General features: G+C 72.8%; 217 protein-coding genes, 3 pseudogenes and 1 riboswitch (2 of these 221 cut by a window edge). Of the genes and pseudogenes, 112 read left to right on the forward strand and 108 right to left on the reverse strand.

Annotation, left to right across the window (positions count from 1 at the left end):
• Together ACFQS1_RS12440 and ACFQS1_RS12445 are read left to right on the forward strand one after the other, a co-directional pair.
• A protein-coding gene (locus ACFQS1_RS12440) for a carbohydrate ABC transporter permease (RefSeq protein ID WP_378967166.1) crosses the window boundary here: on the forward strand, positions 1-447 show its 3' portion. The gene continues 399 nt to the left of window position 1, outside the view; the window shows 447 of its 846 coding nt (coding positions 400-846); the start codon falls outside the window, past its left edge; it ends in the stop codon at positions 445-447.
• A gap of 1 nt (position 448) precedes the next feature.
• Positions 449-1,345, forward strand: a complete 897-nt coding sequence (locus tag ACFQS1_RS12445; protein ID WP_378967169.1) for a carbohydrate ABC transporter permease — start codon at positions 449-451, stop codon at positions 1,343-1,345.
• Here the strand turns inward: ACFQS1_RS12445 and ACFQS1_RS12450 are convergent.
• Complete coding sequence (locus tag ACFQS1_RS12450; RefSeq protein ID WP_378967171.1) at positions 1,310-2,347, reverse strand: LacI family DNA-binding transcriptional regulator; 1,038 nt, start codon at positions 2,345-2,347, stop codon at positions 1,310-1,312. The two genes, ACFQS1_RS12445 and ACFQS1_RS12450, sit on opposite strands and share 36 nt — an antisense overlap.
• Before the next feature lie 159 nt (positions 2,348-2,506).
• On the opposite strand from ACFQS1_RS12450, the gene ACFQS1_RS12455 reads away from it, so the two are divergent.
• Entirely contained in the window at positions 2,507-2,830 is a 324-nt protein-coding gene (locus ACFQS1_RS12455; RefSeq protein ID WP_378967173.1) for a nuclear transport factor 2 family protein, read from the forward strand.
• A 15-nt stretch (positions 2,831-2,845) separates the two neighbouring features.
• On the opposite strand, the gene ACFQS1_RS12460 is transcribed toward ACFQS1_RS12455, so the two are convergent.
• The 3 genes from ACFQS1_RS12460 to ACFQS1_RS12470 form a co-directional block, all read right to left on the reverse strand.
• Positions 2,846-4,804, reverse strand: a complete 1,959-nt coding sequence (locus ACFQS1_RS12460; RefSeq protein WP_378967176.1) for a putative bifunctional diguanylate cyclase/phosphodiesterase — start codon at positions 4,802-4,804, stop codon at positions 2,846-2,848.
• A gap of 60 nt (positions 4,805-4,864) precedes the next feature.
• Positions 4,865-5,434, reverse strand: a complete 570-nt coding sequence (locus ACFQS1_RS12465; protein WP_378967178.1) for a Uma2 family endonuclease — start codon at positions 5,432-5,434, stop codon at positions 4,865-4,867.
• Between the two features lie 98 nt (positions 5,435-5,532).
• Positions 5,533-6,876, reverse strand: a complete 1,344-nt coding sequence (locus tag ACFQS1_RS12470; protein ID WP_378967180.1) for an aminotransferase class I/II-fold pyridoxal phosphate-dependent enzyme — start codon at positions 6,874-6,876, stop codon at positions 5,533-5,535.
• 58 nt (positions 6,877-6,934) lie between these two features.
• On the opposite strand from ACFQS1_RS12470, the gene ACFQS1_RS12475 reads away from it, so the two are divergent.
• The 11 genes from ACFQS1_RS12475 (at position 6,935) to srmL (ending at position 22,330) form a co-directional block, all read left to right on the forward strand.
• Positions 6,935-8,422, forward strand: coding sequence for a CoA-acylating methylmalonate-semialdehyde dehydrogenase (locus ACFQS1_RS12475; RefSeq protein WP_378967183.1), 1,488 nt, complete (start codon positions 6,935-6,937; stop codon positions 8,420-8,422).
• A gap of 157 nt (positions 8,423-8,579) precedes the next feature.
• Positions 8,580-10,004 (forward strand): aminobutyraldehyde dehydrogenase, encoded by a 1,425-nt coding sequence (locus ACFQS1_RS12480; RefSeq protein WP_378967185.1) that lies wholly within the window; start codon positions 8,580-8,582, stop codon positions 10,002-10,004.
• 32 nt (positions 10,005-10,036) lie between these two features.
• The gene (locus ACFQS1_RS12485) at positions 10,037-11,197 is read left to right on the forward strand and encodes an ABC transporter ATP-binding protein (protein ID WP_378967188.1); all 1,161 of its coding nucleotides are present in this window, start codon (positions 10,037-10,039) and stop codon (positions 11,195-11,197) included.
• A gap of 41 nt (positions 11,198-11,238) precedes the next feature.
• Entirely contained in the window at positions 11,239-12,447 is a 1,209-nt protein-coding gene (locus tag ACFQS1_RS12490; RefSeq protein WP_378967190.1) for a polyamine ABC transporter substrate-binding protein, read from the forward strand.
• A gap of 2 nt (positions 12,448-12,449) precedes the next feature.
• Positions 12,450-13,313 (forward strand): ABC transporter permease, encoded by an 864-nt coding sequence (locus tag ACFQS1_RS12495; RefSeq protein WP_378967193.1) that lies wholly within the window; start codon positions 12,450-12,452, stop codon positions 13,311-13,313.
• Entirely contained in the window at positions 13,310-14,161 is an 852-nt protein-coding gene (locus ACFQS1_RS12500) for an ABC transporter permease (RefSeq protein ID WP_378967195.1), read from the forward strand. Before ACFQS1_RS12495 ends, ACFQS1_RS12500 begins: the two co-directional genes overlap by 4 nt.
• A 6-nt stretch (positions 14,162-14,167) precedes the next feature.
• Positions 14,168-15,556 carry an NAD(P)/FAD-dependent oxidoreductase gene (locus ACFQS1_RS12505; protein WP_378967197.1) on the forward strand — a complete coding sequence of 463 codons (1,389 nt, stop codon included), beginning with the start codon at positions 14,168-14,170 and terminating at the stop codon, positions 15,554-15,556.
• Positions 15,557-16,001: 445 nt separating this feature from the next.
• Entirely contained in the window at positions 16,002-17,282 is a 1,281-nt protein-coding gene (gene gabT / locus ACFQS1_RS12510) for a 4-aminobutyrate--2-oxoglutarate transaminase (RefSeq protein WP_378967199.1), read from the forward strand.
• Between the two features lie 16 nt (positions 17,283-17,298).
• The gene (locus ACFQS1_RS12515) at positions 17,299-18,681 is read left to right on the forward strand and encodes an aspartate aminotransferase family protein (protein WP_378967202.1); all 1,383 of its coding nucleotides are present in this window, start codon (positions 17,299-17,301) and stop codon (positions 18,679-18,681) included.
• A 151-nt stretch (positions 18,682-18,832) separates the two neighbouring features.
• The gene (locus ACFQS1_RS12520; protein ID WP_378967204.1) at positions 18,833-20,890 is read left to right on the forward strand and encodes a glycoside hydrolase family 3 protein; all 2,058 of its coding nucleotides are present in this window, start codon (positions 18,833-18,835) and stop codon (positions 20,888-20,890) included.
• 339 nt (positions 20,891-21,229) lie between these two features.
• Positions 21,230-22,330: a PheS-related mystery ligase SrmL gene (gene srmL, locus ACFQS1_RS12525; protein ID WP_378967207.1), complete on the forward strand. Its 1,101-nt coding sequence runs from the start codon at positions 21,230-21,232 to the stop codon at positions 22,328-22,330.
• A 6-nt stretch (positions 22,331-22,336) separates the two neighbouring features.
• Here srmL and ACFQS1_RS12530 read toward each other — a convergent pair whose 3' ends face one another.
• Both ACFQS1_RS12530 and ACFQS1_RS12535 read right to left on the reverse strand, forming a co-directional pair.
• Entirely contained in the window at positions 22,337-23,608 is a 1,272-nt protein-coding gene (locus tag ACFQS1_RS12530) for an NAD(P)/FAD-dependent oxidoreductase (RefSeq protein WP_378967209.1), read from the reverse strand.
• A complete protein-coding gene (locus tag ACFQS1_RS12535) occupies positions 23,605-24,111 on the reverse strand; it encodes an Lrp/AsnC family transcriptional regulator (protein ID WP_378967211.1) in 507 nt (168 codons plus the stop codon). Before ACFQS1_RS12535 ends, ACFQS1_RS12530 begins: the two co-directional genes overlap by 4 nt.
• A gap of 141 nt (positions 24,112-24,252) precedes the next feature.
• Between ACFQS1_RS12535 and ACFQS1_RS12540 the strand changes: the two genes are divergently transcribed.
• A complete protein-coding gene (locus ACFQS1_RS12540) occupies positions 24,253-25,455 on the forward strand; it encodes a saccharopine dehydrogenase family protein (RefSeq protein ID WP_378967213.1) in 1,203 nt (400 codons plus the stop codon).
• Between the two features lie 176 nt (positions 25,456-25,631).
• Positions 25,632-27,104 (forward strand): gamma-aminobutyraldehyde dehydrogenase, encoded by a 1,473-nt coding sequence (locus ACFQS1_RS12545; RefSeq protein ID WP_378967215.1) that lies wholly within the window; start codon positions 25,632-25,634, stop codon positions 27,102-27,104.
• A gap of 149 nt (positions 27,105-27,253) precedes the next feature.
• On the opposite strand, the gene ACFQS1_RS12550 is transcribed toward ACFQS1_RS12545, so the two are convergent.
• Positions 27,254-27,670: a hypothetical protein gene (locus tag ACFQS1_RS12550; RefSeq protein WP_378967217.1), complete on the reverse strand. Its 417-nt coding sequence runs from the start codon at positions 27,668-27,670 to the stop codon at positions 27,254-27,256.
• A gap of 138 nt (positions 27,671-27,808) precedes the next feature.
• On the opposite strand from ACFQS1_RS12550, the gene ACFQS1_RS12555 reads away from it, so the two are divergent.
• The gene (locus ACFQS1_RS12555) at positions 27,809-29,311 is read left to right on the forward strand and encodes a diguanylate cyclase domain-containing protein (protein ID WP_378967219.1); all 1,503 of its coding nucleotides are present in this window, start codon (positions 27,809-27,811) and stop codon (positions 29,309-29,311) included.
• Positions 29,312-30,546: 1,235 nt separating this feature from the next.
• On the opposite strand, the gene ACFQS1_RS12560 is transcribed toward ACFQS1_RS12555, so the two are convergent.
• Together ACFQS1_RS12560 and ACFQS1_RS12565 are read right to left on the reverse strand one after the other, a co-directional pair.
• Complete coding sequence (locus tag ACFQS1_RS12560) at positions 30,547-31,455, reverse strand: RpnC/YadD family protein (protein ID WP_378967221.1); 909 nt, start codon at positions 31,453-31,455, stop codon at positions 30,547-30,549.
• 96 nt (positions 31,456-31,551) lie between these two features.
• Positions 31,552-32,424 carry a TIGR03560 family F420-dependent LLM class oxidoreductase gene (locus tag ACFQS1_RS12565; protein ID WP_378967223.1) on the reverse strand — a complete coding sequence of 291 codons (873 nt, stop codon included), beginning with the start codon at positions 32,422-32,424 and terminating at the stop codon, positions 31,552-31,554.
• A gap of 244 nt (positions 32,425-32,668) precedes the next feature.
• Between ACFQS1_RS12565 and ACFQS1_RS12570 the strand changes: the two genes are divergently transcribed.
• Both ACFQS1_RS12570 and ACFQS1_RS12575 read left to right on the forward strand, forming a co-directional pair.
• Positions 32,669-35,704: an FtsX-like permease family protein gene (locus ACFQS1_RS12570; RefSeq protein WP_378967225.1), complete on the forward strand. Its 3,036-nt coding sequence runs from the start codon at positions 32,669-32,671 to the stop codon at positions 35,702-35,704.
• Positions 35,701-38,778: an FtsX-like permease family protein gene (locus ACFQS1_RS12575; protein WP_378967227.1), complete on the forward strand. Its 3,078-nt coding sequence runs from the start codon at positions 35,701-35,703 to the stop codon at positions 38,776-38,778. Before ACFQS1_RS12570 ends, ACFQS1_RS12575 begins: the two co-directional genes overlap by 4 nt.
• A gap of 15 nt (positions 38,779-38,793) precedes the next feature.
• On the opposite strand, the gene ACFQS1_RS12580 is transcribed toward ACFQS1_RS12575, so the two are convergent.
• Entirely contained in the window at positions 38,794-39,540 is a 747-nt protein-coding gene (locus ACFQS1_RS12580; RefSeq protein WP_378967229.1) for a methyltransferase, read from the reverse strand.
• 114 nt (positions 39,541-39,654) lie between these two features.
• Between ACFQS1_RS12580 and ACFQS1_RS12585 the strand changes: the two genes are divergently transcribed.
• From ACFQS1_RS12585 to ACFQS1_RS12620, 8 genes are all read left to right on the forward strand, one after another.
• Entirely contained in the window at positions 39,655-39,966 is a 312-nt protein-coding gene (locus tag ACFQS1_RS12585) for an EthD family reductase (RefSeq protein ID WP_378967231.1), read from the forward strand.
• A gap of 237 nt (positions 39,967-40,203) precedes the next feature.
• On the forward strand, positions 40,204-40,770 hold the full coding sequence (locus tag ACFQS1_RS12590) for an NADPH-dependent FMN reductase (protein ID WP_378967234.1): 567 nt from the start codon (positions 40,204-40,206) through the stop codon (positions 40,768-40,770).
• 14 nt (positions 40,771-40,784) lie between these two features.
• The gene (locus ACFQS1_RS12595) at positions 40,785-41,711 is read left to right on the forward strand and encodes a P1 family peptidase (RefSeq protein WP_378967236.1); all 927 of its coding nucleotides are present in this window, start codon (positions 40,785-40,787) and stop codon (positions 41,709-41,711) included.
• Positions 41,712-41,744: 33 nt separating this feature from the next.
• Entirely contained in the window at positions 41,745-42,095 is a 351-nt protein-coding gene (locus ACFQS1_RS12600) for an ArsR/SmtB family transcription factor (protein ID WP_378967238.1), read from the forward strand.
• Positions 42,092-42,724 carry an SRPBCC family protein gene (locus tag ACFQS1_RS12605; RefSeq protein ID WP_378967240.1) on the forward strand — a complete coding sequence of 211 codons (633 nt, stop codon included), beginning with the start codon at positions 42,092-42,094 and terminating at the stop codon, positions 42,722-42,724. The genes ACFQS1_RS12600 and ACFQS1_RS12605 overlap by 4 nt, the downstream gene beginning before the upstream one ends.
• 301 nt (positions 42,725-43,025) lie before the next feature.
• Positions 43,026-43,568, forward strand: a complete 543-nt coding sequence (locus ACFQS1_RS12610; protein ID WP_378967242.1) for an RICIN domain-containing protein — start codon at positions 43,026-43,028, stop codon at positions 43,566-43,568.
• 140 nt (positions 43,569-43,708) lie between these two features.
• Complete coding sequence (locus tag ACFQS1_RS12615) at positions 43,709-44,533, forward strand: sugar nucleotide-binding protein (RefSeq protein WP_378967718.1); 825 nt, start codon at positions 43,709-43,711, stop codon at positions 44,531-44,533.
• A 126-nt stretch (positions 44,534-44,659) separates the two neighbouring features.
• Positions 44,660-46,225: a hypothetical protein gene (locus ACFQS1_RS12620; RefSeq protein ID WP_378967244.1), complete on the forward strand. Its 1,566-nt coding sequence runs from the start codon at positions 44,660-44,662 to the stop codon at positions 46,223-46,225.
• On the opposite strand, the gene ACFQS1_RS12625 is transcribed toward ACFQS1_RS12620, so the two are convergent.
• A complete protein-coding gene (locus tag ACFQS1_RS12625) occupies positions 46,206-47,381 on the reverse strand; it encodes an aminotransferase-like domain-containing protein (protein ID WP_378967247.1) in 1,176 nt (391 codons plus the stop codon). The two genes, ACFQS1_RS12620 and ACFQS1_RS12625, sit on opposite strands and share 20 nt — an antisense overlap.
• Before the next feature lie 163 nt (positions 47,382-47,544).
• Here ACFQS1_RS12625 and ACFQS1_RS12630 point away from each other — a divergent pair, with 163 nt between their 5' ends.
• Positions 47,545-47,790: a hypothetical protein gene (locus tag ACFQS1_RS12630; RefSeq protein WP_378967249.1), complete on the forward strand. Its 246-nt coding sequence runs from the start codon at positions 47,545-47,547 to the stop codon at positions 47,788-47,790.
• Positions 47,791-47,821: 31 nt separating this feature from the next.
• On the opposite strand, the gene tsaA is transcribed toward ACFQS1_RS12630, so the two are convergent.
• Positions 47,822-48,226 (reverse strand): tRNA (N6-threonylcarbamoyladenosine(37)-N6)-methyltransferase TrmO, encoded by a 405-nt coding sequence (tsaA, locus tag ACFQS1_RS12635; protein WP_378967251.1) that lies wholly within the window; start codon positions 48,224-48,226, stop codon positions 47,822-47,824.
• 21 nt (positions 48,227-48,247) lie between these two features.
• On the opposite strand from tsaA, the gene ACFQS1_RS12640 reads away from it, so the two are divergent.
• Positions 48,248-49,267, forward strand: a complete 1,020-nt coding sequence (locus ACFQS1_RS12640; RefSeq protein ID WP_378967253.1) for a TIGR03617 family F420-dependent LLM class oxidoreductase — start codon at positions 48,248-48,250, stop codon at positions 49,265-49,267.
• 36 nt (positions 49,268-49,303) lie between these two features.
• Positions 49,304-50,317, forward strand: coding sequence for a sulfotransferase family protein (locus ACFQS1_RS12645; RefSeq protein ID WP_378967255.1), 1,014 nt, complete (start codon positions 49,304-49,306; stop codon positions 50,315-50,317).
• Here the strand turns inward: ACFQS1_RS12645 and ACFQS1_RS12650 are convergent.
• Positions 50,307-50,684 carry a DUF427 domain-containing protein gene (locus ACFQS1_RS12650; protein WP_378967257.1) on the reverse strand — a complete coding sequence of 126 codons (378 nt, stop codon included), beginning with the start codon at positions 50,682-50,684 and terminating at the stop codon, positions 50,307-50,309. The two genes, ACFQS1_RS12645 and ACFQS1_RS12650, sit on opposite strands and share 11 nt — an antisense overlap.
• Positions 50,685-50,731: 47 nt before the next feature.
• On the opposite strand from ACFQS1_RS12650, the gene ACFQS1_RS12655 reads away from it, so the two are divergent.
• The 3 genes from ACFQS1_RS12655 (at position 50,732) to ACFQS1_RS12665 (ending at position 52,121) form a co-directional block, all read left to right on the forward strand.
• Positions 50,732-51,199, forward strand: coding sequence for an aminoacyl-tRNA deacylase (locus ACFQS1_RS12655; RefSeq protein WP_378967260.1), 468 nt, complete (start codon positions 50,732-50,734; stop codon positions 51,197-51,199).
• Between the two features lie 31 nt (positions 51,200-51,230).
• Entirely contained in the window at positions 51,231-51,578 is a 348-nt protein-coding gene (locus ACFQS1_RS12660; protein ID WP_378967262.1) for a UBP-type zinc finger domain-containing protein, read from the forward strand.
• Between the two features lie 72 nt (positions 51,579-51,650).
• The gene (locus ACFQS1_RS12665; protein ID WP_378967264.1) at positions 51,651-52,121 is read left to right on the forward strand and encodes a hypothetical protein; all 471 of its coding nucleotides are present in this window, start codon (positions 51,651-51,653) and stop codon (positions 52,119-52,121) included.
• Here ACFQS1_RS12665 and ACFQS1_RS12670 read toward each other — a convergent pair.
• Positions 52,025-52,516, reverse strand: coding sequence for a DUF6114 domain-containing protein (locus ACFQS1_RS12670; protein WP_378967266.1), 492 nt, complete (start codon positions 52,514-52,516; stop codon positions 52,025-52,027). The two genes, ACFQS1_RS12665 and ACFQS1_RS12670, sit on opposite strands and share 97 nt — an antisense overlap.
• Positions 52,516-53,148, reverse strand: coding sequence for a DUF6230 family protein (locus ACFQS1_RS12675; RefSeq protein WP_378967268.1), 633 nt, complete (start codon positions 53,146-53,148; stop codon positions 52,516-52,518). Before ACFQS1_RS12675 ends, ACFQS1_RS12670 begins: the two co-directional genes overlap by 1 nt.
• Positions 53,149-53,472: 324 nt before the next feature.
• On the opposite strand from ACFQS1_RS12675, the gene ACFQS1_RS12680 reads away from it, so the two are divergent.
• The 6 genes from ACFQS1_RS12680 (at position 53,473) to ACFQS1_RS12705 (ending at position 56,881) form a co-directional block, all read left to right on the forward strand.
• Positions 53,473-54,150 carry a Tat pathway signal sequence domain protein gene (locus tag ACFQS1_RS12680; RefSeq protein ID WP_378967271.1) on the forward strand — a complete coding sequence of 226 codons (678 nt, stop codon included), beginning with the start codon at positions 53,473-53,475 and terminating at the stop codon, positions 54,148-54,150.
• 122 nt (positions 54,151-54,272) lie between these two features.
• A complete protein-coding gene (locus ACFQS1_RS12685; protein ID WP_378967273.1) occupies positions 54,273-54,851 on the forward strand; it encodes a DUF2087 domain-containing protein in 579 nt (192 codons plus the stop codon).
• Between the two features lie 82 nt (positions 54,852-54,933).
• A complete protein-coding gene (locus tag ACFQS1_RS12690; RefSeq protein WP_378967275.1) occupies positions 54,934-55,734 on the forward strand; it encodes a M15 family metallopeptidase in 801 nt (266 codons plus the stop codon).
• A gap of 124 nt (positions 55,735-55,858) precedes the next feature.
• Positions 55,859-55,984 carry a hypothetical protein gene (locus tag ACFQS1_RS12695; RefSeq protein ID WP_378967277.1) on the forward strand — a complete coding sequence of 42 codons (126 nt, stop codon included), beginning with the start codon at positions 55,859-55,861 and terminating at the stop codon, positions 55,982-55,984.
• Positions 55,985-56,027: 43 nt separating this feature from the next.
• Positions 56,028-56,525 carry a GNAT family N-acetyltransferase gene (locus ACFQS1_RS12700; protein ID WP_378967279.1) on the forward strand — a complete coding sequence of 166 codons (498 nt, stop codon included), beginning with the start codon at positions 56,028-56,030 and terminating at the stop codon, positions 56,523-56,525.
• 191 nt (positions 56,526-56,716) lie between these two features.
• Positions 56,717-56,881, forward strand: a complete 165-nt coding sequence (locus tag ACFQS1_RS12705) for a hypothetical protein (RefSeq protein WP_378967282.1) — start codon at positions 56,717-56,719, stop codon at positions 56,879-56,881.
• Between the two features lie 360 nt (positions 56,882-57,241).
• Here the strand turns inward: ACFQS1_RS12705 and ACFQS1_RS12710 are convergent, their stop codons facing one another.
• A complete protein-coding gene (locus ACFQS1_RS12710; protein WP_378967284.1) occupies positions 57,242-57,418 on the reverse strand; it encodes a hypothetical protein in 177 nt (58 codons plus the stop codon).
• Between the two features lie 183 nt (positions 57,419-57,601).
• Between ACFQS1_RS12710 and ACFQS1_RS12715 the strand changes: the two genes are divergently transcribed.
• Positions 57,602-57,883: a hypothetical protein gene (locus ACFQS1_RS12715; protein WP_378967286.1), complete on the forward strand. Its 282-nt coding sequence runs from the start codon at positions 57,602-57,604 to the stop codon at positions 57,881-57,883.
• Positions 57,870-58,289 (forward strand): hypothetical protein, encoded by a 420-nt coding sequence (locus tag ACFQS1_RS12720; RefSeq protein WP_378967289.1) that lies wholly within the window; start codon positions 57,870-57,872, stop codon positions 58,287-58,289. The genes ACFQS1_RS12715 and ACFQS1_RS12720 overlap by 14 nt, the downstream gene beginning before the upstream one ends.
• A 445-nt stretch (positions 58,290-58,734) precedes the next feature.
• Here ACFQS1_RS12720 and ACFQS1_RS12725 read toward each other — a convergent pair whose 3' ends face one another.
• On the reverse strand, positions 58,735-59,205 hold the full coding sequence (locus ACFQS1_RS12725) for a hypothetical protein (RefSeq protein ID WP_378967291.1): 471 nt from the start codon (positions 59,203-59,205) through the stop codon (positions 58,735-58,737).
• Here ACFQS1_RS12725 and ACFQS1_RS12730 point away from each other — a divergent pair.
• The 8 genes from ACFQS1_RS12730 (at position 59,150) to ACFQS1_RS12765 (ending at position 65,563) form a co-directional block, all read left to right on the forward strand.
• The gene (locus ACFQS1_RS12730; protein ID WP_378967293.1) at positions 59,150-59,548 is read left to right on the forward strand and encodes a DUF4345 domain-containing protein; all 399 of its coding nucleotides are present in this window, start codon (positions 59,150-59,152) and stop codon (positions 59,546-59,548) included. The genes ACFQS1_RS12725 and ACFQS1_RS12730 overlap by 56 nt on opposite strands.
• Entirely contained in the window at positions 59,545-60,264 is a 720-nt protein-coding gene (locus ACFQS1_RS12735; protein WP_378967296.1) for a class I SAM-dependent methyltransferase, read from the forward strand. Before ACFQS1_RS12730 ends, ACFQS1_RS12735 begins: the two co-directional genes overlap by 4 nt.
• A gap of 9 nt (positions 60,265-60,273) precedes the next feature.
• Complete coding sequence (locus ACFQS1_RS12740) at positions 60,274-61,275, forward strand: LuxR C-terminal-related transcriptional regulator (RefSeq protein WP_378967298.1); 1,002 nt, start codon at positions 60,274-60,276, stop codon at positions 61,273-61,275.
• A gap of 19 nt (positions 61,276-61,294) precedes the next feature.
• Complete coding sequence (locus tag ACFQS1_RS12745; protein ID WP_378967300.1) at positions 61,295-62,155, forward strand: class II fructose-bisphosphate aldolase; 861 nt, start codon at positions 61,295-61,297, stop codon at positions 62,153-62,155.
• A complete protein-coding gene (locus tag ACFQS1_RS12750; protein WP_378967303.1) occupies positions 62,152-62,916 on the forward strand; it encodes an HAD-IA family hydrolase in 765 nt (254 codons plus the stop codon). The genes ACFQS1_RS12745 and ACFQS1_RS12750 overlap by 4 nt, the downstream gene beginning before the upstream one ends.
• On the forward strand, positions 62,913-63,527 hold the full coding sequence (gene dhaL, locus ACFQS1_RS12755) for a dihydroxyacetone kinase subunit DhaL (RefSeq protein ID WP_378967305.1): 615 nt from the start codon (positions 62,913-62,915) through the stop codon (positions 63,525-63,527). The genes ACFQS1_RS12750 and dhaL overlap by 4 nt, the downstream gene beginning before the upstream one ends.
• A 13-nt stretch (positions 63,528-63,540) precedes the next feature.
• Positions 63,541-64,536 carry a dihydroxyacetone kinase subunit DhaK gene (gene dhaK / locus ACFQS1_RS12760; protein ID WP_378967307.1) on the forward strand — a complete coding sequence of 332 codons (996 nt, stop codon included), beginning with the start codon at positions 63,541-63,543 and terminating at the stop codon, positions 64,534-64,536.
• A 100-nt stretch (positions 64,537-64,636) separates the two neighbouring features.
• Complete coding sequence (locus ACFQS1_RS12765) at positions 64,637-65,563, forward strand: hypothetical protein (protein ID WP_378967309.1); 927 nt, start codon at positions 64,637-64,639, stop codon at positions 65,561-65,563.
• A gap of 57 nt (positions 65,564-65,620) precedes the next feature.
• Here the strand turns inward: ACFQS1_RS12765 and ACFQS1_RS12770 are convergent, their stop codons facing one another.
• The 5 genes from ACFQS1_RS12770 to ACFQS1_RS12790 form a co-directional block, all read right to left on the reverse strand.
• A complete protein-coding gene (locus tag ACFQS1_RS12770; RefSeq protein ID WP_378967311.1) occupies positions 65,621-67,180 on the reverse strand; it encodes a methyl-accepting chemotaxis protein in 1,560 nt (519 codons plus the stop codon).
• A gap of 223 nt (positions 67,181-67,403) precedes the next feature.
• Positions 67,404-68,477: a CaiB/BaiF CoA transferase family protein gene (locus tag ACFQS1_RS12775; protein WP_378967313.1), complete on the reverse strand. Its 1,074-nt coding sequence runs from the start codon at positions 68,475-68,477 to the stop codon at positions 67,404-67,406.
• Positions 68,474-70,483: a 3-hydroxyacyl-CoA dehydrogenase NAD-binding domain-containing protein gene (locus tag ACFQS1_RS12780; RefSeq protein WP_378967315.1), complete on the reverse strand. Its 2,010-nt coding sequence runs from the start codon at positions 70,481-70,483 to the stop codon at positions 68,474-68,476. Before ACFQS1_RS12780 ends, ACFQS1_RS12775 begins: the two co-directional genes overlap by 4 nt.
• The gene (locus ACFQS1_RS12785) at positions 70,483-71,697 is read right to left on the reverse strand and encodes an acetyl-CoA C-acetyltransferase (protein WP_378967317.1); all 1,215 of its coding nucleotides are present in this window, start codon (positions 71,695-71,697) and stop codon (positions 70,483-70,485) included. The genes ACFQS1_RS12780 and ACFQS1_RS12785 overlap by 1 nt, the downstream gene beginning before the upstream one ends.
• The gene (locus tag ACFQS1_RS12790) at positions 71,687-72,850 is read right to left on the reverse strand and encodes an acyl-CoA dehydrogenase family protein (protein WP_378967320.1); all 1,164 of its coding nucleotides are present in this window, start codon (positions 72,848-72,850) and stop codon (positions 71,687-71,689) included. The genes ACFQS1_RS12785 and ACFQS1_RS12790 overlap by 11 nt, the downstream gene beginning before the upstream one ends.
• Positions 72,851-72,913: 63 nt before the next feature.
• On the opposite strand from ACFQS1_RS12790, the gene ACFQS1_RS12795 reads away from it, so the two are divergent.
• Entirely contained in the window at positions 72,914-73,522 is a 609-nt protein-coding gene (locus ACFQS1_RS12795; RefSeq protein ID WP_378967322.1) for a TetR/AcrR family transcriptional regulator, read from the forward strand.
• A 134-nt stretch (positions 73,523-73,656) separates the two neighbouring features.
• Here the strand turns inward: ACFQS1_RS12795 and ACFQS1_RS12800 are convergent, their stop codons facing one another.
• Together ACFQS1_RS12800 and ACFQS1_RS12805 are read right to left on the reverse strand one after the other, a co-directional pair.
• A complete protein-coding gene (locus tag ACFQS1_RS12800) occupies positions 73,657-73,866 on the reverse strand; it encodes a DUF1918 domain-containing protein (protein ID WP_378967324.1) in 210 nt (69 codons plus the stop codon).
• 88 nt (positions 73,867-73,954) lie between these two features.
• A complete protein-coding gene (locus tag ACFQS1_RS12805) occupies positions 73,955-74,479 on the reverse strand; it encodes a hypothetical protein (protein WP_378967326.1) in 525 nt (174 codons plus the stop codon).
• Positions 74,480-74,515: 36 nt separating this feature from the next.
• On the opposite strand from ACFQS1_RS12805, the gene ACFQS1_RS12810 reads away from it, so the two are divergent.
• The gene (locus ACFQS1_RS12810; RefSeq protein ID WP_378967329.1) at positions 74,516-75,100 is read left to right on the forward strand and encodes a TetR/AcrR family transcriptional regulator; all 585 of its coding nucleotides are present in this window, start codon (positions 74,516-74,518) and stop codon (positions 75,098-75,100) included.
• Between the two features lie 15 nt (positions 75,101-75,115).
• Complete coding sequence (locus ACFQS1_RS12815) at positions 75,116-76,564, forward strand: AMP-binding protein (RefSeq protein ID WP_378967331.1); 1,449 nt, start codon at positions 75,116-75,118, stop codon at positions 76,562-76,564.
• Here ACFQS1_RS12815 and ACFQS1_RS12820 read toward each other — a convergent pair.
• The 4 genes from ACFQS1_RS12820 to ACFQS1_RS12835 all read right to left on the reverse strand — a co-directional run bounded on the left by ACFQS1_RS12820 (position 76,507) and on the right by ACFQS1_RS12835 (position 80,610).
• A complete protein-coding gene (locus ACFQS1_RS12820; protein ID WP_378967333.1) occupies positions 76,507-77,658 on the reverse strand; it encodes an alpha/beta hydrolase in 1,152 nt (383 codons plus the stop codon). The two genes, ACFQS1_RS12815 and ACFQS1_RS12820, sit on opposite strands and share 58 nt — an antisense overlap.
• A 140-nt stretch (positions 77,659-77,798) precedes the next feature.
• On the reverse strand, positions 77,799-79,190 hold the full coding sequence (locus ACFQS1_RS12825; RefSeq protein ID WP_378967336.1) for an NAD(P)(+) transhydrogenase (Re/Si-specific) subunit beta: 1,392 nt from the start codon (positions 79,188-79,190) through the stop codon (positions 77,799-77,801).
• A complete protein-coding gene (locus ACFQS1_RS12830) occupies positions 79,187-79,471 on the reverse strand; it encodes an NAD(P) transhydrogenase subunit alpha part 2 (protein WP_378967338.1) in 285 nt (94 codons plus the stop codon). The genes ACFQS1_RS12825 and ACFQS1_RS12830 overlap by 4 nt, the downstream gene beginning before the upstream one ends.
• The gene (locus ACFQS1_RS12835) at positions 79,468-80,610 is read right to left on the reverse strand and encodes an NAD(P) transhydrogenase subunit alpha (RefSeq protein ID WP_378967340.1); all 1,143 of its coding nucleotides are present in this window, start codon (positions 80,608-80,610) and stop codon (positions 79,468-79,470) included. The genes ACFQS1_RS12830 and ACFQS1_RS12835 overlap by 4 nt, the downstream gene beginning before the upstream one ends.
• A gap of 219 nt (positions 80,611-80,829) precedes the next feature.
• On the opposite strand from ACFQS1_RS12835, the gene ACFQS1_RS12840 reads away from it, so the two are divergent.
• From ACFQS1_RS12840 to ACFQS1_RS12850, 3 genes are all read left to right on the forward strand, one after another.
• On the forward strand, positions 80,830-81,828 hold the full coding sequence (locus ACFQS1_RS12840; protein WP_378967342.1) for a zinc-dependent alcohol dehydrogenase family protein: 999 nt from the start codon (positions 80,830-80,832) through the stop codon (positions 81,826-81,828).
• A gap of 62 nt (positions 81,829-81,890) precedes the next feature.
• Positions 81,891-82,628 carry an acetoacetate decarboxylase family protein gene (locus ACFQS1_RS12845; protein WP_378967344.1) on the forward strand — a complete coding sequence of 246 codons (738 nt, stop codon included), beginning with the start codon at positions 81,891-81,893 and terminating at the stop codon, positions 82,626-82,628.
• A gap of 232 nt (positions 82,629-82,860) precedes the next feature.
• Positions 82,861-84,435: a methyl-accepting chemotaxis protein gene (locus tag ACFQS1_RS12850; RefSeq protein WP_378967346.1), complete on the forward strand. Its 1,575-nt coding sequence runs from the start codon at positions 82,861-82,863 to the stop codon at positions 84,433-84,435.
• A 39-nt stretch (positions 84,436-84,474) separates the two neighbouring features.
• On the opposite strand, the gene ACFQS1_RS12855 is transcribed toward ACFQS1_RS12850, so the two are convergent.
• On the reverse strand, positions 84,475-85,995 hold the full coding sequence (locus ACFQS1_RS12855) for a methyl-accepting chemotaxis protein (RefSeq protein ID WP_378967349.1): 1,521 nt from the start codon (positions 85,993-85,995) through the stop codon (positions 84,475-84,477).
• Between the two features lie 133 nt (positions 85,996-86,128).
• On the opposite strand from ACFQS1_RS12855, the gene ACFQS1_RS12860 reads away from it, so the two are divergent.
• Complete coding sequence (locus ACFQS1_RS12860; RefSeq protein WP_378967720.1) at positions 86,129-88,018, forward strand: propionyl-CoA synthetase; 1,890 nt, start codon at positions 86,129-86,131, stop codon at positions 88,016-88,018.
• Positions 88,019-89,950: 1,932 nt separating this feature from the next.
• Complete coding sequence (locus ACFQS1_RS12865; protein WP_378967351.1) at positions 89,951-90,241, forward strand: hypothetical protein; 291 nt, start codon at positions 89,951-89,953, stop codon at positions 90,239-90,241.
• A gap of 520 nt (positions 90,242-90,761) precedes the next feature.
• Here the strand turns inward: ACFQS1_RS12865 and ACFQS1_RS12870 are convergent.
• Genes ACFQS1_RS12870 through ACFQS1_RS12885 form a run of 4 tightly spaced genes read right to left on the reverse strand, consistent with a single transcriptional unit; the run spans position 90,762 to position 95,531 of the window.
• Positions 90,762-91,550 carry a class I SAM-dependent methyltransferase gene (locus ACFQS1_RS12870; protein ID WP_378967353.1) on the reverse strand — a complete coding sequence of 263 codons (789 nt, stop codon included), beginning with the start codon at positions 91,548-91,550 and terminating at the stop codon, positions 90,762-90,764.
• 24 nt (positions 91,551-91,574) lie between these two features.
• The gene (locus ACFQS1_RS12875) at positions 91,575-92,942 is read right to left on the reverse strand and encodes a transaminase (RefSeq protein ID WP_378967355.1); all 1,368 of its coding nucleotides are present in this window, start codon (positions 92,940-92,942) and stop codon (positions 91,575-91,577) included.
• Between the two features lie 58 nt (positions 92,943-93,000).
• A complete protein-coding gene (locus ACFQS1_RS12880) occupies positions 93,001-93,948 on the reverse strand; it encodes a nucleoside hydrolase (RefSeq protein WP_378967357.1) in 948 nt (315 codons plus the stop codon).
• The gene (locus tag ACFQS1_RS12885) at positions 93,882-95,531 is read right to left on the reverse strand and encodes an alkaline phosphatase family protein (RefSeq protein ID WP_378967359.1); all 1,650 of its coding nucleotides are present in this window, start codon (positions 95,529-95,531) and stop codon (positions 93,882-93,884) included. The genes ACFQS1_RS12880 and ACFQS1_RS12885 overlap by 67 nt, the downstream gene beginning before the upstream one ends.
• Positions 95,532-95,648: 117 nt before the next feature.
• On the opposite strand from ACFQS1_RS12885, the gene ACFQS1_RS12890 reads away from it, so the two are divergent.
• The 3 genes from ACFQS1_RS12890 (at position 95,649) to ACFQS1_RS12900 (ending at position 99,111) form a co-directional block, all read left to right on the forward strand.
• Positions 95,649-98,006 (forward strand): phosphoketolase family protein, encoded by a 2,358-nt coding sequence (locus ACFQS1_RS12890; protein WP_378967361.1) that lies wholly within the window; start codon positions 95,649-95,651, stop codon positions 98,004-98,006.
• Positions 98,007-98,118: 112 nt separating this feature from the next.
• Positions 98,119-98,643 (forward strand): pyridoxamine 5'-phosphate oxidase family protein, encoded by a 525-nt coding sequence (locus ACFQS1_RS12895; RefSeq protein WP_378967363.1) that lies wholly within the window; start codon positions 98,119-98,121, stop codon positions 98,641-98,643.
• Between the two features lie 78 nt (positions 98,644-98,721).
• Positions 98,722-99,111: a hypothetical protein gene (locus ACFQS1_RS12900; protein ID WP_378967366.1), complete on the forward strand. Its 390-nt coding sequence runs from the start codon at positions 98,722-98,724 to the stop codon at positions 99,109-99,111.
• Between the two features lie 90 nt (positions 99,112-99,201).
• On the opposite strand, the gene ACFQS1_RS12905 is transcribed toward ACFQS1_RS12900, so the two are convergent.
• Positions 99,202-100,185 carry an aldo/keto reductase gene (locus ACFQS1_RS12905; protein ID WP_378967368.1) on the reverse strand — a complete coding sequence of 328 codons (984 nt, stop codon included), beginning with the start codon at positions 100,183-100,185 and terminating at the stop codon, positions 99,202-99,204.
• A gap of 79 nt (positions 100,186-100,264) precedes the next feature.
• On the opposite strand from ACFQS1_RS12905, the gene ACFQS1_RS12910 reads away from it, so the two are divergent.
• Positions 100,265-101,140: a LysR family transcriptional regulator gene (locus ACFQS1_RS12910; RefSeq protein ID WP_378967370.1), complete on the forward strand. Its 876-nt coding sequence runs from the start codon at positions 100,265-100,267 to the stop codon at positions 101,138-101,140.
• Positions 101,141-101,158: 18 nt separating this feature from the next.
• Here the strand turns inward: ACFQS1_RS12910 and ACFQS1_RS12915 are convergent, their stop codons facing one another.
• From ACFQS1_RS12915 to ACFQS1_RS12925, 3 genes are all read right to left on the reverse strand, one after another.
• A complete protein-coding gene (locus tag ACFQS1_RS12915; protein ID WP_378967373.1) occupies positions 101,159-102,076 on the reverse strand; it encodes a phosphotransferase family protein in 918 nt (305 codons plus the stop codon).
• 81 nt (positions 102,077-102,157) lie between these two features.
• Positions 102,158-102,946 carry a universal stress protein gene (locus tag ACFQS1_RS12920; protein ID WP_378967375.1) on the reverse strand — a complete coding sequence of 263 codons (789 nt, stop codon included), beginning with the start codon at positions 102,944-102,946 and terminating at the stop codon, positions 102,158-102,160.
• A 73-nt stretch (positions 102,947-103,019) separates the two neighbouring features.
• The gene (locus tag ACFQS1_RS12925; RefSeq protein ID WP_378967377.1) at positions 103,020-103,670 is read right to left on the reverse strand and encodes an isochorismatase family protein; all 651 of its coding nucleotides are present in this window, start codon (positions 103,668-103,670) and stop codon (positions 103,020-103,022) included.
• Between the two features lie 57 nt (positions 103,671-103,727).
• On the opposite strand from ACFQS1_RS12925, the gene ACFQS1_RS12930 reads away from it, so the two are divergent.
• Entirely contained in the window at positions 103,728-104,600 is an 873-nt protein-coding gene (locus ACFQS1_RS12930; protein WP_378967379.1) for a class I SAM-dependent methyltransferase, read from the forward strand.
• Positions 104,600-105,154, forward strand: a complete 555-nt coding sequence (locus tag ACFQS1_RS12935) for a TetR/AcrR family transcriptional regulator (RefSeq protein ID WP_378967381.1) — start codon at positions 104,600-104,602, stop codon at positions 105,152-105,154. Before ACFQS1_RS12930 ends, ACFQS1_RS12935 begins: the two co-directional genes overlap by 1 nt.
• Here the strand turns inward: ACFQS1_RS12935 and ACFQS1_RS12940 are convergent.
• Positions 105,132-107,153 carry an ATP-binding response regulator gene (locus tag ACFQS1_RS12940; protein WP_378967384.1) on the reverse strand — a complete coding sequence of 674 codons (2,022 nt, stop codon included), beginning with the start codon at positions 107,151-107,153 and terminating at the stop codon, positions 105,132-105,134. The genes ACFQS1_RS12935 and ACFQS1_RS12940 overlap by 23 nt on opposite strands.
• A gap of 69 nt (positions 107,154-107,222) precedes the next feature.
• Between ACFQS1_RS12940 and ACFQS1_RS12945 the strand changes: the two genes are divergently transcribed.
• Positions 107,223-111,122 carry a PAS domain-containing hybrid sensor histidine kinase/response regulator gene (locus ACFQS1_RS12945; protein WP_378967386.1) on the forward strand — a complete coding sequence of 1,300 codons (3,900 nt, stop codon included), beginning with the start codon at positions 107,223-107,225 and terminating at the stop codon, positions 111,120-111,122.
• On the opposite strand, the gene ACFQS1_RS12950 is transcribed toward ACFQS1_RS12945, so the two are convergent.
• On the reverse strand, positions 111,077-111,460 hold the full coding sequence (locus tag ACFQS1_RS12950; protein WP_378967722.1) for a molybdopterin-binding protein: 384 nt from the start codon (positions 111,458-111,460) through the stop codon (positions 111,077-111,079). The two genes, ACFQS1_RS12945 and ACFQS1_RS12950, sit on opposite strands and share 46 nt — an antisense overlap.
• A gap of 30 nt (positions 111,461-111,490) precedes the next feature.
• Complete coding sequence (locus tag ACFQS1_RS12955; protein ID WP_378967388.1) at positions 111,491-111,658, reverse strand: hypothetical protein; 168 nt, start codon at positions 111,656-111,658, stop codon at positions 111,491-111,493.
• A gap of 443 nt (positions 111,659-112,101) precedes the next feature.
• On the opposite strand from ACFQS1_RS12955, the gene ACFQS1_RS12960 reads away from it, so the two are divergent.
• Positions 112,102-112,482, forward strand: coding sequence for a hypothetical protein (locus ACFQS1_RS12960; protein ID WP_378967391.1), 381 nt, complete (start codon positions 112,102-112,104; stop codon positions 112,480-112,482).
• Positions 112,483-113,108: 626 nt separating this feature from the next.
• Here the strand turns inward: ACFQS1_RS12960 and ACFQS1_RS12965 are convergent.
• Both ACFQS1_RS12965 and ACFQS1_RS12970 read right to left on the reverse strand, forming a co-directional pair.
• Positions 113,109-113,840, reverse strand: coding sequence for a G protein-coupled receptor family protein (locus ACFQS1_RS12965; RefSeq protein ID WP_378967393.1), 732 nt, complete (start codon positions 113,838-113,840; stop codon positions 113,109-113,111).
• Positions 113,841-113,905: 65 nt separating this feature from the next.
• Positions 113,906-114,115, reverse strand: coding sequence for a hypothetical protein (locus ACFQS1_RS12970; protein WP_378967396.1), 210 nt, complete (start codon positions 114,113-114,115; stop codon positions 113,906-113,908).
• Between the two features lie 226 nt (positions 114,116-114,341).
• Here ACFQS1_RS12970 and ACFQS1_RS12975 point away from each other — a divergent pair, with 226 nt between their 5' ends.
• Positions 114,342-115,196, forward strand: coding sequence for a tetratricopeptide repeat protein (locus ACFQS1_RS12975; protein WP_378967398.1), 855 nt, complete (start codon positions 114,342-114,344; stop codon positions 115,194-115,196).
• An 84-nt stretch (positions 115,197-115,280) separates the two neighbouring features.
• Positions 115,281-116,126, forward strand: a complete 846-nt coding sequence (locus ACFQS1_RS12980) for a TrmH family RNA methyltransferase (RefSeq protein WP_378967400.1) — start codon at positions 115,281-115,283, stop codon at positions 116,124-116,126.
• Positions 116,127-116,145: 19 nt separating this feature from the next.
• On the opposite strand, the gene ACFQS1_RS12985 is transcribed toward ACFQS1_RS12980, so the two are convergent.
• Both ACFQS1_RS12985 and ACFQS1_RS12990 read right to left on the reverse strand, forming a co-directional pair.
• A complete protein-coding gene (locus ACFQS1_RS12985; RefSeq protein WP_378967402.1) occupies positions 116,146-117,360 on the reverse strand; it encodes a serine hydrolase domain-containing protein in 1,215 nt (404 codons plus the stop codon).
• A gap of 58 nt (positions 117,361-117,418) precedes the next feature.
• Entirely contained in the window at positions 117,419-118,270 is an 852-nt protein-coding gene (locus tag ACFQS1_RS12990; protein WP_378967405.1) for an oxidoreductase, read from the reverse strand.
• 161 nt (positions 118,271-118,431) lie between these two features.
• Between ACFQS1_RS12990 and ACFQS1_RS12995 the strand changes: the two genes are divergently transcribed.
• Positions 118,432-118,659 (forward strand): hypothetical protein, encoded by a 228-nt coding sequence (locus ACFQS1_RS12995; protein ID WP_378967407.1) that lies wholly within the window; start codon positions 118,432-118,434, stop codon positions 118,657-118,659.
• A gap of 6 nt (positions 118,660-118,665) precedes the next feature.
• Here the strand turns inward: ACFQS1_RS12995 and ACFQS1_RS13000 are convergent, their stop codons facing one another.
• Both ACFQS1_RS13000 and ACFQS1_RS13005 read right to left on the reverse strand, forming a co-directional pair.
• Entirely contained in the window at positions 118,666-119,301 is a 636-nt protein-coding gene (locus ACFQS1_RS13000; RefSeq protein WP_378967409.1) for a hypothetical protein, read from the reverse strand.
• Between the two features lie 98 nt (positions 119,302-119,399).
• Entirely contained in the window at positions 119,400-121,163 is a 1,764-nt protein-coding gene (locus ACFQS1_RS13005) for an ABC transporter ATP-binding protein (protein ID WP_378967411.1), read from the reverse strand.
• Between the two features lie 81 nt (positions 121,164-121,244).
• Here ACFQS1_RS13005 and ACFQS1_RS13010 point away from each other — a divergent pair, with 81 nt between their 5' ends.
• A complete protein-coding gene (locus ACFQS1_RS13010) occupies positions 121,245-121,652 on the forward strand; it encodes a MarR family winged helix-turn-helix transcriptional regulator (protein WP_378967414.1) in 408 nt (135 codons plus the stop codon).
• 135 nt (positions 121,653-121,787) lie between these two features.
• Positions 121,788-122,159 (forward strand): hypothetical protein, encoded by a 372-nt coding sequence (locus ACFQS1_RS13015; protein ID WP_378967416.1) that lies wholly within the window; start codon positions 121,788-121,790, stop codon positions 122,157-122,159.
• Positions 122,160-123,097: 938 nt separating this feature from the next.
• On the opposite strand, the gene ACFQS1_RS13020 is transcribed toward ACFQS1_RS13015, so the two are convergent.
• Positions 123,098-123,436: a VOC family protein gene (locus tag ACFQS1_RS13020; protein ID WP_378967419.1), complete on the reverse strand. Its 339-nt coding sequence runs from the start codon at positions 123,434-123,436 to the stop codon at positions 123,098-123,100.
• A 111-nt stretch (positions 123,437-123,547) separates the two neighbouring features.
• Here ACFQS1_RS13020 and ACFQS1_RS13025 point away from each other — a divergent pair, with 111 nt between their 5' ends.
• The gene (locus ACFQS1_RS13025) at positions 123,548-123,781 is read left to right on the forward strand and encodes a hypothetical protein (protein WP_378967421.1); all 234 of its coding nucleotides are present in this window, start codon (positions 123,548-123,550) and stop codon (positions 123,779-123,781) included.
• A gap of 104 nt (positions 123,782-123,885) precedes the next feature.
• On the opposite strand, the gene ACFQS1_RS13030 is transcribed toward ACFQS1_RS13025, so the two are convergent.
• Positions 123,886-124,497 carry a nitroreductase family protein gene (locus ACFQS1_RS13030; RefSeq protein WP_378967424.1) on the reverse strand — a complete coding sequence of 204 codons (612 nt, stop codon included), beginning with the start codon at positions 124,495-124,497 and terminating at the stop codon, positions 123,886-123,888.
• Positions 124,498-124,567: 70 nt separating this feature from the next.
• Here ACFQS1_RS13030 and ACFQS1_RS13035 point away from each other — a divergent pair, with 70 nt between their 5' ends.
• From ACFQS1_RS13035 to fxsT, 4 genes are read left to right on the forward strand one after another with little or no spacing between them, the layout of a single operon-like run.
• Positions 124,568-124,765, forward strand: coding sequence for a hypothetical protein (locus ACFQS1_RS13035; RefSeq protein WP_378967426.1), 198 nt, complete (start codon positions 124,568-124,570; stop codon positions 124,763-124,765).
• A 6-nt stretch (positions 124,766-124,771) separates the two neighbouring features.
• Positions 124,772-126,814 carry an FxsB family cyclophane-forming radical SAM/SPASM peptide maturase gene (locus ACFQS1_RS13040; protein WP_378967428.1) on the forward strand — a complete coding sequence of 681 codons (2,043 nt, stop codon included), beginning with the start codon at positions 124,772-124,774 and terminating at the stop codon, positions 126,812-126,814.
• Positions 126,815-127,798 (forward strand): hypothetical protein, encoded by a 984-nt coding sequence (locus ACFQS1_RS13045; RefSeq protein ID WP_378967430.1) that lies wholly within the window; start codon positions 126,815-126,817, stop codon positions 127,796-127,798.
• Entirely contained in the window at positions 127,788-131,630 is a 3,843-nt protein-coding gene (gene fxsT / locus ACFQS1_RS13050; protein WP_378967432.1) for an FxSxx-COOH system tetratricopeptide repeat protein, read from the forward strand. Before ACFQS1_RS13045 ends, fxsT begins: the two co-directional genes overlap by 11 nt.
• Here the strand turns inward: fxsT and ACFQS1_RS13055 are convergent.
• Positions 131,627-132,205 carry a dihydrofolate reductase family protein gene (locus tag ACFQS1_RS13055; RefSeq protein WP_378967435.1) on the reverse strand — a complete coding sequence of 193 codons (579 nt, stop codon included), beginning with the start codon at positions 132,203-132,205 and terminating at the stop codon, positions 131,627-131,629. The genes fxsT and ACFQS1_RS13055 overlap by 4 nt on opposite strands.
• A 111-nt stretch (positions 132,206-132,316) precedes the next feature.
• On the opposite strand from ACFQS1_RS13055, the gene ACFQS1_RS13060 reads away from it, so the two are divergent.
• On the forward strand, positions 132,317-133,375 hold the full coding sequence (locus tag ACFQS1_RS13060) for an ArsR/SmtB family transcription factor (protein WP_378967437.1): 1,059 nt from the start codon (positions 132,317-132,319) through the stop codon (positions 133,373-133,375).
• A gap of 90 nt (positions 133,376-133,465) precedes the next feature.
• Positions 133,466-134,035 carry a hypothetical protein gene (locus ACFQS1_RS13065; RefSeq protein WP_378967439.1) on the forward strand — a complete coding sequence of 190 codons (570 nt, stop codon included), beginning with the start codon at positions 133,466-133,468 and terminating at the stop codon, positions 134,033-134,035.
• An 18-nt stretch (positions 134,036-134,053) separates the two neighbouring features.
• Here the strand turns inward: ACFQS1_RS13065 and ACFQS1_RS13070 are convergent, their stop codons facing one another.
• Complete coding sequence (locus ACFQS1_RS13070; protein ID WP_378967441.1) at positions 134,054-134,992, reverse strand: helix-turn-helix transcriptional regulator; 939 nt, start codon at positions 134,990-134,992, stop codon at positions 134,054-134,056.
• Positions 134,993-135,033: 41 nt separating this feature from the next.
• On the opposite strand from ACFQS1_RS13070, the gene ACFQS1_RS13075 reads away from it, so the two are divergent.
• The 4 genes from ACFQS1_RS13075 to ACFQS1_RS13090 all read left to right on the forward strand — a co-directional run bounded on the left by ACFQS1_RS13075 (position 135,034) and on the right by ACFQS1_RS13090 (position 137,800).
• Entirely contained in the window at positions 135,034-136,128 is a 1,095-nt protein-coding gene (locus ACFQS1_RS13075) for an epoxide hydrolase family protein (RefSeq protein ID WP_378967443.1), read from the forward strand.
• A gap of 62 nt (positions 136,129-136,190) precedes the next feature.
• A complete protein-coding gene (locus ACFQS1_RS13080) occupies positions 136,191-136,778 on the forward strand; it encodes a CGNR zinc finger domain-containing protein (RefSeq protein ID WP_378967445.1) in 588 nt (195 codons plus the stop codon).
• A 19-nt stretch (positions 136,779-136,797) separates the two neighbouring features.
• The gene (locus ACFQS1_RS13085) at positions 136,798-137,214 is read left to right on the forward strand and encodes a VOC family protein (RefSeq protein WP_378967447.1); all 417 of its coding nucleotides are present in this window, start codon (positions 136,798-136,800) and stop codon (positions 137,212-137,214) included.
• A 31-nt stretch (positions 137,215-137,245) separates the two neighbouring features.
• The gene (locus ACFQS1_RS13090; protein WP_378967450.1) at positions 137,246-137,800 is read left to right on the forward strand and encodes a DUF6817 domain-containing protein; all 555 of its coding nucleotides are present in this window, start codon (positions 137,246-137,248) and stop codon (positions 137,798-137,800) included.
• 100 nt (positions 137,801-137,900) lie between these two features.
• Here ACFQS1_RS13090 and ACFQS1_RS13095 read toward each other — a convergent pair whose 3' ends face one another.
• Complete coding sequence (locus ACFQS1_RS13095; RefSeq protein WP_378967452.1) at positions 137,901-138,083, reverse strand: hypothetical protein; 183 nt, start codon at positions 138,081-138,083, stop codon at positions 137,901-137,903.
• Between the two features lie 4 nt (positions 138,084-138,087).
• Here ACFQS1_RS13095 and ACFQS1_RS13100 point away from each other — a divergent pair, with 4 nt between their 5' ends.
• Positions 138,088-138,291, forward strand: coding sequence for a hypothetical protein (locus ACFQS1_RS13100; protein WP_378967454.1), 204 nt, complete (start codon positions 138,088-138,090; stop codon positions 138,289-138,291).
• Between the two features lies 1 nt (position 138,292).
• Here the strand turns inward: ACFQS1_RS13100 and ACFQS1_RS13105 are convergent, their stop codons facing one another.
• Positions 138,293-139,108: a class I SAM-dependent methyltransferase gene (locus ACFQS1_RS13105; RefSeq protein WP_378967456.1), complete on the reverse strand. Its 816-nt coding sequence runs from the start codon at positions 139,106-139,108 to the stop codon at positions 138,293-138,295.
• Between the two features lie 430 nt (positions 139,109-139,538).
• Here ACFQS1_RS13105 and ACFQS1_RS13110 point away from each other — a divergent pair, with 430 nt between their 5' ends.
• Positions 139,539-139,994, forward strand: a complete 456-nt coding sequence (locus ACFQS1_RS13110) for an endonuclease/exonuclease/phosphatase family protein (RefSeq protein WP_378967459.1) — start codon at positions 139,539-139,541, stop codon at positions 139,992-139,994.
• Here ACFQS1_RS13110 and ACFQS1_RS13115 read toward each other — a convergent pair.
• Positions 139,991-140,911: an alpha/beta fold hydrolase gene (locus tag ACFQS1_RS13115; protein ID WP_378967461.1), complete on the reverse strand. Its 921-nt coding sequence runs from the start codon at positions 140,909-140,911 to the stop codon at positions 139,991-139,993. The genes ACFQS1_RS13110 and ACFQS1_RS13115 overlap by 4 nt on opposite strands.
• Positions 140,912-141,023: 112 nt before the next feature.
• Positions 141,024-143,519 carry a DEAD/DEAH box helicase gene (locus tag ACFQS1_RS13120; protein WP_378967463.1) on the reverse strand — a complete coding sequence of 832 codons (2,496 nt, stop codon included), beginning with the start codon at positions 143,517-143,519 and terminating at the stop codon, positions 141,024-141,026.
• A gap of 90 nt (positions 143,520-143,609) precedes the next feature.
• On the opposite strand from ACFQS1_RS13120, the gene ACFQS1_RS13125 reads away from it, so the two are divergent.
• Complete coding sequence (locus ACFQS1_RS13125) at positions 143,610-144,329, forward strand: class I SAM-dependent methyltransferase (protein ID WP_378967466.1); 720 nt, start codon at positions 143,610-143,612, stop codon at positions 144,327-144,329.
• Between the two features lie 6 nt (positions 144,330-144,335).
• On the opposite strand, the gene ACFQS1_RS13130 is transcribed toward ACFQS1_RS13125, so the two are convergent.
• From ACFQS1_RS13130 to ACFQS1_RS13160, 7 genes and pseudogenes are all read right to left on the reverse strand, one after another.
• Positions 144,336-144,968: a nucleotidyl transferase AbiEii/AbiGii toxin family protein gene (locus ACFQS1_RS13130; RefSeq protein ID WP_378967468.1), complete on the reverse strand. Its 633-nt coding sequence runs from the start codon at positions 144,966-144,968 to the stop codon at positions 144,336-144,338.
• Positions 144,965-145,306: a hypothetical protein gene (locus ACFQS1_RS13135; protein WP_378967470.1), complete on the reverse strand. Its 342-nt coding sequence runs from the start codon at positions 145,304-145,306 to the stop codon at positions 144,965-144,967. Before ACFQS1_RS13135 ends, ACFQS1_RS13130 begins: the two co-directional genes overlap by 4 nt.
• A gap of 103 nt (positions 145,307-145,409) precedes the next feature.
• Positions 145,410-146,054 carry a response regulator gene (locus ACFQS1_RS13140; protein WP_378967473.1) on the reverse strand — a complete coding sequence of 215 codons (645 nt, stop codon included), beginning with the start codon at positions 146,052-146,054 and terminating at the stop codon, positions 145,410-145,412.
• The gene (locus ACFQS1_RS13145) at positions 146,047-147,270 is read right to left on the reverse strand and encodes a sensor histidine kinase (protein ID WP_378967475.1); all 1,224 of its coding nucleotides are present in this window, start codon (positions 147,268-147,270) and stop codon (positions 146,047-146,049) included. The genes ACFQS1_RS13140 and ACFQS1_RS13145 overlap by 8 nt, the downstream gene beginning before the upstream one ends.
• A 7-nt stretch (positions 147,271-147,277) precedes the next feature.
• Positions 147,278-148,009 (reverse strand): ABC transporter permease, encoded by a 732-nt coding sequence (locus ACFQS1_RS13150; RefSeq protein ID WP_378967477.1) that lies wholly within the window; start codon positions 148,007-148,009, stop codon positions 147,278-147,280.
• A 50-nt stretch (positions 148,010-148,059) separates the two neighbouring features.
• Positions 148,060-148,722, reverse strand: a pseudogene (locus ACFQS1_RS13155) (ABC transporter ATP-binding protein); the annotation flags it as partial.
• Positions 148,719-149,099 (reverse strand): hypothetical protein, encoded by a 381-nt coding sequence (locus ACFQS1_RS13160; protein WP_378967479.1) that lies wholly within the window; start codon positions 149,097-149,099, stop codon positions 148,719-148,721. The gene ACFQS1_RS13160 and the pseudogene ACFQS1_RS13155, both read right to left, overlap by 4 nt.
• A gap of 586 nt (positions 149,100-149,685) precedes the next feature.
• Here ACFQS1_RS13160 and ACFQS1_RS13165 point away from each other — a divergent pair.
• Positions 149,686-150,003 (forward strand): hypothetical protein, encoded by a 318-nt coding sequence (locus ACFQS1_RS13165; RefSeq protein WP_378967482.1) that lies wholly within the window; start codon positions 149,686-149,688, stop codon positions 150,001-150,003.
• Positions 150,004-150,095: 92 nt separating this feature from the next.
• On the opposite strand, the gene ACFQS1_RS13170 is transcribed toward ACFQS1_RS13165, so the two are convergent.
• The 3 genes from ACFQS1_RS13170 to mgrA are packed head-to-tail and all read right to left on the reverse strand — an operon-like array spanning position 150,096 to position 152,510.
• Positions 150,096-150,851 carry a nucleotidyltransferase domain-containing protein gene (locus tag ACFQS1_RS13170; protein ID WP_378967484.1) on the reverse strand — a complete coding sequence of 252 codons (756 nt, stop codon included), beginning with the start codon at positions 150,849-150,851 and terminating at the stop codon, positions 150,096-150,098.
• The gene (locus ACFQS1_RS13175; RefSeq protein ID WP_378967725.1) at positions 150,848-151,522 is read right to left on the reverse strand and encodes a nucleotidyltransferase domain-containing protein; all 675 of its coding nucleotides are present in this window, start codon (positions 151,520-151,522) and stop codon (positions 150,848-150,850) included. The genes ACFQS1_RS13170 and ACFQS1_RS13175 overlap by 4 nt, the downstream gene beginning before the upstream one ends.
• Positions 151,515-152,510: an L-glyceraldehyde 3-phosphate reductase gene (mgrA, locus tag ACFQS1_RS13180; RefSeq protein WP_378967486.1), complete on the reverse strand. Its 996-nt coding sequence runs from the start codon at positions 152,508-152,510 to the stop codon at positions 151,515-151,517. Before mgrA ends, ACFQS1_RS13175 begins: the two co-directional genes overlap by 8 nt.
• Positions 152,511-152,561: 51 nt before the next feature.
• Positions 152,562-152,664: riboswitch (glycine riboswitch) on the forward strand.
• 83 nt (positions 152,665-152,747) lie between these two features.
• Between mgrA and gcvP the strand changes: the two genes are divergently transcribed.
• Complete coding sequence (gene gcvP, locus ACFQS1_RS13185) at positions 152,748-155,552, forward strand: aminomethyl-transferring glycine dehydrogenase (RefSeq protein WP_378967488.1); 2,805 nt, start codon at positions 152,748-152,750, stop codon at positions 155,550-155,552.
• A 547-nt stretch (positions 155,553-156,099) separates the two neighbouring features.
• Positions 156,100-156,300 carry a DUF5999 family protein gene (locus ACFQS1_RS13190; RefSeq protein WP_378967491.1) on the forward strand — a complete coding sequence of 67 codons (201 nt, stop codon included), beginning with the start codon at positions 156,100-156,102 and terminating at the stop codon, positions 156,298-156,300.
• Positions 156,301-156,707: 407 nt separating this feature from the next.
• Here ACFQS1_RS13190 and ACFQS1_RS13195 read toward each other — a convergent pair whose 3' ends face one another.
• From ACFQS1_RS13195 to ACFQS1_RS13205, 3 genes are all read right to left on the reverse strand, one after another.
• Positions 156,708-157,244 carry a DUF1062 domain-containing protein gene (locus tag ACFQS1_RS13195; RefSeq protein WP_378967493.1) on the reverse strand — a complete coding sequence of 179 codons (537 nt, stop codon included), beginning with the start codon at positions 157,242-157,244 and terminating at the stop codon, positions 156,708-156,710.
• 248 nt (positions 157,245-157,492) lie between these two features.
• Positions 157,493-158,191: a class I SAM-dependent methyltransferase gene (locus ACFQS1_RS13200; RefSeq protein WP_378967495.1), complete on the reverse strand. Its 699-nt coding sequence runs from the start codon at positions 158,189-158,191 to the stop codon at positions 157,493-157,495.
• Between the two features lie 112 nt (positions 158,192-158,303).
• Complete coding sequence (locus ACFQS1_RS13205) at positions 158,304-158,900, reverse strand: YbhB/YbcL family Raf kinase inhibitor-like protein (protein WP_378967497.1); 597 nt, start codon at positions 158,898-158,900, stop codon at positions 158,304-158,306.
• Positions 158,901-159,007: 107 nt separating this feature from the next.
• Between ACFQS1_RS13205 and ACFQS1_RS13210 the strand changes: the two genes are divergently transcribed.
• Positions 159,008-159,754 carry an ArsR/SmtB family transcription factor gene (locus ACFQS1_RS13210; protein ID WP_378967499.1) on the forward strand — a complete coding sequence of 249 codons (747 nt, stop codon included), beginning with the start codon at positions 159,008-159,010 and terminating at the stop codon, positions 159,752-159,754.
• On the opposite strand, the gene ACFQS1_RS13215 is transcribed toward ACFQS1_RS13210, so the two are convergent.
• From ACFQS1_RS13215 to ACFQS1_RS13225, 3 genes are read right to left on the reverse strand one after another with little or no spacing between them, the layout of a single operon-like run.
• Complete coding sequence (locus tag ACFQS1_RS13215) at positions 159,687-160,184, reverse strand: peptide deformylase (RefSeq protein WP_378967502.1); 498 nt, start codon at positions 160,182-160,184, stop codon at positions 159,687-159,689. The two genes, ACFQS1_RS13210 and ACFQS1_RS13215, sit on opposite strands and share 68 nt — an antisense overlap.
• A 55-nt stretch (positions 160,185-160,239) precedes the next feature.
• A complete protein-coding gene (locus ACFQS1_RS13220) occupies positions 160,240-160,731 on the reverse strand; it encodes a SigE family RNA polymerase sigma factor (RefSeq protein ID WP_378967505.1) in 492 nt (163 codons plus the stop codon).
• Between the two features lies 1 nt (position 160,732).
• Positions 160,733-161,089, reverse strand: coding sequence for a hypothetical protein (locus ACFQS1_RS13225; protein ID WP_378967507.1), 357 nt, complete (start codon positions 161,087-161,089; stop codon positions 160,733-160,735).
• 550 nt (positions 161,090-161,639) lie between these two features.
• On the opposite strand from ACFQS1_RS13225, the gene ACFQS1_RS13230 reads away from it, so the two are divergent.
• On the forward strand, positions 161,640-162,224 hold the full coding sequence (locus ACFQS1_RS13230) for a dihydrofolate reductase family protein (RefSeq protein WP_378967510.1): 585 nt from the start codon (positions 161,640-161,642) through the stop codon (positions 162,222-162,224).
• Between the two features lie 251 nt (positions 162,225-162,475).
• Here the strand turns inward: ACFQS1_RS13230 and ACFQS1_RS13235 are convergent, their stop codons facing one another.
• From ACFQS1_RS13235 to ACFQS1_RS13245, 3 genes are read right to left on the reverse strand one after another with little or no spacing between them, the layout of a single operon-like run.
• Positions 162,476-163,591, reverse strand: coding sequence for an alanine racemase (locus tag ACFQS1_RS13235; RefSeq protein WP_378967512.1), 1,116 nt, complete (start codon positions 163,589-163,591; stop codon positions 162,476-162,478).
• Positions 163,581-165,059, reverse strand: coding sequence for an IucA/IucC family protein (locus ACFQS1_RS13240; protein ID WP_378967514.1), 1,479 nt, complete (start codon positions 165,057-165,059; stop codon positions 163,581-163,583). The genes ACFQS1_RS13235 and ACFQS1_RS13240 overlap by 11 nt, the downstream gene beginning before the upstream one ends.
• Positions 165,056-166,924, reverse strand: a complete 1,869-nt coding sequence (locus tag ACFQS1_RS13245) for an IucA/IucC family protein (protein ID WP_378967516.1) — start codon at positions 166,922-166,924, stop codon at positions 165,056-165,058. The genes ACFQS1_RS13240 and ACFQS1_RS13245 overlap by 4 nt, the downstream gene beginning before the upstream one ends.
• A gap of 337 nt (positions 166,925-167,261) precedes the next feature.
• On the opposite strand from ACFQS1_RS13245, the gene ACFQS1_RS13250 reads away from it, so the two are divergent.
• Genes ACFQS1_RS13250 through ACFQS1_RS13270 form a run of 5 tightly spaced genes read left to right on the forward strand, consistent with a single transcriptional unit; the run spans position 167,262 to position 172,094 of the window.
• Entirely contained in the window at positions 167,262-168,866 is a 1,605-nt protein-coding gene (locus ACFQS1_RS13250) for an ABC-F family ATP-binding cassette domain-containing protein (protein ID WP_378967519.1), read from the forward strand.
• Between the two features lie 4 nt (positions 168,867-168,870).
• Positions 168,871-169,812, forward strand: coding sequence for a tyrosine-type recombinase/integrase (locus ACFQS1_RS13255; RefSeq protein WP_378967521.1), 942 nt, complete (start codon positions 168,871-168,873; stop codon positions 169,810-169,812).
• A gap of 55 nt (positions 169,813-169,867) precedes the next feature.
• Positions 169,868-170,704, forward strand: a complete 837-nt coding sequence (locus tag ACFQS1_RS13260) for an undecaprenyl-diphosphate phosphatase (protein ID WP_378967523.1) — start codon at positions 169,868-169,870, stop codon at positions 170,702-170,704.
• Entirely contained in the window at positions 170,701-171,603 is a 903-nt protein-coding gene (locus ACFQS1_RS13265; protein WP_378967525.1) for a DUF3626 domain-containing protein, read from the forward strand. The genes ACFQS1_RS13260 and ACFQS1_RS13265 overlap by 4 nt, the downstream gene beginning before the upstream one ends.
• On the forward strand, positions 171,564-172,094 hold the full coding sequence (locus ACFQS1_RS13270) for a GNAT family N-acetyltransferase (RefSeq protein WP_378967527.1): 531 nt from the start codon (positions 171,564-171,566) through the stop codon (positions 172,092-172,094). The genes ACFQS1_RS13265 and ACFQS1_RS13270 overlap by 40 nt, the downstream gene beginning before the upstream one ends.
• Here ACFQS1_RS13270 and ACFQS1_RS13275 read toward each other — a convergent pair.
• From ACFQS1_RS13275 to ACFQS1_RS13305, 7 genes are all read right to left on the reverse strand, one after another.
• Positions 172,091-173,077, reverse strand: coding sequence for an NUDIX hydrolase (locus ACFQS1_RS13275; RefSeq protein WP_378967530.1), 987 nt, complete (start codon positions 173,075-173,077; stop codon positions 172,091-172,093). The genes ACFQS1_RS13270 and ACFQS1_RS13275 overlap by 4 nt on opposite strands.
• A gap of 48 nt (positions 173,078-173,125) precedes the next feature.
• Positions 173,126-173,824: a hypothetical protein gene (locus ACFQS1_RS13280; RefSeq protein ID WP_378967532.1), complete on the reverse strand. Its 699-nt coding sequence runs from the start codon at positions 173,822-173,824 to the stop codon at positions 173,126-173,128.
• 113 nt (positions 173,825-173,937) lie between these two features.
• Positions 173,938-174,294, reverse strand: coding sequence for a GntR family transcriptional regulator (locus ACFQS1_RS13285; protein WP_378967535.1), 357 nt, complete (start codon positions 174,292-174,294; stop codon positions 173,938-173,940).
• A complete protein-coding gene (locus ACFQS1_RS13290) occupies positions 174,294-175,682 on the reverse strand; it encodes an MFS transporter (RefSeq protein ID WP_378967537.1) in 1,389 nt (462 codons plus the stop codon). Before ACFQS1_RS13290 ends, ACFQS1_RS13285 begins: the two co-directional genes overlap by 1 nt.
• A 92-nt stretch (positions 175,683-175,774) precedes the next feature.
• Positions 175,775-176,347, reverse strand: coding sequence for a hypothetical protein (locus tag ACFQS1_RS13295; RefSeq protein ID WP_378967539.1), 573 nt, complete (start codon positions 176,345-176,347; stop codon positions 175,775-175,777).
• Positions 176,344-178,143: a dynamin family protein gene (locus ACFQS1_RS13300; protein ID WP_378967541.1), complete on the reverse strand. Its 1,800-nt coding sequence runs from the start codon at positions 178,141-178,143 to the stop codon at positions 176,344-176,346. Before ACFQS1_RS13300 ends, ACFQS1_RS13295 begins: the two co-directional genes overlap by 4 nt.
• Positions 178,144-178,225: 82 nt before the next feature.
• Positions 178,226-179,650 (reverse strand): dynamin family protein, encoded by a 1,425-nt coding sequence (locus ACFQS1_RS13305; RefSeq protein ID WP_378967544.1) that lies wholly within the window; start codon positions 179,648-179,650, stop codon positions 178,226-178,228.
• Positions 179,651-179,960: 310 nt separating this feature from the next.
• On the opposite strand from ACFQS1_RS13305, the gene ACFQS1_RS13310 reads away from it, so the two are divergent.
• From ACFQS1_RS13310 to ACFQS1_RS13335, 6 genes are all read left to right on the forward strand, one after another.
• Positions 179,961-182,786 (forward strand): LuxR C-terminal-related transcriptional regulator, encoded by a 2,826-nt coding sequence (locus tag ACFQS1_RS13310; protein ID WP_378967546.1) that lies wholly within the window; start codon positions 179,961-179,963, stop codon positions 182,784-182,786.
• Entirely contained in the window at positions 182,783-183,322 is a 540-nt protein-coding gene (locus ACFQS1_RS13315) for a LuxR family transcriptional regulator (protein WP_378967548.1), read from the forward strand. Before ACFQS1_RS13310 ends, ACFQS1_RS13315 begins: the two co-directional genes overlap by 4 nt.
• Positions 183,323-183,390: 68 nt before the next feature.
• Positions 183,391-184,236, forward strand: a complete 846-nt coding sequence (locus ACFQS1_RS13320) for a phosphotransferase (protein ID WP_378967551.1) — start codon at positions 183,391-183,393, stop codon at positions 184,234-184,236.
• Complete coding sequence (locus tag ACFQS1_RS13325) at positions 184,233-184,706, forward strand: hypothetical protein (protein ID WP_378967553.1); 474 nt, start codon at positions 184,233-184,235, stop codon at positions 184,704-184,706. The genes ACFQS1_RS13320 and ACFQS1_RS13325 overlap by 4 nt, the downstream gene beginning before the upstream one ends.
• A gap of 49 nt (positions 184,707-184,755) precedes the next feature.
• Entirely contained in the window at positions 184,756-185,103 is a 348-nt protein-coding gene (locus ACFQS1_RS13330; RefSeq protein ID WP_378967555.1) for a DUF4241 domain-containing protein, read from the forward strand.
• Complete coding sequence (locus ACFQS1_RS13335; protein WP_378967557.1) at positions 185,085-185,336, forward strand: DUF4241 domain-containing protein; 252 nt, start codon at positions 185,085-185,087, stop codon at positions 185,334-185,336. Before ACFQS1_RS13330 ends, ACFQS1_RS13335 begins: the two co-directional genes overlap by 19 nt.
• Positions 185,337-186,161: 825 nt before the next feature.
• Here the strand turns inward: ACFQS1_RS13335 and ACFQS1_RS40625 are convergent.
• The 5 genes and pseudogenes from ACFQS1_RS40625 to ACFQS1_RS13360 form a co-directional block, all read right to left on the reverse strand.
• Positions 186,162-186,630: pseudogene (locus tag ACFQS1_RS40625) on the reverse strand (transposase); the annotation flags it as partial.
• A gap of 78 nt (positions 186,631-186,708) precedes the next feature.
• On the reverse strand, positions 186,709-187,662 hold the full coding sequence (locus tag ACFQS1_RS13345; RefSeq protein WP_378967562.1) for a tyrosine-type recombinase/integrase: 954 nt from the start codon (positions 187,660-187,662) through the stop codon (positions 186,709-186,711).
• A gap of 308 nt (positions 187,663-187,970) precedes the next feature.
• Positions 187,971-189,719, reverse strand: coding sequence for an ABC transporter ATP-binding protein (locus ACFQS1_RS13350; RefSeq protein ID WP_378967564.1), 1,749 nt, complete (start codon positions 189,717-189,719; stop codon positions 187,971-187,973).
• Positions 189,716-191,461 (reverse strand): ABC transporter ATP-binding protein, encoded by a 1,746-nt coding sequence (locus ACFQS1_RS13355; RefSeq protein ID WP_378967566.1) that lies wholly within the window; start codon positions 191,459-191,461, stop codon positions 189,716-189,718. Before ACFQS1_RS13355 ends, ACFQS1_RS13350 begins: the two co-directional genes overlap by 4 nt.
• Before the next feature lie 13 nt (positions 191,462-191,474).
• Positions 191,475-193,049 carry a diguanylate cyclase domain-containing protein gene (locus tag ACFQS1_RS13360; protein WP_378967568.1) on the reverse strand — a complete coding sequence of 525 codons (1,575 nt, stop codon included), beginning with the start codon at positions 193,047-193,049 and terminating at the stop codon, positions 191,475-191,477.
• 69 nt (positions 193,050-193,118) lie between these two features.
• On the opposite strand from ACFQS1_RS13360, the gene ACFQS1_RS13365 reads away from it, so the two are divergent.
• From ACFQS1_RS13365 to ACFQS1_RS13390, 6 genes are all read left to right on the forward strand, one after another.
• Entirely contained in the window at positions 193,119-193,886 is a 768-nt protein-coding gene (locus ACFQS1_RS13365; protein ID WP_378967570.1) for a VOC family protein, read from the forward strand.
• An 89-nt stretch (positions 193,887-193,975) separates the two neighbouring features.
• A complete protein-coding gene (locus ACFQS1_RS13370; RefSeq protein ID WP_378967572.1) occupies positions 193,976-194,701 on the forward strand; it encodes a hypothetical protein in 726 nt (241 codons plus the stop codon).
• A 124-nt stretch (positions 194,702-194,825) separates the two neighbouring features.
• Positions 194,826-195,716 carry a lysophospholipid acyltransferase family protein gene (locus tag ACFQS1_RS13375; RefSeq protein WP_378967575.1) on the forward strand — a complete coding sequence of 297 codons (891 nt, stop codon included), beginning with the start codon at positions 194,826-194,828 and terminating at the stop codon, positions 195,714-195,716.
• 130 nt (positions 195,717-195,846) lie between these two features.
• A complete protein-coding gene (locus tag ACFQS1_RS13380; protein WP_378967577.1) occupies positions 195,847-196,746 on the forward strand; it encodes a sulfotransferase family protein in 900 nt (299 codons plus the stop codon).
• A gap of 70 nt (positions 196,747-196,816) precedes the next feature.
• Positions 196,817-197,701: an alpha/beta fold hydrolase gene (locus ACFQS1_RS13385; RefSeq protein WP_378967579.1), complete on the forward strand. Its 885-nt coding sequence runs from the start codon at positions 196,817-196,819 to the stop codon at positions 197,699-197,701.
• A 128-nt stretch (positions 197,702-197,829) separates the two neighbouring features.
• The gene (locus ACFQS1_RS13390) at positions 197,830-198,699 is read left to right on the forward strand and encodes a hypothetical protein (RefSeq protein ID WP_378967727.1); all 870 of its coding nucleotides are present in this window, start codon (positions 197,830-197,832) and stop codon (positions 198,697-198,699) included.
• Between the two features lie 299 nt (positions 198,700-198,998).
• Here ACFQS1_RS13390 and ACFQS1_RS13395 read toward each other — a convergent pair whose 3' ends face one another.
• Positions 198,999-199,418, reverse strand: a complete 420-nt coding sequence (locus ACFQS1_RS13395) for an organic hydroperoxide resistance protein (RefSeq protein WP_378967581.1) — start codon at positions 199,416-199,418, stop codon at positions 198,999-199,001.
• A gap of 11 nt (positions 199,419-199,429) precedes the next feature.
• On the reverse strand, positions 199,430-199,846 hold the full coding sequence (locus tag ACFQS1_RS13400; RefSeq protein ID WP_378967583.1) for a MarR family winged helix-turn-helix transcriptional regulator: 417 nt from the start codon (positions 199,844-199,846) through the stop codon (positions 199,430-199,432).
• A gap of 69 nt (positions 199,847-199,915) precedes the next feature.
• Between ACFQS1_RS13400 and ACFQS1_RS13405 the strand changes: the two genes are divergently transcribed.
• A complete protein-coding gene (locus tag ACFQS1_RS13405) occupies positions 199,916-200,422 on the forward strand; it encodes a GNAT family N-acetyltransferase (protein ID WP_378967730.1) in 507 nt (168 codons plus the stop codon).
• On the opposite strand, the gene ACFQS1_RS13410 is transcribed toward ACFQS1_RS13405, so the two are convergent.
• Positions 200,352-201,176, reverse strand: a complete 825-nt coding sequence (locus ACFQS1_RS13410; RefSeq protein WP_378967585.1) for an endonuclease/exonuclease/phosphatase family protein — start codon at positions 201,174-201,176, stop codon at positions 200,352-200,354. The two genes, ACFQS1_RS13405 and ACFQS1_RS13410, sit on opposite strands and share 71 nt — an antisense overlap.
• A gap of 118 nt (positions 201,177-201,294) precedes the next feature.
• Here ACFQS1_RS13410 and ACFQS1_RS13415 point away from each other — a divergent pair, with 118 nt between their 5' ends.
• Positions 201,295-201,756 carry a heme-degrading domain-containing protein gene (locus ACFQS1_RS13415; RefSeq protein WP_378967588.1) on the forward strand — a complete coding sequence of 154 codons (462 nt, stop codon included), beginning with the start codon at positions 201,295-201,297 and terminating at the stop codon, positions 201,754-201,756.
• Between the two features lie 41 nt (positions 201,757-201,797).
• Positions 201,798-202,778 (forward strand): NAD-dependent epimerase/dehydratase family protein, encoded by a 981-nt coding sequence (locus ACFQS1_RS13420; RefSeq protein WP_378967590.1) that lies wholly within the window; start codon positions 201,798-201,800, stop codon positions 202,776-202,778.
• A gap of 108 nt (positions 202,779-202,886) precedes the next feature.
• Here ACFQS1_RS13420 and ACFQS1_RS13425 read toward each other — a convergent pair whose 3' ends face one another.
• The 6 genes from ACFQS1_RS13425 to ACFQS1_RS13450 form a co-directional block, all read right to left on the reverse strand.
• Entirely contained in the window at positions 202,887-203,855 is a 969-nt protein-coding gene (locus ACFQS1_RS13425) for a threonine ammonia-lyase (protein WP_378967592.1), read from the reverse strand.
• Between the two features lie 9 nt (positions 203,856-203,864).
• Positions 203,865-204,710, reverse strand: a complete 846-nt coding sequence (locus ACFQS1_RS13430; protein ID WP_378967594.1) for a sigma-70 family RNA polymerase sigma factor — start codon at positions 204,708-204,710, stop codon at positions 203,865-203,867.
• A 103-nt stretch (positions 204,711-204,813) separates the two neighbouring features.
• On the reverse strand, positions 204,814-205,425 hold the full coding sequence (locus ACFQS1_RS13435; RefSeq protein ID WP_378967597.1) for a response regulator: 612 nt from the start codon (positions 205,423-205,425) through the stop codon (positions 204,814-204,816).
• A complete protein-coding gene (locus ACFQS1_RS13440; protein ID WP_378967599.1) occupies positions 205,422-206,534 on the reverse strand; it encodes a sensor histidine kinase in 1,113 nt (370 codons plus the stop codon). Before ACFQS1_RS13440 ends, ACFQS1_RS13435 begins: the two co-directional genes overlap by 4 nt.
• A 19-nt stretch (positions 206,535-206,553) precedes the next feature.
• Complete coding sequence (locus ACFQS1_RS13445) at positions 206,554-207,342, reverse strand: ABC transporter permease (RefSeq protein WP_378967601.1); 789 nt, start codon at positions 207,340-207,342, stop codon at positions 206,554-206,556.
• Positions 207,339-208,274 (reverse strand): ABC transporter ATP-binding protein, encoded by a 936-nt coding sequence (locus ACFQS1_RS13450; protein ID WP_378967604.1) that lies wholly within the window; start codon positions 208,272-208,274, stop codon positions 207,339-207,341. The genes ACFQS1_RS13445 and ACFQS1_RS13450 overlap by 4 nt, the downstream gene beginning before the upstream one ends.
• A gap of 90 nt (positions 208,275-208,364) precedes the next feature.
• On the opposite strand from ACFQS1_RS13450, the gene ACFQS1_RS13455 reads away from it, so the two are divergent.
• On the forward strand, positions 208,365-208,889 hold the full coding sequence (locus ACFQS1_RS13455; RefSeq protein WP_378967606.1) for a 2'-5' RNA ligase family protein: 525 nt from the start codon (positions 208,365-208,367) through the stop codon (positions 208,887-208,889).
• On the opposite strand, the gene ACFQS1_RS13460 is transcribed toward ACFQS1_RS13455, so the two are convergent.
• From ACFQS1_RS13460 to ACFQS1_RS13500, 9 genes and pseudogenes are all read right to left on the reverse strand, one after another.
• Positions 208,854-209,591, reverse strand: coding sequence for a Clp protease N-terminal domain-containing protein (locus ACFQS1_RS13460; protein WP_378967608.1), 738 nt, complete (start codon positions 209,589-209,591; stop codon positions 208,854-208,856). The two genes, ACFQS1_RS13455 and ACFQS1_RS13460, sit on opposite strands and share 36 nt — an antisense overlap.
• A gap of 61 nt (positions 209,592-209,652) precedes the next feature.
• Positions 209,653-209,748: pseudogene (locus ACFQS1_RS13465) on the reverse strand (GTP-binding protein); the annotation flags it as partial.
• A 30-nt stretch (positions 209,749-209,778) separates the two neighbouring features.
• Entirely contained in the window at positions 209,779-210,132 is a 354-nt protein-coding gene (locus ACFQS1_RS13470) for a DUF6204 family protein (protein WP_378967611.1), read from the reverse strand.
• 105 nt (positions 210,133-210,237) lie between these two features.
• Positions 210,238-210,822, reverse strand: coding sequence for a sigma-70 family RNA polymerase sigma factor (locus tag ACFQS1_RS13475; protein ID WP_378967613.1), 585 nt, complete (start codon positions 210,820-210,822; stop codon positions 210,238-210,240).
• Positions 210,819-211,433: a permease-like cell division protein FtsX gene (locus ACFQS1_RS13480; RefSeq protein ID WP_378967615.1), complete on the reverse strand. Its 615-nt coding sequence runs from the start codon at positions 211,431-211,433 to the stop codon at positions 210,819-210,821. The genes ACFQS1_RS13475 and ACFQS1_RS13480 overlap by 4 nt, the downstream gene beginning before the upstream one ends.
• A 92-nt stretch (positions 211,434-211,525) precedes the next feature.
• Positions 211,526-212,077 carry a hypothetical protein gene (locus ACFQS1_RS13485; RefSeq protein WP_378967617.1) on the reverse strand — a complete coding sequence of 184 codons (552 nt, stop codon included), beginning with the start codon at positions 212,075-212,077 and terminating at the stop codon, positions 211,526-211,528.
• Entirely contained in the window at positions 212,070-212,555 is a 486-nt protein-coding gene (locus ACFQS1_RS13490) for a cytidine/deoxycytidylate deaminase family protein (protein ID WP_378967619.1), read from the reverse strand. Before ACFQS1_RS13490 ends, ACFQS1_RS13485 begins: the two co-directional genes overlap by 8 nt.
• A 32-nt stretch (positions 212,556-212,587) precedes the next feature.
• Positions 212,588-213,400, reverse strand: a complete 813-nt coding sequence (locus tag ACFQS1_RS13495) for a DUF72 domain-containing protein (protein WP_378967732.1) — start codon at positions 213,398-213,400, stop codon at positions 212,588-212,590.
• 33 nt (positions 213,401-213,433) lie between these two features.
• Positions 213,434-214,132, reverse strand: a complete 699-nt coding sequence (locus tag ACFQS1_RS13500) for a hypothetical protein (RefSeq protein WP_378967621.1) — start codon at positions 214,130-214,132, stop codon at positions 213,434-213,436.
• 192 nt (positions 214,133-214,324) lie between these two features.
• On the opposite strand from ACFQS1_RS13500, the gene fdhA reads away from it, so the two are divergent.
• On the forward strand, positions 214,325-215,572 hold the full coding sequence (gene fdhA, locus ACFQS1_RS13505; protein ID WP_378967624.1) for a formaldehyde dehydrogenase, glutathione-independent: 1,248 nt from the start codon (positions 214,325-214,327) through the stop codon (positions 215,570-215,572).
• Between the two features lie 9 nt (positions 215,573-215,581).
• On the opposite strand, the gene ACFQS1_RS13510 is transcribed toward fdhA, so the two are convergent.
• Genes ACFQS1_RS13510 through ACFQS1_RS13520 form a run of 3 tightly spaced genes read right to left on the reverse strand, consistent with a single transcriptional unit; the run spans position 215,582 to position 217,673 of the window.
• The gene (locus ACFQS1_RS13510; RefSeq protein WP_378967626.1) at positions 215,582-216,757 is read right to left on the reverse strand and encodes an RNA polymerase sigma factor; all 1,176 of its coding nucleotides are present in this window, start codon (positions 216,755-216,757) and stop codon (positions 215,582-215,584) included.
• Between the two features lie 17 nt (positions 216,758-216,774).
• Positions 216,775-217,179, reverse strand: coding sequence for a YciI family protein (locus tag ACFQS1_RS13515; protein ID WP_378967628.1), 405 nt, complete (start codon positions 217,177-217,179; stop codon positions 216,775-216,777).
• Positions 217,176-217,673: a pyridoxamine 5'-phosphate oxidase family protein gene (locus tag ACFQS1_RS13520; protein ID WP_378967630.1), complete on the reverse strand. Its 498-nt coding sequence runs from the start codon at positions 217,671-217,673 to the stop codon at positions 217,176-217,178. The genes ACFQS1_RS13515 and ACFQS1_RS13520 overlap by 4 nt, the downstream gene beginning before the upstream one ends.
• A gap of 105 nt (positions 217,674-217,778) precedes the next feature.
• Between ACFQS1_RS13520 and ACFQS1_RS13525 the strand changes: the two genes are divergently transcribed.
• Positions 217,779-218,264 carry an endonuclease VII domain-containing protein gene (locus ACFQS1_RS13525; protein ID WP_378967632.1) on the forward strand — a complete coding sequence of 162 codons (486 nt, stop codon included), beginning with the start codon at positions 217,779-217,781 and terminating at the stop codon, positions 218,262-218,264.
• A gap of 123 nt (positions 218,265-218,387) precedes the next feature.
• Here the strand turns inward: ACFQS1_RS13525 and ACFQS1_RS13530 are convergent, their stop codons facing one another.
• Together ACFQS1_RS13530 and ACFQS1_RS13535 are read right to left on the reverse strand one after the other, a co-directional pair.
• Positions 218,388-221,168, reverse strand: a complete 2,781-nt coding sequence (locus ACFQS1_RS13530; RefSeq protein WP_378967635.1) for a helix-turn-helix transcriptional regulator — start codon at positions 221,166-221,168, stop codon at positions 218,388-218,390.
• A gap of 69 nt (positions 221,169-221,237) precedes the next feature.
• Positions 221,238-222,427, reverse strand: partial view of a helix-turn-helix transcriptional regulator gene (locus tag ACFQS1_RS13535; protein ID WP_378967637.1) — the 3' end only. It continues 1,546 nt past the right edge of the window; only the last 1,190 of its 2,736 coding nucleotides appear in the window; its start codon lies off the right edge, out of view; it ends in the stop codon at positions 221,238-221,240.

Consider the following 222,427-nt stretch of genomic DNA (forward strand, 5'->3'; position numbering starts at 1 on the left):
CTCGGCGACCCGACACTCGCCATGGGCGTGCTGATCTTCGTCGTGTCCTGGCAGTACATCCCCTTCCACTCCCTGATCTACCAGGGCGCGGTCCGGCAGATCCCCACCTCGCTGTACGAGGCGTCGCAGATCGACGGCGCGGGCAAGGTGCGGCAGTTCTTCTCGATCACGCTCCCGCAGATCAAGTTCACGATCATCACGTCGTCGACGCTGATGGTCGTGGGCTCGCTGACCTTCTTCGACCTGATCTACGTGCTCACCGGTGGTGGTCCCGGCGACTCCACCCGGGCCCTGGCGCTGGAGATGTACCAGAAGGGCTTCATGGCCAACCTCATGGGCCCCGCCAGCGCCATCGCCGTGATCCTGGTCCTGGTCGGTCTGTTGCTTGCTCAGTTGCTGCGCCGCCTCGGTGGCCGCGGCGACGAGAGCATGATGGAAGGGGTCTGACATGACGACCACTGTCAATGTCACCGGCACCACGCCGGCGCATCATCAGCAGCAGCGCCCCAAGCGGCGGGCGAACAAGCTGTTCCGGTACAACTGGCTCGGCGGCGGCCTCGGCTGGGTCTGGTTGTTCATCGTGATGGTGCCGATCTACTGGATCGTCATCACCAGCTTCAAGACCCAGGCGAACTACTTCATCACCAACACGTTCGCCCCGCCGAAGGACCCGACGCTCGAGAACTACAAGACGGTGTTCGAGAACGACATCGTCCGGTACTTCACGAACAGCGTCATCGTCACGGTCGGCGCGGTGGTCCCCGCCGTGCTGATCTCGTTCATGGCGGCGTACGCGGTAATCCGCGGAGTCCACAAGCGCTGGCTGCGCTGGACCAACACGATGTTCCTGGCCGGCCTGGCGATCCCGCTGCAAGCGGTGATCATCCCGGTCTACCTGATCATCATCCGGCTCCAGCTGTACGACACCCTGATCGCCATCGTCCTGCCCTCGATCGCGTTCGCCATCCCGCTGTCCGTCCTGGTGCTGAGCAACTTCATCCGGGACGTGCCGAAGGAGCTGTTCGAGTCGATGCGCATGGACGGCGCCAGCGAGTGGGGCACCCTGTGGCGGCTGGCGTTCCCGCTCACCCGCCCGGCGCTGGTCACCGTGACCATCTACAACGCGCTGGGCATCTGGAACGGGTTCCTGCTGCCGCTGGTGCTGACCCAGAGCCCCGACCAGCGCACCATTCCGTACGCGCTGGTCAGCTTCCAGGGCCAGTTCGGGGTGAACACGCCGGCCATCGCCGCGTCGGTCACGCTCACCACCATCCCGATCGTTCTGCTCTACGCGATCGGGCGGCGCCAGCTACTGAGCGGCCTTACCGCCGGCTTCGGCAAGTAGGGCCGTGCTCTCCCGGATCACGAGCTCTGTCGCCAGCTCCACCCGGGGGGTCTCAATGGGCTCGCCGCGCGACAGTCGCAAGACTGTCCGTGCGGCGAGCCCGCCCATGTCGGCCAGCGGCTGACGCACGGTGGTCAGCGGCGGCGACGACCAGCGGGCCTCGGGCAGGTCGTCGAAGCCCACCACGCTCAGGTCGTCCGGGATCCGGATGCCGCGCAGGCGGGCCGCCTCGTACAGGCCCAGCGCCATCTGGTCGCTGGAGGCGAAGATCGCGGTGGGCGGCTGGTCGCGGTCGAGCAGCCGCAGCCCGGCCTGGAAGCCGGACTCGTGGTTGAACGCGCCCGGCTCGATCAGCTGGCGGTCGACCCGCAGGCCGGCCTCCTCGAGGGCCGCGCGGTACCCGTCCAGGCGGGCGCGGGAGCAGAGCAGGTTCTTCGGGCCCTCGACCAGGCCGATGCGGGTGTGGCCCAGCGAGATCAGGTGCTCGGTGGCACTGCGGCCGCCCGACCAGTTGGTCGCGCCGATCGTCGGCACGTCCGCGGCCACGCCGCCGGCCGGGTCGATGATCACCATCGGCACGTTCAGCCGGTGCAGCTCGGTACTGATCGGGCCGGCGCCGTCGGAGATCACCAGGATCACGCCGTCGGACTGGCGGGCGCGAAGGTTCTGCAGCCACTGGCGGGTCGAGGTGGTGCGCCGGTGGATGGCCGACACCACGGTGCCGACGCCGGCCGCGTGGGTGACCTCCTCGACGCCACGGATCAGCTCGACCGCCCACGGGCTGTCGAGATCCTGGAAAACGAGGTCTATCAATCCCGCCCGCAGCGGCTGCCGAGAGTTACGGGGGCGGTAGTCGTGTTCCCGCAAAAGATGCTCGATGCGGTCACGGGTCTCCGGCGACACGTCGGTACGTCCGTTGAGCACTCGTGACACCGTGGGAACGGACACTCCCGCCGCTTCCGCGATGGTCGCGATCGTCACTCGTCGTCCGGCCGCGGCCATGGTGATCTCCTCGCCTCCCGCGGGTGCTGACTGAAACTTTCGACCGCGGTGCCGGAAGTATTGCACATCCGCGACGCACCCGGGCTTCGACAGTCCTGAGCATCACGAGAATGATGGTCTCCGATCCGGACGCCACCCCACATCCAGGAGGACTCTGCGATGACGATCGACCTGCCGGCCCCGGTCCGCACCGCGATCGACGCCGCCAACGCGAACGACACCGACGCTTTCCTGGACTGTTTCCCGCCGGACGGCGTCGTCGACGACTGGGGTCGCGAGTTCGCCGGCCGTGACGAGATCAGAGGATGGTCCGACCGCGAGTTCATCGGTGTCAAGGTCAATCTGACGGTCGTGCAGGTCGCGATCGAGGATCTGAACGTCGTCGTGACCGCCCAGGTGGGCGGCGACGGCTTCAACGGCCCCTCGCATTTCACGTTCCGGGTCGAGGGCGGCCAGGTCACCCGCATGACGATCCGGGCCTGAACCGTCCGGGCAGGCCTAGCGGTCGGCGGTGAGCACGTCGGTGCGGTGGGCCGCCACCCAGTCGGCCAGGTCGCCGGGCGGCATCGGGCGGGCCAGCAGGAAGCCCTGCGCGATGTCGCAGCCCGTCGCCGTCAGCAGCTCGACCGTCTCGCGGCTCTCCACACCCTCGGCCACCACCTGCAGGCCCAGGTTGTGCCCCAGATCGACCACCGACCGGACGATCGCCGCGTGGGCCGGGTTGTCGGCCAGGTCGGTCACGAACGACCGGTCGATCTTCAGCTCGTGCAGGGGGAGCCGGGAGAGGTAGCCCAGCGACGTCTGGCCCTGCCCGAAGTCGTCGATGCTCACGCGTACGCCGGTGGCCGACAGCCGGGCCAGGACGTCCGCCGCCACCTCGGGGTCGGCCAGCAGCGCGGTCTCGGTGATCTCGAGGGTGAGCCGGCCGGGGGCGATGCCCGCGTCGGAGAGGGCGGCCAGCACGGCGTCGGCGAAGTCGGGGCGGGCCAGGTTGCGGGCCGAGACGTTGACCGCCATGGTCAGGTCGTCGAAGGCGCCGGCCCAGACGGTGATCTGGGCGAGCGCGGCGGCGAGCACCCACCGGGTCAGCGGATCGATCAGGCCGGTCTGCTCGGCGGCGGGCAGGAACGCGTCGGGCGGTAGCACGCCGCGGCGTGGGTGGCGCCAGCGGACCAGGGCCTCCACGGCGCAGAGGCGGCCGGTGCGCAGCTCGGCCTTGGGCTGGTAGTGCAGCTCCAGCTCGCCCGACTCGATGGCCCGGCGGAGCTCGCCGACCAGCGCGAGCTTGCCGACGTCGAAGGTGTCGCGGCACGCGTCGTACCGGGCGATCCCGGACCGGCTGCCCTTGGCCTGGTACATGGCGACATCGGCGCGGCGCAGCAGGGTGTCGACGTCACGCCCGTCGGCCGGGGCGACCGCGTACCCGAAGCTTGTCTCGGCCGAGATCGGCAGCGCGCCCACCGTGACCTCGGCCTCCAGCGCGTCGCGCAGCCGGCCGAGCAGCGCGGGCACCTCGGCGTCGGCGGCGCCGGTGAGGATCAGGCCGAACTCGTCGCCGCCCAGGCGGGCCACCGTGTCGCCGTTGCGGGCCGCGCCGGCCAGCCGGGTGCCCAGCTCGCGCAGCAGCGCGTCGCCGACGTGGTGGCCGAGCGTGTCGTTGACCTCCTTGAAGCGGTCCACATCGGCCACCACCACCGTGGCGGGACGGCCGTGCTCGATGGCGGCGGCGACGCGGCGCTGGAAGAGCGTGCGGTTGGGCAGGCCGGTCAGCGGGTCGCGCTCGGCCAGCCAGGCCATCCGCCGCATGGTCGAGGCGGAGACCAGCACCAGGATCGCCCAGAGCGTGGCCAGGCCGACCCCGAGGAGCGTGTAGAGCGTGCTCAGCCCCGAGCTGACCTCCCGGGCGATCGGCGCATAGGGCAGATAGATCTCGAGTACGCCCACCGCCGGGCCCCCGGTGCTCAGCGGGAGGTAGATCTCCACCGCTTTCTCACCGGCCGGCCCGTCGTCGTTGGGGTCGGTGTTGAGCCGGGTCAGATGGGCGGTCGTCGCGCCCCGGGCGGCGTCGAGCACCGGGTCGTCGACCGCGCCCGCCGAGGCGCCGAAGCCTGAGCCGTCGTCGGAGAACACGACCCGCCCCGACAGGTCACGCAGGCGCAGCCGGACCACGTCGCCAGACCCGATCGTCCGGTCGGCGAGGCGGCCCAGCGCGGCCAGCTCGCCGGCGGACAGCCCCTGGTCGAGCGGCCGCCCGTCGAGTTGCGGCTCGACCGCGGTGCGGGCGATCAGCGACGCCTGGGCGCGCCCCTCGGCGAGCCCGCGGCTGTGCGCCTCGGCCGCCAGCGCGTAGGAGAGCACCAGCCCGAGGAGCAGCACCGGAAGCAGGCTGGCGGCGGCGTAGGCGAGGAACAACCGCCACGTTGGACGGTCGCGGCCATTGAGCCCGGGAAGCGGCACACGGGCACGGTACGCCCCTTGTCGCGCGCGCGGGGGACAAATGGACCGCCGATCCGCGGCTTACCCCAGCGGCCCGATCAACTGGCCGGTGTCGATGGCGATCGGGAACGGTTCGTCCGACCTGAGGACCGCGCCGGGCCGGGCGACGGCGTGCTCGACGTAGCGCGCGCCCTCGAGGCGATGCAGGCGCAGGGTCACCGACAGCAGCTCCGGCAGCTCCGGCTCGGCCAGGAGGTACCAGGGGATCCGCGCCGCCGCGTATCGCCGCATCTTCCCGCGCCGATCCCACGCCGCGTTGCTCGGCGAGGTGACCTCGGCGACGAGGATGACGTCGGCCGCGTCGTTGACGCCCTTGCCCCACCGGAGCTTCCCGGCCACGACATCCGGGCACACGATGGTGCCGGGCCCGATCCGGGTGTCCACGGCTTCGAAAATGGTGAGGCCGGCCGCGCGGGCGGCGGGCTCGAGGAAGTTGGCGAGATAGCGGGAGATGCCCTGGTGGGCGTTGCTGGGGGAGGGGCTCACCTGAATCTTCCAGTCCACGAGCTCGGTCCGGATATTGAGCGCGCCCAGAGCCAGGTACTCGGCCTCGGTCCAGGTCCTGGACAGGTCGAGCGGCTGCTCCCTCATGGGCAGAGTTTCCCACACGGTCATCCATGCCGCCCTTGACTAGTAGTCGTATGTCACCATCGGGCGACGGTGATTGTCGCCCGCCTAGTTGCTTCCTGTCAACGGGGGACGGCGGGGGCGGGCGCGCGCGCCGCGTCGGCGAGCTGGGCGGCGACGGCGGCGTGGTCGGTGGCGATCAGGCCGACCGTGACGCGCAGGTGCGGGGCGGCCGGTGAGGTGGTGAAGGCCCGGCCGGCGGCGGCGGTGATGCCGTTGCTGGCCAGCGAGATCAGGGCGGCCTGTTCGTCGGCCACCGGGAGCCAGACGTTCAGGCCGTCGCCGGGCGGCAGCGGGATGCCGCACGCCGCCAGCGCGGAGATGACCAGGTGGCGGCGGCGGGCGTACTCGGCGCGGGCGTGCCGGACGGCGGCGACCGACTCGGCCGAGGTGAGCAGGGTCAGCAGGAGCTGTTGCAGGAGGCGGCTGGTCCAGCCCTGCCCGAGCAGCCGGCGTTCCAGGATGGGGTCGAGGACCGTGGCGGGCCCGCCGACGGCGGCCAGGCGCAGGTCGGGGCCGTGCGACTTGGAGAAGCTGCGGACGTGCACGGTCTGCCGCGGCAGGTGGGCGCCGAGCGAGAGCGGGGGACCGGAGGCGACGTCCCCGGCGGAGTCGTCCTCCACGGCGTACACGTGGGGGTGCCGCGCGAGCACCGCGGCGAGGGCGGCGGACCGGTCGGGCGACCACGACGCGCCCGTGGGGTTCAGCGCGCGGGGCTGGAGGAAGACCACGGCGGGCCGGCACGCCATCGCGGCCTCGAGCGCGCCGGGGAGCATGCCCGCCGGGTCGGTGCCGACGCCGACGACCTGCACGCCGAGCGCCTCCAGGAGGTCGAGCAGCGGCGGGAAGCAGGGGTTCTCCACGATCGCGCGGTCGCCCAGGCGCAGCAGGGCCGTGGCGACCTGATCGATCGCGTCCATGGCGCCGTCGAAGACGGCCACGCGGCCGGGCCGGAACGGCCAGGCGGCGCGCAGGTAGGCGGCGAGGCCGGGGAGGACCGGCTCGTCGAGGTAGCTGCCCGGGGCGGGGGAGAGGCCGGCCGGCGACGGCAGCGCGGGCAGCAGCGCCGGGTCGGGGACGCCGGTGGAGAGGTCGAGCGCGAAACCGGACCGGCCGCCCAGGGCGGCCCGGTAGCGGCCGGGGCCGGTGGTCCGGGACGCGGCGACGACCGTCCCGCGGCGGCCGTCGGTCCGGATGGTGCCGGCGCGGCGCAGGAGCTGCCAGGCCGCGCTGACCGTGGTGGGCGACATCCGCAGGTCGCGGGCGACGGAGCGGACGGGCGGGAGCTTGGCGCCGGGCGGGAGCGAACCGTCGCCCACGGCGCGGCCCACGGCCTCGGCCAGACCGCGGGCGGTGGGCTGGGTGAGCAGGTCGCGCACCGCGTCGAGCCGCGAGTCCGGAGGCACTTTGTGACAGTACGATCCGAGCATTGTTCCGTCCAGGGGTGTTACGTAATGTCGGGCCATGACACGTATCGCGCACTGGATCGCGGGCGCCGAGCGCGCCGGCACCTCGGGCCGCAGCGGGCCCGTCTACAACCCGGCCACCGGGGAGCAGACCGGTGAGGTCGATCTCGCCTCCGCCGAGGAGGTGGCGGCCGCGGTCGCGGTCGCGAAGGAAGCGGCGCAGGCGTGGCGCGAGGCGTCGCTGTCGCGCCGGTCCGCGGTGCTGTTCAAGTTCCGCGAGCTGCTCGCCGAGCGGGCCGGCGATCTCGCCGCGGTGATCACCAGCGAGCACGGCAAGGTGCTCTCCGACGCGACCGGCGAGGTGGCGCGGGGGCTGGAGAACGCGGAGTTCGCGACGGGCATCCCGCACCTGATGAAGGGCTCCTACAGCGAGCAGGCGTCGACCGGCGTGGATGTGTACTCGATCCGCCAGCCGCTCGGGGTGGTCGCCGGCATCACGCCGTTCAACTTCCCGGCGATGGTGCCGCTGTGGATGTGCACGACGGCGATCGCGGCGGGCAACGCGTTCGTGCTCAAGCCCAGCGAGAAGGACCCGTCGGCGGCGCTGTTCCTGGCCCGGCTGTGGCAGGAGGCGGGGTTGCCGGACGGCGTGTTCACCGTGCTCAACGGCGACGCCGAGGCGGTCGGCGCGCTGCTGACCCACCCGGACATCGCGGCGATCAGCTTCGTCGGCTCCACGCCGGTGGCCAAGCACATCTACGAGACCGGCACGGCCAACGGCAAGCGGGTGCAGGCGCTCGGCGGGGCCAAGAACCACATGGTGGTGCTGCCGGACGCGGAGCTCGAGGCGGCGGCGGACGCGGCGGTCAGCGCGGCGTACGGCAGCGCCGGCGAGCGGTGCATGGCGGTGTCGGTGGTGGTGGCCGTGGGCGACGTGGCCGGCCCGCTCGTCGAGGCGATCGCGGCGCGGCTGCCCAAACTGCGGATCGGCCCCGGCACCGACACGGAGTCCCAGATGGGGCCGCTGATCAGCGCGGCGCACCGGGATCGGGTGACCGGCTACATCGAGGCCGGCGCGGCGAGTGGCGCGACGGTGGTGGCGGACGGCCGCGAGGCGGAGGTGCCGGGCGACGGCTACTTCCTCGGGGTGACGCTGCTCGACAACGTGACGCCGGAGATGACGGTCTACACCGACGAGATCTTCGGCCCGGTGCTCTGCGTGGTGCGCGCGAACTCGTACGCGCAAGCCGTTGCCCTGGTCAATGACAACGAATACGGGAACGGTACCGCGATCTTCACCCGCGACGGTGGCGCGGCGAGGCGGTTCCAGTTCGATGTGAACGCGGGCATGGTCGGGGTGAACGTGCCGATCCCGGTGCCGGTCGCCTACTACTCGTTCGGCGGCTGGAAGGCGTCGCTGTTCGGCGACACCCACATGTACGGGCCGGACGGCGTCCACTTCTTCACCCGCACCAAGGTCGTCACCTCGCGATGGCCGGACCCGGGCACGTCGAGTGTGGATCTCGGCTTCCCGCAGACCCGGTAACGCCGGATTGCGTAGCTCCGAGGGCCCATCGACGCCTGATTCCGTTTCAACTTTGGAAAATTCCTCGGATTCCCTTGTCTCGCGCACGTGCGTGTGACAAGGTCCGTGGCGTCGTCGTGTGGGACCTGTCACAGGCCTCAGCGGGAGGGTCTATTCAGTGGACGAGCTGCGGAACTTCGTGGGTGGCGCCTGGACCGGCACCGTGGACGGCGTCACCTCCGAGGTCGTGGATCCGAGCACCGGCGAGGCGTACGCGTCGGCCCCGGTCTCCGCCGCAGCCGACGTCGACCGCGCCATGTCCGCCGCCACCTCCGCGTTCGAGACCTGGCGCGACGCCACCCCGGCCGAGCGGCAGCGCGCCCTGCTGCGCATCGCCGACGCGGTCGAGTCCTGGGCCGACGAGCTGATCGCCGCCGAGTGCCGCAACACCGGCAAGCCGGTCGAGGCCACCCGCCGCGAGGAGATCGGCCCGATGGTCGACGAGCTGCGTTTCTTCGCGGGCGCGGCGCGCGTCCTGGAGGGCAAGTCGGCCGGGGAATACCTGCGCGACCACACCTCCTACGTCCGGCGCGAGCCGATCGGGGTGTGCGCGCAGGTGACGCCCTGGAACTACCCGATGGTCATGGCCGTCTGGAAGTTCGCGCCCGCCGTCGCGGCCGGCAACAGTGTGGTGCTCAAGCCCTCCGACACGACACCGGTGAGCACGCTGCTGCTCGCCGAGATCGCCGCCGAGTTCCTCCCGCCCGGCGTGCTCAACGTGGTCTGCGGCGACCGGGACACCGGCCGCGCCGTTGTCGCCCATCCGGCGCCGCAGCTCGTCTCGATCACCGGCTCCACCCGGGCCGGCATGGAGGTCGCCGTGGCGGCGGCGGCCGACCTGAAGCGGGCTCATCTGGAGCTCGGTGGCAAGGCGCCGGTGATCGTCTTCGACGATGTCGACCTCGAGTCGGCCGCCGAGGCGATCGCCGGCGCGGGCTACTTCAACGCCGGGCAGGACTGCACCGCCGCCACCCGGGTGCTGGCGCACGGCCGGATCGCGGCCGACTTCACGGCCGCGCTGGCCGCGGCGGCCAAGAGCACCCGGGTCGGCCCGCCGTCCGATCCGCAGGCGTACTTCGGCCCGGTCAACAACGCCGGCCAGCTCTCGCGGGTGCGGGGCTTCCTCGACCGGGCCCCGGAGCACGCCGAGATCGTCACCGGCGGCCACCGGATCGGCGACCGCGGGTACTTCCTCGAGCCGACCGTGGTGGCCGGCCTCACCCAGCGCGACGAGATGATCCAGGACGAGGTGTTCGGGCCGGTCATCACCGTGCAGGCGTTCGACGACGAGGACACCGCGGTCCGCTGGGCCAACGACGTCCGCTACGGCCTGAGCGCCAGCGTCTGGACGCAGAACCACGGCCGCGCGATGCGGGTCTCCCGCCGGCTCGACTTCGGCGCCGTCTGGATCAACACGCACCTGCCGTTCGTCTCGGAGATGCCGCACGGCGGCTATGGGCACTCGGGTTACGGCAAGGACCTTTCGATGTACGGGTTCGAGGAGTACACCCGGATCAAACACGTGATGAGCCACCTGGGCTGACCCGCCCGTCCCCCGCGCGAAGAGGAAGCACCATGACCAGCCCCCAGCACAGCGCCGTCGCCGCCCCGCCATCCGGCGCGGCCGCCGGCGGGCAGCCGGCGATCCGCTTCGCCGGCGTCCACAAGACCTACCTCGCGCACGGCGACGAGGTCCCGGCCGTCAAGCGGCTCGACCTGGCGATCGCCCAGGGGGAGTTCTTCTCGCTGCTCGGCCCGTCGGGCTGCGGCAAGACCACCACGATGCGGATGATCGCGGGCTTCGAGGAGCCGACCGCCGGCAAGGTGTTCCTCGACGGGGAGGACGTCACCGGCGTGGCGCCCAACAAGCGCGACGTGAACATGGTCTTCCAGTCGTACGCGTTGTTCCCGCACCTCAACACGTTCCAGAACGTGGCGTTCGGCCTCGAGCGCAAGAAGGTCGGCAAGGACGAGATCAGGCGCCGGGTCGCCGAGATCCTCGAGATCGTCTCGCTGACCGGCATGGAGAGACGCGCCCCCCGGGAGATGTCCGGCGGCCAGCAGCAGCGGGTCGCGCTGGCCCGCGCCCTGGTCAACCGGCCGCGGGCGTTGCTGCTCGACGAGCCGCTCGGCGCCCTCGACCTCAAGCTGCGCCAGCAGATGCAGGTCGAGCTCAAGCGCATCCAGCGCGAGGTCGGCATCACCTTCATCTACGTCACCCACGACCAGGGCGAGGCGCTGACCATGTCGGACCGGATCGCGGTGATGAACGCCGGCGCGATCGAGCAGCTCGGCACGCCGCGGGAGATCTACGAGCGGCCGGCGAGCCGGTTCGTGGCCGGCTTCATCGGCACCTCGAACATCGTCGACGGCCACGTCGAGCGGGCCGAGAACGGCCTGGCGCTGCTCAGCTACACCGAGCAGGACCGGGTGGTGGTCCCGTGCGGCAGCGCGGTGCGGGCCGGCGACAAGATCGAGGTGTCGGTGCGGCCCGAGAAGATCGACCTGCACCGGGCGCTGCCGCCGGCGACCTCGACCGGCGGGAGCGTGCTCTCCGGCGTCGTCAACGAGGTCGTCTACCACGGAACCTCGACGAACTACACGGTGGCGACCGCGGCCGGCGCCGACTTCACTGTCTTCGATCAGAACGCCTCGAACGCCGAAGACCTCGCCGATCGCGGCGATCGCGTCTACCTCACCTGGGCCCCCCAGCATTCGTACATGATCGGAGTCTGATGTCTGCCTCGAGCACCCCCGACCCCGCCTTTCTTCGTGGCATGACCCAGCGCCGGCTCGGCCGGCGCGACGCTCTGCGCATCTCCGGTCTCGGCGCCCTCGGCGCCGCCCTCGCCGCCTGCGGCGTGCAGGGCAAGGCGAAGCCCGGCGCCAGCGCCGCCCCGGACGCGGTCGCGAAGTACTGGACCGGCAAGGCCAAGACCGGCCACATCGACTTCGCCAACTGGCCGCTGTACATGGACCCCAAGAAGCCCGAGCTCAAGGCGTTCACCAAGGAAACCGGCATCACGGTGAACTACCAGGAGGTCATCCAGGAGATGGGCCCCTGGTTCGCCAAGGTGCAGCCGCAGCTGTCGGCCGGCCAGTCGATCGGCTTCGACCTCATGGTGATCACCAACAGCGTGCAGTTCGCGCAGTTCCGCGACTCCGGCTTCCTGGCCCCGCTCGACCACGCCAAGCTGCCGAACTTCAAGAAGAACGCGGCCGCCTCGTACACCAAGGAGGCCTTCGACCCGGGCAACGTGTACAGCGTGCCGTGGGCGTCCGGGATGACCGGCATCGCGTACGACGAGGCGAAGACCAAGCGGCCGATCACCAAGCTCGCCGACCTGTGGGACCCGGCCTTCAAGGGCAAGGTCGGCATGTTCTCCGACACCCAGGAGCTGGCCAACTTCGGCCTGCTCAAGGCCGGCATCAACCCGGACGGGTCGAAGGAGGCCGACTGGCAGACCGCGGCCGCCGAGCTGAAGAAGCAGAAGGACGCGGGCATCGTCCGCAAGTACTACGACCAGAGCTACATCGACGCGCTCGGCAACGGCGAGGTCTGGATCACCCAGGCCTGGTCCGGCGATGTCTTCCAGAAGAACGTCTCCGACGGGACGGATTTCAAGTTCGTCATTCCCGAGGAGGGCGGCACGATCTGGACCGACAACTTCACGATCCCGATCACCGCGAAGGCGCCGGTCGACGCGATCATGCTGATCGACTTCTTCTACCGCACCGACATGGCGGCCTCGCTGGCCGAGTACATCAACTACGTCTGCCCGGTGCCCGCCGCCCAGGACCAGATCAAGGCGGACGCCGCCAAGAAGAGCGGCGACGACAAGCAGGACCTGCTCGACATCGCCGACTCCGAGCTGGTCTTCCCGTCCGAGGCGGAGTATTCGAAGCTGCACTACTACGTCTCCTTCGACTCGGTCACCGACCAGCAGACGTTCCAGAAGACCTTCGAACCGATCACGCTGGGCTGAGGATGAACCGGGTCAAACGGCAGCTGGCGCCCTATTTCCTGGTCCTGCCGGGCGGTCTGTGGCTGCTGCTGTTCTTCGCGATCCCGATGATCGCCATGCTGTCGCTGTCGCTGCAGCAGGGCGACGTCGTGTACGGGTACCAGCAGACGTTCCACTGGCAGAACTACCGCGACGCGATCTCCGGCTACCACGATCAGCTGATCCGCTCGCTGATCTACGCGGCGATCGGGACGGTGCTGCTGATCGCGCTGGCCTTCCCGGTGGCGTACTGGATCGCCTTCTACGGCGGCCGGCGCAAGGCGACGTACCTGTTCCTGCTGCTCCTGCCGTTCTTCGTGTCGTTCGTGCTGCGCACCATCTCGTGGCGGCAGATCCTCACCGACAACGGGCCGGTGCTGCACCCGCTGAAGCAGATCGGGCTGCTGCCCGACTCGTACCATCTGCTCGGCACCCCGGTGGCGGTGATCGGCGGGCTGGTCTACAACTTCCTGCCGTTCATGGTGCTGCCGATCTACGTGGCCCTCGAGCGGATCGACCCGCGGGTCGTCGAGGCGGCCCGCGACCTGTACGCGAGCCCGCCCAGCACCTTCCGCAAGGTGATCCTGCCGCTGGCGCTGCCCGGCGTCTTCGCCGGCGTGCTGATGTCGTTCGTGCCGATGGCCTCGGACTACGTCAACTCCGAGGTGCTCGGCAGCCAGTCGACCACCATGATCGGCCAGGTCATCCAGCACAAGTACCTGCAGACCTCCGACTATCCGACGGCCGCGGCGCTCTCGTTCATCCTCATGGCGGTGCTGCTGGTCGGCATCTTCGCCTACGCCCGGGCGCTGGGCACCGAGGACGTGATGAAGGTGGCGGCCCGATGAGCCTGAGCACCCTGCACCGGCCCGCCACCGAGCCGGCGCCGGCGGCCCGGCCGCGCCGCCGCCTCAAAGGCGGCACGCTGCTGTTCCTCTACACCTGGCTGGTCATCATCTGGCTGATCATCCCGATCGCCGTGATGGTCGCGTTCAGCTTCAACAACACCCCGGGCCGCTACAACCAGCACTGGGACGGCTTCACGCTCAAGTGGTGGCACCCGGCCAAGCTGTTCGAGATCGAGGACCTCACCAAGGCGCTGTGGACGTCCCTGGCGATCGCGGTGATCTCCAGCGTCGTGTCGGCGGCGCTGGGCACCGGCATCGGGTACGCGCTCGGGCGCTACCGGTTCCGCGGTTCCGGCACGCTCAACGTGATCATGTTCAGCACCATCTCGTCGCCCGAGCTGATCATGGGCGCGTCGCTGCTCTCGCTCTTCGTTTCGCTCGCCGTCGGCCCGGGGTTCGTGACGATCACGATCGCGCACATCATGTTCTCGATCTCGTTCGTCGCGGCGATCGTGCGGGCCCGGGTGGTCACGCTCGACCGCTCGATCGAGGAGGCGGCGGCCGACCTGGGCGCCACCGCCTGGACGACGTTCTGGAAGGTCACCTTCCCGATCATCCTGCCGGCCGTCTTCTCCGGCCTGCTGCTGGCGTTCGCGCTGTCCATCGACGACTTCGTCGTCACCAACTTCACCGCCGGCAGCACGGTCACGTTCCCGCTGTGGATCTGGGGCTCCACCCGCGTCGGCCTGCCCCCGCAGGTCAACGTGATGGGCACGCTGATCTTCGCGTTCGGGGTGCTGATCGCGGTGGTCACCAACATCCGCTCCCGGAAAGCAAAGCGGGCTTGATAACTCGTGGGCTCGTCCCTCAACGATGCGCTTGCTGAGCCCTACTGGCTCACCCAGCCCGGGGCGCCGGCCCCGGCCGACCCGCTCGCCGGCCTCACCACCGCGGACCTCGCGGTGGTGGGCGCCGGGTACAGCGGCTTGTGGACCGCCCTGATCGCCAAGGAGCGGGATCCCTCGCTCGACGTGGTGATCGTCGAGGCCGGCACCGCGGGCTGGGCCGCTTCCGGCCGCAACGGCGGGTTCTGCGCGGCCAGCCTCACCCACGGCTTCGACAACGGCCTCGCCCGCTTCCCGGACGAGCTGCCCGAGCTGCTGCGGCTCGGCCGGGAGAACCTCGACGAGATCTCGGCGGCCGTCGCCCGCTACGGGATCGACTGCGACTTCCGGCACACCGGCGAGCTGCAGGTGGCCACCGAGGAGTGGCAATGGCGCGAGCTGGTCGCCGGTTGCGCCGCCGAGGCGGCCCACGGTCTCGACGTGGAGCTGCTGGACCGTGATTCCGTACGGGCGGAAGTCGACTCGCCCACGTACCTCGGCGGCGTCTGGGACCGCACCGGCTGCGCCATGGTCGACCCGGCCCGGCTCGCCTGGGGCCTGCGTGACGCCTGCCTCTCGCTCGGCGTGCGCATCTACGAGAACACCAAGGTCGAGCGCATCTCCGCCACCCGCGGCGGGCTCTTCCTGCAGACCTGGCGCGGCGGCGTCGACGCCCGTCGCGTCGCGCTGGCCACCGGGGCGCACGGCCGGCTGCTCAAGCGGCTGCAGCAGTTCGTGGTCCCGGTCTACGACTATGCGCTGATGACCGAGCCGCTCTCGGCGGCGCAGCTCGACGCGATCGGCTGGCGCAACCGGCAGGGCATCGGCGACGCCGGCAACCAGTTCCACTACTACCGGCTCACCGCCGACAACCGGATCCTCTGGGGCGGCTACGACGCGGTCTACTTCAACGGCGGCCGGATCACCCCCGCGCAGGATCAGCGCGAGGCCACCTTCGCGGTGCTGGCCGATCACTTCGCGGCCACCTTCCCGCAGCTCGACGGCCTGCGCTTCACCCACAAGTGGGGCGGGGTGATCGACTGCTGCAGCCGGTTCAGCGCGTTCTTCGGCACCGCGCACGGCGGGCGCCTGGCCTACGCGGCCGGCTACACCGGCCTCGGCGTGGGCGCCACCCGCTTCGGCGCCAAGGTCATGCTCGACCTGCTCGGCGGCACGCCGACCGAGTTGACCGCGCTCAAGATGGTGCGCACCAGGCCGGTGCCGTTCCCGCCCGAGCCGGCGCGCAGCGGCGTCATCCAGCTGACCCGCTGGTCGATCGCCCGCGCCGACCGCCACCAGGGCCGCCGCAACCTGTGGCTGCGCACCCTCGACGCCATGGGCCTCGGCTTCGACTCGTGAGCCGGCGCTTCTCCCTCGCCCGCCGCCCGTCGCCCGGTCGCTCGCCGCCCGTCGCTCGTCGCTCGCCGCCCGTCGCCCGTCGCTCGTCGCTCGCCGCCCGTCGCCCGTCGCCCGCCCTGACGCGCCGTCGCCGACTGGGTTGCTGCGCACTTTGCTCTGCTTCCTCCGAGTAAGCGGCCACGTCGATGCTTCCTCCGAGTGAGCAGAGCAGGGCTCTGCTTCCTCCGAGTAAGCGCAGCACGTCGATGCTTCCGCTGAGGAAGCAGAGCAGGGCTCTGCTTCCTCGGGGTAAGCGGGCACGTCGATGCTTCCTCCGAGTGAGCAGAGCAAAGCGTGGCGAACGGGCTGCAGCCGCCAGGGCGCGGCGCGGAAATAGTTGTTGGGCCTCTTGCGAACGACGGAATCAGTGGAATGATCGGGGTTCAAGGCCCGAAGGAGTAGAGATATGCCCACCTCCGACGACCTGCACCGGCGCCGGAGCTCGGCCGTGGCGCGCGGGGTCTCCAGCATGATCCCGTCGTATGTCAGCAGCGCCGCCGGCGGCACGATGACCGATGTGGACGGGCGCGAGTGGATCGACTTCGCGGCCGGCATCGCGGTGACCAACGTCGGCAACGCCGCGCCCAGGGTGGTGGCCGCCGTCCGCGAGCAGGTCGAGCGGTTCACCCACACGTGCTTCATGATCGCGCCGTACGAGCAGTACGTGGCGGTCTGCGAGGAGCTGGCCGCGCTCACCCCGGGCGCCTTCGAGAAGCGCTCGGCGCTGTTCAACTCCGGCGCCGAGGCGGTGGAGAACGCCGTCAAGATCGCCCGGCACGCGACCGGCCGGCCGGCCATCGTCGTGTTCGAACACGCCTACCACGGCCGGACCAACCTCACCATGGCGCTCACCGCCAAGGTGATGCCGTACAAGCAGGGCTTCGGGCCGTTCGCCGGCGAGATCTACCGGGTCGCCATGTCGTATCCGTTCCGGGACGGCCGCGGCGGGGCGGACGCGGCGGCGTACGCGATCGGCCAGATCGAGAAGCACGTCGGCGCGACCAATGTCGCCGCGGTCCTGATCGAGCCGATCCAGGGCGAGGGCGGCTTCGTGGTGCCCGCCCCGGGGTTCCTGCCGGCGCTGGCCGAGTGGAGCAGGCAGGCCGGTGCGGTGTTCGTCGCCGACGAGATCCAGACCGGCTTCTGCCGCACCGGGTCGTGGTTCGCCAGCGAGCACGAGGGCGTCGAGCCCGACCTGATCACCACGGCCAAGGGCATCGCCGGCGGCCTGCCGCTGGCCGCGGTCACCGGCCGCGCCGAGATCATGGACGCGGTGCACCCGGGCGGTCTCGGCGGCACCTACGGCGGCAACCCGATCGCCTGCGCCGCCGCGCTCGCCAGCATCGAGACCATGCGCCAGCTCGACCTGGCCGCCGCGGCCCGGCACATCGAGGCGGTGGCCCGCCCCCGGCTCGACGCCCTGGCCGCCAAGCACCCGCAGGTCGGCGAGGTCCGTGGCCGCGGCGCGATGCTGGCCCTGGAGCTCGTGGTGCCGGGCGCGAAGAACGAGCCCGCCGCGGCCGCCACCGCCGCGGTCGCCAGCGCCGCGCACGACTCCGGCCTGCTGCTGCTCACCTGCGGCACGTACGGCAACGTGATCCGGATCCTGCCGCCGCTGGTGATCACCGACGACGAGCTCGATCGCGGGCTGAGCCTGCTCGAGCAGGCCTTCTCGACCACCCTCTGAGAGACGGAGCCCCGCCTTGTCCGACCTTCAGTCACCCGACTTCGAGAAGCTCTCCGGCGCCGCCCGGGACCATCTCTGGCTGCACTTCACGCGCCTGTCGTCGTACCAGCACGCCGAGGTGCCGCTGATCGTGCGCGGCGACGGCTGCTACGTCTGGGACAGCGCCGGCCGCCGCTACCTCGACGGCCTGTCCGCGCTGTTCGTGGTGCAGACCGGGCACGGGCGCCAGGAGCTCGCCGAGGCCGCCGCCAAGCAGGCCGGCGAGCTGGCGTACTTCCCGATCTGGTCGTACGCGCACCCCAAGGCGGTCGAGCTCGCCGACCGGCTGGCCGGCCTCACCCCGGGCGACCTGAACCGGGTCTTCTTCACCACCGGCGGCTCCGAGGCCGTCGAGTCGGCGTGGAAGCTGGCCCGCTCCTACTTCAAGCGGGTCGGCAAGCCGCTCAAGACCAAGGTGCTGTCCCGGCAGATCGCCTACCACGGCACCTCGATGGGCGCCCTGTCGATCACCGGCATCCCGGCGCTGAAGCAGGACTTCGAGCCGCTGGTGCCGTCCACCTTCCGGGTGCCGAACACGAACTACTACCGCCGCCCCGACGAGTCGATGAGCCTGGAGGAGTTCGGCGTCTGGGCCGCCGACCGCATCGCCGAGGCGATCGAGTTCGAGGGCCCCGACACGGTCGCCGCGGTCTTCCTCGAGCCGGTGCAGAACGCCGGCGGCTGCTTCCCGCCGCCGCCCGGGTACTTCCAGCGCGTCCGCGAGATCTGCGACCGCTACGACGTGCTGATGGTCTCCGACGACGTGATCAGCGGCTTCGGCCGGCTCGGCGAGTGGTTCGGCGGCCACAAGTACGACTACACGCCCGACATCATCACCGTCGCCAAGGGCCTGACCTCCGGTTACGTCCCGCTCGGCGCGATGATCGCGGCGGACCGGCTGGCCGAGCCGTTCCTGCACGGCACCAACTGGTTCGCGCACGGCATCACGTACGGCGGCCACCCGGTCGGCGCGGCGGTGGCCCTGGCGAACATGGACATCATGGAGCGGGAGGACCTCAACGGGCACGTCCGGCAGAACAGCGACCTGTTCCGGTCGTACCTGGAGCGCCTCTACGACCTGCCGATCGTCGGCGACGTCCGCGGCGACGGGTACTTCTTCGGCATCGAGCTGGTCAAGGACAAGGCCACCAAGGAGACCTTCGACGAGGAGGAGTCGGAGCGGCTGCTGCGCGGCTTCCTCTCGCACGCGCTCTTCGACGCCGGCCTCTACTGCCGGGCCGACGACCGCGGCGACCCGGTGATCCAGCTGGCGCCGCCGCTGATCGCCGGCGAGGAGCAGTTCGCCGAGATCGAGCAGATCCTGCGGGCGGTTTTGACCGAGGCTTCGAACCGGTTGTAAAGCGCCTATTTACCGACGGCCCCGGCGTTTCGCCGGGGCCGTTTTGTTGCTTGGTGCCTACGCCGCGAAACCGGACGGTTACTTGGCGGCATTGATCGGGGTGATTATCGGGCGAGTGAGGTCAGGCCCTCCTAGTCCGAGGAGAAATGGCGTGCGACCAATCAGGTCTTTCGTGGCGGGGGCACTGGCCCTCGCCCTGGTGCCGCTCACCGCGGTGTCCACCGCTCACCACCTGCCGTACCTCGACCCGCGGCTGCCCACCGACCGCCGCGTGGCCGACCTGATGCGGCGGATGACGCTCGACGACAAGATCGGCCAGATGACGCAGGCGGAGCGGGGCGCGGTCACCGGCGACCCCAGCCAGATCACCGCCCTGCGCCTCGGCTCCGTGCTCTCCGGGGGCGGGTCGGTGCCGACCCCGAACACCCCGGCGGCGTGGGTCGACATGGTCAACACCTTCCAGGCGGCCGCGCTGAACACGCCGCTGAAGATCCCGATGATCTACGGGATCGACGCGGTGCACGGGCACGGCAACGTGTACGGCGCCACGGTCTTCCCGCACAACGTCGGGCTGGGCGCCACCCGCGACCCGGGCCTGGTCTACCGGGCGTACCGGGCGACCGCGTCCGAGGTGCGGGCGACCGGCATCCCGTGGGACTTCGCGCCGTGCGTCTGCGTGTCCCGCGACGAGCGCTGGGGCCGGGCGTACGAGAGCTTCGCGGAGGACCCGGGGCTGGTCGTCAAGATGGAGACCGCGATCGACGGCCTCCAGCGCGGCGGGGTGCTCGCGACCGCCAAGCACTACGCCGGCGACGGCGACACCAGGTACGGCACCGGCTCCGGCGACTTCGCCATCGACCAGGGCATCACCGTCACCAACCGCCGCGACTTCGCCCGGATCGACCTCGCGCCGTACGTGGCGGCGATCCACCGGCACGACGTCGGCAGCGTGATGCCGTCGTTCTCCAGCGTCGACTGGACCGAGGACGGGGTCGGCAACCCCACCAAGATGCACGCCAGCCGGGAGCTCATCACCGGCGAGCTGAAGGGCCGGATGGACTTCGACGGCTTCGTGATCAGCGACTGGGAGGGCATCCACCAGATCCCCGACCCGTCCGGCGACCCGGCCCCGACGGCGCTGCAGGTGCGCACCGGCGTGAACGCGGGCATCGACATGTTCATGGAGCCGAACACGGCGGCGCAGTTCGAGACCGTGCTCAAGGCCGAGGTGCAGGCCGGGCGGGTGCGCATGGCGCGGATCGACGACGCGGTGCGGCGGATCCTGCGGGCGAAGTTCGAGCTCGGGCTGTTCGAGCACCCGTACGCGTCCGCCGCGCACATCGGCGACGTGGGCAGCGCCGCCCATCGGGCCCTCGCCCGCGAGGCGGTGGCCGAGTCGCAGGTGCTGCTGAAGAACTCGCACCACGCGCTGCCGCTGAACAAGAACACGCCGATCTACGTGGCCGGCCGCAACGCCGACAACATCGGCAACCAGGCCGGCGGCTGGACCATCGACTGGCAGGGCCGCTCCGGCGACGCGATCCCCGGCACGACCATCCTCGAGGGCATCCGGCAGGTGGCGCCGAACGTCACCTTCAGCGAGGACGGCACCGCCCCGGTCGGCGACGCGCGGGTCGGCGTCGTGGTGGTGGGCGAGACCCCGTACGCGGAGGGCTTCGGCGATGTCGGCGGACCGTCCTGGCCGTGGGGCACGCCGGCGCAGACCGAGCCCAAGTCGATGACCCTGCAGCCCGGCGACAAGGCCGTGGTCGACCGGGTGTGCGCGGCGGTGGCGACCTGTGTGGTGCTGCTCGTCTCCGGCCGGCCGCAGGTGATCACCGACCAGCTGCCCGTCATGGACGCGCTGGTGGCTTCCTGGCTGCCGGGCAGCGAGGGCGCGGGCGTGGCGGACGTGCTGTTCGGCCGGCGGCCGTTCACCGGGCGCCTCCCGGTGACGTGGCCGGCCACCGTCGACCAGGTGCCGATCAACGTCGGTGACCGCGATTATCACCCGCTTTATCCGTACGGGTGGGGCCTGCGCACCGGTGGCGGCCACGCCAAGCTCGACGCCCTCCGCGACACGGCCCAGGCCCGCGTCGCGGCCGGGCACGGCGGCCCCGGCTGGGCGTCGAAGCTGGCCGAGGCCGAGCGGGCCCACGTGGCCGGCGACGACGCGCGAGCCGCCGCCCTGTGGCGGTCGGTGCGGTGACCGCCCCCGCCGCCCGGTGGCGGTCGGTGCGGTGACCGCCGGCTGAGAGCCGGGCCGTCGCGGTGACCGCCACACCGCGGCGGCCCCTCGGGCCGCATGAGCACCCAAACCTCAACCTCTAGTTGAGGGTTGGGTGTGGACTCTCACTCTCAACCTGACAGTTAATCCGGATGCCGCGCGGCCGGGTCGCGTGGCACGCTGGGGTCATGACACGTGGCGCGCTGTTCGGCCGGCCCCCTCTGGTGGCCGCCTAGCTCCGCGCGTTTCTTCCGGCCGCCCCTGGGGCGGCCTTTTTCCGGCCTTCTCCGTGGGTGGCGCCCGTCCCGAAGGAGAAGACCGATGCCCCACCTCACCCCCGGCGAGCTCGCCGCCGACCTGGCCGTCCGCGATCTGACCGATCCCGCGCAGGGGCCGCACGCGATCCAGCTGCTGGTCTCGTCGATCCTTTCCGCCGTCGCCGCGCGGTGGCCGGCGGCGCCGCTGATCGTCCATCGTGGCGAGCGGATCGTCGACGTGGCCGACAACTACGATCGCCTCGGCTACGCCCCGACGGCTGCGGCCCGCGACGCGCGCTACACCCGATATGTCGCGCCGGATCGGATGCTGCGGTCGCAGACGTCGGCGTTGATCCCCGGCGCGCTGCGGGAGGTCCGCTCGGCGCCGGTCCTGATCGCCTGCCCCGGCGTGGTCTATCGCCGGGACGCCATCGACCGGCTGCACACCGGCACCCCGCACCAGCTCGACCTCTGGGCGCTGGACACCGGCGCCGGCCTGCTCGACCTGGCCGGGGTGGCGCTGGATGCCGCCCTGCCGGGGGTGGCCTGGCGCACCCGGCCGGCCACCCACCCCTACACGACCGGCGGCCTGGAGATCGAGGCGCCGGCCCCGGCCGTCGGTCCGCCCAGCCGTCTCGGCGGCGACTGGGTCGAGGTGGGGGAGTGCGGCGTCGCGGCCGCCCACGTGCTGCGCCGGCCCGGCGTGACCGGTCTGGCGCTCGGGCTCGGCCTGGACCGGCTGCTGATGCTGCGGAAGGGCATCGACGACATCCGCCTGCTGCGCTCGCCGGACCCGCGGGTGGCCCGGCAGATGACCGGCCTGGCGCCCTACCGGCCCGTCTCGCCGCAGCCGCCGGCCTGCCGCGACCTCTCGGTGGCCCTGCCGGCCGGCGTGACCACCGAGGACCTGGGTGACCGGGTGCGAAGCCTGCTGGGCGAGGACGCCGGCCTGGTCGAGGAGGTGACCATCCGATCGGTCACGCCGGCCGGGTCCCTGCCGCCGTCGTCGCGCGCGCGGTTGGGCCTCGCCGAGGGGGAGGCCAACGTGCTCCTGCGGGTGGTGCTGCGTGACCTGACGGCGGCGCTGCCCAAGGAACGGGCCAACGCGTTACGGGACCGGCTGTGGACGGGGTTGATGGGCGACCGGGCGCCGTCCCCACGCTGAGACAGGTCAGGACGCTCGCGGGCGCTCCAGGGCGTCCCGCAGGGTGGTCGCGTGCCGGGCGGCGTTGATGCCGAGCCAGCGGATCGGCTCGGGCTCCCAGCGGCGGGAGCGGTGGCCGACCCAGGGCAGGGTGGTCAGGTCGCTCGGGGTGCCGATGATCAGGTCGGCCAGGGTACGGCCGGCCAGGTTGGCGGCTGCGACGCCGTCGCCCACGTAGCCGCCGGCCCAGGCCAGGCCGTCGGCGAGGCCCACGCTGGGCATCCAGTCGCGGGGGACGCCGAGCGGGCCGCCCCAGCGGTAGGCGATCGCGGGCCGGATGCCGAACATCTCGGTGAGGGTGGCCCGCAGGTTGTCGAAGACGGTGGGGACTCGGTCGTAGCCGGGCTCGATGCGCGAGCCGAAATGGTAGGGCGCGCCGCGGCCGCCGAAGGCGAGACGGTCGTCGGCGGTGCGCTGGCCGTAAATGATCATGTGGCGCTCGTCGCTGAACGTCTCGCGGCGGCGCAGGCCGATCCGCTCCCAGTCGGACTCCGGGAGCGGCTCGGTGGCGATCATCAGCGAGTAGACCGGCGCGAGGCTGCGGCGGTGCCCGGCCAGCCGGGCGGTGTAGCCCTCCAGGGCGCGCACGACCGTGCCGGCGCGGACGGTGCCGCGGTCGGTCTCGGCGAGGCCGCGTGCGATCCGCCGTACGCGTGTCCGCTCGTAGATTTTGATCTTGCGATTTTCCACGGCCCCGGCGAGGCCGCGCACCAGTTTGGCCGGATGCAGCGCGGCGCAATCGGGGCTGAAGACGCCGCCGAGAACGCCGGTCGCGCCGCAGATCGCGCCGGCTGCGGCGGCCCCGATGAATCCCTCGGCGCGCCGCGCCCGGCGCAACTGAGCGGGGGTACGGGCGAGCGTGATCGTGCCGCCCTTCGCATAGTCGCAGTCGATGCCCTCCGCCGCGGCGGCCCGCCCGACCTCGTCCACGGCGCCCGCCAAGGCATGATGCATCGCGGTGGCCCGCGCGGCGCCGTACCTCTTGGTCAGTTTCTCCTCGGAGACCGGGAAGAGTCCGCTGGCCCAGCCGCCGTTACGGCCGGACGCCCCGAAGCCGCAGAACTCGGCCTCGAGGACGACGATCTTCAGGTCCGGCGCGACCTGGGAGAGGTAGTACGCCGTCCACAGGCCGGTATAGCCGCCCCCGGCGATGGCCACGTCGGCGTTCCGGTCTCCGTCGAGCGGCGGGCGCGGCGTGATCGGGCCGAGCGTGTGCAGCCAGTAGGACGGTGCGGTCACCTGGTTCCCCACGCGTACGTCTGTTTCGCCAGCTTCAAATACATGAACGTCTCGCAGGAGGTGACGCCCTTGACCGTGCGGACCTTCTCGTTGAGCAGGTCGAGAAGGTGCTCGTCGTCGGTGCAGACCAGCTCGACCAGCAGGTCGTAGCCACCCGCGCAGATCACCACGTAGTCGACCTCGGGGATGGTGGCGATCTCGTCGGCGATCGCGCGCAGGTCGCCGTTCACCTTCAGGCCGACCATCGCCTGCCGGGCGAAGCCGAGCGTGAGCGGGTCGGTCACCGCCACGATCTGCATGAGCCCGCCGTCGAGCAGGCGCTGCACGCGCTGGCGCACGGCCGCCTCCGACAGGCCGATCTCCTTGGCGAGCGTCGCGTACGACATCCGCCCGTCGCGCTGAAGGTGCTCGATGATCTGCTTGTTGATCTGATCCAGAGCCAGGTCCGCCGTCACGCCGCGATTCTTCCCCGGGCCGGGGTGGACGGCAATCACGTCGGGCATCCGAGTCCCTCTCCGACCGGCGGTGGCAACTGCGTTTATCGCAGAGTTGATCGCTCTTGACAAGGGTTTCGGTGGTGTGGACGCTCTTGGGACGCGGTTTCGGTTCTCTGTCGCCCGTTTCGGGTGAAAGGTGTGTCTCTCATGCGCGTCCTGGTCGTCGGCGCGGGCGGCGTCGGGTCCGCCGCGGCCGGCATTGCCGCACGCCGCTCGTTCTTCTCCGCCTTCGTCATCGCCGACTACTCGCTCGACCGCGCGGCCCGCGCGGCATCGGCCGACCCCCGCTTCGTCGCCGAGCGGGTCGACGCCTCGTCCGCCGGCAACATTTCCGAGTTGTGCCGCAAGCACGCGATCACGCACGTTCTGAACGCGGTCGATCCCCGGTTCGTCATGCCGGTCTTCGAGGGCGCCCTGGCTGCGGGCGCCTCCTATCTCGACATGGCGATGTCGCTGTCCCACCCGCACCCCACCGAGCCGTACCGGCTGACCGGGGAGAAGCTGGGTGACGCGCAGTTCGCCCTGGCGTCGTCGTGGGCGGAGGCCGGGCTGCTCGCCCTGGTCGGGATCGGGGTCGAGCCCGGCCTGTCGGACATCTTCGCCCGGTATGCCGCCGACCACCTGTTCTCCCGCATCGACGAGGTCGGCATCCGCGACGGCGGCAACCTGGTCGTCGAGGGCTACGACTTCGCGCCCTCGTTCTCGGTGTGGACCACCATCGAGGAGTGCCTCAACCCGCCGGTGATCTGGGAGAACGGCGAGTGGCGCAGCACGGTGCCGCTGAGCGAGCCGGAGATCTTCGACTTCCCCGGCGGCATCGGCCCGGTCGAGTGCGTCCACGTCGAGCACGAGGAGGTGCTGCTGATCCCGCGCTGGGTGGACGCCGGCAAGGTCACCTTCAAGTACGGGCTGGGCTCGGAGTTCATCGAGGTGCTGCGGACGCTGCACAAGCTCGGCCTGGACAGCACGGCGCCGGTGCGGGTGGGCGGCGTCTCGGTCTCGCCGCGCGACGTGGTGGCGGCCGTGCTGCCCGACCCGGCGACGCTGGGCGACAAGATGACCGGGACGACGTGCGCCGGGACGCTGGTGCGCGGCCTGGGCGTGGACGGGTCGCCGCGCGAGGTCTACCTCTATCACCTGGTCGACAACGAGTGGTCGATGCGGGAGTACGGGGCGCAGGCGGTGGTCTGGCAGACCGCGGTCAATCCGATCGTGGCGCTGGAGTTGCTCGCCACGGGCGTCTGGCAGGGCGCCGGGGTGCTGGGGCCGGAGGCGCTCGACCCGGTGCCGTTCCTGGACAAGCTCGTCGAATACGGCGCCCCGTGGCAGATCAGGGAGGGCGCCGCCTGAGGCGCCCGCGCCAGGTCCACGGCCGCGGCCGCGACCGATCCGCTCGGCGCGGCTCCGCGCCCGTCCCGAGCGGCCGCCGCCGGGAACCCGCTCTGATCGGCCGACGCCGGAAATGCTGATCCGGTTGACGGAAGACGTCGCTCGGGGGTCTTGTCTGCAACGGAATCGGTGGAAAGATGGCCGGGAAAGTTTCCGATCCTGCGTCTGGAGATCGAGTGACCGCCAAGACTGTGCTGCACAACTTCATCGGCGGCGCCCCGTCCGCGCCCGCCGAGGGCCGTTACGAGGACCTCATCGACCCGGCGACCGGCGAGGTCTTCGCCTCCGCGCCGGTCTCCGGCAAGCCGGACGTCGACCGGGCCATGGAGGCGGCGTCGGAAGCTTTCGCGAAATGGCGCGACACGACGCCGAGCGAGCGGCAGCAGGCGCTGCTCAAGTTCGCCGACGCGATCGAGGCCCGCACGGACGAGCTGGTCGCGGCCGAGTCGCAGAACACCGGCAAGCCGCTCGGCCTGACCCGGTCCGAGGAGCTGCCGCCGGCGATCGACCAGATCCGCTTCTTCGCGGGCGCGGCGCGACTGCTCGAGGGCCGGTCCGCGGGTCAGTACCTGAACGGTTTCGAAAGCTACGTCCGGCGCGAGCCGGTCGGCGTGTGCGCGCAGGTCACGCCGTGGAACTACCCGCTGATGATGGCGGTCTGGAAACTTGCGCCCGCGATCGCCGCCGGCAACACGGTCGTGCTCAAGCCGAGCGACACCACGCCGGTCACCACCGTCATGCTCGCGGAGATCGCTGCGGAAATTTTCCCGCCCGGCGTGCTCAACGTCGTGGTCGGCGATCGCGACACCGGCCGCGAGCTGGTCAGCCACCGCACCCCGCAGATGGTCTCGATCACCGGCTCGGTGCGGGCCGGCATGGAGGTCGCCTCGGCCGCCTCCGCCGACCTCAAGCGCACCCACCTCGAGCTGGGCGGGAAGGCGCCGGTCGTGGTCTTCGACGACGCCGACATCGCGGCCGCGGCCGAGGCGATCGCAGTCGGCGGCTATTTCAACGCCGGCCAGGACTGCACCGCCGCCACCCGGGTGCTGGCCTCGCCCCGCGTCTACCGCGATTTCGTCGCGGCGCTCTCGGAGCAGGCCTCGTCGACGAAAACCGGCGCGGCCGACGACGAGGACGTGCTCTACGGCCCGCTCAACAATGCCCGCCAGATCGACCGCGTCGCCGGTTTCGTCGACCGCCTGCCCGACCACGCCGTGCTGAACGCCGGCGGCGCACGGGTCGGCGACCGCGGCTATTTCTACGCGCCGACGGTCGTTTCCGGCCTCAAGCAGACCGACGAGGCCATCCAGGACGAAATTTTCGGCCCGGTCATCACCGTCCAGCAGTTCACCGACGAGGACGAGGCCGTCGCCTGGGCGAACGGCGTCGAATACGGCCTCGCCTCCAGCGTCTGGACCAAGGATCACGCCCGCGCGATGCGGATGACCCAGCGCCTGGACTTCGGCTGCGTCTGGGTCAATTGCCACATCCCGCTGGTCGCCGAGATGCCGCACGGCGGGTTCAAGCACTCCGGGCACGGCAAGGACCTGTCCGTTTACGGCCTCGAGGACTACACCCGCATCAAGCACGTCATGCATGCGCTGGGCTGAGATCGGGGGTCACAGGGAAAGCCCGGGCCGAGGGGGTCCGGGCTTTCTCCTGCAAAGACAATTTTCCGTACGGGCCAGGAAAGGTTTCCGGGCGCACGGCGATCCGGCCGCCCGGTCACGCCCGGTGCCGCCGGACCGGCCGGTTCGGCTCACCGGCGGAACGTGGAGTTGTCGCCGGTGCTGATGATGCCGTAGTTGGTCTGCGTGGCGACCGACCGCTCGCCGGACGCCGTGATGGTGACGCCGCCCGCCGTCAGCATGGCCGCGACCTCCCGCGCCAGCTCGGGATCGGCCGCCAGCGCCTTGCGGATCTGCAGCTTCAGCGCCACGTCGCTACCGTCCTCGCCGGCCGCGACGTCCCCGATCGCGCCCTCGATCGCCGGCCGGGACGCGTCGCGGCGCAGGATCCGGTTGAGGATCCGGTGCCCGAGGCTCACCGTCCCGTCGGCGGCCTCGTCCACGACCGCCTGGCGCACCTTGTCGAGGGTGGCCGCGCCGTAGGCGGTGATCGCCCCGGTGACGTACGGGAGCACCGCGTTCGCCGTCTGAGCAACGTCGATATCCATGCCACCTGGATACACGCGCGGCACAACCGGCGTACAGCACCCGTTCCGGCGGTCACAGTGCCTCAAGCGGCGGGCGCCGGCGCCGATGTTTCCTGGCACCGGCCGACCGCGCCGGCGAACGAGGATGCGGGGTGGGGCATGACGTTGCCTCGGGCGGCCGGGATGCGCACCGATCCGCTCCTCGTCGGGCTGTGCCTGTTCGCCGTACTCGTGCCGCCGTTGTTCGGGATTTTCGGGGTGACGACCGGTCCGCTGGTCGCGCAGACGGCCTACTGGGTCGCGCTGACCGCATGCAGCGTCGGCTGGGCGGTGCTCGCCCGGCGGCTGGCCCGCCGGACGGCCGGGGACGATCCGTTCGCCCGGGGCGCGCGCCGGATCTGGTGGCTCACCGCCGCGGCCGGGGTGCTCTACGCGCTGGGCGACGCCTGGCAGGTCGTGCAGATGATCGCCGGGCCGTCCGTCCACCCCATCTACGTCCGCTCCGGTCTCGCCCTGTGTGCGCCGCTGGCCGGCATGGTCCTGGTGGTCGCCGGGCTGCTGCTCTATCCGGGTGGCAACCGCGCCGGCCTGCGCATGGACGTGGCCACCGTGATGGCCGGCGCGATCACCGCGGGTGTGCTGCTGATCGAGCCGCCGACCGGCCCGCCCGGTCCGGCGTGGGCGGCGCTGCTGGCCGTGGCGGTGCTGAGCCAGCCCGGGGTGTTCCTGGTCGCCATCCTCGCGGTGGCCAAGCTCGTCCTCGGCGGGCGCTCGCCGTTCCGTCCGTCGGCGGCGGTGGTCTACGGCGCCGCGGCGATCCTGCAGGCGGTGCTGCAGGCGGTGCCGACGGAGTCGTACGGCGCGTCCCGTCTCGGTGCGTGGCTGAACTGCGGCAACGTGCTCAGCAGCGCCCTCATGGTGATCGCCACCCGCCTGCAGGCGCGCGGCGGGCCGGCCCGTACGGCCGCGGGTGGGACGCGGCCGTACAGCTATCTGCCGTACGCGTCCCTCGCCGTGAGCTGGGCGACCGGCGTGGTCGTGCTGGCCGTCTCCGGGCTCACCTGGCGCTCCTGGCTGGTCATCGCCGGCATCATCGTCACCACCGCCCTGGTCGCGGCCCGGCAGGCGGCCGCGTTCCGGCGGATCGGTGAGCTGCTCCGCGAGCGCGACCAACTCGCCGCGCGCCTGACCGAGCAGGCGTTTCACGACGCGCTGACCGGCCTGGCGAACCGCGCGCTGTTCCTGCGCGACCTCGGCGCCGCCCTGACGCGGTCGGAGGCGACCGTGTTCCTCATCGACCTCGACGAGTTCAAGCCGGTCAACGACCGCTTCGGGCACGCCACCGGCGACCGGTTGCTGATCGAGGTCGGCCGCCGGCTGCACCGCTGCGTACGCCCCGGCGACACGGTGGCCCGGCTCGGCGGCGACGAGTTCGCCGTCCTGGTCGACGACCTCGACCCCGAGCGCCGGGAGACCATGGCGGCGGAGTTGCGCGCCGCGTTGTCCGGCACGGTGGAGATCGACGGCGTGCGCGTGCCGCTGCGGGCAAGCGTAGGCATGGCCACGGGCCGGCCCGGCCGGCACGGCCCGGACATGCTGCTGCACGAGGCCGACATGGCGATGTACGCGGTGAAGTACGCCGGCCGGGCAGTTCGCCGCTGACCGTCAGGCCGCGCAGAGGCTCCGGATGCGCATGGTTTCCCCCCGTCGGTAGACATGCGTATCGCTCGAGGATGCAGCGTAGCGGGACGGGGCGGCTGGGGTTGCCCCGCCGCAGGAAGCGCGAAAAGAGTCAGCGCAGTCCACAAGGGACGGCGCGTCGCGGCGCCGGCGCGGGCGTGGCCGGGTTCACCGAACACGCCGTTGGGCGGCGCGCATGATCGCTGGAGGACCCGCACCGACCGGCTACGGATTCGGCCAAATGGATGCCTCGCGCATGTCGCCCGTCGTCCCTTTCAGCTTGGCCAACGAGCCCGGCCGCGCTGTCCACCGTCTGTCCGCCACGCCAGAGCGGCAGCTCGCGGCCCGCACGACCAACGCCGCACCCTGTCGGCGGCATGACAGGGCGTGCTTCTGCCCGTTTGTTCACCAATTATTGGATGCCCCGGCGTCTTCGGATCCCGTGAAATTCCTTTCCCGCCGGGATGATCGAACAGTGGCAGGGCCGGATCGCTCTGCGGGAAAATAGTTCATGCGGCAACTGCAGTTGTTCACCACGGCGCAATTGGCGACGATGCGCGACACGACGAAGCGCCGCAACTATTCCGCCGAGGCCGAGAATTTCCGCCGGGAGCATCAGAGGCATCGCGTTTGGGGCATGACGCAACGCCACGCGCGGAAACTGCGCTCCATTTACGGCCACATCCCGAGCGACGAGGAATTGATCGCCGCGTGGCACGACCGCGGCACGGCGGCGTCCGCGCCCGCAACGTCCGAGCAGGCACACAGCCGGCCGGCAATCGCGCCGGAGCCGACGCCCAGCCTGCCGGAGCAGGCCTCGCCGCGGCAGGAGAAGGGTGTGTCGGAGACCGCCCTCTTGGAAGAGACCGCGGCGGTGGGCGCTGCACGAGACCGATCCGGGCACGGAATCGAGGCCGGTGGCCAGCTCACCGAATCCGAGCCGGCCCTCGAAGAGGCGGTTGTCGTAGCATCGATCCGGCGTGCCCCGGACGAGGAATTGCCGCAACTGGTTTCGCGAAAAGCTGGCGGTTTAAGGGGTGCATGGCGACGGAGACGCTGTGAGCCAGATGGACATTCGCTCGCCAGTTGGGAAAGCCCTTCGATTCCCGCGCGGGCTCAGGCAACGTGCCGAATTCGTCTTCCTGGCGTGTCGCTGTCGAGGTGCTTGAACGGCGCGCGGCGGCGAATGATGTGGTCCGAAAGCCCGAAGGGACAGGTCAGGAACGCAACTCCGCCAAGGTGGCGCCGGCGACGATGCGGGCGATGTTGCCGTCGTGGTCGCGTTCGGCCAGGCGGCGGGCAAGGTCGTCGAGATCGGCGAACTCACCGAATTTCGCCCGGAGAAGCGCCCGCATCCCATCGACGCGGCCTTGTTCCAGGCCTTGTTCCAGGCCTTGTTCCAGGCCCTGCTCCCGGCCCTGCTCGCGGTTTCGGCGGGCGATCTCGCGGCCCGACTCCGTCTGCTCGAGAACGTCGTTCATGCCTCTCCTTCGCAAAGCATCGAGAACCTGGGCCGCCAGCGAACCTCCCACGAGCATACCCAGCTCGATCTGAACCAGCTGTTCCTCCACCGCGCCCGTCGCGGCGATCCGATCGGCGACCCGTTCCACCAGATCGTGCGGCGGCTTCTGCGACCACAACGCCAGCGGCGCCAACGGGCCCGCCAGCAACACCCCGGGATCCAAATCATCCGGCACGTTCACCGACCGGTAGTCCAGCCGCGCCTGATCCCGGCGGAAGCGGCCCGGAAACCCGCCGCCCAGCGGCCACACCACCACCTGATGGATACGATGCTGCGCCCGGCGATACTTCAACGCCAGCGACGCCCAGTACGCCACCATCCGCTCCTGGAAGTCCTCGGTCCGCTGGACCTGAACCTCCACGTGATAAACGTCCGCCGGCAACCCGTCGTCATGCCGGACCACGAACACCTTGTCCCGCTGACGGCTGCGCTGCCGCTGCTGCTCGGTCGGCCCGTCGAGAACCACGGCCTGGCCGTCGAGCTGGGCACCGCACAACAACCGCAACGCGTCCCGCGGATGGGCCTCCAGCAACGCCTTGTACAAACCGTCGAAATCACGCGCCGGCCCCGGCGACACGACCTCGGACGGCACACTCCCGGTCATGAGTCCTCCCCCGCGCCCACCTCCGGGCACGGGGGACAGCCTCCCTACAAGCGACTACTAGTCAAGCGACAGGTCGACGGAGGGCGCCGGATCCCGTCAAGCGAACCGCGGGATGAGGTCGGCGGCGAGGCGGTGCAGCGGCTCGTGGTCGTAGGCCAGCCGCCGGATGTAGAAGATGACGTAGTCGCAGCCGGCCTCGACCACCTGCTCGACGCGGTCCGTGATCTGGGCGGTGGGCCACGACGGGTCGACCTCGATCGTGGTGGACTTCGCGATCGTGGCGTAATCGCGGCCCACGGTGTCGCAGTGCTCGCGCAGGACGGCCAGCTTCTGCCGGATCAGGGCGGCGTCCCCGTTCCCGACGTTGCTGCCGTCGGCGTACTTGGCGACCAGCTTCAGCGTCACTTTCTCGCCGCCGCCGCCGCCGAGCCAGAACTGCGGCTTGCGGCGCGGCTGGTTGATCGGGCCGTCGATCTGGTAGTGCTTGCCCTTGAAGACCGGGCGGTCCTCGGTCCACATCTTGTGCACGATCTCCACCGCCTCGCGGAAGGCGCCCATCCGCTGCGGCACCTCGGGCCACTCGTAGCCGTACGCCCGCCACTCGTGCTCGTACCAGCCGGCGCCGAGCCCGGCGTAGAGCCGGCCGTGACTCGCCACGTCGACCGTGGAGGCGATCTTCGCGTAGAGCGACGGCTGCCGGTAGCCGTTGCAGCCGACCATCTGGCCGATGTTGACGCGGGTGGTGTCGCGGGCCAGCGTCGCCGAGGCGGTCCAGCACTCGAAGGTGGTGTTGAGGGTCGGCTGGGGGACGGTGTGGAAATGGTCGTACAGCCAGATCGAGTCCCACGGGCCGGCGTCGGCGGCCTTGGCGACCGCGGTCATCGCCTCATACTGCTCGACCGGGTCGTCGATCTCGTTCAGGTCCATCTTCCAGCCCTGCGGCACGAACACTCCGAAGCGCACACTCATGTCGACGAACTTAATCCAAGCGATGATGTCGAGCGACGGAAGATCGGCCTCGTCCTACCCGCGGAGACCGGGCAGCGGGCGTCGAGATCGCCGCCCTCGTGTCGGCACCTGTTCAAGCAGGCGGGCGACGCGGCGGGCCGCGCAGTTGTACGCTGCCGCGGCGGGCCGCACGACCAGCCTGCCCGGGCGGCGCTACCTGACCACCCGGGCCGCGCGGCTGCGGTGACCCGGGGGAGCGGTGCGGATGTACTTCGTGAGCTGGGGCGCGGTACGACGTCGTACCGCGCAGACCGCGCTGCTCACCCTCCTGGCCGCGCTGGCGGCGGCCGCGGGCGCTTCCGCGCCCTGGTACGGCCTCACCGTCGCGTCCCGGGCCGCCGGCGCCGAGGTGCAGGCCCGGCCGGCCGCCGAGCGGGTGGTCACGGTCCACCAGCCGGGGGCCGAGACCGGGGGCGATCCCCGCAAGGCGCTCGACGCTCTCGTCGTACGCGTCAACGGTTTGCTCGATCTTCCCGGCGCGACGCCAGTCCTGGGTCTCGCCCAGGGCACCACCTACATCGACGTCCGTCACGGCAACGCCCCCTCGGGCCTGCCGATCGCCTACCGCGACGGCTTCTGCGCCCACGTCCGGCTCACCGGCGACTGCCCGCGGGAGCCGTCGTCCGTCGCGGTGAGCGCGGACGTCGCGCGCCGTCTTGCCGTCAAACCCGGAGACACCATTCCGGTACGGCCGGAGGGCGCCGTCACCGGGCTCGACCTCCGCGTCGTCGGCGTCTACGAGCTGGTCGGCGACTACTGGACCGACCCGCTGTTCAAGTCCCAGGGCGACCTCGACCCGGTCTTCACCACGCTCGCCACGTTCCGGCAGCCGCAGCTGCGCCGGCCCACCCTGGCCCTGTCGCTGCCGGTGCCGTTGCCGCTGCTGCGCGGCGACCACCTCTACGACCTCAACGGCGTGCTCAACGCGGCCGGCCCGCGCTTCGCCGCCGCCCAGCTCGACCTGGACAACCCGACCGGCGAGCTGTTCGACGCGGTCATCGCCGACCGCCGCACCGTCCTCACCGGGGTCCTCGTCGCCCTGGTCCAGCTGCTGGTGCTGGCCTGGTTCGCGCTGGGCCTGGCCGGGCGGCTCACCGGCGGCGACCGCCGGGCCGACGCCGGGCTGCTCAAGCTGCGCGGCGCCACCCGCGGCAACCTGCTGCGCCTGACCGCCGGCCAGCACGTGCCGCCGCTGCTGATCGGCGCCGCGATCGGGCTCCCGGCCGGCATCGCCGCCGCCCGGCTGGTCGCCGGCGCGCTGCCGGTCCGCTCCGAGTGGTGGATCGCGCTGCTGATGGCCGTCGGCGCGGTTCTCGCGGTGGCGGCGGGCGGGCTGCTCGTGCTGGCCGGCATCGACGCGATCGCCCAGCGCGCGCCCGTGGCCGCCCTGCTGCGCCGGATCCCCGGCGTGCGCCGCGACTGGCGGTCCCGCTTCGTCGACATCGCCCTGCTCGCGCTGGCCGCGGGCGCCGTCTATCAGGCCCGCACCGGCGGGCCCGCCAGCGGCCTCGGCGTGGCCGCGCCGGCCCTGGTCGCGCTCGCCGTCGGCCTGCTGCTGGCCCGCCTGCTGCGCTGGGTCACCGACCGGGCCGGCGGCGCCGCGATCCGGGCCGGGCGGGTGCGGGCCGGCCTCGCCGCCGTGCAGGTGTCCCGCCGGCCCGGCACCGACCGCGTCCTGGCCCTGCTGGTGGTGGCGGTCGCGCTGGTCGCGCTCACCGCCGGGGGCCTGATCGCCGACCGGGCCGAGCGGATCGCCCGCGCCGACGCCGAGCTGGGCGCGGCCCGGGTGCTGACGGTCCGGGCCGAGTCACGCACCCAGCTGCAGAACGCGGTCCGCCGGGCCGACCCCGGCGGACGCCAGGCGATGGCCGTCGTGGTCGACACCGCCGCCGACCCGCCGGTGCTCGCCGTCGACTCGGCCCGGCTCGCGGCCGTGACGAGCTGGCCCGAGTCGGGCCCGGCCGGCGCGCTCGCCGCCGCGGTGGCCGGCGCCCGCCTGCCCGCCGGCCCGCCGCTGATCACCGGCCGTACCCTCGCCGTCCGGATCACCCGCGACGCCCGCGGTCCGGCCCTGCTCGGCGCGATCCTGCAGCACGAGGGCACCGGCGCCGGCCTGCGCGTGGAGTTCCGCGGGCTGCGCGCCGGCGACCAGCGGGCCACCGCCGACGTGCCGGCCTGCGCGGTCGCGCCCGGGTGCCGGTTCGTCGGCTGGCAGCTGTTCCCGGCCGCGGGCGGGCTCACCGTCCGCTCGGTCGCCTCGGCCGCCTCCGCCGTGGCCGGCGCCTCCGCCGCCACCGTGCTCGACACGGCCGGGCTCGCCGACGTGAGCCGCTGGCACGCCGACTACACCGGGCCGGCGCCGCGGGTCGCCACGTCGAGCCGGGGGCTCACCATGGCCGCCGACTCCCGGTCCGGCACCGAGGTGCGCCTGGTGGACGCGCCGGTCCCGCTGCCCGTCGTGGTGGCGGGGGAGAAGCCCGGGCAGTGGCGCTTCGACGACGCCATGTCCGGCCGCTTCGGGGCCACCGCCACCCCCGTACGCGTCGTCGCGCAAGCGCAAGTGCTCCCCGTGCTGGGCCGGCACGGCCTGCTCACCGACCTGGACGCCGCGCGCCGGCTGGCCGGCGACGCGGACCTCGGCGGCACCTTCCAGGTCTGGCTCGCCGCCGGCGCCCCCGGGTCGGTCGCCGACCGGCTCACCGCCGCCGGACTGACCATCGTGGACGATCGCACCGCGGCCGCCCGCGCCGCCGCGCTCGGCGCCGAGGGCCGGTTCGTCACCGCGCCGTTCGCCATCCTCACCACCGCGATCGCGCTGCTCGTCGCGGCCGCGATGATCGACGTCGCGGCCGAGGCCGAGAGGGAGCCCCGGCAGGCCATGCTCGCCGCCCTGCGCGCCCAGGGCCTGTCCCGCGCCACCGCCGCCTTCACCGGCCGGGCCGGCACCGTCGCGCTCGTGCTCACCGGGGTGGCCGGCGGCGTGCTCGCCGCGCTGATCGCTCGCCCGGTCGCCGCGGTCACCGCCACGCCGTTCCCCGACAACTGGCGGGTGATCGAGCCGCCCGGCGTGCTCACTGCCGCCGTGCTGGCGCCGGCCGCCGCCATCGGCCTCGTCGTCCTCGGCGCCGCCGGACTCCTCGCGACCCGCCGCGCCGGCGGGTCGTCCGGGCGGGGCGACGGCTCCGGCCGTGCCGGCGGGCCGTCCGGGGCGGGCGGCGATCGCGGCCGGAGGAGCCGATGATCGCGCTCGTCCTGGCGATGGTCTGGACCCGCCGCGGCCAGGCCGTCACGCTCGCCCTGCTCACCCTGTTCGGCGTCGCCGCCGCCGTGGCCGCGCCCGCCTACCTGCGCGCCGCCGACCGGGCCGTCGCGGCCGGCGAGGTGCGCACCGCCGACGCCGCCTCGCGCAGCCTCACGCTGATCGCCCGCCAGCACGACCACCGTCCCGGCCGCTCCCGGCCCGAGGTCGTCGCCGCCGACGTCGACCTGGGCAAGACCGGCGCGTCGCTGCTCACCCTGCCCGGCTTCGATTACACGTACGCGTCGGAATTCCCGGCGATCCGGATGGAGCCGGACGACCACATCCGCACCCGCGTCGTCCACCGCCAGGACGTGTGCGCCCACCTCACGATGACGGCCGGCCGCTGCCTCATCGGCGAGTCCGACATGATCATCGGCGCCGAGACCGCCGCCCGGCTCGAGCTCGCCCCCGGCGACGAGGTGCACCCGGTCTTCGCCGTCTGGCTCCCCAAAGCGGGGATCTTCGCGGAGGACGGCCGGCCGAAGCGGTTCCTGATCGCCGGGGTCTACCGCCCCACCGACGCCGGCGACCCGTACTGGGGCACCCACGGCTACTTCGGCGCCGACACCGGCGGCCGGCGCGGCGAGCCGGCGTTCGTCACCAACGCCTCGATCGCTGCCATGGACCACGGCGCGATCGAGCTCAGCGTCGACGGCTCCGCCCCGCCCGGCGCGCTCGCGGTCGACCGCCTCCCCGCCGTACGGGACGGCCTCGCCACCCTGCGGCAGCGCGTCGCCGGCCTCGGTGCCGGCCTGGAGCTGCGCAGCGGCATCCCCACCCTGCTCGGCCGGATCGACGCCGGCCGCGACGCCGCCCACCGGATCGTGCCGGTCCTCGCCGTCTGCCTGGTGCTGCTCGCCTGCCTGACGATCTATCTGGCCGTCGGTTACGGCACCGAGGGCCGTCGCCCGGAGCTGGCGGTGGTGGCGCTGCGTGGCGCCCGGCGGGGCCAGCGCTGGTGGCTCGCCACCGGCGAGAACCTGGTGTCCATCCTGGCCGGCGCGATCCTCGGCTGCGTCGCCGGCCAGCTGCTGGTGGACGTCTTCGCCGCCGGGCGCTTCCCCGGCGTGGGCGCCGACCCCGGGCTCGAGGCGCTGCGCTGGGCGCCCGCCGCCGCGGCCGCCGCCCTCGTCACCGCGCTGCTGGCCGAGCGCCACCAGCTGGGTCGTCCGGTCACCGAGCTGCTGCGCCGGGTGCCGCCCGCGCCCCGGGTGGGCACCGCCGTGGCCGCCGAGGCCGTCGTGGTGCTGCTGGCGGCGGTCGCGGTCGCTCAGCTCGCCGTCACCGGCGGCGGGCTCACCGGGGTGGGCACCTTCGCCACCGGTCTGGTGCTGGTCGCGGCCGCGCTGGTCGCCGCCCGCCTGGTGCTGCCGTGGGCGACGGTCTTCGCCCGCCGCCGGCTGCGCGACGGCCGCCTGGCCGCCGCGCTCGCCGCGTTCCAGGTCTCGCGGCGCCCGGGTGGGGCGCGCTTGTTCGCCTTGCTCACGGCCGCGGTCGCCGTGATCGGGTACGCCGCCTGCGCCGTCGACGTGGGCGCCCGGGGCCGTTCGCTGGAGGCGGGCATCGGCATCGGCGCCGCCCGCGTGGTGGCGGTGGGCCCGGTCAGTCGCCAGGGCCTGCTGGCCGCCGTGCGCGCCGCCGACCCGACCGGCGCGTACGCGATGGCCGCCGTCCCGCTTCCGGCCGAGCGCGGCCGGCCGGCCGGGATCGCGGTGGACACCACCCGGGCGGCGGCGATCGCCGAGTGGGGTGGTTTCGACCCGGCCCGGGTCGCGGCGACGCTGCACCCGGCGGCCGGGGAGCCGCTGGCGGTGCGCGGGTCGCGGCTGACCGTCGACGTGACCGCGGCGAAGCTGACGATCGGCAAGTCCCTGCTGGCCACCGTGGTGCTCGCGCCGGTGGCCGGGCCGGCCGACGAGCAGGCCGAGCTGGGCGAGTTGCGGGCGGGCCGGCACGGGTACGCGGCGGAGGTCCCGGCCTGCGCGTCCGGCTGCCTGGTCAAGGCGGTGCAGCTCAACGGGCGCGAGGGGTCGCTGGACGTCACCGGCACGGTGACCTTCCACGCGGTGACGGCCTCCGGTGCGGATCCCGGTGCCGGTGGCGACCCTGACCCTGGTGCCGGGGGCGATCCCGGTGCGAGTGGCGAGCCGGTCGGCATCGGGCCCGGCGTGCTCGGGGCGGCCGGCCGGTGGCGGATCACCGACGGCGGGCGGCTGGCGGCCGGGCCGGCCGGGCTCGGCATCGAGATAACGTCGCTCAACGGCCTGCCGCACGGGGTCTTCGTCCAGCCGTCCGGGGTGCCGAGCCCGCTGCCGGTGGCCACCGCCGGCGATGTGGCCAGCGCGTCGGTGCCGGGTCTCGACGGCCGGGCGCTGCCGATCGCCGCGGCGCTGCGGCTGCCGGCGGTGCCCGGCGTCGGCACGCCGGCGGTGCTGGCCGACCTCGACTACGTCGACCGCCTCTCCACCGACGCGACGCCCAGCACCGCCGCGCAGGTGTGGCTCTCGCCCCGCGCGCCGGCCGACGTCCTCGATCGCCTGCGCTCGGCCGGCCTGGTGGTCACCGGCGACACCCGGGCCACCCAGGTCCGCGCCCGGCTCGACGAGCAGGGACCGGCCCTGGCGCTGTGGTTCTACGTCCTGGTGGGCGCCCTGGCGCTGGCCCTGGCGGCCGGCGCGCTGGTGCTGGCGGCGGCGGTCGACCGGGTGCGGCGCATCGAGGACCTGTCCGCGCTGCGCGCCCAGGGCCTGCCCCGGACCGCGGTGCGCCGGGCGACGCTGTGGACGTACCCGGTGCTGGTCGGTGGCGCCGTCCTGGCCGGCATGGCGATCGCGCTGCTCGGGTGGTGGCTGACCGGATGGGCGCTGCCGCTGGCCGGGCTCGACCCGCCCGCGCTGCCGTTCCCGGGCATGCCGCGCCCGCTCGGGCTGATCGCCACGGCCGCGCTGGCGTTCGCGGTGCTGTCCGGCGTGGCGGTCCTGGCCGGGCGCCGGACGCTGCGCGCCATCCGCTGATCGCCCGGTCCCCGGTCATATGACGTAGGGGATCAGCGCGCGCCGCTCCGCCGGGTACTCGGGGAACTGCCGGTGGTACCAGGCGTGGTGGTCGACGGCCCGGGGCGCGAGATTCGCCACCGTGTAGGCCGCGAACGCGAGCCCGGCGGGCGACCAGGTGGCGAGCGCCCAGCCGGTCCATTCCACCATCTCGCCGAGATAGTTCGGGCAGGACACCCAGCGGTACGCGCCGCCGTACGGAATTCGATAACCGCCGCCGGACGCCCGCAGCCGGCGGAGTTTGCGGTCGGCCCACACGTGCAACGCGAGGCCGCCCGCGAAGAGCGTCACGCCGATCAGAAACCGCGGATCGGCCAGCCAGCCCACCGGGTACTGCCCGAGCGTGCCGATCCAATAGGCGTTGATCGAGGCGTTGAGGACGTTGAACCCGACGGCGAGCAGCATCACCACGACCGGCATGCGTCCGCCACCGCGCAGCAGGAACGGGTAGACGAAGGCGCGGTACACATAGTGGCTCTGCCACATGGCGAACAGCACCAGCGCCACCAGATCGGCCCGCCTCGGCCCGGACCGGAAGACGACCGCGAACACCAGCGGCGAGACGCTCTCCATCACCAGCCAGCCGGCCCGCGCCGGCACGGTGGCGCCCCATCCCGCGCGCAGGTGGCGACCGTACGGCGCGGTGATGAAACGCAGCGCGACAAAGGTGACCGCCGCGAGCGCGAACTCCAGGAGCACGAGCATCCGGTACGAAGTCGGCACCAGCGGAGTCTAGTCACGCATCGATGGCCGCGAGGACCTGGTTCGACCTCCGGCCCGCCCCTCCGTGGCAAGATCTCCGGGGGTCATGCCGCTCCTCGCCGAACGGAGATTCTGATGCACAAGCTGCTGGTCCTGTATCCCGAGCCCGCCGATCCCGACCACTTCCGCGACTACTACGTGACCAACCATCTCCCGCTGGTCCGGCAGATGCCCGGCCTGCTCGCCTGGCGCTACAGCTTCGACGTGGCAGCGACGGAGGGGGAGGCGCCGTACTTCGCGGTCTTCGAAGCCGAGTTCGCCGACGCCGCGGCAATGAGCGCGTCGAGGGCGTCTCCGCAAGGCCGGCAGGTGGCCGCCGACGTCGTCAACTACGCCACCGGTGGTGCGGTCGTCATCCACTATCCGGTGCAGGACGGCATCGTCTAGAACCGTCGGTCGGCTGACCTTCGGCCCGTGATCCGCGGCGCCGACGATCCGCTGAGCACGGTGAGCGCCGGCGAGCCGCCGTCGGCCGTGCCGCGTGCGTCGCAGGAGGTCGTCCGGGGATGGGGCACGACCCGCCGGCGGCGCTGCGGCCGCGACTGGGCGACGCGACCGTGGGGAACATCGGACGTAGGGCTATTGTTTGATGAAGCAAATATCCCGCGTGAGATCGGATCCACCGTGAGTGACCTCAATCTGCTGGTAGTAGTCGCGAGCACCCGCCCGGGCCGGGCCGGACTGCCGGTGTCGCAGTGGTTCGTCGACGCCGCCAAGGCGCACGGCGGCTTCCAGGTGACGGTCGCCGACCTGGCCGAGGAGAACCTGCCGCTGCTCGACGAGCCGCATCACCCGCGGCTGAGTCGGTACGAGCACGACCACACCAAGCGGTGGAGCGAGAAGGTCGCCGCGGCCGACGCGATCGTGTTCGTGATCCCGGAGTACAACTTCTCGCTGGGCGCCGCGGTCAAGAACGCGCTCGACTATCTGCACCACGAGTGGCGCTACAAGCCGGCCAGCGTGGTCAGCTATGGCGGCGTGTCGGCGGGCACCCGGTCGGCGATGGCGCTGCACGCGGCCGCGTACGCGCTGAACCTCTTCACGATCGGGCAGCAGGTGAACATCCCGTTCGTGCACAGCCACCTCGTCGACGGCCGCTTCGACCCGTCGGAGACCACCGAGGCGGCCGCGACCGCGATGCTGGACGAGCTGGTCAAGGTGGCCGAGGCGCTCAAGCCGCTGCGCGGCTGAGATTAGATGGCAGGGTGACAACGCCGCAGCTGCTTTCCACGTACGCCGGGCACTGGACCGGAGACGGAACCGGGGTGACCGTGATCGTGCCGCCGCCCGGGACGGTCGGGTCGGGGGAGGTGCGCGGGGGCGCGCCGGCGACCCGGGAGTTCGAGCTGCTCGCGCCCACGCGGCTGGTCCCGGCCGTCAACGCGGTCGTGCTCTCGGGCGGGTCGGCGTTCGGGCTGGCCGCCGGGGACGGGGTGATGCGCGGGCTGCGCGATCGCGGGGTGGGGTTCGAGACCCCGCTCGGGCCGGTGCCCATCGTGGTGGGGATGTCCATCTTCGACGGGTCGGTGGGGGCGGTTCCGCCGTCCGCCGCGGACGGGGCGAAGGCGCTGTCGGCCGCGCTCGCCGGGGAGCCGTTCGAGACCGGGGCGGTGGGAGCGGGCGCGGGGGCGACCACCGGGAAGTGGCGGTCGCGGCTCGACCCCGGCGGGCTCGGGGTGGCGTACGGGTCGGTGGGATCCGCCTCGCTGGCCGCCGTGGTGGTGGTGAACGCCTGGGGCGATGTGCTCTCGCCGGCCGGATCACCGGTCTTCGGCGGCGATCCGGCGGTCTCCGGTCGCGATCCGGCGGCCTTCGGCGGGGGTCCGGCGGATTTCGGCGGCGGCTCGACGAGTGAGGTTGTGCCCGGCCCGTCCGTCCGGTCGCCGTTCGCGAACACGACGGTGGGCGTGCTGCTCACCGACGCCCGGCTGGACAAGTCCGACTGCTTCCTGCTCGCGCAGAGCGGCCACACCGGATATGCCCGCGCCATTCACCCGGCGCATTCGCGCTATGACGGCGACGCGGTGGTCGCCCTGGCCACGGGCGCCGTCGAGGCCGACCTCGACCTGCTGCGGGCCACCGCCACCGGCACCATGGCGGCGGCGATCCGGAACGCCGTATCTCACGTGTGACTTATATAAGCCCAATCTGATACCGTACGCGTCATGCATGCGTTCGACGTGCTCGGCGACCCCGTGCGCCGCCGCATCCTCGAGCTGCTCGCCGACGGCGAGCGCTCCTCGGGTGAGGTCACCGAGGTCATCCGGGCCGAGTTCGGCATCTCCCAGCCGGCCGTCTCGCAGCACCTGAAGGTGTTGCGCGACAACGGCTTCGCCACCGTGCGCCCCGACGGCGCCCGCCGCCTCTACGCGGTCGACGACACCGCGCTGCGCGAGGCGGACGAGTGGCTGGGCCGGTTCCGGCGATTCTGGGCGCCGCGGCTGGCCGCCATGGCCACCGAGGTCGCCCGTGGCAAAAGACAACGCCGTCTGAACGACGAGGGGACAACCCGATGATCGACGTCAAACAGCAGATCAGCTCGGTGCGCCGCACGCTCGGCCGCCGCACCCTGGAGGCGGGCGAGGCCCGCGTCTCGACGATCAGCCAGGTCTACGACACCGACATCGACGACCTGTGGGAGGTCGTCACCAGGCCCGAGCGCATAGCGCGCTGGTTCCTGCCGGTCACCGGCGAGCTCAAGGAGGGCGGCCACTACCAGCTCGAGGGCAACGCCGGCGGCACCGTCACCGCCTGCGACAAACCCCGCGGCTACGCCGCGACCTGGGAGTACGGCGGCGAGGTGAGCTGGATCGAGGTCCGGCTCACCGCCGAGGGCTCCGGTACCCGTTTCGAGCTGGAGCATTGGGCGCACGTCAAGGACGAGTGGTGGGAGCAGTTCGGCCCGACCGCGACCGGGCTGGGCTGGGACGGCGGCCTGTACGGGCTGGCCCGCCACCTGTCCGACCGCTCGGCGCCGCGCCCGACGATGGAGGAGTGGATGGCCTGGGTGACCTCCGACGAGGGCAAGCTCTTCCACCGCCTGGCCGCCGACGCCTGGGCCGAGGCCGCCATCGCCGACGGCGAGGACCCCACGGCGGCGGCCGGCATGGCCGATCGCGGTTACGCCGCCTACACGGGCAGCTGATCCTGCCACGCTGATCTGTCCTCACGCCGACCTGACCCGACGCTGTCGCGGCCCGGATCGGTCCGCACGGCCCGGCCCGGCTCGAGCAATCTGGCCGGGCCGGGCTCGCCGGCCTCACGATCGCGGGGTCGCCCAGCCTTTCCCGGCCGGTGCCGCCGCGCGACCCGCCGATGTCTCTTACCGCCGATAACCGGATAAACCGGGCGACAGCCGCTAGCTTCTGCGGAACCGATTCGGGTGTGCGGGGGTGTTTCTGGTGCGATCGTCCGGGCGTTGCCTGCTGGCGTCGGCGGTGGTGGGAGTGACACTGGCGGGGTCCGCGGCGGCGGGCTACGGCGAGGCGCTTCCGGAGCGCCCACCCGGGGATCTCGTTCAGCTCGGCTTCCAGCTGGTCAATCTCCACAGCCGCAAGTGCCTGACCGTCACCGCGGACGGGCTGGCCGACGACGCCATCCTCGTCCAGAAGGGGTGCCGGCGGGACGCCGCCTACCGCTGGCGCTTCGTGCGCGCCGCGGGCACCGGCCTCTACCAGGTCATCAACGTCAACAGCGGGAAGTGCCTGGCGATCGCGGCGGACAGCGGGGACGACAACGGGTTCGCGACGCAGTACGGCTGCGCCGACGATCCCGTTCGCCAATGGCGGCTGCGCGCGCCGACCGGGGCCGGCCTCCTGCTGAGCGTCGTGCCGGTCGGCGACACCCTGATCGAGAACGGCCGCAGCGGGAAATGCCTCACCATCGCCGGGGGAGCCGCCGCCGAGAACGCCGTGGCCGTCCAATACGGGTGCGACGACGAGCAATCCCGCCGCTGGTCCATGCGCCTGGTGGCCGGGCCCGCGCTGTAACGTGCCCAGGCGTGAGCAGAGCACACGCGGGCGAGGCAGGCGCGGGCGAGGCGGGCGCGGGTGCGGCCGGCGTGAGCGGGCCGGGTGCGGCGGGCGCGAGCACGGCCGGCGCGAGTGGGACCGGCAGCGGCGGAGCCGGCATGCGGATGCTGATCACCGGCGTGAGTGGGCACCTCGGCGGCGTCACCGCCCGGCGCGCGGCCGCCGCCGGCTGGGACGTCGTGGGGACGTACTTCAGCAACCCGGTGGCCGGCGGGGAGGCCCTCGACGTCCGCGATCGTGACGCCGTGGACGGGCTGGTCCGCAAGGTCAAGCCGGACGTCGTCGTGCACACCGCGGCCGGCCGGGAGGACTGGCCGACCATCGCCGACGGGTCCGCCCATGTCGCGCTGGCGGCGGCGCGGGCCGGTGCTCGTCTCGTACACGTCTCGACGGAGGCCGTGCTCTCCGGCCGCGACGTGCACTACGACGAAAGCGCCCTGCCGGACCCGATCTATCGCTACGGCGCCGCGAAAGCGGCGGCCGAGACCGCGGTCAAGGCCATCGATCCGGCGGCGGCCGTCGTGCGGACGTCGCTGATTCTCGGGTACGGCCGGGGCGTGCACGAGAAGCTCACCCACGACCTGATCGCCGGGCGGGCCGAGGGCATGCTCTTCACCGATCAGATCCGCAAGCCGATCCACGTCGACGACCTCGCCGACGCGCTGATCGAGCTGGCCACCAACGGCCACGCGGGCGTGCTCAACGTGGCCGGCGCCGACCCGATCAGCCGCTACGACCTCGGCGTGCTGGTGGCCGAGCGGGACGGCCTCGACCCGGCGCTGATCCCGCACGGTCCGGTGCCCGCCGGTTTCACCGCCCCGGTCGACCTCCGGCTGATCATCGACCTGGCCGGCCGGGTGCTGACGACTCGCCTGCGGGGCTGCCGCGAGTTCCTCCGGAGCCCCGCGCCCGGCGACAGGTAGGCGGACCGCGGATCCTCTTGTGGCGGCCGCGTCGCGGACATCGATCGACGCGGGTTCTCGGCACCTCGGCGAACCTGCTTAGATCAGACGCCCGCGCCGCCTGGGCCGCTTTCCGAGGAGTACGCCATGCACGAGGGGCCCGAACTCTCGACCCCGACCCCGATTCCGCCCCAGCGCGTGCCCGCCCACGACGGCCCGCCCGCCGCATCGGAGCCCGCACACCGCGAGCCCAGCGAGCCGGTGGGGGCCGGGCAAGCGCCGGTGGGGGCCGGGCAAGCGTCCGTGGAGGCCGGGCAAGCGCCCGTGGAGCTGGCGGTCGTGGGGTCCGCCCCGGTCGAGGACGCCCCGGTCGAGCCCGCGCCGGCCGAGCCCGCCGCGGCGGCCGTCGAGCCGCAGGTCTCGAGCCGGGGCCGCCGGCGGCGTGGGCGGGTGCTTGTCGCGGCGGGCGGTGCTCTCGCCGTACTCGTCGGGGGTTTTGTGGTCTGGAAGCCGGACTCCGGCCCGGAAGCCGCGGCAATCGCGGCACCCAGCGCCCCGGCCGCGTCGGATCCGGCCGCGCCGACGACGCCCTACGACCAGGCGGTGGCGGTGCTGGACGCGCAGGCCGACGCCCTGACGCGCGGGGACGAGAGCGCCTGGCTCGCCGCCGTGGATGGGAAGCTGCGCGGGAAGTATCGCTCGATTTTCCGGAATCTGCGCGGGCTCGGGGTGCTGCGCGTCGATTACGAGCCGGGCGTGGGGCAACCGGTGAAGGGCGACGCCACCGCCGTGGCTCTCCGCACCGATCTGGTCTATTGCTTCAGCGAGGAGATGTGCCCCCGGACTCCGGCGACGGAGTGGGAGAAGGCGCCGCGGATCTCGCAGAAGCTCACGCTCAAGCCGGTGGCGGGCAAGTACGTGATCAGCGGGCTGGCGGTCTCGCCGCAGCCGGACTTCCACCAGCCCACGCCGTGGGAGAGCGGCGACCTGGTCTTCGCGCAGGGCGCGCGGGTGACGGTGGCGGCGGACAAGGGGCACGCGAAGTACCTGCGAACTGTGCTGCCGGTGGCGGAGAAGGCGGCCGGCGTCGCCGACCGGTACGCGGCGCTCAACGGCACGCCGCAGCGGCGGTACCGGATCTTCCTGGCCGCGGAGAAGCAGTGGAAGAGCTGGTACGGCGGGGAGAACGACCGGTGGGCGATCGGGCTGGCGGTGCCGCTGAACAAGCGCGGCATCGACGTGATCGTCCGGATGTCCGAGATGGACGACGCGCTGACCCTGGCGACCACGGTGCAGCACGAGCTCGGGCACGTGGTGACGCTGACCGGCGCGTACCAGATGGACGCGGTCGAGGACACCTGGCTCAGCGAGGGCATCGCCGAGTACATCGGGTGGCGGCCGAAGGCGGCGGCGAAGAGCCTGCGCCGGTACAGCGTGCGGTGGCAGCTCGACCGGGCCGCGCCGAAGTCGATGGTGCCGGCCCGGCCGGGACCGAAAGCCCCGGCGCGGGCCGGCGACGCGTTCTACGGGCTGAGTCACCTGGCGGTGGACTGCATGGCCCACAAGTACGGCGAGACGAAGCTGTTCACGTTCGTGCGGCTGGTGCTGACCGAGGACAACTCCCTCGATCAGGCGTCGCAGGACGCGTACGGGGTGCCGTTCGCGACGCTCGACAAGGCCTGCCTGCCGTGGATCAGGCAGCAGGTGTCCTGAGCACCGGGGCGAGCCGCCGCATGCCCTCGGTGATCTCGCCGGGGGTGTGCGTGGTGAACGACAGCCGCATCGTGGCCGGGTCGGCGCGGCCGGCGTAGAAGGGCGCGCCGGGCACGAACGCGACGTCGACGGCGAGGGCGGCCGGCAGCAGCGCCGCGGTGTCGGCCGGGCCGGGCAGCCGCAGCCAGGTGAACATGCCGCCGTCCGGATCGGTCCAGGTGCTGCCGGCGGGGGCCGCGCCGGGCATGGCGGCCATCATGGCGTTGCGCCTTTCCGCGTACGCGTCAATGAGGTTCTTGATGTGCGCGTCGAGATCGGTGTGGGCGAGCCAATCGGCGGCGGCCGCCTGATCGATGGTCGAGGTGTGCAGGTCGGCGGCCTGTTTCGCCACCGTCAGCGCCGGGCGCAGGGCGGCCGGCGTGCGCACCCAGCCCAGCCGCAGGCCCGGCGCGGCGATCTTGGAGAAGCTGCCGAGGTGCAGGACGTGCTCCGCGCCGGGCTGGGCGGCCAGCGCGGGGACCGGTTCGCCGCGGTAGCGCAGCTCGCCGTACGGGTCGTCCTCCACCACCCAGACGCCGTGCGCGGCGGTCAGTTCGGCGATCTCCGCGCGCTGCTCCCGGCTGAGCGTGCGGCCGGTCGGGTTGGCGAAGTTCGGCACCAGGTACAGCAGCTTCGGCCGGTGCTCGCGCAGCACTCGCTCGAGGCCGCCGGCCGGCACCGGGACGACCCGGCAGCCGGCCAGCTGGAAGCACTGCAGGGCGGCCAGATAGGTGGGCTCCTCGACGGCGACCACCGCGCCCGGGTCGAGCAGGGCGGCCGCGATCAGCGTGAGCCCCTGCTGCGAGCCGGTGGTGACCAGCAGGTCGCCGGCGCCGGTGGGCAGGCCGCGGGCGGTCATCCGGGCGGCGACCAGCGCGCGCAGGTCGGGGTTGCCCTCGGTGGGCGCGTACTGCAGGTGGCGGCGGCCGTCGCCGGCGGCGAGCACGCGGTCGAAGGCGGCGCGCAGGCCGTCGAGGTCGAACAGCTCGGGCGCGGGCAGGCCGCCGGCGAACGAGATCACCTCGGGGCGGTCGATGAGCGCGAGGAGGTCGCGGACGGGCGAGCTGGCGACGCCGGCGAGGCGCTGAGCGGGCGGCGGGGTGTGGACGGCAAGCATGCGGGCTCCGGGGCAAGGGGTGTGAACAGGCAGAGGCGCGAGGCGCGGGGTCGGCGCGGCGCGAGAAGTGGCTGCCTGGTCGAGGAGCCGGGTCCTACCTTAGCGCACGTTAAGGACGGGGCTCACCCGCGACGCCCGGGCGAGAGCCGCATAGGGTGAGTCCATGAACGACCAGCGGTCGATCCTGTCCTACAAGTCCGAGGGCTCGATCCTGAGCCTGTGGTCCAAGGGCTCCATCCTGTCCGTCGGCTCCACCGGGTCCACGTTGTCGATCGGCTCCATCGGATCGTTCGGTTCGGTGGGTTCCGTGGGGTCGTTCCTGTGCGTGGGGTCGATCCTGTCGGCCATGTCGATCGGGTCGGTGCTCGCGTTCCGCGCGCGGCGGGCGATCCTCACCGGCCGCCGCTGAGCGCGGCCGCGCCGGGCCTGGCCTGGCCGGGTCAGCGCCGCGGGGTCAGCACCGGCTTGAGGTCGAGGACCGGGGTGCCGTCGACGGCCTCGAGCTCGCGGACGTGCACCCGGGCGCCGTCGACCGCCAGCACGCGCACCTGGTGCAGGCCGATCGGGTTGGGGCGGTCGGCGGAACGGGTGGCGAACACGCCGGTCAGCGGCCGGGCGAGGTCGTCGCGCGGGTGCACAGCCAGGGTCTGCCGGTCGGCGCGGTCGAGCCAGGTCAACACCAGCACGTCCGAGCCGGGGGCGAGCCCGTCCAGCGCGGGCGCCACGGCGTCGTCGAAGACCAGCCAGGCGTCCGGGGCGCCCTCGTCGGGCTGACGGGGCGCCTCGTCCAGGGCCACGAGCGTGGATTCGACGCGCCCCACCGGGCGCAACGCGAAATCGGTCATGCGCCATGGTAGGACTTGGCGATGCTGGTTGATTTCGCGGCGGGTGTCGAGGCCTCGCCGCTCGAGGTGGAAGCGGCGGCGGCCCGGGCCGAGCGGGACGGCTACGACGGGTTCGGGGCGGCCGAGAGCAGGCACGACGTGTTCACCGCGCTCACCCTCGCGGCCCGGGCCACCCGGACGATCACGCTGCAGTCCGGGATCGCGGTGGCGTTCGCGCGCAACCCGATGAGCCTGGCGGTGCTGGCCAACGACCTGCAGCTGATCTCCGCGGGGCGGTTCCAGCTGGGCCTCGGGTCGCAGGTGCAGGCGCACATCGAGCGGCGGTTCGCGATGCCGTGGGGCCGGCCGGCGGCGCGGATGGCCGAGTTCGTGGCGGCGGTCCGGGCGATCTGGGAGAGCTGGCGTACCGGGGAGCGGCTCGCGTTCCGGGGCGAGTTCTACCGGCACACGCTGATGACCGACTTCTTCAACCCCGGGCCCAACCCGCACGGCAACCCGCCGATCCTGCTCGCCGCGGTGGGGGAGCGGATGACCGCGGTGGCCGGCACGGCGGCGGACGGGCTGCTCGTGCACCCGCTGACCAGCCCGGCCTACCTGCGCGAGCGCACCCTGCCGATCCTGCGCTCGGCGCGGGGCGACCTGGCGGGATTCGGCGTCGGCCTGTCGGCGTTCGTGGTGGCCGGCGCGGACGAGAAGGCGCGGTCGAGGGCCGAGCAGGCGGTCCGGGCGCAGATCGCGTTCTACGGCTCGACGCCGGCGTACCGGCCGGTGCTGGAGCTGCACGGCTGGGGCGCGCTCGCCGATCGGCTCAACCAGCTGTCACGGCGGCAGGCCTGGGCCGAGATGGCCGCTCTGATCACCGACGAGGTGCTGGACACCTTCGCGGTCTCCGGCGCGGTCTCCGGCGACGTGGCGCGCGGGCTGCGGGAACGCTTCGACGGGCTGATCGACCGGCTCTCGTTCTACACGCCGTACGAGGCCGATCCGGAGCTGCTGAGCCGCCTGCGAGCGGAGGTCGCGGCGGGCGGGCCCGCGTCGTAATCCGGTCTGTCCGGATTTATCCGTTAAGGTGGCGCCATGCCTACGGATCGTCCGATTTTCGTGGTCGGGTGTCCCCGCTCGGGGACGACGATGTTGCAGCTCATGCTGCACGCGCATCCGCGGATCGCGCTGCCGCCCGAGAACCGCTTCGTCCTGCCGGCCTACCAGCGCCGCCACGAGTTCGGCGACCTGCGCGACCCGGCCCACCGCCGCGACCTGGCCCGATGGTTCGTCTCCACCCCGCAGTTCGCCGATCTCGGCCTGGCCGAGCAGCAGGTGATCGACGCGGTGATCGGCGCGCCGCCCACCCTCGGCTCGGCGATCGGCACCGTCTTCCGCCTCTACGCCGAGCGTTTCGGCAAGCCCCGCTGGGGCGACAAGCGCCCCGCTTACCTGCGCCATCTGCCCGAGCTGCTGCGCCTGTTCCCGGACGCGCAGATCGTCACCATCATGCGCGACGGCCGGGACTGCGTGGCCTCGCTCAAGGAGGCGCCGTGGGCCCCGGCCGACTTCGGCACCCTGGTCGACTCGTGGGCGCGGGCGGCCGACGCGTCGCTGCGGGCCGCCCGGCGGTACGGCCCCGACACGTATCACCTGGTGCGCTACGAGGACCTGGTCGAGGAGCCGGAGGAGCACCTGCGGGCGCTGTGCCGTTTCCTCGGCGAGGAGTACGACCCGGCCATGACGCGGCCCCAGGAGGTCGCGGCGGTCGCGGTCCCCGATTACAAGACCTGGCACACACGTACGCGTCAGAGCGTCACCACCACGCGCGTGCGCAGCTGGCAGCAGCGCCTCAGCGCGGCCGAGATCGAACGGTGCGAGGCGGTCTTCGGCAATCGGCTGGCCCTGTTCGGTTACTCGGCCCTGACCGGGGCCGCGCCCACACCGGCCGACCGGGTCGCGCGGGCACGGCTGGCCGTGCGGGACCGGCTGGGCCCGGTGCGGGGCGTGGCCCGGGACGCGAGCGCCCTGCTGCGGCACCGCCGGCGCGGGCCGGCGATCGCGGCCCGGCTCACCAGCGGGCAGCTCGCCCGCGGCGTCAGTCGGTGATCTCGATCGAGTCGACCCGGTCCGGGTAGAACGCGATGTGCTCCTTGATCTGCGCCACCGCCTCGCGCGGCTGCTTGTACTCCCAGATCGCGTCGACCGACTTCGAGCCGCCAGCCGGGATCGAGTAGTAGCTCGCGTCGCCCTTGTACGGGCAGTAGCTCGTCGTCGCGGTCGGCTCGAGCAGCGACGTGTCGACATCGGCGAGCGGGACGTACTGCACCGCCGGATAGGTCGACTCCTGCAGGGTCAGCGCCGCCCGGGTGTCGGCCACCACCTTGCCGGCCACGGTCACCACGACGTGCTTCCCGCTCGGAGTGACGGTGATCGGATGGTCCGGTCCCGGGTACAGCACGGGCCTGTCAGCCATGACGCCTCCTTGAAAAGGTCTCCGGACCCCACGTTACTGTCGCTCTCATGCCGGGACCCGCCGAGACGGCCGCCATCGCGCTGGGCGTCGATCACAAAATCGTGACCCACGGGCCGGTGCGCAGCGCCGCCGAGGCCGCGGCCGCGCAGGGCGTGCCGGTGCACGACCTGGTCAAGACGATCGTGGTGCGCCGCGCCGCCGGCGACTACGTCTTCGTGCTGGTCCCGGGCGACCGCCAGATCTCCTGGCCCAAGCTGCGCGCCCTGCTCGGGGTCAACCGCCTCTCGCTGCCCGACGCCGCCACCGCCAAGGAGGCGACCGGCTACGAGCGCGGCACCATCACCCCGTTCGGCTCGGCCCGCCCGTGGCCGGTGATCGCCGACGAGACGAGCCGCGGCCGCACGATCAGCCTCGGCGCCGGGGAGCGGGGCGTGGGCCTGCGGGTGTCCGCCGACGCGGCGGTCGCCGCGCTGGGCGGCCGGTTCGCGGACGTGACCGAGGCGACAGCCGCGTGACACGTACGCGTGGGTTGTTATCTTCATCGTCGTGACGAGCGATCCGATTCAGCCCTCCGTACCCCCGTCCGGCACCGGCTGCGTCGAGTGCCTCGACGACGGCGGCTGGTGGTTCCACCTGCGCCGCTGCGCGCAGTGCGGGCACATCGGCTGCTGCGACAGCTCCCCGGCGCAGCACGCCACCGCGCACTGGCGGGCCACCGGCCACCCGATCATCCAGTCCTTCGAGCCGGGCGAGGACTGGTTCTGGGACTACTCGACCGAGCAGGCGAGCGACGGCCCCCGGCTGGCGCCGGCCGAAAGCCACCCCGAGGACCAGCCGGCGCCCGGCCCGGCCGGCGCCGTTCCCGCTGACTGGCGCCACCACCTGCACCGATAAGCCCGTTTCCCCCTCCGGCGCCCGTGCTGCTGTCTAGAGTCGGCACGAGGAGCCTGACCACGGGGGTGCGCGGTGTCCGATCCGATGCTCGACTCGCTGGCCGGCCGGTCGGACTGGAGCGAGCCCGACAGCGTGCTGGGCATGTACGTGGCCCAGATGGACCGGCTGACCAAACCGGTGGATCCGGGCGTGCCGCTCAGCCTGACCGTGCAGGGCCTGCTCGTCAGCGGCGACCTGATCCCGCAATGGCAGTGGTTCGCCGAGGTGAGCGAGATGAACGACTACGCCGACGCCTTCTACACCGGCATGGCCGAGCACATGAAGGAGCAGTCCGACCTCGCCCACGACGCCATCCGGATGCGCGACATCGGCGGTGAGGTGACCCACCGCCAGATGAGCGCGTTGCTGGCCCCGACGAAGTACATCCACCTGCGCAACACGCGGATCTACTCGCCGGACAGCAAGCCCGACGAGGTCCGCCTGTGGCGCGGCCGGCTCTGCGACGTCTCCGGCTGGACCCCGGGTGGCCCCTCTGCCTCCTGACCCTCCGCCGGGGGTTCCCCGGGCGATGGCTCCTCGGCCGCCGGCCGATATTTGTCCGGCGACCACGCGAACGCGAGCGCCGCGCCGACCAGCGCCAGCAGCATGCCGAAGACGAAGCCGCCCAGGTTCGAGGTGATCCACGAGGCGAGCGCGAGCACGGCCGCCAGCAGCGAGTAGAACAGCCGCTGCGCCGGGTTGAACACCAGCAGGACCCCGAGCAGGCCGAGCACGATCGGCAGCAGGTAGCCGATGAACCCCTGCATGCCGACGTGCACGACGACCGGCAGCGGCGCCCGGACGGTCAGGAAGATCTCGAGTCCGCCGAGGAACACCAGCAGCCCGCCCCAGAAGGGACGGGCGTGCCGCCAGCGCCAGAAGGCCGACCGCGGCCTCATCAGCAGCCGTCGCCGGTGAAGGCCATCCGCAGGTGCGGCAGGGTGAAGCGGGCCGCGGTGGTGGCGTAGTTGTTCTGCCGCAGGTTGGCGATGTCGACGGTGTCGGCCTGCTGGCCGAAGACGCCCTCGCCGCCCTTGATCACCTTGCCGGTGGCCGGGTCGGTCACCTTGTCGAAGGTGCTGGCGTCCTGGCCGACGTTGATCCGCTGGAAGTCGGCGTCGCCGGAGATCAGGTCGGAGTCGACGACCAGGGCCCGGGCCGAGACGTCGGTGCCGGCGTCGCCCGCGGTGATCTTCAGGTTGATGCCCCCGAGCGACACGCTCTGGCACAGCCTGGTCAGCTCGGCCCGGTCGATCGCCGACACGATCAGCACCATCTGGCCGCCGGTGTCGCCCTGGTTGGGACTGTCCGGGATCATCTGGTCGAGCGTGGCGAACTGCTCGAAGCCCTCGCCGTGCAGCTTGGTCGCGGTGACCGTGAACGGCATGCCGGAGATCGAGAAGTTCGCCGCGAGCACGCCGCTCGCGGTGAGGGCGACCAGCCCGGCGGTCACCGCCCCGGTGAGGGCGAGCATGCCGCCGAAGCGCTTCCAGCGGACGCCGCCGGCGGGGACATTGTCCGGTGTGGTCATCCGTTCCACTCCTTCAATTGTGGGCCGGGAACAATGCGCGAGAATGGCGTTGTAGCTCGCAAACAATGTGCCGCAATATGTCGCGCGTCTATGTGGCGGACCGAAGTTACCGCTCGGTATCCATTCGGTCAAGGGATTGCTACCAGGGATTTCACGGCGTGAAAAGATGGGGTGGCGCCGGGTTGACGGGCGTGAGCGGCCGGGCATATACATCGACGGCATTGATTGCCTAATGGTCGACGTAAATTCCGGTGGACGTCCTCGCATCCCCCCGCAGGCGGCCCACCGGGGCGTCCCGTCCTCGAAAGGCAGGGAGGAACTCCCATGCGTGTGCCCAGAACCGTCCCGATCGCGGCCGTGGCGGCCCTGGCGCTGGCCCTGGTGGCCTCGCCGGCCCGGGCCGACGACCCGGCGGCGGTGCTCACCACCGGCGCGGCCGGCGCCGACGGCAGCAACGTGGTCGCCGGTGACGTGCTGAACGCCTCGGTGGCGGCCGGCACCACGGCCGACTTCACCACCGCGTCCGGCGGCACGACCGGCGTCAAGTGCGCCGAGTCGGCCTTCACCGCCACGGTCACCGACAACCCGGTCGCGCCCGGCGTGGCCACCGAGTCGACGACCGGCCACACGTTCGCCTCGTGCACCGCCAACATCTTCGGCGTGACCCGGGTGAACGGCGTGACCGTGAACAACCTGCCGTTCGGCACCACGGTGGACAGCGCCACCGGCGCGGTCACGGTCAGCGGCACCGACACCGCGCCGATCCGGACGACCCTGTCGCTCGGCACCATCCTCGGCTCGGTGACCTGCGTCTACCAGGCCACCAACGGCTCGATCACCGGCGCCGCGTCCAACGCCGACAACTCGATCACCTTCACCGACCAGGCGTTCACCAAGACGTCCGGCCCGATCACCTGTCCCGGCTCCGGGTTCTTCACCGCCACGTACGCGCCGGTGGCGGATACGTCTGCCGAGGGCAGCCCGGCGGTCTTCACGAACTGATCCCCTATGGAAAAGCGATCGGGGCGGCTCCCCCCGCCCCGGCCGCGAACGCGCGCCTGCCCTTCATCGACCGGCGGAAAATCGAGTCGCGACGTGCCGCCGCCCGTGCTTAGGGTGGCGGCATGTCCGTTTCGCCGTCGGCCGACGCGGCCCGTGCCGCCGAGATCCTGGCCCAGCTGTCCGCGCCCCAGCGCCTCGCGGCCTTCGCCGAGCTGGTCAAACGCGGCAAGGAGGGCGCGACGCTGGCCGAGCTGGCCTACGCCCTCGACGTGCCGGTGCAGCAGGCCGGCGAGGCGTGCGCCCGGCTGACCGGCGCGGGTCTGGCCACCGGCACCGGCAACGGCGTCTACCGGGCCGACCTCGACGCCGTGCGCCAGGCCGTGCGGGCGGTCGACCGCATGCAGCCGATCACCCCGCTGCTGGCGGAGTACCCGAACCTGAAGGGCTTCTTCGCCCATGGCCGGTTGACCGCGCTGCCGCCCACGCTGAGCGACCGGTACCAGCAGATCGGCGAGTTGTTCGCCCGCTTCCTGGCCCTCGACGGCCTGCACACCGAGGACGAGATCAACCGCCGCCTGACCGCGGTCACCGACGACGTGGCCGGCGTCCGCCGCATGCTGGTCGAGACCGGGTGGCTCGAGCGCGACCGGGCCGGCACCACGTACGGCCCGGGTCGTCCGCTGTCCCAGCCGGCGCGCTGACCTGCGGCGCGGCCGGGAAATATCCGGATCAGTTTCGCGTTTCCGCAGCGACGGGGGCAATCGGTTCGTACGGTCGGTAACCGTGCTGCGAAGAGTTCTCGCGTTCGTGCTGCCCGCCATCATCGTCGCGGTTTCCGTGCTGCCGGCACGGCCGGCGGTCGCCGCCGGGGCCGTCTGGCACGTGGTCGCGCCCGGCGAGACCATGGTGAGCATCGCCCGGGACTTCGGCCTGAGCGCCGCCGACATCGGCCGCTGGAACCAGATCGTCCCGCCGTACCCGGTGCACGTCGACGAGACCCTGCGCCTGACGCCTCCGCTCGCGCCGCTGCCGGCCTGGCGCTCCCGGATCGAGCTGGTCACGCCCGCGATGGTCGGCTGGAACCCGTTGCTGAAGTGCCCGGTCCCGCCGGCCATGCTGCGCAAGGTCTGGGTGTCCTACATCGACCTGCAGGGCGCCTACCACGACGGCAGCATCGTCGTGCACCGCGACGTCGCCGAGCGCGTGCAGCAGATCTTCTTCACGCTGTTCCGCCGGCGCTACCGCATCATGGCGATGGCCCCGATGGCGGTGAACATGCCCGGCGAGACCAACATGGCCATCGTCACCGCCGGGTACTACTGCCGCCCGGTCGGCGGCACGGACGTCTGGTCGGAACACGCCTTCGGCACCGCGATCGACATCAACCCGCTGCAGAACCCGATGATCCGCGGCGGCGCGGTCTCCCCGGCCGGCGGCAGCTACTGGCTCAACCGCAACCGCTACCTGATCGGCATGGTCCACGCGGAGGGCGCGGCGCGGGCTTTCACCGCGAACGGCTACTTCTGGGGCGGCCAGTGGCGAAGCCTGAAGGACTACATGCACTTCAGCGTGACGAACCGCTGATCACCGCAGAGCTTCGCGCCCTGATGACGGGTGCGGCTGTCCGTTGTCATTGAGGTGTGTCCGTCGTGCCAGCCGACGTTGTCTCGGCGATGGGTTCTGCCACTTATTTCTGTCCGTTCTCGCCGTGCGGACCAGTAGGAGCACGGACTGGCGCAGCGGTGGACGACTGCTGGTCGTGGAACAGCCGGCCAAGCTGGTCATGGAGGATCCGCAGCGCCGCGGCGCCGTCTCCTTGAGTCACTGGCCGTAGATTGACCCATGGATCTGATCGGCACCTACCGAGGGACGAGACCTTGACCAACCTGCCGCAGGACCGGACCGGCCGCGCCATATCCCTGTCTGAGGTCTCAGACGACAACTGGCGCGCAGTCGCAGACGTGGCACCCCACGACGAGCAACGCCGATTCGTCGCCGCGCTCGGCGCCCGGTACCTCCTGCTCTCCATGCGCGGCGGCTTATGGCACTCGCTCGCCATCCAAGCCGACGGCGCCGTCGTCGGTCACGTGATGTGGGCGCACGACAGCGACGACGGAACGCACTGGATCGGCGGCATGCTGATCGACGCGGTCGAGCAAGGCAAAGGCGTGGGTCGTGCAGCCCTGCAGGCGACAATCCGGCTGCTGAGCGGCCTGCCCGGCGCCCGAGAGATCCGGCTCTCCTACCACCCGAACAACACCGCGGCCGCCCGGCTGTACACCGAGGCCGGATTCCGCCCCACCGGTGACACCGAGGACGACGAAATCGTGGTTGCCCGGGCCGTCGACACGACGCCCGCCGCGGCTCGCGGCTGAGGCCGAGCGGCCGCCGCACTTTCCGCGGCTCGTCACCATGCGTAAGCGGATCTCTCTTCGGCGGTAGGCGCGGCAGGCGCAGCCGGACCCGTGGCGCCGAAACTCACCAACATCGACAGCAATGAGATCTCGCTGGCGAACACTCCCCAGAGCTGAACACCGCCGCGGACCTGGTGCGCTCGTTCGCCCAGATGCTGACCAGCCTGCACGGCGACCGGCTCGGCGACTGGATCGCCGCGGCCCAGCAAGCTGGATTGCCCGGCATTACCAGCTTCGCCAACGGCCTGACCAGCGATTTGGATGCTGTTATGCCGCCCGGTCGTGCCCGTTCAACTCAGCTGCGGACCGGTGGATGAGGTCCCAGAAGTCATCGAGTGTCACGTCGGTAACCTATCGCCGCCGTGCCGGACGTCGATGATCGGCAGCAGTACTGCTGCGGGTGGGCTGTTGAGCTGCCGTGGTGTGGGACCGGCTGGGGTGGCGACATCGGCGAGGCGTTGCAGGAGGCGGTCGACGGCGGCTTGGTCGTTGTTGACGCACCCGCAGCATCCGCCGTCCCGGATCGAGATCATCGGTGCGCAGCGAGCACAACTCCTCGCGGGGCAGCGCCGCGTCATCCGCCAACGCGAGCATCAGCCGGTTCCGGACCGGCTCGTCGCGGAACGCTGCCAGCAAGGCCAGCCATTGCGGCTCGGCCGGGATCCACGGCCGCTTCGTCAGCCTCGGCACCAGCCCGCGCTGCGAACCGCCGACTCGGCCAGGCCTCGGGCATACGCGTCGATCGTCCGAGCAGCACGACCCAGATCCGTCCACACCCGCAGCCACTCGGCCGCACGCTCGTGTCGGGCCAGGACCGGCCACTTCTCCTCGATGATCATCACCGGGATCAACATGGGTGCCAGCCCTCGGCAACGCCCACGACCAGTGGTTCAGCCCTCAGCGTGATTCCAAGTAACTTTAAAGATGTTCAAAAGGCAAATGTACGGGCGAGCCAGCTTCGACCTGCTTCGTCAGCGCGTACTCCTGGGCTCCTGATTGTCGTCATCCAACCGGAAGTACATATGCGATCATGTCGCGTGCAAGACAACCCATCAGCGGACGACCTGCTGATCGAGAAGCTGCGGACGCGCGCCTACGACCCCGCGTGGCGCTTCGACGAGGCTCCCGTCCCAGCCGACTGGGTGGTGCATCGGTACGGCAAGGAGCATGTCGATCTCGCCCGCGAGCGCAGCCTGGGCTTTGACAGCAACGGCATGATCTATTTTCCGGCCGGGTCAGCCGAGGCGGTCGACTACTACCAGAAAGCTGCACGCGACTCTCTTTCCACCGGTCACTGCAGCCGAGGTGGAGGATGCTGAACGGACGGTAGGGCTACATTTGCCGGAACTCCTTAGACGCCTCTACACCGAGGTCGCCAACGGTGGATTCGGTCCGGACGCTCGCGGATTCGCCTGCCTGACCGACGGCAACCGTGACCCTGAAGGCATCGTCTGGCCGTCCGCCGTCCGCATCTACCAGCGCAGCCATAAGAGCGGGGTCCTACCCGCCTCCTGGTTCGAACTCACACCCGGTGGCTGCACCATGTACTGGTACGTATCACTCACCGACCCAGACAATCCGGTCCTTCTCTACGACTCCGACGGCTGGGACGACGGGCAGCAACCCGAAGACGGCGTCACTCACGTGACCTCGTCGCTGCGCAGATGGCTCTGGACTTGGGCCGAAGGCGGAAACATTTGGGACGAAGTGCTTCGAAGGAGCTAGCGTGCGCGGGCGGCACCACACTTCGTGAGCCAGAACCCGGCACTCGCGAGCAAAACCAGCCCCAGGTCCGTCGAGTCCTGGTCGGTACACCGCAACCACGACCGGAAGACTCCGTCGAAACGGGGCGACTCAGGAGAAGGCTGACCCGTTTCGGCAAGCCGTTCCCCTGCCCGGAGGTGCCCCTGATGGGCCGCGTGCTCTCTCGTTGCGGTGCCGGCGATCGGCTGGGCGGCCGCGGCCCTGACGTTCTACTACGGGTTCAAGATGGCGTTCGGGTTCATCGACAGGGGCCGCCACACGACGACCAGCGCGGTCCTGGAGTATGCCGGCAGGCGAGCGCCAAGAGCTAGCGTTCCGTGATCCCGACAATGATGTTGATCTGGACGTGCCGGATTCGCCAGGATCTCGCCGGCGTTCGCGGCCCCATGCCGGAGAGCCCATCGGTTCACGGTGGGCCGATGTCGACGCCGACGCCGAGGTCGGCCCACAACGACAGTTCGAACAGGTGGGTGGACAGTGTCCAGTCGACCCGGACGACGCCCGCGGTGTCGGCGGCGTGGGCGGCGTCGAAGCGAGTGTTCCAGTCGCCGGCCAGGACATCGCCGGACAGCGCGACGGTGAGCGAGCCGGCGTCGGCGATCAGCGTGATCGTGACCGTCTTCGCCGGGTTGCGGATGCCGGGCAGCGTTCCCCCGAATCGGACGCGCTCGGCGGGGAGCTCGCTGATGCCCGGGGGTGCGACCATGACGACGCGGCCCTTCCAGGCCGCCGCGAGACCGTTGACGTCGCCCGACGGGGTCACCCGGTGGACTATCAGCGCGGCGCCCAGCTCGGCCCGCAGCAACGGGGACGGGCTTTCCGTGGCGCCGGGGTCGCACCAGACGACGAGGCGCTCCAGATCGCTTCGCGAAGGCACGCCTGTCACGCTAACCCAGGATGACCCCGGCGAATGTCCTCGATCTTCTCGAGCGGGCCGCCGAGGGCGCCCCGGGCCGCGCCGGCGCAGATCTCGTCGAGCTCCTCGCGGGTCACCGAGTCGTTGGCCAGCCACGCTCTGGGTCGCGCGGCAGACGCCGATCCCCGGTTCGGTCGTACGATGGCTTGCCGCCTTCATGTTTCTCGGCGGCATCGGCCGTCTGCTGTCGCTCGCGGTGCGCGGCGCGCCGCATTGGTTCCAGATCCCGCTGACCGTGATCGAGCTGGTGGTGCCGCCGCTGATCGGGGCGCTCACCGTGGACTTCCGGAAGGGACGACGGTGAACTATGACACCGAGCTGCGCCGGCACAACGAGCAGTTGCGCCGGGCGGCCGCCGTCCGTCCGGCCGATCACGTCCTCGACGTCGGCTGCGGCGCCGGCCTGACCACCCGCGAGGCCGCCCGGGCCGCGGCGCGGGGCAGCGCGCTCGGCGTCGACACCTCCGCCCCGGCGATCGAGCACGCCCGCGCACTTGCCGCGGGCCTCGGCAACATCGCCTTCGAGGTGGGTGACGCGCAGGCCCACCCGTTCCCGGCCGGCCGCTTCGACCTGGCGATCAGCCGGTTCGGCACGATGTTCTTCGCCGATCCCGTCGCGGCGTTCGCCAACATCGGGCGGGCGCTGCGCCCCGGTGGGCGCCTGGTGATGATGGTCTGGCAGGCCGGCGAGCGCAACGAGTGGAACGTCGCGCTCGACGAGGCGCTCGGCGCGACCGGCGGAGCGGGTGCCTTCTCCCTGGGCGACCCGGCGACGGTGGCGGAGATCCTCACGGCGGCCGGGTTCGGCGGCGTCGGCCTCGAAGAGGTCCGCGAGCCGCTCTGCTTCGGCCCCGATCTGCCGTCCGCCCTGGAGTGGGTCGGCGGCTTCACGTCCACGGCCGAGGCCCTGAGAAAGCCCGGCGCACGGGAACGCCTGCGCGAGACGCTCGCCGCCCATCTGACCGGCGACGGCGTCTGGTTCGACTCTCGTGCCTGGATAGTCACCGCGAACCGGGATTAGGTTCGGGTGGTGAGCGCCGGGGAGGGGTTCCGGCTCGCCGATGCGGTGGCCGACGTCTACGGCGACCTGCGGCTCGAGCCTGTCCTGCGCCGCCTGCTGCGGCACACCGCCCGCCTGACCGGCGCCGCCGCCGGCAGCGTCTCGCTGATCGACGCGGCCGCCGGGCGGTACACCAAGGCCGCCGAGTACGGCGCCTTCTGCCGGCTGGGCGACACCTTTCCGCTGGACGAGGGGGCGACCGGGCGGGCGTTCGGCCGCCGCCGGCCGGTGGTCATCCCCGAGTACGGCCAGCTGCGGGCGGGCCACCTGGACGGCGCCGACCCCAAGCGGCGCGGGCCGGCCGCGGCGGTGCCGATCTGGTGGCGGGGCGAGGTGATCGCGGTCTGCGTGACGTTCGCGCCGCGGACCGGCACGTTCGGCGCCCAGGCCGTCGACGACCTGGAGACGCTGACCCAGACCGCGGCGGCGGCGATCGTGCGCGGCGGGCGCTTCGGGCGGTCGCTGGCCTCGGTGCTGCGCCGCGCGGGCACCGTGGTCACCGAGGCGGGCGAGGTGCGCCCGGTCGCGCCGGAGGTGGCCCGGGTGGCGGCCGGCCTGGTGGCCGACGCGGGTGAGCGGCTGCGGGTCGGCATCGTCTATCGGCCCGACGGCGTGCGGGTGATGATGCGCGACGAGACCGGCGGCTCGGCCTGGGCGGCCGCGCCGCCCACGATCACCGGGGGCGAGGTCACCGTCGAACGCGTGCGCGGGTGGGGGGTCGTGCTGCGGGCGGACATCCCGTACGCGTCACCCGCGCCGTTCACCGCGCGCGAGGCCGAGGTGCTGGAGCTGATGCGGCAGGGCCTGACCTATCGGGAGATCGCCTCACGGCTGGGCCGGTCGCCGAAGACGGTGGAGAAGCACGTCGGGGCGATCATGCGCAAGACCGGCGCCTCCAACCGCACCGCCGCGGTGGTGACCGCGATGGACAACGGCTGGCTGGGGGATTCACCCCATACCGCTTTCGGGTGACCGGTGGCTGACTGGGCGCATGCCCGTGGTGGGAATGAAGGAGATCCTCGATCGCGCCCTGGCCGGGCGCTACGGGGTCGGCGCCTTCAACATCATCAATGACCTGAGCATCGAGGCGGTGCTGGCGGCGGCGGTCGAGGAACGCGCGCCGGTGATCCTGCAGACGTCGGTCAAGACGGTGAAGCAGTACGGCCGGAACCAGCTCTTCGACATCTTCCGGGCGCTGACGCGCGGCGTCGACGTGCCGGTCACGCTGCACCTCGACCACTGCCCGGACCGGGCGGTGATCTCGGACTGCCTGGCCGGCGGCTGGAACTCGGTGCTGTTCGACGCGCACGAGCTGGACGTGGCCGAGAACATGCGGCAGACGACCGAGGTGGTCGCGGAGGCCCGGCGGACCGGCGCCCACGTCGAGGGCGAGATCGAGGGCATCCAGGGGGTGGAGGACGACATCGGCTCCGACGAGGCGTCCAAGATCCATTCACTCGAGGTGGCGGTCGACTTCATCGAGCACACCGGCGTCGACTGCTTCGCCCCGGCCATCGGCAACGCGCACGGGCAGTACAAACAGGCCCCCCGGCTGGACGCGCAGCGGGTCAGCGACCTGGTCGCGGCGACCGGCGTGCCGATGGCGCTGCACGGCGGCACCGGGCTGTCCGACGAGCAGTTCACCGACCTCATCGCCCGCGGCTGCGCGAAGGTCAACATCTCGACCGCGCTCAAGGAGAGCTTCATGAGGTCCGGCCTCGAGCATCTGCGGACGGCCGAGGAGAACAACAAGTGGGATCCGCCCACGCTCTTCCGGCACCAGCGGGCCGCGGTGATGGAGATGGCCCGGCGGCACATCCGGCTCTTCGGCGGATCGGGGAAGGCGTGGTGACCGCGCTGATCTTCGACTGCGACGGGGTGCTCGCCGACACCGAGCGCTACGGCCACCTGCCCGCCTTCAACGCCACGTTCGAGCAGTTCGGCCTCCCCGCGCACTGGAGCGAGCGGGAGTACGGCGAGAAGCTCCGGATCGGCGGCGGCAAGGAGCGGATGGCCAGCCTGTTCGACGATCCCGCGTTCGCCGGCTCGGTGCGCGGCGACCGTACGGAATTGCTACTCACCTGGCATCAGGCCAAGACGGCGGCGTTCCGGAAGCTGGTGGCCGAAGGCCGCGTCCCGCCGCGACCGGGCATCGCCCGGATCATCGAGGCGGCGCTCGCGCGAGGGTGGACGGTCGCGGTCGCGTCGACGTCGGCCGAAGCTTCGGTACGGGCGGTGCTCGAGCGCGCGGTCGGTGCCGATACCGCCAGAAGAGTCCCGGTGTTCGCCGGTGACATCGTGCCGGCCAAGAAGCCCGACCCGGCCATCTACCGGCTGACCGTCGCCCGGCTCGGACTGGACCCGGCCGACACGCTCGTCGTCGAGGATTCGCGCAACGGGCTGCTGGCGGCCACCGGCGCCGGGCTGCGCTGCCTGGTGACGGTGAACGAATACACCCGCGACGAGGACTTCACCGGGGCCGTCCTCGTGGTCTCGGAGCTGGGCGACCCCGGCCGCCCGCCGATCGAGGTGCTGGCGAACCGGAGCGCGGCGGCGCCCGGCGACTACCTCACGCTCGACGACCTGCGCGCCTGTCTGGAGGAGCCGCGATGAGCACGACCGAGCAGGTGGTCCGGACGATCGCCGAGACCGCGATCGAGAACGAGAAGTTCTTCGGCGACCTGGACGCGGTCGTCGGCGACGGCGACTTCGGCTACTCCCTCGCCCGCGGCTTCGAGAAGCTCCTCGAAGGCTGGGACGACCTCGACCGCACCGACGCGGGGACCTTCCTCAAACGTACCGGAATGGTGATCGCCTCCCGGATCGGCGGCACCTCCGGGCCGCTGTGGGGCACCGCGTTCATCCGGGCCGGCACGGCCGCCGGCGACGGCGAGCTCACCGGCGAGCGGGTCGTCGCGATGCTGCGCGCGGCGATCGAGGGCATCAAGACCCGCGGTCAGTCCGACGTGGGCGACAAGACGCTGCTGGACGCGCTGGTCCCGATGACCGACCGCCTGGAGGGCGAGCTCGGCCGGGGCGCGAGCGCGCCGGAGGCGATCCGGGCGGCCGCGGCCAGCGCCCGGGAGGCGGCCGACGCCACCAGCGGCATGGTCGCCAAGCGCGGGCGCGCGGCCTACACCGGCGAGCGCAGCCGGGGCTCGGTCGACGCCGGCGCCACGGCGGTGGCCGTCATCGCCGAGCGGATCAGCGAGACCTGGAAGTGAAGGAGCGTTCGCGGTGAAGAAGTTCGTCAACGACCCGAAGAGCTACGTCCCCGAGATGCTGGAGGGCGTCGCCCTCGCCAATCCCGGCACGCTCAAGTACGTCCCCGCCTACAACCTGATCATGCGGGCCGACGCGCCCGCGGACGGGAAGGTCTCCATCGTGCAGGGCTCGGGCTCCGGCCACGAGCCGGCCCACGTGATGGCCGTCGGCAAGGGCATGCTCGACGCGGCCTGCCCCGGCGACGTGTTCGCCGCGCCGCCGATGGACTACGTCTACGAGACCGCGAAGCTGCTCGCCTCGCCCAAGGGTGTGCTGCTGCTGGTGAACAACTACACCGGCGACCGGATGGCCTTCGACATGGGCAAGGAGATGGCCGAGGCGGACGGCGTCCGCTGCGAGATCCTGACCATCAACGACGACGTCGCGGTGCAGGACTCGCTCTACACCGTGGGCCGCCGCGGCGTCGCCGGCAACTTCTTCGTGATCAAGGCGGTCGGCGCCGCGTCCGAGCGGGGCGCCGACCTCGATGAGCTGCTGCGCATCGGCAAGAAGGTCAACGACGTGACTCGTACGATGGGGGTCGCGCTCACCGCCTGCACGCCGCCCGCCAAGGGCTCGCCGCTGTTCGAGCTGGGCGGCGACGAGATGGAGTTCGGCGTCGGCATCCACGGCGAGCCGGGCCGCGAGCGCCGCAAGATGAGGTCCGCCGACGAGATCGTCGACGACATGCTCGAGGCCGTCGTCACCGACCTGCCCTACCAGCAGGGCGACCGCGTGGCCCTGATGATCAACGGCTTGGGCGGCACCCCGATCAGCGAGCTCTACATCTGCTACCGCCGGGCCCACCAGCGGCTCGCCGAGCGCGGCATCACCGTCGGCCGCAGCTATGTGAACGAGTACTGCACCTCGCTCGACATGGCCGGCGCGTCGCTGACCCTGGTCCGCCTGGACGACGAGATCGAGGAACTCCTCCGAGCGCCGGCGGAGGCCGCCATCCGGGTGTTCTGACCCGCCGGGCGGCATCGGCGAGCCCGTGGCCGGTGGACTGAAAGCGACATGAACGACCGTTCAATAGCGATCGATCAACGTCAGTGTCTACGGTCCGGGCATGACCCGTGCTCTGTATCGCTCACTTGTGGTCGCCGTCGCGGTCACGCTGGTGGCCGGGCCCGCCCCGGCCCGGGCCGCCGTGCCCACCCTCGCGGTCGGCGCGACCACGTCGGCGGCCGACACCGTCGGCAGCGGCAACACCTGTGCCGGCTTCCTCGACGAGCGGACCCACCTGGGCGACCTGGGCATCCGCCGGGTCTTCGCGTCGGCCGGGCAGTTGCCGCCGGCCGACGCGCTCAACTGTCATGACGACCACGGCGCGGTGCTCTGGTTCTCGTTCAAGACCTCGTGCGCACCAGCCGGAGTGGCGGCCGGCTGGTGCGACTCCGAGATCCAGAACATCGCGCTGGCCATGCCGGCCGACGGCTACCTCACCTATCAGCACGAGCCCGAGAACGACATGACCGGCGTGCAGTTCGTCGCCGCGTTCCAGCGGGTCTACACCGTCGCGAAGGCGGCCAATCCCGGCCTGACCGTGGTGCCGATCTACATGTCGTACCAATGGCGGCCGGGGTCGTCCAAGGTCACCGACAACGGCACCGGCGGGAACCACGAGATCCAGGACTGGATCGTCCCGCCGGCGTACGCCGACGCGTACGGGCTGGACCTGTACTGGCAGGCCGGCACCCGCGGCAGCGAGCCGGACGACCCGGTCAGCATCGGCCTCGACCCGCGGATGACCCGCTGGTACAACGCCGTCGCCGGCCTCGGCCGGCCGCTCACCCTGCCGGAGTGGGGCATCGACGACGACCAGGGCGTGCGGGCGTCGCGGGGCCCGGCGATCCGCGCTTCGCGCACCTGGCTGACGAGCCACAACTTCCACGTCGTCAGCTACTGGCAGCTGGACAACTGGTACCTGGACGCGGCCACCGACCCCGACGGCGTCGCGGCGTATCAGGAGCTGGTGGCCGCGGCCGTCCCGTAGGCAAGAACAACGGCGCCGCGCCCGCCCTCCGGGCAGGCGCGGGCGCCGCGGGCGAACTCAGTACGTGAAGGCTCCGACCAGGTTGCGCAGCTCCTCGGCCGTACGCGCGACCTCGTTCGACGCCTGGCGGGTCTGCTCGACGCCCGCGGCCGAGGTGGCGCCGGCCGCCGACACGTCGGCGATGTTGACCGCGATGCGGCGGGAGCCGCCGGCGACCTCGCCGATGCTGCGGCTCATCTCGCCGGTGGTGGCGGTCTGCTCCTCGATCGCCGAGGCGATCGTGGTCTGGAACTCGTTGATCTGGTTGATCACCTCGGAGATGCGGGAGATGACCTCGACCGCGCCGGTGGTGCCCTGCTGAATCGCCGCGACCCGGGCGCCGATGTCCTCGGTGGCCTTCGCGGTCTCCTGGGCCAGGTCCTTGACCTCGGAGGCGACCACGGCGAAGCCCTTGCCCATCTCGCCGGCCCGGGCCGCCTCGATGGTGGCGTTGAGCGCGAGCAGGTTGGTCTGCTCGGCGATCGCGGTGATCAGCTTGATCACGTTGCCGATCTCGGCGGACGACTCGCCGAGCCGGCGCATGGTCTCGGTGGCGCGGGCGGCCTCGGCCACGGCGACCATGGCCACCTGGGCCGACTCGCTGGTGTTGCGGGAGATCTCGCGGATCGCCAGGCCCATCTCGTCGGAGCCGGCCGCGACCGACTGCACGTTGCGGGAGATCTCCCCGGCCTCGGCGGCCGCGGAGGCGGTCTGCGCGTTGGTGTCCCCGGCGGCGTCGGCGATCGTGCCGGCCACCGCGGACAGCTCGGTCGAGGCGCTGGCCAGCATGTCGGCGTCGGCGGCGATGGTGCCCATCGACGCGCGCAGGGACTCGAGCGAGCCGTCCAGGTGGGCGGCCATCGTGCCGAGCTCGTCCTTGCTGGTGATGCCGCTGCGGACGGTGAGGTCGCCCCGGGCCAGCGCGTCGACGACCGCGCCGAGGCGGCGCACCGGCCGGAGGATCGAGCGGACCAGCGGGACCGCGAAGGCGATCATGATGAGCAGGCCGGCGGCCGCGACGAGCAGGGCGAGCAGCCGGGAGAAGGCGACCGTGGCGTCCATGTCCTTCTGCTCCTGGACCGCGGCGGCACTGGCCTCGTCGACGAGCGCGCCGAGCTCGTCGTCGGTCTTGTGGTTGCGCTCGGCGATCTCGCCGATCTTGCCGACCGCGGCGGCCCGGTCGGTGCGGGCGTTGCCGGTGAACTCGGTGACGAACGCGCTGAAGTCGACGAAGTCGGGGCGGATCGCGGTGAAGCGGGCCAGCATGCCGGGGGTGAGGCCGGACGCGGCGACCGCGTCGGCGGCCTCGGTGGAGGACTGCACGTCGTCGGCGACGTCCTGGGTGACGTCCTGGCCGAGCAGCGACCGGTACGCGTCGACCTTCAGCTCGCTCTGCCGGGTGTCGAGGTGGTTCAGCGCGCCCAGCCCTTGCTCGAGGCCGGTGATCGTGCGGCTCTGCTCGGCGACCCGGTGCTGGCCGTACAGGTTGATGCCGGCCAGCGCGGCCAGCAGCACGGACCCGGTGCCGACGATGAGCCCCAGTCGCTTCGCGACGCCGATGTCTTGCAGTCTCCGCATGTGCTCTGCCTCTGCTGGTCTGCCGCTGCTCGCGCGAGGCGACACGGATCGTCTGTCGTCCGGCAGATCGACGAGTGAGGCAGCTCACCTGAGCGCGGCAACCGCAATGCAACGCGGAAACCTGAAGTCCGGCGATTCGCGACGCTCCCGGTGGAGCCCCAGCCCGCGGAGCCGGAGCCCGCGGACCTGGAGCCCGCGGAGCCGGAGCCCGCGGAGCCGGGAGCTACCAGCCGGCGAGCACCTCGTCGACGGTGACCGCGGTGGGGGCGGACGGCGGGCCGGCCGGGGTGCGGCCGAACCGGGGCGCCGGCGCCGGCTGGGCCAGGCCGTCGACCTCGACGAAGGTCTTGCGGGCCCGGTTGTGCGGGTGGGCGGGCGCCTCGGTGGGGGAGAGCACCGGCGCGACACAGGCGTCGGTGCCGGCGAAGACCGCGGCCCACTCATCCCGGGTACGCGTCGCGAAAACTTCCGCGAATCTCGCCCGCAAGGCCGGCCACCCGTCCCGGTCGAGTTGCCCGGGCAGGTCGGCCTCCGCCAGGCCGAGCCCGTCGAGCAGCGCCGCGTAGAAGGGCGGCTCCAACGCGCCGACCGCCACGAAACCGCCGTCCGAAGTTTCGTATGTGTCGTAGAAAGGCGCCCCGCCGTCGAGCAGGTTGGCCCCGCGCGGGAACGGCCAGGAACCGTCGGCGATCATGCCGTGGAACAGCGCCATGAGCAGCGCCGAGCCGTCCACCATCGCGGCGTCGACGATCTGCCCGCACCCGGAGCGCTCCCGTTCCAGCAGGGCCGCCAGGATCCCGACGGCGAGCAGCATGCCGCCGCCGGCGAAGTCGCCGATCAGGTTGAGCGGCGCGTGCGGCCGTTCCCCGGCGCGCCCGAGCGGCTCGAGCGCCCCGGCGACGGCGATGTAGTCGATGTCGTGCCCGGCGCGCGCAGCGAGCGGCCCGTCCTGGCCCCAGCCGGTCATCCGCCCGTACACGAGCCGGGGGTTGATCTTCTCGCAGTGCGCCGGGCCGAAGCCGAGGCGCTCGGCCACCCCGGGCCGGTAGCCCTCGACCAGCACGTCGGCGCGCTCCACCAGGCGCAGCAGGGCGTCGAGGCCGTCCGGCGCCTTCAGGTCGAGCTCGACCACCCGGCGGCCGCGCTGCAACGGCCCGGGCGGCGGGACGTGCCCGCCGCCGGGCCGGTCGACCAGGATCACGTCGGCGCCGAGGTCGGCCAGGATCATGCAGCCGAACGGTCCCGGCGCCAGCCCGGCGAGCTCGACGACCCGGACCCCGGCGAGGGGTCCGCTCATGCCGGCGCGAATCTTTCGCCGTACCGGGCGGCAAGTTGCGCGGCGCGCCCGGCGAAGTCCGCGTGTTGTTTCGCGAACCGCAGCACCCCGCCGGTCCACGCCGGATAGCCGATGCCGAGGATCGAGCCGATGTTGCCGTCCTCCTCGGTGCGCAGCACGCCCTCGTCGAGACACTTGCGCGCGTCGAGCGCCTCGGCGAACAGGAAACGGTCCTGCAGGTCCGCGAACGGCACCGCGCGGCCCTCGGGGGTGGCGAGCGTCGTGAGGCCGTCCCACAGGCGAGTGCGGCGGCCGTTCTCGTACGTGTAAAAACCGCGCCCCGAAGCGCGGCCCGGCCGGTCGTGCTCGTCGACCATGGCGTCCACGAGATCGTGCGACGGGAGCCGCTCGAAGGCGTCCGTCGCCGCCTCGAACTGCCGCCGGATCCGCTGGATCAGCGCGATGCTCACCTCGTCGGCCAGCGCCAGCGGCCCGGTCGGATAGCCGGCCTGCAGCGCGGCCTGCTCGATCGACGGAGCCGGGACGCCCTCGGCCAGCATGCCGATCGCCTCGTCGAGAAACTTTCCGATCACCCGGCTGGTGAAGAACCCGCGCCCGTCGTTGACCACGATCGGGGTCTTGCCGATGCGCCGGCCCAGGTCGAACGCGCGGGCCACGGCCTCGTCGCGGGTCTGCCGGCCGACCACGATCTCCAGCAGCGGCATCTTGCCGACCGGCGAGAAGAAGTGCATGCCGATGAAGTCGGCCGGACGCCCGGACGACGAGGCCAGGCCGGTGATCGGCAGCGTCGACGTGTTGGAGGCGAGCAGCGCGCCGGGGGCGAGAACCGGCTCCACCTCGGCGAAAACTTTCGCTTTCAGCGCCGGATCCTCGAACACCGCCTCGATCACCACGTCGCAGCCGCGCAGGTCCTCGATGTCGGCGGTGGTGACGATGCCCGGGCCGGCCGCTCGCTCGGCCAACGACGGGGTCACGTCCTTGACGACCACCGGCAGGCCGGCGCGGGCGCAAGCTTGCGCGATCCCGGCGCCCATCATGCCCGCGCCGAGCACGGCAACTTTCGTGGCCGGCAGCACTTCGGCGCGCGGCCGGGCGAGGCCGCCGTTGACCGCGCGCATGTCGAAGAACAGCGCGCCCATCATGTTCTTGGCGATCTGCCCGGTGAGCAGGGTGATCAGGTGCCGGGTCTCGATCACCTCGGCGGTCGCGAAGTCGACCTGCGCGCCCTCGACCGCCGTCGCCAGGATCGCCTCGGGCGCCGGTAGGCGGTTGCCCTTGAGCTGCTTGCGCAGGGTGGCGGCGAAGGCGGGCAACTGCGCGGCCAGTTTCGGGGTGCTGGGCGAGCCCCCGGGGATCTTGAAGCCGGGCCGGTCCCACGGCTGGGCGGCGCCGGGGTTGGCCGCGATCCAGGCCCGGGCTTTCGCGAACATTTCCTCGGGGGTCGCCGCGACCTCGTCGACCAGGCCGTTCTCGGCCGCGTCCGCCGGGCGCATCCGCCGTCCGGTGAGCAGCCAGGTGGTCAGGGCCGGGGCCAGGCCGAGCATGCGTACGGTGCGGGTCACGCCGCCGGCTCCGGGCAGCAGGCCGAGCGTCACCTCGGGGAAGCCGAGCCGGGTGCCGCGGGCGTCCAGGGCGACCCGGTGGTGGCAGGCCAGGGCGATCTCCAGGCCGCCGCCGAGCGCCGCGCCGTTGATCGCGGCGACCACGGGCCGGCCGTAGGTCTCCAGGCGCCGCAGGTCCCGCTTGATCGTGCCGAGCAGCTCGGCGAGCCGCTCGGTGTCGCCGGGCGTGGCGGTGCTCATCAGGGTGATGTCGCCACCGGCGAAGAAGGTGGTCTTCGCGCTGGTCACGATCACGCCGGTGACCTCGTCGCGCTCGGCCTCCAGGCGGTCGAGGGCCGCGGACATCCCCTCGACGTACGCGGCGTTCATCGTGTTCGCGGACTGGCCGGGGTCGTCCATGGTGAGCGTGACGACGCCGTCCGCGGCGCGTTCGTACTGGAACATCAGAGCCTCTCGATCACGGTGGCGACGCCCATGCCGCCGCCGATGCACAGGGTGACGACGGCGCGGCGCTGATCGCGGCGCTCCAGTTCGTCCAGGGCGGTGCCGAGCAGCATCGCGCCGGTCGCGCCGAGCGGGTGGCCGAGCGCGATGGCGCCGCCGTTGACGTTGACCTTCTCGGGATCGAGGCCGAGGTCGCGCTCGTACTTGAGCACGACCGCGGCGAACGCCTCGTTGATCTCGAAGAGGTCGATGTCGCCGGTCTGCAGGCCGGCGATCGCGAGCGCCTTGCGCGTCGCCGGGATCGGGCCGGTCAGCATGATCGTCGGCTCGGCGCCGGTCACCGCCGCGGCCACGATGCGGGCCCGCGGGGTCAGCCCCGCTCGTTCGCCCGCCTCTTGCGAGCCGATCGCGACGATCGCCGCGCCGTCCACGATCCCCGACGAGTTGCCGGCGTGGTGGACGTGGTCGATCCGCTCGAGCCAGTGGTATTTCTGCAGCGCCACGGCGTCGAAGCCGGCCGCCTCGCCGATCGTGGCGAAGGACGGCGTGAGCTTGGCCAGACCCTCGCGGGTGGTGTCGGGGCGCGGGTGCTCGTCGGCGCGGAGGACGGTCAGGCCGCTGGGGTCGCGCACGGGCACGATCGAGCGGTCGAAGTGCCCGGCGGCGATCGCCTTGGCCGCCCGTTCCTGCGAGCGCAACGCGTACCCGTCGACGTCCTCCCGCGAGAAGCCCTCGACGGTGGCGATCAGGTCGGCGCTGATGCCCTGCGGGACGAAGCCGGTGTCCAGGGCGGTCTCGGGGTCGAGGAACCAGGCGCCGCCGTCGGAGCCCATCGGGTTGCGCGACATCGACTCGACGCCGCCGGCCAGGATCAGGTGCTCCCAGCCGCCGCGGATGCGGGCCGCGGCCTGGTTGACCGCCTCGAGGCCGGAGCCGCAGAAGCGGTTGAGCTGCACCCCGGCGGTGGTGTCGGGCAGGCCGGCCAGCAGCGCGGCGGCGCGGGGGAGGTCGCCGCCCTGCTCGCCGATCGGGGTGACGATGCCGAGCACGAGGTCCTCGACGGCGGCCGGGTCGAGCCCGGGGTTGCGTTGCCGGATCGCGTCGATCAGGCCGGTGACCAGCGAGATCGATTTGACGCCGTGCAGCGCGCCGGTCGGTTTGCCGCGGCCGCGCGGGGTGCGCACCGCGTCGAACACGAAAGCCTCAGAGGACACGGGCGATCAGCTCCTTCATGATCTCGTTGGTGCCGCCGTAGATCTTCTGCACCCGCGCGTCGGCGTACATCCGCGCGATCGGGTACTCCGTGGTGTAGCCGTAGCCGCCGAAGATCTGCAGGCACTTGTCGACGACCTCGCACTGCCCCTCGGTGAGCCACAGCTTGGCCATCGCGGCCGTCGGCACGTCGAGCTCACCACGGGCATGGCGGGCGATGCAGTCGTCCAGGAAAATCCGGGACGCACGCGTACGGGTGGCGCAGTCGGCCAGCACCATGCGGGTGTTCTGGTGGCCGAGCAAAGGTTTCCCGAAAGCGGTGCGCTCTTTCGCGTACGCGACGGTCAGTTCCAGTGCACGTTGCATGGCGGCCACCGCGCCGACCCCGATGACCAGCCTTTCCTGAGGAAGCTGGGCCATCATCTGGTAGAAGCCCGCGCCCTCTTCGCCGAGAAGATTCGCCGCGCTGACCCGGAAACTGTCGAAGAACAACTCGGCCGTGTCGTTGGCGTGCAGGCCGATCTTGCCGAGCAACCGGCCGCGCTGGAATCCCGCCGGTTCGCCGGAAACTTCGCACACGATCAGGCTGATGCCGGCGGCGCCCTGCGACGAGTCGGTCTTGACCGCCAGGATGACCAGGTCGGCCAGGCCGCCGTTGGTGATGAACGTCTTCGACCCGCTGATCACGTAGTCGTCGCCGTCCCGCACCGCCGTGGTGCGCATCGCCTGCAGGTCGGAGCCGCCGCCGGGCTCGGTCATCGCGATCGCGCCGATCAGCTCGCCGGTGCAGAGGCCGGGCAGCCAGCGCCGCTTCTGCTCCTCGGTGCCGTAGTGCCGCAGGTAACCGGTGACGATCCCGTTGTGCACGGCCAGGCCGAGGCTGCCCTCGCCGGCCATCGTCTGCTCGTGCAGCAGCACCGCCTCGTGGGTGAAATCGCCGCCGCCCCCGCCGTACTCCTCGGGCACGCTCAGGCCGAGCAGGCCCAGCTCGCCGGCGCGCCGGTAGTGCTCGCGGTCGGGGTGGCCCTGCCGCTCGAGGCGATCGGCGTGCGGCAGCACCTCTTCGGCGAAGAAGTCACGGGCCAGCTCGGCGAGGTCGTCGTGCTCCGGCTTCAGCCACGGCGGGGCGTACCCGTCCAGTCCGGGGGTGGGCATGACTCCACTCTCCCGGGATTGTTGGCAGTGTGTCAACAAGCTCCGGCCGGTAAGGTCGCCCTCGTGAGTGTGGAGCTGGGGCAGCGCCGCCGCCTCGAGCCGGACGCCCGCCGCGAGCAGATCCTGTCGGTCGCCGTGCGGCTGTTCGGCGAGCGCGGCTACGCCGACGTGTCGACCGGCGACGTGGCCCGCGGCGCCGGCGTGGCCCGCGGCCTGGTCAACCACTACTTCGGGACCAAGAAGGAGCTGTACCTCGAGGTCATCCGGGTGATGCTCACCGTCCCCGAGACCGCCCTGACCCGGCTCCCGCCCGCCGACGACCTGCCCGCCCGCGTGGACACGATCGTGTCCTGGTTCCTCGACGTGGTCTCCCGGCACAGCACGTCCTGGCTCGGCGCGATCACCGCCGGCGGCATGGCCGGCGACACCGACGTGGACCGGGCGATCGCCGAGGCCATCGACGTCGCCGCCGACCGCGTGCTCACCGCCGTCGGCCGGCCCGGCGGCAGCGGCGCGCTGCATGCGATGGCCCGGTCCTACGTGGGCCTGGCCAACTCCACCGCGCGCGAGTGGCTGCAGCGGGGCGAGCTCACCCGCGCCCAGGTCCACAACCTGCTGACGGCCACCCTGCTGACAATGGCGGACCAGGTGTTCCCCGACATCGGCGCCTGACCGGCCGGTCACCGTCTCTCCGGTGACCGACGCACGCCAAGCCTGGCGGCGGACCCATGCGCGCTGGCGCGCGTCGCGGCCGGGACCGGGTTCGTCTGCCTCGGCGCTTCCTGAGGCGCGCTACGAGGATCCGATCAGTTGCCGCCGTCCCGGTCGGGTCCGAGGCGCTCGACGTGCGCCTCGGGACCCGGGAAGATCAGCCCCTCGTGCCCGTCGTCGAGCCATTTCACCTCGTAGGGCGGAGTGCCGTCCGGATGCCGCAACGCCGTCACCACCCCGACCCGCGTGGTGTCCCCGACATGCACGCCCTTGACCACGATCCGGTCGCCCACCTGTGCCTTCATCCTCCACCTCCGGCGTGTGCGTGGCTCCCCACCGCAGCATGCCCCCGGCCCCCGGGCCCGGTCCAGGAAACGATCTCGCGCACCGGAATCAGCGGCGCGGGAACAGGGTGTAGCTGAACGAGATCACGAAGTCGATGACCAGGACGACGGTCCACACGCCCAGCACCGACCACAGCGGGCGCACCCGGTCGAGGTCGCCCACCAGCGCCGTGAAGACGCCGAGCACCGCGGCCCCGATCACGTACGCCAGCAGGTGCCTCGTCCACAGCCGGCGCTCCCGGGCGGCGTGCGCCGGGCCGGTGCGGGGCGGCTTGACCGGAGGCGGGCCGCCGGCGAAGCGGTGGGCGAAACGCTGGTCGGCCCAGCCGATCATCTGCGGGCCGAACGCCACCGACGTTCCGATGTAGACCGCCGCCAGGCCGTGCGCGGGGTCGGCCGTGCCGCCGTTGAGCAGGTCGATCAGCGCCACCGCCAGCAGCACCACGTCGACCGCCGGCACCGCCAGCAGGAGCACGGTGCTGAGCCGGCGGGCGCGCAGCACGTACCGCGCGGCCAGGCCCGCCACGAGCAGGACCCAGAATCCGATCTCACAAGCGACTATCACGGGTAGCATTTCTCGTTTATAACACGGTCGTGCTATAAAGATGGCATGCCCAAGGTCGTGGATCGCCGGCAGCGCCGCAAAGAGCTGGCCGCAGCCGTCTGGCGGGTCATCGTGCGCGACGGGGTCGCCGAGGTCTCGATCCGGTCGGTGGCGGCCGAGTCGGGCTGGTCGACCGGGGCCTTGCGGCACTACTTCGCCACCCGCGCCGAGTTGCTGGCGTTCGCATGCGAGGAGGTGATCGCCCAGGTCACCGACCGGCTGGCCACCATGCCGGTGCCCGCCGATCTGCGCGCGGCGGCCGGCGCCGTGCTCCTGGAGACCATGCCGGTCGACGAGCGCCGCCGCACCGAGGCCGAGATCGCCTTCGCGTTCCTGGCTCTCGGCCTGCGGGATCCCGCGCTCGCCCGGGTCCAGCGGCTGCACTTCGGCAGCATGTTCGAGCTGTGCCTGCGACTGGTCACGCAGCTGGCGCCCGGCCGGCCCGCGCCCCGCGAGGCGGCCCGGCACCTGCATGCCCTCGTCGACGGCCTGACCGTGCACGTGCTGGCCGGCCACCTCGGCCCGGCCGAGGCGATCGATCAGCTGAACGCGCATCTGGACACCCTGGCGGGGCCGCCCGGCGGCGGATGACGAGAGAATGCGGGGATGCCGCTGCTGTCCGCCCTCCTGCAACCCGACGATCTCGACGCCGCGCTGTCCACGCCGGACGGCGCCTTCTCCCGGCACGACCTGCTCGGCTGGGCCGCGTCGGTGGCCGCCGACCTGGACGGCGCGCCGATCGTCGCGGTGCGCGCGGCGCCGGGCGCGGCGACCGTCGCGGCGATCGCCGGGGCGCTGCTCGCCGGGGTGCCGATCGTGCCGGTCCCGCCGGACGCCGGCCGGCTCGAACGCGAGCACATGCTCAAGGACTCGGGCGCCGCGCTGCTGCTGTCCGACGACCCGGAGGCGGCCGGCGAGAGCGCGCTCCCGGTCGTACGCGTCTCTCGTCGCGCCAGAGCGACCACCCTCCCAGCGGAACCGGCCGACGGCGCCCCCGCGCTCGTGCTGTACACCAGCGGCACCACGGGCGCGCCGAAGGGGGTGGTGATCTCCCGCGCGGCGATCGCCGCCGATCTGGACGCGCTCGCCGAGGCCTGGCAATGGACGCCGGCCGACACGCTGGTGCACGGTTTGCCGCTGTACCACGTGCACGGCCTCGTTCTCGGAGCTCTGGGGCCCCTCCGGCTGGGCGGCCGGCTCACGCACACCGGGCGGCCGACCCCGGAGGCGTACGCGGAAAGCGCCGGCACCATGTATTTCGGCGTCCCCACCGTCTGGTCCCGGATCGCCGCCCGCCCGGACGCCGCCCGCCGCTTGTCGGCGGCGCGGCTGCTCGTCTCCGGCAGCGCGCCCCTGCCCGGCCCGGTCTTCCACACGTTGCGCGAGCTGACCGGCCAGGCGCCCGTCGAGCGGTACGGGATGACCGAGACCCTGATCACGGTGAGCGCCCGCGCCGACGGCGACCGGCGCGCCGGGCAGGTGGGCCGGCCGCTCGCCGGGATCACCACCCGGATCGTCGACGACCAGGGCGCCGCCGTGCCGAACGACGGGGTGACGATCGGGCACCTGCAGGTCCAGGGGCCGACGCTGTTCGACGGTTACCTGCGCGGCGGCAGCATCCAGTCGTGGGGCGAGGGCTGGTATCCGACCGGCGACGTGGCGACGATCGCGCCGGACGGCTGGCACCGCATCGTGGGGCGGGCCTCGACCGACCTGATCAAGACCGGCGGCTACCGGGTGGGCGCCGGGGAGGTGGAGGACGTGCTGCTGCTGCATCCGGCGGTGCGCGAGTGCGCGGTGGTCGGCCTGCCGGATCCCGACCTGGGGGAGCGCATCACGGCGTTCGTCGTGGGTGACGCGGTGGCCGAGGCCGAGCTGATCGGCTTCGTGGCGGAGCGGCTGGCCGCCCACAAGCGGCCCCGGCAGGTGGTGCGGGTGCCGGAGCTTCCGCGCAACGCGATGGGCAAGGTGCAGAAGGGGCGCCTGCGGGCCGAGGGTCAGGGCGCGGCGACGGCGAGCAGCCCGTCGGCGAAGGTGCGTCGCCAGTTCACGTAGTCGTGGCCGCCCACGTACTCGGTGTAGGTGACCTCGTACCCGCGCCGCACCAGCGCGTCCCGCATCCGCCGCACCACGGTGAGCTGGTCGGGCGCGCCGTCCGGGCCGGGCATCGTCTCGCGGTTCCCCACGTCGAGATAGAAGCGCACATCCACCCGCGGGTGCTTGGCCACCTGCCGGATCAGCCAGCCCGGCGAGCCCTCGCGCGGGCTGGGCCACCAGAAGCTGCCGGACTGGGCGATCACCCCGCCGAACGTCTCGTGGGCGCACATCCCGACGTACGCCGCCGCGAGCCCGCCGCGTGACACGCCGGCGATCACGTTGCCGCGGCGGTCGCGGCCCGCGCCCAGGGTGGCGCGCGCCCAAGGGATCAGCTCGTCGGCCACGAACGTGTGGATCGGGCGGGTGGGCCGCAGGTCGCGCTCCCGGCTGGCCTCGAAGCTGCTCACCAGCAGCGCCATCGTGGGCGGGATCGCGCCGGCGGCGATCAGGTTGTCCAGGACGGTGGGGACGCGCAGGACGCGGCGGGCGATGTAGCCGTCGAAGACCACCAGGACGGGCAGGCCCTCGGCCGGGGTGCCGGCCGGGCGGTAGACCGTCACGGGCCGGGGGCCGCCGAGCGCGGCGCTCGGAATGGTCACCTCGGTGAGGGTGCCGGCGGGCACGCCGGGGCGTGGCCGCGTCCAGGGCTCGGGCGGGGCGCCGGGCAGTTCGAGCACGGACAGCCAGCAGTCGTGGTCGCCGGGGTCGGCCGGGTCGGCCGGGAACAGCAGGCGCGCCGGGTTGCCCGCGTCGATGTGCGTGTGGCCGGCGCCGGAGTCGTCGGCGGGGGCCTGCTCGGCGCCGTCGTGGGCCAGGCAGTAGACGGTGCGCAGCGCGGACGGCATGCGCTGGGTGCCGTGCCACAGGTCGGTGCCGGGCGCCCGCGACATCGGCACGTCCACGCCCCACCAGGCCCGCGTGGTGGCCGCCTCGCCCCGCCACAGGAACGTCACGAGCGCCGACTCCTCGTCGCAGGGCTCGACGAGGGGGGTGCCGCGCTCGGTGGCCGCCGCCCAGAAGTCCGCCACATGGGCGGGGGACAAGTCGGACAACAGCCGGCTGATGCTCGAGCTTCGCAAGACGTCCCCCCGTGCCCCGGCGTGACGGTTCCGCAACCGAGCGTTCCAAGTCGATCTTCAGGTGTCAAGCGATCGAAGTCGATAAACATGCTCTCCACAGCAAAATCAAAACCTCAGCTCGCGTACGCGTGCAGCCCGCTCAGCAGGGCTGCCAGGCCGGCCTTGGCATCCGCGAAGAGCATCGCGGTCCGCGGGTCCGTATAGAGCTCGTTGTCGATGCCCGCGTAGCCGTGCCCCAGTGACCGTTTGAGCACGATGACCGAGCGTGCCTTGTCGACGTCGAGGATCGGCATCCCGGACACCGGGTTGCCGGGCCGCCGCGCCGCCGGGTTGGTCACGTCGTTCGCCCCGACCACGAGCACCACGTCGGTGCGGGCGAACTCGGGATTGCTCTCCTCCAGATCACGCAGCTGCGGGTAGGGCGCGTTCGCCTCGGCCAGCAGCACGTTCATGTGCCCCGGCATCCGCCCGGCCACCGGGTGGATCGCGTAGGTCACCTCGACCCCGCGCTCGGTGAGCGCCTCGGCCAGGGCGACCGCCTCGTGCTGGGCCTGGGCGGCCGCCAGCCCGTAGCCGGGGACGATGACGACCTTGCCGGCGTACGCGAGCTGGATCGCCGCGTCGTCGGGAGTGATCTCCCGTACCGATGCCGAACCCGGGCCCGCGGCGACCGCGACCGCGTCGCCGGTGCCGTAACCACCCGCGATGATCGCGCCGATCGGCCGGTTCATGGCGTCGGCCATGAGCTTGGTCAGGATCGCGCCGGCCGCGCCCACCAGGCCGCCGGCGATGATCAGCGGGGTGCTCTCCAGGACGAAGCCGGCCATCGCGACCGCGGTGCCCGTGCACGCGTTGAGCAGCGAGATCACCACCGGCATGTCGGCGCCGCCGATCGGCAGCGTGAGCAGCACGCCGGCCGCCAGCGCGGCGACCGCGACCCCGGCCAGCAGCCACGGCTCGGCGTCGCCGGCGACGAACCAGATGCCCATCGCCACCGCGGCCACGGCGAGCCCGGCGGAGATCCACCGCCCGGACGGCACGGTGATCGGCCGGCCCGGGATACGCCCGGCGAGCTTGCCCGAGGCGACCAGCGAGCCGGTGAAGGTGACCGCGCCGATCGCGACGTCGAGCACGCCGGTGACGGCGGCCTGCGCCGACGCGGCCCGGTCGCCCAGCGCGATCAGGGCCGCCGCGCCGCCGCCGACGGCGTTGAACAGGCTGACCAGCTGCGGCATCGCGGTCATCTTGACCCGCCGGGCGGCGATCAGTCCGGCGGCGCCGCCGGCCACCGACCCGATGACCAGGGCGAGCACCGCCGGCGACGTGAGGCCGCCCTGGTCGATGAGGACGACGGCGGTGGTGAGGATGGCGACGGTCATGCCGACGGCGGAGATGCGGTTGCCGCGGCGGGCGGTCGCGGGCGCGTTCATCAGGTGCAGGCCGGCCACGAAGCTGGTCGCGCAGGCGAGGTAGACCAGGTGGACGATCGTGTCGAAGGCGCTCATGACCGGCTCCGGAACATCGCGAGCATGCGGTCGGTGACCAGGTAGCCGCCGGCCACGTTCATGGCGGCGCAGAACGCGGCGACGGCCAGCAGCACGTAGCCGCCGACGCCGGTCACGGTGGCGGCCAGCAGCATCACGCCGACGATGACCACGCCGTGGATCGCGTTGGCGCCGGACATCAGCGGGGTGTGCAGGGTCGCCGGCACCTTGCTGATCACCTCGAAGCCGACCAGCAGCGCGAGCGTGAAGACGGTCAGATCGGCCAGCAACATCGGGCTCATGAGCGGATCTCCCGTTCGAAGAGGGCCTTGACCCGGGGATGCACGACGTGGCCGCCGTGGGTGACGATCACGGCCTGCTGGATCTCGTCGTCGAGGTCGAGAACGACCTCGCCGCCGGGCATCAGGGCGGCGATCAGGGCGAGCAGATTTCTTCCGTACGCCGTGGACGCGGCGCTCGGCACGGTCGCGGCGAGGTTGGCCGCCCCGATCACGGTGACGCCGCCGTCGGTGACCGTGCGGGTGTCCGGGACCGAGCCCTCGACGTTGCCGCCGGCCGCGGTGGACGCCAGGTCGATCACCACCGAGCCCGGCCGCATCGCGGCGAGCGCGTCCGCGGCGACCAGCAGCGGCGGCGACCCGCCCGGCACCTGGGCGGTGGTGATCACGACGTCGAAGCGGGGCACCGCCCGGGCCAGCCCGCGCAGCTGGGCCTGCGCCTCGTCGCCGGTGAGCTCGCGCGCGTAGCCGCCCTCGGCGTCGGCGCTGGGCGTGCCCAAGTCGAGCACGGCGGCGCCGGTCGAGGCCAGGTCGGCGCGGGCCGCCTCGCGCACGTCGTACCCGGTGACCAGCGCGCCGAGCCGGCGCGCGGTGGCGATCGCCTGCAGGCCGGCGACGCCGGCGCCGAGGACCAGGACCTGGGCCGGGCGGGTGGTGCCGGCGGCGGTCATCAGCATCGGGAAGAAGCCGGGGTACGCCTCGGCGGCCAGCAGCGCCGCCTTGTAGCCGGCCACGTTGGCCTGCGAGGTCAGCGCGTCCATCGCCTGCGCCCGGCTCAGCGTGCGGGGCAGCAGGTCGAGACTGATCGCGGTGACGCCGGTGGCGGCCAGCCGCTGGGCCAGGCCGGGATCGTGCAGCACCCCGAGCAGGCCGATCAGCACCTGGCCGGGGCGGCAGTCGCCGGCGTCCTCGGGCGGGTGCAGGCAGAGCACGATGTCGCTCTCCGCGTACACCTGCCGGCGGCTGCCGACCGCGCAGCCGGCGCCGGTGTAGCTCACGTCCTCGAACCAGGCCCGATGGCCGGCGCCGGTCTCCACCAGCACCTCGACGTCCTGTTTGCGCAGCCGCTCGGCCCCGTCCGGGGGGAGAGCGACCCGCCGCTCCCGCCCCGCCGTCTCCCGCAGCACCCCGACCGTTGTCATGTCCACCTCGTCGTAGATCGACCCCGTCGCCTTCGACTCTGGCCCATGACGGCGTTCGTGGCCACCTACCGCGGTGTGTCATACCCCGGTCCGCCGCGCTTCGGCGGCCTCGGCGCCTCCTGCCGCGGTGTGTCATACCCCGGTCCGCCGCGGTATTCATACCCCGGGCCGACGCGCGCCGGCGCCGCCGGGGCCAAGATGGAGGCCGGAGGTGACGGGATGCGGGGATGGCAGGTGGAGCACCCGGGCCCGGACATCGCGCGGGCGGTGCGGCCGGTGGAGATGCCGGTCCCGCGGCCCGGGCCGGGCGAGGTGCTGGTGGAGGTCGACGCGTGCGGGGTGTGCCGCACCGACCTGCACGTCACGATGGGCGAGCTGCCGCCGCACCGGCCGTCGGTGGTCCCCGGGCACGAGGTGGTCGGGCACGTCGCGGGCCTGGGCGACGGGGTGGCCGAGTTCCGCGAGGGCGACAAGGTCGGCGTCGCCTGGCTGCGCTCGACCTGCGGGGAGTGCCGGTTCTGCCGGTCGGGGCAAGAAAATCTCTGCCCGGGGTCGCTCTACACCGGATGGGACGCCGACGGCGGCTACGCACAGTACACAACCGTGCGGGCCGAATTCGCCTACCGGCTGCCGTCCGGCTATCCCAATGCGGAGCTCGCGCCGCTGCTGTGCGCCGGCATCATCGGATACCGGGCCCTCACCCGGGCCGCCCTGCCACCCGGCGGGCGGCTGGGCATCTTCGGCTTCGGCGGCTCGGCGCACCTCACGGCGCAGGTCGCCATCGCCTCGGGCGCCGAGGTGCACGTCTTCACCCGCAACCCGCGGGCGCAGAAGCTGGCGTCGGACCTCGGGGCCGCCTCGGCGGGCGGCTCCGGCGACGCGCCGCCGGGCTCGCTCGACTCGGCGATCATCTTCGCGCCGAGCGGCGATCTCGTGCCGGTGGCGCTGCGCGCGCTCGACCGGGGCGGGACCCTGGCGGTGGCCGGGATCTACCTGACCGACATCCCGTCGCTGAACTACGACCGCGAGCTGTTCCAGGAGCGGACCCTGTGCAGCGTCACCTCCAACACCCGCGAGGACGGGCGGCGGCTCCTCGACTTCGCGGCCCGGCATCGCCTGCGGGTGGCGGTCGACCCGTACCCGATGGAACGCGCCGCCCAGGCGCTCGCGGATCTCCAAGCCGGACGGGTCGGTGGCGCCGCCGTCCTGGTGCCTTAGCTCGTCGGGCGTTGGCGCTCGTCGATCGACCTGCGGGCGGGAGGGGCGATAAGGTTCCGCGCATGGCGGAGCGCGTCGGGGCCGGGATCTGGTCGATCCAGGGCGAGACGGTCAGGCTGCCGGTGACCATCACCGACGCGCGGATCACCGCGGCCGTCTTCACCGCGCCCGCCGCCGGCGCCCGGCAGGTCCTCGCCGGGGCGCCGCTGCGGCCGTTCGTGCTGTTCGGCCGGGCGATCACCCTGCTCCTGACCGTCCACTACGGACCGTGGGCGCTGAAGACCTACGACGAGGTGGGGATCGGGCTGCTCGTGCTCGGGCCCGGCGGCCGGCCCGGGCTGCACCTCGTCGACCTGCCGGTGACCGGGGCCTTCACCCGCGAGGCCGGGCAGGACTTCTGGGCGCTGCCGAAATGGCTGATGGACGCCGAGCTGACCTTCGGCGCGGCGGCCACCGAGGTCACCGTGCGCGACGGCGGGACGCAGGTGCTGCGCGCGGCCGTCCGCACCGGACGGGTGCCGCTGCCGTTCCCGGTCCGGCTGCCGGTGCCGTGCTGGGCCTGGCTCGATCACGGCGCGCAGGCGGGGCGCCTGCTGCGCGGCGGACTGCCGATGCGGCTGTCAGGCGCGCGGATCGGTGGCGGCGGTTTTGCCGTACGGCTGGGGGAGCACCCGATGGCGGACCGGATGCGCGCGCTCGGGATGCTCGGCCGGCCATGGCTCACCGTGACCGGCGCCCGGCTGACCGGCCGGCTCGGCGAGTTCCGCCCGGTCGACGCTGTCTCACCGGCTCCGCGGTGAACGCGTAGCCGCGCCGCTCCGACTCGTCCAGCAGGATGTCGACGAGCGCGGCGATCCTCGATCGCGCCCCTGCGATCCCGTCCCCGCCTCGGCCGGCGCCCGGCCCGGCCGGCGCGCGATGGTGCGCATACAGGGGCGAAACAGGCATTGCCGAAAATCCGCCACTATTACTCATCCCCGGGCACTTCGGTGCCGATCTTCTGTACGCGACGGTGTGACAGGAGGCACAGGTATGGGTCTGGCTAGATCGTTCGACAACCTTTCGTTGCGGACCAAGATCGGAACGGCGGTGCTGACCGCCACGGTGAGCGGCCTGATCGTCGGTGGCGTGTCCATCGGCACGCTGCGGGCGCAGAACGCGGAGGCGGCCACGGCGCAGCGCAAGACCATCGAGGTCGAGGCGGCCGCCGGCTCGTTCGCCAAGAACATCGAGGCGTTCGGCGGGGGGATCTCGGCGCTGCAGCTGTATCCCTCGCTGGCCGATCAGATCAACCAGGGGATCCAGGCCGACAAGGCCGCCGTCACGGACGCGCTGGCCAGCCTCGGGAGGAGCCTGGCGAACGACCCGACCGGCGCCGCGGCGGTGGCCAAGGCCGACCAGGACTGGCAGGCGTATCTGGACTTCAACAACACGGACCATTCGAAGTCCGGCGATCTGACCGCGCTCGCCGCGGAGTACAACAAGCTCTACGGCGCGCTGGTGGCCGACGAGGGCGTTCTGCAGAGCAGGGCGCAGGCGCTGTCCGACCAGAGCATCGCCAAGGCGGAGAAGGCCGGGCGCACCGCGACCTGGACGGTCACCGGCCTGCTCGGGGTGGGCGTGCTGCTCAGCCTCCTGATCGGGTTCCGGGTCGCGGGCCGGGTGCGTGGCGCGGTCCGGGGCGTCGCGCACGTCGCCGAAGGCCTCGCCGATGGCGACCTGACGCGTACGTCGGGGGTCGACACCCAGGACGAGGTGGGCCGGATGGCCGCGGCCCTGGACCGCGGCCTGAGCCGCCTGCGCGAGGACCTGGTGCAGCTGGCCGGCAACGCCGGCACCCTGAACTCGGCGGCCGGCCAGCTGACCGCGGTCTCCGGTGAGGTCGACGCGGCCGCGTCCGAGGCGTCGGCGCAGGCCGGCTCGGTGGCCGCCGCGGCCGACGTGGTCTCCAACAACCTGCAGGTGGTCTCGGCCGGCTCGGAGGAGATGGGCTCGGCGATCCGCGACATCAGCGTGTCGACGACCGAGGCCTCCGAGGTCGCCGTGCAGGCCGTCGAGGTGGCGGCGCAGACCAACGCGATCGTGGCCCGGCTGGGCGAGTCGTCCAGCGAGATCGCCACGGTGGTCAAGACCATCACCGCGATCGCCGAGCAGACCAACCTCCTCGCGCTGAACGCCACCATCGAGGCGGCCCGCGCGGGCGAGTCGGGCAAGGGCTTCGCCGTCGTCGCCGGCGAGGTCAAGGACCTCGCCCAGGAGACCGCGAAGGCGACCGAGGACATCTCCCGCCGGGTGCAGGCCATCCAGATGGACACCGACGGCGCGGTCACCGCGATCGGCGAGATCTCCGCGATCATCGAGCGGATCAACGGCATCCAGCTGGCCATCGCCTCGGCGGTGGAGGAGCAGACGGCGACCACCCAGGAGATGAACCGCACGCTGTCGGAGGCGGCGGCCGGCGCCGGCAACATCGCCCAGACGATCGGCACGGTCTCGGACGCGACCCGGCGGACGTCCGGCGCGGTCGGCGACACCCGGTCGGCGGCCGACGAGCTGGCGGTCACGGCCACCCAGCTGCAGCAGCTGGTGGCGCGCTTCCGGTACTGAGAAGCGAACGAGCGCTGAGCCCGCGGGAAACCGAAGGGCTCAGCGCTCGAACGCGTGCGCCATCGTGGCCTGCTCCTCGAGGACCTCGCCGATCCGGGCCTGCACCGCGTCCATCTGCCCGATGGTGTCGCTGGTGGTGCGGATGCCGGCGGCGACCGACCCGGCGCTGGCCTGCAGGGCGGCGATCTGCTCGGAGACCCGCTGGGTCGCCTCGGCGGTCTCCCGGGCGAGCTCCTTGACCTCGCCGGCCACGACCGCGAACCCCTTGCCGATCTCGCCGGCCCGGGCCGCCTCGATGGTGGCGTTCAGCGCGAGCAGGTTGGTCTGGTCGGCGATCGAGGTGATCACCTTGATGACGTCGCCGATCGAGTTGGAGGCCTCGCCGAGCGCGGTCACGTCGCCGGTCATGTCCGAGGCCCGGGCCACCGCCTCGTCGGCCACCCGCGCGGCGTCGCCGGTGGCGGCGCGCAGCCGGTCGACCGTGTCCAGCAGGGCGCGGGCGTTCTGCGCGGAGATCTCGGCGTTGCGCACGATGTCGAGGCGCTGCGAGACCAGTTGCTGGACGTTGCGCAGCGACGACGCCCGGGACTCGCTGAGCTCGATGAACTCGGTGGTGAAGAAGTCCATCGTGCCGACGATGCGGTCGAGGCTGACGATCGGGAAGCAGACCCCGGAGCGGACCCCGGCCCGGGCGGCGGCCGGCGCGCGGACGCAGTCGGTGAGGTCGCCGATGTTGCGGACGAAGACCAGGTCCCGCTGCCGCCAGGCGCGCCCGGAGAGCCCGACGCCCTCGGCGAACGTCGCGGCCAGGGTCACCTTGCGGAACTCCTCGCCGGCCGAACCCGACTCGACCTGGAACCTGAGCACGCCCTCGTCCTCGTCGATCTGCCAGTAGGACCCGTAGGCCCAGCCGAACGCGGTGCGGACCGCGTCGAGGGCGGACTTGAGGGCGCGGGCCGAGTCGCTGCTGTGGCCGAGGGCGCTGACCACGTTGGTCACCGCGAGCCGGTCGTCGGCGAGCTGCCGCGCGGTGAAGTGGGCCAGGGCGGCCTCCCGGGCCTGCTCGGCGACCCGCATGATCGCGCCCCACTTGCCGATCAGCGCGCTGTCCACGGCGAACTCGGTGCGGCCGTAGAACTCCATCACGGCGGTGACCTGCCCGCGCACGCAGATCGGCAGGGCCAGGGCGGCGCGGGCCCCGGTCCGGACGGCGGCGGCGAGCCGCGAGTCGCCGTCCCGGTAGGTGTCGTCGGCGTAGATCGGCTCGCGCCCGCGGACCGCCTGCTGCACCAGGCCGGGGTGGGCCGCGGTGCCGCTGAGCGCGGAGGCGATCCGGCCCAGCTCGTACTCGAGGCGAGGTGCGCCGTTCTCGACGATCCAGGCCGCGCCGTACTCCATCTCGTAGAACTCGACGTAGGTGGACGCGAAGATCCGCCACGTGCTCGCCTCGTCGGTGACGCTCTCGAGGTTCGCGATGAACTCCTCGAGCGCCTCGACGTCGCGAGGCATGCGGGGCGGCGCCGCGGGCCGGTCCGCGGTCCGGCTTCCGAACAGACCCATGAAATCAGGCTACGGAGCGACATCACGGATTTGTCGGTTATCGGGAGGTTGACCCGGCCGGTTCGGCGCACCCGGCGCGCCGTTCGGCGCACCGGCCTGGACGCGGCGACGGCCGCGGGTGCTGACTGACCCTATGGGCGAATACCGGCGGCAGTACGAGCGGAGCGTGACCGACCCCGAGGGCTTCTGGCGGGACGCGGCCGCCCTGATCGACTGGGTGACGCCGCCCGGCCGGATCCTCGACGACGACCGCCCGCCGTTCTACCGGTGGTTCCCCGGCGCCGAGCTGAACACATGCTTCAACGCGCTCGACCGGCACGTCGAGGCGGGATTCGGCGCCCGGGTGGCCCTGGTGCACGACAGCCCGGTGACCGGCGTGCTCTCCTCGTACACGTATGCGGGCCTTCGCGACGAAGTCGCCGTCTTCGCGGGCGCTCTGCGGAGGCTGGGGGTGGCGAAGGGCGACCGGGTCGTCATCTACATGGCGATGATCCCGGAAACTGTCGTGGCCATGCTCGCGTGCGCCCGGCTCGGGGCGGTGCACTCGGTGGTGTTCGGCGGCTTCGGCGCGAAGGAGCTCGCCGCGCGCATCGACGACGCGCGGCCGGAAATTGTCGTGGCGGCGTCGTGCGGCGTGGAGGCCGGCCGGGTCGTGCCCTATCTGCCGATGCTCGACGCCGCGCTCGAGCTGGCCACCCACCAGCCGTCCCGCTGCGTGATCTTCCAGCGGCCGCAGGACCCCGGCTCGCTGCGCGCCGGACGCGACCTGAGCTGGGCGGAGGCCGTGGACGGCGCGTCACCGGCGCCGTGCGTGCCGGTGGCCGCGACCGACCCGCTGTACATCCTCTACACCAGCGGCACCACCGGGAAACCCAAGGGCGTGGTGCGCGACAACGGCGGTCACGCGGTCGCGTTGCGCTGGTCGATGCGGGCGATCTTCGACACCGGGCCGGGCGACGTCTTCTGGGCCGCGTCCGACGTCGGCTGGGTGGTGGGTCACTCCTACATCGTGTACGCGCCGCTGCTCACCGGCGCGACCACGATTCTCTACGAGGGCAAGCCGGTCGGCACCCCCGACGCCGGCGCGTTCTGGCGGGTCGCCGCGCAACACCGGGTCACCACCATGTTCACCGCGCCCACCGCGATCCGCGCCATCAAGAAGGAGGACCCCGGGGGCGCCACGCTGCGCGGGCGCGATCTGAGCGCGCTGCGGACGCTCTTTCTGGCGGGGGAGAGGCTCGACCCGCAGACGTACGAGTGGGCCGGCGACCTCCTGAAGGTGCCGGTGATCGACAACTGGTGGCAGACCGAGACCGGCTGGCCGGTCGCGTCCGGCCCCCGCGGCATCGAGAAGCTTCCCACCAAGGCCGGCTCGCCGTCGTTCCCGGTGCCGGGCTACCGCGTGCGCGTCGTCGACCCGGCCGGCGCCGACGTGAAGCCGGGCGAGGACGGCGCGATCGTGCTGGAGCTGCCCCTGCCGCCCGGCTGCCTGCCCACCCTGTGGGGCGACGACGAGCGCTACGTGCGGTCGTATCTTTCCGCGTACCCCGGAAACTATCTGACCGGCGACGGCGGCCGTTTCGACGAGGATGGCTACCTGTACGTCATGGGCCGCACCGACGACGTGATCAACGTGGCCGGTCACCGCTTGTCCACCGGCGCGATGGAGGAGGTCCTCGCCGGCCACCCGGCGGTCGCCGAGTGCGCCGTGATCGGGGTGGCCGACCCGCTCAAGGGCCAGTTGCCGCGCGGCTTCGTGGTGCTCAAGAGCGGCGCCGAGGTCGACCCGATCGGCCTCGAGGAGGAGCTGGTCGCGATGGTCCGCGCGCAGATCGGCCCGGTGGCGTCGCTGCGCCGCGTCGACGTGGTGGCCGGCCTGCCGAAGACCCGCTCCGGCAAGATCCTGCGGCGCACCATGCGGGGCATCGCCGACGGGCGCGAGGAGCCGCCACCGTCCACGATCGACGACGTGACCGTGCTCGACCGCCTGCGCCCGATCCTGGTGGACCGCCGGCCCGGCTGAGCCGCACCTGCCGTGCCCGGCCCTTCCGGACCCGCCGGCTGAGCCGCACCTGCCGTGCCCGGCCCTTCCGGACCCGCCGGCTGAGCCGCACCTGCCGTGCGGCCCTTCCGGACCCGCCGGCCGGGCCGCACCTGCCGTGCCCGGCCCTTCCGGACCCGCCGGCTGGGCCGAGCCGGCGCTCGCCGGGCAGGAGTGCCGCTGGCAATGTCGGCCGCTGGGCCGGCGACAAGATCCAGCGCGGCGTGCTGACCCAGCGCTGACCAGGCCGCTCGCCATGGTCGCGGTGGCGGCGATACTCGGCGCCGCGAGCGATGCGGCGGTCGCCGGGACGACGCGGGCCGCGCCACGCACGGCGCTCCCGGATGTCCCGCCCGGCCACTGCCTCGCCCGCCGCGTTCTGCAGATGAGAAGGCGCGCGGCCTGACCTCGACGGCAATTGTCACCGCCGCCGAGGAATGGCCGATATGCTGGCACGTGACGCTACGACGGAGGTGACCTTTCCCCTTTTCCTTTGTCGTCAGATCGAGTCGGCTCTTCTGTTTCCTCGCAGTCCGATCCGCGTTTATCAGGGCTGTTCTCCGGCGCGCCGGCACACCTCCAACAGCGAGCGCGCGGCAGCGCCGGAACTCCTCGACCAGGGCCTTCCACCGGGCGGGCACAGTCCGGTGGGCGGACCGGTTCGGCCGGGTGTGCCGGCTGGTCCGGCTGTGCCGGCTGGTCCGGCTGGGCCGGGTGTGCCGGCTGGTCCGGCTGGGCCGGGTGTGCCGGCTGGTCCGGCTGGGCCGGGTGTGCCGGGTGTGCCGGGTGTGCCGGCTGGGTCGGGTGTGCGGGTTGGGCCCGGCGTGCCGACGCGAGCGGGGCAGGATCTGGTGCTCGACGGGCCGGCTCGGCGGGCGGTGCCGTTGCGGCCTGGGGCCCGGCAGCGATCGGTTGGCTGCCGGCCGGGGATCGGTCATCTGCGGCCGGGACCGCCCGCCCAGCCGTTGCCGACGGCCGCCGTGGCAACAGCCAGATCAGCGGCGGGACGGACTCGGCGCCATCATGCAAGCCCAACTGCGCGCACTCGGGGGAGCAGCCCCGAGCCCGGCACAACGCCCACGCATGACGCCGGGCAAGGCCGAACCGCCGGCGACGCGCATGGTCACGACGAAACTCCTCCTTCTCCGGCGAATAGTTACGCGCTCGGGTGCGATCCCGGAGAGCAGCAATCGCCGAAGGGGTGAACAACTGCAACTGCCGGTATCGCATGAAACAGATTCTTCCGTACGCCGCACAGCATTAGCCAAGGAAGGATCATGCCAATCCCAGAAATCGCCGGCGGCGCATCGAGACAATTAATTGCCGAAGCAAATGGGGCAACCGCTCGTGCCTCAGAAAATGCGCGCCATCTGGCTGCGGTGCGCGCCTCGGACGCGGCCGACGGGGCACACCGGCCGCCCGGGCGGGCTTATCGTCTTCGATGGAGGGTGGGCGGGCGCGGCGACGGGGAGGCAGATCATGGGCGACAGGGCGGGGCGGGTTCACTCGGCGCGCGGTGCTGGCCGGCTCGGCCGCCTCGGCGGGCGGTCTGGTGACCATGGCGGACGCCGGCGCCGCGGCCGGCGGACGGTCCGGCCTCCGTTTTCGCTCACCCGGCCGGCGGGCACGTACCGCAGCGCCGGCCGCGCCTTCGTGATCGTCGCCCCCCGTCGGATCTGAGCTCGGGCGCCGATGGGGTACGTCCCCCTCCGCCCGCAGCCCATGCAGGGGCGAAGGTGCGCGCATGGTGCGGCGTTCGGTTCGCTAGCAGGACGAACAGCCAACTGTCCCAGCTGTCCAGTAGCAAAGGTTAACCGCCTTACGCGTACGCGTTACGGGGAACCAAATCCGTCTGGGGCAGCTGGGACAGCTACCGATATACATGTACGGAACTACGCAACGTTAGGTGGTCACATGATCATCCCGCAGGGATATCCGCTGTGGGTCGTGCACGGCCGCGGCCACAACCTCCCCGAGGCGGCACCCGTTGTCGCGTGGTCGGTCGGCGACGGCAACAGCAAACCGCACCCGTGGCCGGTCACGGCGTGCTGCGGCACGCTTGACACCGACGACATCAGCAGCTATCTCGACACCGAGGCGGCGGTCGCCGACTTCCGGCGGAGCATGGCCAGGGCGCAGCGCGACGAGCAGTTGCGCCGTGAGGCGGATCGACCGGAGATCTATCCGCCCGGAGCGTACGAATGAGCGAGGCATGGGAGGGCGGGAGCGATACCCGTTGGCGGAGATTCCGCGTGACCATCCTCGAGCGTGACCGCTGGACGTGCACCCTTTGCGATACAAGGGTGCACCCGCGCGCAACGCAGGTGGATCACATCTCCGCCTCATCAGGGGCGGTTCGAAGTACGACGCAAGCAACTGCGGGCTGCATGCGCGCACTGCAACGCGCGCGGCGATCGTGAGCAGGCGCTGCAGCCGTTGGCGTTGCCGCCATCGATGTGGTGATGGCGCGGCGCGCGGTCGCCGCCGATAAGTTCAATGACCGTGACCGGCCCACCACCCGCGTGCGGCTACCCGGACACGGCGCCTGGGCCGGCTTCCCCGACTCCCTGGACTCCCGCGCCCATCAGGTGATCGACATCTACGCTGACGCCATCCGGCGCCGATCTGGGAGAGGCGCACCGGCGCCCTCGACCACACCGTGGCCGCCTACGGCCGTCGCGAGCCTGCCCGGTGCAGGCGTGCCCGGCCAGGCGGCGCCGGGCCGTCAGTTCCGGAGTGGTTTGACGGCGCGGGTCGCGAAGTAGCCGGGCAGCCAGCCCGCGGTGGCGTCCGAGTGATGCGGCGCCTCCTCGAACCCGGTGATGACGAAGCCCGCGGCGAGCTGGCCGCCGAGCTGCTCGGCCATGCTGTGGCTGTACTCCAGCGGCGCGTCCGCGCCGAACAGCCGCTCGCGTTCCGCGGCCGGCACGTGCGTGACATCGCTGTACGGCAGCCGGTGCCGGACCACCAGCTCGCCGCGCTGGTCCAGCGCCTCGTGGTCGAACAGGTAGACGTCCGGGTTGAGGAAGCCGCACAGCAGCGTCCCGCCCGGTCGCAGCACCCGGAAGGTCTCCCGCCACACCGGGGCGAGCTCGGGGACGAACAGGTTCGAGACCGGGTTGAAGACGAGGTCGAACGACGAGTCGGCGAACGCGGACAGGTCGCGCATGTCGCCGAGCACCGTTCGCAGCGGCACGTTGTCCCGCCGGGCTACCAGGTCGTCCTGCTCGAGCTGGCGCGGCGAGTTGTCCAGCACGGTGACCCGGGCGCCGGCCGCGGCGAGCGTCGGCCCCTGCTGGCCGCCGCCGGAGGCCAGGCACAGCACGTCGGCGCCGGTCAGCTCGGCGGGGAACCAGGAACGGTCCACGGGCCGGTGGCCGATGAGCACGACCGACCAGTCACCGGCCCGCGCCCGGGCGACGGTCTCGGCGGAGATCGGCCGCGACCACTCGTTGCCCTGGTCGACCTGCCGGTCCCAGGCGAGGCGGTTGTGGGCCACCGGATCAACGCTCATCCGCCCACGCTATCCGGTGCCCGGTCAGCCGAGCAGCGCGGTGAGGGCGGCGCCGAAGACCTCGTGGTGTCGGTCGACATCGTCCACTGTGGTGGCCGGGGACATCAGCGCCATGTTGTGGAAGGGCGTCAGCAGGATGCCGCGGTTCGCCAGGTAGAGATGCAGGAAGTCCTCGAGCGGAGGGTCGGCCGACGCGGCCGACGAAGTGCCGTCGACCGGGGCGGGATTCGCGAAGCGGTACTCGACCCGCGCCCCGAGCTGCGACACCGACCAGGGCAGGCCGTGCCCCTCGATGAGCTTGCCGACGCCGTCCGCGAAAGCGGCGGCGGTGTCGATCATGCGCGCGAAGGCGTCGTCGGTGAGGACCTCGGTGAGCGTGGCGCGGGTGGCGGCCATCGAGACCGGGTTGCCGGCCAGGGTGCCGCCGACGCCGCCCATGTCGACCAGATCGAGGTCGGCCCGGCCCAGCAGCGAGTCGGCGAGCTCGGCCGACAACCCGTACGCGCCGACCGGAATGCCGCCCCCGATGGCCTTGCCGATCGTCAGCACATCGGGTTGCAGCCCCCAGGCGGCGGTTGCGCCGCCGGGACCGGCCGAGAACGTGTGCGTCTCGTCGTTGATCAGGTAGGTGCCGTGCTTGCGGGTGAGCGAACGGACGCCGGCCAGGTATCCGGGCGCGGGCAGGACGATGCCGATGTTGGTGAGCGCCGGCTCCATCAGCACCGCCGCGACGTCGCCGTGCGCCAGCTCGCGCTCGAGCCCGGCCAGGTCGTTGAACTCGGCCACGCGCGAGGTCGTCGTGACGTCGGTGGGCGCGCCGACGTTGCCCGCGCGGCTCACGCCGTGCCCGTCCGGACCCACCACGATCAGCGACTCGTCGACCGAGCCGTGGTAGCAGTAGCTGTTCACGAGGATCTTGGGACGGCCGGACACCGCGCGCAGCAGGCGGATGGCCCAGCGGTTGGCGTCGGTCGCGGTCAGGGCGAAGCTCCAGTACGGCAGGCCGAAGCGCCGGGCCAGGTCGGCGCCCACTACGGCGGCGTCCTCGGTGGGCAGCATGGTGCTGGCGCCGCCCAGCTCGGCCAGCCGGCGGGTGACCGCCTCGACGACCGGCGCCGGGGAATGGCCGGCCATCGCGCCGGTGTCGCCCAGGCAGAAGTCGACGTACTCGTGGCCGTCGAGGTCGGTCACCCGGGCGCCGCGGGCCCGGTCCACGTACAGGGGGAAGCCGCCGGCGGTCTTGTTCATCCAGGTCATCGGGACGCGGCCGAAAAGATGACCGGCATTCGCGTACGCGGCCGCGGAGCGTGGATGCCGCTGCTCGTAGGTGGCCCGCTCCCGCGCGGCGAGGGCGGCCAGGCGGGCGCGATCGACTCCGGAATCCGTCGGCATGGCGCGACGCTACCAACGATCCCGGCATCCGGGGAGGGGGCGGGCGACTGATTCCGTGTCAGGCCAGGCCCAGGATGCGGCGCAGGATGACCGGGCCGGCGGGCCGGTCGAGCGCGAGCACCGCCCGTACCGAAGAAGGCGCCGACGCGTCCTCACTCAGCGCTCCCTCGAGATCGACCCGCAGCGCCAGCTGCGGCGCGTCGGACGGCGTCAGCTCGCCCACCGCGACCCCGGCCGCGACCGCGTCGTGCACCGGGACCTCGCGCACGCCCAGCTCGGGCTCGTAGAAGTCGAAGTAGGTGGAGAGCATGTCGGCCACCGCCTCGTGCAGCAGGGTGCCGCCGGCCCGCAGCGCCGCCTGGTCGGCGACGGACAGCCGGTGCTGCATGGTGACGTCGAGCGGGACCAGCGTGACCGGCCAGCCGGCGCCCAGCACGGCGGCCGCGGCGGCCGGATCGTCGTGGATGTTGGCCTCGGAGCGCGGCGTGACGTTGCCCGGGATGCGCACCGCCCCACCCATCACCGTCACGCTTGCCACCATGCCCGATATTTCCGGCATCTCGCTCAAAGCCTGCGCGACGTTGGTGCACGGGCCGGTGATCAGGATGTGCAGCTCGCCGGAGTGCGCCCGGGCGAGGTCTTTGAGCAGCTCCACCGCGGACCGGGGATCGGCCGCGCCGCCGGAAGGCAGCACCACCCCGCCGACCCCGTTGTCGCCGTGCACGGTCGCGGCGCCCCGGCCGAAGGCCCCTTCGCCGATCGCCACGGGAATATCCGATTTGTCGGCGAGCTGAAGGAGGCCGAGCGTGTTGCGCGCCGCCTGCACGGCGGAGGTGTTGCCGTTGCAGGTCCCGATGCCGACGAGATCGACCGGCGAGGCCAGCAGGTAGGCGAGGGCGACCGCGTCGTCCACGCCCGTGTCGCAGTCGAGATAGAGCTTCAGGACGCCGCCGCCTTCGTGCCGAACGCCTGGAAGAACCGATCGCGGAACGCGTTCATCGGCCACACCGGCGTATCACCCAGGGGCCGCAGCCCCTCCGCCCACTGCCAGTCGGTGATCCGCTCCAGGACGGCCGCGTCCTTCGTCACGATCGTGATCGGGACGTCGTGGCTCGCGCCCGCGCCCGAGGCGATCGGCGACGGCTGGTGGTCGCCCAGGAACACCATCACCAGGTTGTCGTCACCATACTTCGCGATCCAGTTCACCAGCGACGTCACCGAGTAGACGATCGACTTCCCATACTCCGGGCGCACCTGTTTCGGGTCGGCCCACAACGCTTTCGGCTTCTTGCCGCCGGCCACCATGGACTGGTAGACCGAGCCGTCCCCGATGGAGTCCCAGTCGTCGAGGTAGTCCGGGATCGGCGCCCACGGCGTGTGGCTGGACACCAGCGGCATCTCGACCATCAGGCGCTGGCGGTCCGGCTTCCGGTACTCGACGGTGTTGAGCTGCTTGAGCGTGTACTGGTCGGGCATCGGCGCCCAGCTGAACTTGGGGCCGTTGTACCCCAGGTTCCGCGAGTCCCATACCTGGTCGTACCCGTAGAAGTTGCCCTCCGGCCACGCCCGCGTGGCCCCCGGCATGACGCTGACCGTGCGCCAGTCGCCGGTGCGGAACGCCCTGGTCAGCGTCAGCCGGTCGCTGGAGACCAGGTTCCGGTAGCGCTGCTGGTTGTTGATCCACAGCCCGGACTCGAAGGTGGCGTGCGCGAGCCAGGAGCCGCCGCCGAACGTGGGCGAGGTCAGCCAGCCGCTGCGCGCCGCGAAACCTTTCCGGGTGAGCAACTGACCGCCCCGGTCGAGGGCGGGGTTGACGATCGGGGCGAGCGACGGGTGCTCGATGGCGCTGCGGCCGTAGCTCTCGACGAACGCGAAAACCACGTCTTTGTCTTTCAGGGCGGTCAGCATCTGGTCGGCGGGCACATTCGCGTACGCGTCCTGCTTGACCTCTTTCTTGAACTCCGCCTCGTCTCGCAGCCCCGCCTTTGCCTGGTGCGCGCGGTCCCAGGCATACGTGGCGGTGCTCCGGGCCGCGATCGGCACCGCCCCGGTGACCGACATGCCGAACGCGAAGGTGACCGCCCAGGCCACCGCCACCCCGCCGGCCGCGTAGAGCGAGCGCCGCTGATGATTGCCGACCAGGCGGCCGACCCGCAGCACCGCCCACGTGGTCAGCGACAGCACGCCGGCCACCAGCGCGAGGATGCCGATCACCGCGCCGATCGCGGCGCCCTTGCCGTAGGAGTCGACGACGAAGCTGTACGCGTCGTCGAACAGCACCCAGTCGAGGACCGGGTCGAACGGCCGGTTCAGCTCCTCGAAGAACCCCATGTCCAGGCATTTCTCGATCACCAACAGACCCAGGAGTACGCCGAGCGCGGTCCCCACGATGCGCCGGGCCCTCGGGGGCACCAGGAGCAGGGCGATCAGGAAGGCGCCCTCCACCGGGATGCGCAGGAAACCCAGCGGGGTCAGGCGCTGCACGACGTTCGGGAAGATCAACGCGGCGAAGACGACGACGCCGGCGACAACGGTAAGGGAGCGGCCTACCGCTTTCCTGTTCAGGTGGAGCTGCACGGTGTGGGACACGGATCCCGGTGGGCAACGGTTCAAGAGTTATCCACCAGGCCGAAAGACTCTTACCTCGCGGGTACCTGGGCATCGTAGGTTGGTCCTAGCCGAAGACGACCGCGAAAGGACATCGCCGTGAGTCTCGATCTCGCCCGCACCCTGGCGGAGCCCGACCAGGACGACCTGGACCGGCTCGACGCCTGGTGGCGAGCCGCGAACTACCTGACCATCGGCCAGATCTACCTGCAGGCCAACCCGCTGCTGCGCGAGCCGCTCGCCGCCGAGCACATCAAGCCGCGGCTGCTGGGGCATTGGGGCACCAGCCCCGGCCTCTCGTTCATCTACGCGCACGTCTCCCGGCTGATCCGGCACACCGGGCAGCAGGCGATCTACCTGGCCGGCCCCGGCCACGGCGGCCCCGCGCTGGTGGCGGCGGGCTATCTCGAGGGCACCTACACCGAGGTCTACCCCAAGGTCACCCAGGACCAGGCGGGGATGTACCGGTTGTTCCGCCAGTTCTCCAGCCCCGGCGGCATCCCCAGCCACGTCTCGGTGACCACGCCCGGCTCCATCCACGAGGGCGGCGAGCTGGGCTACGTGCTGGTCCACGCGTTCGGCTCAGTGATGGACAACCCCGACCTGCTCACCGTCGCGGTGGTCGGCGACGGCGAGGCCGAGACCGGCCCACTGGAGGGCTCGTGGAAGGGCATCTCGTTCCTCAACCCGGCCCGCGACGGCGCGGTCCTGCCGATCCTGCACCTCAACGACGCCAAGATCTCCGGGCCGACCGTGCTCGGCCGCAAGGACCCAGCGCTGGTCCGGGCGATCCTGCAGGGCCACGGCTACCACGTGATCGAGGTCGAGGGGCACGACCTGCCCGGCATGCACCACCGGTTCGCGGCCGCGCTGGCCGACGCCTATCAGCGGATCCAGAACAAGAAGGCCGGCGGCGACGAGGCCTGGCCGATGATCATCCTGCGGTCGCCGAAGGGCTGGACCGGCCCGCACGAGGTCGACGGGGTGCTGGTCGAGGGCACGTGGCGCTCGCATCAGGTGCCGCTGTCCGGGGTCCGCGACAACCCGGCCCACCTGCGCATGCTGGAGGAGTGGCTGAAGTCGTACCGGCCGGAGGAGCTGTTCGACGACGCCGGCGCGCCGATCGCGCTGATCCGCGAGCAGGCTCCGGCCGGCGACCTGCGGATGAGCGCGTCGCCGCACGCCAACGGCGGGCTGCTCACCCGCGACCTCGACATGCCCGACTTCCGCGACTACCAGATCGAGGTCAAGGCGCCGGGCACCGAGCGGGCCGAGTCGACCCGCAAGCTCGGCGAGCTGATGCGCGACATCTACCGCTCCAGCCCCGACCGGTTCCGGCTGTTCTGCCCCGACGAGACCAACAGCAACCGGCTCGGCGCGGTGTTCGAGGCCACCGACCGGGCGTTCATGGAGCCGCTGATCGAGGGCGACGTGTCCATCGGACCGGACGGCCGGGTGATGGAGGTGCTGTCCGAGCACAACTGCCATGGCTGGCTCGAGGGATACACGCTGACCGGCCGGCACGGCCTGTTCGCGACGTACGAGGCGTTCGCCATGGTCAGCGCGTCGCAGACGGTGCAGCACGGCAAGTGGCTGCAGGAGGCCGACCACCTGCCCTGGCGGGCCAAGGTGCCGAGCCTGAACATCCTGCTGACCTCGACCGCCTGGCGCAACGACCACAACGGCTTCTCGCACCAGGGCCCGGGCCTGATCCAGGTGGTGCTCAACCAGCGCGGCACGGTGGCCCGGGTGTATCTCCCGCCGGATGCGAACTGCCTGCTGTCGGTGGCCGACCACTGCCTGCGGTCCCGGTCGTACGTCAACCTGATCGTCCAGGACAAGCAGCCGCAACTTCAGTACCTGACGATGGACGAGGCGATCGAGCACTGCGCCCGCGGCGCGAGCGTCTGGGAGTGGGCCGGCACCGACGACGGCAGCACCGACCCCGACATCGTGCTGGCCTGCGCCGGCGACATCGTCACCATGGAGACCGTCGCGGCCGCGCAGATCCTGCGCGAGCGTCTGCCCGGGTTCCGGGTGCGGGTGGTCAACGTGGTCGACCTGATGACGCTGATCCGGCCCAAGGACCATCCGCACGGCATGAGCGAGACCCTGTTCACCGAGCTGTTCACCGACACGGTCGACGTGGTCTTCGCCTTCCACGGCTACCCCGGCGCGATCCACCAGCTGATGCACGGCCGCCCCGACGCCGACCGGTTCCGGGTGCGCGGCTTCATCGAGCAGGGCACCACTACGACCCCGTTCGACATGACGGTCCGCAACCGGGCGTCGCGGTACCACCTGGTCATGGACGCGATCAACAATGCCAGGCGCCTGCCGCGCGGCGCGGCGGAGCTCAAGTCCTGGTGCGAGTCGCAGTTGGCCAGGCACGAAACCTACGTCGTCGAACACCTGGAGGACATGCCCGAGGTGAGGGATTGGTCGCTCTCGTCATAAGACCTCTTTGATACGGGCCCGTGGATGCCGGTCGGCGATCGGGGGTGTTCGTTGGGCGCTCGGCCGTCCAGCGGGCGGTGACCACACGCGCAGGCCGGACTACGTTGTGGTCATGCTGGAGAACGCCGAAGAGATCGCCGCGCTGCAGCTTCTGCTCGATCGGTCGCACGCGGGGGCCACCAACCATCTGCGCAACATCGTGCACGCCGGCCGGACCCTCACCGCCGAGGACCTGGCCGCGCTGCTCACCGGCATGAAGGTGCTCAGCCTCGCCACCGTGACCGCCCGCGGCGAGCCGCGGATCAGCGCGCTGGACGGCCACTTCCTCCACGCCACCTGGACCTTCAGCACCTCGGGCACGGCCGCCAAGGCCCGCCACCTGGAACGCCGGCCGGCCGTCAGCGTGGCGCACATCGACGGCGAGGAGCTGGCGGTGTTCAGCCACGGCCGCGCCGAACAGATGCACCCCGGCGACGACGACTGGAAGGAGACCCTCGAACACTGGACCGACCACTACGACTCGTCGCCGCTGAGCTGGGGCGAGGACGTCCGCATGTACCGGCTGCGCCCGCACTGGATGGTCGGCTACGCCTGCGACCGCCTCGAGGTCCTCTCCCGGCGTGGCGTCACACCCTGACCGCGGCGCTTCCGCACGGATCAAACGCCGGTGATCGATGATATGGTCCGCTCGCCTTGTTGATCTGGGGGAGCGCGGATGGCGGAGCGGGTCGACCTGCTGGTGCCGGCCGAGGTGGCGCCTCGGCTGTCCATGTCGGACGGTGCGGTGGGCGTGGCCGCCCTGCGCGGTGGCGTGCTCTACGTCCGGGACGTCCCGGCGGCCGTCGCCGAGGAGTGGATCGCGCAGAATCCGGGCGTCCGGTCGGTGCGGCGGCGGCCCGCGGTGCGACTTTTCCGGCCGCGCGTTTACACGTACGCGTCAGTGGTTTGCCTGATCGCGGCCGTGCAGGTGGTGATCGTGCTGGCGGTGGACGGCGCGGAGAATCTGCTCTGGCTGTGGCTGACCGCGCCGGTGGTGCTCGCGGCGGCCGGGATCACGCTCGCCTGCAAGTCGATCCCGTTCGAGCACGTGCGGTTCCCCTCATGAGCCGCGTGTCTCGTTCCCTTTGTAGGCCGCGCGTCTCGTTCCCTTCGTGAGCCGCTCCGATTCCCTCGTGAGCCGCGTGTCCGGTTCTCCTCATGAGGTTTGCGGCGACCGGGTCGTTCCGTGCGCCGCGAAGGAACGCCGATCTCCGGTCCACGCCGCCCGGGGCGCGGCCCTCTCCAGGGCTGCCCGATCCGCCGCCGAGAGGACGATCTCCGCGGCCGCGGCGTTCTCGACGACCCGGGCCCGGTTGCGGGTGCCCGGGATCGGCACCACGTCCGGCCCGCGCGCCAGCAGCCACGCCAGCGCCAGCTGCCCGGCGGAAACTTTCCGCTCCGCGGCGAGCCGGGTCAGCTCCGCGACCAGCGCGAGGTTGCGGTCGAGCGCCGCACCCGTGAACCGGGGATCCGCCGCCCGGAAGTCGCCCGCCTCGAACGGGCCCGACGGCAACTTTCCGGTGAGCAGCCCCCGGCCGAGCGGGCTGTAGGGCACCAGCCCCGCGCCGGCCTCGCGCGCCGCCGGCACCACGTCGTCCTCCGGCTCCCGCCACGACAACGACCATTCGAACTCGACCGCCGCGATCGGATGCACCGCCGCCGCCGCGCGAAGTTGCGCCGGGCTCACTTCGGACAGCCCGAGGAACCGCACCTTCCCCTCCGCGACGAGCGCCGCCATCGCCCCCACCGTCTCCTCGATCGGCACGGCGGGATCGACCCGGTGCAGGTAGTACAGGTCGATCACGTCGACCCCGAGCCGCCGGAGCGATGCCTCGCAGTACCCCCGCACGCGATCCGGATGCGCGTCCAGCCGCACGCCACTTTCGCCGCGCACGATGCCGAATTTCGTCGCCAGAACCACGTCGTCGCGCCGGTCGGCGATCGCGCGCCCGACCAGCCGCTCGTTGTGCCCCGACCCGTAGCTCATCGCCGTGTCCAGCAGCGTCACGCCCGCGTCGAGCGCCGCGCGGATCGCCGCCACCGACGCGTCGTCGTCCGCCGGCCCATAGGCCTGGGACAGCCCCATGCACCCGAAGCCCACCGCCGAGCACGTCAACCCACCGAGATTTCGCAGTTCCATGCCCACCAGCCTCACCGCCGCGTCGCGCCCGGTCCAAATGCGTTTCGCGTACGCATTCAGCGCGGTGCACGATGAATCCGTGGAATTACGGCAGCTGGAAACTTTCGCGGCGGTCGCCCGCCAGGGCGGCTTCACCCGGGCCGCCGAGCACCTGCGGCTGGCCCAGTCGGCCGTCTCCGCGCAGGTGCGCGCCCTGGAGGCCGAGCTCGGGGTGCCACTGTTCACCCGCACCACCCGCCGGGTGACCCTCACCGAGGCCGGCGAGCTGCTGCTGTCCCGCCACGACCGCATCCAGGCCGAGCTGGCCGCGGCCCGCACCGATCTGACCGACCTGACCGCCGTCCTGCGCGGCCGGGTGACCCTCGGCGCCACCGCGGTCCTGGGCTCGTTCTCGCTGCCCCGGGCGCTGGCGTCGTTCCACGACCGGTACCCCGGCGTGGACCTCTCGCTGCGCTCCGGCCTGATCGCCGGCCTCCTGGCGGCCCTGGACGCCGGCGAGACCGACCTGGTGGTGGGCCCCCGCCACGCCGACCTGCCGGCGCGTTTCGCGGCCCGCCGCCTCGCCGCCGAGCACGTGGTGCTGGCCCTCCCGCCGGGCCACCCGCCGGTCACGTCGCTGGCCGGGCTGCGCGACGAGCCGTTCGTCTGCCTGCCGGTCGGCTCCGGCCTGCACCAGATCCTGCTGGAGGCGGCTCGCCGGGCGGGCTTCGTCCCGCGCGTGCCGTTCGAGACCCACAGCGCTGCCAGCATCCGCGACCTGGTCGCCGCCGGCCTGGGGGTGGCGATCCTGGCCCGCTCGGCCGCGGTGGCGCCCGGCCCGCCGATCGCGATCCACGCGCCGCAGCCCGCCATCCCGCACCCGCCGAACGCCGTCATCCACCGCCGGGACCGCCCCCTGTCGCCGGCCGCCGGGGCGTGCCGCCGCCACCTGATCGAGCGGGCGCGGACAACCTGAGCACGACCGGCCGGCGGCTCAGCCCTCGAGGTGGCCGCGGAGGTAGCCGAGCGCGTCCTCGGCGTCCCCGCCCGGCCCGTGCGGGCGGCTGAGGTCCCGGGCGTAGGCGGCGACATCGGCGAGCGTCCACCTGAGCTGGTAGAACGCGAGCGCGGCCGGCGAGACGCGATGCCCGGTGGCGTCGGCGTAGCGGGCCAGGGCGGCGTCGCCGGCATCGAGGCCGGGGGCGAAGGGATCGCCGGTGAGCAGCCAGAGGTCGCGCTCGGGCGGCGCGAGCCGCACGGTGTCCCAGTCGATCAGCCGGGGCCCGGACGCGGTCCGCAGGATGTTGCCGGGGTGCGGCTCGCCGTGCGTCACCACCCGGGCGGGCCCGAATCCGGCGGCGAGGTCCGCCAGCCGGGCCAGCCATCCTTCGATCTTGGCGGCGTGGGTGGCGAGCAGATCCTGCGCCGCGGCGGCGTACGGCCCGGCCGCCCACCGGTCGCCGGTGGGTGCGGCCCGCAGGAAGTCGCCGCCCGGCGGCCGCAGGTCGGACGGCGGCGCGGCGGCGGCGACAACCGGGGTGGCGCGGTGCAGGGCGACCAGCATGTCGACGACGCGGTCGCGGTCGGCCGGATGCGGCCCGAAGCTGCCGGCCTCGCCGTCGACCAGGGGAAAGACCGAGAGGTTGGGCCCGCTCGGCAGTGACCACAACGGCGATCCGCCGTGGCCCGGCTCCGCCGCCACGACGAAGCTCAGCCCGGCGTCCCGGCGCAGCGCCCGCGCGGTGCGCAGGGCGCGTTCCAACGGGCCGGACTCGTCGGCGGTGACCGTGAGGAACCACCTGCCGTCGACCGTCCAGTGATACCCGCCGGCCCCGACCGGCAGGTAGGCGATCTTCCGTGCCTCGATGTCCCAGCCCGCTTTCAGGGCCACGACGAGATCGGAGTCGCTCACGCCCGCCGGCTTGTCCCGCACAATGCCGGATTCTGTCGCCCCGGCCCGCGCCGTTCCACCGGATTTTCGCCCGGCCGCCGCTCAGCGGGCGATCAGTACCGGGCAGTCGGCGCGGCGCAGCAGCCCGGTGCCGATGGCGCCCAGCATGACCCCCTCGTAGCCGTGGCGCCGGGGGCCCACCACGACCAGCTGGGCCCGTTCGCAGCGCTGGACCAGCACCCGGTCGGGGCGGCCGGGAGCGTACTCGTGCTCGGCCGGGACCGACGGATATCTCGAGCGCCAGGGATCCAGGTGGGGGTCGAGGCCGGCGCCGAGAGCCTCCTCGCCGAGGGCGGCCCGGCCGTCGCCGTTCGGCTGGGCCGTGACCGCCAGCAGGGCAGCCCGGCGCAGCGCGGCCTCCTCGAAGGCGCGGCCGATGATCGTCGCCGCGGTGGGGCCGTCGTCGACGCCGACCACCACCGGGCCGTCGGCGGGGTGGCCGCGGACCACCACGACCGACGCCTTGGCGTGGGTGGCGACCTGGCTGCCGACCGAGCCGAGGGGCTGGCCGGGCAGCGTGCCCCGGCGGCGGTCGCCGACCACCAGCAACGCGGCCTCCTCGGCGGCGTGCAGCAGGAGCGGGGCGGCGTACCCGGGCAGGGCCACCCCTTTCACGTCCACGTCGGGGGCGACCGTGCGGGCCTGGACCACGGCGTCGTGGACGACGGCGGCCGCGCCGTCGTCGCCGTGCTGATGCGGATCCCGGCGCTGGTAGGCGGCGAGCACCCGTAGCTCCGCCCCGCGGAGCAGGGCCTCGGCCGCGGCCCAGCGGACCGCCGCGGTCGAGCCGGCGGAACCGTCGGCGCCTACCACTATGCGCAGCTTGACCATGGCCGCCTCCTCAGTAGCCGGCACTGCCAGCGTTGCTCGCCGCGGCGGCGGTTGGCAACACCGATTCGGCGCGTCACGTCAGAAGTTCGAGCACCTCGCCGGTGGTGCGGACGTCGCCGTACGTCCGGTAGATCGTGTAGAGGGTGGCGTTGTGGTCCTCGTCGCGGCGGGCGGCGTTCGCGTCGGCGACCATCACGACGCGGTAGCCGAGGGTGGCCGCGTCGCGGGCCGACGCCTCGCAGCAGACGTTGGTGACCGTGCCGGTGACGATGACGTTCTCGATGCCGCGGGCCTCGAGCAGCCCGGGCAGCGGGGACAGGCCGGGGAAGAAGGCGCTGGTGGCGAACTTCTCGACGATCAGGTCGGCGTCGTCCACCTCGAACTCGTGCCACAACCGGTCGCGCGGCGCGCCCTCGCCGCCGCTGAGCCGGAACACCTCGGCCTGCTCGGCGCCGTAGAACTCGGTGCGCACCGCGGACGGCTCGGGTACGCCGGGCAGGACCCAGGCGACGGTGCCGCCGAGCGCGCGCAGCGAGGCGGCGAGCCGGGCGATGTTGGGCACGATGGCCCGGACGTAGCCGTTCTCCTCGGCGAAGAACGGCACCATGTCGACCACCACCAGGGCGGTCGCCGCCGGAGCGAGCCGGGTGTAGGCGTGCCGCCGCCCGCGCCGCTGTTCCTGCCGCCGGTACTCGCGATCCTCGATCCGCCACGCATGCGTCATGCCGGCATCCAACCACGCCGCCTAGAAAATGGGCGCTCGTTCATTTAGGCTGACGGCATGCGGAACAGGGCGAGCCGGACCGCCGAGCAGGTGGCGCTGTTCCGCGCGCTGGAGACGGCGCGCGGTCGTGACCGGGTCTTCGACGATCCGCTGGCGGTCCGGTTCCTGCGCGGCGGCTACCGCGGCCTGGCCCGGGCCGCGCACATCCGGGTGGTGGGGCGAGGGCTGGAGAAATACATCGACCGCCGGTGGCCCGGCCCGCGCCCGAGCGCCGTGGCCCGCACCCGCCTCATCGACGACCTGGTGACCGGCGCGCTGGCGCACGGCGCGCGGCAGGTGCTGCTTCTCGGCGCCGGGTACGACAGCCGGGCCTATCGGTTGCCCGGCATCGAGCGGGTGGCGGTCTTCGAGGCCGACCACCCGGCCACCCAGGCGGTGAAGCGGCGGCTCGTGCGCGGCGCCGTCCGCCCCGAGCGGCGGCGCCACGTCCACTACGTGCCGGTCGACCTGCTCACCGAAGATCTCGGCGCGGTGCTTCTCGGGGCCGGCTTCGGGGCGCTCGAGCCGACCGTGGTGGTCTGGGAGGGCGTGACCAACTACCTGACCGAGGCCGCCGTCGACGGCACGCTCCGGCGTCTCGCTTCGCTCACCGCCACCGGGAGCAGGCTCATTTTCACGTACGTCGACCGCCGTGCCCTGCGCGGGGAGATCCCCGTCGCCGAGAGCTGGCATCGGGCCGTGCGCCGCCAGGGCGAGCCGTGGACGTTCGGCTTCGACCCGGCCGCGCTCCCCGGCTATCTGGCCGAGCGCGACATGCGCCTCGCCCTCGACCTGTCCACCCGCGACGCCGCCGACCGCTACCTGCAGCCGCTGGGCCGCGCCGAGAACGCCGCGTCCTTCTACCGCGTCGCCGAGGCGGAGATCCAGTAATGCCGAAGGTCAGCGAGGCCCATCTCGCCGCCCGCCGCCGCCAGATCCTCGACGCGGCCGCCGCCTGCTTCGCCCGGGACGGCTTCCACCGCACCAGCATGCAGGACATCGTCCGGGCGTCCGGGATCAGCGCCGGCCTGGTCTACCGCTACTTCGCCGGCAAGGACGACATGATCGCGGCCATCGTCACCGAGTGGCACGACCAGCGGCAGGTCTTCGCGACCGGCACGGTCGGCGAGCGGGCCGCGGCCTACCTCGACTACCTGCGCGAGGTCGGCCGCGCGGAAACCGCCGAGCGCAACCGGCTGGGCGTGCAGATCTGGGCCGAGGCGGTGCGCAACGAGCGCATCCGCGACCTGTCCCGGCGCAACGTCGACGATCCGCGGGCGGCGGTCGCGCAGGCGCTGGGCAGGGCGGACGCCGACGGGCTCGCCCGGGTGCTGATCGCGATCTACCAGGGCCTGGTCCTGCAGACCACGTGGGACGAGACGCTGGACAACGAGGCGTACGTGCGGGCCGTCGAGGGGTTGATCAGCGCACTAACGCGGCCTTGAGCGCGGCGGTCAGCTCGGCGCTGGAGAACGGCTTGGCCAGGATCGTGCGGCCCGGCTCCAGCGAGCGGCCGGCGTCGTCGATCAGCGCCTCGGCGTACCCGGAGATGAAGATGACCTTGGTGTCGGGGTACTCCTCCTGGAACCGGTGCGCCAGTTGCCGGCCGTCCATGCCGGGCATCATCACGTCGGTGACCAGGCAGTGGATCGGCCCGTGGTGCCGCTCGGCGACCTCCAGGGCCTCCTCGCCGTCGGCGGCGGTCAGCACCTGGTACCCGGCCTTGCCGATGAACCGCGCGGTCACGTCGCGCAGATCGTCCTCGTCGTCGACCAGCAGCACGGTCAGCCCGCCCTCGGGCTCCGGCGCGGGCGGCTCCGGCGGCGGGGCCGGGCCGGCCGTGACCGCCGCGGCGCCCGGCTTGGCCGGCAGGCTGATCAGCACGGTGGTGCCCTTGCCCGGCTCCGAGCTCAGCGTGATCTGCCCGCCGGCCTGGGTGACGACCCCGTGCGCCGTGGCCAGCCCCAGCCCGGCCGTGCGGCTGCCGGGCTTGGTGGAGAAGAACGGCTCGAAGGCGCGCGCCAGCACCTCGGGCGGCATGCCACGCCCGTCGTCGGCGACGCTGATCGTGGCCTGGCCCGCGGCCGACCGGCCGCTGGTCACGGTGATCGTCCCGCCGTCCGGCATGGCGTCGCGCGCATTCTGGACGAGCAGATGCAGCAGCCGCTCGAGCAGCCGGGGGTCGATCGTCACCGGCGGCACGTCGCCCGGCCGCAGGTCGACCTTGATCTGCGGGCCGGCCGCTTCGCCCAGCGCCCCGGCGGCATCGGCGAGGAACGCGTCCACGTCCACCGTCACCGGCCGGCTGATCTCGCGCCGGCCGAACGCGAGCAGCTGCTCGGTCAGCTTCTTGGCGCGCTCGCCGCCCTTGGTGACCTGCTCGAGGTCGCCCAGCAGCGCGGACCCGGTGGCCGGCGCCATCCGGCCCGCGTCGACCTCGTCGGTGATCTGCTCGATCGCCAGGGTCAGGAAGCCCAGCATCGCGCCGAGGAGGTTGTTGAAGTCGTGTGCCATCCCGCCGGCCATCCGGCGCAGGCTGTCCAGCCGCTCGGCGTCGCGGCGGCGGGCCTCCTCCTGCCGCTGCCGCATCTCGCGCCCGGCCCGCTCCTCGGCCGCCACCACGTCCGTCATGTCGTCGACCATGACCACCGCGCCGGACAGGTCGGCCTCGGCGTCGCGGATCGGGCGCAGGTGCACGCGCAGCCAGCGGTCGTCGCCGTCGGCGCGGGCGAACCGGTTGCGGTACCGGTGCTCGCCGGCGTCGGCCGCGCCGGTCCGGACGATCTCGAGCGCCCCGGTGTGGGTGGCCGGGTCGAGGCAGGCCAGCCAGCCGCGGTCGAGCAGCCGGTCGGCGGGCCGGCCGGTGATCTCGGTGAGGCGGGGGTTCACGTACGTGGCCCGGCCGCGCTCGTCGACCAGGACGATCCCGACGGGGGAGGAGGCGGCCATCGCCTCGAACCGGCGCTCGGTGTGCCGCAGCGCCCGCACCTTCTCGAGCAGCTTGGCGTTGATGGCCCGGGCGTGCACGGCGGCGAACTCGTCGGCCGGCCGCGGGGCGATGTCGACCGGGCCGTTGCGCAGCGCCACGTCCACCGCCTCGAGCAGCTCGCGCGGATCGGCGCTGCGCAGCACCACCTGCGAGACGCCGCACGCCTCGGCGATCGGCCGGGTCTCGGGCTCCAGGTAGTTGGCGGTGTAGAAGATCACCGGAGCGTGCGCGGCCTGCTCGTCGGGCGCGGAGCGCAGCCGGTGGACCAGCTCGAGGCCGTCGATGCCGGGCATGAGCACGTCGGAGACGACGACATCGGGATGGCGGCTCTGGGCGAGGGCGAGCGCGTCGGCGCCGTCGCAGGCCTCGATCACCTCGTGCCCGCGGTAGCCGAGCAGCATGGCCATCAGCTCCCGGTTGGCCGCCACGTCGTCCACCACGAGCACTGTCGCCACGACATGCCTCCTCCGCCTCTCCTCAAAATTACCGCCCAAAATCCGGCCCGAAAGTGATATTCCGGATATATGTCATCGTCGCCGGCGGCCGGCGAGCGAGGCCGCCGCCGCTTCGTGGCCGCGGCGCCGGCGCTGGCCGCGCTCGTGGCGCTGGTGCTCGCCGGCGGGCTGGCCGCCGCCGGGGCCGAGGCCGGCTGGTACGGCCCGCGAGGGGAGGCGGCCCTGATCGTCGTGGCCGGTGCGGTGTGCGCCACCCTGGCCGGACTGGCCACGGGGATCCGCCGGGCCCGGCGGGCGGCGGCCGGCCCCGCCGCCCGGGCCGAGCCCGACCGGCACACCCAGGCCGAGACCATCCTGCGGCACACTCCCACCGCGTTCTTCGTCAAGGGCGTCGACGGCCGGTACCAGATGGCCAGCGCCGCGTTCGAGCGGGCGCAGGGCATCCCCGTCGGCACGGCGGCCGGGCGTCTCGACCGCGAGGTGTACAGCCCGGAGCGGCTGGCCGGGATCGCCCACCGGGACCGCCTCGTCGTCGCGGCCGACGGCCCGCTCGTGTTCGAGGACGAGCTGCCCGGCGAGCACGGCGCCCGGACGTTCGTCAGCACGTTCTTCGCGCTGCGGGAGGACGGCGGCGAGGCGTACGCGATCTGCGGGGTGACCAATGAGATCACCCAGTTGCGAGTCGCGGAGAGCAAGTTCAAGGCCCTGCTGGACGCCTCGCCGGAGGCGATGCTCTGCGTCGGCGCGGACGGCTCGATCCTGCTGGCCAACGCCCGCGCGGTGGAGGTCTTCCGCTATCGCCGGGAGCAGCTGGTCGGCATGAACGTGGACGACCTCGTGCCGGCCCCGCTGCGCGAACGCCACGCCCGCCACCGGCGCGAGTACGTGGCCAACCCGACGCCCCGGCCGATGGGCGAGGACATGCGGCTCACCGCGAAGTGCGGCGACGGCACCGAGTGCCCGGTCGAGATCAGCCTCTCGGCGATCGAGGGCGAGGCCGGCACGATCGTCTTCGCCACCGTGCAGGACATCACCGACCGGCTCGCCCAGGCCCAGTCGGACGCGCAGCTCGCCGGCATCGTCGCCGCCTCCAGCGACGCGATCGTCAGCAAGACGCTCGACGGCACGATCCTCACCTGGAACCCGGGCGCGGCGCGGCTCTACGGCTACACCGCCGAGGAGATGATCGGCCGGGACGTCACCGTGATCCTGCCCTTCGACCGGCCGGACGAGGAGAAGCGGCTGCTGGCCCGGGTCCGGGCCGGCGAGCTGGTCAAGCACCACGAGACCCGGCGGGTGCGGCAGGACGGCAGCACCATCTACGTCTCGCTGAGCATGGCGCCGATCCGCGAGCCGGACGGCCGGATCGTCGGGGCCTCGACGATCTCGCACGACATCACCGCCGAGGTGCAGGCCGAGCGGCGGCTGCGGTTCGAGCGCGAGCAGTTCCAGATGATCATGACGGCGGCCAGCGACCCGTTCGTCAGCATGGATTACCGCGGGCTGATCACCGAGTGGAACCGGCAGGCCGAGCAGGTCTTCGGCTGGACCCGCGAGCAGGTGCTCGGCCGGCACGTGGTCGACACCATCATGCCGCGCCGCTACGCCGCCGCGCTCGACCGGGTGCTCGAGGGCCGCTGGGACTGGCTGCTCGACCGGCCGACCGAGATGGGCGCGGTCACCGCCGGCGGCCGGGAGCTGCCGATCGAGCTGACCATGTGGCGGATCCGGCGCGACGGCCCGTCCACGTTCCACGCGTTCGCCCGCGACATCAGCGCCCGGCGGCAGACCGAGCAGGCCCTCGCCCAGGCCCGCGACCAGGCGGTGGAGACCGCCCGGCTCAAGTCGCAGTTCCTCGCCTCGATGAGCCACGAGATCCGGACGCCGATGAACGGCGTGATCGGCCTGAGCGGGCTGCTGCTCGGCACCGACCTGCAGGAGACCCAGCGGCGGTACGCGCAGGGCATCAACACCGCCGGCGTCGCCCTGCTCTCGGTGATCAACGATGTGCTCGACTTCTCCAAGCTGGAGGCCGGCAAGGTCGTCCTGGAACGGGCGAACTTCGAGGTCTGGCGGCTGATCGACGAGGTGGTCGGCCTGGTCGCCGACGCGTCCGGCGCCAAGGAGCTGACCGTGTCGGCGCGCTGCGACCCCAGCCTGGCCGCGCCGGTCAGCGGCGACGCCGGCAAGCTGCGCCAGGTGCTGCTCAACCTGGTCGGCAACGCGGTCAAGTTCACCGCCGGCGGCACCGTGTCGGTCACCGCGCGCCCGGCCGGCGGCCCCGTCCCGGGCGGCGTCGGCCCGGGTCGCGGCGGCTCGGAGCGCGCCGGCTCGGAGGGCGGCGGCTCGGAGGGCGGCGGCTCGGAGGGCGGCGGCTCGGAGGGCGCCGGCTCGGAGGGCGGCGGCTCGGAGGGCGCCGGCTCGGAGGGCGGCGGCTCGGAGGGCGGCGGCTCGGAGGGCGCCGGCTCGGAAGGTGCTGGCCCGGGCGGCGCCGTCCTGGTGCGCTTCGAGGTCGCCGACACCGGCATCGGCATCGACGCCGATCAGCAGGCCGGGCTGTTCGAGCCGTTCATCCAGGCCGACGCGGGCACGACCCGCCGCTTCGGCGGGACCGGGCTGGGGCTGGCGATCAGCCGGGAGCTGGTGACCGTGCTCGGCGGCGAGATCGGGCTGGTCAGCGCGGCCGGCCGGGGCAGCACGTTCTGGTTCACCGTGCCGCTGTGGCCGGCCCTCGCCGGCGACTCGCCGCCCCGGCACGCGCTGGGCGGGCTTCGCGTGCTGGTGCTGGCCGGAGAGGACACCGCCGCGCTCCGCGACCAGCTCTCCGCGTGGGTGATGGAGACCACGGCGGTCCCCGACGAGGCGGCGGCGGTGGGCGCGCTCACCGCGGCGGCAGAGGGCGGCCGGCCGTACGATGTCGTGATCCTCGACCGGGTGGACCTGCCCGCCGTCGTCGTCGCCGACCCAGCGATACCCACCCCCAAGCTGATCCTCGTCGGCGGCGAGCCGGCGCCGCCGGGCCGGGCCCGGTCGGCCGGCTGCAACGCGGTGCTCACCCGGCCGGTCCGGCAGTCGCAGCTGTACGACGCGCTGGTCGGCATGTTCGCCGGGCCGGCCGAGGACCGGGCGCTGCGCACCACCGCCGAGGCGCCGTCCGGGCGCGGGCACGTGCTGCTGGTCGAGGACAACGACATCAACCAGACGGTGGCGCTGGGGATCCTGGCCAACCTCGGGTACAGCGCGGACGTGGCCACCGACGGGCGGCAGGCGGTGGCGATGGCCGCCGCCCAGCACTACCAGGCGATCTTCATGGACTGCCTGATGCCGGAGATGGACGGGTACGAGGCGACGGCCGCGATCCGGCAGGCCGAGGGGCCGGGCGAGCACGTGCCGATCATCGCGATGACCGCGGGCGCCCTGCCCGAGGACCGGTCGCGCTGCCTGGCGGCCGGGATGGACGACCACCTGGCGAAGCCGCTGATGCCCGCCGGCCTGGCGGCCGTGCTGGCGAAGTGGGCGCCCTTCCCGGCGCGTCCGCCCACCGTGCGGGACCAGATCGAGCAGCGGCTCGAGCTGCTGCGCGGCGCCGGGGCGGCGCTCGGCCCGGCCGAGCTCGGCGACCTGCTGCGGCGGCTCGGCGCGCACGCGCCCGGCCACGTCGAACAGATCCACCAGGCGATGGCGCTCGAGGACGCCGGGCGGCTGCGCCACGAGGCCCACCAGCTCAAGGGGGTGGCGGCCAACCTCGGCGCGTCCGAGCTGGCCGAGGTCTGCGAGCGGCTGGAGCGGGCGGCCGGCGGCGGCGACCTGGAGGCGGCGATCAAACCGCTCTCCCGGCTGCGGCCATGCGTCCAGGAGATGCTGGCGGCGGTCGACGCCATCCTGGCCGGCCAGGCGGACGCCGATCCGCGTGGCGGCGCCGGTCAGGCGGCGGTGACCGGCAGCCGGACAACGGCGTCGAACAGGTAGCCGAGGGTGTTGTAGCGGGCCACGTCCGGCTGGGTGTTGCCGCGTACGTCGGTGGCCCGGGCCATCAGCTCGTGGGCGCCGGCGGCGGGCGTCCAGCCGATCTCCCAGCGCTGCCAGGGCCCGCCGGACGGGCCGGTGGCGCGGGCGCGCCGCCAGCTCGTCCCGCCGTCGGTGCTGACCTCGACGTGCCGGATCGGGCCGGCGGCCGACCAGGAGCGGCCGGTGAGCGTGGTGCGCCGGCCGGCTCGCAGGACGGCCCAGGCGTCCAGCTCGAACGCGCTCTGGACGACCTGGCGGTCGAACGGCTGCCCCTCGGGCCGGGGAGCCGGGCCGAACAGCCGGTAGAACTGGGTGGACTAGAGCCAAGATCACAATGGCGGTGAGTCCAACCGTCCTGACGTGCCAAAACCTTCGGCGTTGATCCACAGCTTGAGCGATGTCGATCGGCTTGCGGTCACGAGGGTCACCGCATCGTCTGATCGGCGTGTCGCCGGGTCCAGATTAGCCGCCAACGCCGCGTCGGGCAGCAGCGTCACGGGTCCAGTGATGGCCGTCTGCGGGAGGCGCACCCGCTGCGGGGGAGTTCTTCGGCGTCCAGGCTCCGTTATACCATCGAGTCTATCGGATATAGGGGCTATATGCCACGGCGTGCAATCATCGATGCCTATGTCGAGCACGAGTCGCCCGCCAGCTGCACCGCTCGACCAGCCTGACGGTGGGGACCGCCCGGCACACCAGCCGTGGGCAGGCCGCAGTGTGGCTCGAGCAGGGCGGGACCGGACATGTGGGTGGGGGTACAGGCCGCGCATGTGACCTCGGTGACTGTGGAGATCAGCCTTCAGGATGTGGTGAACCTGCGGGCTGCATTGGACCTGCTGCTTGAGCGAGAAACCAGGGGTAGGCCGGCGTCAACTTCCTCGTTCAGTCACGAACGTGAATGCTCGATAATGGTTTACTGCGACAGCGGGCGGGAGAAGCTGTGACTCAGAAACAGGTATACGAGGTGCCTGAGCAGGTGCTTTCGGCGATGTTGATCGGCGTTGAGACCGACACCGTGCAAAGCCTGGTCGACAACTGGAAGCCGGGCAAAGCCGCGCATCCCGGTGATCCGTTCGGAAGGGTCTTCCTGTGGCTGTGGCGGACCGACTCGCACCGAGCGGTGACGCTGTTCAATGACGTTGTGCGTCGGGTCCGACGTACCAAGCAGAGCCCAGCAAGGGAGTTCACCTCGGATGATCTGCTCCACGGACTCTCGTTCGCCACGCAGGGGATGACCGACTCGGAGGCGCAGATGGTCTCAGACCAGGTACGGGCCGATGCGGCAGCAAGGCTCAGCGAAGGTCCGGAATGGCCGCGCTGAATCTGGTGCCGGAATCGGTTCAGAAAATGGCAAAGACCCCGCCTATCCCCGAGCGCTGACGGGCGCTCCGGGATAGGCGGGGTCTTTCTGTACGCCGGTAGGCGCGCGGCTGGGGAGGCGTCCTGCGGCGCGTTGTTCGCCACAACTCCCACTTGACCTCGGCCGCACCACATCGGACGGTCATGCCATTCGACTACTGTCCGCAGTGCGGCGCTGGCAAGGTTCGGCGCGCAACCAGCAGGCCAGTTGACTGATGCGGGGACGCAGCCGCCCAGTCACCGTGGAGGACTACCGTTTCGTCCGCGAACTACGCGCCCAGCGCCTGAGCCGCGAACGCCATCGGCCATCAAGCCGTCGTGGCGAGGGCGCAATGACCACGAAGGAATGCCCAGGCTGCACAACTCGGCCGAGGTGCGGGTCGGGCCACGCCCGCGTTTCCGCGGGCACGAGGAGGCGCATGCATGGTTCACCCACGCTAACGGCGGACCCGGGTGGTTGGAGTTCGGCGTCGCGTACAAGACATCCTTGACCGTGTATCTGACGCCCAGAATGCGATCGAGTTCCGGCACCAGCTGACCGAGATGTTCCAGGTCGCGGGCTGGGAAGGATGATTCGCCGCCCTACCCTCAATCGTCGGCAGAATGGCCTTCGAGAGAACCACCGCCGGCGTTCCCGACGGAGCCCACCGGCCACGGTCGGCCGCTTACATCCCTCCAACTTCCCGCAGAAAACAGGTCAGCCCAATAATAGAAGTACACGGCGAGGTGTCCCTCAGCGAGCGAGTTGCCATCGCCGCCTGTGCGCCGGGCCTCGCTGAGGCTATTGGTGATCATCTTAATTCTGCTCTGCCGGAGTTCCAGATCACCGCTGCCCGAATACAAGCTCGCGTACGGCAACACAACGTCCGCATGGAATTCCTCGACGAGCGAGAGCCACCCCGTGAACTGGAAGATGTGGACGTCCTTTGCTGCCATCAGTCTCTCAATGGCTTCCTGGACCGGCGTTGTGGCGGGCGTCGTTGCCGGCACCCAGTCAGTCACTTCGCCGACCCGCCCTACCTGATTGGCAACGAGTAGGCAGGCTTCGACTAGCGTCCTCGCCTCAAGCTTTTGGACCGCTCGTGACCTTGCTTTGGTGGCTCGTTGGGTAAGGAGCGCGAACCCCACGCCGACGACGAAAGTGACCGCGCAGAACCCGACCACACTGGAAACCAGGTTGGTGGTAAAGGGGTGCGCCGACAGCCAGGCCGCATCGCGGTTCTCTGCGTAGAGGCCGACGCTGAGTGCAGCGATGCCTAGGACGGCGATCGCCGCCAAGGTCGTCTTGGGCAGTAGGGGAATGTCGCCACGTTCTCCCATGTGATCCACGGTATCGGTGGCTGTCTACCGCTATGCGTCCGCCGCCGTGGCGACTCCCCACCGGCTCAGACCGTCAGGTCGACCAGGCCGGAGTTCCGGGTGGCGGCGATATCGCGGCGGCTCTCGACGATCGCTGCCCGGTCGGAGCGGATCTTGCGCTCGTCGGCGCCGGTCCGCACGTCGGTGCTGAGCCGCACGTAGTCGGTGCGCAGGTGAACGCTGGCGATGTGCGAGCCCCACCGGGTGCCGCCGGCGCCACCGATTCGCATCATCATCGGTCTCCCTTTCCTCGCTGCTGAGCCGCACCCGCTGATTCGGTTGTCGCGGGGGTGCGGTTGAGGATCCGTCGTGTGACCTGAGCCACGGCCGGTCGCTGCCCTTCGGCCAGGTCTACCCGACGCTGTCCCGGCCGGCCCGCGACCGCGAGGTGGCGCCGGCCCGCAACCGGGACGCACCCGGTGGCTTTCACAAGTCGCCGGGCGCGGCGCCGAATGTGCCGGGGTGCGTACCGAACTCGTTCTTGACCAAGCCGGCGACCTGCTGAGCGACGGCCGTCCCGGCCCGGCCGCCACGCTGCTCGCGCCGGTCGTCGGGGCGGAGCCGGGCAACGTCGACGCCTGGCTGCTGCTGGCCCGGGCCAACCTGGCGCTGCGCCGCCCCGCGGAGGCCCTGGACGCGGCCCGCGCCGCCCTGCGGCTGGAACCGCACGGGCTCGAGGCGCGGTACTGGGTGAGCGCCGCGTACACCGCCACCGGCCGTCACGACCTGGCGATCGCCGCCGCGGCCTCGGCGTGCCACGCGGATCCCGGCCACCCCCGCCTGCTGGAACGGCACGGCCGCGCGCTGCTGGCGGCCGGCCGGCTGACCGAGGCCGGGCGGGTGCTGGCCGCGGGCGCGGAGTTTGCCCACTACGACGCCGACCTGCACGTGGCGCACGGCGTCGCGTTGTTCGCCGCCGGTCGCCCGCTGAGCGCGCGGGAGGCGCACGGCCGCGCCCTCGCCATCGACCCCGCGCACCGGCAGGCTCAGGCGGAGCTGCGCCGGCTGGCGTCCGCCGAGCGGCGCATCGTGGACGCCGAGTCGCTGGTGCGAGTGACCGACGAGTTCGCCGAGTCGCTGCGCGTCCCGGCCGGCGGGCGGCGCCCGGGGCCGGCGGGCGGCGGGGTGCTCGCCCACCTGGCGGCGGTGGCGTTCGCGGTGTGCCTGGCCGCGCTGCTGGTCGTCGGGGTCCTCGACCGGGTTACGTCGATCGAGGTGGCGCCGGCGCTGACCGCGGCGTTGTTGTGCGCGGCCGGGTCGGCGGCGTGCGCGACCGCGCTGAGCCGTCGGCGGGGCTCGACTCGCGTGGTGCGGTGAGCGGCGCGCGGGGTTGGGCTGCGGGTGATCCCGGTACTCTCGGGCGACCGGGGGAACGGCGGTCGGCGGGCGACGGAGGCGGGTTTGGCACGGGGTCTGCGGGTCAGCACCCGGAATGCGCGGTTTCAGCAATGGGAGGCGCTGCTCGCCAACCGGGCGAAACGCCAGCGCCGCGGGGAGTTCCTGGTGCAGGGGGTCCGGCCGATCACCATGGCGGTGACGCACGGATGGCGGATCCGGGAGTTGCTCTACGACGCCGAGGCCGCGCTGTCCGGCTGGGCGCGCGAGACGCTGGCCGTAGTGCGGGCCGAGACGTTCGCGGTGTCCCGGGAGCTGATGCACGAGCTGGGCGGCAAGGCGGACGCGGTTCCGGAGCTGCTGGCGGTCGTGGCGATGCCGGCGGACGACCTCGGCCGCATCCCGTGTGGCCCGTCGATGCTGGTGGTGGTGTTCGACCGGCCGGCCAGCCCGGGCAACATCGGCACGCTGATCCGCTCGGCGGACGCGTTCGGCGCGGCCGGCGTCATCGTGACCGGGCACGCGGCCGACGTGTACGACCCCAGGGCGGTGCGGGCGAGCACGGGCTCGCTGTTCGGGCTTCCGGTGGTGCGGGTGCCCGCCCATCAGGCGGTGCTCTCCTGGGTGGGCGACGTGCAAGCCGCCGGTGTGGGGCTGCGGGTCGTGGGCACCGACGAGAACGGTGAGCGGGAGGCCGCGGCGTACGACTTCACCGGGCCTACGCTCGCGCTGATCGGCAATGAGACGGCGGGACTCAGCGCGGCCTGGCGGGCCGCGTGCGACGAGCTGGTGCGGATCCCGATGGTGGGCACAGCCAGCTCGCTGAACGCGGCGGCGGCCGGGACGGTGGTGCTGTACGAGGCCGCGCGCCAGCGGCAACGGTCGGCGGCCGGCGCGCGCACCGGAGAGTAGAAGCGGCGGCCTGCCCGGCCTACGCCACGTCGGGTCGCGTCATCAGCGGGGCTTGCAGGTGCAACGCCAGATCGGGCGTGGTCAGCGGGACAGTGCTCCAGGTCGCGGTGGCCGTGTCGCCCTCGACCACCAGCCGTACCCGGTGCGGGGTGGTGATGACGAAGAGCTCGGCGACGAACGTGCCGCCCTGCCACGCGCCGGAAGCGACGACCGGGCGGCCGAGCGGGGCGCTCTCCCGCCACTCGCCATGGCCGGCCTCGACCGCGCCGGGATCGGGGGAGGCGGTGCGGAACGAGTCGAAGCGCAGCCGCCATCCGCCGTCGGCCGGCTCGACGTGCACGGCGGAACCCGTGGGCAGCGCCGATTCGGCGGCGGCCACGATCGTCGCCTTCCCGGACCGTGGCGGCCCGGCCGAGCCCGGCACCGGCGGGAACGACAGCCGTCGCAGGCGGTCGGCCAGCACCTCGTCGTCCCGCGCGCTGTCCGGATGGCCGATGCCGGGCGCCAGGCAGGCCGCGATCGCGTCGGGGGTGGCCGCCGGCCGTGGATTGTGGCTGGTCAGGACCACGACGAGATCGAGCGACGGGAGGACGACGCACTGCTGGCCGAAGGCGCCGTCGGCGTAGAAGCCGTGCTCGGAGATCCAGAACTGGTAGCCGTAGCCGCGCGCCGAGTCGTCCCCGGCCGCCGGGACGCCGATGTGCGCCCGGGTGGCCAGCTCCACCCACTCCCGCGGGATCAGTTGCCGGTCGCCCCATCGCCCGCCGCGCAGCAGCAGCTCGCCGAACGCGGCGAGGGCCTCGGTCGTCAGGTGCAGGCCGTGGAAGCCCTTGACCAGGTCGGCCGGCTCCCGCTCCCAGGACTCGGCGAGGCTGTCGGCGCCGTGCCCGGTCGTCATCGACAGCAGGTGGTGCACGGTGAGGCGGCGGCCCTGCGCCGAGATGTCGCCGGGCACGTGCGCGGGCAGGAGGCCGGCCACCCGGTCGTCCAGGGCGAGCAGCCCGTCCGCGATCACCAGGCCGGCCGCGATCGAGGTGAACGACTTGGTCACCGAGTAGAGCAGGGTCGGGCGATCGGCGGAGTACGGCGTCCACCAGCCCTCGGCGACGACGTGGCCGTGGCGGACGACCATGATGGAGTGACCCTCGACCGCCCGTGTCCCGAGCCAGTCGAGCAGGGCGCCGATCGAGCGGGACGAGAGGTTCTGGGCGGCTGGGGTCGAACGCGGGAGCATCCGGGCACGCTAACAACGGCGTGCCCCGCCGTCGCTCGGTTTTGGCCGGCGCGCGGCGTCAGGGGTGTCCGGCGCCTCTCGTGGTGGCGTTGGCCAGGGCGGTGAAGACGCCGGTCAGCACGCGATCGTAGGCCCGGTCGGGCAGCAGCCAGCGCGCGGCCAGGGCCGCCTTCGCGCCGCGGCCGACCGGGTAGCGGGCGCGGGGGCGTCGTGCCGTCGCGGCGCGGGCGATGGCGCGGGCGACGACGGACGGGGACGAGATGCCCTTGGCCTGCGAGGTCAGGGTCGCGGCGTACCGGCGGGCGTAGTCGGCGTACGCGCCGTGGCCGGACGTCTCGAGCAGGCGCTCGCCGGCGACGCCGGGGAACTCGGTGGCGATGCCGCCGGGCTCGATCATGACGACGTGGATGCCGAGCGGCCGGAGCTCGAGCCGGAGGCAGTCGCTGAGGCCCTCCAGGGCGTACTTGGTGGCGTGGTACCAGCCGGCCAGCGGCTGGTACATCCGGGCGCCGACCGAGGTGACGTTGATGATGCGGCCGGAGCCCTGCGCCCGCAGGTGCGGCAGGACGAGCTGGCAGAGCCGGGCCGCGGCGAAGACGTTGACCTCGAACTGGCGCCGGGCCTCGTCCAGCGGCACGTCCTCGAGGGCGCCGAAGGAGCCGTATCCGGCGTTGTTGACCAGCACGTCGATCCGGCCCGACCGGGCGGCGACCCGGTCGACCAGCGCCGCCCGGGCGGCCTCGTCGGTGACGTCGGCCCGGACCGTGTCGATGCCGAGCGCGGCGAGCGGGCTCATCCGTTCCAGGCGGCGGGCGACGGCGTAGACGTGGAAACCGCGCTCGTGCAGCAGGCGGCTGGTGGCCGCGCCGATCCCGGCGGAGGCACCGGTGACTATCGCGACCCGGCCCATCGAGGCACCCTTCGTAGGCGGCGACGTGATCACGCCGGCGGCGAGGACAGGGTAGCGGCGAAGCCGGGCCGGCGGGGGACGCGGGGCGGCGGCGAAATCGGGGCCCGGGGTCGGCCGCGAAATCGGTGGCGCTGGGGGCCGGGGCCGGAAAGGATACGGCGATGTCCGGTGTGCCCGAGGGATTCGCGTATCGCGTCCGCAAGAACGGGGACGTGGAGGTGCTGCATCACGGCCGCGCGGCCGTGGTGCTCCGGGGCGCCGCCGCGGCCCGGTTCCTGATCGACGTGGAGAGCGACGATCCGCAGGAGCTGATGGCCCGGGTCAGCGGCAACTACAAGCACGGCAACGAACGGACGGCGAAGAACCACCCGCGCAACCGGCGGAGGTAGGGCGCGTTACTTCTTCTTGCCGCTCTTGCCGGCGGGCTCGAGCGCCGGCGGGTACTTCGCGTTGAAGTTGTGGATCACCGGCAACCCGACGCGGACCATGTCGCGGCTGCGGTGCGCGACGTCCTCGGGGGTCAGGTGGTGCCTCGGGTGGGGGAGCTGGGCGGCGATCGTCCCCGTGAAGATCAGCAGGTCGTCGACCGAGCCGGGGAACGCGCGGCACATGTCGGCGGCCGCGCGCAGCTGCGACTCGGGAAGGTACGCGACGTGCTCGGCCATGCCGGCCGCCCACGCGCCCGGGTGCACCAGGTAGCCCGCGGGCAGCCGGCCCGGGCCGCCCATCGGGGCGAGCATCTCGGCGCGCGGCATCGGAGCCGGCGTGGCCTTGCTGATCATGTAGAGGGCGCCGGCGGCGAACAGCGCGGCCGGGACCAGGATGGCGGCGGCGGCGGGCAGGCCGGCGAGGATCATCACGATGGCGAGCACGACGAGGATCATGCCGCCGGCCATGTACTCGCGCACGCCGTCGCGGGACGCGCCGTTCTCGGCGTCGGCGACGCAGCGCTTGATGATGGCTTCCAGGACCGGGTCGGTGGGGCGCCACCCGTCCGCCCGGACCGGCATCTCACGCGTGGACTGCGCCATCGGGGTCCTCTCTCGCGACGGGGGAGTCGGTGTCGCCGAGCGGTATCGGCAGACCGCCACCCCGATCTGAGGGATTGTGCCGCCCGCCGCCTGCGGGATTACGCGGCCAGGGCGGCGTAGCGGCCGCCCGCGCCGACCAGCGCGTCGTGCGTGCCGGCCTCGAGGACCCGGCCGTGGTCGACCACCACGATCTGGTCGGCGGCGCGGACGGTGGACAGCCGGTGCGCGATCGTGACCGTGGTGCGGCCGCGGGACAGCTCGTCGAAGGCGCGCTGCACGGCCCGCTCGGTCTCGTTGTCCAGCGCGCTCGTCGCCTCGTCGAGCACCAGGATGCGCGGGTCGCGCAGCAGGGTGCGGGCGATCGCGATGCGCTGCTTCTCGCCGCCGGAGAACCGGTGGCCGCGCGAGCCGACCGTGGTGTCGTAGCCGTCGGGCAGGGCGGCGATCACCTCGTGGATCTGGGCGGCCCGGGCGGCGGCCTCGATCTGCGCGTCGGTGGCGTCCGGGCGGGCGTAGCGCAAGTTTTCCCGGACGGTGGTGTGCAGCAGGTATGTCTCCTGGCTGACCACGCCGACGATCGACGACAGGTCGGCCAGGCTGAGGTCGCGCAGGTCGACGCCGTCGATGGTGACCCGGCCGGCGGTGGGGTCGTAGAGGCGGACGATCAGGGCCGCGATCGTGCTCTTGCCGGAGCCGGTCTCGCCGACCAGGGCCAGGGAGGTGCCGGCCGGGACGTCCAGCGACACGCCGGCGACCGCGGCGGCGTTACTTCCGGCGTACGCGAAAGTCACGTTCTCGAAGCGCAAGTTTCCCTGTGGGTTTTCCAGCACGACCGGCCGCGCCGGCTCTTGGACCTCGATGGGCAGGTCGAGGTATTCGAAGATCCGCGCGAACAGGGCGAGCGAGGTGGTCAGCTGGACGCCGACGTTGAGCAGGCCGATCAGCGGCCGGAACAGCCCGGCCTGCAGCGCGGTGAAGGCGACCAGGGTGCCGATGGAAAGTTGCGCGAAAGGCATGCCCGCGGCGAGGTAGATGACCGCCGGGATGGCCGCGAAGACGATGCTCATGGACGCCATCCGCCAGCGGCCGGCCAGCTCGGAGCGCAGCTCGAGGTCGATCAGCCGGGCCGACGAGGCGGTGAAGCGCGAGATCAGGGCGGGCGCGGTGCCCAGCGTCTTGGACAATTGAACGCCGCTGATCGACAGCCCCTCCTCGATGGTGACGTTGAGGTCGGCGAGCTCCCGCTGCCGCTGCGCGGTGATCTCGCGGCGCAGGCGGGCGACCCGCCGGGAGAACCAGATCGCCGGTGGCAACACCGCCAGGGAGACCAGCGAAAGTTGCCAGGAAAGCGCGGCCATCGCGACCAGGGTGGCGATCGCGGTGGTGAGGTTCGCGGCGATCGAGGTGGCGGTCGAGGTGACCACCGACTCCATGCCGCCGATGTCGTTGGTGATGCGGGACTGCACCTCGCCGGTGCGGGTGCGGGTGAAGAAGCCGATCGACTGGCGCTGCAGGTGGGTGAAGACGTCGGTGCGCAGGCGGTGCATGACCTCCTGGCCGACCCGGGTGGAGATCCAGGTCTGTACGACGCCGAGCGCGGCGGTCACGGCGGCGACGGCCACCATGCCGGCCACCAGCCAGACCAGCAACGAGAGGTCGGCGTGCGGCAGCGCGTCGTCGATGACCGCGCGGAGCAGGAACGGCGAGGCCATGCCGATGATCGACGAGGCCACGATGATCAGGACGACGACCGTGAGCGGCCGGGTGTGCGCGCGGAACAGCCCGCCGACGCGGCGCAGCGAGACCTCGCGGGCCTGCTGCTTCTCGGCCGGGGTGGGTTTGCGGTGCTCGAGGCGCGGCAAAGGCGTCCTCCTTTCGGCGAAAGTTTTGCTGAGGTTACCTCATCATGAGGTAAGAACCGCAATCCCTGCTACCGTATTCCGGTGGACGGGGACTCCCTTGCCGAAACTTTCTGGGCGGTCGCGCGCCGGTTGCGCCACCGCACCCGGGTGGCGCTCGAGCCGTGGGACCTCTCGCCGTCGCTGGCCCGCGCCCTGAACGTGCTGTCCCGCCACGGCGACATCCGGCTCAGCGTCCTGGCCGACCATCTGGGCATCGCGCCCCGGACGACCACGGAGGTCGCCGACGATCTGGCCCGGCTGGGGCTGGCCGAGCGTCATCCCGACCCCGGCGACCGGCGGGCCACGCTGCTCGCGCTGACCGCCCAGGGCGCCGCGACGGCCGAGGCGATCCGGGCCGCGCGGGCGGCCGAGGGCGAGCAGTTCTTCGCCGCGCTCAGTGACGGGGAGCGGGAGACGCTGGCTGATCTGTTGCGCAAGTTGCGGGACTGAACGGCGCGGCGGCTCGCGAAAGTTGTCTGCCGCGCGGCGTGGAAACTTTCCGGAAAGCGTGACCGGGCCGGCACGCTTTCCGGACGGCGTGCCCGTGCCCGTGCCGGCGCCGCGAGCCCATGCGATGATCCGGCCATGCTGCGTGGACGCTTGCTGACCGAGAGCCTGCGCGTTGGCGGCGAGGTGCGGGTTGCGTCGCTGCGCGTGGTGCGGCTCAGCCGCGAGGACGTATCCGCCTCGACGTCACCGGCCCAGCCCGGCATCTGGACCTTCGTCGACTTCGAGGCCCCCGACGAGGCGGCCGACGACCTGGCGGCGGCGCTGGCCGGCGCCCTGATCGGCGACCAGGGCTGGTACGCCGACTTCGAGGTCGGCGACGATCACGTGGTGGTTTTCGCCGGCCGGGTGTTCCGGTACGTGAAGGGAGATGAAGCGGGCCGCAAGGCCGCCGTGGAATACGGCCGAGCGACCGGCGTGCCCGAGCATCAATGGGACTGGGCGGATTGACGCTCAGGCGTCCGAGCCTACGGTCAATGCGCGGTGGAACTCGAGCCATTGCAGGTCGGATTGCGGATCGTGGTCGGCGAGGTGCTTGCCGATCGCCACGGCTAGAATCATCCGGCGGTGCAATGCCGTTCACGGACGACAAGCGCGCGAATATGGCCATGCCGATGTGAAGGCGTCTGCGTGCACGTTCCGGAACGGTCGGCGCGGGATCTCGGCCGTGTATGGATAGCCGCCAGGACAGGGCCTGACCACCGGTCTGCGATGTGGCGTCGGGCTCGATCTGCGTCGTCACGCTTCGCGCCGTCACGCTTCGCGTAGGTGCAGGCCGGGCCGGCGGCTGAGTGCGCGTCGGCTCGGGTGTTGTCGGCGGCTGGGTGCATGCGGGAGTGGGGGTGCTTGCCGGCTGGGTGGGCGTCGGCCCAGGCGTTGCCGGGGGCTGGCTGGGTGCGGGCTCGGGCGCTCCGCCCGCAATGTGGTCGGCCGGATCGCCGCCGACGGACGTGGTGGCCGCCGTGGTGCGCCGGTGCCACGCGGCTGCCAACTCCTCCCCGGTGGGGATATGGCCGTGAAGGGAGCGCAATTTCCGGGCGTGGCGTTGTGTCATTCCCCACGCGCGATGTCGCTGGTGTTCGCGGCGGAAATTCTCGGCCTCGGCGGAATAGTTGCGGCGCTTCGTCGTGTCGCGCATGGTGGCCAATTGTGCCGTGCTGAACAACTGCAGCTGCCGCATGACCTATTCTCCCGCAAAGCCACCGGCACGGGCCACTATTCGATCACCCTGGCAGCAATTGTTTTTCACGGCAGATCGGAGGGCTGCGGGGATCTGGCAAATTGTCGAACAATGCACCGGAGCGGTGGGCCGCCGCGGCCGGGATCGTCGCACGCCGTCCGAAGTTACCGGTCGCCTGCGGTCGTGGAGACCGGCCGGGGGCGGGCGGTCAGGACTCGACGCAGAACTCGTTGCCCTCGGGGTCCTGCATGACGACCAGGTCGCCGTGGGTCTCCTTGACGGTGGCGCCCAGCGACTCCAGGCGCTTGACCTCCTCGGGGACGCCGTCGGCGGCGCGCAGGTCGAAGTGCATGCGCAGCTTCGCGGTCCGCGGCTCGGGGACCCGCTGGAACCACAGGGTGGGCCCGCCCCAGCCGGGTGCCTCCACGAAGGCCTTGCCGGAGGTCGACTCCTCGTCGAGCTCGCCGCCCAGGGCCGCCGCCCAGAAGCGGGCCACCACCAGGGCGTCCCGGCAGTCGAAGGTCACTGACTTCACGTAGGTCGGCATGGTGGCATTCTCGGCGATCATGACCACGGGCGCGACCGGAAGAAGGGCGGACACCGATAGCCGTACGTAATGTGCCTGTCGCTCTCGGTAGATGTGGGGCACTATCGAGGCATGGTGTTGTCCGTGTTGGCGGGACTGATGACGCCGGTGATCATCGGATTGGGTGTCGTGCTGGCGGCCCGGGTGCTGCCCCGATGGTCACCGGCAGCGGGCCACGGCGTGGTCGACGGCCCGGGCGCCGAGGCGTATCGGCGGGCGGCGGAGAAGATGCGCGAGGAAGCGGACGGCGAGGCCAGTCGGGCGGACGGCGAGGCCAGCCGGCCGCCGGCTCCGGCGCACACCTGATCGCGCCGGCCAACCGAAGTGGATGGTCCCGGCCGGGAACGGGCACGGCCAAGATCGGGGACGGCCGATATCGCGTACGGGGCCGCGCCGCGACCCCGGCCGCATCAGGACGTGTACCTGTCCCAGAAGACGACCTCGTCGAGGGGGCGCCTCTTCGGCTCCGACCAGCGGCCCTTGCTGGGGTAGCCGAGCGGGATCAGGGCCATGGTGAGCGCGTCGTCGGGCAGGCCGAGCAGGGCCCGGGTCTCCGCCTCGTGGCCGGAGTAGAGGGTGGTCAGCGTGGAGCCGATGCCGTACGCGCGGGCGGCCAGCATGAGCTGCTGGACGGCGCCGTAGATGGAGGAGCCCAGGCGCGGATTGGTGGAGGCCGCGGCGCCCAGCAGGACCGGGAAGATCCAGACGGGGGCCTCCTCGATGTGCGCGGCGAGATGATCACCGGCCCGGAAGTTCGGGTCGCCGGTGGCCAGCATGCGCTCTCGGTGGACGCCGTAGAGCTTCTCCCAGCCCTCGCGGTAGAACGCGGCGATCTGCGCCTTGACCCCGGGGTCGCGCAGCACGATCCAGGCCCAGCGCTGGGTGTTGCCGCCGTTGGGGCCGCGGATGGCCGCGTCGAGCAGCTTGCGGACGACGTCGTCGCCGATCGGCTGGGGCGACAGGTAGCGGCGGGCCGGCGTGGAGTGCAGCGCCTCCAGGACCGTGATCTCCGGATCTTCCATGGCCACACACCCTAATCCGTCACGCGATGTGGCCGTGACATGACCTCGAGTGTTGTCTATGCTCGCAGGCGTGGAAAAGACGCTCGCAAACGGGGAAAACGCGCTCGCAAACGGGGAAAACGCGCTCGCCGAGGTGGCGCAGACGCCGCTCGACGAGGCGCGCACCACCCCGATCGACCGCATCGGCCGCGCGGCCGCCGCGCGCGTGGTGCGCCGCGTCGTGCGCCGTGACCGCGACCGGGTGACCCCCTTCTCGTCCGGGATCTGACCAGGGGTGACGTTCCCGTGGCGCCCGCTGCGCCACTACGTGCTCAAGGTCGCCTCCCGGTGTGATCTGGCGTGCGATCACTGCTATGTGTACGAGCACGCCGACCAGTCCTGGCGCGGGCGGCCACCGTTCATGTCGCTCGCCACCGCCCGGGCGGCCGCGGGCCGCATCGCCGAGCACGCCGCGGCGCACCGGCTGCCGCGGGTGAGCGTGATCCTGCACGGCGGCGAGCCGCTGCTGCTCGGGCCCGACCGGCTCCGCTCGCTGCTGGCCGAGCTGCGCACGACGGTGGGCGCGGCGTGCGAGCTCGACCTCGGGATGCAGACCAACGGCGTGCGCCTCGATGACACGTACGCGTCGATCTTGCGCGCGGCCCGGGTCCGGGTCGGCATCTCGCTCGACGGCGCTCGCCCGCACAACGACCTGCACCGGGTGTTCCGCCGGGGCGCGTCCAGCTACGACGCGACCGTGCTGGGGATCGCCGTCCTGCGACGCCACCGGGACATCTATGCCGGCCTGCTGTGCACCGTGGACCTCGCGAACGATCCGGTCGAGGTCTACGACGCGCTCGCCGGGCAACAACCGCCGCGGATCGACTTCCTCCTGCCCCACGCCACCTGGGAGCATCCGCCGCCGCCCGGCTCCTACGCCGCCTGGCTGCTGGCCGTCCACGAGCGCTGGGCCGCGGCCGGCCGCCCGATGCCGATCCGGCTGTTCGACTCGGTGCGCGCCCTCGGCCGGGGCGGCCCGGGCGGCACCGAGGCGGTCGGGATCGACGCCGGCGACGTCGTGGTGATCGAGACCGACGGGGCGTGGGAGGAGCCGGACTCGATGAAGACCACCTGGGACGGCGCCGCTGCCACCGGGCTGACCGTCTTCGATCACAGCGCCGACGAGGTGACCCGGCAGCCCGCGATGGCCCGGCGGCGCGGCGGGATCGAGGCGCTGGCGGCCACCTGCCGGGCGTGCGCGGTGGTGCGACAGTGCGGGGGAGGGCTGGTCGCGCACCGCTACCGGCCCGGCGCCGGCTTCGACAACCCCTCGGTGTACTGCGCCGACTTGAAGGAGCTCATCATGACCCTGAACGCGCAGCCGGCGCCGTCCTCGGAGATCGGCTCGCTGCCGGCCGAGGTGTTCGAGCGGATCGCGTCCGGGTTCGGCGACGCCGCCGCGGTCGAGGAGCTCGCGTCGGCGCAGCTCGCCATCAACCGCGCCCTGGTCGCGGAGATCGTCGCGCGGTTCGGGGCGCCGGAGCTGGTCGAGCGCGAGCGGGCGGATCCGGCGGCCTTCGACCGGACGCTCGCCCGGCCGTACGTGCGCGCCTGGGCCGTCCGATGCCTCACCGACGGGCCGGCCGGCCGGCCCGGACTATCCGGCAAGCGGGCCGTCCGATGGCTCACCGACGGATCGGCCGGCCGGCCCGAGCCGTCCGGCAAGTTCCTGGACGACACCGACCCGTTCCGCGATGTCTACGGCTTCCCGGTCGCCGGCGCGCTGTCCGACGAAGAAGCCGCCGCCTGGGCCGCGGTCCTCGACGACGCCTGGCAGGTCGTCGCGACCGACGCCCCGGAGCACCTGCAGGCGTTGCGCACCGGGGTCAAGGCGATCACCCCACTCCAGCCGGCGCCGGACGGAACGCAGCGCAGCGCCACCTCGCGGGACGCCTTCGGGGCGCTGGGCATCGCCTACACGCCCGATCCGCACGAGCTGGCCGTCCTGCTGGTGCACGAGTTCCAGCACACCAAGCTCGGCGCCGTGCTCGACCTGATCGACCTCGTCGAGGAGGGTGCCGGGGAGCGCCTGCGGGTCGGCTGGCGGTCCGATCCGCGGCCGATCGAGGCCGCCCTGCAAGGGACGTACGCGCATCTGGGAATCGCCGGCATCTGGCGCCGCCGCAGCGAGCGTGACCCCGCGCTGCGGCCGCGGTATGCGATGTACCGGGACTGGACCGCCGCGGCGCTGGACGCGCTGCGCGGCGGCACCTGGCTCACGCCGGCCGGGGAGCGCTTCGTCGCGCGGATGGCCGAGACCGTCGGCGGATGGTCCTAGATGTACTCCTACTACCTCAGCTACGGGCACGCGCCGCGCCTGCGCCCCGAGGACCGGCCCGATATCGATCACTGGGCGGGCCGGTTGCACGACGCGCTCACCGCCGAGCTGGCCCTCGCCGGCGTCCCGGGCGGCTACTACGACGACCTCTCCGCGCCGCTCGGCGACTGGCGCGGCACCCTGAAGCGGGCGCTGAGCGTCTCCGACGTGTTCGTGGCGCTCTACTCGCCGGGGTATTTCGCGAAGGCCTGGCCGCTGCGCGAACTGGCCAGCTTCGGCACGCGGTTCGCGGACCCGCAGGCGGCCGCCCGGTTCGTCCTGCCGGTGCTGTGGGTGCCCTGGCCGCGCTGGGAGCGGGCGGCCGAGCGGGAGGCCGCGTTGCGCCTGGGTGCCGGCATTTCCGCGTACGCGTCGGAGGGGTTGCAGGCGCTGGCGCGCCTGTCGATGTTCCGGGCGTCCTACCACGCCGTCGTGCGGCGGCTGGCCGGCCGGATCGTGGCCGCCTCCCGGACCGCTCCCCGGCCCGCCCCGGAGGCGGTCGTGGTGGACATGTTCCCCGACCCCGTGCTGACCGTCACCGATCTGTCCGGCAACGCGGCCGTCGCCGAGCTCGCGGTGAACGTCGCCGAGCGCCTCGGATACCCGGCCCGGCTCGCCGAGCGGCCGGGCCCGGGGGCCGGCCTCGTGCTGATCTCCGACCCGTCGGCGCTGCGCACGCCGCCGCCGGAGGCGACGACCGTCCTGATCGTCGGCGACGAGCGCGGCGCGCGCGGCGCCGCAGAGCTGACCGATAGTCTGGTCGCCGCGGGCGTGGCCCGCGGCCGGATCGCGGTGGTCACCGACCCGGCCCGGCTCGCCGACCGGCTGCCGTCGATCATCGACAGCGCCTGTCACGCCCACCGCCGGAGCGCCCCGGTGTTCCCGCCCAAGGGCGCCGACTCGTCGTTGCCCGTCATCGGGGGAGAGGGACACCATGACCGATGACCGCGGCAAGGTGGTCACGTTCTACTCGTACAAGGGCGGGACGGGCCGCACGATGGCGCTGGCCAACGTGGCGTGGATCCTCGCGGCCAACGGCAAGCGGGTGCTCGTGGCCGACTGGGACCTGGAGTCGCCCGGCCTGCACCGCTTCTACCGGCCGTTCATCGAGCCGGCCGCGTTCGAGTCGGCCGGCGGGATCATCGAGCTGGTCCGCCGCTACGAGCAGGCCACCATGCTCGACGTGCCCCGGCCCGACGACTGGCAGCGCGACTTCGCCCGGGTCAGCGCGCACGCCTTCACCCTCAACTGGGAGTTCCCCGACGGCGGCACGCTGGACTTCCTGGCCGCCGGCAACCAGAACCAGGACTACGCGCGCAGCGTCTACGAGCGCGACTGGGACGAGTTCTACACCCGCTACGGCGGCGGCCAGCTGTTCGACGCGCTCCGCGAGGACATGAAGGACCGGTACGACTACGCGTTGCTGGACAGCCGCACCGGCTGGTCCGACGTGGCCGGCATCTGCACGGTCCACATGCCCGACGTGCTGGTCGACTGCTTCACCTTCAGCGACCAGGGCATCGAGGGCGCCGCGCTGGTGGCCGGCAACGTGGCCCGCCAGCGCGGACGGCGCCCGATCCGGATCCTGCCGGTGCCGATGCGGGTCGACCTGGCCGAGAAGAAGCGGGCGGACGCGGGCCGGCTGGCCGCCCGGCAACGCTTCACCGGCCTGCCCAGCGGCATGACGCCGGCCGAGCGGGACGCGTACTGGGCCACCGTCGAGGTGCCCTATCAACCCTTTTACGCGTACGAGGAGACCCTCGCCACCTTCGGCGACCGGCCCGGGTCGCGCACCTCGATGCTCGCGGCCTACGAGACGCTGGCCGGCTACCTGACCGACGGCGAGATCCAGTCGCTGCCGCCGATGGAGGAGTCGCTGCGCGAGCGCACGGCCGCCCGGTTCGTCCGCCCGACCGTGCTGCCCGAGACCGCGGTCGCGCTGCGGTTCGCCGCCGAGGACCGGCTCTGGGCCGAGTGGATCGCCCGGGTGCTGCGGGCCGCCGGCGTCACCGTCAACCTCGCCCCCACCGGCCTGGACGCCGACAGCGCCCCGGCGCCCGAGGGCCGGCCGCTGACCATCGTCTCGCCGGCCAACGTGGACGCCGAGGAGGGCCGGGTGCCGCGCGACCGCCGCACCCCGCTGGTCGTGTACGTGGCCGACGTGCGGCCGCTGCGCGGGCAGACCGAGGCCGACTCGGCGTTCCTGGTCGGGCAGACCGAGGAGGTCGCGGTCACCCGGCTGCTCAAGCTGGTCGGGCACCCGGTCGACGCGTTCGACCGGGGCCGGATCGGGATGCGCTTCCCCGGCCGCGCCACGCTGATCTTCAACGCGCCGATCCGCAACGTCCAGTTCACCGGCCGCGAGGACGACCTGGTCGACATGCGCACCCGGCTGCAGACCAGCGGCAGCCCGGTGGTGCTCTCCGGCGCCTCGCCGGTGGCGCTGCAGGGCATGGGCGGCATCGGCAAGACCCAGGTGGCGATCGAGTACGCGCACCGGTTCCGCAACGCCTACGACTTCGTCTGGTGGGTCAACTCCGACCCGACCACGTTCATCGACACCCAGCTGTCCGAGCTGGGCCGCGAGCTCGGCCTGCCCGGCGGCGGCACGATCGCCGACCGGGCCCGCGCCACGCTGTCCGCGCTCAACCGCGGCGCCACCCTGCCCCGCTGGCTGATGATCTTCGACAACGCCGAGGACATCGAGTCGGTCACCCGCTTCCTGCCCTCCGGGCCCGGCGGCCACGTCGTGATCACCTCGCGCGACGCGCAGTGGTCGGACCGCGCCGAGACCATTCAGGTCGACGTCTTCGACCGCCGGGAGAGCGTCGCCCACCTGCGCCGCCGGGTGCCCACCATGCGGCCCGACGACGCGGCCCGGCTCGCCGACGCGCTCGGCGACCTGCCGATCGCGATCGCCGCGGCCGGCGCCTGGCTCGCCGACACCGGCACGTCGGTGTCGGAGTACCTGCGGCACATCGAGAAACTGGTGCCGGACAGCCTCGAGCCGGTCTGGGACCTGTCGCTGCGCCGCCTTCAGGACCGGTCGCCGGCCGCGCACCGGCTGCTGCAGCTGTGCTCGGTGCTCGCCCCCGAGGTGGCGCTCGACCTGGTGTACGGCGACCGGATGGCGGCGCTGCTGTCGCCGCTCGACCCGCTGGTCGGCGAGACCATGTACCGCGGACGGCTGGTGCAGGACATCAACCGGCTCGCCCTGCTCAAGCTCGACGTCGGCACCGGCACCATCCGGGTGCACCGGATCATCCAGAGCGTGGTCCGCCAGCGGATGACCGACGCGGAGCTCGCGCTCGCCCGCCGCGAGGCGCACCTGGTGCTGGCGGCGGCCCGGCCGGCCGGCGAGGTCGACGACCCGTCCACCTGGCCGCGGTTCCAGCAGATCTGGCCGCACCTGGAGGTCTCCCGGGCCTGGGAGTCGCGCGAGGAGGCCGTGCGCCGGCTGATCATCGACCGGCTGCGCTACCTGTGGACCTCCGGCGACCTGGCGAACGGGCGCCGCGCCGGCGAGGAGTTCGTCCGGCGCTGGGAGCGGCTGCGCGCCACCGGCGCCGACCCCGCCCTCGACCGGCAGCTGCTGCAGCTGCAGGTCAACCTGGCCAACATCGTGTGCGACCAGGCCGACTTCGACCAGGCCCTGCAGATCGACGAGCGGGTGCTGGCCGACCAGCGCCGGCTGCTCGGCGAGCACCACCCGCACACGCTGATCACCGCGGCCGGGCTCGGGCGTGACCTGCGGGCGCTGGGCCGGTACGCGGACGCCCGCAAGCTGGACGAGCAGACCACCGCGGCGTGGATCGAGTACTTCGGCGAGGACTATCCGCGCACGCTCAGCGCGCAGAACAACCTGGCCACGTCGTTGCGGATGGCCGGCGAGATCCGGGCCGCCCGCGACCGCTCCCGCCAGGTGTACGACCGGGCCATGCTGATCGTCGGCCGGACCCACACGCTGACCCTGACCGCCGGCACGAACTTCGGGCGCGACCTGCGCGAGGCCGGCGAGTACACCGAGTCGATCACGCTGCTGCGCGACATCCTGGCCCGGCATCGCGAGGTCCTGGGCGACTCGTCGCCGCGCACCTTCGGCGCGATGACCAACCTGGCAGTCTCCGAGCGCAGCGCCGGCCGCGCCGCCGAGGCCGCCGAGCGCCTCGAGACGGCGTACGAGAACTTGAATCAGCTCCTCGGCCCCGCCGCCCCCGAGACGTTGTTCTGCCGCCTCAGCCGCGCCGTGAATCTCCTCGCCATCGGCGAGGCCCACTCGGCCGGCAGCGAGCTCGCCGAGGTCGAGCGGCACTACCGCGACCGCCTCGGTGAGCACCACCCGCACACCGTCGCGTGCGTGAACAACCGGGCCGCGGTCACCCGCGCCACCGGCGACCCGGGCGGCGCGCGCGAGCTGGCCCGGCAGGCGGCCGACGGCTTCGAGAAGATGCTCGGCGCCGACCACCCCTACACCCTGGCGGCGCGGATGAACCAGGCCATCTTCGCCGCCGAGTACGGCGCGGTGCCGGAGGCCCACGAGATGCTGGAGCCGCTGGCCGAGCGCACCGACCGCGTGCTCGGCCCGGAGCACCCGGACGCGGCCCGCTGCGCCGCCAACCTGGCCCTGATGCGCCGCGACCTGTACGGCAGCACGCCGGAGGAGGAGCACGAGGCGCTGCGGCGGCTGACGGCGGCGCTGGGGGCGGCGCACCCGGCGGTGGAGGCCATGCGGGAGCGGCGCTACCTGCACCGCACCCTGGACCCGCACCCCTTCTAGCCGGCTCGCCCGACCCGGTAGCGGAGGTGGGTGGCATCCGGGGTGTCGATCACCCGCACCACCTCGAGCTCGATCTCGCGCGGCAGCACGTCGAACAGCCGGTGGCCGCCGCCGAGCAGCACCGGGACCAGGTGCACCTGGATCTCGTCGAGGACCCCGGCGGCCAGCGCCCGCTGCCCGGTGTATCCACCCTGGACGTACACGTTCTTGTCGCCGGCCGCGGCCTTCGCCTGGGCCATGGCCGACTCGATGCCGTCGGTCACGTAGGTCACCTTGGGGTATCCGTAGCGGGCGGCCGGGCCGGGCGGGCGGTGGCTGGGCACGAAGATCGGGGCGCCGTTCAGGTCGCCGCCCCAGTGGTCCATCAGCTCGGCGGTCCGCCGCCCGGTCACCACCGCGCCGACGTCGTGCAGCTCGGCGATCAGTTCCTTGACCGCGGCGGCCTGCTCGCCGGCGTCGCCGGTCCGCTCGAACCACTTGTGCAGTCGTTCACCGTCCGGGCCGCCCAGGTAGTCGTCGGGCGTCGAGACGTAGCCGTCCAGGGAGACCGACATGTAGAGGACGGAAGTGGACATGGTCCCTCCTTCGGCGCGAGGTGAGTGGGGCGTACCCAGGATCGGCCGGGATGCGGGGCGGCGCGATACATTCGATGTGCTTCGAATCGGCGGCCGAACGGAGTTCTCCTGGTGGCGATCCGGATTGAGACCGACGCGCTGACCCTGTCCCGGTCCCGGTTCGCGACCTCGCCGGCCGGCGAGATCGTCGCGACGCTGCAGGCGCGCCGGGGCCCGGCCCAGCCGCACGTGCGGCGGTGGTACGCCCAGGCGCTGGCCCGGCTGGACACCTGGACGCTGGACCTGCTGCACGCGCTGGTCCCGGCCGCGGTGGAGCACTCGTACGTCCCGGACTTCCTCACCCCCCACCCCCAGCGCTCCCGGGAGACCCGCGACGGCATGGTCGAGGCGATCGCGGCGAATCCGCACGCGGAGGTCGCCGCCCAGCTCGACTTCGCCTTCGACGGGCGGGCGGTGCGCGCCGAGTTCGCCGGCGGATTCCGCGACGAGCGCGCCTACCTGAGCTGGCGCCGCCGCCCGGCGCCGCTGCTGCAGGAGCTCTTCGACGCCGGCGAGGCCACCCTGCTCGAGGAAGCGGCGGCGGCGATGGGCCGGTTCTTCGACGCCGCGATCGCCGGCCAGTGGGCGCAGGTGAGCGCCGTGCTGGACGCCGACGTGGCGTACCGCGCGGAGGCCATCTCGACGCACGGCATCGCCGCCATGCTCGCCAACCTCGACGGCGACCTGGCCTGGGACGGCCGCACCTTGAGCCTGCCGCGGCCGTTCGAGGCCGTGGTCGACTGGGCCCACGACGGGGTGCTGTTCATCCCCTGCACGGCGCATGCCGGGCCGATCTCGTACGCCGCCGAACGGCCCCGCACGCCGGCCCTGACCTACGCCGCGCGGGGGACCGGCGCGCTGTGGCCGGAGCCGCAGCGCGGCGAGCACGCCGCCGGGCTGGGCGAGCTGATCGGCGCGACCCGGCTGAGCCTGCTGCGGCTGCTCGACGACCCGCGCACCACGCAGGACCTCAGCCTGCTGGACGGGCACGGGGCGCCCACCGTCTCGTACCATCTGCGCCTGCTCAGCCGCAGCGGCCTGGTCACCGGCCGGCGCAGCGGCCGGGGCGTCGTCTACCGGCGCACCGCGCTAGGCGACGCGCTGCTGCGGGGCGCCCTGCCTCCCTACTAGATTCGATCAGCTTCGAATGTGTCGTGCGACGAGGACGGCTCCGCCAGTGTTGCGGCAAGCCACCTTTCCACGCCACTTTGGAGGATCCCGATGACCGCAGGTATCCAGCGCCACCCGGCGACGCGCGGCCCGTGGTCGCCGGCCGCACGCATCGCACTGGCGGCCGCCGGCGTCGTGTCCGCCGCGCTCATCCTTCTCGACCAGGGCGCCACCGCCCGGCTGCCCGAGGTGCTGGCGGCGGCCGCGCTCATCTACGCCGGCACCGCGGCCGCCGGGTCGGCCCGCGCCGCGTGGCCGCTGTTCGCGGTGACCTGCGTGGTGATCGGCATCAGCCGGTTCGCCGGCGGCGACCCGGTCGCCACGCTGGTGCTGCTGGTCCCGGGCGCCGCCGCGCTGGTCTGGGCGGCCCTGCGGGGCGGTCGCACCGGCCTGGTCCTGCAGGGCGCCGGGCTGGCCTTCTTCGCGCTCATCGCGCTGGCCGGCCTGCCCGGGGCCGGGTGGGGCGCCGGAATCGTCGCCGCCGGGCTGCTGCTGCACGCCGCCTGGGACCTGGCGCATCTGCGGCTCGGCCGGGTGGTCCCGCCGTCCTACGCCCTGTTCTGCCTGGTGCTGGACCTGGCCCTGGGCGTCGCGGTCCTGGTCGCCCTGGCCCGGAGCTGATCGCCACGCCCGGCCGGCTCAGATCGCCCGGGAGTAGCGGGCGGCCAGCTTCCCGAGGGCCTCGACCAGCTCCGGACCGTCGACCACGGTGAAGTCGGCGTCGAGCAGGCCCAGATACAGCGCGAGGCTCAGCGGGTGGTCGGAGCCGGGCCGGAACTCGCAGCGGTCCGGCCCCAGCTCGGTCACCTCGACCCGCACCGGCATGTGGTCGCGCACGTACTGGGCGGGGGCGTGCACCACCACCCGGGCGCGATAGGGCCAGGGCCCGCGCGACACGAGCGCCGTGACCGCCTCGTCGGACGGCAGCGGGCGCGGCGTGAACCGGGGGCCGCCCGGCACGCGCGGGGTGATGCGGTCGGCCCGGAACGAGCGCCAGGCGGATCTGGTCGTGTCCCAGGCCAGCAGGTACCACCGGCGGCGGTCGTGGACCAGCCGGTACGGCTCGACGTCGCGGCTGGTGGTGGCGCCGGTGCCGGAACGGTAGTCGAACCGGATCCGCTCGTGGTCGCGGCAGGCGCCGGCGATCAGGGTCAGCACCGCGGCGTCGACGGTCGGATCCGGCGAGGGGGTCGGCAACGCGTACGCGGAAATGGCCTCGACCCGGCGGCGCAGCCGCGCCGGAAGCACCTGCTGAACCTTCGCCAGGGCCCGGACCGACACCTCCTCGATGCCTGTCACCGAGCCGGAGGCGGCGGTCCGCAGGCCGACGGCGACCGCGACCGCCTCCTCCTCGTCGAGCAGCAGCGGGGGCAGGCCGCCGCCGGGCCCGAGACGATAGCCGCCGGACACGCCCGGTCGCGCCCGCACCGGATAGCCGAGGCGCCGGAGCCGGTCGACGTCCTTGCGGACCGTGCGGCAGCTGACGCCGAGCCGCTCGGACAGCTCGGCGGCCGTCCAGTCGCGGCGGCCCTGCAGCAGCGAGAGCAGGCGCAGCAGGCGAGCGGAGGTTTCCAGCATCGGTTCATGATGGCGGCAATTGCGGAACGAAACTGTCCGCGATGCTGCCTAACGTGCCCGCCATGGAAACTTTCCGCATCGAGGTGTCGCCCGCGTCGCTCGACGATCTGCGGCGGCGCCTGGCGTCGGCGCGCTGGCCCTTTTCCCTGCCGGGCCGGGGGATCGAGGAGGCTCGGCTGCGCGGGCTCGCCGACCGCTGGCCCGAGGTCGCCCGGGAGTCCGCGCTCAATCGCCATCCCCAGTTCATCGCCACGGTGGACGGTCAGCGCATCCACTTCCTGCACGTCCGGTCGGCGCGGGCCGACGCTCCCGCGCTCGTGCTCACCCACGGCTATCCCAGCTCGCCGGCCGAGTTCCTGCGGCTGATCCCGCTGCTCGACGACTTCCACCTGGTCGTGCCGTCGCTGCCGGGCTACGGCTGGTCGACGCCGCTGTCCGGTCCGGGGTGGACGATGATGCGCGCGGCGCGGGCCTGGGTGTCGCTGATGGCTCAGCTCGGCTACGACCGGTACGGCGTGCACGGCGGCGATGTGGGCGCGGGCGTTTCCGGCGCGGTGGCGTCGCTCGATCCCGGGCATGTGACCGGCGTGCACGTGGTGACCGATCCGGCGACGGCCGCGGCCGCCGCCACGTTCCTGCCCAGGATGGCCGGCCGGCTCGACGAGAGCGACCCGGTCGACAAGGTGATCCTCGACCGGATGGAGGCGTTCCGCCGCGACGGGTCCGGTTACCTCGCGATGCAGAATTCCAGACCACAGACCATCGCGTACGGGTTGACCGACTCGCCGCTGTTCCAGCTCGCGTGGATCGCCGAGAAGTTCGACGAGTGGACCCGGCTGCCGTTCGACGACGACCAGTTGCTGACCACGGCCAGCCTCTACTGGTTCACCGGGTGCGGGGCCTCGGTCGCGCACACCCTGTACGACCAGGCCCATTCGTCGGAGTGGGGCGGCCCGGTGACGGTGCCGCGGGCGTTCGCCGTCTTCGGCGCGGACGAGACCGTACGCAAGCTGATGCCGGCGCCCGCCGGCGCGCGCTGGACCGAGTTCCCGGCCGGCGGTCATTTCCCGGCGATGGAGGCGCCCGCCGAGCTGGCCGCCGACCTGCGGGCGTTCTTCACCGCCCAGCCGGGGTGACCTACGCGGCAATCGTGCCGCTGATGTTACCGGTTGGACCGGTAACGTCGTAAGGTCTGGGCATGGCCGGCAAAGGTACCCGGGCGCCCGCCGCGGAGCTGGCGTTCCGATGGCGGGGCGGTCGCCCGGCGCTCGACTTCACCGCGACGGTGGGTGAGCGCTGGCGTGGCCGGTTCGAGCGGCTGCGGGAGCCGGCCGATCTGGCCCGCTGGTTCGGCGAGGCCGGCCTGACCGATGCCGCGGTGGCGGTCAGCCCGGCCCGGCTGAGGCAGGCCCGGCAGTTGCGGGAGGCGCTGTACCGGCTGTTCACCGCGGTGCGGACGGCTGCCGCTCCCAATCCCGCCGATGTGGACCTGGTGCACCGGTGGGCGACCCGGCCGGCGCCGGGGCCGGGGCTGATGCTGCTCGGCGACCGGCTGGCGCCCGCGCCGGCGCCGCCCGACGCCACCGCCCTGTTGACCGCGGTGGCCCGCGACGCGGTCGACCTGGTGACCGGCCCGCTGGCCGCCCGGATCCGGGAGTGCGACCGGCCCGACTGCGCGCTGCTGTTCGTCGACGAGAGCCGGGCCGGGGCGCGCCGGTGGTGCTCCATGGACACCTGCGGCGCCCGGTCGAAGATGTCGGTCTACCGCAGCCGGCACGGTCGGTGATCCCCATGGCGACGAGCCGGTGACCGGAGGAGCAGTGCACATCAGCCACATCGACCATCTCGTGCTGACCGTCGCCGACGTTCCTCGCACGGTGGACTGGTACCGGCGCGTGCTCGGCATGCGGCACGTCACGTTCGCCGGCGGACGGCACGCGCTGACCTTCGGGCGGCAGAAACTCAACCTGCATCAGGCCGGCCGGGAGCTGGAGCCGAAGGCCGCCCGCCCGGTGCCCGGCTCCGCCGACCTGTGCCTGATCACCACCGTCCCGCTCACCGAGGTGCAGGCCCACCTGCGCGACTGCGGCGTACGGGTCGAGCTCGGGCCGGTCGCCCGTACCGGCGCCGCCGGACCGATCACCAGCGTCTACATCCGCGACCCCGACGACAACCTCATCGAGATCGCCACCTACCCGCCGGTCGAGCCGCGCGACCCGTAGCCCGGCCGGCCCCGCACAAAGAGGAGCGAAGATGACCGAGAGCACGCCGATCCGCGAGCGGAACCTGCGCGCCTGGCTGCGACAGCACGGCGCCGAGACGATCGAGCATCCCGGCGGCACCCTCTACGCCCATCTGTCCCGGGTCCACGACCGCCTGGGCCGCCTCGGACTCGACGACGACACCCGCCTGGCCGGCCTGGCCCACGCGGCCTACGGCACCGACGGCTTCGACGTCGTCCTGCTCGACCCGCGGGACCGGAGCACCTTGCGCGAGATCATCGGCGAGGCGGCGGAGAACCAGGTCCACCGGTACGGCGGCTGCGACCGCAGCCGGACGTGGCAGCGGCTGGCCGGCACCGGCGAGATCTACAACCGCTTCGTCCAGCGACCGGAACGGCCGGGCGTGGCCGAGTTGCGCTCCTTCGCCGACCTGAGCATCGTCAACGAGTTGGACGTCATGGAACAGCTCCCGTCGATGCGCGACGAGCACGGCGAATACTTCCGCCGGCTGTTCGCCGCCTGGGCCGCGATCGCTTCCCCGCAGACCATCGCCGATGCCCGGAAGGTGCTGGGCGACGCGTCCTAGGGTGACTGCGGGAAAGCCCACCACCCCCGTCGCCGTTCGCGTACGCGAGCTCATGTGGTCCCGCGCCGGCACGCTGGCCGCGGGCACCACGAACGGGCCGTCAGCGCACGCGGAGGCTGTCGATGAAGAACCGCGTACGGCGGTCGTAATCCTTGCGTGCGGGTCTGCGCAGCGCTCGGAGGGCCAGCCCGTTGGCGACGTCGGCGTAGTAGAGGTCGCTCGCGGTGAAGTCCTCACGCAGCACGCCCGCGTCGTGGCCGCGCCGCAGCAGGCTCTCGGTCATCTCGGTGGCCGCCGGCAACGGCGTCTACGTGGGCGGGCTCTACATCGGCGCCGCCATCGAGAACACGCCCTTCCGCGCCCGGATGCAGGCCGCCAAGGCCGCCGGCGCCCCGGTCCCCGACATCCCGACGGTCGACCCCAAACACCTCGCCGGCCTGCTCTGGACCATGCACCACAAGGCCGCCCAGCCGGAAGCCACCTATCCGTAGGTCAACGGCCGACGTGCGCGACGGCCAGGAAGTGGGCGCTCGCGTTGATCAGGAGCGGGTCGCGCTCGGCGAGGCGGGCGCAGCGCAATGCGCCGCCGGACAGGGCGTCGAACGCGTCCAGGCCGGCCACGTCCAGCGCCGGCCAGGCCGGCCCCTCGACGCCGTAGACGGTGACGTCGCGCAGGCCGGCCGCCTCCACCTCGGCGCGCAACTCCCCGGCGGTGTGGAAGTGGGCGTCGACGAAACCGGCCTGGCCGTCGTAGTCGCCGGTCTCGATCACCTGGCGGATCGGGGGCTCGGCGGTCTCGGTCAGTCCGCCGTTGGTGCCGTTCTCGAGCAGCGACAGGTAGCGGCTGATCCCGGCGGCGGCCAGCAGCCCGCCGGGGCGCAGCACCCGGACGGCCTCGGCGAGCGCCCGGGCCCGGTCGGTCGCCGCGCCGAGGTGGTAGAGCGGACCGAACAGCAGAACCACGTCGGCGCTCGCGTCCGGGGCGGCCAGCGCGACGGCGTCGCCCACCGAGGCGGTGACGCCGGGCAGGCGCGCGGCGGCGGCGACGTGCGCGGGCACCAGGTCGACGACGTGGACGCGGTGGCCGTCGGCGGCGAGCCAGGCCGCGTGGATCCCGGTCGCTCCGCCCACGTCGAGGATCCGGCGGGGGCCGGGCTCCGCGCCGCGCTCACGAGTGTGGCCGGCCCCGAGGTGGCGGCGCAGCAGCTCCTGGGTCCGCAGGAACTCCAGGCGGCCGTGCGGAGATCGCCGCAGGCGCGTGTCCTCCACGCCGTCGACGCCGTAGTACTCGAAAAGGTCCGCACTCATCGGGTCATGCTGACCAATCGGGGTGAGCCGCGCCAGCGATTTCCGGCGGTGCGAGGATGGCGGAGGGCACCGGCGGAGCGGCGGGGGGCTGGGTGCGGATCGCGAGCGTGAACGCGTGGGGTGGCGCCCTCTGCGACGACCTGATCAAGTGGCTGCCCGGCAGCGGCGCGGACGTCGTCTGCCTGCAGGAGGTCACGCGTACGCCGGGGCTGTCCGGCTGGACGCGCTTCGCGGACGGCGAGCGAGCTCTGCCGCAGCGCGCCGACCTCTTCGCGGACGTCCGTGCCGCGCTGCCGCGGCATCAGGCGATCTTCGTGACCAGCGACTCCGGCCCCGTGCACGACGCCGGCGGCGGCCGCCATCGGCAGGACTTCGGCTGGCCACCCTGGTCGGCGACGAGCTGCCGGTCTGCGGCATCGACTCGGCCTTCGTGCACGGGGAGTTCACCGACCACGACGAGTGGCCGGCCGGGAACCGCCCCCGGATCGCGCTGGCCGTGCGCACCGTCGACCGTGCCACCGGCCGGTCGGTGTGGGTGGTCCAGGCGCACGGACTCCGCGATCCGGGGGGCAAGGGCGACACCCCGGCGCGCCGCCGGCAGGCGGACCGGCTGGCTGATCTCGTACGCCGGATCCGGGGTCCCCGCGACCTCGTGGTGCTCTGCGGGGACCTCAACCTGATGCCCGGCAGCGAAACGTTCGCCGTGCTGGCGGAGGCCGGCCTCACCGACCTGGTGGGCGCCGCCGACACCCGCTCCTCGCACTACCGCAAGCCGGTGCGGCACGCGAGCTACCTGCTGGTGTCCGATGTCGCCGCGGTGCGGCGCTTCGAGATCCTCGCCGAGCCGGAGGTCTCCGACCACCGCGCGCTGATCCTGGAGGTCTAGACTTCCGCCACGAGCGGCCGGCGGGCCGGGGCCCGTGCTCCCACCAGCTCCGGCTCGTCCTCGGCGGCCAGCCACGACAGGATGTCGGGCAGGATCTCCATCGCGCCGAAGTGCGCGGTCTCGGTCTGGATCTCGAACTCGGCCCGCGGGATCCGCTCGGCGAGCCAGCGCGTGTGGCCGGCCGGGACCACGTTGTCGTCGGCGCCGTGCCACAGCCGGACGCGCTGGGTGATCTCCGACAGCTTGAAGCCCCAGTCGCGCCGCAGCGCCAGGTTGTCGTCGATCCAGCCCCACGGGCCGGCGCGCATGGCCTCCGCGTACGTCTCCAGCAGCAGCCGTTCGAAGGTCACGTCGCGCACGACGCGCCGGTCGGGGCCGGTGACCTGGCCGCGCAGCGAGTCGAGGAGGCTGACCGGGCTGCGCCGGGTGCGGTCGGCCAGCAGCCGCAGGCTCTCGACCAGCTTGAGCTCGTCGTGCCGGGCGGCGCTGAACTCGCGGACGTTGGCGCTGTTCATCCCCGCGTACCAGTCGATGTCGTCGGCGTCGCTGGGCCGCAGGCTGACCAGGACCGCGGCCCGGGTGACCCGGTCCGGCAGCAGCGCCGCCGCGGCCATCGCGTGCGGCCCGCCGCCCGAGCGGCCGACCACCGCGAACATGTCGATGCCCAGGTCGTCGGCGATGGCGGCGACGTCGGCGGCGCAGGAGGCGACCGAGCGGCCGGGGTCGCGGTCGGACCCGCCGTACCCGGGCCGGTCGTAGCTGATCAGCCGCACGCCCAGGCGATACAGCACGCTGTCGCGCGGCCGGGGGCCGAGGCGGCTGCCCGGGGTGCCGTGCATCAGGAAGACGGGAGCGCCGTCGCCGGCGACCTCATATCGCAGGCATCGCCCGTCGGTCGCCTTCACGTCCGCATCCACGAGTTCTCCCGCCGGTCGGGCCACGGTCGCCAGGCTATCGATGCCCGGGCGGCACCACCAGTATTCCCGCCGCCCGCCAGCCGCGACTGTCGAATGATGAACACCCGGGCCGTCAGGCCGAGTGCGGGCCGACGGCCGTGACCACCACCACCGCGGCCCCCGCCTCGTCGGAGGCGGCCAGGTCGACCGTGGCGTCGATGCCCCAGTCGTGGTCGCAGTCCGGGTCCTCGAACACCTGCCGGACCGTCCACACCGCCGGCCCCGCGTCGATGTGCAGGAAGGCGGGCCCGCGGGCGGACGGGCCGGTGCCGATCTCGTCGTACTCGTCGAAGTAGTCCGTCAGGGCGTCCTGCCAGCGGTCGGCGGTCCAGCCGGAGTCCCCGTCGAGCTCGCCCAGCTCGTCCCAGCGGCGCAGGGCGGCCAGCTCGACCCGGCGGAACAGGGCGTTGCGGACCAGCACCCGGAAGGCCCTGGTGTTGCGGGTGACGGCCGGCGGCTTGTCGTCCAGGCGCACCTCTTCGTCGGCGACGGCGAGCGGGTTGCGCAGGCGCTCCCACTCGTCGAGAAGGCTGGAGTCGACCTGCCGGACCAGCTCGCCGAGCCACTCGATCAGGTCGGTGAGCTCCTCGGTGCGGGCGTCCTCGGGCACCGTCTGGCGCAGGGCCCGGTACGCGTCGGCCAGGTAGCGCAGCACCAGGCCCTCGGAGCGGGACAGCCCGTAGAACGAGACGTACTCGGTGAACGTCATCGCCCGCTCGTACATGTCCCGCACGACGCTCTTGGGCTTGATCTCGTAGTCGGCCACCCAGGGATGGCCGCGGCGATAGGTCTCGTAGGCGCCTTCCAGCAGGTCGAGCAGGGGGCGCGGGTGGGTGACGTCCTCGAGGAGCTCCATCCGCTGCTCGTACTCGATGCCCTCGGCCTTCATCGCGCCGACGGCCTCGCCGCGGGCCTTGGTGCGCTGGGCGGACAGCACCTGGCGCGGGTCCTCGAGGGTCGACTCGATGACCGAGACGACGTCGAGCGGGTAGGACGGGTCCTCGCGGCCGAGCAGTTCGAGGCAGGCCAGCGCGAAGGGGGAGAGGGCCTGGTTGAGGGCGAAGTCGAGCTGGAGGTCCTCGACGAGCCGGTAGACGCCCTCGGGGGTGCGCTCGATGACGCCGCCGGCGACGAGCGCGCGGGCGATCGCGACCGCGCGGCGGATGTGCCGGCGCTGGGCGCCCGGCTCCTCGTGGTTGTCGGTGAGCAGGTGCCGCATCGCGGCGAACGGGTCGCCGCCGCGGGCGATGACGTTGAGCAGCATCGCGTGCGAGACCTGGAACGAGCTCGTCAATGGCTCGGGATCGGCGGCGACGAGGCGGTCGAAGGTCGGCTGCCCCCAGCCGATCGTGCCCTCGGGCGGCTTCTTGCGGACCACCTTGCGGCGCTTCTTGGGGTCGTCGCCGGCCTTGGCCAGGGCGCGCTCGTTGTCGATGACGTGCTCGGGCGCCTGGACGATCACCGTGCCGAGCGTGTCGAAGCCGGCCCGGCCGGCCCGGCCCGCGATCTGGTGGAACTCGCGGGCCTTGAGCAGCCGGGTCTTCACGCCGTCGTACTTGGACAGGCCGGTGAACAGCACCGTGCGGATCGGCACGTTGATGCCGACGCCGAGGGTGTCGGTCCCGCAGATCACCTTGAGCAGGCCGGCCTGGGCGAGCGTTTCCACCAGGCGGCGGTACTTCGGCAGCATGCCGGCGTGGTGCACGCCGATGCCGTGCCGCACCAGCCGGGACAACTGCTTGCCGAAGCCGGCGGTGAAGCGGAAGTTGCCGATGGCGGCGGCGATCGCGTCCTTCTCGGCCCGGGTCGCCATGTTGACGCTCGTCAGGGCCTGCGCGCGCTCCAGGGCGGCGGCCTGGGTGAAGTGCACGATGTAGATCGGCGCCTGGTGGGTCTGCAGGAGCTCCTCGATCGTCTCGTGCAGCGGTGTCATCGCGTACGAGAAAATGAGCGGAACCGGACGCTCCGCGCTGGCCACGACGGCCGTCTCGCGGCCGGTCCGCCGGGCGAGGTCGTCGACGAAGCGCGTGGTGTCGCCGAGCGTGGCCGACATCAGCAGGAACTGCGCCTGGGGCAGCTCGATGATCGGCACCTGCCAGGCCCAGCCGCGGTCCGGCTCGGCGTAGAAGTGGAACTCGTCCATCACGACCTGCCCGACGTCGGCGTCGGCGCCCTCGCGCAGGGCGAGGTTGGCCAGCACCTCGGCGGTGCAGCAGATGATCGGGGCGTCCGGGTTGACGCTGGCGTCGCCGGTGAGCATGCCGACGTTGTGCGCCCCGAAGATCGCGCAGAGGGCGAAGAACTTCTCGCTGACCAGGGCCTTGATCGGTGCGGTGTAGAAGGTGGTGCGCTCGCTCGCCAGGGCGATGAAGTGCGCGCCGGTCGCGACCAGGCTCTTGCCCGAGCCGGTCGGGGTGTTCAGGATGACGTTCGCGCCGGTGGCCAGCTCGATGAGCGCCTCCTCCTGGTGGGTGTACAGGGCGAGGCCCTGCTCGGTGGCCCACTTCTGGAAGGCGTCGAAGACCGCGTCGGGGTCGGCGGTACCGGGCAGGCGGTCCGTGAGCGTCATGATCCGTTTACCTTATCGACGGCTGAGAAAGTGTGGAGATTCACAACTCGGGGCTTCCCGAACCCGCATGATCCCGTACTGTGCCCACCCATGAGCACAATGGTGGAATTCCGGCGAGTGGTGAACCGGCTGCTTGGCCGGAAGGGTGCGAGCACGGTGGTGGCCAAGACCACCGAGTCGCGCGAGAAGTGGGCGAGCGAGGCCCAGGAAGGCGAGTTTCTCTTCCACAAGAACGACACGTGGCGCAAGACCCCCGACTTCATGAACCAGACCGATCGGCTGTTGCGCCACTTCGGTTTCACCCCGGAACAGTACGCGGGGAAGGTGGTCGTGGACGTCGGGGCCGGGAGCATGCTGCGCACGAAGTTCTTCACCGGCGCGCACCTGGTCGTGGTCGAGCCCCTCGCCGACCGGTTCCTCGCCGAGATCCCGGCCTGCGACCTCAAGGACGCCGCCGAGGTCTACTCCGAGCCGGCCGAGCAGCTCGTCGAGGGCCTCGTCGGCCGCTGCGACCTGGTGATCAGCATCAACGTGCTGGACCACTGCTTCGACTTCCCGCAGATCGTCGACAACATCCGGCAGTACCTGAAGCCGGACGGGCTGGCCTTCCTGACGTTCGACATGCACGACAAGGCCGACCACATGCACCCGCTGTCGCTGACCGAGAAGACCTGCAAGCCGATCTTCGATCAGGCGAAGCTGCGCATCGAGAAGGTCACGACGGGCGTCGGCGACGCGCTGGGTGGGTCGCAGACGTACGGGCACGGCCCGTTCACGCTGAACTACTGGCTGCGCCGCGCCGACGTCTGATCGTTCTCAGTCGCGGGGCCACGCGCGCAGGCGGCCGCGAAGTTCGGCAATCTGCGGCGCGTCCATCCCATACAGGGCGAAGCGGGCATCGTCGATCCGGTCCAGGTAGCGACCGGCGTCGGCGATGTCCGCTTGTTCGATCGCCGGGTCGACCGCCCGGGCCAGCTCGAGGATCCGCTGCAGCGGGTAGCGCTCGAGCGCCGCGGCCACGTCGATGTAGTCGCGCACCTCGCGCCGGTTGACCAGCGCGGCCACCTTCGTGGCGACCAGGTCGTCGAGGTGCATGACCGGGCCGAGCTCCATCACCACCGGCGCCCGGTTGCGGTCGAGGCGGCACAGCGTCAGCCGCAGCGCCTGGCCGTCGCCGCTGACCACGAACTCCTGCAGGTTCTCGTCCATGCCGTCGAAGAGCTCGTCGCCCTCCTCGCGCACCACCCGATAGCCGGCTTCCCGCAGCGCCGCGACCACCTCGCCGGCCGCCGCGGCGACCCCGCCGTCGGTGTCGGTGAACAGGTCGACGTCCTCGGTCGGCCGGTCCACCAGGCCGTTGACCAGCCACGCGACGCCGCCGCCGAGGACGAACCCGTGCTTGCGCGCGACCGCGAGCGCCACCCGGGCGACGTCGCGATAGAAATTCACCGGGCGTGACGCAGGCGGGGGTGACGCGCCTCCCAGGCCGCGCGGACGGCCCTCGGGAGATTCAACTGCGGCCACACGCGTACGAGGGTGGGGCCGTGCAGATAGGCGCGCAGCTCGCCGGCGCGGATCGCCTCGCGCAGGACGTTCTCGTACATCCAGGCGAGCATGGTCGGCTCGGCCAGATCGAACGTGCCGCGCGGGCCCCACCACAGCCGCAGCGGCAGCTCGACCAGGCCCTCGGTGGGGCCGGTGAGCTCGGTGAGGGTGCCGGCGACGAGGACGGGACGGTGCGGCCGGGCGAGGAGGGCGACCGGAGTGTCACGCGTCGTGGCGGGCATGTGATCAGCGTAAACCGACAAGCCGCGCGAACCATAGCGCCTAGGTTCCTAGGATGCTTTACGCGGCGTGCGGTGGGCCACGAACGAGCGGGGCGAGCCCCGCTCAGCGGGTCGGGGTGAGCAGTCCCCGGTTGTAGCCCTCGGCGACCGCCGCGGCGCGGTCCTTGACGTCGAGCTTGGCGTAGATGTTGAGCAGGTGCGTCTTGACCGTGGCCTCGGTGATGAACAGCCGGGCGGCGGCCTCCCGGTTGGTGTGCCCGGCGGCGACCAGGCGCAGCACCTCCAGCTCGCGCTGGCTGAGCGGGCCGGTGGACGGGGCCGGGGTGCGCACCCGGCTCATCAGGCGGGCGGCGACCGAGGGGGAGAGGGCCACCTCGCCGCGGGCGGCGGAGCGCACGGCGCGCAGCAGCTCGTCGCGGGGCGCGTCCTTGAGCAGGTATCCGGTGGCGCCGGCCTCGATGGCGGGCAGCACGTGGCTGTCGGTGTCGTACGTGGTCAGCACCAGCACCCGGGCGGGGACGCCGCGCTTGGCCAGCTCGCCGATCGCGGTGACGCCGTCCATGCCGGCCATCCGCAGGTCCATCAGGATGACGTCGGGGACGAGGGTCTCGGCGAGCCGGACCGCCTCGGCGCCGTCGGACGCCTCGCCGACCACGGTGAACTCGGGGTCGCGGGCGAACATCGCGCTCAGGCCGTCGCGGACGACGGGGTGGTCGTCGGCGATGAGCAGCTTGATCGGGTCACTCATGGGGCACGCACGCGGAGATTCCGGTTCCCATTCCCGCCTCCGATTCGATCTGCAACGTGCCGTCGAGCGCCTCGATGCGCTGGCGCATCGCCTCGAGCCCGAAGCCACCGTGTCCGTTGGCCTTGATGCCGGGGCCGTCGTCGCGCACGTCGAGCGCGGTCTGGTGGTCCATGTAGGACAGGGTGAGTCCGACCCGGGTGGCGGTGGGCGCGTGCTTGGCCACGTTGGCCAGGGCCTCCTGGGCCGTGCGGAGCAGCGCCACCTCGGCCTCGGGCCGCATCGTCCGGGTCTCGCCGGTGACCGTGACCTGCGCCGGCACCCCGTGCCGGGCCGACCATCGGGCCGCCACCTCGGTGATCGCGTCGGCCAGCCGCCCGGTCTCCAGGGGTTCCGGGCGTAGCTCGTTCACCGAGCGGCGCGCCTCGGTGAGGCTCTCCCGGGCGAGGGCGGTGGCCGCCTCGTGGTGCCGCCGCCACGCGGCCGGATCGTCGGCGGCGTGCCCGGCCGCCTGCAGCTGGGTGACGATGCCGGTGAGGCCCTGGGCGAGGGTGTCGTGGATCTCCCGGGCCATCCGGGACCGCTCGTCGAGCACGCCGGCCGTGCGGGCCTGCTCGACCAGCTTCTCCTGCAGCGCCGCGTTCTCGGCCAGCGCGGCGGCCAGCCGGTCGTTGGCCTCGTGGGCCTCGCGCAGCGCGATCTCGCGGCTGTTCTGGTGGCGGAACACGATCTCGCCGAACCAGGCGAGCAGGCACAGCGGCACCACGTTCGCGGCCACCACGGTGGCCCACTGGACCCACCCGAACCAGGTGTCGTAGTCCAGGCCGGCGGCCTGGGCGGTGCCGGCCACCACGGCGGTGCCGGCGATGAAGTACAGCTCGCGCGGCCAGCCGATGATCCGGAAGGCGTAGAAGTACAGCGCCACCGAGTAGAAGCCGAACCACGGGTTGCGGATCACCATGACCAGCCCGAAGAGGATCAGGCCGGCCAGGAAGACGCCCATGATGCCGCGCCGCTCGCGCCACGGCGGGTGCACCGTGAAGAAGATCAGGTTCCACACCGCGGCGGCCGCGCACAGGGTCAGGTCGATGGCGAGGGAGCCGGGCTGGTCGTGCTTGTAGACCACGGTCAGGCCGGCCAGGAACGCCAGCAGGACGTACGGCACCACGGTGACCATCGGCCGTTGCCGTTGTTCCCAGGCCGTCTGCCAAGTCTCCATCGCGCACCTACTCCCAGCGGAACAATCTAGCCGCCGCCACGCCCGCCGCGCTGGCCCACGCGATCAGCGTGAGAAGGGCGAGCCAGTGCGGCCAGTGCCCGTCGGTGGTGTCCCGCAGGGCGGTGACGGCCGCGCCCAGCGGGCTGGCGTGCGCGATGTGCTGCAGGGCGGTGGGCATGGCCGGGATCGGCAGGAACAGCCCGCCGAGGAAGACCACGGGATAGAAGGTGGCGGCGCCCAGCGCGTTGGCGGACCGCCCGCCGGGCGCGGCGGCGGTGACCAGCAGGCCGATGGCGATCAGCGCGAGCGTGGCCAGCACCAGGGTGAGCAGGAAGCCGGCCGGCTGGCGGGGCAGCGCCACGCCGAAGGCGAGCCGGGCCACCAGCAGCAGCGCGGTCACCGCGACCATGGCGGTCAGCTGCATGATGATCAGCTGGGCGGCGAGGACCCGGACCGGCCCGACCGGCGTGCTTCGCAACCGGCGCAGCACGCCGCGCTCGCGGTATCCGGCCAGGATCGGCGGCAGCACGTTGAGGGCGAGCATGGCGAGCACGAAGGCCACCAGGATCGGCACGTACGTGTCGAGCAGGGTGAGCCCGCCCAGGTCGGCCCGGTGCTCCCGGTAGAACGGCAGGTTGCCGAAGATGATCAGCAGGATCAGCGGCAGCCCGACGCCGAACGCCGGCCCCGAGCGCTCGCGCAGGAACAGCTTCAGCTCGGTGATGGTCAGGGTGGTCATGCGGCCCTCCCGGTGAGCGTCACGAATGCGTCTTCGAGCGTGGGCTCGCCGGCCGTCGCGATGAGCTCGGCCGGGCTGGCGGTGACCAGGACCCGCCCGGCGTCGATCACGGCGATCCGGTCGCAGAGGCGCTCGGCCTCCGGCATGAAGTGGGTGACCATGACGATCGTGACGCCGCCGGCGCGGATGTCCGAGATCAGATCCCAGGTGTCCCGGCGGGCGTGCGGGTCCAGCCCGGTGGTCAATTCATCGAGTACGGCGATCCGCGGCCGCCCGACGAGGGCCAGCGCGATGGACAGCCGCTGTTTCTGGCCGCCGGAGAGCTTCCCGTACGGCGTGTTCTCCCGCCCGGCCAGGCCCAGTTGCCCGAGCAGGTCCCCGGCGTCGGCCGGGTCGGGGTAGAAGGACTGGTGGAGCCGCATCGCCTCGCCGACGCGCAGTCGCTCGGGCAGCTGGCAGTCCTGCAGTTGCACGCCCACCCGGCGGGTCAGCTCGGCGTGGTCGCGCTGCGGGTCGCGGCCGAGCACCCGGATCGTGCCGCGGTCCGGCTTGCGCAGCCCCACCAGGCACTCGACCGTGGTGGTCTTGCCCGCGCCGTTGCGGCCGAGGATCCCGAAGATCTCCCCTTGGTGCACGGTGAACGAGACGTCGTCCACGGCCACCGTGCCGCCGTAGCTCTTGTGCAGGTGCTCGACCTCGATCACGCCGCTCATCGCCGCGCCGCCGGCTTCCGCTCGCCGCGCCCGGCCCGCCGGTTGAGCCGCACGACCACGGGCAGCAGGAGCAGCCCGCAGATCGCCTGCTCGAGGCGGAACCACACCGGGAACGCTCCGGGCAGCGCCACGATCACCGTGATCGCCACCAGCATGATCGCCGTGACGAGCCGCAGCCGCCGCAGCATCCGGCGGTCGCCGCGCTCGGCCCGTACCGCGAAGAAGAGCGTGAGCAGCGACGCCGCCGCCACGATCGTCCCGCGCACCCAGACCCCCGAGGTGACCATCGCGGTGTCGTCCCGGAACACGATCACCGTCACCAGGGTCAGCACGCTGACGGCGGCGTACCCGCCGATCAGCCAGATCACATTGCGCATCTCTTTGCCTCCGTCGCGTTTCGTTTTTCGACGGGGAAAGAGTCGCAATCGGGACCCCTCGCGCGGATCGCCCGAACGCCGGGGCGGGCGGCGGATTCGGGCGCTCACTCACCCGGCGGAGCGCATCAACCGATCGGTGGAGCAATCGGCAAGATCCTTGCCCGGTGCAAGCGCCCTTCGTGCTGGTGGTGCCGGCGGCGTTGGTAGCGCCTGGCTCCCACTCTGTGGCCGCCGCTCTCGGGGGACGGGACCGCATCCCGCATGCCGGCGACCTGTCCCGCCCGACTGGACGCGCTGTCCACATCGCGGGACCCTGCTTCCGCCGCACCCGGAAAATCCGGATTTTTCCGGGTGCCACCTCGTGCGCCGGCGGAAGCTTGATGAGTTGCGGCCCGCCTCGAGCCGAAACCTATCAAGGTCGCCCTGGCCGAGCCGCCGGCACAGGTTCAGGGTGTCGCAGGTTCACGGCGTTGCGGGTCAGGGTGTCCGGAGTCGCCGACGCGCTCGGCCCGGAGCGTGGGGCCGGGACCTTCGCCCCTCGCCTGTCCCCGGGCGTCCGCCTACCGTCGGGGTAGGAGGTGCCGAGATGAGCGTCCGGTGCAGGCTGGGGCGGCATTCCGGGACGTGGTCGCTGCCCGGGAGCCGATGCGAGATCGTCCGGATCTGCGATTCCTGCGGGCGGCGCGCGGAGCGGACCCGCCACATCTGGAGCCCGTACGGTTATGTCGCCGAGGACCGGTGCGACCAGGTGCGCCGCTGCGAACGATGCGGCTCCGCCGAGTCGCGGCTGCGGCACGTGTGGGGTCCGTGGCTGTACCTCGACGAGCAGATCGTCACGGCGCAGACCCACACCTGCCAGCGATGCGGCGAGAGCGAGCGGACCAGGCGCTTCTCCACGCTGTGACATTCGTGCCAGGAGACGGGCACGACGTGATCGCTAACCCGGCGGCAGCCGCCGCCCCTCGTCCACGAACCCGGCCCGCGCCGGGCGCAGCGTCATCGGATCGTGGCCAGACGCGAGTCGACGACCAGGTCGTGCAGGGCGGCGACGGCGCCGGCCGAGGGCGAGTCGGGCAGTGCCGACGCGTCCCGGGCCGCCTCCAGCTCGGCACGCAGTCGCGGCACCTCTCGGGCGAGAAGCTCGGCGATCCCGGGAGGCAGCGGCGCGTGTTCCGCCGAACGCTTGGCGGCGATCAGATCGGGTACGTACGGCAGCCCGTCCCCGAGCACGCGCAGGTCCGCGACGACTTCGCCGGTCCGCATCAGGTGGGTGCCGGTCAGCAGCACCCGCAGCGTGTACAGCGCCGGCTTCAGCTCGCCGTTGCGCGTGTAGAGCCGCTCCTGGCCGGCCGCGAACCCCAGGTAGTGGTGCGCGTGCCCGCGGGTGACCAGCCCGGGCGCGAGGTCGATCAGCGCGGCGTGCGCCGGGGAGGTGACCACGACGAGCGGGGAGAGCAACTGCTCCAGGACGTAGCCGTTGCGGCTGTTCAGCAGGCGGGCGAACTTCGCCAGGTCGTGGCTCACGACGTCGAGCTCCACGCCGTCGCGCACGCCGCCCGACTGCACGGTCCCGGGGCCGTGCACCAGGCCGAGCACCTCGGCGGCCGGCAGCAGGTGGCTGGCGCGCAGGTCGAGGTCGGAGTCGGCGGACGCGAAGCCGTACAGGTGCGCGCCACTGACCGTGGCGAAGACCAGGGGGTGCGGGAGGGAGTGGGCGATCTGGGCGGCCCACTCCGGCACGTCGATGGTCATCGCAACCCCCGTTCCCGTACGCGATGAAGCAGTTGATCTATTTTGGCGGTGTCGGGCGCCGACGGCAGCCGGGTTTCCGCCGCGGCGGCGGTCAGCTCCCGCTGGAGGTCCACGGACCAGGCGGTGACCTCGGGCCACGGGACCTCGCCGCGCTTGACCGCCAGCAGGCGCTCCCGGTGGGGGCTGACGTCGAGCAGGATCTCGCCGGTGCGCAGCACGTGTGCCCCGGCCATGAGCAGCCGGATCATGTGCATGGCCTGCTTGTGGTTGGTCTCGCCGGTGCGGTCGCGGCGGGCCTGGACCCGGGCGAGCTGGTCCCGGGCGTACGCGCCGTAGGTCGTCGCCACCCGGCGCGACAGGAACGCCTGGCGCGACCCGCGCAGCTCCTCGCCGTCGGGGGTGATCCGCTCGATCAGCGGGGACCACAGCACTTCGAGAACCGTCGGGTTGGCCTGCAGGGCGAGCACGCAGAACCGCTCGATCTCCCACGAGAACTGCTCGGGGAGCGGGCCGTCGAGGTGGGTCGGCGGCTTCGAGAGCCCCCAGAACTGCCTGGTGGGCGCGGCGAACACGCCCCGGCGATCGTGGTCGGAATCCGGGTCGGCGAGGCCGTAGGCGCGGGATCCGACCACCACCGCGAGGATCGTGTGGTCGCGCACGAGATCAGAGATCGAGCACCGTCGCGTCGATCTCGCCCAGCTCCTCGGCGGTGAGCACCAGGTTGCCGGTGCCGGCGATGTTGTTCTCCAGCTGCGCGACGCTGCTCGCGCCGATGATCAGGCTGGTCATCCGCTCGTCGCGCAGGGCCCACGCCAGCGCCATCTGGGCGAGCGACTGGCCGCGCCGCCGGGCGATGTCGTTGAGGGAGTGGATGCGGCCCATGGTGGCGTTGTCCAGGTCGCTCTCGTCGAGGAAGACGCTGGTGCGCACCCGCGAGTCGGCCGGCACGCCGCTGAGGTAGCGGTCGGTGAGCAGGCCCTGCTGCAGCGGGCTGTAGGCGATGCAGCCGGCGCCGGCCTGCTCGAGGGTGTCGAGCAGGTTGTCGCGCTCGATCCAGCGGTTGAGGATCGAGTACGACGGCTGGTGGATCAGCAGCGGCGTGCCCAGCTCGCGCAGGATCGCGGCGGCGCGGGCGGTCTGCTCGGCGGTGTAGTTGCTGATGCCGACGTAGAGGGCCTTGCCGGCGCGGACCACGGCGTCCAGCGCGGCCATCGTCTCCTCGAGCGGGGTGTCCGGGTCGGGCCGGTGGTGGTAGAAGATGTCGACGTAGTCGAGGCCCATCCGCCTCAGCGACTGGTCGAGCGAGCTGACCAGGTATTTCCGGCTGCCCCACTCGCCGTACGGGCCGTCCCACATGTGGTAGCCGGCCTTCGTCGAGATGACCAGTTCGTCGCGGTGTTTCGCCAGATCAGCGTGAAGAACCCGGCCGAAGTTGCGCTCCGCGCTGCCGGGCGGCGGACCGTAGTTGTTGGCCAGGTCGAAGTGGGTGACGCCGAGGTCGAAGGCGCGGCGGACGATGTCGCGCTGCCGGTCGAGCGGGCGGCCGTCGCCGAAGTTGTGCCACAGGCCGAGGGAGATGACCGGCAGCCGCAGGCCGCTGCGGCCCGCGCGCCGGTAGGTCATGGTGTCGTAGCGGTTGCCCGCGGGGGTGTAGGTCACACGCACACCCTAGGGATACGTGCTGGAAACGTGATCACTGGTAGCTTGGTGACCAGCCACGCGGGAGAGTTCACCGGCCCGGCCCGGGCCTCGGTGGCGCCGAAGGGGCAAATCCTCCCCGGAACCTCTCAGGCAAACGGACCGCGTGGGCAAGCGACTCTGAAATACGTGCTCGGCGAGCGGGTATGACAGAGGGGGAGGCCGCCCTGTCGACCTCCCGCTTCGCTTGGAGCCGCCATGACGTTCGCAGACCGGCACATCGGCCCGGACCCCGACGAGCAGACCCACATGCTCAAGGCCATCGGCTATCCGTCGCTGGACGCGCTGATGGACGCCGCCATCCCGGAGGTGATCCGGTGGCGCGGCGAGCTCGACCTCCCCCCGGCCGCGTCCGAGGAGGAGACGATCGCCGAGCTGCGGGCCATCGCGGCGAAGAACACGGTGGCGACGCCGATGATCGGGCTGGGCTACCACGGCACCTTCACCCCCGCGGTGATCAAGCGGAACGTGCTGGAGAACCCGGCCTGGTACACCGCCTACACGCCGTACCAGCCGGAGATCAGCCAGGGCCGGCTCGAGGCGCTGCTCAACTTCCAGACCATGGTCACCGACCTCACCGGGCTGACCACGGCCAACGCCTCGATGCTCGACGAGGGCACCGCGGTCGCCGAGGCGATGACCCTGGCGCGTCGCGCTTCGAGATCAAAGTCGGCCGTGTACGTCGTGGACGCCGACACCCCGCCGCAGACGCTGTCGGTGCTGCGCACCCGGGCGGAGCCGCTCGGGATCACGCTGCGGCTCGTGGATCTCGATGCCGGGCCGGCGCTGCCCGGCGAGTATTTCGGGCTGCACCTGCAGTACCCGGGCGTCTCCGGCGCGGTGCGGGACCACGCCGCGCTGGTCGAGGCGGCGCACTCGGCAGGCGCGCTGGTCACCGTGGCGGCCGACCTGCTGGCGCTGACGCTGCTGCGGGCGCCGGGGGAGATCGGCGCCGACATCGCGGCCGGCACCACCCAGCGGTTCGGGGTCCCGCTCGGCTTCGGCGGGCCGCACGCCGGGTATCTCGCGGTGCGGGCCGGGCTCGAGCGCTCGCTGCCGGGCCGGCTGGTCGGCGTCTCCCGGGACGCGGACGGGGCGCCGGCGTACCGGCTCGCCCTGCAGACCCGCGAGCAGCACATCCGGCGGGAGAAGGCGACCAGCAACATCTGTACGGCCCAGGTGCTGCTCGCGGTGATGGCGAGCATGTACGCGGTGTACCACGGGCCGGACGGGCTGCGGCGGATCGCGAAACGCGTACACGATCATGCTCTGACCCTGGCCGGCAGCCTCGCCGCCGGCGGTGTCCGGGTCGCCTACGACGCCTTCTTCGACACCGTGACGGCCGTGGTGCCCGGACGCGCCTTCGAGATCGTGGAAGCCGCCGCGGCGGCCGGCATCGACCTGCGGCTGGTCTCCTCGGACCGGGTGTCGATCTCGTGCGACGAGACCACCACGTCCGCGCACATCGCCGCCGTCCTGGACGCCTTCGGGGTCCCGGTGTCCGCCCCGGCCGAATGCGGCGCGGTGTCGCTGGGCCGCGCCACGCCCTACCTGACCCACCCGGTGTTCAACACCCACCACTCCGAGACCAGCATGCTGCGCTACCTGCGCAAGCTCGCCGACCGCGACTACGCGCTCGACCGCGGCATGATCCCACTCGGCTCCTGCACGATGAAGCTCAACGCCACCACCGAGATGGAGGCGGTGACCTGGCCGGCCTTCGCCGACATCCACCCGTACGCCCCGGCGTCGCAGACCGTCGGCTACGAGCACCTGGTCGGCCAGCTCGAGTCGTGGCTCGCCGAGATCACCGGGTACGACGCGGTCAGCGTCCAGCCCAACGCCGGCTCGCAGGGTGAGCTGGCCGGCCTCCTCGCCATCCGCGGCTACCACCGCTCCCGCGGCGAGGCGCACCGCGACGTCTGCCTGATCCCGTCCAGCGCGCACGGCACCAACGCGGCCAGCGCGGTCATGGCCGGCATGCGCGTGGTCGTCGTGGCCTGCGACGACGCCGGCAACGTGGACCTGGACGACCTGGCCGCCAAGATCGAGACGCATGCCTCCGCGCTCGCCGCGATCATGGTGACGTACCCGTCCACCCACGGCGTCTACGAGGCCTCGATCGCCGACCTGTGCGCCCGCGTGCACGAGGCCGGCGGCCAGGTCTACGTCGACGGCGCCAACCTCAACGCGCTGGTCGGCTACGCCCGGCCCGGCAAGTTCGGCGCCGACGTGTCGCACCTGAACCTGCACAAGACGTTCTGCATCCCGCACGGCGGCGGCGGTCCCGGCGTCGGCCCGGTCGCGGTCCGGGCGCACCTGGCTTCCTTCCTCCCCGGGAACCCGCTGTTGCCGGGGGACCACCACGCGGTGTCGGCGGCGCCGCACGGCTCGGCCGGGATCTTGCCGATCTCGTGGGCGTACCTGCGGATGATGGGCCCGGACGGCCTGGCCGCCGCGACCGGCGCGGCGGTGCTGGCCGCCAACTACGTGGCGGCGCGGCTGCGCGAGCACTACCCGGTGCTGTACGCCGGCAACAACGGCCTGGTCGCCCACGAGTGCATCCTCGACCTGCGCCCGATCACCAAGGCGACCGGCGTCTCGGTCGACGACGTGGCCAAGCGCCTGATCGACTACGGCTTCCACGCGCCGACGATGTCGTTCCCGGTGGCCGGCACGCTCATGGTCGAGCCGACCGAGAGTGAGGACCTGGCCGAGCTCGACCGCTTCATCGACGCGATGATCGCCATCAAGGCCGAGATCGACCAGGTGGCGGCGGGCGTGTGGCCGGCCGCGGACAACCCGCTGCGCAACGCCCCGCACACCGCCGCGTCGGTCACCGCCGACGAGTGGGACCACCCGTACTCGCGGTCACTCGCCGCGTACCCCGGCGGGGTCGACCGCACGGCCAAGTACTGGCCGCCGGTCCGCCGCATCGACGGCGCCTACGGCGACCGCAACCTGGTCTGCTCCTGCCCGTCCCCGGAGGCGTTCGAAGACTGAGGATCTGCTTAAGGGCGCGGATCTCCGGGTCCGCGCCTTAAGCGTTCCTGTGCACTCGCTGTATATCGTCGCGTAGCGAATTACCGGTACATGTCGGGACTTGCGCCGTCGGTCGCGAACCGAGGGTAGGCAAAGCTGATCATTACGGAAGCGATAACTCCGGACACGAAGAGTGGTATTTCGCCGTGCTTGCCATCGCCGATCGGATGAACCTCGGTAGCCGTTCGGCCAATGTTTCGCACCGGCAGTCCGTCGGGTCCCTCGCCCGTCGCGGCACTCTTCTCCGGTAGGCGCCGTCACCAAAAGCGGATCCGATTCGTGTTCACGCACCGTGACGGCCCTGGCAGGACGCCGGAGAGCCCGGCGGCGGCCCTTGCCGACGTGTCGGGAAGTGGTCGGCGAGCACGCTTCCGTGGACCATAAGAACCGAGGATTCTGGCAAGGGAGCGCCGTTACCGCGATCGTCCGTCGTCGTTCGGATTGAGGTAACGTCCGTCACCGTCGTTGTGAATCCTCACACACCAGCCCCCCGACCGGAGACCACACGATGTGCCAGCACCAAACGCAGTGTCCCAGCGCAGACGCCGTCGACCGGGAGGCGGCCCGCATCCTGGCGGCCTTCCCCGAGCAGGGCTGGAGCCTGCTCTGCAACGGCGTGATCGTCTTCGAGGACACCGGCGAGATCCTCCCCGACGGCACCATGATCGAGCCGCACCGGGGCCCCGCCCGCCACGCCCTGGCGGCCTGAGCCCACCCGGCCCCGATCGCGCACCCCGGCAGGCAGCGCCGCCACCCGGCCGGAGCCCCCAGCCGCTACGCTGAGTAGCCGAGCGACCCCGGGCTCACCGCCGACCCCCTTTCCCACCCCTCCCCGCCCCCGCGACAACGACGACCAGCGGCGGACGCCATCCCCGCACGCCCTCCGCCCGGCTGCCCGGCCCGGTGCGCCCGCTTGCGCGCCCGCCGTCCCTTTCTGTGCCGGACCGCTGCTTCGCCCGGCAGGTCGCCATCACCACCCTGCGCCGCCGGAGAAGCGGCCCGGCTGGGCCACACTGACGAAGCCCGGTCGGCCGCTGGTGAAGCGCCGCGGCCGGCCACACCGGTGCAGCGGCAATCGGTGTGGCCGGCACAGATCGGCGCCGGCGGCGCCGCCCGTCAGTCTCCGGCGATCACCGTGAAGGCGAAGCCGGCGCTGGTGTGGCGCCGCAACGGAATCTCGCACTTGACCCGGCGCAGCACCTCGGAGCGGCTGAACCCGAGCCCGTGCGCGATCAGCCGGTCCGGCCGCACCGGCACCGGATCCTCGAACACCACCTCCACCCGGACCGGCCACGCCTCGTCCAGCGGACATGCCCGGTCCAGGCGCCACGCGCCCGTCCAGTCGAGGGCGAAATGGTGGCGCCGCGCCAGCAGCGGATCCAGCAGCCGGGCGGCCACCAGCGCCGGATCGTTGACGTGATAGCCGTGCAGGACGGCCGGATCCAGGGTGGCGACCGGCGTGCGCTCGTGCACGGTCAGCTTGCTGGTGCGGTCGCAGGACACGCAGCGCACCAGCAGCCAGACATCCAGCAGCTTGCCGTTGGCGTTGACCCGGAACCGGCCCTCGCCGGTGGTGGCCGACTCCGACCGGCAGTCCACGCACCGCAGCGACAGCAGGGGCAGCCTGGTCCGGCGGACGACCCAGGGCAGCACGATATGAGGTTGTGCAGACATGATCTCGAGACCTGATCTCTGTAGACCCGACACGAGGCCGTTTATGCGTGGCCTCGAACGCTGACGGACCGGGCGCGCCAGGGCAGCCCGGCAGAGCCGGCGACCAAGGGGGCCGGCTCAGCGCAGGAACGTGTCAGGTCTAGAAATCAGGTGTGGTCACGCGGCGGGTCCTCGCTCTCACCACCAACGGGGGTCGCGGGCAACCTACGAGACCGGGGACGGACGGCTCAAGCGGGTTTCGGCCCGCCGCGGAAGATTGCCCGCCACCGCTCCACGAGCGGATCGTCCGGGGCCGGCAGCAGCGCCACTTCCACCGCGCGCAACTCGTCGCCGGCGAAGGCCTCCACCTCGGCGCGGGTCAGCGGCCACGGCGGCCCCTCCCCGGCGGGCTCCCGCGCGGCGGCCGCCAGGACCAGCAGCGTGCCGCCGGGCGCCACGAAGCCGGCGACGTTCGCGGTCGCCGCCGCCCGCAGGTCGCGGGGCAGGGCCTGGACGTTGTTGCTCTCCACGACGAGGTCGAAGCCGTGCCGCCACTGCGCCGGCGGCGCCAGCAGGTCGGCGACCACGTAGTCCACCGGCGACTCCGGGTGCCGGGCGCGGGCCGTCCGGATGGCCGTTTCCGAGATGTCGAAGGCCGTCGTCGCGTAGCCCAGCCCGGCGACATACTCGGCGTCCCGGCCCAGGCCGCACCCCACCACCAGCGCCCGCCGGCCCTCGCCGCGGGGCAGGCCGGCGGAGAGCAGGTTGGCGCTCGGCGCGGGCCGGTCCCACGGCACGTCGGCCCGGCCCTGGCCGGCTTCGGCGTAGAGCTCCTCGAACCACCCGGTCGCGTCACCCCGCGCGAGCGACGCCGTCGCCAGGCGCCGGGTGTCGGTCACGCCGGGCTCGCCGGTCGCCTCGACCGCCTCTTCGTCACGCCTCTCCATCGGAGAACCCCGCTCTCGCCGAACATCCGGACGCCTCTGCCCGACCGTACGCGAAAGGCTCTTGAAATTTGTCCGGCGCGACCGCCGGGATCGCGCCGGGCAAATGCTCAAATCACTGGCGTGCGGTCGCGACGAACGACGCCGAGGCGATCGCGTGCTGCCCGATCACGAAACCGGCCACCGCGCCGCGCGTGTCGGAGGGGAGCCCGAGGCTCGGCACGTCGAGGGCGACCACCGTGAACGTGTATCGGTGGGTGATGTCGCCCGTCGGCGGGCACGGGCCCGTGTAGCCGACCGTGCCGCCGTCGTTGGTGCCGTTGACACCGGGCAGCGCCACGCCGGTCGGCAGCGAGGTGGTGGTGGCGGGCACGTCCCACGCCGTCCAGTGCCAGAAGCCGCTGCCGGTGGGGGCGTCGGCGTCGAAGACCGTCACGGCGTAGCTCTGGGTGGCGCGGGGCGCGCCGTGCCAGGAGAGCGCGGGCGAGACGCCGGCGTCCTCGCAGCCCCGGAACCGGGCCGGGATGGGCCGGCCGGCGCGGACGTCGCTGCTGGTCAGCTTGAAATGTTTGATGCCGGTCGGCAGGCCGCTGCGGACCTTGTGATAGCCGAAGTGCGGGAACCCCGTGGCGGCGGACGCGCCGACCGCGCCGCCGAGGATCAGGAGCACGACGGATGCCACCACGGCGAAGCGGCGGGACAGGCGATGCATGATCAACCTCCTTCGATGCGCTGAACCCACCGATTCTGCGATCTCCGCCGGGCCGTGTCGACCCGGCTTCGGTACGCGCCGAAGCGTCGAGGGGACATGATCGGGGCATGGACAACGCCGAGTCGCTCGCCGGATGGGCCGCGCTGCTGGCCGACCGCACGCGGGCCGCGTTCTGCCTCGCGCTGCTGGACGGCCGCGCCTGGACGGTCGGCGAGCTGGCCCGGCACGCGGGGGTGGCGGTCTCGACGGCCTCCGAGCACGCCGACCGGCTCGTCGCCGGGGGCCTGCTCGCGCAGCGCAAGCAGGGCCGGCACCGCTACCTGCAGCTGGCCGGACCGGAGGTGGCCGCCCTGATCGAGACGGTCGCGGCGGCGGGCGCGCCGGCGCCGCCCGAGCCGGTGGTGTCGCTGTCGGCGGCGCACCGGCGGCGGAACCTGGCGTTCGCGCGCACCTGCTACGACCACCTCGCCGGCTTCCTCGGCGTGGCCGTGGCCGACGCGATGACCGCCGACGGGCTGGTCAGCCGGTCACACGGGCTGACCGTGACACCGCGGGGCACGGCCTGGCTGGCCGCCAACGGGGTGGCCTGGGACAGATCGAGCCGGCGGCCGGTCGTGCGGGAGTGCCTCGACTGGACCGAGCGGCGATCACACCTGGCCGGCTCGGTGGGCGCGGCGATCTGCGCGCATGCCTTCGAGGCGGGCTGGATCGTGCGGATCGGCACCGGCCGGGCGGTGAAGGTGACCGGCGCCGGCGCCCGCGCGCTCGAGGATCAGCTGGGCGTGGTCATCGGCCCGGGGCGGGACTCACCCGGCGCAGCTCCCGCAGTGCCTGCCGGCGCGCGTCCCCGGTGAGGGTGTCGATGTACAGCGTGCCGTCGAGGTGGTCGGTCTCGTGCTGCAGGGCGCGCGCGAGGAAACCGGTGCCGTGGATCACGAGCGGTTCGCCGTACGCGTCGAAACCGCGCGCCGTTACCGACATGAACCTCTTCGTCGGATAGGCCAGTCCCGGCAGCGACAGGCAGCCTTCCTCGTCGTCCTGTTCGCCCTCGAAGTCCGACAGCACCGGGTTGACCAGGTGGCCCACCTGGCCGGCCACGTTGTAGGAGAACACCCGCAGGCTCACGCCGATCTGCGGCGCGGCGACGCCGGCGCGGCCCGGCACGCGGACGGTGTCCTCCAGGTCGGCGACGAGCTCGCGCAGCCGCGCGTCGAAGGCGGTGACCGGGTCGGCCTCGGTGCGCAGAACCGGGTCGCCGAAGATCCGAATGGGCCGAACTGTCATGGGCACCAGGCTACTGGCTCGTTACCGATCCCGGCCTGCCGGCCACCCCTCGCACTCAGGCGAACAGGGCGAACTGCTCCGCCGACAGCGCCTCGCGCAGCTTCGACAGCGACCGCCGGGTCTGGCTCTTGACCACGCTGCCGGGGATCTCGAGCACCTCGGCGACCTGCTCGACGCTGTAGTCCTCGAAGTACCGCAGTATCACGATGGCCCGGTCGCGGGCGGGCAGGCGGCCGAGCGCGTCGAGCATGGTCAGGCGCAGCTCCGGGCTGTCCCGGTAGGCCGGCTCGGGCAGCACCCCCGGCGTCGACTCCGTCGACGACCGGCGACGGCGATGGTCCAGGTAGGCGCGGAGCAGGATCTTCTGGGCGTACGCGTAGAGATTGTCGGCCTCGACGGCCCGGCGCCAGCTCAGGAAGAGCTTGGTCAGCGCGGTCTGGGTGAGGTCCTGGGCGAGATGCCAGTCGCGGCAGAGCATGAACGCGGTGGTGCGCAGGCGCTCGGCGTGGGCATTCGCGAACTCGGCGAACTCGTCGTCCGCGGTCATGTCAGCCGAACACCGGCGGGTCGGGAAACTCGCGCGCGCCGACGGCGACCAGGCCGCGGTCCATGGTCACGCCCCAGCGCGGGTCGGCCGCGACCCGGACCGCCTCCTCGGCGGTGAGGGCGGGCGGCGCCGGCGGCAGCTCCGGGCGATCGGGGCAGGTCGGCACCTCGACCTGGACGACCGTGCCGTCCGGCCAGGTCGCGTCCACCACCATGCTTCCCCGGCAATTGTCCGGCATATGGGTGATTGTCACGCTGGCGGTCGCCCCGCGCGGCGGCTCGGCGCCTTTCGGCTCGGTCTTGTCGACCTCGACCCGCACCAGGCCGGGACCGGCGCCGTCGTCCAGGTACACCTGCACCTGAAGATCATCCTCGGGGGCCACGGCGAAGTGGCTCGTCCGCCCGGGCGGTAGGAGCTGCGTCAGAAGATGAAGCATGGCCGCTGAGGTCGCTTTCTCCCGCGTCTGGCCGGCACGGTCGGTGCCGCTGCGGAGGGAAAACGTACGCGCTTCGACGCTTGCCGTGGGGGCGGGCGGCCGGAGTGGCACGGTTGAGGGAGAAGATCCACCGGCGGCCGCGGGAGGGCCGCTTCGACGGCCGGCTACGCCGCCGTCACCCACAAGCACGATGACGGTCACGGCCGCGGCGGCGGCCAGCAATCCCGCGCTCAATGCCCAGATTCTGCGCGTACGGCGGATTCGGCGCCCATCGCGGATCGCGGCATTCACCATGTCGCCCAGCGGCGGCGGCCGCTCGGCGCTCAGGTCGGCTCGCAGCAACGCCCGCAGATCTTCCGTCACCAGCGACCCTCTTCCCGCTCCCTCTACCGCAAAGACGGGCCGAACGAGCCGTCAGGTGACAGCGGTCCGCGCCCGGATTTGTGTCGTACCCCCGTGGCATGGTCACCCCATGCCGAAGACGCAGTACTACACCGCCACCACGATCGACGGGTTCATCGCCGACGCGGCCAATTCGCTCGACTGGCTGTTCGAGGTGGGCTCCGGGCGCGCCGACGAGAACGGCTCCAACCCGTTCGGGGAGTTCTTCGCGGACGTGGGGGCGTTCGCCATGGGCGCCACAACGTACCAGTGGGTGCTCGACCACGAGAAGTTGCTCGACAACCCGGGCAAGTGGCACGAATTTTACGGCGACGTGCCGGCCTGGGTGTTCACCCACCGGTCGCTGCCGCCCATCCCTGGGGCGACGCTGCACTTCGTGCAGGGCGACGTGCGGCCCGTCCACGCGGCGATGACCGCGGCCGCCGGCGGAAAGAACCTGTGGGTGGTCGGCGGCGGCGAGCTGGCCGGGTCGTTCGCCGACGCCGGGCTGCTCGACGAGCTGATCCTCGGCGTGGCGCCGGTGACGTTGGGGGCGGGGGCGCCGCTGCTCCCGCGGCGGTTGTCCGCGCAGAGGCTGTCGCTGTCGGAGGTGGTGCGGCGGGGCGAGTTCGCGTATCTGACGTATGCGGTGGGCGCTCCCACGGCAGACGCCTGAGCTTGTCGCGGCGGTCGGTCCCGCCAGGGTCCAGTCGATGAACGCGACGGGCTTTCCCTCCCGGGCAACGGTGCCTTCACCGATGCGAGGGCGGCAACGTCAGATCGCGGCGCATTCACGGGTCGTAGCGGTGACAGCCACCTCGCTGGGAACCACGCACATCATCAGGACCTCCTTGCCGAGCCGGATATCGGAGGTTAGTGGCTCGCGCGCGGCGCCACTACCGAATGACTTCCTCCGCGGCGGGCGGACTAGCGGATCAGGAAGGCCGGCGGGTCGTGGCGCAGGAACTCGTGGTGTGAGATGTCCCAGCCGTAGGCGCCGGCCCGCCCGAAGACCAGGATGTCGCCGGCCCGCAGCGAGTCCACGTGCTGGCCGCGGGTGAGGACGTCGCGCGGGGTGCACAGCTCGCCGACCGCGTCGACGAGGCAGTTCTCGGCGGACGGGCGGGGGTAGGGGTGCGGCCATTCGTCGACCGGGACGACGGTGAACGGGTGGCTGTATCCCCACGCGGCGGGCAGGCGGAAGTGGTGCGTGCCGCCGCGCAGGACCGCGAACGTACGGCCGTGGGTGGTCTTGATGTCGAGCACGGTGGCGGCGTAGGCGCCGGCGTCGGCGGCCAGGAAGCGGCCCGGCTCGAAGATCAGGTCCACGTCCGGCGGCACGGCGATGCCGGTCAGCGGCGACAGGTCCATCGAGGAGCCGCTCAGGTAGTCGATCCCGAAACCGCCGCCGACGTTGACCACCTGCAGCGCGATGCCGAGCTCGCGGGCGGTCCGGACCGACCACGCCAGGCAGTCGCGGACGAAGGCGGCGTGCGCGGCGCCGTCCAGGTTGTTGGAGACGGCGTGCAGGTGGAAGCCGATCACGGTGACGCCGGGGACGCGCATGGCCTCGGCGAGCTGGGCCTCCTCGATGCCGAACGGGGTCGGCGTCCCGGTCATGGCGTGGCTGCCCCGCAGGACGCCGCCGGGGCGGTTGACCCGCAGGCAGACCCGCGGCGGGGTGGGCGCGATCGAGGCGAGCCGGCGCAGCTCGTGGACGCTCTCCACGTTGATCAGGGCGCCGGCGGCGACCGCGGCGGAGAGCTCGGCGTCGGTCTTGGCCGGGCCGCCGAACACGATCCGCTCGGCGCCGGCGGCGACGGCCCGGGCGAGCTCGCCGCCGGAGGCCACTTCCAGGCCGTCGCAGGCCTCGGCCAGCGCGGCGATGACCGCCGGATGTCCGTTGGCCTTCACCGCGTACAGCAGAGAGGCCGCAACCGGCAACGCCCGCCGGACCATCTCGGCCCGCGCGCGCAGCGCCGCGGTGTCATAGACGTAGGCGCAGGCCGGGGCGGGCAGCGCGCGCAGGATGTCAGCGTGCATGCAGCGGGTTCCGCACCGGGATGTAGACGTCGCCCGCCCCCTGCAGGCGCATCCGGACCAGGGCCTTGTGCGCGACCAGCGGCGCGGTGAAGGCCGCGTGGTCGGCCCCGGAGCAGCAGTCGTCGAGCACCGAGCGGACGATGCGCCAGGCGCGGTCCTCGTCGACGTCGAGGCGCAGGATGATCTCGCCGAGGTGGGCCTGGAAGAGGGTGTAGCCGATCTTCGCGCGGAACACGTCCAGGTCGTCGGTGCCGACCACCGAGCCGGGCCAGAGCGCGATGCCGTGGCCGGCCGCGGCCAGCCGGGGCAGATGCAGGCGCAGGCCGGCGAAGTCGCGCAGGACCAGGCGGTGCGGGCGGCCGGCCACGAAGGTGGGCAGGCAGTTCTGCAGGTGGGCCTCGAGCGCGACGCCCTGCGCGGTGAGGCGCATCAAAGGCGGCAGAAGCAGTTCCGCGTACGCCCGCAGCCAGCTCTCCGGATCGCCGGTGACCAGGTCGTCGAGCAGGAACGGCAGCGCGCCGCCCGGGATGACCTGCTCGCCCTCGTGCAGCCGGCCGGCCAGCCCGTCGCGGCGGATCGCCGACAGGTCGCGTCCGGAGCCGACCGGGACGGCGGCGCCGGTCGTCTCTGCCAGCAGCAGAACCCGTGGGTCGTCGACCAGGCGGTGCAGCAGAGTGGACACGGCCGGCCCGTTGCGGGTGCTGGCCACGCTGATGCTTCGTCTCGTGGAGGTGACCTGGATGTCGAGCGACACCTTGAGGTATTCGCCGAGCGACGGCACCAGCAGGGTGCGCAGCGCGGCGGTCGGCACGGCGTCGAGCTCGTCGCCGAGGATCCGGATCGAGCCGTCGCGCAGCAGGTCGCCGTAACGGGCGGGCAGCACCATGTCGCGCTGCCAGACGTGCATGGGCTGCACGCGATATCCGGCCGGCGCCTCGATCTCGGGGAAGACGTCGTCGCCGAGGTGCAGCTCGTCGCGCACGGCGACGAAGCCGAGCCGGGTCATCGGCGTCTCGAGGTCGTGGGCGAGCACGTCGCCGGTGTCCCAGCCGAGCCGGGTGCGCCCGCACGGGTGCAGGTTGTGGCCGGCCACCGCGAGCCGTTCGAGCCCGATCGCCTGCCAGTCGGGTCCCGCGCCGACGGGCGCGGCCGGCCGCACCATCGCGATCGCCAGGTTGATGACCGCGTTGCGCAGCTCGGCGGCGAAGCCGGGGGCGTCGATCCCGTCGAGCAGCTCGACCGGGTCGCCGACGCCGGAGGCCGGGTATTCGACCCGGTCGAAGCCGTGCCGCGGCCCCGGGCCCATGTCGCGGATGCCTTCGCGGGTCAGCGCGCCGCGCAGCCGGCGGCCGACCGTGTCGGCGGCCTCGGGCAGCGCCGTGAGGAAGTCGTCCAGCAGCTCCGGGGCGTGCACCGCGAGGGCGGCCTCGGTGTGCGCGAGGCGTTCCGGGGAGAGACTGCGCGTCATCGTGCCGCCAGGGGGTTGTCCAGATAGGCCCAGATGTCGTCGAGCGGGTCGGCGGCCAGCCGCATCGCGGTGGTCGCCTTGACCGGCAGCGGGTCGCGCAGCAGGTGCCGCACGTCGGTGGTGCCGGTCTCGCGCAGCGCCGCCGCCACGATGCCCCACAGCCGCTGCGGGTCGGCGCCGTGCCGGCCCAGCGCCGCGATGATCTCGGCGGCGACGGTGCCGAGGGCGGCCGCGGCGAGTTTCGTGCGCAGCACCTGCGGGTCGTCGGTGGGCAGGTCGCCGCGCAGTCGCGGCGCCTCGAAGCCGGCTCGCTCCAGCCGCCGCGCGCTGACCCGCACCCCGCCGAGGTCGCGGTAGACGATCCGCACCGGGCGCTGGTCGCGCAGCACCACGAGCGTGTTCTGCCCGTGGGCCTCCAGCGCGACGCCGCGTTCCAGCACGCGCGCCAGCGGCGCGAACAGCACGGTGCCCAGCCGGACCATCATCTCGTACGGGTCGGGCACGGCCGCCACCAGCGCGTCGTTCGCCCCGTACAGCGCGAGCGGCACGATCGTCTCGCCGGCCGCCAGGCGCGGCGGCTGCCGGACCAGGTGGGCGAGGTGCCGCTGGGGCACGCCGTCCACCAGCACGGCCCCCGCCGCGGTCTCCTCGAGCACCTCGATCGGCAGGTCCTTGGTGACCGCCGTGAGCAGCCGCGACAGGATCGGCCCGTTGGCCACCGCGGCCGGCGACACGGTGCGCACCGCCGAGGTCATCCGCACGTCGACGGCGGTCTTGACGTGCGGCCCGCCGCCCTTGCGGGCCACGGTGCGCAGCGACATCAGGGGCAGCACCGCCGGGGTCTCGCCGTCGTCGGCCAGCCACGGGTAGCGGTCGCGGATCCGGTCCGCCTGCCACGGGTGGGCGAGCAGGACCGGCTCCGCGGTGCCGTGCCAGCGGTCGGCGGGCACCCGCAGCCGGCGCAGCCGGATGGTGGGGGAGTGCTCGGGCGCGTAGGCGAGCACGTCGGCCACGCTCATCCCGCCGCGGGTGCGGCAGCACGGGTGCAGCGGATGCCCGTCGGTGAGGGACTGTTCGGCGATCGCCAGCCCGTCCGGGCCGCCGGCCGCGGCGAGCGGCCATCCGCCCCGCCCCGCCGATCGCGCCGCCGCGGCCTCGCCCGACCGCCCGGCCCCGCTCGCCCACTGCTCCGCCTCGCCCCACCGCCCGGCCCCGCTGGCCCGCTGCTCCGCCTCGGCCCATCGCGCGGCCTCGCCGGCCAGCACAGCTTCGCCCAACCGCCCAGCTTCGCTCAACCGGGCGAGCTCGCTCGCTCGGGCGAGCGCCATGTTGGCGACGCTGTTGTCGACCTCGGCCGCCAGGTCGCTGCCCGGCCAGAGGATCCGCACCAGCGTGCCCGGGTCGGTGAGGAACGCGCCCGGCGCCAGCTCGCCGACCCACGCGTCGCTGTTGTGCCAGGTCGCCGCCCACTGCGCGCCCGGCTCCGGCCCCGGTCCGCCGGGGGCGCCCGGCGGGGCCCACCCGGTCGCGGTCAGTCCCGCCCACTCGTCCTCGGGCGCGGTCTCGGAGCGGACCGTCGCCGCGAGCCCGTCGTCGACCCGCGCGAACGCCGTGGCAGCCGGCCGCGGGAAGCGAACTGTCACTCCGGGGAAGGACACCTCGCCGGTCCGCCGCTCCCGCAGCCCCGGCAGCGGCTCGCGGGCGAGCGCCCCGAGCAGCCGGCTCAGCACCGCCGCGCGTGCCCCCGGCAGCGCGGCGTCGTAGCGTTCGACCAGCTCGGGCCGCAGCTTGGCGAGCTCTTCGCGGGTCTGCGCGGCGTCGGCGGTGTGCCGGATCAGCGGCGCGCTCGGCGGGGGTGTCGGCACGCCGCCCATTGTGCGCCCCGGCGGGCGCCGTCCCGGTCCCGCCCATGCCGGCACGTGAGCGAGAACGCAGTAACCCAACCAGCATCCTAGGATGCCTTACGGGTAGTGCGCCGTCGCACGGCCGCAGCTCTGAATAAAGACCTCAAATCAAAAAGGAATCAACGACATCCCCACCCAGGGCCTGGCGAATTCGGTTGCGGGCGGTGGCCGGGCGCGGGCAGGGTGGAGCCCGGACCTGTTTCCGAAGCAGAGGAGTGACCATCTCCATGTGAGAGCCGGCTGACAGACCACCCGTCCGGGCGCGGTGCGCCGGGCGTACCCATGTCGGTTGTTGCCCTTGGAGATCTCCTTGCTGAAAGCTTCTTCCCTCGCCGCGACCCACGACGGCGATCTGCTTTTCGACGGTCTCGACCTGGTCCTCGGCGCCGGTGACCGGATCGGTGTGGTCGGCCCGAACGGCGCCGGCAAGACGACCCTGTTGCGGCTGCTCGCGGGGGAGCTGCGGCCGGCCGGCGGTTCCGTGGTGCGCGGGCCGGGCACGCGGGTGGGTTATGTGCCGCAGCAGATGCCCGATCCGGACGGGACGGTCGGCGAGTTCCTGATCGGCGGGCTCGGTGAGCTGGCCGAGGTGACCGGGCGGCTGGGTGTGCTGGAGCGGCGGCTCGCGGCGGGCGAGGACGTGCTCGCCGAGTTCGGTCTCGTGCAGGAGCGGTGGACGGCGCTGGAGGGCTGGCTGGCGGAGTCGCGGCTGGCGGAGATCCGGCAGCGGCTGGACATCGCGCATCTGCCGGACGAGCTGGCGTTGCGGGCGGTGAGCGGTGGCGAGCAGGCGCGGTTGCTGCTGGCGCGGGCGTTGCTGGCGGAGCCGGACGTGATGCTGCTGGATGAGCCGACGAATCATCTGGATGCCGAGGGTGCGGCGTGGCTGCAGCAGTGGTTGCGGGCGTTTGCCGGTGGGGTGCTGGTGGTCAGTCATGACCGGGCGTTTCTGGATGCCGTGGTGTCGCGGATCGTGGAGTTGGACGGGATTCACGACGAGCCGCAGGATTTTCCGGGTGGGGGTTACACGGCGTATCGGGCGGAGAAGCAGCGGCGGTGGGAGCGGCTGCTGCTGGAGTTCGAGGCGCAGGAGAAGGATCGCCGCCGGTGGGAGGCGGACATCGAGCGGACGAAGCAGCATGCGCGCGGGGTGGAGCTGACGACGGGGATGGGTGCGGCGGCGCCGCATCTGAAGCGGGTGGCGCGGCTGGTGGCGCGCAAGGCGAAGGTGCGGGAGCGGCGGTTGGTGCGGCAGATGGCGTCGGCGCGGTGGATCGCGGAGCCGCGTACGCGTCCGCCGTTGACGTTGGCTTTTCCGGTTGATGAGGCGGAGGCCGGGGAGGTGGTGCTGAAGGTCCGGGATCTGTCGGTGGCGTTCGGGGATCGGGTGCTGCTGGATGGGGTGGATGTGGATGTGCGGCGTGGGGACCGGATTCTGGTGACGGGCCGCAACGGGGCGGGGAAGACGACGTTGTTGCGGGCGCTGGCGCGGGCCGGGGGCGATGAGGTGGCGGTGTTGCCGCAGACGTCGGATGAGCTGCGGTCGGGGGCGTCGGTGATGGAGTTCTTCCGGGCGCGGGTGCCGGTGTATGTCGATGATGCGGAGCGGTTGTTGCGGGGGCATCAGTTCGGGCCGGATCAGTGGGATGTCCGGACGGACAGTTTGTCGGCGGGGGAGTTGCGGCGGCTGGTGCTGGCGGTGCTGGTGAACAGCCGGGCGCGGGTGCTGGTGCTGGACGAGCCGACGAATTTTCTGGATTTCGATGCCTTGGATGTGGTGGAGGAGGCGTTGCGGCGGTTCCGGGGGACGCTGGTGACGGTGACGCACGATCGGTATTTCGCGGCGGCGGTGGGGTTTTCGCGGCGCTGGCATGTCGCGGGCGGTGGCGTGGTCGAGAGCTGAGACGATGGGCGCCATGCAGGTGGTGCCTCGGCAGGGTGGCGGCGCGGTCGCGGATTTCCGGGCTGCTGAGCAGGTCACGGAGGCGTGGCTGGCGAATCGGCGGTTGTCGGAGCACACGCGGGCGGCGTATCGGCGTGATGTGGCGGGGTGGCTGGCTTTTTGCGCGGCGTCGGGGCGGGATCCGCTGCGTGCTTCGTTTCTGGATGTCAATGCTTATGCGCGGGAGCTGGAGTCGCGGGAGTTGGCGGCGGCGACGGTCGCCCGGAAGCTGTCGGGTTTGTCGAGTTGGTACGACTTTCTGGTGAAGATTCGGGCGGTGGACGCCAACCCGGTCGGTGGCGCCGATCGGCCGTACGTGTCGCGGGATCATTCGGCGACCGTGGGGCTGACGCCGCCGGAGGTGGATGCGCTGCTGGCGGCGGCCGGCCGGGCCGGCGCGCGGCATCGGGCCGTGGTGACGCTGCTGGCGGATCTGGGGCTGCGGGTGGGGGAGCTGGTGGGTCTCGACCTGGGCGATGTGGGCTGGGAGCGGGGGCACCGGACGGTCCGTTTCGTCGGTAAGGGTGGGCGGGCGCGGCGGCGGGCGCTCACCGCGGGGGCGTCGGCGGCGCTGGACGACTACCTGGCGGTGCGGGGCGTGGACGACGGCCCGTTGTTCATGACGTCGACGGGCGCGCGGATCGACCGGCACGGGGTGTTCCGGCTGATCCGGCGGCTGGCGCGGGAGGCCGGGATTCCGGCGGCCGATCGGTTGTCGCCGCACTCGTTGCGGCATGCGTTCGCGACGGCGGCGCGGGACGAGGGGGTGCCGCTGGAGGACGTGCAGGACGCGATGGGGCACGCCGATCCGCGTACCACCCGCCGCTACGACCGTGACCGGCACAACTTGGATCGTGACCCGGCGTACACCCTGGCGGCGGCGCGCGCCCGCCGCGCCGGGGCGTGACCGGTCCCCCTATGCTCATCCGCGGTCAGGGGTTCGGGGACAAAGGCGGTCGGGTGTGAACATCTTCGAGGCGGTGCTGCTGGGTGCGGTGGAGGGGGTCACCGAGTTCCTGCCGATCTCGAGCACCGGTCACCTGACCATCCTGGAGAAGCTGCTGGGGTACGAGATCGACTCGCCGGACATCACGGCGTTCACGGCGATCATCCAGTCCGGCGCCGTGTTCGCCACGGTGTGGTTCCTGCGCCGGGACATCGCGCGGATCGTGCCGGCCTGGGTGAAGGGATTGTTCAGCAAGGAAGCGCGCAAGGACCCGGACTGGCGGTTCGGCTGGGCGGTGATTCTCGGGTCGATCCCGATCGGCATCATCGGGCTGGCGTTCCAGGACACGATCGAGACGACGTTGCGGAGCCTGTGGTTCGTGGCCGGCGCGCTGATCCTGTGGTCGGGGGTGATGGCGTTCGCGGATCACGCGGCCACGCAGGTGCGGCACGAGGACGACACCACCTGGAAGGACACGCTGATCATCGGGACGGCGCAGTGCCTGGCGCTGATCCCGGGTGTGTCGCGGTCGGGGGCGACGATGTCGGCGGGTCTGCTGCGTGACTTCGACCGGGTGACGGTGACGAAGCTGTCGTTCTTCCTGTCGATCCCGGCGTTGCTCGGGGCGACGGTCCTGCAGATCCACGACGAGGCCGGCAACATCGCGGAGGGTGTCGGCTGGGTGAACACGCTGACCGCGACGATCGTGAGTTTCGTGGTGGCGCTGGGCGCGGTGACGTGGCTGCTGCGGTACATCGCGAAGCACTCGTATGCGATCTTCATCGCGTACCGGGTGGTGCTGGGCGCGTTGCTGATCGTGCTGCTGGCGACGGACACGATCGCGGCGAAGTGAGCTTCCCGGCCCTGGACCACGTGCGGGCGCTGTTCCCGGCGCCCGGGCCGGCCGGGCTGGTCGAGCGGGCGCCGATCACGGTGAGTTTTCATCCGGACCGGGTCGCGGCGTCGGGGCTGACGGTGGCGCAGGCGCTGGCGGCCGAGGGGGTCTACCGGTCGCAGTTCGAGACCGGGATCTCCAACGGCGGGCTGGGCGGGCCGCGGGCGGCGTGGGAGGAGCGGATGTTCCCGGGCGTGTACGACGGGCCGCTCGGGCGTCCGGTTTACGGCGGGCTGAATCTGGCGGGGTATCCGGACGGGGCGTCGCCGCGGTTCGGAAGTTGCCATCTGGTGTTGCGCTCCGCGGTGGCCGCGCGAGCCACGTTCAGTCTCGGGGACAGCGTGACGTCACCGTCGGTGGTGGGCACGGCATCGACGTTCGGTGCGGTGTGGGACGCGCTGCTCGCCGAGGTGGCGGCGACGGGGCGGGCGTTGAATCTGGCCGCCGATTCGCCGCAGTCGTGGGTGGCGGCGCTGGCTTCGCCGCGCCGCGCGGCCGGGCGTGCGCTGGACAGCTACGTGGAGGCCCAGATCCACGGGCGGCTCACGCTGCGGGAGGACGTCGCGGCCGTCGTGGCCGACCCATCCTTTCGCGGTACGCCGTACGAGGAGCATCTCGCGTCGCTGATCGGGAGCGTGACCTGGTCGCCCGGCTTCACCCTGCGCCCGGCCGAGTTCCCGGCGGAGCTGCGGGGGCCGGAGGTGCCGCCGCTGGCCCGGGAGATCGCCGCGCGGTACGGCGTCGGCGAGTTGGACGCCGAGGTGATCGGGCGGGCGGCGCGGGAGCCGGGGGCGCCGCTGCAGCTGATCAAGTATCTGTGGCACATCCTGGTGCTGCTGGGCCGGCCGGCGTGCTGACCGCCCGGCTCGAGCTGCGGCGGCCGGCCGAGGCGGACGCCGACGCGATCCTGCGCATCCACCGCGACCCGCTCACGTGCGAGCACAACCCGTCCGACATGATCACGGTCCGGCCGGAGGCGGTGGATCGGTGCCGCCGCTGGCGTGCGCACTGGCAGCGGCACGGCTTCGGGTACTGGGTGGTGCGCCGGCGCGGGGCGGAGCGGGTGATCGGCTTCTGCGGGCTGAAGCTGATGCGGCTGCACGACGCGCCGGTGCTGAATCTGTTCTATCGGCTCGAGCCGGCGGCGTGGGGCGCCGGGCTGGCGTCCGAGGCGGCGGCCGCCGTGGTCGAGGCGGCGCCGGCGGGGCGGCCGGTGATCGCCCGGGTGCGGCCGGGGAACGTCGCGTCGGCGCGGGTGGCGGTGCGGGCCGGGCTGCACCGCGCGGAGCATCTGGACACCGAGGGCGCGGACGGCCTCGACTGGATCTTCACGACCGCAAGCTTCTAGAGGGCTCGGGGGTTGGACAGGCCCGGGTGGGTGTCGGCGCCGGGCCGGGCGTACCAGCCGTCCTTGGCCGTGAGGCGCAGCTTGGCCCACTCGTCGAGCTGGGGCAGCTCGTCCGCGGCGAACCAGCCCACTTCCAGCGACTCGTGCCCGTCCGGGCGGGCCCGGCCGCCGACGGGACGGCAGCGGAACCACACGTGCAGGTATTCGCAGCGGTCGCCGTTCGGGTAGGTCACCGGGTGGGTGGCGACGCCGCCGAGGCTGTCGATCGCGATCCGGACGCCGGTCTCCTCGTAGACCTCGCGCACGACCGTGTCGGAGGGCTGCTCGCCCGGGTCGATCATCCCGGCCGGCAGCGACCATTTGCCGTTGTCGCCCCGCCGGACCAGCAGGAGGCGGTCGCGGTCGTCGTACACGATCGCGCCGGCCCCGGGGAGCAGGAGCAGATCATGGCCGATGTGCGCGCGCAGCGTGGTCACGTAGTCCGCAGCGGGCGCGTCACCCGGGCGCTCGGCCGGCGCCGGGAACCAGGCCGGCGCCTGCGGGGCGGCGGTCGTCCGAATCCGCCGCACGGTGTGCTGGTCCAGGCCCGGCGGCAGCGCGTCGGGCGGGAACCAGCCGACCTCGAGCGACTCCTCGCCGTCCGGGCGGGCCCGGCCGCCGGCCGCCCGGCACCGGAAGAACACTACGAGATAGCGGCAGCGGTCGCCGTTCGGGTAGACCGCCTCGTGGCTGTCGACCCCGCCGATGCGCTCGACCTCGGCCCGGATCCCGGTCTCCTCGAAGATCTCCCGCAGCACCGCGTCGGCGGGCTGCTCGCCCGGCTCGATCATCCCCGCCGGCAGCGACCATTTTCCGTCGTCCCCGCGCCGCAGCAGCAGGATCCGGCCGGCGTCGTCGCGGACCACGGCGCTGGCGCCGGGCAGCAGGAGCAGGTCGTGCCCGACGTGGGCGCGCAGAGCGGTGACATAGGGGGAAGCGGGCATGGCGCTCACCCTACGATCCGCTCGCACGGCCGGCCGCGTGCCGTGGCCTCAGCTGTTCAGGGTGGCGATCGCGATGATCGCGAGGACCAGGGCGAACGGGATGCTCGCGCCGATCCAGGTCATCGGGCGTTGCAGCAGCCTCGGGCCGGGGTCCATCGGCGGGCGGCTGGGCCCGTACGGGTTCGGCTGCGGCGGGGTGAGGCGGGCGATCTTGCCGCGGCGGACCAGATTGATGACGACGGTGACCGGCGTGATGATCATCGAGGCGTAGCCGTACCAGCCCTGCACCAGGGTGCGCGAGGTCATCTGCCGGAACACGCCGAGGCCGCAGTCCCGGCAGAACGGGCCCTCGGTGCTGAGGAACTGCATCAGCACCAGCATGCCCCGATGCCCGCGGAAGGTGGTCTCGACGGCCGGCACGCTGCCGCAGAACCGGCACGCGGTGAACGGCATCTGCCCGGCGGGCGCGGGATGGGCCTGTGCGGGATAGCCCTGTGTCGGATAAGCCTGAGCGGGATGGGTCTGAGCGGGATGGGCTTGTGCGGGAGCGGCGACCGGGTAAGCCGCGGCCGCGGGGTAGCCGCTCTGTGCTCCGGGTGCGGCGGACGCGAGGTGCCCGGGCTGCATCGGGGCGTACGCCGCGGGCGCAGGGGCGTGCGCCGCGGGCGCGGCCGGGTGGGTCGCCCAGCCGGGCGGCGGCGTGCCGGGCACACCGGGGTTGTGCGGCGGGTGGACGGGCTGCGACATGGGCACCTCGGAGACGGCGGAACGATCAGGAGCCGCGTCAGGCTACTGGGTGATCGCCGCGCGCGCTGCCCCGTCCGGACATGAACGGGCGCCGATGCGTGTCCCTGGGTGGGTCAGAGCGACAGCGCCGCCCGCACCAGGGCGAGGGCCTGCTCGGGCGGGATGCCGAGGGCGCGGGTGGTGGCGGCGTACGACTCGGCGGCGTGCTGGGCCTGGACCGAGGTGCCGGCGGCACGGGCGGTGATCACGGTGCCGAGCCGGCCGCGGGTTTCGACCAGGCCGGCGGTCTCGAGCTCGCGGTAGGCGCGGGCGACGGTGTTGACGGCCAGGTCGAGGGTGGCGGCCAGGCTGCGCACCGGGGGGAGTTTGGTGCCCGCGGGCAGGGCGCCGTCGGCGGCCAGCTCGGCGATGCGCCGTCGGATCTGGTCGTACGGCGCGATCGGGGAGGCCGGGTCGATGCGGATGTCCATCAGATCAGTCTGGGGGGTGTGTTGCCGGCGGCCTGGATGGCGCGGCGCAGCGGGACCAGGGCGAGCAGGATGCCGCCGACCAGGAAGAAGATCACCAGGGAGAAGATGCCGACGCGGTAGCTGTTGGTGAGCTGGAAGACCAGGCCGAACAGCAGCGGGCCGAGCCAGCTGGTGCCCTTGTCGCTGATCTCGTAGAAGCCGTAGTACTCGCCCTCGCGGCCCTTGGGGATGAGCTGGGAGAACAGCGAGCGGCTCAGGGCCTGGCTGCCGCCCAGGACCAGGCCGATGGCCACGCCGAGGAGCATGAACGGCAGCGGCTCGCCGGCCGGGAGCCAGTAGGCGGCGATCACCACCGCCAGCCACAGGACGAGGCTGAACAGCACCGTCTTGCGGGCGCCGATGCGGGCGGCCATGGCGCCGAGCAGCAGCGCGCCGCCGAAGGCCAGGAACTGCACCAGCAGGATCGTGATGATCAGGGTGGATTGTTCGAGGTCGAGCTCTTCGGTGCCGTACTGGCTGGCCAGGGCGATGACGGTCTGGATGCCGTCGTTGTAGATCAGGTAGGCGAGCAGGAAGAACAGGGTCAGCGGGTACGCGCGGATGCCCTTGATGGTGTGGCCGAGCTGCCGGAAGCCGTCGAGCAGGATGTTGCCGCGGGCGGTGGACGCCGCGGCGCCGGGGTGCTCGCGCAGCCACGCGAGCGGGATGAGGGTGAACACCGCCCACCAGACGCCGGCCGAGACGATGCACCAGCGGGCGATGTCGAGGGTGCGCTGGTCGTCGCCGTCGATCGAGAGGATCGTGACGGCCACCAGGTTGAACGCCAGCAGCAGGCCGCCGCCGAGGTAGCCGAGGGCCCAGCCGCGCGACGACACCTTGTCGCGCTCGTCGGGGCCGGCCAGCTGGGGCAGGAAGCTGTTGTAGACCACGATCGACGCGCCGCCGGAGATGTTGGCGATCAGGAAGAGGATGCCGCCGAGCAGGTACCGGTCGCCGGTGACGAACGCGAAGCTCATGGTGGCGGCGGACGCGATGAACGCGGTGACCGCGAGCAGGAGCTTCTTGCGCGGGGTGCGGTCGGCGACGGCGCCCATCACCGGGAGCACGAAAACCGTGAGAAAGACCGAGAGCGAGACGACGTACGGGTAGAACGAGCCGGCCGCGACCGAGATGCCCAGCGGGTGCACCCGCCCGGCGCATTCGTCGACGTCGGTGCTGAGCTGGCAGCCGGCGGCGATCTTGGTGACGCTGGTCAGGAACGGTCCGAGGAAGACGGTCAGGACCGTGGTGGCGAAGGCCGAGTTGGCCCAGTCGTAGAAGTACCAGCCGGTGCGTTCCCGGCGGCCGGCCGCGGGGACGTCGGTGGGGGTGCCGGTGGTTGCGGCCATCGGGGCGGCTCCTGCTCGTCGATCCGTGCGCGGACACTATGCCATCCGCGGGCCGGTGACGGGAGGTGCCGGGTGCCCGGATTTCCCCTGGCTCAGTCGCGTTGCCACCACTTCGCGAGGGCGGCGGTGGCCGGGTCGTCGGAGTCGGCGAGCGCGGCCCACGGGTCGGCGCCGGGCGGCAGGTCGGCGCCCGCGTATTCGGCGAGCTCCTCCGGGCGTACGGCATCGGTGTGCTCTTGATCGTGCAGCGTGGCGGCGATGCCGGCCAGGCCCAGGCTGCCGGTGTCGATCCAGGGGAAGCCGTCGACCGGTTCGGGCAGGTCCCCGACGTCCACGGCCGGCGGAAACACATCCGGAACATCGGAAAAGTCGGAAACGTCGGGCGGAGAGTGCGCGGGAAGGCCGGCGTCCGGAGCGGCGTCGAGGCCGGGGGAGTCCGGCTCGCGCGGCCCGGGATCGGGGGACTCGGGATCGGGGGACTCGGGATCGTGCGGGCCGAAGTCGTGCGGGCCGAAGTCGTGCGGGGCGGCGTCGGGAGACTCGAAGCGCGCGCCGTCGGCGTCGAAGTCGTGCCCGGCGTCGTCCCAGGCGAGGTGGTCGTCGGGTGGCGGCGAATGCTCGAACGCGTGGTCGTCGTCGAACGAAAAGTCGTGGTGATCCGTCATCGGTTCTCCTCGTCGTACGGGACGGGCGTCAGGGCCCGCGCCCGGATCAGCACGTCGTCCGCCTGCTTGAGCCGGGCCCGGGCCTGATCCAGCTCGGCCTGCGCCGCGGCTCGCCGCCGGGCCCGCCCGGCGGCGTCCTCGGCGGCCGCCGCGTCGATCTCGGCGATGTGCGCGTCCAGGTCGCGCAGCCGCCGCTCGACCGCGTCGTCCACCGCGACCGACAGCGCGTACTGCAGGTCGGTGAACCGGTTGACGATCTCGTCGGCCAGCGCCGCGCGGGCCTCGCCGAGCACGTCGCGCAGCCAGATCCGGGCCTGCTGCCGGTCGGTCTGCACGCGCCGCCGCCACAGCACGTATCCGCCGGCGGCCAGGCCCAAACCGATCCCGGCGACCGGGACCAGGATCCCGCCGGCGGCGAAGACCGACGCGCCGAGGATCGCGCCGCGCCCGGCCATGAACGCGATGCCGCCGGCGGACAGCGCGATCAGCGCGTTCTCGGCCGAGCCGTCGCGCGGCGGCGCCGCCGACAGCGCGTGCCGCAGGGTGGCGTTGAGCCGGCCCAGCATGCCGGCGCGTTCGGACTCGTCGAACACCTCGGCGAGAACCTTCTCGGCGACCTGCTGGAAGGTCTGCTCGAGCTGCTGCGACAGGGTCGCCGCGAGGGCCTGCAACTCGGCGTCGACCGCGTCCGGCAGCCTGGCCAGCTCCGGGCCGCGGCCGGTGTCGATGCGCTCGGAGAACTCCTGCTGCAGGGCCGCGACGCTGGTGCGCAGCTGCCCGACCGTCTCGACCCGGGCCCGCTGCGTCTCGGTGCTCAGCAGCAGCGTCCACTGCCGCGCCTCGGTGCGTTTGCGCGCCGCCAGCGCCGACCGCTCGGCCCGCACGGAGGCGTTGCGCGCGGGGTCGGCCGAGGCCGCCTCGACCCGGGCGGCGGCCGCGCCGGCCAGCCGGGTCAGCTCGCCGCGGGCGGCGCGCAGCACGTTCGCCAGCTGGAGCTGATGCCCGCGCCCGGCCAGGTCGACCAGGGCGTGCTGCAGATCGGCGATCTTCGAGGCGTCCACCAGCGCGGCCTGCTCCCCGGGCGGCGCTTGCAGGGCCAGGGTGGCCAGCTCGGCGGAGACCGGGAACCAGGGCGCTTCGGCGAAGCGCGGGGCGTGCGCCCGCAGCAGCGCACGGTTGTCGTCGGCGATGCGCCGCCACCCCGGGTACGCGTCGATCTTGGTGAGCGCGAACACCACGGCGTCGACCCGCTCGCTGGCGGCGACCAGGAACTCCAGCTCCGGGGCGGACAGCGGCGCCGACGCGTCGGCCACGAACAGCAGGGCCGTGGCCTTGTCGACCGCCGCCAGCGCCACCGTCGCGTGCGCCGGGTCGAGGCCGCCGGCGCCGGGTGTGTCGAGCAGGCTCAGGTACTGCAGCAGCGGCGCCGGATGGCTGACGTCGATCCGCCGGGCCTTCTGCTCGCCGGTCGCCCACCGGCGCAGGTCGTCGACCTCGATCGGCTCGGCCGCGCCCGGCACCCAGGCCAGCATCGCCGGCTCGCCGGGCCCGAACTGCAGGTAGGTGGCGGTCGCGACGGCGGCGTCGACCGGCGACAGCCCGGGCACCCCGAGCAGCGCGTTGACCAGGGAGCTCTTGCCGCGCTTGGTCTCACCGACGAGCACCACCGAGGGCCGGACGAGCTGCCGGCGGCGCAGCTCGGCGAGGTCGGCGCCGGCATCGGCGTCGGCCCCCCGCACGTACGCGAGCGCGTCGCGCACCGCCGCGTCGAGCACCTTCGTCAGATCCGCGGTCATGACCGCCCCCGCCGGGCGTGCGAACGCCGGCCGAGCGGAGCCCGGCCCAGCCGGAGCCGGGCGCGCGAAGCCGGCCGGCCGTTCATCGGCGCACCTGCTGGGCGAGGATGTGGAAGCCGCGGTGCGCGACCTGCGCCACCCGCGACTGGGCCGGCCCGGCCCCGGCGACCGCGTACACCCGCCACCGGTTGGCCGCCGCCCGCGCCGCCGCGGCCAGCTCGTCGGCGCCGGCGTCCGGCAGCCGCAGGATCCACCGCGGGTCGTCCGAGGTGGCCAGGCGGGTCAGCTCGGCCTCCCAGTCGGCCGGCAGCGGCACCGCGCCGGTCGCGACCCGCTGCGCCGCGTCGAGCAGCCGCAGCCGGTGATACGCCGGGTCGCGCAGCAGCCCCTCGACCGCGTCACGCAGAGTGTCGCGGTCGTGCTCGTCGCGGGTGTGCCCGGCCATCCGCTCCAGCCGCCCGAGGGCCCAGCCCGCCTTGATCGCGTCGGCACGCCAGCGGAACGCCTGCTCGAGGGTCTCCCGCAGCCGGGGGAAGCCGGACGCCGCGACCAGCCGCCGGACCAGCTCGCCGGTACCCAGCCGCGGGTCGGCGGACAGCTGCGCGACCGCGAAGCCGATGCCGTACAGGTCGAGCAGGCCGAGCAGCCGTTCCCGCCGCTCCGCCGGGACCGGCGCGGGCCGGGTGCGGAACAGGTCGACCGAGGCCAGCAACAGCCGCAGCTCCCCGGCGGGCAGCGCGGCCAGCCCCCGCAGCGCGGCGCCGTCGGCGGCGGTGAGCCGCCCGGCCTCACCGGTCTCGGCGAGCAGTCCGATCACCGGGACGACATCGGAGACCGTACGGGCGAGCAGCTCCGCCTGCTGGGCGGCGAGGGGGCCGGCCACCGGCCACGGGTCGCCGGCCCCGCCCACCAGGGTGTCGGCCTTGCCGAACACGCCCAGCGCGTTGATCGGCGACGAGGCGAGCCGCGCCGACGCGTCCCGGAACGCGTCCAGGGCGCGCACGTCGTCGGCGCGCACCGCCTGCGTGAACACGTAGACCACGGCCTCGGCCGCGGCGACCTCGGAGGCGGAGTCGGCGTCGATGTCGGCGTCGAACGGCGCAGTCGACACGCCCACGGCCTGCTCAGCCCGCGCGGTCGACATGCCGGCGGCCTGGTCGGCGCGCGCGGTCGACATGCCGGCGGCCTCCTCGGCCCGCGCCGAGACCATCGCGTCGGTCGAGGCCAGCCCGGGCGTGTCGACTACGGTCAGGTCGCGCAGCTTCTCGCTGGTCAGCGTCACGTCCACGTAGGCGACCCGGCTCAGCGGCACGCCGAGGCGCTGCGGGATCATGCCGTCGTCGTCCAAAGGCAGGCTGCGCCGCTCGCCGTCGCGGCACACCACGTCGACCCGGTCGGCGGGCCCGTACCGGAACCGGGTGACCACCCGCGTGCATTCACCCACCGCCGTGGGGGCCACCCGCCGCCCGATCAGGGCGTTGACGAGTGTCGACTTTCCGGCTTTCAATCGACCTGCGATAGCAACGCGTAACGGCTCGCCGAGCCGGTCGCCGATCTGTCTGACCTGGCTACCGCCCTCCGGGCCGAGCCGCCCGGCGATCTGGTCACACAGCGTCGCTACGCTGGCGCTCAGCGGGCCGCTCACGACGACTCGTCAGCCATGCACATCGTCAGCGAGAATGGGCTGACCACGGACCCTCCCACGCACGGGCGGGCCGGGTGCCCGCAGCAGACAGCCTACGGACCGGCACGCGGCACGGGATCCCGTGTTCGTGCCACAGCAAGGACGCCCGGCGGGGACACAGGGAGGGGAGCAGGTGGCGGACGATCAGGACCCGGTCGCCACCGCCGCTGCCCTGCTGCACCGCCCCGCCCTGGTCGTGGTGGCCGGCCCGCCCGGCTGCGGCCGCACGACGCTGCTGCGCCGCATCGCCGAGACGGTGCCCGGCCCGGTGCATTCCGGCGGCGGGCTGGCGATGCTGCGCGCCAATCCGGCCCTGGCGTTGTCGCGGGCGGTGCGGGCCCGGCTCCCCGCGCACGACGTGCACCTGCTGGCCGAGGCCGTGCGCTCCCGGGTGCGCGGCGGCCTGCTGGTCCTCGACGATCTGCAGTACACCGACCCGGCGACCCTGGCCGCGCTGCCGCTGCTGGCCGGACACTGCCGGGTCCTGGTCGCGCTGCGCACCCCGCACCGGCTGCCCGCCGCCGCGGCGACATCGCTGGAGAGCACGGCGGCGGCCTGGCTGACCGTGCCGCCGCTGTCCCGCGACGCCGCGACCGACCTGGCCCGGCGCACGGCGGCGCAGCTCGATCCGGCGTCCGTGACGGCGGTGGTGGACCGGGCGGGCGGCAACCCGCTCGCGATCACCGCGCTGGCCCGGCAGGCTGCCGCGGGCCGGGCGCCGGGCGGGTCCGGCATAGACCAGGTCGCGTACGCGATCGCGACCGCGCTCGCCGACCTGCCCCGTCCCGCCCGCACCGCCCTGGCCGCGCTGGGCCTGCTCGGCCGGCCGGCCCCGGCGGCGCTGCTCGGCTCGGGCGCCGCCGACCTGCGCGCGGCCGGCCTGATCACGGATGCACCGGGCGGCGACCTGGTGCCCGTGTCGACCTACGTGGCGGAGACCGCGGCCGGCCTGCTGGACGCGGCCGGCCGGGTCGAGCTGCACACCCGCCTGGCCGAGCTCACCCCGCCGGCCGAGGCGGCCCGGCACCTGGCGGCGGCCGGCGACCCGGCCGGCGCGCTGCGGCTCGCCCTGGCCGCGGCCGACCAGGTCAGCGGCGGCGACCGGGCGGCGCTGCTGCTGTTCGCCTGCGACCTCGACACGCCGATCGACCCGCGGGTGCGGATCGCCGCGGCCGACGCGGCCCTCGCGGCCGGCCGGCCCGCGGCCGCGGCAAGGGTCTTGCAGCCCACCGGTGGTGACCTCGCCTCCGGCCGGCCAGATGTGGCGGCAGGGGTGCGGCAGCCTTCCGGCGGTGACCTCGCGCCCGGCCGGCCGGAGGCGGCGAAGGCGCTGACCGCCGGCGCTCCGCTCGGAGTGGAGGCTGATGTGCTGCGCGGCGAGGCGCTGCTGCAGGCCGGCTCGCCGGCGGCGGCCCGCGCCGCGGTGGCGCCGGTGCCGGACGCGGCGCCCGCGCCGGTCGTGGCGGCCCGCGACCGGGTGCTGCTGCTCGCCGAGCTGGCGACCGACCCGTCGAACGCCCTCGACCTCGCTGACAAGATCACCGCCCGGTATCCGGACCCGCCCGCCGGGGTCGCGGCGGCCCTCGCGGCGGTGCATGCCCGGCATCGGAGCCCGGGCTGGGACCGGGAACTGGCCGCGGCCGCGAACACCGGCGGAGATCCGGTGGTGGCCCGGTGGAGCGCCTGGCTGCTCGTCGAGGAACTCGTCACCGACGGCCGCCTCGTCGAAGCGGCGAGCGCGGCGCTGACCGCGGCCCGCGAGTGCGCGGAGCAGCTCGCCTACGGCTGGCAGACCCGCTTCGCCGCCGCCGCCGACTGGGCATTGGCGCTGCACGGCGCGCCCGCACCGGACCAGAATCACGCCGGCGAACCCGGTCACGGCGGCGAACCCCGTCGACCCGGTCACGCCGGCGAACCCCGTCAACCCGGTCACGCCGGCGAACCTGGTCAACCCGGTCACGCCGGCGAACCTGGTCACGCCGGCGAAGGCGGGGCCGGCGAAGGCGGGGCCGGCGGGGGCGCCCATGGCGCGGGCGGGCCGGCTCCGGACGAAGCCCACCACCGGGCCGGAAGCGGCGTGCGGCCGGAACCGGCCGCCCACAGTGGCGCGGCCGCGGGGACGGACGATCTTTTCGGGGACGGGCCCGACGCCGTACTGAAAAGAAGCTTGAACCTGGCCGATCGCGCCGTGCCGGACGAAGCGCGGGGTTATGCGACCGCGGCCGCGGCGCTGATCGAAGCCGACACCGGCCTGCTCGGCGCGGCGCGGGCCCGGCTCGACGGCGGCGTGGCGCATCCGGCGGCGGCGTGGGTGGCGCGGGAGACGGCGTGGCTGGACGGGCAGCCGGAACGGGCCGCGCAGGGTGACGACGCCGGCGCGCACGGGCTGCTGACCGGCCTGCACGCGATCACCGCGCGGTGGGCTTCCTACGATCTCGGTACGAAGGGGGCGCCGCCGATCCCGGCGGGCCTCCCGCAAGCGGCCCGGCGGACGCTGACCGCCTGGGCCACCGGCACCGGCTTCACCGCAGCGGCGGACGGGTGGCGGCCCGTCGCGCTGCGGGAGCGGATCCGGTGCCTGCTCGCCGCCGGGCTCACCGACGGTGACCCGGCCCGCGCGGTCGCCGCGCTGCTCGACGCCGAACGGCTCGCCGACGCGGCGGGCCTGACCGTCCTCGCCGGACGCGCCCGGCGCGGGCTGCGGCGCCACCACGTGCACCGGGACACCCGCAGCCCCCGATCGGGCGATCAGCTGACCCGCCGGGAGACCGACGTGTTACGGCTGGTCGCCGCGGGGGAACCTACCCGGCGCATCGCCGGGCAGCTCGGCATCTCCGCCGAGACCGTCGACACCCACATCCGCGCCGGCATGCGCAAGCTCGGCGCCCGCACCAGAACGGAAGCCGCCGCCCTCGCCTTCGCCACCTTCCCCTCTGAGACACCCAAGGACGGCCGGTGACCAGACAGCCCGACGCCCCCCGCCACGTCGTCGCCACCCCGGGCGACGCCGACACCGTGCTGCGCCGCCTGATCCGCGACGGCTGGGTGGCCCGCGACGGCTTCGCCCTGCCCGACCCGGGCTGGGACGTGACCGGCAACCGGCTGGTGCTGCACGGCCGGATCACCGACCCGGAGACGCTGCAACTGGCGGTGCTCGCGGCCGCGCGGGGCGCGGGGATCGTGGCGATCTGCGACGCCGAGTCCCCGCTGGGCCGGGCGCTGATCGACGACCTGGCCCGGCTCGGCCCGGTCCGGCAGGGCGCGGCCACCGAGCCGGCCGGCGAACCCGGCCCGGTCGCCGAGCTGGTGCCCGAGCAGCGGGCGCTGCTCGACCGGCTGGCCGCCGGGGACACGATCGCGGCGGCCGCGGCGGCGGAGTTCCTGTCGCTGCGCACCGCCAACCGGCGCATCGCCGAGGCCCGGCAGCTGTTCGGGGTGCGCACCACCCGCGAGGCCGTGCTGGCCTACCTGCGCCAGCGCGGAGCACAACCATGAGCGGATCGACGGCCGGCCCACTAGGGTGACCGGTCGGTAGGAACGGACTGGGGTACGGGGGAACCGACGTGACGACCGAGGCATGGCCGACCGCCGCCCGGCTCGACGCGCCGCGGGTGCTCGAGCGGATCGCCTCGATCACCGGGGTACGGCTCGTCCTGGAAGGACCCGCGCCCGGCGGGGAGGTCGGCGCCGCCTATGTGCGGTGGCCCGACGGCCGCCGCTCGGTGCTGGTCGCGTCGCGCACCCGCAGCGCGGTGCTGACCGACCGGGCCCGCGCGGCGGGCGTGCCGACGCCGCGGCACGAGCTGACCGCCCGCGTCGACGGGGTGCGGGTCGTGGTGCAGCAGCGGCTGCCCGGCACCCCGCCGGCCGAGCTCGACCTGACCGTGGTGCGGCAGATGCTGGCGGTCAACGACCGGCTCGCCGGGGTGCTCGCGGCCGAGCCCGACCCACGCCCGGCGGAGCTGTACCTGACCTCCGACGGGCCCGGGTTCTGCCTGCACGAGCCGCTCGCGGGCTACAACGAGCGCACCGCGCGGCTGCTGAAGTGGGTCCGGTCGGTCGGGGCGGACGGGTCGCACATGGTCGGCGACGACCTGGTCCACATGGACTTCCACCCGGGCAACGTGCTGGTCGAGCGGGGCCGGCTCACCGGCGTGGTCGACTGGGACGGCGCGGTCCGCGGCGACCGGCACCTCGACCTGGTCACGCTGCTGTTCCACCTGCGCGGCCAGGCGCCGGCGCTGGCCCCGGCGGTGCGGGAGCGGCTGGGATTGCTGTCCGCGCGGCGGCTGCGGGCGTACTGGGCGCACATGAGCCTGCGGCAGGTCGACTGGTCGATCCGGCACCACGACGCGGCCACGGTCGACCGATGGCTGGACGTCGCCGAGAGCGGCCTGGCCGCACTGTGAACCCGGTCGTGGTGGTCGGCGGCGGCATCGTGGCCGCCTGCGCCGCGTTCGAGCTGGCCCGGATCGTCTCTGGGGCCACGGTCGCCGCCGTGCGCGACGGCGAGGTCGTGTCGACGGCCGGCCGGCATCCCGCGTCCACGGTGGTGGTCGCGGCCGGCGCGGGGACACCGGCGCTGTTCCTGGCGGTCACCGTGCCGGCTGCGCCGGCCTTCCTCATCCGGGTGCGAGCGCAAGAAGGTCTGGTCCGGACCGTCGCGGCAACATCAGCTTTCGAGGTACGGGAGGCAGCACCCGGCCACCTGCTCACCACCGCGCCCCTGGGCGCCGACCGTTCGAGGACCGGGCTGCGGGCCCTGGCCGGGCAGGCTGTCCGTGCCAGTGAACTCTGTCTCGCTGGGCGCGCTGCCGGGAGTCTCTTCCCCCGACTGGCGGGTCTCGTCTGTTCGGATGATGCAGCGGGTGCGGCATGATCCGATGCAGGCCGACGGCAGAGATCAGTGCGGCGAACCAGGAGTGAGCATGTCTTATTTGCCCGACTTTCCGGTGCTGCTGAAGAACGGCAGCCGTGTCGTTCGCGATGGTGTCGAGCACGTCATCGAAGACCGTTTGGTCGGCGTGGTGACGGCACCGAGTGGACAGATCGTCGGATGCGACCCGCTGACGGATGCTCGCGAGGTGTCGCCTTTCATCGTGACGGTGCCGCCGGGCCGGTATGAGTTGCGTGCGTGGATCGCGTCGCTTCACGACGGCGTAAGCGGAACGGACATCCGCACTGTCGCGCTGCAGTTGGTTGTCAGAGAACAGCCGACGATGCGGTGGGAGCTTGAGTCGGCACTCTGGCTGATCTGGTGGCCGTGCGAGCACTAGCGGATTGGGACTTCGACCGCCTGGACGACGCGTATATCCCCGCTCAAGTTCCACCTGCTTCGGCACCGATCGACGCGATCACAGATGAGGCCACTGAAGCGAATGTGATCACTGTCAGCTCCGGTTGGGGCGACGGGGTCTATCCCACCTTCGTCGGACGTGCCGCCGACGGTCATGTCACTGCCTTCGTCACCGACTTCATGGTGATCCCGGAGTTGGCTGCGAAGGTGTGATCCGCTGCTGCGGGGACGATCACGAATCCGCGTCAGTGCCCGGACCGCGGCATGACAATGCGAGCTTCTGTCTGTTTGTTCACCGATTGTATGAAGGCCCCGGCGCCTTCGGATGCCGGGAAAACTAATTTCCGCTGAGGTGATCGGAAAGTGGCCGGGACAGGGTGTGCTGCGGGAAAATGGTTCATGCGGCAGCTGCAATTGTTCACCGCGGCGGAATTGGCGACGATGCGCGATACGACGAAGCGCCGCAACTATTCGGCCGAGGCCGAGGAATTCCGCCGGGAGCATCAGCGGCATCGCGTTTGGGGTATGACGCAACGCCACGCGCGGAAGCTGCGCTCGATTTACGGCCACATTCCGAGCGAGGAGGAATTGACCACCGCGTGGCACGACCGCAGCGCGGCGGCGTCCGCGTCCGCAACGTCCGAGCAGGCACTCCGCGGGCCGGCAGTCCCACCAGAGCCGACGCCAAGCGGGCCGGAGCAGGTCGAGCCGGAGACCGCCGTGGCGGAGCCGGTCGCGACGGTGGGTGCGGCGGGAGGCCGGTCCGGGCACGGTGTCCCTGCCGCTGAATCCGAGTCGGCGCCTGAAGAGGCGGTTGTCGTGGCTGCGCCGGTCCGGCGTGTCCCGGCGAGGACATGCTGCAACTGGTATCGGGAAAGGGTAGGCCATTTGTGGGTGCGTGGCGGAGACGACGCCGTGCGCCCCGATGGGCAGCCGCTCAATAGTTGGGCTCGATTCGCACCGTCGGCCGGCGATTGCCCGGCCAGCTGGACGAGCCGCTTCGCCCGGAGCCCGCCGCTGCGTTGGAGACTGCCCACAGTCCAGCACCGGGCGTGTGCCGGCGGCGCTGTCACCCCGGATGAGCAGGTGCCGGCGATGCTGCGCCGGGTATCTGGGCCGGTATCTGGGCGATCGCGTCGCGCGTCGGCCAGCACGTGAGGTGGTCGGCGGCGGTGTTCGCACCGGCGTTACCCGGCCGCAGCGTGACAGCGAGCAGTTCGTTGGTGTCGTCGCAGGTCACCAGGATGGGGTGGAAGCCGTGGGCGTGCTTGTTGGTAGCCGCGGCGTTGTCCTTGGCGGAATGCGCGAGCACGATCGTGGAGTCGACATACCGCGCTACGCCGCAGATGCCGCAGCACGTCGATGTCGCAGATCGCTTCGCCGCCGTGGGCGATCAGTTCCGCGAGGTCGGCCGGGACCCGGCCTCGGTCATGGACCGGGAAGACGCCCGGTCCGCGTGAGCGCGGCTGACCGGGCGCCCGGTCAGCCCGGCCCGATCCGCGAGCATCCCTTGCCGGAGAGGCGCTTTCGTCCATTTACCCGCCGTCCGGGTCCACCAGTTGATGATCACGGTGAATCACCCGCGTCAGAGGCCACGCAGGGCGCGGTTGGTGCGGTTCGCGCGGACGGCGGCTCGCTGCTGCTCGGCGGTCACCTCGATGTAGCCCTGCGACGTCGTCAGCGACGCGTGACCCAGCAGCCGCATGATCTCCGAAGCGTTCGCGCCGTCCTCGGCCAGCCGGGTCGCGAACGTGTGCCGCAACGCGTGCAACTGCGCGCCCCGCGGCACCCGGTCGGTGATCCCGGCCCGGCGGTAACACGACTCCACCAGATACTGCAGGCCGCCCCGCTTCAAGGGCGCCCCCGAGCGATCCACCAGCAGCGCGTCCCGCGGGTCGAAACGGCCGAAACGAACGCGGCGGCTGTCTTGATAACGCTCGATCAAGGTGTCCAGCTCGGGCTCGATGGGCACCGTGCGGGGCCGGCCACCCTTGCCGGCCACCTCCACCCGCCGCTCGCCGGGACGGCCGAGGATGTCGCCGGAGCGCAGCGCCAGCATCTCGGAAAGCCGCAAACCGGCACAGAGCGCCAGGGCGAGCACCGCCAGATCACGTTCGGGCCAGGGGTCGCGCTGCCGCTCATCCCGCCGACTGACTGCGGAGAGTAACCGCTCGGGAGTGTCCTCGCCGCGCAGAGGCTTGGGGGAGTAGGCCGGCATTCTCGGCTTGTCGATCGCCGACATCGGATTGCCCGGGATCAGCTGCTCGGTGACCAGGAACGTGAAGAAGGCGTTCCACGACGACCAGGCCCGGGCGACCGAGGCGGGCGCACGGTTCGCCGCGAAACGGGCGAACGCGGCGCGCAGCGAGCGAGGGGAGAGGTCACCGATGGTGACGGGTTCGGGGTCGACCAGCTCGAGCACCGCGTGGAGGTCGCGGCGGTAGGCGGCCAGGGTGTGCACCGAGGGCTTGCGGGTGGCGCGAGCCGCGAGAAAGTCGTCCACCAGCGCCTGTACCGCAACATCTGGTCCGTCCGGCATAAGCACTATTATGCAGCATCTAGACAGGTTTGCGTAGTTATGTGCTGAGCGGGGGCCACATCGTGGCCGGGTTCCGCTTAGGTCGGTGTGTTCGGTTCGGCGCTCCGCGTTTTCCGGGGACGGTGCGCACGTGCCCGTCAGCCGCCGCGGCGGGGGTGCGGGCTTGCTGCGGTTGTGGTGCCGGCGGACTCGTACGCGTCAAAAAGAGCGCAACCCACCGGGAGCGTGACCGGACCGCTGTCCGGCCCTTCTAGTTGACATAATATCAATTATCGACCTGGGATTTGGTCGATGGAGCGGGGCGGCGGTCATCGATACGCGCGGGCCTGAATCGTGTAGAGCTCGGCGTAGGTGCCGTTGCCGGCCATGAGCGCGTCGTGGGTGCCGAACTCGGTAACCCGGCTGCCCTGGACGACGATGATCAGGTCGGCCATCCGGACGGTGGAGAACCGGTGCGAGACCAGCAGGGTGACGCTCCCCTGGTGGTGGCCGGCGCGGGACTGGGCGGCGTAGCGCTCGAACAGCTGGTGCTCGGTCTCGGCGTCGAGGGCGGCGGTGGGCTCGTCGAGGACGGTCAGCAGCGGGTCGTCGCGCATGAAGCCGCGGGCCAGGGCGATGCGTTGCCATTGGCCGAAGGACAGCTCGGCGCCGCCGGGCCAGCGGGCGCCGAGCTGGGTGTCGTAGCCGGCGGGAAGTTTGTCGACGACGTCGGTGGCGCCGGCGCGGGTGACGGCGGCGGTGACGCTGGTGTGGTGGTCGCGGTGCGGCAGGTCGCCGAGGCCGATGCTGCGGCGGGCGGCGAATTCGAACTGGGCGAAGTCCTGGAAGGCGCCGGCGAGGCGGGCGCGCCAGGCGTCGGGGTTGATGTCGCGCAGGTCGGTGCCGTCGACGCGGATGTGGCCGTGGGTTGGTGGGTAGAGGCCGCAGAGGAGTTTGACGAGGGTGCTTTTGCCGGCGCCGTTCTCCCCCACGATGGCGACGACGGCGCCGGCCGGGATGGTGAGGTTGACGTCGTGCAGGACTTCGGTGTGGGTGCCGGGGTACTGGAAGCTGACGTTGACGAAGACGATGCCGTGGTGCAGCCGGCGGGGCGGGTTCTGCTCGGCGGTGCCGTGGTGCTGGGCGGCGTAGTCCTCGAGCCAGGCGAGGCGGCGGGAGGCGTCGAGCCAGAGCCGGACGAAGTCGGCCTCCCCCGCGGTCATCGCGACGTACTGGCCGAGGCGGGCGCCGGCGGTGACGACGAGGACGACGTCGGCGGCGCCGTGGGTGCGGGTGGTCCAGGCGACGGCGGCGGCGTATCCGGCGGCGAACAGGCCCCAGGCGGCGGCCTGCCACCAGCCGGCGGCCCATTGGGCGCGCGACATCGTGGTGTACCAGGTTTGCCAGTGGGTGTGCCAGGCGGCGGCGATGTCGTGCTGGTTGCCGGTGACGCGGAGCTCTTTGGCGGGGCCGGGGGTGGTGGCGAGGGTGAACAGGTGGCGCTGGCGGCGTTTGGCGGGGGCGGCTTGTTCCTCGGCCTGGCGCAGTTTGCCGGAGCGCCAGGCGGAGACGGCGATGGTGGGTGCGGCGAACAGGGTGAGCAGGATCGTCCAGGCGCTGACGGTGGCCAGCACGGCGGTGGTGAGGGCGAGGCAGGCCAGGGCGCTGATCGTGGCGAACAGGGATTGGTAGAGGTGGTCGAGCTGGAAGGTGGCTTCGCGCAGGACGGCGAGGCGGTCGAGGTATTCGGGGCGTTCGTGGTGCTCGATGGTGTCGACGGTGGCTTGCATGCGGGCGACGTGGGTTTCCAGGGCGACGGCGATGCGCATCCGGAATTTGCGGCTGACCCGGACGGCGAGCAGGCGGAGCAGCCAGACGGCGACGCAGGAGGCGGCGATGCCGGTGGCGCCGGCCCAGACGCGGCCGTCGACGAGGTATTTCATCCAGATGGCGAGCAGGGCGCCGGGTGCGGCGGCGACGAGGGTGACGAGCATGGCGGCGAGCGCGAGGCGGGGTTCGGCGTCGTAGGCGCGGCGCAGGGTGCGTCCGAGGGTGGCGAGGGTGCGCGGTTCGGTCATGGCGGGTCCTCGAAGCGGGCGGCCTGCAGGGTGTACATGGTGTGGTAGCGGCCGCGGCGCGCCATGAGCTGGTCGTGGGTGCCTTGCTCGACGACCTGGCCGGCTTCGAGGACGCAGATGAGGTCGGCCTGGCGGACGGTGGAGAAGCGGTGCGAGATGAGGATGGTGGTGCGGCCGCGGGTGGCGTCGAGGACCCGGCGGAAGATCTCGGCTTCGCCGCGGATGTCGAGCTGGGCGGTGGGTTCGTCGAGGATGACGAGGCCGGCGCCGGCGCGTACGGCGGTCATGGCGCGGGCGAGGGCGAGGCGTTGCCATTGGCCGCCGGAGAGGTCGGTTCCGCCGGCGTAGGCCTTGGACAGGATGGTGGTGGGTGCGGCGAGGTCGCTGGCGCCGGCTTGGTGCAGGGCCCAGGCGATGTCGGGCTCGGGTGCGTCGCGGGGTGCGACGTTGGCGCGCAGGGTGTCCTCGTAGCGGATGAAGTCCTGGAAGACGGCGGTGACGCGGTCGCGCCAGCCGGGGAGGTCGAGGGTGCGCAGGTCGTGGCCGTCGACGTCGATGCTGCCGCCGGTGGGGTCGTGCAGGCGGCAGAGGAGTTTGGCGAGGGTGGTCTTGTCGGCCCCGTTCTGGCCGACGATGGCGAGCGATCGGCCGGCCGGGATGCGCAGGTCGAGGCCGTCGAAGACGGGTTCGCGGCCGGGGTAGGCGAAGGTGAGGCCGCGCAGCCGGATCTCGTGCCGGGGCAGGCCGGTCGCCGGGTGGTGGCCGGGTGGCAGGTGGCCGCGGGCGGGCATCTGCCCGGTGAGGGTGTCGATGACCGGGCCGGGGCGGGCGGCGGTGTCGAACCACCAGCCGAAGTCGGCGACGCCGAGGACGGCGGCGCCGATGGTGGCGCCGGCGTAGGTGGTGAGCTGGGTGAGGGTGAGCCGGCTCGCGTCGTGGGCGAGGAGGCCGAGGATGAGGGCGTTGGCGGCGGCGGCGATGGTGACGGCGGGCCACAGGCGCCGCTGGCGCAGGCGCAGGGCTTGCAGGGAGAGGTCGAGCAGGGTACGGCGGCGCCGGCCGAACCGGTCGACGACCCAGCCGGCGAGGCCGAAGAGGCGGACCTCCTTGGCGGCGGGGGCGTCGGTGGCGAGGCGGTAGGCGTAGTCGGCGTGGCGTTGCAGGGCGACGATCTCGTCGTTGCGCCAGTTCCGCCAGATGGTGCTCTCGCGCAGCAGGCGGTGGGTGGCGAGCCAGGCGCCGACGAGTACGGGCGGGGCCCACCAGCGGTAGCCGGACAGGATGGCGGCGGCGGCGAGGCCGCTGACCAGCTCGACGAGTCCGTTGGCGACGAACGGCATGCTCACCGAGATGGGTGGGCCGGTGATGCCGAGGTCGAAGTCGCGGGCGAGGCTGAAGTCGTCGGCGAGGGCGGGGTCTTCGAGGTGGGCGATGCCGTCGGCGGCGGTGGCGGCGGCGAGCAGGCGTTCGTGGTGGTGACCGGCGACGCGGGCGCCGAGGTTGCCGCTGACGGCGTCGTGGATCGGGCTGAGGACCCGGGTGGCGACGAACAGGGCGGCGACGGCGGTCAGCGGGCCGGTGAGTGTGTCCGCGTCGGCGACGGCGCCGATGAGCCGGCCGGTGGCGACGATCAGGGCGGCCGGCAGCAGGGCGCGGATCACGGTGAGGGTCCACCAGGCGATGGCCAGGCCGCGGTGGGCGCGCGGCAGCGTGCGGAACAGCAGCTGCCACTGGGCGGACATGGGTCCCGTTCTATCACCGGCGGGACGGTCGGTGGGGGCGGTGTGGGTGCGCTCCCCCGCGTTGCGGCGGGACGGTGTGCTTCATGCCGTGGTGGTAGCGCTGGTGAGTGCTGCCGCCGGTGTGTTTGGCGGCGTACATGGCGAGGTCGGCCCGGCGCAGAAGGTCGTCGGCGCGGTCGTCGGGCCGGGTGTCGGCGGGCTGGGTGTCGGCTATGCCGATGCTGGCGCGGACGGGCCGGGCGTGGCCGTCCACGTCGACGGGCTGGGCCAGGGCGGCGAGGATGCGCCGGGTGACGGGTTCGGCGTCGGTGGCGGTGGCGCCGGGGAGCAGGACGACGAATTCGTCGCCGCCGAGGCGGGCGACGGTGTCGCCGGGGCGTACGGCGGCGGTGAGGCGTTCGGCCACGGCGATGAGCAGGGCGTCGCCGGCGCTGTGGCCGAGGGTGTCGTTGACGGTCTTGAAGTCGTCGAGGTCGATCAGGGCGACGCTGAACGGGTGGGTGGCGGCGGCGAGCCGGTCGTGGAACAGGGCCCGGTTGGGCAGCGCGGTGAGAGCGTCGTGGGTGGCGCTGTGGTCGAGGCGGGCCAGCAGGCGGGTGTTCTCCCGGAAGGCGGTGCTCTGACGCCAGACGACGACGGCGGTCAGTGCCACGGCGGCGACGGCGGCGGGCAGGGCGTCGGGGTCGCCGGTGATGATGCAGACCAGCAGCAGGGCGTCGACGGCGGCGATGGCCAGGTAGGGCAGGTGGCTGAACGGGCTCTTGGCGGGTGCGCCGGCCACCGCGCGGCGCTCGGACCCGCGGTCCGGGCGGGCGGTGGCGTGGTGCGGGTGGGCCAGGATGCGGCGCTGGTGCTCGACGCCGGCGGTGGCCGAGATCATGACGAGCGGGATGATGATCTGGGCGACGTTCAGGTGCGGCTGGTCGGCGATGACGCGCTGGACGAGGGTGCTGAGCGCGCCGCCGAGCAGGCCGATCGCGAACAGGCGCAGGGTGCCGCGGCTGATCACGGCGCGGCCGGCGAGGGCGACCTTGGCGATGGCGAAGATGGTGAGCTGTTCGAGCAGGACCGTGAAGGTGACCATGAACAGCGCGGTGGTGTCGTAGCCGGTGCGGTCGAGCATCGGGCGGGCCTGCAGGTGCCACATGAACACGGCGCCGGCGAGCAGGACGGTGCCGCCGTCGAGGGCGACGCGCAGGATCTCGCGGCGGCCGGTGACGGTCATCGGGAGCCGGGCGAACGACCAGAGCAGGACGAGCAGGGCCGCCGAGTAGACGATGACGGTGGGGGTGGCGATCTGCTGCCTGGGCGGGCCGTGCAGCGCGTCGGCGGCGTCGCAGCAGGCGCCCGCGGCGACCAGGGCGCAGCAGGTGGCGAACTGGCGCCAGAAGCGGCGGCCGACCGGCGACATGCCGGGGGTGCGGGCCAGGCGGAACCCGGCGGCCGCGGGGATGGCGGCGGCGACCGGCGCGGCGATCCAGAGCAGCGCGGTGGGTCCGTGCGGGGCATGGAGGTTCGCCAGGAAGGCGATGGTGGCGAACAGGGCTACGCCGGAGGAGACGGCGGCGCTCGCGTGACGGCGCAGCATGGTTGTCTGATCGGTCGCGCGGCGGAAACCTCCGATGTTTGTGAGGGGTGTCTCGGTTACGGTCGTCCGATGCTGGTTCGCTGGGTCACCGGGTTCCTGGACTCGCCGTCCGCCGACGATTCGCCGTCCGCCGACGATTCGCCGTCCGTCGATGTCGAGCGGTTCTGGCTGGCGGTGACGGGGACGAGCCTGTCGGCGCGGCGCGGCGGCGGGATGTTCGCGACGCTGCTGCCGCCCGATGGGGACGCGTATCTGCGGGTGCAGGTGGTGGGCGACGGGCCGGCCCGGGCGCATCTGGATCTGCACGTGGCGGACGTGCCGGCCGGGGCGGCGGAGGCGGGGGCGCTGGGTGCGGTGGTGGTGAGCGCGGCGGACGGTCTGGTGGTGCTGCGCTCCCCCGCCGGCATCGTGTTCTGCGTGGTGCCGTGGCGCGGCGAGAGCGTGCGGCCGGCGCCGGTGCGGTGGCCGGGCGGGCAGGCCAGCGCGGTGGACCAGCTGGCGCTCGACGTCCCGGCCGCCTCTTACGAGGCGGAGGTGGAGTTCTGGGCGGCGCTGACCGGATGGCAGCGGCGGGCGTCGGATCTGCCGGAGTTCCGGTTCCTGCAGGGTGGGCCCGGGTTACCGGTACGCCTGCTGATGCAGCGCATCGGGGGCGGTGCCGCGGGCGTACACCTGGATTTTGCTTGTGATGGGGTGGAGGCCGAAGTGGCGCGGCATGCGCAGCTGGGTGCCACGGTGGTGCGGCGGTCGGCCGGGGGCTGGACGACGCTGCGGGATCCGGCCGGGCGGGAGTATTGCGTCACCGGGCGGGCACCGGAGTTTCCCGCGCATGCGTGACCCAGCGGGTGCCCCGGTGTGGCGGCGCGCGGATTGTCGGTGGGTGCTGATAGAAAGATTCGCACAAACGTACGAGTGAGGTGGGGTTGATGGCCCGGGGGCTGAGCACCGACGAGCTTTCCACGATCCGTGCCGGGCTGGCGGCCGGGCGTAAGCCGCGGGTGCAGTTCACCGAGACGGCCGGGCAGATCGCCGGGCAGATCGGGCAGGTGGTGGCGCTGGAGGATCCGGCGGCCGACGAGTGGGTGGTGGTGCGGTTCGGCAAGGACGAGCTGCCCTTCTCCCCCGGTGACCTGCGGGTCGCGCCGCGCGGGGCGGTGGCGCGCAAGGCCGCGCCCGCACCGGTGGCGCCGCCCGCCCCGGAGTTCGTGATCGACAAGCCGGTTCCGAAGAAGGCGGCGCCGTCCGCTTCCCCGCCGGCTGCGTCATCGGCCCCCGAGTCGCCGGCCGCGCCGGCGCCGCGAAAGACTGGAGAAGTGATGGAGGCAGCGCCGCCGCCCGCGCCCCGCAAGGCGTCCCGGCCGGCCAAGGCGAAACCCGGGCCGGCACTGACCGTGACCCTCGCGTACGGCGAGGGCGAGTGGACGGTGTCCGCGGCCCAGGGGTCGAAGGTGCTCGCGAAACCGTATGTGGTGCGGCCCGCCGAGGCGTTGCGGATGGTGTCGCTGGTCGACGTGCCCGGGGTGCAGGAGGCGGTCGAGCAGATCCTGGCGGCCGAGCGGGCCGAGGCCGAGCAGCAGGCCCAGCGGTTACGGGCCGAGCTCGCCGAGGTGGAGGCGCGGCTGGCCGAGCTCGGCGAGGCGGGCAAGCCGTAGCCGGGGCCTCGCCGGGCGCGGCGGCGGGTGGCCGCGGGGATGACGACGCCGGCCGGGCGCGGCGGCGGGTGGCCGTGGGGATGAGGACACCGGCCGGGGGCGGCGTGCCATGATGGGCGGCCTTATGGGGAGAGCTTCGTGGCGGCCGCCGCTGATGTGGCGGTTCATGCTGGTGCTGGCGCGGATCCTGGTGTTTCCGCTGTGCCGGTTGCGGGTGTCCGGGCGGGTGCCCGCCGAGCTGCGGGGGCGGCCGCTGATCCTGGCGGCCAACCACGTCAGCCCGATCGATCCCATCGTGATGACGGCGGCCTGCCACAAGGCCGGGATCGCGCCCCGGTTCATGGCCACCGGCGGGATCTTCGACGCGCCGGTGGCCGGGGCGGCGATGCGCAGGGCCGGGCACATCCGGGTCGACCGGAACACCTCGCACGTGGCCGACGCGCTGCCGACCGCGGTGCAGGCGCTGCGCGAGGGGGCGATGGTGCTGGTCTACCCGGAGGGGCGGATCGGTCTCGACCCGTGGATGTGGCCCGAGCGCGGCAAGACCGGGGTGGCGCGGATGGCCGAGGCGGCGGGCGCGCCGGTGCTGCCGGTGGCGCAGTGGAACACCCACCGGGTGTTGCCGTACACGGCGCCGGTGGGGCTGGGGCGTTCGCTGCTGCGGGCGTTGTGGCGGCGGCCGGTGGTGCACGTACGGTTCGGGGACGCCCCGGTCGACCTGTCCGAGGTGACCGGGACGCCGGGGGCGCGGGCGATGAAGGCGACCCGGCTCATCATGGCGGGCATCGACGACACCCTCGCCCACCTGCGGGCCGGCGAGATGGAGACACCCCGCTTCGTCGACCACACCCGGGCGGTCGACAACTCGCGGGTGCGTCCCCGGCCGGGCCGCACTCTCACCCCGGGCCGGAGCACGGCTCCCCCGCCGGCGGGGTCGCCGCCCGGGACGGGTTCGCCGGCCGTGCGGTCCGCCGACCACCCGGTCTCGCCCGCGGCCGAGGCCGGCCCCGCCTGAGCGCCGGGCGGGGTCGGGAACCGCAAGAGCGCGCCAAGCGGCATCGGCGTCGCTGGTGGGCCGCGCGGCGGAATCGGGCCAGCGGGATACCTCGTTGCGCGAGCCCGGCGCCGGGGCTTGGCTGAACGCCATGTCACCGATCTTCGTGGCGGGCACGGGCCGGTCGGGAACATCGCGGCTCGCCGACATCATCGGCGAGCATCCGCGGATCCACCGCATCCCGATGGAGACCCGGTTCATCGTCGACCCGGGCGGCCTGCGGGACGCGGCCGAGGCCCTGACCACCCGCTACGACCCGATCGTCGGGGAGGACGCCCTGCGGCGGCTGACCGACCTGCTGACCGTGTGGCTGCCCGGCCGGCGCGACGACCGCGGCAAGACCGTCCCCGAGCTGGTCGGCGAGCAACGCTACTGGGACACGGTCGGCGGGCTGTGGCCGCGGCTGATCGCGTACGCGTACGACGAGCCGGGCGGGCGCCGGCGGGTGATCCCGCGGTACTTCGCCGATCGGGGCGAACTGGTCGGCATCCTGCGCGGCGTGGTCGGCGCGTTGTTCGGCGGGGCGGCCGCCGACGCGGGCAAGCCGGCCTGGTGCGAGAAGACGCCGTTCAACCTGCTGTGCATGGATTTCCTGTGGGAGCTCTTCCCGGAGGCGGCCATCGTGCACATCAAGCGCCACCCGGTCGCGGTCGTGGCGTCCCACGTCGAGCAGCCGTGGGCGCCGCCCACCGTCGACGGCGCGCTCGCCTGGGTCAAACCGGTCTACGAGCGCTGGCTCGCCTGGAAGGCCACGGCCGCCCTGACCGGCCGGCGGTACGTGGAGGTGCGCGCCGAGGACCTCGCCGCCGACTGGCCGGGGCAGCGACGGGCGCTGTTCGAGCGGCTCGGGGTCGGCGACCACGTGACCGGCTCGACGTTCGAGGCGCACCGGCTCGGCCATCGTGCCGGCCAGTTCGATCGGCGGACCCGCGAGCACATCGAGCGTGAGCTGGGCGCAATCATCGAGGCCATGGGATATCAGCCGGGATGACCGGGCGCCGCCGGCGAAGTGGCGACGGCGAATGTGGAGCCGCCCGGCGTGGATGGGAGCATGGTCCGCCATGAGAGCCCAAGCGGCGGTCGAGCGCACCGTGACCCTGACAGACGGCCGGCGGGTCGCGGTCCGGGAGGGCGGGGATCTGGACGGCGTACCCGTGCTCTTCCACCACGGCACCCCGGCGTCGCGGCACCAGGCCGGGCTGGTGGAGGTGGCCGCGCGCCGCTGCGGCGTGCGGCTGATCTCGGTGAACCGGCCGGGCTACGGCGCGGCCGCGGACACCGCGCCGAGCCTGGCCTCGGTCGGCGCCGACACGATCGCGGTGGCCGGCGCGGTGGGCGTGGACCGGTTCGCGACGGCGGGACTGTCCGGCGGCGGCCCCTACGCGCTGGCGACCGCGCTGGCCGAGCCGGGGCGGGTGACGGCGGTGGCGGTGGTGGCCGGGATCGGCCCGTGGCGGATCGTCCAGCCGGCCGTGCCGGGCGACCCCGAGCGGGAGCTGCTGACCCTCGCCGACACCGGGCAGGCCGACGCGGCGCTGACCGGGTTCCGGGCGCTCGCCGTCGCCGACCACCGGGGGCTGCTGGAGATCGAGGACGACGAGGCGCTGGTCGACGCGTACCTCGACGGCGCGCCCGCCGACGACCTGCGCTGGCTCGACTCGGAGAAGAAGCGCAGCTGGGCGGCGGACCTGCGGGAGGCGCTGTCGCGCTTCGACGGGTACGCCCGCGACAACGTCGCCTGGGGCGGCGCCTGGGACATCGACCTCACCGCGATCGGCTGCCCGGTCCGGCTGTACTACGGCGACCGGGACCGCCTCGTCCCGCCCGCGCACGGCCGGTGGCTGGCCGACCGGATCCCCGGCGCGGTCGTGGTGCCGCTGCCGGGCGCCGGGCACGGGACGGCCAGTTTCGCCTACTGGGACGAGGTGTTCGAAGGGCTGCGATGAGTGCGGGCCCACCGAACGCGGCCCGCGATGAGCCGGGCCGGCCGGGACGCGGTCATGGTGGGCTTGCGACGTTCCGGTAATCCGGTGGACCGGGCGGGTCGTGATCGGCGATCGTGGGCCGGGTGGAGATGTCCGACGCCGAGCGGCGGGTCTGGAGCCGCCTGCCCGCCGGCTCCGCCGAGGCGATCGCCGGGCTGTCCGGCAGCCAGCTGCAGACGCTTCTGATGCCGGTGATGCGCGAACGCGCCGGCCGCGCGCGGCCGGCGGATCTGCTGCGCCGCTGGCGCGAGGATCGTTTCGTGCGGCCGGCGGCCGCCGACCCGCGGCGGGTGAGCCGGGTCGAGGCGGGTCTGTGGGAGCTGTTGGATCATGACGTGTACGGGGTGCAGCTCTCCCCCGTCACGCCGCTGGGCACCTGTACGGCGGTCTCCCCCACCAGCCAGAACCGGATCGTCAGCGCGACGCGGCCGGTCGAGGTTCTCGCCGACCCCACCAACGCCCTGGCGATCGAGGCCGCCGCCCGCCGCGACCAGCACGACGAGGTGCACGTCGCCGCGTCCCACCAGGTGCTGCGCGCCCAGGTGTTCGGCCCGGGGATGGGCGCGCATTTCCGGCTGTTCGCGCTGGTCTCCTCGGCCCGCGACACCGGTTCCGGCCGCACCGAGACGCGCCTGCTCGACCGGCACCTCGCCTACTGGCACCGGGTCCTCGCCCCGGTCCCCGGCGCCGCCGTGCGGTACACCATCTTCGACAGCCCCGTCCTGCGGGAGCGGCTCGCCGCCATCCCGCGGCTCACGGAGGAGCCCGGCCGGGAACGCGGCCGCGGCTACTACACCGGCGCCGCCCTGCGCATCACCGCCGGCGGCGTCGAGCTCGGCGACGGCGGCTTCACGACGTGGACGGCCCAGCTGCGCACCGACGCGAAGGAGCGCTGCCTGATCTCCTGCATCTCCGTCGAGCGCCTCGCCGCCCTGACCACAGAGCCCCGCCTTCGGTAGAGGTTGTGGGGATCTGTCCGGGGCGTTACGGCACGCGGGACGCGCACGCCCGGAACGCGCGGCGAATCGTCGCGCAGGGCGGAGCGCACACACCCGGGGTGAGCGCCCGGCGCATTGTCGCGGCAGTGGCCGATGGGCGCGCCACGGCCCGGTGTTGCAGGTGGTCGCGTGGGCGCGCCGGGGGCTGTGGCCTTGCGGTTGGGGACTCGCTTGCCCGTACCCGTCATGGGTTTGACCGGAAGCGGCGCCTTGCCTGTACCCGGACGAAACGCCTGTATCCGGAAGGAACGTCAGCGCCGTCAGGCGAGGGTCAGCTCAACCTGGATGTTGCCGCGGGTGGCGTTGGAGTACGGGCACAGCTGGTGGGCGGCGTCGAGCAGCTGCCGGGCGGTGGTCTCGTCGACGCCGCTGATCTCGGCCTCGATGCCGGCCCGCAGCTGGAACCCGCCCTGGCCGTTGGGGCCGACGCCGATGTCGACGGTGACGGCGGTGTCGGTGAGGGTGACCTTCTGCAGGCGGGCGGCGGCCTTGAGGGCGCTGTGGAAGCAGGCCGCGTAGCCGGCGGCGAAGAGCTCCTCGGGGTTGGTGAGGTCGCCGCCGGGGCCGCCCATCTCCTTGGGGACGGCGAGGTCGAGGTCGAGGACGCCGTCGGCGGAGCGGACGTGGCCGTTGCGGCCGTCGCCGGTGGCGGTGGCGGACGCGGTGTAGAGGGCTTGCATGGTGTCGCCTTTCAGGTGGTGATGCGGTTGAGCAGGGTGTGCAGCTGGTGGAACTCGTCGGTGGTGAGGCCGGCGGCGCAGGCGATCTCGCCGGGCAGCGCGGCGAGCTGGTCCTGCAGGGCGAGGCCGGCGGGGGTCGGGTGCACGATGACGGTCCGCTCGTCGGTGGTGCCGCGTTCGCGGCGGATGCGTCCCTGGGCTTCGAGGCGTTTGAGCAGCGGCGACAGGGTGCCGGAGTCGAGGTGCAGGGCGGCGCCGAGGTCGCGGACGGTGGTGGCGCCGCGGTGCCAGAGCACGCGCATGACGAGGTATTGCGGGTAGGTGAGGCCGGCGGCGTCGAGGGCGGGCCGGTAGAGGGCGGTCATGGCGCGGCTGGCGGCGTAGAGCTGGAAGCAGATCATCTGCTCGAGTCCGGTGGTGGCCTCCATGACTCGAATAGTTGCGCGCAATTCGGTTGTGGGCAATTGATGTGGCGATGATCACGACCGCGTGTGAGCATGCTCGGCGTGCCGGAGATCCGATTTGTGAAGCTGTCCCCCGCGGTGCTGACCGCGCTGGTCGAGGGCGACCTGGCGGCCGCGAGCGCGGGCGCGGGCGTCGCGCTGACGCCGTACCTGATGGACGAGCGGTGGTTGTGGGAGATCCGCCTGGCCGACATCGCGCGCGACCCGGCGAGCGCCGACTGGATCGCGCGGGCGGCGGTGGCCGGCGGGGTGGTCGTGGGGCACGGCGGTTTCCACGGGCCACCGGACGCGGACGGGATCGTGGAGGTGGCCTACTCGGTGGATCCGGAGCACCGGCGCAAGGGCTACGCGAAGGCGATGCTGCGGGCGCTGCTCGAGCGGGCCGACGCGGACCCGGCGGTGACGGCGGTGCGGGCCAGCATCCGGCCGGACAACGTGGGGTCACGGGCGACGATCGCGGGCTTCGGCTTCAAGAAGGTCGGCGAGCAGTGGGACCCGGAGGACGGCCTGGAGGACGTGTATCTGCGTCCAGCTGGATGACCAGCGGCCGGTGATCCGAGACCGGCGGGTGCGGGGTGCAGACCTGCACGACCCGGCCGAGGCGGTCACCGCCGCGCGGGTCGGCGAGGATGTGGTCGAGCTGGGCGCGGGGCGACGGGCTGGGAAAGGTGGGCGCCTTGCCGAGCGGTTTCCAGCCGGTGACGGCGCGGACCGGGCCGGTGGGCATGTTGAGGTCGCCGAGCAGCACCCGCGGGCCGGGCATGCGGCGCAGGGCGCGGACGGCGTGGCGCAGTTGCCGCAGGTTCCAGCCGGGGACGAACGACAGGTGGGTGGTGGCGACGGTGAGCCGCCCGCGCGGGGTGTCCAGGACGGCGGCGAGCAGCACCCGGGGCTCGTCCTGGAGCAGCCGGAACCCGTCGGGGCCGGTGTAGACGGGCGAGCGGACCGGCACGGCGGGCAGGGCGGTGATCTGCCAGCGGACCACCGGGTAGCGGCTGACCAGGGCGATGCCGTACAGCGGGTGGACGTTGTCGTCCTCCGACGCCCACGGTTTCCAGGTCTCCCCCGGCGTGCCGGCGACGGCGGCGGCGAAGCGGTGGGTGGGCGCGCCGAGGGCGTCGGCGGCGATCGCGGTGAGGTCGAGCAGGCCGCTGCGGGGCTGGGCCCGGTCGACCTCCTGCAGGCCGAGGATGTCGGCGTCGAGGTCGGCGATCGCGGCGTGCACGCGGTCGGCGTGTACCGTGCCGTCGGACAGCGACCGGCCGTGCAGCAGGTTGAAGGTGGCCAGTCGCACGAGTACCGACCCTAACGAACCGGGAGACGCCGGTGTTCATCAAGTTCCTGTGCTGTTCGATGATCGTGTTCGTGGCCGTCGCGGCGATCGGCCTGTGGTTGCAGAAGGCGAGACGGAAATGAGTGCGGAACTGATCGCGGAGATCGAGCGCCAGGAGCGGGAGCTGGTGTTCGACCGGTTCGACGAGACCGACGCGTGGCGGCTGGGCGCGCTGCTGGTGTCGCTGGCGCAGGGCAAGCCGGTGGCGATCGACATCCGGCGCGGCGCGCAGCAGTTGTTCCACGCGGCGCTGCCCGGCGCGGTGGCCGACAACGACCGGTGGATCGAGCGGAAGGTCCGGGTGGTCGAGCGGTTCGGCGTGTCGTCGTACCTGCACGGCCGGCGGCTCGCGGCGAAGGGCCAGGAGCTGGACGCGGGGATGGGCCTGGACCCGGCCGAGTACGCCGCGCACGGCGGCGCGTTCCCGGTCCGGATCCGCAATGTGGGAATCGTCGCGGTGGTGACCGTGTCGGGCCTCCCGCAGGCCGAGGACCACGCGCTGGTGGTCGAGGCGCTGACCCGGTTGCGCTCTGAGCGATAGGGCCTTCCGGCGGCGGTACGCATCGGGCATCGTCGATCGCCATGAAGCTGCTGATACTGGGTGGGACGGGCTTCGTCGGCCGGGCGCTGGCCGGCGAGGCGGTCGCGCGCGGCGACGACGTGACGGTCTTCAACCGTGGCCGGCGCGGCTCGCCGCCCGGGGTGCGGGTGCTGACCGGCGACCGGCTGGCGCCGGACGGCCTGGCCGCGCTGCAGATCGACCAGCGCTGGGACGCGGTGGTGGACACCTGGGCGGCGGGCGCCGGCGCGGTCGGCCGCGCGGCCCGGTTGCTCTCCGGGCGGGCGGGTCATTACACGTACGTGTCGAGCCGCTCGGTCTACCGGTGGGGCACGCCCGCGCCGCTGACCGAGCAGGCGCCGCTGGCCGACCCGCGCGAGCCCGGGTACGCCGGCGACAAGGTCCGCGGCGAGCACGCGGCGGCGGAGTTCGGCGGGCCGCTGCTGCTGGCCCGGGCCGGGCTGATCCTCGGCCCGCACGAGGACGTCGGCCGGCTGCCGTGGTGGCTGCACCGGCTGGCCCGCGGCGGCCCGACCCTGGCGCCGGGGCCGCGGATCCTGCCGCTGCAGTACATCGACGCCCGCGACCTGGCGATCTTCATCCTGGACGCGGGCCGGTCCGGGCTGTCCGGGGCGTACAACGTGGTCAGCGAGCCCGGGCACACCACGATGGGCGAGCTGCTCGACATCGGCAACCAGGTGACCGGCGGGCGGGCCCAGTTGCGCTGGGTGGATCCCCAGGTCGTCGACCGGTACGGGATCCAGCCGTGGACGCAGCTGCCGATCTGGCTGCCGCCCGGCCCCGACCACGACTTCCTGCACCGCGGCGACGTGTCCAAGGCCCTCGCGGCCGGGCTGCGTCCCCGGCCGGTGTACGACACGGTCGCCGACACCTGGCAGTGGCTGTCGTCGCTGCCCGGGGACGCGCCGCGGCGCACCGATCGCGGCGAGGTCGGCCTGGACGCCGCGCTGGAGGCGAAGGTGCTGGCCGAGCAGTTCCGCTGACCGAGCAGTTCCGCCAGCCGGGCCGCGCCCACGTTGCCACCCGAGATGATCACGCCGGCCCGAGCAGTTCCGCCGGCCGGGCCGCGCCCACGGTGCCGCCCGGGATGATCACGCCGGCCCGAGCAGTTCCGCCAGCCGGGCCGCGCCCACGTTGCCACCCGAGATGATCACGCCGATCCGGGCCGGGAGCGGGCGGACGTGCCCGGCCAGCAGCGCGGCCACGCCGGACGCGCCGGACGGTTCCATGACGAGCTTGAGGCGGTCCACCGCGAAGCGCAGGGCGTCGCGGATCTCGTCGTCGGTGACCAGCACGATCTCGTCGACGAGCCGCTTGTTGATCGAGAAGGTGAGCTCGCCGGGGATGGGGGCGGCCTGCCCGTCGGCGATGGTGCGCGGAACCGGGACGCTGACCCGCTCGCCCGCTTCCAGGGACCGTTTGGTGTCGTCGCCCGCGGCCGGCTCGACGCCGATCACCCGGATGCCGGGCGCTACGCCCTTGGCGGCGGTGGCGCTGCCGGCGATCAGCCCGCCGCCGCCGACCGGCACCACGATCGCATCCAGGCCGGGGACGTCCTCGAGCAGTTCGAGCGCGGCGGTGCCCTGCCCGGCGATCACGTCAGGGTGCTCGTACGGCGGGATCAGGGCGAGGCCCCGCTCGGCGGCGAGGCGCTCGCCGAGCTCCTCGCGGTTGCCGGTGTACCGGTCGTAGGTGACGATCTCGGCGCCGTAGCCGGCCACCGCGTCGAGCTTGGCGGCCGGGGTGTCGGCCGGCATCACGATCACCGCGGTGCTGCCCAGCTCGCGGGCGGCCAGCGCGACGGCCTGGGCGTGGTTGCCGGACGAGTAGGCGGCGATGCCGCGGGCCCGCTGCTCCGGGGTCAGCCGGGCGATCGCGTTGTACGCGCCGCGGAACTTGAACGCCCCGACCCGCTGCAGGTTCTCCGCCTTCAGGTGGATCTCGGCGCCGGTCCGGGCGTCGAGGGTGCGGGAGCGGATCACGGGGGTGCGGTGCGCGGCCCCCATGATCCGCTTCGCGGCGTCGCGGACATCTTGCAGGCTGACAGTCGTTTCGCTCACGCCCCGATGTTAGGCAGCCGTGCGCAGGCCGTGGGCGTCGGTGGCGGCCAGCCGGGTCGCCATCGTGCTGCGGGCGGCGATCTGCGCGGCGTACACGGCGCGGCGGCGGGCGACGCAGCCGTCCTTGGCGGCGCCGGTCTCCTGCTGCTCCATGTGGGTGGCCAGGCCGTCCTTGAGCAGGGCCAGGGCCTCGGTGCGCAGCTGCGAGACCCGCGACTCAGTGACGCCGAGCTCGGCGGCGACCTCCGACAGCGGTCGCTCCTGCAGGAACGAGGCCTCGACGACGAACCGCAGCCGCTGTGGCAGCACGGCGACGGCGTCGTGCAGGTAGCCGATGCGCTCGCGGTGCAGCAGCAGCTCCTCCGGGTTCATCGCGGTCTCGGTGACCATGTCCTCGGCGGTGCCGACGGCGAAGCCCTGCAGCGACAGCACGGCGGCGCGCTGCACGTCCTCGTCGACGGTGGCCAGCTCGGCGACCGCGACGCCGAGCAGCTCGGCCAGCTCGGCCGGGGTCGGGGTGCGGCCCAGCTTGACGGTCAGCTCCTGGCGGGCGACGTCGGCGCGGCGGGCCCGGGCGCGTACCGAGCGGGTCGCCCAGTCCATGCTGCGCAGCTCGTCGAGCAGGGCGCCGCGGACCCGGGCGGCGGCGAACCGGCCGAACGGGATGCCGCGCCCGGCGTCGTACGCCTGGGCGGCGGTGACCAGCGCGGTGTAGCCGGCCGAGGCGAGGTCGTCGCGGTGCACGTGGGGCGGGACCTTGAACAGCATCTCGCGGACCATGTGGCCGACCAGAGCCATGTTCTCGCGGATCAGCGTCTCCTGCTCGCGGGTGACGGTCTTCGTTGCGGCGCTCATGTGCGGTTCCCCCCTGTGTGGTTGCGGGGAGAACTTTTCGGGGCGCCGGGTGCAGCGAACGGTCACGCACAGTTGCCGGCCGGTTGCATCCGGCCGGAGAACCTCAAGAAAGCAGCCAGCCGTTGTCCAGGGCCAGGCGGACGGCTTCGGCGCGGGTGCGGGCGCCGGTCTTGCCGATCGCCGACGACAGGTGGTTGCGCACCGTGCCCTCGGACAGGTGCAGGGCGCGCGCGATGTCGGCGACCGTGCCGCCGTCGCGGGCGGCGCGCAGCACGTCGGACTCCCGTTCGGTCAGCGGCGACTCGCCCTGGGCGAGCGACTGCGCGGCCAGCTCCGGGTCGACCACCCGCAGGCCCTCGTGCACCCGGCGGACCGCGTCGGCGAGCTGCCGGGCCGGGGTGTCCTTGACGACGAACCCGGCCGCGCCGGCCGCCATGGCCTGGCGCAGATAGCCGGCCCGGCCGAACGTGGTGACCATCAGCACGCGTACGGCCGGGAGGTGTTTGTGCAGCTCACGGGCGGCGGCGACGCCGTCGAGGCCGGGCATCTCGACGTCCAGCAGGGCCACGTCGACGTCGTGGTCGCGGGCGGCGGCCAGGACCTCGTCGCCGCGGCCGACCTCGGCGACGACCTTGATGTCGGGCTCGAGGTCGAGCAGGGCCGCCATCGCGCCGCGGACCAGCGCCTGATCGTCGGCGAGCAACAACTTGATCATGTGGGGACCTCCACGCGTACCCGAAAACCCGCCTCGCCCTCGCGGCCACCCGCGGTGAGGTGACCGCCCAGCGCTTCCGCCCGCCGGCGCAGCCCGGCCAGGCCCTGGCCGCCGAACCCGATCTGCCCGTCGAAGACGCCGTCGTCGGTGATCTCCACGCTGGCCGGGGAGATCACCACCGAGGCGTGGCGGGCCTTGCTGTGCCGCACGATGTTGGTGACCGCCTCGCGGATCGTCCACGCGAACAGCTCCCGGTTGCGGCTGGGCACCTCGTCGGCGGCGCCGGGCAGGCTCGCCTCCACGTTCGCGGCGGCCAGCGCCTCCCGGGCGGCGGCGATCTCGCCCGGCAGCGAGATGCCGCGCATCCCCATCGCGGTGGACCGGACGTCGGCGAGGGCGTCGCGGGCCAGGCCTTCGAGGTCGGCGAGCTCCTTGCGGGCCCGGTCCAGGTCGATGTCGAGCAGCCGCTGCGCCAGCTCGGCCTTGACGGTCACCACGGTCAGCGAGTGCCCGAGGATGTCGTGCAGGTCGTTGGCGATGCGGGCCCGCTCGTTCTGCACCGCCAGGCCGGCGATCTCCTGCTGGGCCACCAGCAGCCGGCTCTGCCGCTCGGCGGCCAGCCGGATCCCCCAGGTGGCCAGGGAGCCGAGCAGCACCGCCAGGCCGTAGCCGTTGTCGTCCCAGCCCGGCACGATCGCCGGCAGCGCCTCCGAGACGGCCACCAGCAGCGCCGCGAACGGGATCGCCGCGGTCAGCGGCAGGCTCACCATGGCGAACGCGGCGATGTACACCAGGCAGGTCAGCGCGTGCGCGCCGGCGCCGGGGATCTGCAGGCCGAACAGGGCCAGCATGATCGCGATGCCGATCGTGGCGCGGCGCACGAACGGCCCGGTCCGGACCGGCGAGCGGCGGATCAGGCTCGCCAGCCGGACCATGAGCAGATAGGCGACGCCGAAGGCGACCACGGCGGCCAGGCCGACCGTGCGCCAGAGCATGTCCGGCTGCTTGAGCAGGGCGCTGACGGTCTCGCTGAGGTAGAACAGCCAGACCGCCGCGAAGATCCACCCGTACTTGCGGCCCCAGTCGGGCTCGGTCGCCGGCGCCACCATGGCCATGAACCTATACGCCTCAGACCCGGGCGGTGTCGCGGCGGAACCGCCACATCGCGCCCAGCGCGAACAGCGCCGTCCAGACCACCACGTTCAGGGTGGCCAGCCACAGGTTGCCGTCCTGGACCAGCGGGTAGCGGGCGATCTCGCCGACCCCGTACACCGGGGTGAACTTGGCGATCGTCGCGAACGTGTGGCCGAGGTCGTCGACCGGCACGAACAGCCCGCCGGCGAACGACAGCACGGCCAGCACCGGGCCGAGGATCTGCATCACGTTCTCGCTCGGCAGCAGGTAGCCCATGAACAGGCCGAACGCGGCGAACACCAGCGCGCAGACCCAGGCCAGCAGGCCGCACTCGATCCAGGCGTGCGCCGGCAGCTTCGCCCCCGAGACGCTGCCGACCGCGAACGCCACGGCCACCGACACCAACCCGATGATCATCGCGAGGACGAGCTTCACGGCGATGTAGGCGACCGGCTTGAGCGGGGTCAGCCGCAGCTGCCGGCTCCACCCGGCGGCCCGCTCGATGGAGACCATCGCGCCGCCCGAGGTGGTGGCCAGCATCGCGCCGTAGACCGCCATGCTGACCAGGATGTATCCGGTGACGTTGCCGCCGCCGACGGCCTCCTGCTTGGCGCTGGCGTTCGTGCCGAACAGCAGGAAGAACGCGGCCGGCATGATCAGCGTGAAGATCACGGTGCGGCGGTTGCGCATCATGCGCCGCAGCTCCAGCTTGATCATCCCGAGGGTGAAGCCGCCGAAGCGGGGCAGGTTTCGCGTCGTCGCGGACGCGGACAGCACGGTCATTTCGCAGGCTCCTCGTCCGCGGTCAGGGTCAGGAACGCCTCTTCCAGGTTCCGGGAGGTGATCTCCAGGTCCCGGGCGTCGGTCTCGGTCAGCAGGTGCCGGGCGATCGTGTCGGTGTCGCGCCCGTGCAGGTAGACGGTGTCGCCACGGACCTCGGCGGTGTCGACCCCCGCGATCGCACCCAGCGCGGCCTCGGACGCGCCCGGCAGGGTCGCCCGCACGGTCCGGCCGGACGCGAGGGACTTGACCTCCGCGGCGGTGCCGTCGGCGACGATCCGGCCGCGGCGCACGAAGACCACCCGGTCCGCGTACGCGTCGGCCTCCTCCAGGTAGTGGGTGGCGAAGATGACCGTGCGCCCGCCCTGGGCGTCGCGGCGGATCGCCTGCCAGAAGTCGTGCCGGCCGCCGACGTCCATGCCGGTGGTCGGCTCGTCGAGGATCAGCAGCTCGGGGTCGGGCAGCAGCGCCATCGCGAACCGCAGCCGCTGCTGCTGCCCGCCCGAGCACTTGCCGACCAGCCGCTTGCCGATCTCGGCGATCCCGGCGCGCTCGAGCGCCTCGCCGGCGGCGGACGCGGGCTTGCCGAAGAGCACGGCCGTCAGGCGGACCGTCTCCTCGACCGTGTAGTCCTTGAGCAGCCCGCCGGTCTGCATGACCGCCGAGACCAGGCCGAGCGCGACCGCGTCGTGCGGCTTGCGCCCGTACACCCGCACCGAGCCCTCGGTGGGCTGGGCCAGGCCGAGCAGCATGTCGACGGTGGTGGTCTTGCCGGCGCCGTTCGGGCCGAGCAGGGCCACCACCTCGCCGGGGCGGATCCGCAGGTTGATGCCGTCGACGGCGGTCACGGCGCCGAAGCGCTTGACCACGCCGTCGAGGTCGACGGCCGGTACCGCGGTGCCGGCCGTCATGTCGGGTGAGGCGGTGAGCGTCATGTCCTCATCGTGATCCCGGCCGCGCCCGCGCCGGGAGGCCACGCGTCATCCCACGCCCATGACATCCGTCAGGGGGCGGAGAATGTGGGGATGGAACCCACCCACAGCGCGTTGATCATCGCCGTTCCGGAGGCCGAGCCCGTGGTGGGCCGCCACCGCGAGCGGCTCGACCGGGCCGCGTCCTGGGGGGTGCCCGCGCACATCACGGTCCTGTTCCCGTTCCTGCCGCCCGCCGAGATCGACGAGCACGTGCTGGGGGTGCTGGGCCGCGTCGCCGCCGGAGTGCCGGCGTTCTTCCTGACGCTCGACAAGATCGGCTGGTTCGGCGAGCGGGTGGTCTGGCTCGCGCCCCGCCCCGCCGAGCCGTTCCTGCAGCTCACCGCGGCCGTCACCGCGCGGTTCCCGGCGCTGCGGCCGTACGAGGGCGCCTTCGAGGAGGTGATCCCGCACCTCACGCTGGGCCACGACCACGCGGCCGCCGACCTCGCCGCCGCGGCCGGCGAGGTCGCACCCCGGCTGCCGATCCACGCCCGGGCCGACACGCTGCGCCTGATCACCGGCCGCCGCGAGCCCGGCGAGTCATGGCTGACCCGCGGCCTGTTCCCCCTCGGCTGACGGCGCCTCCGGATAGGCCGACGGCTCCGGCTGCGCCCCGGCCAGGAACTGCTCCACCCGCTCCTTGCGCACTCCGAGCCCGGCCAGCGTGGCCTCCCGCTCCTCCAGCAGCGCGAGCAGGATGTGCCCGGTGCCGACGCCCTGGTCGCCGAGGCGCAGCGCCTCGCGGAACGTCAGCTCCAGCACCTTGCGCGACCCGGCGTCGTAGGGCACCAGGTCGGGCGCCTGCCCGGCCGGCGCGGGCAGGCCCGCCGTGGCCGCGGCGCGCACGGCGCCGAGGTCGAGGCCGTGCGCCCGCAGCGCGCCCGCCCCGAGGCCCCGCGGCACGTCGAGCAGGCCCAGCAGCAGGTGCGCGGGCACGATCTCGGCGTGGCCGGTCGCCTTGGCCTGGTTCATCGACGCGACGACCGCCATCCGCGCCGGGGCGGAGAACCGCTCGAAGCCCTGGTCGCCCTTGGCCACGAAGCGCTTCTGCGCGGCCTGTTTGGTCACGCCCATGCTGCGGCCGATGTCGGTCCAGGACGCGCCGGAGCGGCGGGCCTGGTCGACGAAGTGGCCGATCAGGTGGTCGGCGAGCTCGCCCAGGTGGTCGCCGAGCAGCACCGCGTCCTGCAGCTGTTGCAGCGGCTCGTCGGGCCGGGCCCGGTTGATCGCGCTGATGAGGTCGTCGAGCCGCACCGGCGGCGTGATCTGGTTCGTCATGCCGTCAACTCTAGGTTGACGAAGTGGAATCGTCAACACGCGGTTGACGGGAGCCGGGCCAGCAGCGGCAGCACCCGGCGGCGTGCAGCAGCCGCTCGGTGAGGCTGGTCTTACCGGCGTCGACGTGCGCCAGAATGCCGAGATTGAGCGTAGCCAAGCGCGGCGCCACCGCGGCGCGGCAACCGATTTACCGGCGCTTGTCCGCCTCGCGCCGCCCGCGCTTGCCCAGCGGCGCCTCGGACAGGTCGACGGCCTGCGAGGTCAGGTTCTTGACCGGATAGCCGCGCTCGGCCATCCACGCGGCCGCCTTCGCCTCGGCGCCGGCCGCGATCGCCGGGATCTCGCCCGGCTCGCCGGCCTGGGCCACGAACCGGAACGTGAAGAACGGCCGGGCCGGCAGGTCGTAGGCGAGGTAGCCCTCCGCGGTGTACTGCGTGTTCATGAAGTCGTGCTCGGCCCGCGCCGCCACCAGCTCCGCCATCTGCTGCGCGCTGAGCCCGTCGAAGGCCCCCCGCACGGTCACCCGGATCGTCCGGCTCATCTCCCCGCCCTTCCCGTCGGTTCGTACCGCCGGTCAGTATCCGGTCGCCCGCCCGTCCCCGACACCGATTTCCGCGCCGGACCCGTCGCGGGTCACGGCCGGCCGCTAATCCGCGGCGCGGAAGTCGTCGCCGAGCAGGGCGCGCAGCCGGGCCAGCGCCCGCGCGTTGCGCATCTTCACCACCGACACCGAGACGTCGAGGATCATGGCGACGGTGTCGATGCTGTGGTCCTCGGCGTGCCGCAGCACCAGCACCGCCTGATCCTCGACGCTCAGCCGGGCCAGCACCTCGACCAGCGCGAGGCGCAGCTCCGGCGTGCCGCTCCCCCGGTCGGCGTGGTCCGGCAGCTCGGCCACGACGACCTCGGAGGCGCTGCGCCGCTTGCTCTGGTCGAAGACCAGATTCATCAAGACCCTACGGCTGTACGCCTCCAGGTTCGTGCCGGTGCGCAGGCGCGGCCACGCGGCGTACATCTTGGCGAACGTCTGCTGGGCGAGGTCCTGGGCGAGGTGCCAGTCCCGGCACATCAGATACGCGGTGCGGCGCAGCCGGGTGCCGGCCGACGCCACGAACGCGGTGAACTCGGCGTCGTGGGCCGCCTTGGCGTGCCGGCGGGCCGCAGCCCAGCCGGCCTTCGGTTCGCTGCCGGCGTCCTCGGCGGGTCGCGACGGCGTCACGGTCCCGGTCACCAAGCACCGCCCCCGACCGGCGCGGACTGCGGACAGATGCGGCCGACGATTTCCTGGACGCCGGGCTTGGTCGCGTACTCCCGGCTGAAGGCGGTGAACTGCGCCGGGTCGCGCAGCCGCAGGCGGTACGACTCGGGCAGCGAGTCCGGGCTGACCGAGGCGACGAATTCCGGGCTGTCCGCCCAGAGCGCCGCGAATCTCGGGTAGGCGTCCTCGCGGCTCTCGAAGATCACCGTGGCGACCCGCTCGTCCTCGTGCAACGCCCGGCCGATCGCCGACCGCTGCCGATCGGTCGCCTCGTGGAGAAAGACGGCCGCGTCGGTCGCGCCGGCCGCAACCGGGTCCTTCGAGCATTCCGGCGCCGGCAGCCGCATCGCCGCGGCGACCATCGCGGGCGGGCCGGCCGGCGGCACCGCGCTGTCCGGCAAGGCGACGGCGCCCACGGTGCCGACGCCCGCCACCACGACGGCGGCCACGCCCGCCACGGCCAGCCGCCGCCGGCGGCGGATCCGGCCACCGTGAACCATCGCGGCCTTCGCCATCTCGCCCGGATCGGCGCCGGGGTCGGCACGCACCGCCCGGTCGAACTGCTCCCGCAGGCCCGGTTCCACAACCGCTCTCCTCACGTCCGCACAAGTCTCTGCTTGATAGGACTGAGTGGGCCTGTCGTCAGGTCACACCGGCCGGCCGGCGCCGGTGGATCTCAGGCCGCCGGGACGAAGTGGAACGCCACGCCGGGCGCGCCGGGCAGCTCGGCCAGCCCGTCCACGTCGGTGAACGCGCCGAGCCGGGCCAGCGCGGCCGCGGCGTCGCCGGCGTCGCCGAGCTGCACCCGGATGCCGGCGAAGTCCAGCCACGTCTCGGCGGCCAGCGATGCCGGGCCGAGCCCGTCCAGGTCGCCGGCGGCGGTCACCGCGACCCGGATCCGCGGGCCGTCCTGGTCGAGGACCCGCACCGACACCCGGTCGTAGCGGTGATGCCCGTGATGGTGGACGCTGGCCTCGGCCGGCTCGGCGAACGCCGCGCTCTCGCAGGTCACGCCGCGCATCGCCCGCCAGCTCGGCGCGTCGAGCACCAGCCACTCCACGTCCAGCGCGGCCGGGCTCCCGCCGACCGGCTCGAACGGGATCCGCAGCGTCCAGGTCAGCGCCGGCGGCAAGCCGACGGCCTGGTTGTCGAACAGCAGCCCGTGCCACTCGCCGCCCGCGGCGGGCACGAGATCCCGGGCCTGGAGCCCACCCTCGTCGTCACCCACGGCGGCGAGTCTCCCACAGCGCCCCGCGCTCCAGACCGGCCAGGTGGGCGTTGACCGCCCGGGCCCGCGCCGCGAACGCGCCGAGCTCGACGACCTCGACGCCGGCGGCGGTCAGCAGGGCCACGCCCTCGCAGGTCACGAAGATGTCCGGCTCCCGCCAGGCGATCACCACCCGCGGGATCCGGGCGGCCAGGATCAGGCTGGTGCAGGTGGCGTGCGGCCGGTGGGCGCGCTTGGAGCACGGCTCGAGCGTCGAGTACAGCGTCGCGCCGGACAGGTCGCGGCCGGCCGCGGACAGCAGCGCCGACTCCTCCGCATGCACGAGCGGGTCGGTGTCGCGGGACCAGCCGCGGGAGATCTCCGCGTCGCCGGGCCCGACGATCACCGAGCCGACGGCGAACGCGGTGGCCGAGCGGGGCGATCGGGCGGCGAGACCGACCGCCAGCGTCATCCACCGGGCGTCGTCGGGTGCGTGCATCGCGCCAGACTAGCCAGCAGATCACCGGGGCGTCAGAACAAGGTCAAGGGCTCGACGGGTACGGGCGCCAGCAGCGCCGGCAGGGACGGCACCAGGGCGCGCACCTCGTCGTGGAAACGCCGGGCCAGCTGCGGGGCGTCGGCGTTGTCGGGAGTGTGCACGAACACCGTCGGCGACCGCCCGTCCCGCAGCCACCCGGCGACGACCGGCACCCACTTGTGCCAGCCCGCCGCGGTCTCGGCCGGGTCGTCGCGGCCCAGGTAGCGCACGATCGGCCGGTCGGTCAGCGCCACCGTGCGCAGCGGCATCCGCGGCTTCTTCGTCCACGCGTCGCGTTCGGCCTCGCTGGTCGGCGGGGCCGCGAAGAACGCCGTGGTGTCGAACGGCACCCACTCCGCGCCCGCCTCGGCGAGCACCGCCTCCAGGGCGGCCGGCGCCGCGAAGAACGACGGGTGACGCACCTCCACCGCGTACCGCAAAGACGCCGGAAGCCGGCGCAGAAAGCTGGCCAGAACGTCCAGGTCGCCGGGTCCGAAGGACCCCGGCAGCTGAATCCAGTACGCGTGCGCCCGCGGCCCCAGCGGCTCCATCGCGTGCCAGAAGTCGCGCAGGTCCGCGTCGCCCAGCCGGCCCTGGTGGGTGACGGCCTTCGGCAGCTTCGGCACGAACCGGAACGACGGGCCGGTCTGCTCCGCCCACGACGCCACCGTCTCCCGGGTGGGCGTCGCGTAGAAGGTCGTGTTGCCCTCGACCGCGTCGCACCACCGGGCGTAGGCCCGCAGCCGCTCACCCGCCGGCAGCGCCCGCTCGACGAACCGCCCCTGCCACGACTTGAGCGACCACATCGCGCATCCCACGTGCAGCCGCATCCGGCCAGGCTAGCGGATCAGCTGCCACCGCAGTCCGTGCCAGGCCACCGCCGTGGTGGGTGGGCTGCCGCCGAACGGGTCGCCGTCCGCGGGCCACCGCCCGGTCACCGCGATCGTCGCCGTCCGCGTCGTGTCGCCGTCCCCGAGCAGCGCCGACGTCACACCGGCCGCCGTCAGCACCGTCCGGGTCAGGTCCAGCCGCGGCGCCGGCACTCCCGCCCGCGCAGCTGCCCGGTCCGTGGCCTCGTCGAACGCCCGCCGCGCGGCGAGATCCACCGGCGACGCCAGCATCCGCGCGAGGGCGGCGGCCAGGTCGCGGTCGCCGGGCAGAAGAGAAGCCAGATCGGGTACGCGGGCGGCGCCGTCGGCCGCCGCGTCGAAGGTCGCGACCCACAGCAGCCCGGCGGTCCGGGTGCGCGCCGGCGTCGCGGTGGCGGCCCACACGGCGGCCCGGAACAGCCCGTTGTGCAGCCGGCTGCGCGGGTCGGCGATGAGCCGGTCCAGGGCGTGCCGCGCGATCAGCGCCAGGTCCCGGCCCGCCTCGACCGAGCCCGCGCCCCGCTCGACCTGGTACTCCAGCTTGCCGTCGTCGTCGACCAGCACGACGAACGCGTCCCGGAAGCCGGCCTGCTCGATCTCGCCGAACACTGCCGCCCGCGGTGCGTCCGGCCGCGCGCCGAGGATCCCGCTGGCGATGTCGTCGCGCATCCACCGGTCGTGCCCGGTGACCGCCGGGGCGGGGCCGGTGAACGAGGCCCGCCCGCTGCCCGTTCGGCGCCGGATGCGTGAGTAAGCAGTTTTTGTCAGTATCGACGGTTTCTTTCCCGGCCCGCCCGTTTAACCATGGCCGTGTCGGCGACGTCACTGTCCGTTGCCGGAAAACGACGATGGGAGGCAACGATGCCAGCCAATCGCGCAGTCATCTACCAGGGCCCGGGCCGGGTCGCGATCCAGGAGATCCCCTATCCGACCTACGAGATGAAGGACGGCCCCGGGGTCAACAAGGCCAACATCGGCCGCCGCACCCCGCACGGCGCGATCCTGCGGACCGTGGCGAGCAACATCTGCGGCAGCGACCAGCACATGGTGCGCGGGCGCACCACCGCGCCCGAGGGGCTCGTGCTCGGCCACGAGATCACCGGCGAGGTCATCGACGTCGGGCCGGACGTCGAGTACATCAAGGTCGGCGACGTGTGCTCGGTGCCGTTCAACATCGCCTGCGGGCGGTGCCGCAACTGCAAGGAGGGCAAGACCGGCGTGTGCCTGAACGTCAACCCGGACCGGCCCGGCTCGGCGTACGGGTACGTCGACATGGGCGGCTGGATCGGCGGGCAGGCCGAGTACGTGCTGGTCCCGTACGCGGACTGGAATCTGCTGAAATTCCCGGACCGCGACCAGGCGATGGCGAAGATCCTCGACCTGGCGATGCTCACCGACATCTTCCCCACCGGCTACCACGGCTGCGTCAGCGCCGGGGTGACCACCGGCTCCACCGTCTACATCGCCGGCGCCGGACCGGTCGGGCTGGCCGCGGCCACCTCCGCGTGGCTGCTGGGCGCGGCGGTCGTCATCGTCGGCGACCTCAACGAGGAGCGCCTGGCGCAGGCCCGCAGCTTCGGCTGCGAGACCGTGAACGTCGCCCAGGGCGACCCGGCCGAGCAGGTGCAGCAGATCCTCGGCCGCGACGCCCCGGCGATCGGGCAGCCGCTGGTCGACTCCGCGGTCGACGCGGTCGGCTTTGAGGCCCGCGGGCACGGCGCGGACGCGCAGACCGAGATGCCGGCCACGGTGCTGAACGCGCTGATGGACCTCACCCGCGCGGGCGGCGCCATCGGCGTCCCCGGCCTGTACGTGACCGGCGACCCGGGCGGCGTCGACGAGGCGGCCAAGGTCGGCTCGCTGTCGCTGCGGCTGGGCCTGGGCTGGGCGAAGTCGCACTCGTTCGTGACCGGCCAGTGCCCGGTGATGAAGTACAACCGCAACCTGATGATGGCGATCCTGCACGACCGGGTGCAGATCGCTAAGAACGTCAACGCCGTGCCGATCCCGCTGGACCAGGCCCCGCAGGGCTACCAGGACTTCGACCAGGGCGCCGCGAAGAAGTACGTCCTCGACCCGCACGGCCTGGTGCGGGCCGGCCGGAACTGAGCCGTCACTTCAAGTGGGGCGCCGGTCCGGCGCCCCACGCAGGCGCTCGTTGAGCCGGGCGGCCTGCCGGGTCAGGTGATCGCGTTCGGGCAGGCTGGACGCCGCCCGGGCGGCGTCCGCGTACAGCCGGGCCGCGGTCGGCGCGTCACCCGCCCGCTCGTGCAGGTACGCCGCGGCGGCCGCGTGCCGCGGCAGCGCCGGGTCGAGCTCGGCCAGCGCCGCCAGACCGGCCCGCGGGCCGTCCGCCTCGCCGACCGCGACGGCCCGGTTGAGCCGGGCCACCGGGCTGCCGGTCAGGCGCACCAGCTCGTCGTACCACTCGACGATCTGCACCCAGTCGGTCTCCGCGGCGGTGCGGGCGTCCGCGTGCAGCGCGGCGATGGCGGCCTGCGCCTGGTACTCGCCCAGCCGGTCGCGGGCCAGCGCCGCCTGCAGCACGTCCACCCCCTCGGCGATCATCGCGGTGTCCCACCGGCCGCGGTCCTGCCCGGCGAGCGGCACCAGGCTGCCGTCCGGCCGGGTACGCGCCGGGCGGCGCGCGTGGTGCAGCAGCATCAGCGCCAGCAGGCCGGCCGCTTCCGGGTCGCCCGACATGGCCGCCACCTGGCGGGCGAGCCGGATCGCCTCGGCGGCCAGGTCGACCTCGCCGGAGTAGCCCTCGTTGAACACCAGATACAGCACCCGCAGCACGGTGGCCAGGTCGCCGGGCTGGTTGAACCGCACGCCGGAGACGGTCCGCTTGGCCCGGCTGATCCGCTGCGCCATCGTCGCCTCCGGCACCAGGTACGCCTGCGCGATCTGCCGCGTGGTCAGCCCGCCGACCGCGCGCAGCGTCAGCGCGACCGCCGAGGCCGGCGCCAGCGACGGGTGCGCGCACAGGAAGTACAGCCGCAGCGTGTCGTCCACCGCCGGGGCCGGCCCGGGGGCGACCTCGGCGTGGGCGGCGTCCTCGCGCCGCCGCCGGGACGCCTCGGCGCGGGCGGCGTCGACGAACTTGCGCCACGCCACGGTGATCAGCCAGCCCTGCGGGTCGCGTGGCCGGTCCCGCGGCCACGCCCGCACCGCCTCGATCAGGGCTTCCTGCACGGCGTCCTCGGCCGCCGCGAAGCCGGCCCCGCGGCGCACCAGCACGGCGATCACCGTGGGGGTCAGCTCGCGCAGCAGGACCTCGTCCGCCGTGCTCATTCGGTCGTCCGCCGTGCTCATTCCGTGGTGGGGGCGTGCGAGGTCATCATCGGCCGGATCTCGAGCCACTCGTGGATCGGCCGGCCACCCGCGCCCGGCGCCGCCGACAACTCGGCCGCCAGCTCCAGCGCCCGCTCGTAGCTGTCCACGTCGATCACCATCCAGCCGGCGATCAGGTCCTTGGTCTCCGCGAACGGCCCGTCGGTGACCGGCGGCCGGCCGGCGCCGCCGGAGCGCACGAACGTGCCCTCCGGCGACAGCGACTGGCTGTCCACGAACTCGCCGCCGGCCTGCAGCCGCTTGGCGAAGTCCTCCATGTACCGCATGTGGGCGGACACCTCCTCCGGCGTCCACCGCTCCATCGGCACGTCGTTGACCGGCGCCGGGGCGCCCCGGTAGTGCTTGAGCAACAGGTACTTCATCGCGCGTTCCTCGCTTCGCGTTCGCGGGCCAGTTCCTCGACGGCGCTGGGCAGCGTCGTCTCGAAGTCGATAAGTTTCGCCCACGTCGGGGTCACCACGATGCGCACCATGCCGTCGTACAGCGAACGCACCTCCGCCTCCCACGCGACCCGCTGCTCCGGCGACATCTGGTAGGTGCCGTTCATGGTGAGGAACTCCTCCGGGATGCCGTCGACCACGTCCAGCTCCGCGCGGCCCCGCAGGAGCAGGATCTTCGGCGGGTGCACCTCGGTGTCCATGGTGAGCGCGACCATCGGGTTCGCCCGCAGCGCGTGCAGCTTCGGCGCGTTCTTCGACGTGCACATGACGACCTGGGAACCGTTCCAGGTGAACGCGATCGGGATGGTGCGCGGCGTGCCGTCCTTGGCGACGTACGCCAGCCGGGTCAGATCGCGGCCCAGCAGTTCCCGGCTGTACGGCCGGTCCAGCACCTCAGTGATCTCGTGCGGCTGCATGGTGAGCTCCTCGTGTGTCGTTGCCGATCATTGCTGCTTCCGGGACGGAGCCGGTGACGCTTTCTCGACACACCTCGCCGAAAAGGTTCGGCCTAACGTGTCGGGGTGCCTGCGACCCCCACCAAGGTCTGTCCCCGCTGCCGTGAGTACCGTGACGCGGCGCTGTTCGTCGGCGCGTCGGGCAAGGAACGCAAGAGTTGCCGGCCGTGCCTGGACCGGGCCGCCGAGGCCAACCGCCGGCGGCGCCGGTTGATCGGGGCAGCCGGGGTGCGTGCCGCCAACCTGCGGGAGAAATACGGGATCAGCGTCGAGGAGTACGACGCGCTCCGGGAACGTCAGGGGTACCGGTGCGCGATCTGCAGACGCCACGAGGACGAGTTGCCGGCAACGGCCGCGGGCCGGCCCCGCCGCGACGGCCTGCCGTCGGCCGTCGCGGTGAAGCTCGTCGTCGATCACTGCCACCGCACCCGGCGGGTGCGCGGCCTGCTCTGCGTCGGGTGCAACGCCGCCATCGGCCACTTCCGCGACGACGAGGAGACGCTCCGCTCGGCGATCGCCTATCTCTACCCTACTGATAGGGATACCACATAGCGGACATTATGGTGTATCGGCGTTATGTCCGTTTCTGGATTATTGGATTGCCGGTAACAGTAATCCGATAATTCTGGCGGAAGGTGGCCGGCGTTTGCCTGCTGATTCGCCTCGTCCGAGAGGTCAGGGACGCAGCTGGCGCCGGGACGTGACTCCGAGCTTGGCGAAGATCTTGCTCAAGTGCCATTCGACGGTGCGCGGGCTGATGAACAGGCGGGTGGCGATCTCCGCGTTGGACAGCCCCTCCCGTGCCAGCTTGACGATGTGGGTCTCCTGCTGCGTCAGGGCGCCGGCGCGGTCGTCGGCCCGCTGACGGACGTTCACGCCGAGCCGGTTGGCGGCCAGGGCGGCGAAGGAGTCCATGCCCATGGCGGCGAACATCTCGTACGCCGTCCGCAGCCGGCCCCGGGCATCGTCGCGCCGGCCGGCGTCCCACAGCCATTCGCCGTAATAGAGGTGCGCACGCGCGGCCAGCGGCCGGATCCGGGTGCGGCCGAGACGCTCGATCGCCTCGGCGTACGCGTCCTCCGCCCGCCCGGCCGGGGCCAGCAGGGCCCGGCAGCAAGCCTCCATGCCGAGCGCCCAGTCGGTGCCGCAGGCCCGGGTCGAGGCCGACAAGCGCGCCAGCGCGTCGGCTCCGATCTCGGGCCGGCCGGTGCGGGCGGCCGCGACGATCAGCTCGACCAGCGGGGCGCCGGTCAGCACGCCGGGCTCCAGGCTCGACTGTCTCGTCTGCTCGGCCGCCTTCAGCGCGTGGTCGAAGCGGCCCATGCCGTTGTGGAGCAGCGCCTCCGCCCAGCCGGCGATGGCCGGCGCCAGCCCCTCACCGCGCCGCTGGGCGTCGGCGGTGCTGACCGCGGCCAGGCGAGCGGTCCGGTCCTCGTCTCCCTGCCACGCCGCCAGCAGCAGGGCCATGTAGCGCGGCACCGGGATCCCGGTGCCGTCCGCCACGTCGTCGAGCTCGGTGATCAGCACCGACGCGGCGGACAGGTCACCGGCGAACAGATGCATGAGGATGCGTGTCGTCAACGCCAGCGGCAGCGCGGCGAGTGCTCCGGTCTCGCGCGCCAGGCGGACATAGTTGCCGGTGAGCTCGTCCGCCGCGTCGTCGTCGCAGAGATCGGTGGCGATCGAGCTGGCGAACCACATCCAGCGAAGGCCGTCCTGATTCGACTGCCGCGGATCCCGGAAGGCCGCCAGTGCCTGCCTCATCTTCGGCACTCCGGCGGCGAAGCCCGTGGTGTATCGCACCGCCAGGCCGTCCAGAAGAAGGTCCGACGGCCGTGCCGGTGTCGCACCCGCGGGGGCAGCGACCGCCGCCAGCGCGACGTCGCGCAGCGTCCCGCTGCTGCCGGAGTCGGAGGCGTACCACGCCGCGCGCAGTGCGTCCAGATAGGTGCTGCGGGCCAGGCCGATGTCCAGCGGCTCGAGCCGCGAGGCGGCCTTGAGGAAGAGGCCCGCGGTCTCGCGGCCGCGGTCGACCATGAACGCGATGTCGGAGCGCAGGAGATCGGCGCGGGCCCGGTCGAGCTCGGTCAGATGGTCGGCCTCGGCCAGAGCGAGCAGGCGGATCGCGGCGTCCGGCGTCCCGCCCACGTGTCTCGCCTGCGCAGCGGCGAGCAGCCGTGCCGCCCGCCGGACCGGATTCGGGGTCAGTTCCGCGGCCCGCTCCAGGAACGCTCCGGCGGCCGCGAATCCGCCGCGGGTCTGCGCGCGAGCCGCCGACGTCTGCAACTCTGCCGCCACGTCTTCGTCGGGCCGGGCGGCGGCTTGTGCGCGGTGCCACGCCCGCCGGTCCGGATCGGTGCCGGCCGCGGTCGCCTCGGCGAGCGCGGCGTGGGCCTGACGCCTCTCGTCCTCGCCGGCCGCCTGGTAGACCGCCGAGCGCAGCAGCGGATGGCGGAACCGGACACCGAACCCGAAATCCACGAACTCGGCGGCCGCCCGGGAGGCAGCCAGGTCGTTGTCGGCCCGGACGCCCATCCGGTTCAACGCGCGCCACACCAGCACCGGGTCGCCCACGGGTTCGGCCGCGGCGACCAGCAGCATCGTCCGGGCGATCGCCGGCAGCGCGGCGATCTGCCGCCGGAAGCTCTCCTCGATGCGGCGCGGCAGCGCACCCGGGCTGAGAAAGCCGAAGCCACCTGCCAACTCGGCGGCGGTGAAGCCGCGGGGAAGTTCGGCGAGGGCGAGCGGGTTGCCGTGGCTCTCGGCGATGATGCGGCCGAGCACCTTCTCGTCGACGCGGCCGAGCAGCGTCGAGGCGAGCAACTTCCGCGCGTGTTCGTCGGAGAGGCCGGCGACCAGCAGCTCCGGCAGACCGCTCAATTCGGGCATGTCGTCCGTGTCGGGGTCGCCAGGCACCGCGAAGATCATGGCGATCGACTCGGTTCGCAGGCGCCGGGCCACGAAACCGAGGATCTTGGCCGACTCGCGGTCCAGCCACTGCGCGTCGTCGACGAGGCACACCACCGGCCGGTCGGCGGCGAAGTCCGCGAGAAGACTGAGCACTCCCAGACCAACCATGAAAAGGTCGGGGGCCGCGCCGGCGCTGAGCCCGAACGCGGTGCTCAGCGCCCCGCGCTGCTGGGCCGGCAGCCGATCCAGCCGGTCCAGGGCGGGTGCGCAGATCTGATGCACGCCCGCGAACGCGAGCTCACGTTCGGCCTCCACGCCGGCGGCTTGCACGGTCCGGCAGCTCCCGGCCTGCGCCAGCGTGTAGTCGAGCAGTGCGGTTTTGCCGATGCCCGCTTCGCCGCGAAGCACCAGCGCCCCGCTGGTGCCGGCCCGGGCCGCCGCCAGAATCCGGTCGAGCGCGGCCCGTTCGGCGCCCCGGCCCAGCAGGACGTCTTTGTCCCGTCTTCGCCGGATCAGGGGCGGATGGTGGCCGCGTCGAGAAAACATCGTCGAAACCCTAGCCGGGAACGCCGCCCCCGGTCCGGCACCGTGGCCAACGCCTCTCGCCCGGCGCCGTCACCGAATGGGCCGGCGCCGGTGCAGCTGCCGTCGCGACGTGACGCCGAGCTTGACGAAGATCTTTCCCAGATGCCACTCGACCGTCCGGGGGCTGATGAACAACCGGGCGGCGATCTCGGCGTTGGACAGGCCGTCCTTGACCAGCCGGGCGATCTGGCTCTCCTGGTGGGTGAGCGCGGTGGCGGTGGCGACAGCGCCGCGGCCGCCGACCGCTCCCCCGGCAGCGGCCAGCTCGCCGGCGGCGCGCCGGGCGAAGGCGTGCATGCCCATCGCGGAGAACATCTCATGAGCGGGGCCCAGATATCGACGGGCGTCCGCGCTGCGGCCTTCGCGACGGAGCCACTCGCCGCACAGCAGGTGAGCGCGGGCCAGCTCGCCGCGGATCCGGGTCCGGCCGAGGCGTTCGATCGCTTCGTCGTACCGGTGCTGGGCGCTCTCCCCGTCGCTGAGCAGCGCCCGGCATCGCGCCTCGATGCCACGCGCCCAGTCGGTGCCGGCCGGCTCGGTGGTCTCGCGGAGCCGTTCGAACGCGCCGGCGGCACGGTCCGGGCGCCCGCCACGTACCGCAGCCTCGATCAGCTCGACCAGCGCCTGCCACGGCTCGACACCCATCACCGGCGGCTGCTCGGCGGCCCGTTCCGCGGCGGCGAGCGCGTCGGCGTGGCGGCCGAGGCCGTTGTACAGCACGGCGCCCGCCACACCGGTGATCACCAGGCCGAAGCCCTCGCCGCGCCGCAGGATCTCGGTGGTGGTCGTATCGATCAGCGTGGCGGCGTGCGCCTCCCGGCCCTGCCACGCGGCGAGCAGGAGCGCACCGTACGACGCGAAGGGGATGCCGGTGGCCGCGGTGACCGCCTGGAGCTCCTCGAGCAGGGCCGCGGCCTCGGCCAGCTCGCCGACCAGCACGTGGGCGCCGATCCGCGCGGTGAGCGCCAGCGGGAGGGTCTCCAGGGCGCCGCTCTCGCGGGCGAGCCGCACGTGTCGCTCGGTGTCGAGGGTCCGCTCGTCCCACAGGTTGCCGGCGGTGATCTGCGCCAGCCAGAGCCATCGCAGTTCGGCGGCGGACAGGTCGCGCCGGTCGAACGACGTCACGGCGCGGCGCAGCATCGGCAGGGCGGCGGCGTAGCCCGCGGTGAACCGCGTGGCCAGCCCGTCCAGAAGCAGGTCCACGGCGCGTGGCGGTTCCG

It is taken from the genome of Paractinoplanes rhizophilus (assembly GCF_042664765.1).
GTDB classification, from domain to species: Bacteria; Actinomycetota; Actinomycetes; order Mycobacteriales; family Micromonosporaceae; genus Actinoplanes; species Actinoplanes rhizophilus.

Bases quoted from the DNA above. Each gene is read 5' to 3' on its own strand.
- ACFQS1_RS12445 (WP_378967169.1), top strand. From the start codon at position 449: ATGACGACCACTGTCAATGTCACCGGCACCACGCCGGCGCATCATCAG.
- ACFQS1_RS12450 (WP_378967171.1), bottom strand. From the start codon at position 2,347: ATGGCCGCGGCCGGACGACGAGTGACGATCGCGACCATCGCGGAAGCG.
- ACFQS1_RS12455 (WP_378967173.1), top strand. From the start codon at position 2,507: ATGACGATCGACCTGCCGGCCCCGGTCCGCACCGCGATCGACGCCGCC.
- ACFQS1_RS12465 (WP_378967178.1), bottom strand. From the start codon at position 5,434: ATGAGGGAGCAGCCGCTCGACCTGTCCAGGACCTGGACCGAGGCCGAG.
- ACFQS1_RS12475 (WP_378967183.1), top strand. From the start codon at position 6,935: ATGACACGTATCGCGCACTGGATCGCGGGCGCCGAGCGCGCCGGCACC.
- ACFQS1_RS12485 (WP_378967188.1), top strand. From the start codon at position 10,037: ATGACCAGCCCCCAGCACAGCGCCGTCGCCGCCCCGCCATCCGGCGCG.
- ACFQS1_RS12490 (WP_378967190.1), top strand. From the start codon at position 11,239: ATGACCCAGCGCCGGCTCGGCCGGCGCGACGCTCTGCGCATCTCCGGT.
- ACFQS1_RS12495 (WP_378967193.1), top strand. From the start codon at position 12,450: ATGAACCGGGTCAAACGGCAGCTGGCGCCCTATTTCCTGGTCCTGCCG.
- ACFQS1_RS12500 (WP_378967195.1), top strand. From the start codon at position 13,310: ATGAGCCTGAGCACCCTGCACCGGCCCGCCACCGAGCCGGCGCCGGCG.
- gabT (WP_378967199.1), top strand. From the start codon at position 16,002: ATGCCCACCTCCGACGACCTGCACCGGCGCCGGAGCTCGGCCGTGGCG.
- srmL (WP_378967207.1), top strand. From the start codon at position 21,230: ATGCCCCACCTCACCCCCGGCGAGCTCGCCGCCGACCTGGCCGTCCGC.
- ACFQS1_RS12535 (WP_378967211.1), bottom strand. From the start codon at position 24,111: ATGCCCGACGTGATTGCCGTCCACCCCGGCCCGGGGAAGAATCGCGGC.
- ACFQS1_RS12540 (WP_378967213.1), top strand. From the start codon at position 24,253: ATGCGCGTCCTGGTCGTCGGCGCGGGCGGCGTCGGGTCCGCCGCGGCC.
- ACFQS1_RS12545 (WP_378967215.1), top strand. From the start codon at position 25,632: ATGGCCGGGAAAGTTTCCGATCCTGCGTCTGGAGATCGAGTGACCGCC.
- ACFQS1_RS12550 (WP_378967217.1), bottom strand. From the start codon at position 27,670: ATGGATATCGACGTTGCTCAGACGGCGAACGCGGTGCTCCCGTACGTC.
- ACFQS1_RS12555 (WP_378967219.1), top strand. From the start codon at position 27,809: ATGACGTTGCCTCGGGCGGCCGGGATGCGCACCGATCCGCTCCTCGTC.
- ACFQS1_RS12560 (WP_378967221.1), bottom strand. From the start codon at position 31,455: ATGACCGGGAGTGTGCCGTCCGAGGTCGTGTCGCCGGGGCCGGCGCGT.
- ACFQS1_RS12565 (WP_378967223.1), bottom strand. From the start codon at position 32,424: ATGAGTGTGCGCTTCGGAGTGTTCGTGCCGCAGGGCTGGAAGATGGAC.
- ACFQS1_RS12570 (WP_378967225.1), top strand. From the start codon at position 32,669: ATGTACTTCGTGAGCTGGGGCGCGGTACGACGTCGTACCGCGCAGACC.
- ACFQS1_RS12575 (WP_378967227.1), top strand. From the start codon at position 35,701: ATGATCGCGCTCGTCCTGGCGATGGTCTGGACCCGCCGCGGCCAGGCC.
- ACFQS1_RS12585 (WP_378967231.1), top strand. From the start codon at position 39,655: ATGCACAAGCTGCTGGTCCTGTATCCCGAGCCCGCCGATCCCGACCAC.
- ACFQS1_RS12600 (WP_378967238.1), top strand. From the start codon at position 41,745: ATGCATGCGTTCGACGTGCTCGGCGACCCCGTGCGCCGCCGCATCCTC.
- ACFQS1_RS12605 (WP_378967240.1), top strand. From the start codon at position 42,092: ATGATCGACGTCAAACAGCAGATCAGCTCGGTGCGCCGCACGCTCGGC.
- ACFQS1_RS12615 (WP_378967718.1), top strand. From the start codon at position 43,709: ATGCGGATGCTGATCACCGGCGTGAGTGGGCACCTCGGCGGCGTCACC.
- ACFQS1_RS12620 (WP_378967244.1), top strand. From the start codon at position 44,660: ATGCACGAGGGGCCCGAACTCTCGACCCCGACCCCGATTCCGCCCCAG.
- ACFQS1_RS12625 (WP_378967247.1), bottom strand. From the start codon at position 47,381: ATGCTTGCCGTCCACACCCCGCCGCCCGCTCAGCGCCTCGCCGGCGTC.
- ACFQS1_RS12630 (WP_378967249.1), top strand. From the start codon at position 47,545: ATGAACGACCAGCGGTCGATCCTGTCCTACAAGTCCGAGGGCTCGATC.
- tsaA (WP_378967251.1), bottom strand. From the start codon at position 48,226: ATGACCGATTTCGCGTTGCGCCCGGTGGGGCGCGTCGAATCCACGCTC.
- ACFQS1_RS12640 (WP_378967253.1), top strand. From the start codon at position 48,248: ATGCTGGTTGATTTCGCGGCGGGTGTCGAGGCCTCGCCGCTCGAGGTG.
- ACFQS1_RS12645 (WP_378967255.1), top strand. From the start codon at position 49,304: ATGCCTACGGATCGTCCGATTTTCGTGGTCGGGTGTCCCCGCTCGGGG.
- ACFQS1_RS12650 (WP_378967257.1), bottom strand. From the start codon at position 50,684: ATGGCTGACAGGCCCGTGCTGTACCCGGGACCGGACCATCCGATCACC.
- ACFQS1_RS12655 (WP_378967260.1), top strand. From the start codon at position 50,732: ATGCCGGGACCCGCCGAGACGGCCGCCATCGCGCTGGGCGTCGATCAC.
- ACFQS1_RS12670 (WP_378967266.1), bottom strand. From the start codon at position 52,516: ATGAGGCCGCGGTCGGCCTTCTGGCGCTGGCGGCACGCCCGTCCCTTC.
- ACFQS1_RS12675 (WP_378967268.1), bottom strand. From the start codon at position 53,148: ATGACCACACCGGACAATGTCCCCGCCGGCGGCGTCCGCTGGAAGCGC.
- ACFQS1_RS12680 (WP_378967271.1), top strand. From the start codon at position 53,473: ATGCGTGTGCCCAGAACCGTCCCGATCGCGGCCGTGGCGGCCCTGGCG.
- ACFQS1_RS12685 (WP_378967273.1), top strand. From the start codon at position 54,273: ATGTCCGTTTCGCCGTCGGCCGACGCGGCCCGTGCCGCCGAGATCCTG.
- ACFQS1_RS12705 (WP_378967282.1), top strand. From the start codon at position 56,717: ATGCTGACCAGCCTGCACGGCGACCGGCTCGGCGACTGGATCGCCGCG.
- ACFQS1_RS12710 (WP_378967284.1), bottom strand. From the start codon at position 57,418: ATGTTGATCCCGGTGATGATCATCGAGGAGAAGTGGCCGGTCCTGGCC.
- ACFQS1_RS12745 (WP_378967300.1), top strand. From the start codon at position 61,295: ATGCCCGTGGTGGGAATGAAGGAGATCCTCGATCGCGCCCTGGCCGGG.
- dhaL (WP_378967305.1), top strand. From the start codon at position 62,913: ATGAGCACGACCGAGCAGGTGGTCCGGACGATCGCCGAGACCGCGATC.
- ACFQS1_RS12765 (WP_378967309.1), top strand. From the start codon at position 64,637: ATGACCCGTGCTCTGTATCGCTCACTTGTGGTCGCCGTCGCGGTCACG.
- ACFQS1_RS12770 (WP_378967311.1), bottom strand. From the start codon at position 67,180: ATGCGGAGACTGCAAGACATCGGCGTCGCGAAGCGACTGGGGCTCATC.
- ACFQS1_RS12775 (WP_378967313.1), bottom strand. From the start codon at position 68,477: ATGAGCGGACCCCTCGCCGGGGTCCGGGTCGTCGAGCTCGCCGGGCTG.
- ACFQS1_RS12780 (WP_378967315.1), bottom strand. From the start codon at position 70,483: ATGTTCCAGTACGAACGCGCCGCGGACGGCGTCGTCACGCTCACCATG.
- ACFQS1_RS12790 (WP_378967320.1), bottom strand. From the start codon at position 72,850: ATGCCCACCCCCGGACTGGACGGGTACGCCCCGCCGTGGCTGAAGCCG.
- ACFQS1_RS12800 (WP_378967324.1), bottom strand. From the start codon at position 73,866: ATGAAGGCACAGGTGGGCGACCGGATCGTGGTCAAGGGCGTGCATGTC.
- ACFQS1_RS12805 (WP_378967326.1), bottom strand. From the start codon at position 74,479: ATGCTACCCGTGATAGTCGCTTGTGAGATCGGATTCTGGGTCCTGCTC.
- ACFQS1_RS12810 (WP_378967329.1), top strand. From the start codon at position 74,516: ATGCCCAAGGTCGTGGATCGCCGGCAGCGCCGCAAAGAGCTGGCCGCA.
- ACFQS1_RS12815 (WP_378967331.1), top strand. From the start codon at position 75,116: ATGCCGCTGCTGTCCGCCCTCCTGCAACCCGACGATCTCGACGCCGCG.
- ACFQS1_RS12825 (WP_378967336.1), bottom strand. From the start codon at position 79,190: ATGAGCGCCTTCGACACGATCGTCCACCTGGTCTACCTCGCCTGCGCG.
- ACFQS1_RS12830 (WP_378967338.1), bottom strand. From the start codon at position 79,471: ATGAGCCCGATGTTGCTGGCCGATCTGACCGTCTTCACGCTCGCGCTG.
- ACFQS1_RS12835 (WP_378967340.1), bottom strand. From the start codon at position 80,610: ATGACAACGGTCGGGGTGCTGCGGGAGACGGCGGGGCGGGAGCGGCGG.
- ACFQS1_RS12840 (WP_378967342.1), top strand. From the start codon at position 80,830: ATGCGGGGATGGCAGGTGGAGCACCCGGGCCCGGACATCGCGCGGGCG.
- ACFQS1_RS12845 (WP_378967344.1), top strand. From the start codon at position 81,891: ATGGCGGAGCGCGTCGGGGCCGGGATCTGGTCGATCCAGGGCGAGACG.
- ACFQS1_RS12850 (WP_378967346.1), top strand. From the start codon at position 82,861: ATGGGTCTGGCTAGATCGTTCGACAACCTTTCGTTGCGGACCAAGATC.
- ACFQS1_RS12855 (WP_378967349.1), bottom strand. From the start codon at position 85,995: ATGGGTCTGTTCGGAAGCCGGACCGCGGACCGGCCCGCGGCGCCGCCC.
- ACFQS1_RS12860 (WP_378967720.1), top strand. From the start codon at position 86,129: ATGGGCGAATACCGGCGGCAGTACGAGCGGAGCGTGACCGACCCCGAG.
- ACFQS1_RS12865 (WP_378967351.1), top strand. From the start codon at position 89,951: ATGATCATCCCGCAGGGATATCCGCTGTGGGTCGTGCACGGCCGCGGC.
- ACFQS1_RS12870 (WP_378967353.1), bottom strand. From the start codon at position 91,550: ATGAGCGTTGATCCGGTGGCCCACAACCGCCTCGCCTGGGACCGGCAG.
- ACFQS1_RS12875 (WP_378967355.1), bottom strand. From the start codon at position 92,942: ATGCCGACGGATTCCGGAGTCGATCGCGCCCGCCTGGCCGCCCTCGCC.
- ACFQS1_RS12895 (WP_378967363.1), top strand. From the start codon at position 98,119: ATGCTGGAGAACGCCGAAGAGATCGCCGCGCTGCAGCTTCTGCTCGAT.
- ACFQS1_RS12900 (WP_378967366.1), top strand. From the start codon at position 98,722: ATGGCGGAGCGGGTCGACCTGCTGGTGCCGGCCGAGGTGGCGCCTCGG.
- ACFQS1_RS12905 (WP_378967368.1), bottom strand. From the start codon at position 100,185: ATGGAACTGCGAAATCTCGGTGGGTTGACGTGCTCGGCGGTGGGCTTC.
- ACFQS1_RS12920 (WP_378967375.1), bottom strand. From the start codon at position 102,946: ATGGTCAAGCTGCGCATAGTGGTAGGCGCCGACGGTTCCGCCGGCTCG.
- ACFQS1_RS12925 (WP_378967377.1), bottom strand. From the start codon at position 103,670: ATGACGCATGCGTGGCGGATCGAGGATCGCGAGTACCGGCGGCAGGAA.
- ACFQS1_RS12930 (WP_378967379.1), top strand. From the start codon at position 103,728: ATGCGGAACAGGGCGAGCCGGACCGCCGAGCAGGTGGCGCTGTTCCGC.
- ACFQS1_RS12935 (WP_378967381.1), top strand. From the start codon at position 104,600: ATGCCGAAGGTCAGCGAGGCCCATCTCGCCGCCCGCCGCCGCCAGATC.
- ACFQS1_RS12945 (WP_378967386.1), top strand. From the start codon at position 107,223: ATGTCATCGTCGCCGGCGGCCGGCGAGCGAGGCCGCCGCCGCTTCGTG.
- ACFQS1_RS12965 (WP_378967393.1), bottom strand. From the start codon at position 113,840: ATGGGAGAACGTGGCGACATTCCCCTACTGCCCAAGACGACCTTGGCG.
- ACFQS1_RS12970 (WP_378967396.1), bottom strand. From the start codon at position 114,115: ATGATGATGCGAATCGGTGGCGCCGGCGGCACCCGGTGGGGCTCGCAC.
- ACFQS1_RS12985 (WP_378967402.1), bottom strand. From the start codon at position 117,360: ATGCTCCCGCGTTCGACCCCAGCCGCCCAGAACCTCTCGTCCCGCTCG.
- ACFQS1_RS12990 (WP_378967405.1), bottom strand. From the start codon at position 118,270: ATGGGCCGGGTCGCGATAGTCACCGGTGCCTCCGCCGGGATCGGCGCG.
- ACFQS1_RS12995 (WP_378967407.1), top strand. From the start codon at position 118,432: ATGTCCGGTGTGCCCGAGGGATTCGCGTATCGCGTCCGCAAGAACGGG.
- ACFQS1_RS13000 (WP_378967409.1), bottom strand. From the start codon at position 119,301: ATGGCGCAGTCCACGCGTGAGATGCCGGTCCGGGCGGACGGGTGGCGC.
- ACFQS1_RS13015 (WP_378967416.1), top strand. From the start codon at position 121,788: ATGCTGCGTGGACGCTTGCTGACCGAGAGCCTGCGCGTTGGCGGCGAG.
- ACFQS1_RS13020 (WP_378967419.1), bottom strand. From the start codon at position 123,436: ATGCCGACCTACGTGAAGTCAGTGACCTTCGACTGCCGGGACGCCCTG.
- ACFQS1_RS13025 (WP_378967421.1), top strand. From the start codon at position 123,548: ATGGTGTTGTCCGTGTTGGCGGGACTGATGACGCCGGTGATCATCGGA.
- ACFQS1_RS13030 (WP_378967424.1), bottom strand. From the start codon at position 124,497: ATGGAAGATCCGGAGATCACGGTCCTGGAGGCGCTGCACTCCACGCCG.
- ACFQS1_RS13045 (WP_378967430.1), top strand. From the start codon at position 126,815: ATGTACTCCTACTACCTCAGCTACGGGCACGCGCCGCGCCTGCGCCCC.
- fxsT (WP_378967432.1), top strand. From the start codon at position 127,788: ATGACCGATGACCGCGGCAAGGTGGTCACGTTCTACTCGTACAAGGGC.
- ACFQS1_RS13055 (WP_378967435.1), bottom strand. From the start codon at position 132,205: ATGTCCACTTCCGTCCTCTACATGTCGGTCTCCCTGGACGGCTACGTC.
- ACFQS1_RS13065 (WP_378967439.1), top strand. From the start codon at position 133,466: ATGACCGCAGGTATCCAGCGCCACCCGGCGACGCGCGGCCCGTGGTCG.
- ACFQS1_RS13070 (WP_378967441.1), bottom strand. From the start codon at position 134,992: ATGCTGGAAACCTCCGCTCGCCTGCTGCGCCTGCTCTCGCTGCTGCAG.
- ACFQS1_RS13075 (WP_378967443.1), top strand. From the start codon at position 135,034: ATGCTGCCTAACGTGCCCGCCATGGAAACTTTCCGCATCGAGGTGTCG.
- ACFQS1_RS13080 (WP_378967445.1), top strand. From the start codon at position 136,191: ATGGCCGGCAAAGGTACCCGGGCGCCCGCCGCGGAGCTGGCGTTCCGA.
- ACFQS1_RS13090 (WP_378967450.1), top strand. From the start codon at position 137,246: ATGACCGAGAGCACGCCGATCCGCGAGCGGAACCTGCGCGCCTGGCTG.
- ACFQS1_RS13095 (WP_378967452.1), bottom strand. From the start codon at position 138,083: ATGACCGAGAGCCTGCTGCGGCGCGGCCACGACGCGGGCGTGCTGCGT.
- ACFQS1_RS13105 (WP_378967456.1), bottom strand. From the start codon at position 139,108: ATGAGTGCGGACCTTTTCGAGTACTACGGCGTCGACGGCGTGGAGGAC.
- ACFQS1_RS13120 (WP_378967463.1), bottom strand. From the start codon at position 143,519: ATGACGCTCACGGACCGCCTGCCCGGTACCGCCGACCCCGACGCGGTC.
- ACFQS1_RS13125 (WP_378967466.1), top strand. From the start codon at position 143,610: ATGAGCACAATGGTGGAATTCCGGCGAGTGGTGAACCGGCTGCTTGGC.
- ACFQS1_RS13135 (WP_378967470.1), bottom strand. From the start codon at position 145,306: ATGCCCGCCACGACGCGTGACACTCCGGTCGCCCTCCTCGCCCGGCCG.
- ACFQS1_RS13140 (WP_378967473.1), bottom strand. From the start codon at position 146,054: ATGAGTGACCCGATCAAGCTGCTCATCGCCGACGACCACCCCGTCGTC.
- ACFQS1_RS13145 (WP_378967475.1), bottom strand. From the start codon at position 147,270: ATGGAGACTTGGCAGACGGCCTGGGAACAACGGCAACGGCCGATGGTC.
- ACFQS1_RS13150 (WP_378967477.1), bottom strand. From the start codon at position 148,009: ATGACCACCCTGACCATCACCGAGCTGAAGCTGTTCCTGCGCGAGCGC.
- ACFQS1_RS13160 (WP_378967479.1), bottom strand. From the start codon at position 149,099: ATGCGCAATGTGATCTGGCTGATCGGCGGGTACGCCGCCGTCAGCGTG.
- ACFQS1_RS13165 (WP_378967482.1), top strand. From the start codon at position 149,686: ATGAGCGTCCGGTGCAGGCTGGGGCGGCATTCCGGGACGTGGTCGCTG.
- ACFQS1_RS13170 (WP_378967484.1), bottom strand. From the start codon at position 150,851: ATGACCATCGACGTGCCGGAGTGGGCCGCCCAGATCGCCCACTCCCTC.
- gcvP (WP_378967488.1), top strand. From the start codon at position 152,748: ATGACGTTCGCAGACCGGCACATCGGCCCGGACCCCGACGAGCAGACC.
- ACFQS1_RS13190 (WP_378967491.1), top strand. From the start codon at position 156,100: ATGTGCCAGCACCAAACGCAGTGTCCCAGCGCAGACGCCGTCGACCGG.
- ACFQS1_RS13200 (WP_378967495.1), bottom strand. From the start codon at position 158,191: ATGGAGAGGCGTGACGAAGAGGCGGTCGAGGCGACCGGCGAGCCCGGC.
- ACFQS1_RS13205 (WP_378967497.1), bottom strand. From the start codon at position 158,900: ATGCATCGCCTGTCCCGCCGCTTCGCCGTGGTGGCATCCGTCGTGCTC.
- ACFQS1_RS13210 (WP_378967499.1), top strand. From the start codon at position 159,008: ATGGACAACGCCGAGTCGCTCGCCGGATGGGCCGCGCTGCTGGCCGAC.
- ACFQS1_RS13215 (WP_378967502.1), bottom strand. From the start codon at position 160,184: ATGACAGTTCGGCCCATTCGGATCTTCGGCGACCCGGTTCTGCGCACC.
- ACFQS1_RS13220 (WP_378967505.1), bottom strand. From the start codon at position 160,731: ATGACCGCGGACGACGAGTTCGCCGAGTTCGCGAATGCCCACGCCGAG.
- ACFQS1_RS13230 (WP_378967510.1), top strand. From the start codon at position 161,640: ATGCCGAAGACGCAGTACTACACCGCCACCACGATCGACGGGTTCATC.
- ACFQS1_RS13235 (WP_378967512.1), bottom strand. From the start codon at position 163,591: ATGCACGCTGACATCCTGCGCGCGCTGCCCGCCCCGGCCTGCGCCTAC.
- ACFQS1_RS13240 (WP_378967514.1), bottom strand. From the start codon at position 165,059: ATGACGCGCAGTCTCTCCCCGGAACGCCTCGCGCACACCGAGGCCGCC.
- ACFQS1_RS13255 (WP_378967521.1), top strand. From the start codon at position 168,871: ATGGGCGCCATGCAGGTGGTGCCTCGGCAGGGTGGCGGCGCGGTCGCG.
- ACFQS1_RS13275 (WP_378967530.1), bottom strand. From the start codon at position 173,077: ATGCCCGCTTCCCCCTATGTCACCGCTCTGCGCGCCCACGTCGGGCAC.
- ACFQS1_RS13280 (WP_378967532.1), bottom strand. From the start codon at position 173,824: ATGTCGCAGCCCGTCCACCCGCCGCACAACCCCGGTGTGCCCGGCACG.
- ACFQS1_RS13285 (WP_378967535.1), bottom strand. From the start codon at position 174,294: ATGGACATCCGCATCGACCCGGCCTCCCCGATCGCGCCGTACGACCAG.
- ACFQS1_RS13290 (WP_378967537.1), bottom strand. From the start codon at position 175,682: ATGGCCGCAACCACCGGCACCCCCACCGACGTCCCCGCGGCCGGCCGC.
- ACFQS1_RS13295 (WP_378967539.1), bottom strand. From the start codon at position 176,347: ATGACGGATCACCACGACTTTTCGTTCGACGACGACCACGCGTTCGAG.
- ACFQS1_RS13300 (WP_378967541.1), bottom strand. From the start codon at position 178,143: ATGACCGCGGATCTGACGAAGGTGCTCGACGCGGCGGTGCGCGACGCG.
- ACFQS1_RS13330 (WP_378967555.1), top strand. From the start codon at position 184,756: ATGTCTTATTTGCCCGACTTTCCGGTGCTGCTGAAGAACGGCAGCCGT.
- ACFQS1_RS13345 (WP_378967562.1), bottom strand. From the start codon at position 187,662: ATGCCGGACGGACCAGATGTTGCGGTACAGGCGCTGGTGGACGACTTT.
- ACFQS1_RS13350 (WP_378967564.1), bottom strand. From the start codon at position 189,719: ATGACCGAACCGCGCACCCTCGCCACCCTCGGACGCACCCTGCGCCGC.
- ACFQS1_RS13355 (WP_378967566.1), bottom strand. From the start codon at position 191,461: ATGTCCGCCCAGTGGCAGCTGCTGTTCCGCACGCTGCCGCGCGCCCAC.
- ACFQS1_RS13360 (WP_378967568.1), bottom strand. From the start codon at position 193,049: ATGCTGCGCCGTCACGCGAGCGCCGCCGTCTCCTCCGGCGTAGCCCTG.
- ACFQS1_RS13365 (WP_378967570.1), top strand. From the start codon at position 193,119: ATGCTGGTTCGCTGGGTCACCGGGTTCCTGGACTCGCCGTCCGCCGAC.
- ACFQS1_RS13370 (WP_378967572.1), top strand. From the start codon at position 193,976: ATGGCCCGGGGGCTGAGCACCGACGAGCTTTCCACGATCCGTGCCGGG.
- ACFQS1_RS13375 (WP_378967575.1), top strand. From the start codon at position 194,826: ATGGGGAGAGCTTCGTGGCGGCCGCCGCTGATGTGGCGGTTCATGCTG.
- ACFQS1_RS13380 (WP_378967577.1), top strand. From the start codon at position 195,847: ATGTCACCGATCTTCGTGGCGGGCACGGGCCGGTCGGGAACATCGCGG.
- ACFQS1_RS13385 (WP_378967579.1), top strand. From the start codon at position 196,817: ATGAGAGCCCAAGCGGCGGTCGAGCGCACCGTGACCCTGACAGACGGC.
- ACFQS1_RS13390 (WP_378967727.1), top strand. From the start codon at position 197,830: ATGTCCGACGCCGAGCGGCGGGTCTGGAGCCGCCTGCCCGCCGGCTCC.
- ACFQS1_RS13395 (WP_378967581.1), bottom strand. From the start codon at position 199,418: ATGCAAGCCCTCTACACCGCGTCCGCCACCGCCACCGGCGACGGCCGC.
- ACFQS1_RS13400 (WP_378967583.1), bottom strand. From the start codon at position 199,846: ATGGAGGCCACCACCGGACTCGAGCAGATGATCTGCTTCCAGCTCTAC.
- ACFQS1_RS13405 (WP_378967730.1), top strand. From the start codon at position 199,916: ATGCTCGGCGTGCCGGAGATCCGATTTGTGAAGCTGTCCCCCGCGGTG.
- ACFQS1_RS13415 (WP_378967588.1), top strand. From the start codon at position 201,295: ATGAGTGCGGAACTGATCGCGGAGATCGAGCGCCAGGAGCGGGAGCTG.
- ACFQS1_RS13420 (WP_378967590.1), top strand. From the start codon at position 201,798: ATGAAGCTGCTGATACTGGGTGGGACGGGCTTCGTCGGCCGGGCGCTG.
- ACFQS1_RS13430 (WP_378967594.1), bottom strand. From the start codon at position 204,710: ATGAGCGCCGCAACGAAGACCGTCACCCGCGAGCAGGAGACGCTGATC.
- ACFQS1_RS13435 (WP_378967597.1), bottom strand. From the start codon at position 205,425: ATGATCAAGTTGTTGCTCGCCGACGATCAGGCGCTGGTCCGCGGCGCG.
- ACFQS1_RS13440 (WP_378967599.1), bottom strand. From the start codon at position 206,534: ATGGTGGCGCCGGCGACCGAGCCCGACTGGGGCCGCAAGTACGGGTGG.
- ACFQS1_RS13445 (WP_378967601.1), bottom strand. From the start codon at position 207,342: ATGACCGTGCTGTCCGCGTCCGCGACGACGCGAAACCTGCCCCGCTTC.
- ACFQS1_RS13450 (WP_378967604.1), bottom strand. From the start codon at position 208,274: ATGACGCTCACCGCCTCACCCGACATGACGGCCGGCACCGCGGTACCG.
- ACFQS1_RS13455 (WP_378967606.1), top strand. From the start codon at position 208,365: ATGGAACCCACCCACAGCGCGTTGATCATCGCCGTTCCGGAGGCCGAG.
- ACFQS1_RS13460 (WP_378967608.1), bottom strand. From the start codon at position 209,591: ATGACGAACCAGATCACGCCGCCGGTGCGGCTCGACGACCTCATCAGC.
- ACFQS1_RS13470 (WP_378967611.1), bottom strand. From the start codon at position 210,132: ATGAGCCGGACGATCCGGGTGACCGTGCGGGGGGCCTTCGACGGGCTC.
- ACFQS1_RS13490 (WP_378967619.1), bottom strand. From the start codon at position 212,555: ATGCACGCACCCGACGACGCCCGGTGGATGACGCTGGCGGTCGGTCTC.
- ACFQS1_RS13495 (WP_378967732.1), bottom strand. From the start codon at position 213,400: ATGTGGTCGCTCAAGTCGTGGCAGGGGCGGTTCGTCGAGCGGGCGCTG.
- ACFQS1_RS13500 (WP_378967621.1), bottom strand. From the start codon at position 214,132: ATGCGCGACGACATCGCCAGCGGGATCCTCGGCGCGCGGCCGGACGCA.
- fdhA (WP_378967624.1), top strand. From the start codon at position 214,325: ATGCCAGCCAATCGCGCAGTCATCTACCAGGGCCCGGGCCGGGTCGCG.
- ACFQS1_RS13510 (WP_378967626.1), bottom strand. From the start codon at position 216,757: ATGAGCACGGCGGACGAGGTCCTGCTGCGCGAGCTGACCCCCACGGTG.
- ACFQS1_RS13515 (WP_378967628.1), bottom strand. From the start codon at position 217,179: ATGAAGTACCTGTTGCTCAAGCACTACCGGGGCGCCCCGGCGCCGGTC.
- ACFQS1_RS13520 (WP_378967630.1), bottom strand. From the start codon at position 217,673: ATGCAGCCGCACGAGATCACTGAGGTGCTGGACCGGCCGTACAGCCGG.
- ACFQS1_RS13530 (WP_378967635.1), bottom strand. From the start codon at position 221,168: ATGTTTTCTCGACGCGGCCACCATCCGCCCCTGATCCGGCGAAGACGG.